189 protein-coding genes, 2 tRNA genes, 5 pseudogenes and 1 riboswitch (1 of these 197 only partly in view) are annotated in these 229283 nt (G+C 59.0%); of the genes and pseudogenes, 98 read left to right on the forward strand and 98 right to left on the reverse strand.

Going from position 1 to position 229283, the window contains the following annotated elements; translation table 11 throughout:
- A protein-coding gene (msbA, locus tag CJF39_RS01960) for a lipid A export permease/ATP-binding protein MsbA (protein ID WP_094991921.1) crosses the window boundary here: on the forward strand, nt 1-128 show its 3' portion. The gene continues 1681 nt to the left of window position 1, outside the view; only the last 128 of its 1809 coding nucleotides appear in the window; its start codon lies off the left edge, out of view; its stop codon occupies nt 126-128.
- Between the two features lie 170 nt (nt 129-298).
- Nucleotides 299-1720 (forward strand): bifunctional D-glycero-beta-D-manno-heptose-7-phosphate kinase/D-glycero-beta-D-manno-heptose 1-phosphate adenylyltransferase HldE, encoded by a 1422-nt coding sequence (gene hldE / locus CJF39_RS01965; protein ID WP_094991922.1) that lies wholly within the window; start codon nt 299-301, stop codon nt 1718-1720.
- Nucleotides 1721-1761: 41 nt separating this feature from the next.
- On the opposite strand, the gene CJF39_RS01970 is transcribed toward hldE, so the two are convergent.
- The 4 genes from CJF39_RS01970 to CJF39_RS01985 all read right to left on the reverse strand — a co-directional run bounded on the left by CJF39_RS01970 (nt 1762) and on the right by CJF39_RS01985 (nt 5178).
- Nucleotides 1762-2730 (reverse strand): metal ABC transporter ATPase, encoded by a 969-nt coding sequence (locus CJF39_RS01970; protein ID WP_094991923.1) that lies wholly within the window; start codon nt 2728-2730, stop codon nt 1762-1764.
- 41 nt (nt 2731-2771) lie between these two features.
- Entirely contained in the window at nt 2772-3584 is an 813-nt protein-coding gene (locus CJF39_RS01975; protein ID WP_094991924.1) for an aldo/keto reductase, read from the reverse strand.
- Nucleotides 3581-4756 carry an NAD(P)/FAD-dependent oxidoreductase gene (locus CJF39_RS01980; RefSeq protein ID WP_094991925.1) on the reverse strand — a complete coding sequence of 392 codons (1176 nt, stop codon included), beginning with the start codon at nt 4754-4756 and terminating at the stop codon, nt 3581-3583. The genes CJF39_RS01975 and CJF39_RS01980 overlap by 4 nt, the downstream gene beginning before the upstream one ends.
- Before the next feature lie 89 nt (nt 4757-4845).
- Nucleotides 4846-5178 carry a DMT family transporter gene (locus tag CJF39_RS01985; RefSeq protein ID WP_094991926.1) on the reverse strand — a complete coding sequence of 111 codons (333 nt, stop codon included), beginning with the start codon at nt 5176-5178 and terminating at the stop codon, nt 4846-4848.
- Between the two features lie 147 nt (nt 5179-5325).
- Here CJF39_RS01985 and waaA point away from each other — a divergent pair, with 147 nt between their 5' ends.
- Entirely contained in the window at nt 5326-6603 is a 1278-nt protein-coding gene (waaA, locus tag CJF39_RS01990) for a lipid IV(A) 3-deoxy-D-manno-octulosonic acid transferase (protein WP_094991927.1), read from the forward strand.
- A gap of 30 nt (nt 6604-6633) precedes the next feature.
- Here waaA and CJF39_RS01995 read toward each other — a convergent pair whose 3' ends face one another.
- Entirely contained in the window at nt 6634-11337 is a 4704-nt protein-coding gene (locus CJF39_RS01995) for a dermonecrotic toxin domain-containing protein (RefSeq protein ID WP_094991928.1), read from the reverse strand.
- 138 nt (nt 11338-11475) lie between these two features.
- Nucleotides 11476-12912 (reverse strand): TolC family outer membrane protein, encoded by a 1437-nt coding sequence (locus tag CJF39_RS02000; RefSeq protein WP_094991929.1) that lies wholly within the window; start codon nt 12910-12912, stop codon nt 11476-11478.
- A 182-nt stretch (nt 12913-13094) separates the two neighbouring features.
- Nucleotides 13095-13200: riboswitch (TPP riboswitch) on the forward strand.
- Nucleotides 13201-13354: 154 nt separating this feature from the next.
- Here CJF39_RS02000 and thiC point away from each other — a divergent pair.
- Nucleotides 13355-15244, forward strand: coding sequence for a phosphomethylpyrimidine synthase ThiC (gene thiC, locus CJF39_RS02005; protein WP_094991930.1), 1890 nt, complete (start codon nt 13355-13357; stop codon nt 15242-15244).
- A gap of 30 nt (nt 15245-15274) precedes the next feature.
- Nucleotides 15275-15504, forward strand: a pseudogene (locus CJF39_RS23250) (putative hydroxymethylpyrimidine transporter CytX); the annotation flags it as partial.
- 51 nt (nt 15505-15555) lie between these two features.
- Here CJF39_RS23250 and CJF39_RS02010 read toward each other — a convergent pair.
- Nucleotides 15556-16302, reverse strand: coding sequence for an RsiV family protein (locus CJF39_RS02010; RefSeq protein ID WP_094991931.1), 747 nt, complete (start codon nt 16300-16302; stop codon nt 15556-15558).
- 220 nt (nt 16303-16522) lie between these two features.
- On the opposite strand from CJF39_RS02010, the gene CJF39_RS02015 reads away from it, so the two are divergent.
- The 9 genes from CJF39_RS02015 to CJF39_RS02055 all read left to right on the forward strand — a co-directional run bounded on the left by CJF39_RS02015 (nt 16523) and on the right by CJF39_RS02055 (nt 25848).
- Complete coding sequence (locus CJF39_RS02015) at nt 16523-17146, forward strand: NUDIX domain-containing protein (RefSeq protein WP_094991932.1); 624 nt, start codon at nt 16523-16525, stop codon at nt 17144-17146.
- Entirely contained in the window at nt 17137-17589 is a 453-nt protein-coding gene (locus CJF39_RS02020) for a DUF1249 domain-containing protein (protein ID WP_094991933.1), read from the forward strand. The genes CJF39_RS02015 and CJF39_RS02020 overlap by 10 nt, the downstream gene beginning before the upstream one ends.
- A gap of 105 nt (nt 17590-17694) precedes the next feature.
- Nucleotides 17695-18510, forward strand: coding sequence for a 3',5'-cyclic-AMP phosphodiesterase (cpdA, locus tag CJF39_RS02025; protein ID WP_094991934.1), 816 nt, complete (start codon nt 17695-17697; stop codon nt 18508-18510).
- A gap of 111 nt (nt 18511-18621) precedes the next feature.
- Nucleotides 18622-19230, forward strand: coding sequence for a YqiA/YcfP family alpha/beta fold hydrolase (locus CJF39_RS02030; RefSeq protein WP_094991935.1), 609 nt, complete (start codon nt 18622-18624; stop codon nt 19228-19230).
- A 54-nt stretch (nt 19231-19284) separates the two neighbouring features.
- Nucleotides 19285-21189, forward strand: coding sequence for a DNA topoisomerase IV subunit B (gene parE, locus CJF39_RS02035; RefSeq protein WP_094991936.1), 1905 nt, complete (start codon nt 19285-19287; stop codon nt 21187-21189).
- Nucleotides 21189-22169: an esterase-like activity of phytase family protein gene (locus CJF39_RS02040; RefSeq protein WP_094991937.1), complete on the forward strand. Its 981-nt coding sequence runs from the start codon at nt 21189-21191 to the stop codon at nt 22167-22169. The genes parE and CJF39_RS02040 overlap by 1 nt, the downstream gene beginning before the upstream one ends.
- Nucleotides 22166-22687: a retropepsin-like aspartic protease family protein gene (locus CJF39_RS02045; RefSeq protein WP_094991938.1), complete on the forward strand. Its 522-nt coding sequence runs from the start codon at nt 22166-22168 to the stop codon at nt 22685-22687. The genes CJF39_RS02040 and CJF39_RS02045 overlap by 4 nt, the downstream gene beginning before the upstream one ends.
- 11 nt (nt 22688-22698) lie before the next feature.
- The gene (gene parC / locus CJF39_RS02050) at nt 22699-24963 is read left to right on the forward strand and encodes a DNA topoisomerase IV subunit A (protein ID WP_094991939.1); all 2265 of its coding nucleotides are present in this window, start codon (nt 22699-22701) and stop codon (nt 24961-24963) included.
- A gap of 180 nt (nt 24964-25143) precedes the next feature.
- Entirely contained in the window at nt 25144-25848 is a 705-nt protein-coding gene (locus CJF39_RS02055) for a PqiC family protein (RefSeq protein ID WP_169963712.1), read from the forward strand.
- Nucleotides 25849-25951: 103 nt separating this feature from the next.
- Here CJF39_RS02055 and CJF39_RS02060 read toward each other — a convergent pair whose 3' ends face one another.
- Nucleotides 25952-27484 carry an AhpA/YtjB family protein gene (locus tag CJF39_RS02060; protein ID WP_094991941.1) on the reverse strand — a complete coding sequence of 511 codons (1533 nt, stop codon included), beginning with the start codon at nt 27482-27484 and terminating at the stop codon, nt 25952-25954.
- Nucleotides 27485-27617: 133 nt separating this feature from the next.
- Between CJF39_RS02060 and serB the strand changes: the two genes are divergently transcribed.
- Nucleotides 27618-28832, forward strand: coding sequence for a phosphoserine phosphatase SerB (serB, locus tag CJF39_RS02065; protein ID WP_094991942.1), 1215 nt, complete (start codon nt 27618-27620; stop codon nt 28830-28832).
- A 47-nt stretch (nt 28833-28879) separates the two neighbouring features.
- Here serB and asd read toward each other — a convergent pair whose 3' ends face one another.
- From asd to CJF39_RS02080, 3 genes are read right to left on the reverse strand one after another with little or no spacing between them, the layout of a single operon-like run.
- Nucleotides 28880-29731 carry an archaetidylserine decarboxylase gene (asd, locus tag CJF39_RS02070; protein WP_094991943.1) on the reverse strand — a complete coding sequence of 284 codons (852 nt, stop codon included), beginning with the start codon at nt 29729-29731 and terminating at the stop codon, nt 28880-28882.
- Between the two features lie 9 nt (nt 29732-29740).
- Nucleotides 29741-30568, reverse strand: a complete 828-nt coding sequence (locus CJF39_RS02075) for a rhodanese-like domain-containing protein (RefSeq protein ID WP_094991944.1) — start codon at nt 30566-30568, stop codon at nt 29741-29743.
- A 43-nt stretch (nt 30569-30611) separates the two neighbouring features.
- Entirely contained in the window at nt 30612-32150 is a 1539-nt protein-coding gene (locus tag CJF39_RS02080; protein WP_094992096.1) for an HDOD domain-containing protein, read from the reverse strand.
- A 165-nt stretch (nt 32151-32315) separates the two neighbouring features.
- On the opposite strand from CJF39_RS02080, the gene motA reads away from it, so the two are divergent.
- Nucleotides 32316-33167, forward strand: a complete 852-nt coding sequence (gene motA / locus CJF39_RS02085; protein ID WP_094991945.1) for a flagellar motor stator protein MotA — start codon at nt 32316-32318, stop codon at nt 33165-33167.
- Nucleotides 33168-33170: 3 nt separating this feature from the next.
- Entirely contained in the window at nt 33171-34163 is a 993-nt protein-coding gene (motB, locus tag CJF39_RS02090) for a flagellar motor protein MotB (RefSeq protein WP_094991946.1), read from the forward strand.
- A gap of 42 nt (nt 34164-34205) precedes the next feature.
- Here motB and rsgA read toward each other — a convergent pair whose 3' ends face one another.
- Entirely contained in the window at nt 34206-35237 is a 1032-nt protein-coding gene (gene rsgA, locus CJF39_RS02095; protein ID WP_094991947.1) for a small ribosomal subunit biogenesis GTPase RsgA, read from the reverse strand.
- 106 nt (nt 35238-35343) lie between these two features.
- On the opposite strand from rsgA, the gene orn reads away from it, so the two are divergent.
- The 5 genes from orn to CJF39_RS02125 all read left to right on the forward strand — a co-directional run bounded on the left by orn (nt 35344) and on the right by CJF39_RS02125 (nt 43262).
- Nucleotides 35344-35886, forward strand: coding sequence for an oligoribonuclease (orn, locus tag CJF39_RS02100; protein WP_048377049.1), 543 nt, complete (start codon nt 35344-35346; stop codon nt 35884-35886).
- Nucleotides 35887-36056: 170 nt separating this feature from the next.
- On the forward strand, nt 36057-36668 hold the full coding sequence (locus CJF39_RS02110) for a trimeric intracellular cation channel family protein (RefSeq protein WP_094991949.1): 612 nt from the start codon (nt 36057-36059) through the stop codon (nt 36666-36668).
- Between the two features lie 862 nt (nt 36669-37530).
- Nucleotides 37531-38526, forward strand: coding sequence for a hypothetical protein (locus CJF39_RS02115; protein WP_094991950.1), 996 nt, complete (start codon nt 37531-37533; stop codon nt 38524-38526).
- Between the two features lie 54 nt (nt 38527-38580).
- Entirely contained in the window at nt 38581-42333 is a 3753-nt protein-coding gene (locus tag CJF39_RS02120) for an RHS repeat protein (protein WP_094991951.1), read from the forward strand.
- Nucleotides 42330-43262: an RHS repeat-associated core domain-containing protein gene (locus CJF39_RS02125; protein ID WP_170942634.1), complete on the forward strand. Its 933-nt coding sequence runs from the start codon at nt 42330-42332 to the stop codon at nt 43260-43262. The genes CJF39_RS02120 and CJF39_RS02125 overlap by 4 nt, the downstream gene beginning before the upstream one ends.
- A gap of 10 nt (nt 43263-43272) precedes the next feature.
- On the opposite strand, the gene queG is transcribed toward CJF39_RS02125, so the two are convergent.
- Nucleotides 43273-44337 carry a tRNA epoxyqueuosine(34) reductase QueG gene (gene queG, locus CJF39_RS02130; RefSeq protein ID WP_094991953.1) on the reverse strand — a complete coding sequence of 355 codons (1065 nt, stop codon included), beginning with the start codon at nt 44335-44337 and terminating at the stop codon, nt 43273-43275.
- A 62-nt stretch (nt 44338-44399) separates the two neighbouring features.
- Between queG and CJF39_RS02135 the strand changes: the two genes are divergently transcribed.
- The 13 genes and pseudogenes from CJF39_RS02135 to CJF39_RS23590 all read left to right on the forward strand — a co-directional run.
- On the forward strand, nt 44400-45260 hold the full coding sequence (locus CJF39_RS02135) for an NAD(P)H-hydrate dehydratase (protein ID WP_094991954.1): 861 nt from the start codon (nt 44400-44402) through the stop codon (nt 45258-45260).
- A complete protein-coding gene (gene tsaE / locus CJF39_RS02140; RefSeq protein WP_094991955.1) occupies nt 45248-45721 on the forward strand; it encodes a tRNA (adenosine(37)-N6)-threonylcarbamoyltransferase complex ATPase subunit type 1 TsaE in 474 nt (157 codons plus the stop codon). The genes CJF39_RS02135 and tsaE overlap by 13 nt, the downstream gene beginning before the upstream one ends.
- Nucleotides 45721-47145: an N-acetylmuramoyl-L-alanine amidase gene (locus CJF39_RS02145; RefSeq protein ID WP_212555973.1), complete on the forward strand. Its 1425-nt coding sequence runs from the start codon at nt 45721-45723 to the stop codon at nt 47143-47145. Before tsaE ends, CJF39_RS02145 begins: the two co-directional genes overlap by 1 nt.
- A complete protein-coding gene (mutL, locus tag CJF39_RS02150; RefSeq protein WP_094991956.1) occupies nt 47142-49055 on the forward strand; it encodes a DNA mismatch repair endonuclease MutL in 1914 nt (637 codons plus the stop codon). The genes CJF39_RS02145 and mutL overlap by 4 nt, the downstream gene beginning before the upstream one ends.
- A complete protein-coding gene (miaA, locus tag CJF39_RS02155; RefSeq protein WP_094991957.1) occupies nt 49055-50035 on the forward strand; it encodes a tRNA (adenosine(37)-N6)-dimethylallyltransferase MiaA in 981 nt (326 codons plus the stop codon). Before mutL ends, miaA begins: the two co-directional genes overlap by 1 nt.
- An 89-nt stretch (nt 50036-50124) precedes the next feature.
- Entirely contained in the window at nt 50125-50385 is a 261-nt protein-coding gene (gene hfq / locus CJF39_RS02160; RefSeq protein WP_047273123.1) for an RNA chaperone Hfq, read from the forward strand.
- Nucleotides 50386-50397: 12 nt separating this feature from the next.
- Nucleotides 50398-51699, forward strand: a complete 1302-nt coding sequence (hflX, locus tag CJF39_RS02165; protein WP_047273124.1) for a ribosome rescue GTPase HflX — start codon at nt 50398-50400, stop codon at nt 51697-51699.
- Nucleotides 51700-51795: 96 nt separating this feature from the next.
- Complete coding sequence (gene hflK, locus CJF39_RS02170; protein WP_094991958.1) at nt 51796-52980, forward strand: FtsH protease activity modulator HflK; 1185 nt, start codon at nt 51796-51798, stop codon at nt 52978-52980.
- Nucleotides 52980-53858, forward strand: a complete 879-nt coding sequence (gene hflC, locus CJF39_RS02175; RefSeq protein WP_094991959.1) for a protease modulator HflC — start codon at nt 52980-52982, stop codon at nt 53856-53858. Before hflK ends, hflC begins: the two co-directional genes overlap by 1 nt.
- Before the next feature lie 323 nt (nt 53859-54181).
- Nucleotides 54182-55369 carry an ATP phosphoribosyltransferase regulatory subunit gene (locus CJF39_RS02180; RefSeq protein WP_094991960.1) on the forward strand — a complete coding sequence of 396 codons (1188 nt, stop codon included), beginning with the start codon at nt 54182-54184 and terminating at the stop codon, nt 55367-55369.
- Between the two features lie 54 nt (nt 55370-55423).
- The gene (locus CJF39_RS02185) at nt 55424-56713 is read left to right on the forward strand and encodes an adenylosuccinate synthase (protein WP_047273128.1); all 1290 of its coding nucleotides are present in this window, start codon (nt 55424-55426) and stop codon (nt 56711-56713) included.
- A 955-nt stretch (nt 56714-57668) separates the two neighbouring features.
- A pseudogene (locus tag CJF39_RS23585) lies at nt 57669-57881 on the forward strand (methyl-accepting chemotaxis protein); the annotation flags it as partial.
- A gap of 411 nt (nt 57882-58292) precedes the next feature.
- Nucleotides 58293-58787 (forward strand): annotated as a pseudogene (locus CJF39_RS23590) (methyl-accepting chemotaxis protein); the annotation flags it as partial.
- 59 nt (nt 58788-58846) lie between these two features.
- Here CJF39_RS23590 and CJF39_RS02195 read toward each other — a convergent pair.
- The 8 genes from CJF39_RS02195 to CJF39_RS02230 form a co-directional block, all read right to left on the reverse strand.
- Nucleotides 58847-60400 (reverse strand): ABC transporter permease, encoded by a 1554-nt coding sequence (locus CJF39_RS02195; protein ID WP_094991962.1) that lies wholly within the window; start codon nt 60398-60400, stop codon nt 58847-58849.
- A complete protein-coding gene (locus CJF39_RS02200) occupies nt 60400-61425 on the reverse strand; it encodes an iron ABC transporter substrate-binding protein (RefSeq protein ID WP_094991963.1) in 1026 nt (341 codons plus the stop codon). The genes CJF39_RS02195 and CJF39_RS02200 overlap by 1 nt, the downstream gene beginning before the upstream one ends.
- Nucleotides 61426-61546: 121 nt before the next feature.
- Complete coding sequence (locus tag CJF39_RS02205; RefSeq protein WP_249275310.1) at nt 61547-62473, reverse strand: cytochrome-c peroxidase; 927 nt, start codon at nt 62471-62473, stop codon at nt 61547-61549.
- A gap of 182 nt (nt 62474-62655) precedes the next feature.
- The gene (locus CJF39_RS02210) at nt 62656-65298 is read right to left on the reverse strand and encodes a TonB-dependent receptor (RefSeq protein ID WP_249275311.1); all 2643 of its coding nucleotides are present in this window, start codon (nt 65296-65298) and stop codon (nt 62656-62658) included.
- 318 nt (nt 65299-65616) lie between these two features.
- Nucleotides 65617-66588: a FecR family protein gene (locus CJF39_RS02215; protein WP_094992098.1), complete on the reverse strand. Its 972-nt coding sequence runs from the start codon at nt 66586-66588 to the stop codon at nt 65617-65619.
- 62 nt (nt 66589-66650) lie between these two features.
- The gene (locus tag CJF39_RS02220) at nt 66651-67157 is read right to left on the reverse strand and encodes a sigma-70 family RNA polymerase sigma factor (RefSeq protein WP_094991966.1); all 507 of its coding nucleotides are present in this window, start codon (nt 67155-67157) and stop codon (nt 66651-66653) included.
- Between the two features lie 194 nt (nt 67158-67351).
- Nucleotides 67352-67438 (reverse strand) — tRNA-Leu (locus CJF39_RS02225).
- A gap of 165 nt (nt 67439-67603) precedes the next feature.
- Nucleotides 67604-67690, reverse strand: a tRNA-Leu gene (locus CJF39_RS02230).
- 224 nt (nt 67691-67914) lie between these two features.
- Here CJF39_RS02230 and rnr point away from each other — a divergent pair.
- The 8 genes from rnr to CJF39_RS02270 all read left to right on the forward strand — a co-directional run bounded on the left by rnr (nt 67915) and on the right by CJF39_RS02270 (nt 77708).
- The gene (gene rnr / locus CJF39_RS02235) at nt 67915-70581 is read left to right on the forward strand and encodes a ribonuclease R (protein WP_094991967.1); all 2667 of its coding nucleotides are present in this window, start codon (nt 67915-67917) and stop codon (nt 70579-70581) included.
- Nucleotides 70578-71345 carry a 23S rRNA (guanosine(2251)-2'-O)-methyltransferase RlmB gene (rlmB, locus tag CJF39_RS02240; protein ID WP_047273136.1) on the forward strand — a complete coding sequence of 256 codons (768 nt, stop codon included), beginning with the start codon at nt 70578-70580 and terminating at the stop codon, nt 71343-71345. Before rnr ends, rlmB begins: the two co-directional genes overlap by 4 nt.
- Before the next feature lie 268 nt (nt 71346-71613).
- Nucleotides 71614-72039 carry a 30S ribosomal protein S6 gene (gene rpsF / locus CJF39_RS02245; protein ID WP_003439045.1) on the forward strand — a complete coding sequence of 142 codons (426 nt, stop codon included), beginning with the start codon at nt 71614-71616 and terminating at the stop codon, nt 72037-72039.
- Between the two features lie 28 nt (nt 72040-72067).
- Nucleotides 72068-72298, forward strand: coding sequence for a 30S ribosomal protein S18 (gene rpsR / locus CJF39_RS02250; RefSeq protein WP_003171373.1), 231 nt, complete (start codon nt 72068-72070; stop codon nt 72296-72298).
- Nucleotides 72299-72333: 35 nt separating this feature from the next.
- Nucleotides 72334-73230, forward strand: a complete 897-nt coding sequence (locus tag CJF39_RS02255; RefSeq protein ID WP_094991968.1) for a hypothetical protein — start codon at nt 72334-72336, stop codon at nt 73228-73230.
- A 19-nt stretch (nt 73231-73249) separates the two neighbouring features.
- Complete coding sequence (gene rplI / locus CJF39_RS02260; RefSeq protein ID WP_010563337.1) at nt 73250-73696, forward strand: 50S ribosomal protein L9; 447 nt, start codon at nt 73250-73252, stop codon at nt 73694-73696.
- Nucleotides 73697-73817: 121 nt separating this feature from the next.
- On the forward strand, nt 73818-75212 hold the full coding sequence (dnaB, locus tag CJF39_RS02265) for a replicative DNA helicase (protein WP_047273273.1): 1395 nt from the start codon (nt 73818-73820) through the stop codon (nt 75210-75212).
- A gap of 189 nt (nt 75213-75401) precedes the next feature.
- Entirely contained in the window at nt 75402-77708 is a 2307-nt protein-coding gene (locus CJF39_RS02270; RefSeq protein ID WP_094991969.1) for a YgiQ family radical SAM protein, read from the forward strand.
- Nucleotides 77709-78066: 358 nt separating this feature from the next.
- Here CJF39_RS02270 and CJF39_RS02280 read toward each other — a convergent pair whose 3' ends face one another.
- The gene (locus CJF39_RS02280) at nt 78067-78270 is read right to left on the reverse strand and encodes a hypothetical protein (RefSeq protein ID WP_094991971.1); all 204 of its coding nucleotides are present in this window, start codon (nt 78268-78270) and stop codon (nt 78067-78069) included.
- Between the two features lie 325 nt (nt 78271-78595).
- Here CJF39_RS02280 and azu point away from each other — a divergent pair, with 325 nt between their 5' ends.
- The gene (gene azu / locus CJF39_RS02285; RefSeq protein ID WP_094991972.1) at nt 78596-79042 is read left to right on the forward strand and encodes an azurin; all 447 of its coding nucleotides are present in this window, start codon (nt 78596-78598) and stop codon (nt 79040-79042) included.
- Nucleotides 79043-79106: 64 nt separating this feature from the next.
- On the opposite strand, the gene CJF39_RS02290 is transcribed toward azu, so the two are convergent.
- The 4 genes from CJF39_RS02290 to CJF39_RS02305 all read right to left on the reverse strand — a co-directional run bounded on the left by CJF39_RS02290 (nt 79107) and on the right by CJF39_RS02305 (nt 83360).
- On the reverse strand, nt 79107-80129 hold the full coding sequence (locus CJF39_RS02290) for a DUF1338 domain-containing protein (RefSeq protein ID WP_094991973.1): 1023 nt from the start codon (nt 80127-80129) through the stop codon (nt 79107-79109).
- Nucleotides 80130-80290: 161 nt separating this feature from the next.
- Nucleotides 80291-81118, reverse strand: coding sequence for an ammonia-dependent NAD(+) synthetase (nadE, locus tag CJF39_RS02295; RefSeq protein ID WP_094991974.1), 828 nt, complete (start codon nt 81116-81118; stop codon nt 80291-80293).
- Nucleotides 81119-81121: 3 nt separating this feature from the next.
- Nucleotides 81122-82336, reverse strand: coding sequence for a nicotinate phosphoribosyltransferase (gene pncB, locus CJF39_RS02300; protein WP_094991975.1), 1215 nt, complete (start codon nt 82334-82336; stop codon nt 81122-81124).
- A 118-nt stretch (nt 82337-82454) separates the two neighbouring features.
- Nucleotides 82455-83360, reverse strand: a complete 906-nt coding sequence (locus CJF39_RS02305; RefSeq protein WP_094991976.1) for a LysR family transcriptional regulator — start codon at nt 83358-83360, stop codon at nt 82455-82457.
- A 164-nt stretch (nt 83361-83524) separates the two neighbouring features.
- Here CJF39_RS02305 and amaB point away from each other — a divergent pair, with 164 nt between their 5' ends.
- The 9 genes from amaB to CJF39_RS02350 all read left to right on the forward strand — a co-directional run bounded on the left by amaB (nt 83525) and on the right by CJF39_RS02350 (nt 94304).
- Entirely contained in the window at nt 83525-85015 is a 1491-nt protein-coding gene (gene amaB, locus CJF39_RS02310; RefSeq protein ID WP_094991977.1) for an L-piperidine-6-carboxylate dehydrogenase, read from the forward strand.
- Nucleotides 85016-85110: 95 nt separating this feature from the next.
- Entirely contained in the window at nt 85111-86394 is a 1284-nt protein-coding gene (amaA, locus tag CJF39_RS02315; RefSeq protein ID WP_094991978.1) for an L-pipecolate oxidase, read from the forward strand.
- 343 nt (nt 86395-86737) lie between these two features.
- Nucleotides 86738-87874, forward strand: coding sequence for an ABC transporter substrate-binding protein (locus CJF39_RS02320; RefSeq protein WP_094991979.1), 1137 nt, complete (start codon nt 86738-86740; stop codon nt 87872-87874).
- A 166-nt stretch (nt 87875-88040) separates the two neighbouring features.
- Nucleotides 88041-88955 (forward strand): ABC transporter permease subunit, encoded by a 915-nt coding sequence (locus CJF39_RS02325; protein WP_094991980.1) that lies wholly within the window; start codon nt 88041-88043, stop codon nt 88953-88955.
- Between the two features lie 2 nt (nt 88956-88957).
- The gene (gene livM / locus CJF39_RS02330; protein WP_094991981.1) at nt 88958-90241 is read left to right on the forward strand and encodes a high-affinity branched-chain amino acid ABC transporter permease LivM; all 1284 of its coding nucleotides are present in this window, start codon (nt 88958-88960) and stop codon (nt 90239-90241) included.
- An 11-nt stretch (nt 90242-90252) separates the two neighbouring features.
- Nucleotides 90253-91128: an ABC transporter ATP-binding protein gene (locus CJF39_RS02335; protein WP_094992099.1), complete on the forward strand. Its 876-nt coding sequence runs from the start codon at nt 90253-90255 to the stop codon at nt 91126-91128.
- Nucleotides 91125-91841, forward strand: coding sequence for an ABC transporter ATP-binding protein (locus CJF39_RS02340; protein WP_094991982.1), 717 nt, complete (start codon nt 91125-91127; stop codon nt 91839-91841). The genes CJF39_RS02335 and CJF39_RS02340 overlap by 4 nt, the downstream gene beginning before the upstream one ends.
- 720 nt (nt 91842-92561) lie before the next feature.
- Nucleotides 92562-93329: an SDR family oxidoreductase gene (locus tag CJF39_RS02345; RefSeq protein ID WP_094991983.1), complete on the forward strand. Its 768-nt coding sequence runs from the start codon at nt 92562-92564 to the stop codon at nt 93327-93329.
- 69 nt (nt 93330-93398) lie between these two features.
- Entirely contained in the window at nt 93399-94304 is a 906-nt protein-coding gene (locus CJF39_RS02350; protein WP_094991984.1) for a cation diffusion facilitator family transporter, read from the forward strand.
- An 82-nt stretch (nt 94305-94386) separates the two neighbouring features.
- Here CJF39_RS02350 and ureG read toward each other — a convergent pair whose 3' ends face one another.
- The 5 genes from ureG to CJF39_RS02375 form a co-directional block, all read right to left on the reverse strand.
- Nucleotides 94387-94998 (reverse strand): urease accessory protein UreG, encoded by a 612-nt coding sequence (gene ureG, locus CJF39_RS02355; protein ID WP_094991985.1) that lies wholly within the window; start codon nt 94996-94998, stop codon nt 94387-94389.
- Between the two features lie 9 nt (nt 94999-95007).
- A complete protein-coding gene (locus CJF39_RS02360; protein WP_094991986.1) occupies nt 95008-95682 on the reverse strand; it encodes an urease accessory protein UreF in 675 nt (224 codons plus the stop codon).
- The gene (ureE, locus tag CJF39_RS02365) at nt 95679-96179 is read right to left on the reverse strand and encodes an urease accessory protein UreE (RefSeq protein WP_094991987.1); all 501 of its coding nucleotides are present in this window, start codon (nt 96177-96179) and stop codon (nt 95679-95681) included. The genes CJF39_RS02360 and ureE overlap by 4 nt, the downstream gene beginning before the upstream one ends.
- 173 nt (nt 96180-96352) lie before the next feature.
- A complete protein-coding gene (locus tag CJF39_RS02370) occupies nt 96353-96985 on the reverse strand; it encodes a TetR family transcriptional regulator (RefSeq protein ID WP_094991988.1) in 633 nt (210 codons plus the stop codon).
- 150 nt (nt 96986-97135) lie between these two features.
- Complete coding sequence (locus CJF39_RS02375; protein ID WP_094991989.1) at nt 97136-97414, reverse strand: hypothetical protein; 279 nt, start codon at nt 97412-97414, stop codon at nt 97136-97138.
- A 274-nt stretch (nt 97415-97688) separates the two neighbouring features.
- Between CJF39_RS02375 and CJF39_RS02380 the strand changes: the two genes are divergently transcribed.
- Nucleotides 97689-99755: an AsmA family protein gene (locus CJF39_RS02380; RefSeq protein ID WP_094991990.1), complete on the forward strand. Its 2067-nt coding sequence runs from the start codon at nt 97689-97691 to the stop codon at nt 99753-99755.
- Between the two features lie 113 nt (nt 99756-99868).
- Here the strand turns inward: CJF39_RS02380 and CJF39_RS02385 are convergent, their stop codons facing one another.
- Nucleotides 99869-100399, reverse strand: coding sequence for a ferritin-like domain-containing protein (locus CJF39_RS02385; protein WP_047273160.1), 531 nt, complete (start codon nt 100397-100399; stop codon nt 99869-99871).
- Between the two features lie 86 nt (nt 100400-100485).
- Nucleotides 100486-101364 (reverse strand): DMT family transporter, encoded by an 879-nt coding sequence (locus CJF39_RS02390; RefSeq protein ID WP_094991991.1) that lies wholly within the window; start codon nt 101362-101364, stop codon nt 100486-100488.
- A gap of 97 nt (nt 101365-101461) precedes the next feature.
- Between CJF39_RS02390 and CJF39_RS02395 the strand changes: the two genes are divergently transcribed.
- The 3 genes from CJF39_RS02395 (at nt 101462) to CJF39_RS02405 (ending at nt 103828) form a co-directional block, all read left to right on the forward strand.
- Entirely contained in the window at nt 101462-102250 is a 789-nt protein-coding gene (locus CJF39_RS02395; protein ID WP_094991992.1) for an AraC family transcriptional regulator, read from the forward strand.
- A gap of 84 nt (nt 102251-102334) precedes the next feature.
- Entirely contained in the window at nt 102335-102625 is a 291-nt protein-coding gene (locus tag CJF39_RS02400; protein WP_094991993.1) for a PsiF family protein, read from the forward strand.
- A 192-nt stretch (nt 102626-102817) separates the two neighbouring features.
- Entirely contained in the window at nt 102818-103828 is a 1011-nt protein-coding gene (locus tag CJF39_RS02405; protein ID WP_094991994.1) for an AI-2E family transporter, read from the forward strand.
- 56 nt (nt 103829-103884) lie between these two features.
- Here CJF39_RS02405 and CJF39_RS02410 read toward each other — a convergent pair whose 3' ends face one another.
- Nucleotides 103885-105150, reverse strand: coding sequence for an Hsp70 family protein (locus CJF39_RS02410; protein ID WP_094991995.1), 1266 nt, complete (start codon nt 105148-105150; stop codon nt 103885-103887).
- Nucleotides 105151-105452: 302 nt separating this feature from the next.
- Between CJF39_RS02410 and cbpA the strand changes: the two genes are divergently transcribed.
- Both cbpA and CJF39_RS02420 read left to right on the forward strand, forming a co-directional pair.
- Entirely contained in the window at nt 105453-106364 is a 912-nt protein-coding gene (gene cbpA / locus CJF39_RS02415) for a curved DNA-binding protein (protein ID WP_094991996.1), read from the forward strand.
- A gap of 2 nt (nt 106365-106366) precedes the next feature.
- Nucleotides 106367-106684 carry a chaperone modulator CbpM gene (locus CJF39_RS02420; RefSeq protein ID WP_094991997.1) on the forward strand — a complete coding sequence of 106 codons (318 nt, stop codon included), beginning with the start codon at nt 106367-106369 and terminating at the stop codon, nt 106682-106684.
- 146 nt (nt 106685-106830) lie between these two features.
- Here the strand turns inward: CJF39_RS02420 and CJF39_RS02425 are convergent, their stop codons facing one another.
- From CJF39_RS02425 to urtA, 12 genes are all read right to left on the reverse strand, one after another.
- Complete coding sequence (locus tag CJF39_RS02425; protein WP_094991998.1) at nt 106831-107964, reverse strand: sensor histidine kinase; 1134 nt, start codon at nt 107962-107964, stop codon at nt 106831-106833.
- Nucleotides 107965-108113: 149 nt separating this feature from the next.
- Nucleotides 108114-109814 carry an urease subunit alpha gene (gene ureC, locus CJF39_RS02430; RefSeq protein WP_094991999.1) on the reverse strand — a complete coding sequence of 567 codons (1701 nt, stop codon included), beginning with the start codon at nt 109812-109814 and terminating at the stop codon, nt 108114-108116.
- Nucleotides 109815-109891: 77 nt separating this feature from the next.
- The gene (locus CJF39_RS02435; protein WP_094992000.1) at nt 109892-110200 is read right to left on the reverse strand and encodes an urease subunit beta; all 309 of its coding nucleotides are present in this window, start codon (nt 110198-110200) and stop codon (nt 109892-109894) included.
- The gene (locus CJF39_RS02440; RefSeq protein WP_094992001.1) at nt 110197-110730 is read right to left on the reverse strand and encodes a GNAT family N-acetyltransferase; all 534 of its coding nucleotides are present in this window, start codon (nt 110728-110730) and stop codon (nt 110197-110199) included. Before CJF39_RS02440 ends, CJF39_RS02435 begins: the two co-directional genes overlap by 4 nt.
- The gene (locus CJF39_RS02445) at nt 110727-111260 is read right to left on the reverse strand and encodes a GNAT family N-acetyltransferase (RefSeq protein WP_094992002.1); all 534 of its coding nucleotides are present in this window, start codon (nt 111258-111260) and stop codon (nt 110727-110729) included. The genes CJF39_RS02440 and CJF39_RS02445 overlap by 4 nt, the downstream gene beginning before the upstream one ends.
- A gap of 9 nt (nt 111261-111269) precedes the next feature.
- Nucleotides 111270-111572 (reverse strand): urease subunit gamma, encoded by a 303-nt coding sequence (locus CJF39_RS02450; protein WP_094992003.1) that lies wholly within the window; start codon nt 111570-111572, stop codon nt 111270-111272.
- Between the two features lie 81 nt (nt 111573-111653).
- The gene (locus tag CJF39_RS02455) at nt 111654-112493 is read right to left on the reverse strand and encodes an urease accessory protein UreD (protein ID WP_094992004.1); all 840 of its coding nucleotides are present in this window, start codon (nt 112491-112493) and stop codon (nt 111654-111656) included.
- Nucleotides 112494-112525: 32 nt separating this feature from the next.
- Nucleotides 112526-113224 carry an urea ABC transporter ATP-binding subunit UrtE gene (gene urtE, locus CJF39_RS02460; RefSeq protein WP_094992005.1) on the reverse strand — a complete coding sequence of 233 codons (699 nt, stop codon included), beginning with the start codon at nt 113222-113224 and terminating at the stop codon, nt 112526-112528.
- 41 nt (nt 113225-113265) lie between these two features.
- The gene (urtD, locus tag CJF39_RS02465) at nt 113266-114111 is read right to left on the reverse strand and encodes an urea ABC transporter ATP-binding protein UrtD (protein ID WP_094992006.1); all 846 of its coding nucleotides are present in this window, start codon (nt 114109-114111) and stop codon (nt 113266-113268) included.
- A complete protein-coding gene (gene urtC / locus CJF39_RS02470) occupies nt 114108-115187 on the reverse strand; it encodes an urea ABC transporter permease subunit UrtC (RefSeq protein ID WP_094992007.1) in 1080 nt (359 codons plus the stop codon). The genes urtD and urtC overlap by 4 nt, the downstream gene beginning before the upstream one ends.
- The gene (gene urtB / locus CJF39_RS02475) at nt 115187-116689 is read right to left on the reverse strand and encodes an urea ABC transporter permease subunit UrtB (RefSeq protein ID WP_094992008.1); all 1503 of its coding nucleotides are present in this window, start codon (nt 116687-116689) and stop codon (nt 115187-115189) included. Before urtB ends, urtC begins: the two co-directional genes overlap by 1 nt.
- 70 nt (nt 116690-116759) lie before the next feature.
- A complete protein-coding gene (gene urtA, locus CJF39_RS02480) occupies nt 116760-118025 on the reverse strand; it encodes an urea ABC transporter substrate-binding protein (protein ID WP_094992009.1) in 1266 nt (421 codons plus the stop codon).
- A 350-nt stretch (nt 118026-118375) separates the two neighbouring features.
- Here urtA and CJF39_RS02485 point away from each other — a divergent pair, with 350 nt between their 5' ends.
- The gene (locus tag CJF39_RS02485; RefSeq protein ID WP_094992010.1) at nt 118376-121876 is read left to right on the forward strand and encodes a DUF4329 domain-containing protein; all 3501 of its coding nucleotides are present in this window, start codon (nt 118376-118378) and stop codon (nt 121874-121876) included.
- Here the strand turns inward: CJF39_RS02485 and CJF39_RS02490 are convergent.
- The 14 genes and pseudogenes from CJF39_RS02490 to cbiE all read right to left on the reverse strand — a co-directional run bounded on the left by CJF39_RS02490 (nt 121873) and on the right by cbiE (nt 135720).
- On the reverse strand, nt 121873-122883 hold the full coding sequence (locus CJF39_RS02490) for a FecCD family ABC transporter permease (RefSeq protein WP_094992011.1): 1011 nt from the start codon (nt 122881-122883) through the stop codon (nt 121873-121875). The two genes, CJF39_RS02485 and CJF39_RS02490, sit on opposite strands and share 4 nt — an antisense overlap.
- Nucleotides 122880-123830, reverse strand: coding sequence for an ABC transporter substrate-binding protein (locus CJF39_RS02495; RefSeq protein WP_094992012.1), 951 nt, complete (start codon nt 123828-123830; stop codon nt 122880-122882). Before CJF39_RS02495 ends, CJF39_RS02490 begins: the two co-directional genes overlap by 4 nt.
- Nucleotides 123827-124615, reverse strand: a complete 789-nt coding sequence (locus CJF39_RS02500; RefSeq protein WP_094992013.1) for an ABC transporter ATP-binding protein — start codon at nt 124613-124615, stop codon at nt 123827-123829. The genes CJF39_RS02495 and CJF39_RS02500 overlap by 4 nt, the downstream gene beginning before the upstream one ends.
- Nucleotides 124616-124633: 18 nt before the next feature.
- Nucleotides 124634-126760, reverse strand: a complete 2127-nt coding sequence (locus CJF39_RS02505) for a TonB-dependent receptor (protein WP_094992014.1) — start codon at nt 126758-126760, stop codon at nt 124634-124636.
- A 163-nt stretch (nt 126761-126923) separates the two neighbouring features.
- On the reverse strand, nt 126924-128300 hold the full coding sequence (locus CJF39_RS02510; protein WP_094992015.1) for a PepSY-associated TM helix domain-containing protein: 1377 nt from the start codon (nt 128298-128300) through the stop codon (nt 126924-126926).
- Nucleotides 128301-128393: 93 nt separating this feature from the next.
- The gene (locus CJF39_RS02515; RefSeq protein ID WP_094992100.1) at nt 128394-130484 is read right to left on the reverse strand and encodes a TonB-dependent copper receptor; all 2091 of its coding nucleotides are present in this window, start codon (nt 130482-130484) and stop codon (nt 128394-128396) included.
- Nucleotides 130485-130584: 100 nt separating this feature from the next.
- A complete protein-coding gene (locus tag CJF39_RS02520) occupies nt 130585-130980 on the reverse strand; it encodes a DUF2946 domain-containing protein (RefSeq protein WP_283163014.1) in 396 nt (131 codons plus the stop codon).
- 21 nt (nt 130981-131001) lie between these two features.
- A complete protein-coding gene (locus CJF39_RS02525; protein ID WP_094992016.1) occupies nt 131002-131496 on the reverse strand; it encodes a copper chaperone PCu(A)C in 495 nt (164 codons plus the stop codon).
- A 48-nt stretch (nt 131497-131544) separates the two neighbouring features.
- Nucleotides 131545-131943 carry a DUF2946 domain-containing protein gene (locus tag CJF39_RS02530; protein ID WP_094992017.1) on the reverse strand — a complete coding sequence of 133 codons (399 nt, stop codon included), beginning with the start codon at nt 131941-131943 and terminating at the stop codon, nt 131545-131547.
- A 107-nt stretch (nt 131944-132050) separates the two neighbouring features.
- Complete coding sequence (locus CJF39_RS02535; protein ID WP_094992018.1) at nt 132051-132341, reverse strand: addiction module antidote protein; 291 nt, start codon at nt 132339-132341, stop codon at nt 132051-132053.
- A 3-nt stretch (nt 132342-132344) separates the two neighbouring features.
- A pseudogene (locus CJF39_RS23255) lies at nt 132345-132645 on the reverse strand (type II toxin-antitoxin system RelE/ParE family toxin).
- Between the two features lie 48 nt (nt 132646-132693).
- Complete coding sequence (locus CJF39_RS02545) at nt 132694-133422, reverse strand: cobalt-precorrin-6A reductase (RefSeq protein ID WP_094992019.1); 729 nt, start codon at nt 133420-133422, stop codon at nt 132694-132696.
- A complete protein-coding gene (locus tag CJF39_RS02550; RefSeq protein WP_094992020.1) occupies nt 133419-134516 on the reverse strand; it encodes a cobalt-precorrin-5B (C(1))-methyltransferase in 1098 nt (365 codons plus the stop codon). Before CJF39_RS02550 ends, CJF39_RS02545 begins: the two co-directional genes overlap by 4 nt.
- Nucleotides 134509-135720: a precorrin-6y C5,15-methyltransferase (decarboxylating) subunit CbiE gene (gene cbiE / locus CJF39_RS02555; RefSeq protein ID WP_094992021.1), complete on the reverse strand. Its 1212-nt coding sequence runs from the start codon at nt 135718-135720 to the stop codon at nt 134509-134511. The genes CJF39_RS02550 and cbiE overlap by 8 nt, the downstream gene beginning before the upstream one ends.
- 207 nt (nt 135721-135927) lie before the next feature.
- On the opposite strand from cbiE, the gene CJF39_RS02560 reads away from it, so the two are divergent.
- The 8 genes from CJF39_RS02560 to CJF39_RS02595 all read left to right on the forward strand — a co-directional run bounded on the left by CJF39_RS02560 (nt 135928) and on the right by CJF39_RS02595 (nt 148708).
- A complete protein-coding gene (locus CJF39_RS02560; protein ID WP_094992022.1) occupies nt 135928-141204 on the forward strand; it encodes a dermonecrotic toxin domain-containing protein in 5277 nt (1758 codons plus the stop codon).
- Between the two features lie 121 nt (nt 141205-141325).
- Entirely contained in the window at nt 141326-142657 is a 1332-nt protein-coding gene (gene cobG / locus CJF39_RS02565; protein ID WP_249275312.1) for a precorrin-3B synthase, read from the forward strand.
- Complete coding sequence (locus CJF39_RS02570; RefSeq protein ID WP_094992024.1) at nt 142650-143276, forward strand: precorrin-8X methylmutase; 627 nt, start codon at nt 142650-142652, stop codon at nt 143274-143276. The genes cobG and CJF39_RS02570 overlap by 8 nt, the downstream gene beginning before the upstream one ends.
- Nucleotides 143276-144007 carry a precorrin-2 C(20)-methyltransferase gene (locus CJF39_RS02575; RefSeq protein ID WP_094992025.1) on the forward strand — a complete coding sequence of 244 codons (732 nt, stop codon included), beginning with the start codon at nt 143276-143278 and terminating at the stop codon, nt 144005-144007. Before CJF39_RS02570 ends, CJF39_RS02575 begins: the two co-directional genes overlap by 1 nt.
- Entirely contained in the window at nt 144004-145677 is a 1674-nt protein-coding gene (gene cobJ / locus CJF39_RS02580) for a precorrin-3B C(17)-methyltransferase (RefSeq protein ID WP_094992026.1), read from the forward strand. The genes CJF39_RS02575 and cobJ overlap by 4 nt, the downstream gene beginning before the upstream one ends.
- Before the next feature lie 692 nt (nt 145678-146369).
- Nucleotides 146370-147155: a hypothetical protein gene (locus CJF39_RS02585; protein ID WP_094992027.1), complete on the forward strand. Its 786-nt coding sequence runs from the start codon at nt 146370-146372 to the stop codon at nt 147153-147155.
- A 68-nt stretch (nt 147156-147223) separates the two neighbouring features.
- The gene (locus CJF39_RS02590; protein WP_094992028.1) at nt 147224-147913 is read left to right on the forward strand and encodes a hypothetical protein; all 690 of its coding nucleotides are present in this window, start codon (nt 147224-147226) and stop codon (nt 147911-147913) included.
- A 141-nt stretch (nt 147914-148054) separates the two neighbouring features.
- Complete coding sequence (locus tag CJF39_RS02595) at nt 148055-148708, forward strand: hypothetical protein (protein ID WP_094992029.1); 654 nt, start codon at nt 148055-148057, stop codon at nt 148706-148708.
- 37 nt (nt 148709-148745) lie between these two features.
- On the opposite strand, the gene CJF39_RS02600 is transcribed toward CJF39_RS02595, so the two are convergent.
- The 14 genes and pseudogenes from CJF39_RS02600 to CJF39_RS02665 form a co-directional block, all read right to left on the reverse strand.
- Entirely contained in the window at nt 148746-149342 is a 597-nt protein-coding gene (locus CJF39_RS02600) for a MarC family protein (RefSeq protein ID WP_094992030.1), read from the reverse strand.
- Between the two features lie 72 nt (nt 149343-149414).
- Complete coding sequence (locus tag CJF39_RS02605) at nt 149415-152201, reverse strand: hybrid sensor histidine kinase/response regulator (protein ID WP_094992031.1); 2787 nt, start codon at nt 152199-152201, stop codon at nt 149415-149417.
- Nucleotides 152202-152300: 99 nt separating this feature from the next.
- On the reverse strand, nt 152301-153599 hold the full coding sequence (gene purD, locus CJF39_RS02610; RefSeq protein WP_094992032.1) for a phosphoribosylamine--glycine ligase: 1299 nt from the start codon (nt 153597-153599) through the stop codon (nt 152301-152303).
- A gap of 188 nt (nt 153600-153787) precedes the next feature.
- Nucleotides 153788-155395 carry a bifunctional phosphoribosylaminoimidazolecarboxamide formyltransferase/IMP cyclohydrolase gene (gene purH, locus CJF39_RS02615; protein ID WP_094992033.1) on the reverse strand — a complete coding sequence of 536 codons (1608 nt, stop codon included), beginning with the start codon at nt 155393-155395 and terminating at the stop codon, nt 153788-153790.
- An 81-nt stretch (nt 155396-155476) separates the two neighbouring features.
- Nucleotides 155477-155797 (reverse strand): DNA-binding transcriptional regulator Fis, encoded by a 321-nt coding sequence (fis, locus tag CJF39_RS02620; protein ID WP_019408796.1) that lies wholly within the window; start codon nt 155795-155797, stop codon nt 155477-155479.
- Nucleotides 155794-156807: a tRNA dihydrouridine synthase DusB gene (gene dusB / locus CJF39_RS02625; RefSeq protein WP_094992034.1), complete on the reverse strand. Its 1014-nt coding sequence runs from the start codon at nt 156805-156807 to the stop codon at nt 155794-155796. Before dusB ends, fis begins: the two co-directional genes overlap by 4 nt.
- A 195-nt stretch (nt 156808-157002) precedes the next feature.
- Nucleotides 157003-158232 carry a DUF3426 domain-containing protein gene (locus CJF39_RS02630; protein ID WP_094992035.1) on the reverse strand — a complete coding sequence of 410 codons (1230 nt, stop codon included), beginning with the start codon at nt 158230-158232 and terminating at the stop codon, nt 157003-157005.
- Between the two features lie 30 nt (nt 158233-158262).
- Complete coding sequence (gene prmA, locus CJF39_RS02635; protein WP_094992036.1) at nt 158263-159141, reverse strand: 50S ribosomal protein L11 methyltransferase; 879 nt, start codon at nt 159139-159141, stop codon at nt 158263-158265.
- A 516-nt stretch (nt 159142-159657) separates the two neighbouring features.
- Nucleotides 159658-161016: an acetyl-CoA carboxylase biotin carboxylase subunit gene (gene accC / locus CJF39_RS02640; protein WP_094992037.1), complete on the reverse strand. Its 1359-nt coding sequence runs from the start codon at nt 161014-161016 to the stop codon at nt 159658-159660.
- Nucleotides 161017-161033: 17 nt separating this feature from the next.
- On the reverse strand, nt 161034-161495 hold the full coding sequence (gene accB, locus CJF39_RS02645; protein ID WP_094992038.1) for an acetyl-CoA carboxylase biotin carboxyl carrier protein: 462 nt from the start codon (nt 161493-161495) through the stop codon (nt 161034-161036).
- Nucleotides 161496-161520: 25 nt separating this feature from the next.
- A complete protein-coding gene (gene aroQ, locus CJF39_RS02650; RefSeq protein ID WP_019408789.1) occupies nt 161521-161976 on the reverse strand; it encodes a type II 3-dehydroquinate dehydratase in 456 nt (151 codons plus the stop codon).
- Nucleotides 161977-162094: 118 nt separating this feature from the next.
- Nucleotides 162095-163867 (reverse strand): protein-disulfide reductase DsbD, encoded by a 1773-nt coding sequence (locus tag CJF39_RS02655; RefSeq protein WP_094992039.1) that lies wholly within the window; start codon nt 163865-163867, stop codon nt 162095-162097.
- Nucleotides 163868-163981: 114 nt separating this feature from the next.
- A pseudogene (locus tag CJF39_RS23595) lies at nt 163982-164497 on the reverse strand (methyl-accepting chemotaxis protein); the annotation flags it as partial.
- Between the two features lie 1499 nt (nt 164498-165996).
- A complete protein-coding gene (locus CJF39_RS02665; protein WP_094992041.1) occupies nt 165997-167667 on the reverse strand; it encodes a GGDEF domain-containing response regulator in 1671 nt (556 codons plus the stop codon).
- A 285-nt stretch (nt 167668-167952) separates the two neighbouring features.
- On the opposite strand from CJF39_RS02665, the gene CJF39_RS02670 reads away from it, so the two are divergent.
- The 4 genes from CJF39_RS02670 (at nt 167953) to speA (ending at nt 172294) form a co-directional block, all read left to right on the forward strand.
- Nucleotides 167953-169020, forward strand: coding sequence for a DUF2333 family protein (locus CJF39_RS02670; RefSeq protein WP_094992042.1), 1068 nt, complete (start codon nt 167953-167955; stop codon nt 169018-169020).
- A 3-nt stretch (nt 169021-169023) separates the two neighbouring features.
- Entirely contained in the window at nt 169024-169557 is a 534-nt protein-coding gene (locus CJF39_RS02675; RefSeq protein WP_094992043.1) for an NUDIX hydrolase, read from the forward strand.
- A gap of 231 nt (nt 169558-169788) precedes the next feature.
- Nucleotides 169789-170160, forward strand: a complete 372-nt coding sequence (locus tag CJF39_RS02680) for a translation initiation factor Sui1 (protein ID WP_094992044.1) — start codon at nt 169789-169791, stop codon at nt 170158-170160.
- Between the two features lie 217 nt (nt 170161-170377).
- The gene (speA, locus tag CJF39_RS02685; protein ID WP_094992045.1) at nt 170378-172294 is read left to right on the forward strand and encodes an arginine decarboxylase; all 1917 of its coding nucleotides are present in this window, start codon (nt 170378-170380) and stop codon (nt 172292-172294) included.
- Between the two features lie 71 nt (nt 172295-172365).
- On the opposite strand, the gene CJF39_RS02690 is transcribed toward speA, so the two are convergent.
- Nucleotides 172366-173715, reverse strand: a complete 1350-nt coding sequence (locus CJF39_RS02690) for an MATE family efflux transporter (RefSeq protein ID WP_094992046.1) — start codon at nt 173713-173715, stop codon at nt 172366-172368.
- A 115-nt stretch (nt 173716-173830) separates the two neighbouring features.
- On the opposite strand from CJF39_RS02690, the gene CJF39_RS02695 reads away from it, so the two are divergent.
- Nucleotides 173831-178723 carry an alpha-2-macroglobulin family protein gene (locus CJF39_RS02695; RefSeq protein WP_094992047.1) on the forward strand — a complete coding sequence of 1631 codons (4893 nt, stop codon included), beginning with the start codon at nt 173831-173833 and terminating at the stop codon, nt 178721-178723.
- Nucleotides 178724-178798: 75 nt separating this feature from the next.
- Here CJF39_RS02695 and CJF39_RS02700 read toward each other — a convergent pair whose 3' ends face one another.
- Complete coding sequence (locus tag CJF39_RS02700) at nt 178799-179092, reverse strand: hypothetical protein (RefSeq protein WP_094992048.1); 294 nt, start codon at nt 179090-179092, stop codon at nt 178799-178801.
- Nucleotides 179093-179184: 92 nt separating this feature from the next.
- On the opposite strand from CJF39_RS02700, the gene pbpC reads away from it, so the two are divergent.
- The 3 genes from pbpC (at nt 179185) to CJF39_RS02715 (ending at nt 185402) form a co-directional block, all read left to right on the forward strand.
- A complete protein-coding gene (gene pbpC, locus CJF39_RS02705; protein ID WP_094992049.1) occupies nt 179185-181521 on the forward strand; it encodes a peptidoglycan glycosyltransferase PbpC in 2337 nt (778 codons plus the stop codon).
- A gap of 311 nt (nt 181522-181832) precedes the next feature.
- Nucleotides 181833-183536 (forward strand): collagen-like triple helix repeat-containing protein, encoded by a 1704-nt coding sequence (locus CJF39_RS02710; protein ID WP_094992050.1) that lies wholly within the window; start codon nt 181833-181835, stop codon nt 183534-183536.
- A gap of 183 nt (nt 183537-183719) precedes the next feature.
- Complete coding sequence (locus CJF39_RS02715) at nt 183720-185402, forward strand: ShlB/FhaC/HecB family hemolysin secretion/activation protein (RefSeq protein WP_094992051.1); 1683 nt, start codon at nt 183720-183722, stop codon at nt 185400-185402.
- A 55-nt stretch (nt 185403-185457) separates the two neighbouring features.
- Here the strand turns inward: CJF39_RS02715 and CJF39_RS02720 are convergent, their stop codons facing one another.
- The gene (locus tag CJF39_RS02720) at nt 185458-185868 is read right to left on the reverse strand and encodes a response regulator (RefSeq protein WP_094992052.1); all 411 of its coding nucleotides are present in this window, start codon (nt 185866-185868) and stop codon (nt 185458-185460) included.
- Nucleotides 185869-185920: 52 nt separating this feature from the next.
- A complete protein-coding gene (locus CJF39_RS02725) occupies nt 185921-186148 on the reverse strand; it encodes a Flp family type IVb pilin (protein ID WP_094992053.1) in 228 nt (75 codons plus the stop codon).
- Between the two features lie 342 nt (nt 186149-186490).
- Between CJF39_RS02725 and cpaB the strand changes: the two genes are divergently transcribed.
- The 8 genes from cpaB to CJF39_RS02765 are packed head-to-tail and all read left to right on the forward strand — an operon-like array spanning nt 186491 to nt 193905.
- Nucleotides 186491-187426, forward strand: coding sequence for a Flp pilus assembly protein CpaB (gene cpaB / locus CJF39_RS02730; RefSeq protein ID WP_094992054.1), 936 nt, complete (start codon nt 186491-186493; stop codon nt 187424-187426).
- Between the two features lie 30 nt (nt 187427-187456).
- Entirely contained in the window at nt 187457-188683 is a 1227-nt protein-coding gene (locus CJF39_RS02735; protein ID WP_094992055.1) for a type II and III secretion system protein family protein, read from the forward strand.
- Nucleotides 188680-189870, forward strand: a complete 1191-nt coding sequence (locus CJF39_RS02740) for a pilus assembly protein (protein WP_094992056.1) — start codon at nt 188680-188682, stop codon at nt 189868-189870. The genes CJF39_RS02735 and CJF39_RS02740 overlap by 4 nt, the downstream gene beginning before the upstream one ends.
- Nucleotides 189867-191144, forward strand: a complete 1278-nt coding sequence (locus CJF39_RS02745; protein WP_094992057.1) for a CpaF family protein — start codon at nt 189867-189869, stop codon at nt 191142-191144. The genes CJF39_RS02740 and CJF39_RS02745 overlap by 4 nt, the downstream gene beginning before the upstream one ends.
- A 10-nt stretch (nt 191145-191154) precedes the next feature.
- The gene (locus CJF39_RS02750) at nt 191155-192039 is read left to right on the forward strand and encodes a type II secretion system F family protein (protein WP_094992058.1); all 885 of its coding nucleotides are present in this window, start codon (nt 191155-191157) and stop codon (nt 192037-192039) included.
- 1 nt (nt 192040) lies between these two features.
- A complete protein-coding gene (locus CJF39_RS02755; RefSeq protein WP_094992059.1) occupies nt 192041-192925 on the forward strand; it encodes a type II secretion system F family protein in 885 nt (294 codons plus the stop codon).
- Nucleotides 192926-192939: 14 nt separating this feature from the next.
- Nucleotides 192940-193623 (forward strand): tetratricopeptide repeat protein, encoded by a 684-nt coding sequence (locus CJF39_RS02760; RefSeq protein ID WP_094992060.1) that lies wholly within the window; start codon nt 192940-192942, stop codon nt 193621-193623.
- Between the two features lie 12 nt (nt 193624-193635).
- Entirely contained in the window at nt 193636-193905 is a 270-nt protein-coding gene (locus CJF39_RS02765) for a DUF3613 domain-containing protein (protein WP_094992061.1), read from the forward strand.
- Between the two features lie 55 nt (nt 193906-193960).
- Here the strand turns inward: CJF39_RS02765 and CJF39_RS02770 are convergent, their stop codons facing one another.
- Both CJF39_RS02770 and CJF39_RS02775 read right to left on the reverse strand, forming a co-directional pair.
- Nucleotides 193961-194737 (reverse strand): response regulator transcription factor, encoded by a 777-nt coding sequence (locus CJF39_RS02770; RefSeq protein ID WP_094992062.1) that lies wholly within the window; start codon nt 194735-194737, stop codon nt 193961-193963.
- 119 nt (nt 194738-194856) lie between these two features.
- Nucleotides 194857-195330 carry a prepilin peptidase gene (locus CJF39_RS02775; protein WP_094992063.1) on the reverse strand — a complete coding sequence of 158 codons (474 nt, stop codon included), beginning with the start codon at nt 195328-195330 and terminating at the stop codon, nt 194857-194859.
- A 71-nt stretch (nt 195331-195401) separates the two neighbouring features.
- On the opposite strand from CJF39_RS02775, the gene CJF39_RS02780 reads away from it, so the two are divergent.
- Nucleotides 195402-195842 (forward strand): TadE/TadG family type IV pilus assembly protein, encoded by a 441-nt coding sequence (locus CJF39_RS02780; RefSeq protein WP_094992064.1) that lies wholly within the window; start codon nt 195402-195404, stop codon nt 195840-195842.
- On the forward strand, nt 195839-198601 hold the full coding sequence (locus tag CJF39_RS02785; RefSeq protein WP_094992065.1) for a PAS domain-containing sensor histidine kinase: 2763 nt from the start codon (nt 195839-195841) through the stop codon (nt 198599-198601). Before CJF39_RS02780 ends, CJF39_RS02785 begins: the two co-directional genes overlap by 4 nt.
- Here the strand turns inward: CJF39_RS02785 and CJF39_RS02790 are convergent.
- From CJF39_RS02790 to CJF39_RS02820, 7 genes are all read right to left on the reverse strand, one after another.
- The gene (locus CJF39_RS02790) at nt 198586-200571 is read right to left on the reverse strand and encodes a pilus assembly protein TadG-related protein (RefSeq protein ID WP_094992066.1); all 1986 of its coding nucleotides are present in this window, start codon (nt 200569-200571) and stop codon (nt 198586-198588) included. The genes CJF39_RS02785 and CJF39_RS02790 overlap by 16 nt on opposite strands.
- A 146-nt stretch (nt 200572-200717) precedes the next feature.
- Nucleotides 200718-201323 (reverse strand): DUF4136 domain-containing protein, encoded by a 606-nt coding sequence (locus tag CJF39_RS02795; protein WP_094992067.1) that lies wholly within the window; start codon nt 201321-201323, stop codon nt 200718-200720.
- Nucleotides 201324-201350: 27 nt separating this feature from the next.
- Entirely contained in the window at nt 201351-201977 is a 627-nt protein-coding gene (locus CJF39_RS02800; RefSeq protein WP_094992068.1) for a DUF4136 domain-containing protein, read from the reverse strand.
- 24 nt (nt 201978-202001) lie between these two features.
- Nucleotides 202002-202751 (reverse strand): methyltransferase domain-containing protein, encoded by a 750-nt coding sequence (locus tag CJF39_RS02805; protein ID WP_094992069.1) that lies wholly within the window; start codon nt 202749-202751, stop codon nt 202002-202004.
- Nucleotides 202748-203053 (reverse strand): MazG-like family protein, encoded by a 306-nt coding sequence (locus CJF39_RS02810; RefSeq protein ID WP_094992070.1) that lies wholly within the window; start codon nt 203051-203053, stop codon nt 202748-202750. The genes CJF39_RS02805 and CJF39_RS02810 overlap by 4 nt, the downstream gene beginning before the upstream one ends.
- A 101-nt stretch (nt 203054-203154) precedes the next feature.
- Entirely contained in the window at nt 203155-204009 is an 855-nt protein-coding gene (locus CJF39_RS02815; RefSeq protein WP_094992071.1) for a MaoC family dehydratase, read from the reverse strand.
- Nucleotides 204010-204012: 3 nt separating this feature from the next.
- Entirely contained in the window at nt 204013-205365 is a 1353-nt protein-coding gene (locus tag CJF39_RS02820; RefSeq protein WP_094992072.1) for a 3-oxoacyl-ACP reductase, read from the reverse strand.
- Between the two features lie 122 nt (nt 205366-205487).
- Here CJF39_RS02820 and CJF39_RS02825 point away from each other — a divergent pair, with 122 nt between their 5' ends.
- Nucleotides 205488-206762, forward strand: a complete 1275-nt coding sequence (locus CJF39_RS02825) for an acetyl-CoA C-acetyltransferase (RefSeq protein WP_094992073.1) — start codon at nt 205488-205490, stop codon at nt 206760-206762.
- 11 nt (nt 206763-206773) lie between these two features.
- On the opposite strand, the gene CJF39_RS02830 is transcribed toward CJF39_RS02825, so the two are convergent.
- Nucleotides 206774-207805, reverse strand: coding sequence for a bile acid:sodium symporter family protein (locus CJF39_RS02830; protein ID WP_094992102.1), 1032 nt, complete (start codon nt 207803-207805; stop codon nt 206774-206776).
- 82 nt (nt 207806-207887) lie between these two features.
- Between CJF39_RS02830 and CJF39_RS02835 the strand changes: the two genes are divergently transcribed.
- Both CJF39_RS02835 and CJF39_RS02840 read left to right on the forward strand, forming a co-directional pair.
- Nucleotides 207888-208682 carry an AraC family transcriptional regulator gene (locus CJF39_RS02835; protein WP_094992074.1) on the forward strand — a complete coding sequence of 265 codons (795 nt, stop codon included), beginning with the start codon at nt 207888-207890 and terminating at the stop codon, nt 208680-208682.
- 203 nt (nt 208683-208885) lie between these two features.
- Nucleotides 208886-209779 carry a PA4780 family RIO1-like protein kinase gene (locus CJF39_RS02840; protein ID WP_094992075.1) on the forward strand — a complete coding sequence of 298 codons (894 nt, stop codon included), beginning with the start codon at nt 208886-208888 and terminating at the stop codon, nt 209777-209779.
- A 62-nt stretch (nt 209780-209841) separates the two neighbouring features.
- Here CJF39_RS02840 and CJF39_RS02845 read toward each other — a convergent pair whose 3' ends face one another.
- Nucleotides 209842-210705 (reverse strand): MBL fold metallo-hydrolase, encoded by an 864-nt coding sequence (locus CJF39_RS02845; protein ID WP_094992076.1) that lies wholly within the window; start codon nt 210703-210705, stop codon nt 209842-209844.
- A 95-nt stretch (nt 210706-210800) separates the two neighbouring features.
- Between CJF39_RS02845 and CJF39_RS02850 the strand changes: the two genes are divergently transcribed.
- From CJF39_RS02850 to CJF39_RS02860, 3 genes are read left to right on the forward strand one after another with little or no spacing between them, the layout of a single operon-like run.
- Nucleotides 210801-211130 (forward strand): ArsR/SmtB family transcription factor, encoded by a 330-nt coding sequence (locus CJF39_RS02850; RefSeq protein WP_094992077.1) that lies wholly within the window; start codon nt 210801-210803, stop codon nt 211128-211130.
- 49 nt (nt 211131-211179) lie between these two features.
- Nucleotides 211180-212745: a bifunctional protein tyrosine phosphatase family protein/NAD(P)/FAD-dependent oxidoreductase gene (locus tag CJF39_RS02855; protein WP_094992078.1), complete on the forward strand. Its 1566-nt coding sequence runs from the start codon at nt 211180-211182 to the stop codon at nt 212743-212745.
- A gap of 7 nt (nt 212746-212752) precedes the next feature.
- Nucleotides 212753-213559: a sulfite exporter TauE/SafE family protein gene (locus CJF39_RS02860; RefSeq protein ID WP_094992079.1), complete on the forward strand. Its 807-nt coding sequence runs from the start codon at nt 212753-212755 to the stop codon at nt 213557-213559.
- Nucleotides 213560-213572: 13 nt separating this feature from the next.
- On the opposite strand, the gene cueR is transcribed toward CJF39_RS02860, so the two are convergent.
- The 3 genes from cueR to CJF39_RS02875 all read right to left on the reverse strand — a co-directional run bounded on the left by cueR (nt 213573) and on the right by CJF39_RS02875 (nt 216851).
- Nucleotides 213573-213974, reverse strand: coding sequence for a Cu(I)-responsive transcriptional regulator (cueR, locus tag CJF39_RS02865; RefSeq protein ID WP_094992080.1), 402 nt, complete (start codon nt 213972-213974; stop codon nt 213573-213575).
- Nucleotides 213975-213986: 12 nt separating this feature from the next.
- Nucleotides 213987-216368 carry a heavy metal translocating P-type ATPase gene (locus CJF39_RS02870; protein WP_094992081.1) on the reverse strand — a complete coding sequence of 794 codons (2382 nt, stop codon included), beginning with the start codon at nt 216366-216368 and terminating at the stop codon, nt 213987-213989.
- Nucleotides 216369-216470: 102 nt separating this feature from the next.
- Nucleotides 216471-216851 carry a hypothetical protein gene (locus tag CJF39_RS02875; RefSeq protein ID WP_094992082.1) on the reverse strand — a complete coding sequence of 127 codons (381 nt, stop codon included), beginning with the start codon at nt 216849-216851 and terminating at the stop codon, nt 216471-216473.
- Between the two features lie 148 nt (nt 216852-216999).
- On the opposite strand from CJF39_RS02875, the gene CJF39_RS02880 reads away from it, so the two are divergent.
- A complete protein-coding gene (locus CJF39_RS02880; RefSeq protein WP_094992083.1) occupies nt 217000-217209 on the forward strand; it encodes a heavy-metal-associated domain-containing protein in 210 nt (69 codons plus the stop codon).
- A gap of 169 nt (nt 217210-217378) precedes the next feature.
- Entirely contained in the window at nt 217379-218575 is a 1197-nt protein-coding gene (locus CJF39_RS02885; protein WP_094992084.1) for a multidrug effflux MFS transporter, read from the forward strand.
- A 1-nt stretch (nt 218576) separates the two neighbouring features.
- Here the strand turns inward: CJF39_RS02885 and CJF39_RS22945 are convergent, their stop codons facing one another.
- Both CJF39_RS22945 and CJF39_RS02890 read right to left on the reverse strand, forming a co-directional pair.
- Complete coding sequence (locus CJF39_RS22945; RefSeq protein WP_162841622.1) at nt 218577-218747, reverse strand: hypothetical protein; 171 nt, start codon at nt 218745-218747, stop codon at nt 218577-218579.
- A 123-nt stretch (nt 218748-218870) separates the two neighbouring features.
- A complete protein-coding gene (locus CJF39_RS02890) occupies nt 218871-219884 on the reverse strand; it encodes a zinc-binding alcohol dehydrogenase family protein (protein WP_094992085.1) in 1014 nt (337 codons plus the stop codon).
- Nucleotides 219885-220006: 122 nt separating this feature from the next.
- Between CJF39_RS02890 and CJF39_RS02895 the strand changes: the two genes are divergently transcribed.
- A complete protein-coding gene (locus tag CJF39_RS02895; RefSeq protein ID WP_094992086.1) occupies nt 220007-220912 on the forward strand; it encodes a LysR family transcriptional regulator in 906 nt (301 codons plus the stop codon).
- Between the two features lie 39 nt (nt 220913-220951).
- On the opposite strand, the gene CJF39_RS02900 is transcribed toward CJF39_RS02895, so the two are convergent.
- Entirely contained in the window at nt 220952-221905 is a 954-nt protein-coding gene (locus CJF39_RS02900) for an adenosine deaminase (protein ID WP_094992087.1), read from the reverse strand.
- A gap of 223 nt (nt 221906-222128) precedes the next feature.
- Here CJF39_RS02900 and CJF39_RS02905 point away from each other — a divergent pair, with 223 nt between their 5' ends.
- Complete coding sequence (locus CJF39_RS02905) at nt 222129-223214, forward strand: calcium:proton antiporter (protein WP_094992088.1); 1086 nt, start codon at nt 222129-222131, stop codon at nt 223212-223214.
- A 38-nt stretch (nt 223215-223252) separates the two neighbouring features.
- Here CJF39_RS02905 and CJF39_RS02910 read toward each other — a convergent pair whose 3' ends face one another.
- The 3 genes from CJF39_RS02910 to CJF39_RS02920 form a co-directional block, all read right to left on the reverse strand.
- Nucleotides 223253-223936, reverse strand: a complete 684-nt coding sequence (locus tag CJF39_RS02910; protein ID WP_094992089.1) for an SDR family oxidoreductase — start codon at nt 223934-223936, stop codon at nt 223253-223255.
- A 410-nt stretch (nt 223937-224346) separates the two neighbouring features.
- Nucleotides 224347-224949: an IMPACT family protein gene (locus tag CJF39_RS02915; RefSeq protein ID WP_094992090.1), complete on the reverse strand. Its 603-nt coding sequence runs from the start codon at nt 224947-224949 to the stop codon at nt 224347-224349.
- 62 nt (nt 224950-225011) lie between these two features.
- Entirely contained in the window at nt 225012-225932 is a 921-nt protein-coding gene (locus CJF39_RS02920; protein ID WP_094992091.1) for a LysR family transcriptional regulator, read from the reverse strand.
- Between the two features lie 123 nt (nt 225933-226055).
- Here CJF39_RS02920 and CJF39_RS02925 point away from each other — a divergent pair, with 123 nt between their 5' ends.
- Together CJF39_RS02925 and CJF39_RS02930 are read left to right on the forward strand one after the other, a co-directional pair.
- A complete protein-coding gene (locus CJF39_RS02925; RefSeq protein WP_094992092.1) occupies nt 226056-227405 on the forward strand; it encodes an aspartate aminotransferase family protein in 1350 nt (449 codons plus the stop codon).
- An 80-nt stretch (nt 227406-227485) separates the two neighbouring features.
- Nucleotides 227486-228979, forward strand: coding sequence for a CoA-acylating methylmalonate-semialdehyde dehydrogenase (locus tag CJF39_RS02930; RefSeq protein ID WP_094992093.1), 1494 nt, complete (start codon nt 227486-227488; stop codon nt 228977-228979).
- Nucleotides 228980-229283: the final 304 nt, after the last annotated feature.

Raw genomic sequence — 229283 nt, forward strand, 5'->3', positions numbered from 1 at the left:
TGGTCATGGATCAGGGCCAGATCGTTGAACGTGGCACCCATGCCGAGCTGCTGGCGCAAAACGGTTACTACGCGCGCCTGCACTCCATGGGGCTGGATGCGCCCCTGACCTCGGGCGACATCGCCTGATCATGCGCGGGAGACGGGCATGCCCCTCTCCCGCGTTTGCCCGTGTGTACGTCAATACGGGTGGTGTAAGTCACGTCTGATTCTCATTCCCCGCGATAAATACCGTGAACTGACCAGCGTTCACCCTGTGTTAATATCGCGCCCCTGTTCATTTTGTATGTGGGTTCTCCATGAAGTTGTCCATGCCGCGATTCGATCAAGCCCCTGTCTTGGTGGTAGGCGATGTCATGCTCGACCGTTATTGGCATGGCGGAACCTCACGGATTTCCCCTGAAGCGCCAGTACCGGTAGTCAAGGTCGAGCAAATCGAAGACCGTCCGGGCGGCGCTGCCAACGTTGCGCTCAACATTGCTGCACTGGGTGCGCCCGCATCACTGGTCGGCGTGACTGGCGATGATGAAGCCGCAGACAGTCTGGCCAATAGCCTTGAAGGTGCAGGCGTGCGCGCACTGTTCCAGCGTATTGCTCATCAGCCGACCATCGTCAAGCTGCGGGTCATGAGCCGTCACCAGCAATTGCTGCGCATCGATTTTGAAGAACCCTTCGCCACGGATGCGCTGGCATTGGGCGCTGAGGTCGACAAACTGCTTGAAGGCATTAAGGTGCTGGTGCTGTCGGATTACGGCAAAGGTGCGCTGAAAAACCATCAAGTGCTGATCCAGGCCGCACGCGCCAAAGGCATTCCGGTGCTGGCTGACCCCAAGGGCAAGGACTTCTCGGTGTACCGTGGCGCCAGCCTGATCACACCTAACCTCAGCGAATTCGAAACCATTGTGGGCGGCTGCACCGATGAGGCCGATCTGGTCGCCAAGGGCGCCAGCCTGATGGGCGATCTCGACCTGGGTGCGCTGCTGGTAACCCGTGGCGAGCACGGCATGACCCTGTTGCGTCCGGGCTTCCCGGCCATGCACTTGCCAGCCCGTGCCCGTGAGGTGTTTGACGTGACCGGTGCTGGCGATACCGTCATTTCTACCCTGGCGGCCGCCATTGCGGCAGGTGAAGAGCTGCCCCACGCCGTTGCGCTGGCCAATCTGGCCGCCGGCATTGTGGTTGGCAAGCTCGGTACGGCGGCCATCAGCGCGCCGGAACTGCGCCGCGCTATCCAGCGTGAAGAAGGCTCAGAACGGGGTGTATTGAGCCTGGAGCAACTGCTGCTGGCTATCGACGATGCACGTGCCCATAACGAGAAAATCGTGTTCACCAACGGCTGCTTCGACATCCTGCACGCGGGTCATGTCACCTATCTGGAACAGGCCCGTGCCCAAGGTGATCGTTTGATCGTCGCGGTCAACGATGATGCGTCGGTGAGCCGCCTGAAAGGCCCTGGCCGTCCGATCAACAGCGTTGACCGGCGCATGGCGGTACTGGCCGGGCTGGGCGCGGTGGACTGGGTGATCAGCTTCCCTGAAGGCACTCCGGAAAACCTGCTGGCTCAGGTCAAGCCCGACGTGCTGGTCAAAGGTGGCGACTACGGCATTGACCAGGTGGTCGGCGCTGACATCGTGTCGGCCTATGGCGGCACGGTGAAAGTGCTGGGGCTGGTTGAGAACAGCTCGACCACGGCCATCGTCGAGAAAATCCGCGGCCAGTGATGCAAGCGATCTCACCAAGGCTCTCTCCCTTCAGGAGAGGGTCAGGGTGAGGGGCTTTTGCGCTTCACTACTTTTCTGAACATCTGCCGCGCTTTTCCGGTCAGGCGTTTAAGCCTCGACGCTTTGTCCGGTTCGCTCAAGCCCTGCTGTTTGAGCCAGTCCTTCCAGCGAATCCGCTCTTCGCGCACGACCCAGCCTTCCTGACGCGCAAAACTCTCTGCCAGATGTAGCCCACGGGTACTTGCCGCGTGCAATTTGTCTTTGCTCAGGGTGTACAGCTCGGCGCATGGCTGGCCATCAGTCAACGGGATCAGGTACAAATCAGGCCGTTTGCGATCAAGGCGCGCCACCAGTTGATCCCCTTCCAGCCGTTCATCGACATGAAACAGGCTCAAGGATTTGGCTTCTTTGGGCACTTCCAGCCGCAAGTCATAGACCAGTTGCAGCGAAGCCGTCGGTAAATGCACGTACGCCCGTGGACGTTCCAGTAAGGGCTGGCTGCCACATCGCACGGGACGCGCCGCGCCCGAGTTGGGCGTCAGGCGAAAGGGCAGGGCTTCGCGGTAATGCAGCGCGCTGATGTAGGGGGCGGGCAACCATGTCTCGTTGAAGCGCCCGCCCAGCCAGCCTTCGGGCGTTTCCAGCAAGCATTCTTCGGCCACTTCCTGAATGGCAGTGTGCAGTGGCAGATTCACCTCGTGCGCCGGGACGTAGCCAGAGATCAGTTTGAGCACCACATCGCCACGATCCTGACGACGCTGGCGCACCAGTACCCAGTAATCGCGACCTTGCCACTGCAATGTCAGGCGTACAGACACACCCAGATTCGCCAGCTCCAACCCGAAGCGTTGAGGGTCGGCCACCTCGACTGGGCGGCGCTTTTGCAGGATTTGTGCAAAGTTGAGCGGCATGCCGACGCTTTGATAACTCAAGCCTTCGGCCGTGGCCTCAACGAAGAGCGGCAGGGTTTTGAAGTCGCTGGGATTTTTGCGGATAAGCGAACGCGGCATGTCGGCTCCTTCTTGCGTCGGGGTCGGCCGCGTCGGCGGCATCAGGGTGTGCGCAACACCTGCGCAACCGTTGCCACGTTGTGGGCCAGGTGCAAGGGATTGATCGTGCCGACAATAGCACTGGCAACCCCATCATGGCCAAACACCAGTTCGAAACTGGCCCGCACCGGATCAACCCCCGGGCTCAAGCAAACGTGGCCACTGGCGAGGGCTTTTTTGACCAGAATCGCTTTGCCATGCGCTGCCGCGTAATCAATCACTGGCTTTTCGGCCTGTTCATTCAGGTTGTACGTGACCATGGCGCAATCACCGGTTTGCAGCGCTTTCAGTCCGCCTTCAACGGTTTTGCCTGATAGGCCAAAACCCCGGATCTTGCCCTCACGCTTGAGTTCGGCCAGTGTTTCATAGACCTCGCCGTTGTTAAGAATGGCCAGATCATTGCCATCGGAATGCACCAGCACCAGATCAATGAAATCGGTCTCTAAACGCTGGAGGCTGCGTTCCACGGACTGACGGGTGTGGGCAGCGCTGAAATCATGGTTTGACTGACCGTTGACGAATTCTTCCCCGACCTTGCTGACGATCACCCACGGCTGGCGTTGCCCCCGCAATAGCGGTCCCAGCCGTTCTTCACTGCGGCCATAAGCGGGTGCAGTGTCGATCAGGTTGATACCCAGGTCGCGGGCGAGTTTCAGGAGCATGCGCGCTTCGTCATCATCCGGGATCTGAAAACCGCTGGGGTATTTCACCCCTTGATCACGGCCCAGTTTGACGGTACCCAGTCCCAGCGGGGACACCATCAGGCCGGTACTGCCCAGTGGGCGGTGCAGGTCGTGCAAGGTCGGTTGACTCATGGCAGCAGTTGCTCCCATGGGGTCTGGCCCAGAGGAGGGCGCGGCAGCTCTGGCAGGGCAGGAGCGTTACCCGGCTTGATGCCGTCCTGCGCCAGGGCTTGCAATACCCGGTCCGAGAAGTCCGGGGCCAAAGCCAGTTTGGTCGGCCAGCCCACCAGCAAACGGCCCTGATCGGCCAGAAATGCGTTGTCCGGGCGCACCAGGCCCGATTGCGCGGGCTCGGCACGATTGACCCGCAGCGTGGCCCATTGCGCCTGGCTCAGGTCGACCCACGGCAGCAGGTTGCCCAGCTCTTTTTGCGCCACGGCGATTTGCGCGGCCGGCTCACGGGCCACACCTTCCGCCTCGGCAATATCACCACCCAAGTACCACACCCATTCGCCATTGGCGGCTGGGTGTGTGGTCACGGTAATACGCGGCTTGGGGCCGCCGCCCAGGCAGTGCGCGTACAGCGGCTTAAGGCTTGGGCCTTTGACCAGCACCATGTGCAGCGGGCGCAACTGTTGCGCCGGAACACGGATACCCGTACTGGCCAGCAACTCGGCGTTCCCGGCCCCTGCGCTGAAGACGATACGTTGCGCGTGGATGTTGCGCCCGTCGACCTGCAAGCCCACCAGCTCGTTGTTCTCAAACCACGGCTCGATGGATTGTCCGGCCAGCAAGCCATCACCTGCGAGGGTGGCCAGGCGTTCGATCAGGCTGGGCACGTCGACCACCAGTTCGGCCAGGCGGTACACCTTGCCCTTAAAGCGTGGGTCTTGCAGGGCAGGGGGCAATTGGTCGCCCTTGACCTGATCGACACGCCCGCGCACAGCCTTGCTGGCAAAGAAGCTGGTGAGATTGCCCGCCAGGGTGCCCGGCGACCAGAGGTAATGGGCTTGGGAAAGGATGCGAACGCCGGTTAAATCCAGCTCGCCGTCACCGGCCAGCGCTTCACGCCAGCGACGCGGCATGTCGGCAATGGCTTCGGAGGCGCCGGTCAGTGCGCCGTGCAGCGCGTACTTGGCGCCGCCATGAATGATGCCTTGAGACTTCACACTTTGGCCGCCGCCCAGGCTCTCGCGCTCGACTACGATCGTCGAAAACCCCTGTTTGCGCAGGCGGGCATTGAGCCAGAGGCCGGCGACACCAGCGCCGACAATCAGCACGTCGGTGGAAATTACAGATGGCATGGGCGACCTCAGCGTTCAAAGACAAGGCCGGGAGTATACATCGTGATCGCGCCTCTATCTTGAGCAGGGCGACAGCGCATCGACCAGCGTTAATGCCCCGCTGTTTTGGAAAATAACTGAATCACCACCACGCCCAGCACAATCAGGCCCATGCCGAGCATGGCCGGTACATCGAGCTTTTGGCCGTAGATAAACAGCGCGGCGATGCTCACCATCACGATCCCCATGCCTGCCCACACGGCGTAGGCAACGCCCACCGGAATCGTGCGCACCACCAGCGTCAGCATCCAGAACGCTGTGGCGTAGCCGGCAATGACAAGGATAAGGGGCAGGGGCGTGCTGAAGCCTTTGATCGCTTTCATCGATACGGTGGCAATCACTTCAGCGCAAATGGCGATGGCCAAGTAGTAGTAAGCGTTCATATTGGAGTCCTGAAGGTGGGGCGCAGCAATTTAACAGCACGGCATTCTAGTGGTTGTAAAAGTGTGTAGTGGTTTTTTGTTGCCCCTTGCGAGAGCCATGTTCGGTGCCATCATCGTAGGTGTCGTTTTCAAGTAAACTCCGCGCCCATGAATAGAACTCTCTACACCTTGCTGTTTCATCTGGGGCTGCCGCTGGTGGCGATTCGTTTGTGGCTGCGGGCCCGCAAGGCACCTGCGTATGCACAACGTATCGGTGAACGGTTCGCCTTGAACCTGCCCGCGCTGCAGCCCGGCGGGATTTGGGTGCATGCTGTGTCCGTAGGGGAAAGCATTGCTGCCGCGCCGATGATTCGGGCGCTACTCAAACGTTATCCACAGATGCCGATCACTGTGACCTGCATGACGCCGACGGGTTCAGAGCGGATTCAGGCACTGTTCGCCGATGACCCGCGCATTCAGCACTGCTACCTGCCGTATGACTTGCCTTGGGCGGCGGCGCGCTTTGTGTCGCGGGTGCAGCCAAAACTGGCCGTGATCATGGAAACCGAGCTGTGGCCCAACCATATTCACCAGTGCGCCAAGCGTGGCATTCCGGTGGCGCTGGCCAATGCGCGGTTATCGGCGCGTTCGGCCAAAGGCTATGCACGTTTCGCCAGGCTCACCCGGCCCATGCTTGAAGAGATGAGCTTGATCGCGGTGCAGACGCAAGCCGAAGCCGAGCGCTTTCGTCAGTTGGGCGCGCGGCCTGACTGCGTGCAAGTGACCGGCTCAATCAAGTTCGACCTGACCATCGACCCGCAGTTGTTGATCAGGGCACGTGAGTTGCGTACGCAGTGGCACGCCATGGAACGTCCGATTTGGATCGCCGCCAGCACCCATGAAGGGGAAGACGAAATTATCCTCGCGGCCCATCGGCAATTGCTTGGGCATTACCCCGATGCGTTGCTGATTCTGGTCCCGCGTCACCCCGAGCGTTTCAACCGCGTTTTTGAGCTTTGCCAGCGCGAAGGTTTCAACACGGTGCGACGTTCTGCGGCCGACCCGGTTGGCCCGCAGACGCAGGTGTTGTTGGGCGACACCATGGGCGAGTTGCTGTTTTTATACGCCCTGGCAGACAGCGCATTCGTCGGCGGCAGTCTGGTGCCCAACGGCGGGCATAACCTGCTGGAGCCTGCTGCGTTGGGGAAACCGGTACTCAGCGGGCCGCACTTGTTCAACTTTCTGGAAATAGCAACGTTGCTGCGTGACGCAGGTGCGTTGGAGGAAGTGGACGATGCCCAAGGATTGGCCGTGGTCGTTCAACGGTTGTTCGAACTGCCTCAGGATGCGCAGCACCGGGCGCAGGCCGGCCTGAACGTGATGCTCGCCAATCAAGGCGCCTTGCAGCGTTTACTGGACGGATTGGCGCGTTTGCTGACCCGCTAATCCGTCCAGGCCGTCCAGGGGCAATTGCTTTTAGTCTGCCAAGGGCAAGAACCAGCGCTCTGCCAGTGCTTTACCGATTTGGCCGCGGTGAATCGTCACAACCGCTTGCTCATTTTGTGCCGTGTTGAGTTGTGAGAAGTAGCTCATCGTGCGTTGTTCTCGGGTTTTCAGGTGAGCCACGGTGTACACCTCTTTGGGGGTGTCAGCGCGTTCATAGTGAAAATGGGCATACCACAAAGGCGTTTTTCCCGGTTCGCTGATGGCGTATTCCTGGATGTAATCTTTGCGCTCGCCGGATAACGGAACGCGCTGCCCCACGCGGGATATCTGCACACGTCTCTGGTCCAGCAAGAATTGCAGATTGCCGTGGGTCGGTGGTAGCTCAAGGCAGAGTTGAAGGCGCAGCGCCTTGCCTTCCTGATCGAGCTGTTGGGCAGCCGTATGCATGTCGTTGACCAGTATTTGGTCGGCGGGCAGGCGCGCGGCTTCGGGTTGCTCCAGCCACGCGGCGTGTAGTTCGTCCGCCAATCTGTCGAACTTCGTTGCTTCGTGGCTGAGGATTTCCTCTATTTCCTGCGGGTGTCGTGTCTGGCGTTTGTATTGCTTCACCTTGCGTTGGATTTGCTCAAACATGCCGAACAGTTTTCGGGCTTGGCCTTTGATGACTTCCAGGCTGCGCTTGGGCGTGGGCGCAATGTGACGTGGCGATTTTATTTCGACCCATTCGTCTCCATGTTGCGTATAGGTCGACAACAATTTGTTGTCGTACTCTGCACGTATTTCAACCACCTCAATGGGCCACTCCCCGCCCGCAGGGCGCACGCTACCAATCAAACTCCCTTTGCCGCGGGCATTGATCACTTTGCGTTGTGTCCTGCTGGTGGCGGAAGGCTGGCGTCTACGGATTTTCTTGCGGGGTTTTGGCGGCGGTTTGATTTCTGCGGCCAGTTGCTCGGTGGCTTCCTGATACAGCTCCGTAATCAGTTGGCGCAGTTTGCTGAAATATTCGATATCCAGCTCGTCGCTGTGGATCAGCCCGATACCTTGAACAGCATCCAGCGCCTGGCCGTAGTGCTCCACCAGGCTGTCCAGTACCTCGAGGCGTTTTCCAGGTTCAAGTTCTAGCGTGTTGAGCTGATTATGGGTATGGACATATTCCCTGACGGGGTCGATGGCATTTTCCAGGCTTTCTTCAATCTTGAAGCTGACCAAGGGTTTAGCACTGGCGAGTTTCAGGCAACTGAGCTGGAAGTTCTTGAGTGTCAGGCTGGTGAGTTCATGTTCGGACAGGTTGGCCGTTAAGCGATTTGCGGCCTCGGAGCCTGCATTGCTCAGGTTGTTCAGTTGGTCGAGGATACTGGTTCTTTGAGCGAGGCGTTCGATAGCGCGTTCATTGATTGCAATCTGCTCCTTTGCGAACTGCAAAATCCCTGCCGGGTCGGCTTCTGCGGCCGCTGTGGCTGCCTGTGGGGACAGAGGTGTTGCGAACTGGGGCCACTTTCTGGCGGCAATTCGTTGCTCGGTCGCTATGCTCGACAAGCCCGTGGCGCGATTATCGAACGCCTTTTCCAGCAACCCGATGACAACCGCCTCGCTCAACGGAATTTTCAGCTCGATACGCTCGTTGATACTGCCGATGAGTTCTTGATAGGCCATCATTTCTTGCGACAGTGCCATTTCGAACCGTGCACGAAACTGTTCAAGCTGCTCAAAAGTAAAACGCGGGTCATTGCTCGCGCGGACATAGAACTGCTGGGTTTTAAGGACATTGTCGTAAAGCGTTCTCTCTTGCCCGTAAATGGTTTGCAAAGTGGTATTCAGCGCTTCGATTCGTGCCTGCTTTTGGTGCTGATACGCGGCGATACGCCTGGGCGGCATGCCGCCGTTCAGGCGCAGACGCAAGTCCAGTGCCCACGTGCCATTCGCATCAGCGCGAATGCCGGGCCCACGTGTGTTGCTGTCTGAAGGCGCAACGATGGTGGCCCTGCCATCAGCTTCCAGTTCAACCTCGTACAACGCTTGATCGATCTCGGCGTGCCATTTCTGCTGGATGCGGTACAAGCCTTTGCTCGCGCCATAGGTTTGGGGGGATGGCAGCGTCGCCGGGCGCGTGACTTCAAAGGTGGCCAGCCGTGCGCGTTGGCTGCGTGTCAGGCGGTTGCTTGCGTTGGCAAAACTGAAGTCCAGGAGCGTGCTTTGAGGGTCGGGGTATTCACCTGGTAATCGCACGGGCCCAGAACGTACGGGGATGATCTCAGGCTCTGGCCACTCGGGTACTTGAGGGCTCATGAGGAGCGGGTGCAGGCTTTCAGCCCTGAGGGCGTCGATTTGTGCCGGGCGTCCGGGTTTGCTCCCGGGAGCCATATGCAAGAGCAGCATGCCCAGATTGATGAGCACGTCGACCATCGCCAGTTCCCGTTCTGTGGGGGAATCGCTGGCGAGTGCAGGGATGTCTTGCGTCGCTGAATGCGCCAGGCTCAATAGCCATCCGGTCAACATAAAGGTGCGGGGTAAGCCGGGTAGTACTAACAGGCTGTCAAAAATCAGGCCACCGCCTTGCAGCAAAACACGCCAGCGGCTTTCGCTGTTCGAGACCGAGTCAGCGTCTGCCTGATCCACCAGTGCTTTGGCGTTACTGCCATAGAGGTAGAGCATCACTTGGCCATTATGCAGGTAATGCAGTAACTCGTTGCTGGTGCCGTTGGTGGCAAGCGAGGCAGGTGCGGGCACTTCGATTGGTGCGAACTCATCGCCTATACCGAATCGTACGTAATGGGGCTCTTTGAAGCCGCCGTTGTCGTAGATCAGACGGGCGCTGTCACTCAGCCAGGTCAGCACACTGTCTTGCAGCTCTCCGGGTTCCGCCAGCGCGCTGAGCAATGCGTCACGGGTCGCGAATTCGATCAGGGATTGCGCATAAAACGGTCGATAAAGCAGGTGAGGACCCACTGCAATATTGACGGGTTCGATGATGAACATGTTGCTGACGATATCCGGCGTGGCCTCATGTTCGCGGATCAAGGCCAACTGGCGGATGACAACCGTTTGCCCATCGATGATCCGGTCGGCGGGAAGGGTTTTCACCAATGCGGCGACATAACGGGCGCCAAGCGGCGTGACGCCGCTTTCTTTTTTCAGGCTCAATTCCAGCGCGTGCAGAGGCAACTGAACCCGCAGGTATTGAGCGTACAGACGCTCGCGCTCCTGGGCGTCGGGTGTGTCACTTAACAGCAGGCTTTCAAGGCGTTTGGGGTAGGCCTCACCGATGTTAGCCTGCTCGATCAGGCCGCTGCGTCGGGTGATGTAGGCCGGTGTCAGCCAGGCTGGCAGCTCAAGCCCGCGGCGATGACGCAGTGTTAATCGGCCCGTGGGGCGGCCTTGCAAGTTCTTCAGGGCCAGATCGGTCAGGCTCATGGTGACCGGCTCTTCGATGCCCACGGCGCCCGGTAACCCCACCACGCTATGAAATGTCAGCTCAATGTCATCAGGGGCTAATTGCGCATCAAATGTTTGACCCTGGCTTTCTGGCTCGTACTGCAGTTTGTCTCTGAACAGCAGCTGTTTGAGAACGTCGACGGTATACGTGCGGACATCGCTGATGCCGCTCAAGAACGTTCTGCCTTGATGGCTTTTTTTCGTAGATGCCAGCGCCAGGCTGAAGTGGCGATAAAGCGCCTGATCCGAGAAAGACGCTGTTTTCAGCCAATCCGGCAGGTGTTGTTGGAGTGAGAGGAGCAGCTTGGGGTCAACCGGCTGGAACTTGAGATACCCCGTCGAAACGTTGGTCATGTCTTTATAAACTTCCTCTAACTGAGCCCAGCCGATGCTGGCAGGCAGTTTGAGTCGGTTCAGGTTTTCCAGTTGACGATTCAGGAGGGTGGCACTGCGGATTTCGAAGACGTCACCTTCCAGTTCAAAGCGTTCGAACTCGATAGGTTGGGTAGGTTTTGGCAGGCCCAAGATACGGCCAGCCTTTTTAATAAACGCGTCCAGGCTACTGAATAAAGTCAGGGGGCCTGTTGCAAACCAGGCGATCAATTGACCCGGACCTTCGATGAGCATGATGGTACTGAGCCGCGACGTGCGAGCGGGTTGGGTCAACGTGGCCTTGACCAAGTAGACACGGGCCGCTTTTTCACCATATTGGGCAACCCTGTCCTGTCGTACGGGGCAGTCCAGCAGTTGCTTGATCAGTGCGCGATGATTGTCGTTCAAGTTGTCTTGTTGGGCCGCACTCAAACTCAACATGTCTTTGAGCAGAAGACTGAACCATTGCCAGCGACTGCTCCCGGTATTGCCCCGCGCTGACCAGAAGTCGCTTAACGCGTTTTGTAAGCCGATGGGCACACGCCAGCTCAATTCTTCGATCAGGGTTTTGACGATGTGCATGTCCAGTACACCGTTGGCAGGTGCGAGCCATTTATAGGGTTCGTCACAGAGGTAGTAGGGCTGATTGTTGCGGGGCGTAACATCCAGCTCGATACCACTCCCCAGGTAATCCATCACCTTGGGCATCAAGAGGTGAAAGTCCCACCCCGTGGTCGTGCGCGGTATCGCTAGGTGAGTGTTTTGCAGGTCGAAGACGAGGGTCGGGTATTTTTCTTTGAGGGCGGCTTCCAGCATTGTGCGCACCACCGTCTGCAGATCAGGCGGGTTGGCGAACTGAGCGTTGATGGCGCTTGCGACAGGGGTGAGGGGGTCTGTTGTCGAGGCGAGGGCAGAGGATGTTGACATGAGCGTACCTGTGTTGAGTTCCAGAGGTCACACGACCGGTGCCGTATTAAGGGCGGGAATACTCAAGCGCAGGTGGTAGCGGGATATGACGCAGGCGCTGTGGTCGCAGCCGGTGAGCTGCGACCACACGGCGCAGACTCAGTTGCCGGGCGAGCGCATGTTGGCTTCGGCGGCTTGTGCCAGGTCGGGCGGCAGGAAGTCTTTATCGGGGTTGTAGTCGGCTTTCAGGTAGCGCGACAGCGCCTCCAGATCACCGGGGTTCAGCGTACCGGCGACTTGCTTGAGGCGCAGGTTGTCGAGGATGTAGTCATAACGGGTGTTGTTGTAGTCGCGCACGGAGTTGTACAGCTGGCGCTGGGCGTCCAGCACATCAACGATGTTGCGCGTGCCCACCTGATAGCCGATTTCGGTGGCTTCCAGCGCGCTCTGATTGGAGATGATCGACTGCTTGCGTGCCTGTACCTGCTCGACGTCGGTGTTCACCGCGCGGTGCAGGTTACGGGTGTTCTCGACCACCTGACGGCGCAATCCCTCACGCTGTTGCTCGGTCTGATCAAGGCGTGAATACGACTCGCGCACTTGCGAGCTGGTCAGCCCGCCGCTGTAGATAGGGATGTTTAGCTGAATACCGATGCTGCGTTGAGAGACATCACCGCTGTAGCGCTGCTGCAAGGCATTGGGGTTGCTCAAGCCGAAACCGTCGTTGTCGCCGGTCTTGTATTGCGCCACCGCGTCGAGTGTCGGTGCGTGGCCTGCTTTGCGTTGCTTGAGGGTTTCCTGAGCGGCATCCACGGCAAAGTTACTGGCCAGCAGATTGAGGTTTTGCTGCGCTGCCGTTTCAACCCATATTTTGGCGTTGTTCGGGGAGGGCGGCAGGATAGGCAGCGTGTGGCGCATGCCTTCAATCGCGTTGTACTGACGGTTGGTCAGGGTGATGAGCGCCTCAAAGGCATCATCGACCTGACGCTGCGCGACGATCCGGTTAGCCCGCGAGGTGTCATAACTGGCTTGGGATTGCAGCACGTCAGTCTTGTCTGACAGGCCCACGTCAAAACGTTCGCGGGATTGATCCAACTGGCGCTTGAAAGCCGCTTCTTCGGCCTTGGTCGCGGCCAGCGTGTCTTGGGCGCGCAGTACCGAGAAATAAGACTCGGCGGTTTGCAGGATCAGGTTTTGCTCCGTGGCTGACAGTTGCAGCGCGGCCTGCTCATTGACCGACTCTGCCGCTTTTAACTGGAACCAGCGGTCGATCCGGAAGATTGGCTGCGCCAGCGTCGCTTGATACACCACGGCACTGCGCGTGGTGGTCAGCGAAGGCTGATCGATGGACGTGCGCACACTGCTCGACTCGGCCCCCCCGGAGAGGTTGGGCAGCAAGCCGGCGCGGGCCTGTGGCACCACTTCCTTGCGTGCGGCGTAATCGGCACGGGCGGCTGCCAGGTCGGCGTTGTTGTCCACCGCCTCGTGATAAACGCTGACCAGCCCTGTCTGGCTGGCCAAAGGGGCCTGGGTTTCCATGGCCATAACGTTGGTCGCACAAGACACGGCGATAGCCAGTGAGAGTTTGCGCAGCATGAGCGATCCCTAGTTCAATAATGCGGAGAAAATAAACTCCCGAGGCCTCGTGTGGCGCTCGTGGCGTCAAGACGTAGCGAGTGTAGTAGCGGTGACACCTTGCAACAATGCCGTTGTTGCGACTTTTCTCACGCTGATTATTCCGGGGTTGGCGTTCTGCCTCAGTCTTGTCTAGACTGGCCGGGTTCTTGTCGGGGTGCCTTGCTATGAGGCTGAGATCGAATAATTTCGGATCCCGTTGAACCTGATCAGGTTAGCGCCTGCGTAGGGAACAAGATTTCTCGTCTCCCGGCGAGTCCTCTTGAGTACCGTCCGGGATCGATTGTTCAAAAAATGATCAATCGTTCGAGGCCGTGACTCAGCACCCAGTCCTTGGGTAATTCCGTACTTATTTCAGGTTCTCCCTCCGACAATCCGCCTGGATGCAGTCTGGAGAGCCGTGATGAGTACAAAACCAAAAAACGCGATCAACCTCAGTGATTCGGCAAAAGTCGATGAGCAGTCGGTCAAGCCGTTTACCCGCTCGCAAAAAGTCTACGTACAGGGTTCGCGCCCGGACATTCTGGTGCCGATGCGTGAAGTTAGCCTGGATGTTACACCCACTGATTTTGGCGGCGAAATCAACGCCCCGGTATTGATCTACGACACCTCGGGCCCGTATACCGACCCGTCAGTGCAGATCGACGTGCGCAAGGGCCTGGGTGATGTGCGTTCGGCCTGGATCGACGACCGGAACGACACCGAGCGCCTGCCGGGCCTGAGTTCGAACTTCGGGCAAATGCGCCTTGAAGACGCTGAACTGACCACACTGCGTTTCGCCCACGTCAAGAACCCGCGCCGGGCCAAGGCCGGTGCCAACGTTAGCCAAATGCACTATGCGCGTCAGGGCATCATCACCGCCGAGATGGAATACGTCGCCATTCGCGAAAACATGAAGCTGCAAGAGGCACGGGCCGCGGGGTTGCTGGACCAGCAACACGCGGGCCACAGCTTCGGTGCCAATATCCCGAAAGAAATCACCCCCGAGTTCGTGCGCGAAGAAATCGCCCGCGGCCGCGCCATCATCCCGGCCAACATCAACCACGTTGAGCTGGAGCCGATGATCATCGGGCGCAACTTTCTGGTGAAGGTCAACGGCAACATCGGCAACAGCGCACTGGGTTCTTCGATTGAAGAAGAAGTGGCCAAGCTGACCTGGGGCATTCGTTGGGGGTCGGACACCGTCATGGACTTGTCCACCGGCAAGCACATCCACGAAACCCGCGAGTGGATCATTCGCAACTCGCCGGTGCCGATTGGTACGGTGCCGATTTATCAGGCGCTGGAAAAGGTCAACGGCGTGGCCGAAGACCTGACGTGGGAGCTGTTCCGCGACACCCTGATCGAACAAGCTGAGCAAGGCGTTGATTACTTCACCATTCACGCGGGCGTGCTGTTGCGCTACGTGCCACTGACGGCCAAACGCGTGACCGGCATCGTGTCCCGTGGCGGCTCGATCATGGCCAAGTGGTGCCTGGCGCACCACAAAGAGAACTTCCTCTACACCCATTTCGACGAAATCTGCGAAATCATGAAGGCCTACGACGTCAGCTTCTCGCTCGGCGACGGCCTGCGTCCGGGGTCGATTGCCGATGCCAATGACGCGGCGCAATTCGGTGAGCTTGAAACCCTGGGCGAGCTGACCAAGATCGCGTGGAAACACGATGTGCAGTGCATGATCGAAGGCCCCGGCCACGTGCCGATGCAGTTGATCAAAGAAAACATGGACAAGCAGCTGGAGTGCTGTGACGAAGCGCCGTTCTACACCCTCGGCCCGCTGACCACGGACATTGCGCCGGGCTACGACCACATCACCTCGGGCATTGGCGCGGCGATGATCGGCTGGTTCGGTTGCGCCATGCTGTGCTACGTGACGCCCAAGGAACACTTGGGGTTGCCGAACAAGGATGACGTGAAGACCGGGATCATCACATACAAAATCGCGGCCCATGCCGCCGACTTGGCCAAAGGCCATCCGGGGGCGCAAATCCGTGACAACGCCTTGAGCAAGGCGCGTTTCGAGTTCCGCTGGGAAGACCAGTTCAACCTCGGGCTGGACCCTGACACCGCGCGCTCGTACCACGACGAAACCCTGCCCAAGGACTCGGCCAAGGTCGCGCATTTCTGTTCGATGTGCGGGCCGAAATTCTGCTCGATGAAAATCACTCAGGAAGTGCGCATTTACGCCGCTAATCAGCGCATCGACGCGATTGACGTCGACGTTGCCCAAGGGCTGGCCGAGCAAGCCGCGCGCTTCAAGCAGGAAGGCAGTCAGCTGTACAAAAAAGTGTGATGTAAGCGCAATCGCTGCCGGGGCGCGTTGCTGCACCTCGTCAGCGGTTTGTTTGCGCCGTTGTTTGGCGTGGTGCTGGTGGATCACTTCATTGTGCGCAAGTCCCCCCGGCCCTGTTTCGCTGGCCGACGTTGTTGGCATGGTTGGGCGGGGTGAGCGTCTATCACCTGCTGGCCAGTGTGGCCCCGACGTGGGGGGCGACGTTGCCTGCGTTGCTGGTGGCCGCGGTGTTGCAGTGGGCTTTTGGGCGTCGCCGCTAAAAGCCCCTGACCCCAACGCTCTGCTGTCGGGAGAGCGTTGGGTCGTGGCGCTTACCGCTGTGCAGGGAACCACTCAGGCTTGAGAATCCCGTTGAGGCGCGAGTAAGGGATTTTCAGTTCGACATGACCTTCGGAGTACGGCGCAATGCTGTACACATCGTACTTGAGTACAACATTGTCCTTGAGCAAGGCCACGTGCGGGGTCTGCTGGAACGGCCAGGTTTTTACATATTCAGGATCGTTGCCAAAGCGGGTGCTGATCAACCAGTTGTTATGCGCGACTTTGCCTGCGGCCCAGAAAGCTTTTTCCTGACCCGGAATCAGCATGTCCTGCAAGGTCACTTCCCGCTGATCCTTGCGTGAGTAGTTGATGAACCCGCGGCCCGGCATGCCATGTGCGCCACCTGTGTCCAGGTAGCTCGACAGCTCCACAATCACGAGGTCGTCATGCTGCTCACGTACCTTGGCCTGCAAGTAGCTGCTGTTGCGGCTGTCAGCGGTACGCAAAAACTGCTCGCGGTAGGCATTGAGGGACGGCGCCAGTTTGTCTTCGGGCGAGTTGACGGTCATTTTCAACAGGCGGCTTTCGATCAGTGCGTCCAGTTTGGGATCGCCCTGCGGGTGCACGGTATCGATATTCACCAACGGGCAGTCCTGGCCCTTGCAGCCGGCCTTAAGCTGCTCCGATGCGTCAGGAGTGAAGGTCAGCGGTTTTGGTGCAGACGCTTGAAATACGCTTTGGCACGCGCCCAGGGTCAGGGCGATGCAGGTCAGGGAAGCAAACTTTAAAAGCGACATGGTCGTCCTTCATCAACAAAAGAAAAGCAAAGTTATGGGGGTTTGACTGCCTGCGAGGGCATCCGTTCGCCACTAAGCTTAAAGGTGCCAATTAGAGTTGGTTTACAGGTGATCCGTCTATCCCTGTGTCAGAAAAGTGGCTGCATCACGGCGCTTATGCGCGTTAGGATGTGCGATGCCGCGGGCCACCCCGGCAGCCATTTGCCAGCAAGAGGTTTGAATGACGGATATCACCAACGCTACGCCCAGCAGTGTCGAGATCGTAAAGCGCGAACAGTGTTTCAAGGGTTTCTATCAGCTGGACCGCGTGCACCTGCGCCACGAATTGTTTGCCGGTGGCATGAGCCGTGAGATCAGTCGTGAAGTGTTTGTGCGCCATGATGCGGTTTGCGTGTTGCCCTACGACCCACAGCGCGACGAAGTGGTGTTGATCGAGCAGTTCCGCGTCGGTGCCATGGGCAAAACTGAAAACCCTTGGTTGATCGAACTGGTGGCCGGTTTGATCGACAAGGAAGGTGAAAACGAGCCTGAACACGTGGCTCACCGTGAAGGCGAAGAAGAGGCCGGTGTGACGTTCACGTCGCTGCGGCCGATCACCCGCTACTTTCCGTCACCGGGTGGCAGCACCGAATTTGTGCACCTGTTCTTGGGGCGTTGCAGTACGCACGGCATTGGTGGCTTGCACGGCCTTGAGGAAGAAGCGGAAGATATTCGAGTGACGGTTTGGGCGTACGAAGATGCGCTACAGGCAGTACGCGATGGTCGAATTTCCAATGCGGCAAGCATCATTGCCTTGCAATGGCTGGCGCTCAATCGCGCCGAGGTGAGGGGGTTATGGTCGTAAACGGGGTGCGCGACCGTTATCGGGTCGATCTGATTGGCTTGCAGGCTGCCTGCGAGGCCAATTACGCGCGCCTGATGCGTTTGTTGCCCGACATGCGCGAGCAGCCTGATGCGCGGCGCATTGCCGTGACCCAGGGCGATCAAATGCTCGGCGTTTTGACCCTCGAAGTGGTACTCGACTGCCCCTACACCAGCACTTTGCGCGTGCGCCAGGAACACAGCTTGCCGTGGTTGCCGGTGCCTGAGTTGCAGGTGCAGGTGTACCACGACGCACGCATGGCGGAAGTGATTGGCGCCGAGCATGCACGACGCTTTCGCAGCATCTACCCTTATCCCAATGTCGCCATGCACCAGCCGGACGAAAAAGCCCAGCTCAACGTGTTTCTGGGTGAATGGCTGAGCCATTGCCTGGCGTGTGGTCATGAATACGCACAAGTCAGATAAAGACGAAGTGTCCAGTCGCTGTCCATGAACGAGGCTGTGATCGGCAGCGCAAGCAGGCTAATGGCATAATCGCGCCATTCATCGACGTCTCCCGGGAGAGCCACCTTGCCGAGTGTTTCCACCCTGACCACTGAAGACCCGGTGCTGTTGGTGCAGCTTTCTGACAGCCACTTGTTTGCTGACGCAAACGGCTCGCTACTGGGGCTTAACACCGCTCGCAGCCTGCAGCAGGTTATCGACTTGGTAGGGGCCGAACAGCCGTCTGTCGACGTGCTGCTGGCCACCGGCGATCTGGCTCAGGACGGCAGCGTCCAGGCCTACCAATATTTTCGCCAGGTTACCGCTTCGCTGGCGCCAGTGGCGCGCTGGATTCCCGGCAACCATGACGATGTGCAGCAGATGCGCGAGGCGGCCATTCAAAGCCGTCTGATGGACCCGCGAGTGGATGTGGGCAATTGGCGTATCACGATGCTGCACTCCAACGTGCTGAAAAAAAGCCATGGTTATCTGAAAGACGACCAGCTTCAGTTGCTGGCGCAATCGCTGAGCGAAGCGCCGCAGCGTCATCACCTGATTGGCCTGCATCATCATCCGGTCCCGGTAGGTTGCCAATGGATTGAGCCGATCGGCTTGCTTAACGCCGAAGCATTTTGGGCCGTGATCGACCGCTTTCCTCAAGTCAAAGCTGTGCTGTGGGGGCATGTGCACCAGCCTTTCGATCAGCGACGCAAGGCAGTCAGGTTGTTGGCCACGCCTTCAACGTGTTTCCAATTCGCGGCGAACAGCATGGATTTCAAGGTCAGCAGCGAGGCGCCCGGCTACCGCTGGATACGCCTCAATCCTGATGGCACTTTGCATACCGGGATCTCGCGAGTAGCGGACTTTGACTTTGAACCCGACTACAGCACGGACAAATATTGACTACTGGACAAACTTACAGATGATGGGTCGAGTCATTCACCCCGAGTCAGGCTAAACTGCGCGTCTTTCTCAAGGCTGTGTCTGGCTGAATTTGTACTCGGGAGTAATGGCATGTCGGGTTCCATCTTGTATATCCACGGATTCAATAGTGCGCCCGAGTCGAAGAAGGCCTCGCAGTTGACGTCGGTGATGCAGCGAATGGGCCTTGGCGAGCAGTTACGTGTGCCTGCCTTGCATCATCACCCGCGTCAGGCGCTGGCACAGCTGGAAGCGGCCATCGGCGAGCTGGATAGCCCGTTGCTGGTGGGGAGCTCCCTCGGCGGCTACTATGCGACGTATCTCGCTGAGCGCCATGGCCTTAAAGCCTTGCTGGTGAATCCGGCCGTCAGCCCGCACCGCATGTTTGACGGTTATCTGGGTACTCAGACCAACCTGTACAGCGGCGAGACCTGGGAGCTGACCCACGATCACGTGAACGCCCTGGCCGAGCTTGAAGTCGCAGCTCCACGTGACCCGCAGCGCATTCAAGTGTGGCTGCAAACCGCCGATGAAACCCTCGACTACCGCTACGCTGAAAAGTACTACGCAGCGTGTGCCTTGCGCATTCAGGCCGGGGGCGATCACAGTTATCAGGGATTTGCCCGGCAACTGCCTGCGTTGCTGAGCTTTGCTGGAATAGCAGCAGAACAGTACCAAGCCATCGACTTTGCAGCCCTGTGAGGCACCCGTCGAATGGCCTTTATTTTCTTCATTTACGACTGACGACGAGACCCTATGGCCACTCCCAGCGCTAGCTCTTATAACGCCGACGCCATCGAAGTCCTCTCGGGCCTCGACCCGGTGCGCAAACGCCCCGGTATGTACACCGACACCAGTCGGCCCAACCACCTGGCCCAGGAAGTCATCGACAACAGTGTCGACGAAGCCCTGGCCGGTCACGCCAAATCGGTCAACGTCATCCTGCACGCCGACCACTCGCTGGAAGTCAGCGACGACGGGCGCGGCATGCCGGTGGACATCCACCCCGAAGAAGGCGTCTCAGGCGTCGAGCTGATCCTCACCAAGCTCCACGCGGGCGGTAAATTCTCGAACAAGAACTATCAGTTTTCTGGCGGCCTTCACGGCGTGGGGATCTCGGTCGTGAACGCCTTGTCGACCCAGGTTCGGGTCAAGGTCAAGCGTGACGGCAACGAGTACCAGATGACCTTCGCCGACGGCTACAAAGCCACCGACCTGGAAATCATCGGCACCGTGGGCAAACGCAACACCGGCACCAGCGTCTACTTTGCACCGGACCCGAAATACTTCGACTCACCGAAATTCTCGGTCAGCCGTCTCAAGCATGTTCTTAAAGCCAAGGCCGTCTTGTGCCCCGGCTTGCTGGTCACATTTGAAGACAAAAACACCGGCGAAAAGGTCGAGTGGCATTACGAAGATGGCCTGCGCTCCTATTTGGTCGATGCGGTCAGTGAGTTCGAGCGGCTGCCAGACGAGCCCTTCTGCGGCGCCCTGGCAGGCAATAAAGAAGCGGTCGACTGGGCGCTGCTGTGGCTGCCAGAAGGCGGCGACAGCGTTCAGGAAAGCTACGTCAACCTGATTCCAACGGCGCAGGGCGGGACCCACGTCAACGGTTTGCGTCAGGGCCTGCTTGATGCAATGCGTGAATTTTGTGAGTTCCGCAGCCTGCTGCCGCGTGGCGTGAAACTGGCCCCGGAAGACGTGTGGGAGCGCATTGCGTTCGTACTGTCGATGAAAATGCAGGAGCCGCAATTCTCCGGCCAGACCAAAGAACGCTTGTCGTCCCGCGAAGCCGCCGCGTTTGTTTCCGGTGTGGTCAAGGACGCTTTCAGCCTGTGGCTCAACGCGCACCCTGAACTGGGCATGCAGTTGGCAGAGCTGGCGATCAACAACGCCGGACGCCGTCTCAAAGCCAGCAAAAAGGTCGAGCGCAAACGCATCACCCAAGGGCCAGCGTTGCCGGGCAAACTGGCTGACTGCGCGGGCCAGGACCCGATGCGCGCTGAACTGTTTCTGGTGGAAGGCGATTCCGCTGGCGGTTCCGCCAAGCAAGCGCGGGACAAAGAGTTTCAGGCGATCCTGCCCTTGCGCGGCAAGATCCTCAATACGTGGGAAGTCGATGGCAGCGAAGTGCTGGCCAGTCAGGAGGTGCACAACATCGCCGTGGCGATTGGCGTGGACCCTGGCGCAGCGGACATGAGCCAGCTGCGTTACGGCAAAATCTGCATCCTGGCCGACGCCGACTCCGACGGTTTGCACATTGCAACGCTGCTCTGCGCGTTGTTTGTACAACACTTCCGGCCGTTGGTGGACGCCGGCCACGTGTACGTAGCGATGCCGCCGCTGTACCGCATCGATTTGGGCAAAGAGATTTTCTACGCCCTGGATGAGGCGGAACGTGATGGCATTCTTGACCGTCTGGTGGCCGAGAAAAAACGCGGCAAACCGCAAGTCACGCGATTCAAGGGCTTGGGTGAAATGAACCCGCCGCAACTGCGCGAAACCACCATGGACCCCAACACGCGTCGTCTGGTGCAGCTCACGCTGGAAGACTTCGCCGCGACCTCCGAGATGATGGACATGCTGCTGGCGAAGAAACGTGCGGGCGACCGCAAGACCTGGCTGGAGTCCAAAGGTAACCTGGCGCAGGTGCTGGCCTGATGCGCAGAGCCTTTCTGGCGCTGCTGATGCTGGGCACCACGCCGCTGATGGCTGAAACATGGCCTGAACTGGTGTTGGCGTCTGAACACCCGGTTGAAGGGATGCGCGGCGGCAATTTGTCGGGCTTGGCGATGTGCCAGGGCGAAGTGTGGGCTGTGTCTGATCGAGATGATGATCAGATCTACCGACTCGACACCCGTTATCCCGAGTGGCTGGCCGAAGCGGTGAAAATCCATTTACCCCGGCCGCCGCAAAGCGGTTTGCCGTGGGGTGTGCGCATGATGGGCAAAGCCATCAGCCCGCTGCGGGGTGGCGATCTGGACTTTGAAGGCATCACCTGCGACGCGGCGGGCAACCGTTACGTGGTCAGTGAATCCCATGCGAGCGTGCTGTTGATAGCGCCGCAGGGCAACGCCTCATGGCTGAAAATCGACGCCGGTCTGGTGCGTCAGGCGCGGGCCAGCGGCATGCTGCTGCATTTCAATGCCTTGTTTGAAGGCATTGCGATCAACCCGCAAGGCAACCAGATCTGGCTGGCGGCAGAGCGCGAGCGCCGTGGCTTGCTGACCATCCGCAAAAAACAAAGCGTGTGGGACTGCGAAGACGGCTGCGTGATCATGAGTGAAGCGGGGCCGGAACAGCCGCCACCGCAACTTAAGGCCAAACCGCAGGCCAAGGATTTCGCCGATCTGGCGGTGTTCGAGGGCAAGCTGTTTACCCTGGAGCGCATGGCTTATCGCGTGTGCCGCCGCACGCCTGCGACCGGGCAAGTGGAGCGCTGCTGGTCATTTGCCGCTGACGCGCTGACCGCGCCGCGCCGTTACGCGTCGGCTTACGGGAATGCCGAGGCCTTGAGTGTCGACGCCCAAGGTGCCTGGATCGGTGTCGACAATGGCAATCACGTGCGTGCCGATGGCGAGGCGCGCCCGGTGGTCTGGCGCTTTGCGGCGCCGCCGGGTGGCTGGAGCGCCCGGTCATGAGCCAGCAACCACCGGGCAAGCGTGCCGGTCGTGTACTGATGATCGTGGCCTGGTGTGCCGGTTTGTACCTGGCGACCCAATTTTTCGGGCGTTGGGAACAGCGTCAGGAAAACCCCAACCGCGAGGTGGTCTCGGAGCAGGGCGAAGGCTTCATCGACGTCAAACTGCAAGCCAACGTGCAGGGGCACTTCGTCGCCAGCGGCCGTATCAACAACGTGCCGGTGGAATTTTTACTGGATACCGGGGCCACCGATGTGGCGGTCCCGCTGGATTTGGCCCGGCAACTGGCATTGCCCAAGGGCGTGCCCGTGACCCTGAACACCGCTAACGGGCGGGCGCAGGGCTATCGCACGCAAATCGACCGTCTGCAACTCGACGCCATTGTGTTGCGCAACGTGCGCGCAGTGGCTGCACCGGGGCTAGAAGGCGAACAGGTGCTGCTGGGCATGAGCGCATTGAACACACTTGAATTCACCCAGCGCGGCGGCACCATGCTGCTGCGCCAGACAACGAACTGAATGAGGTCCGCATGAGCGACTCCCTTGATCTCAGCCTGGACGGCGTAGAACGCCGGTCACTGGCCGACTTCACAGAACAGGCCTACCTCAACTATTCCATGTACGTAATCATGGACCGGGCCTTGCCGCACATTGGCGACGGCCTCAAGCCCGTACAGCGGCGTATCGTCTACGCCATGAGCGAGTTGGGGCTGGACGCCGACGCCAAGCACAAGAAATCGGCGCGTACCGTCGGTGACGTACTTGGCAAGTTTCACCCCCACGGCGACTCGGCCTGTTACGAAGCCATGGTGTTGATGGCACAGCCGTTCAGCTATCGCTACACACTGGTTGACGGTCAGGGCAACTGGGGGGCGCCGGACGATCCCAAGTCGTTCGCTGCCATGCGTTACACCGAAGCGCGTTTGTCGCGTTACTCCGAAGTCCTGCTCAGCGAGCTGGGTCAGGGTACGGCGGACTGGGTGCCGAACTTCGACGGTACGCTGGACGAACCTGCTGTGTTGCCCGCACGTTTGCCGAATATCCTGCTCAATGGCACCACCGGCATTGCCGTGGGCATGGCCACCGACGTGCCGCCGCACAACTTGCGAGAAGTCGCCACCGCCTGCGTGCGCTTGCTCGACGAGCCCAAGGCTACGGTTGAACAACTGTGCGAACACATTCAAGGCCCGGACTACCCGACCGAAGCCGAAATCATCACCCCGCGTGCCGACCTGCTGAAGATCTACCAGACCGGCCGTGGCTCGGTGCGCATGCGTGCGGTGTATCACGTTGAAGACGGCGACATTGTCGTCACCGCCTTGCCGCACCAGGTCTCGGGTGCCAAGGTGCTGGAGCAAATTGCAGCCTTGATGCAGGCCAAGCCGACCAAGCTGGCGATGGTGACTGACCTGCGTGACGAATCGGACCACGAAAACCCGTGCCGCATCGTCATCATTCCGCGCAACAACAAGGTCGATCTCGACGAGCTGATGCAACACCTGTTCGCCGTGACTGATCTGGAGTCCACGTTCCGGGTCAACATCAACATCATTGGCCTGGACGGCAAGCCGCAGTTGAAAAACCTGCGGGCCCTGTTGGTGGAGTGGCTGGAATTCCGCATTAACACCGTGCGCCGCCGCCTGCAGTTCCGCCTCGACAAAGTCGAGCGTCGTCTGCACCTGTTGGACGGTTTGCTGACGGCGTACTTGAACCTCGATGAAGTGATTCACATCATCCGCACCGAGGAGCACCCCAAGGCCGAATTGATTGCACGGTTTGCACTGACCGAAACCCAGGCCGACTACATCCTCGACACGCGCTTGCGTCAGCTGGCCCGTCTCGAAGAGATGAAGCTGCGGGACGAGCAGGATGCATTGCGTAAAGAACAAGCCAAGTTGCAAGCGTTGCTCGGCAGCGAAGCCAAGCTGAAAAAGCTGGTGCGCAGCGAGCTGCTGGAAGATGCCAAAACCTACGGCGATGACCGCCGTTCGCCAATCGTGGCCCGTGCAGAGGCCAAGGCGCTGTCGGAAAACGAGCTTGTTCCGACTGAGCCGGTAACCGTTGTGCTGTCTGAAAAGGGCTGGGTACGTTGTGGTAAGGGTCATGACCTCGACGCGACCGGCCTGTCCTATAAAGCGGGCGACGGCTACAAGACCGCTGCGGCGGGGCGTTCCAACCAGTTTGCGGTGTTTATCGACTCCACCGGGCGGAGTTATTCCGTGGCGGCGCACACCCTGCCATCGGCCCGTGGTCAGGGCGAACCGTTGACCGGTCGCCTGACGCCGCCACCGGGAGCCAGCTTTGAATGCGTGCTGTTGCCTGAGGACGATGCGCTGTTCGTCATTGCCTCCGACGCAGGTTACGGGTTTGTGGTTAAAGGTGAGGATCTGCAAGCCAAGAACAAGGCGGGTAAAGCCTTACTCAGTCTGCCCAAGGGCGCCAAGGTCATGCAGCCGCGTCCGGTCACCGATCGCGAGCATAACTGGCTGGCGGCCGTAACGACGGAAGGGCGTTTGCTGATCTTCAAAGTCAGCGACCTGCCTCAGTTGGGCAAAGGTAAAGGCAACAAGATCATCGGTATCCCCGGCGATCGCGTAGCCAGTCGCGAAGAGTACGTGACCGATATTGCCGTGTTACCTGACCACGCCACGCTGGTGTTGCAGGCGGGCAAACGCAACCTGTCGCTCAAGCCTGATGACCTCGAACATTACAAAGGCGAACGTGGACGTCGGGGCAATAAATTGCCCCGTGGTTTCCAGCGTGTGGACGCGATGTTGGTAGAAACGCCCAATTAAGCCGGTTTAGAGCACCCGATCTGCGTTTTTTCGCGTAGATCGGCTTTGCGGCGCTGGAGTCGGGCTGGATATTCGCGGATGATATGGCGCACTTGCGGCACCGCCCCATGGCGCTGTGGCCAGCGACTTTTTCGAGAATCACACTGTGGCGCGCCTGATGGCTGCCACCTGGATGGAATGATGAACGTTCTGCGCCTTCCTTTAATTGCGTTGCTGACCGGTGTGCTCGGCCTGGCGGGGTGCTCCACGCATCAGCCAGCTGCCTTGTACCAGCTGGACAGCGGCACTCCCGGTCAGCCCGCGCAAAGCGCCGGCATGGCTGTGGTACTCGGCCCGGTCACCGTGGCTGACTACCTGCAACGTGAAACCCTGCTGCAACGTCAAACCGACGGCAGCCTGAGCGCGGCCACCGATGGCCGTTGGGCGGGTAGCCTGTCGGCTGATATCGACCAATTATTGCTTCGCCAACTGGCCTGGCGCCTGGACAGCCAGCGCGTGGTGTTGGCCCCGGCGCCTGCGAGCTTCGCTCCTGACGTCCAAGTGCTGTTGTCGATCACGCGTCTGGACTCTGGCAAAAATCAGCCAGCCATCCTCGATGCGCAGTGGCGTCTGCTCGACCGTCGCGGTCAGGTGCGCGACAACCGCATGGTGCATCTGGAAAAACAGCACGATGGCACCACGGCCTCTCAGGTCAAGGCGCAAGGCGAGTTGTTGCAACAGTTGAGTCAACAGTTGGCTGTGGCCCTCAAGCCGTTGGCCAACCAGCCGCCATTGGTGGACGCCCGTAAACCGGAGCCCAAGCCAGCCCGCAAGGATGAATCTGACAAGCCGCGCATTCCGATGGCTTCCCCGATTCGTACAGACATGGAAGTGTTCCGCTTCTGAGTCAGTGGCCAATAAAAAAATCCCGCGAATGTGCGGGATTTTTTTTGCAGGTCAAAATTGCTTCACTTCAACCCTCTTCCTGAGGGTGAGGGCATCTGTGAATTTACCCGCGCTTCTCGTGCATGCGTGCCAGTTGGCGTTCGAGCATCGACGGGTAGGGCTCCATCAGGCGCTCTACACAGCACGCTCCTTCAGGGCTGGCAATCGGGCGGATGCGGGCGCGCTGGCGAATCAACGCGTCGTCACTGATTTTGCGCTCGACCAGCAACAAGTTGCGGCTGTGCTGTGACAGCGCCAGCGCGTCTTGCGCGGTTTCAGTCAGTAACAAGTCGATTTGGCTCATGCCTGTCAGGCCTTCGCCCAATACCAGTCCCAATTGAAGTTGCAAGGTGATGCCACTGTCTGCCACTTCGATTTGCAAGGCGTGACCCAGTGCGCGCAACAGCTCACCGCAGCAAATGGCGTTGGTCAGGTAGTCGTCGCCGCTGTCTTCGCTGTGGAACAGCATCAGCGTGCTGCCATCGTTGAGCGTGTGCAGCTCGCTGTCATACAACGAGGCGGCTTGCTCCAGGCAGTCGCGATAGCGTTCCAGCAACTCAGTCAGGCGCGCGCGCGGCAAGCGGCGCAGTTGGTCCTGTGCACCCAGTTGCACGGCCAGCACAGCGCTCGGCTGCGGAGCGGATGGCGCGGCGGGCTGTGGTTTGGCCAGTGTCGCCGGGGTGGCGCTGCTGGAATCGCGCAGGTCGGCAAACGGGTCTTCGTCGTTCTCGTCTTCTTCAGCATGAACCACGTGCCGCGCGGCCGCTTTAGGGGCGGGCGCAGCAGGCGCTTCGTCAAAGTCCGGGTCGCGCAGGTTGCGCACTTCAAACGCGGGCTCTGGCTCGTTGTCTTCGTAGTCGCTGTCGTCGTAATCCGGCTCGGGTTCTGGCTCGGGTTCCGGCGCAGGCGGTGCCAGGCGGGTGTGAAGCTGGCGCGCCAGATCACCGATCTCATCCTGGCGGTTAATCGCCGGGGTGTAAGGGTCGGGCTCACGCAGCCACACGCGCAGTTGCAGCAGCGGGGTGGAGATGTGACGGCCCAGACGCAGGCTCAAAGCCAGGGCAAGAGCCAGCAGAATGGCGCTGAGGATGCCCATGCTTTGCAGGCTGATGGTCATCGGTTGCTGGAACTGATTCATGTCGAGGCTGATGCGCAGATGCCCGGCGGTCACGTCCTGGAATGTGATCTTGGTCTGGTACATGCCTTTGGCTTCGCCCAGCAGGCCGTTTTTCGGACGTTCACCGGCTTCTGCGAGGATGCGGTTGTCAACGCTATAAATAGCTGCGTGCGCCACCAACGGGTTTTTCGTCAGGTTATTGAGCAGCACGTTGAGGCTGAGGATGTCATTGGACACCAGCAGCTCGGTAGCGGACGTCGCGGTTTGCGTGGTCAGGCTCTGGCCCAGGGCGTCGGCCTGATCATGCATGGCCTGCTTGAATTGCAGGCCCATGACCACGGCATAAATCACCAGCGCCAGGGCGACCAGGATCACGTTATGGCTGGCAATGCGCAGAGCAAGCGGAATGCGACGATCGCGCAGGGCCCGGAAGATCAGCAGGAAGAAGTTATCGGTTTTGACAGGCGATGGCCGGTTCACTGAGCGCGGCTCTTAGTCCGTTAAATTGGTGCGCAGTATAGCGAGCGGCCCACAGGCGGCAAAGCCTTGGCGATGCCCGATGGTCACTGAAAGTGGGTAGAATGCGTTTTTTTTTAGCGAATGGGGGTGTGCCTTGCGCGAAATCGTCTTGATAAACATCACGGGTGAGGACCGTCCGGGTCTCACTGCGGCCATCACCGGTGTGTTGGCCAACAATGGTGTGAACATGCTCGACATCGGCCAGGCCGTCATTCATGGCGTTTTGTCGTTGGGTTATCTGGTTGAAATCGAGCAAGCCGATCAAGTGTCGGCCGTGCTCAAAGACCTGCAACCCTTGATTGCCAATGAAGGGCTGCAACTGCGTTTTGACCCCATTAGCGAAGCGCATTACCAGCGTTGGGTGAACGAACAAAGCCAGAAGCGTCACGTGGTGACATTGATGAGCCGCCGGGTCACCGCGCAAGAACTGCTACGAGTGACATCGGTGATCAGCCAGCACGGTTTGAACATTGAGCAGACTGATCGCCTGTCCGGGCGTGTGCCGCTGGATGCGCCAACCCGATTGAGCAAGAGCTGCATCGAACTGCGCGTCACGGGCGAAGTCGCAGACCTTGAAGCCTTGCGCGCCGAGTTCTTTGAGTTGTCGCAGGCGCTCAACATCGACATCGCCTTGCAAGAAGACACCCTGTTCCGTCGTAACCGCCGCCTGGCAGTGTTTGACATGGACTCGACCCTGATTGAAGCCGAAGTCATCGACGAGCTGGCGAAAGCCGCGGGCGTGGGCGATAAAGTGTCGGAAATCACCGAGCGCGCCATGGCGGGTGAGCTGGACTTCAAGGCCAGTTTCAAAGAGCGTCTGGCATTGCTCAAAGGGTTGGACGTAGGCGTGCTGGATGCCATCGGCGCATCGTTGCGCTTGACCGAAGGTGCAGAAGTGCTGTTCGCCGAACTCAAGCGTTTGGGCTACAAAACCGCGATTCTGTCCGGCGGGTTCACCTATTTTGCCAAGCAGTTGCAGGCCAGACTCGGTATCGACTATGTGTTCGCCAATGAGCTGGAAGTGGTGGACGGCAAAGTGACCGGCGTGGCGGTTGAGCCGATTGTCGATGCACAGCGCAAAGCAGACTTGCTGCGTGAACTGGCGCAAAAGGAAGGTTTGAGCCTGGAACAGACCATTGCGGTCGGGGACGGGGCCAACGATCTGGCCATGCTGGCCATCGCGGGGCTGGGGGTCGCATTCCGTGCCAAGCCGTTGGTGAAGAAGTCGGCCAAGCACGCAATTTCAACGCTGGGCCTGGATGGCGTGCTGTACCTGTTGGGGCAGCGCGACCGCAATAGCCAAGGCTAAAGCGCCATTGGCGTCGCTGCCGCACCTTGCAGCAGCGACGCCACGCTTTACTCGCCGATCTTCTGACCCATCATCACCGGCGAACCCGCCGTCAGCTCTTGCGCCCATTTCACCTGTTCCGGCCCGAACAAGACAATGGCGGTCGAACCCAACTTGAAGCGACCCAGCTCGGCACCTTTTTCCAGGTGGATCGGCGCACGCGCAGCTTCGTCGTATCGGAATGTTTTGAGCTCGCGCTTGGGCGGCGTGATCAAGCCTGCGAACACGGTTTCAATCGAAGCCACAATCATCGCGCCCACCAGCACCACGGCCATCGGGCCGCGCTCAGTGTCGAAAATGCACACTGCGCGTTCGTTGCGGGCAAACAGTTCCGGCACGTTTTCAGCCGTGGTCTGGTTGACCGAGAACAGGCGGCCCGGCACGTAGATCATTTCGCGCAGCGTGCCGGCCAATGGCATGTGCACGCGGTGGTAGTCCTTGGGCGACAGGTAAATGGTTGCGAATTCACCGCCCATGAACTGCGAGGCCACGGCCGGATCGCCGCCCACCAGTTCCAGCACGCTGTAGCTGTGGCCCTTGGCCTGGAACACGCGACCGTGTTCAATCGCGCCCAGTTGGCTGACAGCACCATCGGCCGGGCTCAAAATGGCTCCTGGCGTCGGGTCGAGCGGGCGTGCGCCTTCTTTCAGGGCACGGGTGAAGAACGCATTGAAGTGCTCGTAAGCAGTGATGTCTTCAACCAGCGCCTGAGACATGTCCACTTGATAACGCTTGGCGAACCAGGTGGTGAACGCATTTTTGAACCAGCGCACGCGGCACTCGGCAACGCAGCCAGCCAGGCGCGACAGCAGGTGGTGCGGCAACAGGTACTGACTCAGGAGAAACAAACGTTTTTTCATGACGGGTCCTTAATGTTTGGCAGGCAGCTCGACGGGGGTGTCGGGGTGGTTGCCCCATTCGCCCCAGGAGCCTGCATAGCCTTTGACGCGCGGGTAACCGAGCGCCTTGGCCACCAGATACGTAAAGCCAGAACGATGGTGAGTCTGGCAGTGGGTAATCACTTCTTTGTCGGGCGTAATGCCCAGATCTTCGAGGATCTGCGGCATGTCCTTGCGGATGCGCAGGTTGCGGGTTTTATCCATGCCTGCGGTCCATTCAAAATTTTTCGCGCCGGGGATGTGGCCGCCTTTCGCCGCCAACACTTTTTCGCCGCTGTACTCGGCGAAGCTGCGTGCGTCCCAAATGGCCAGATCTGCAGCACCCAACCGGCTTTGCAGGTATTCGCGGGTGGCAGTGGGTTCATCGTGCAGAGTCAACGAGACCTGTGCGTTTTTAGGCGTCGGCACCTCGGTCGATTCGCGCAGGCCATCGGCGATCCATGCGTGAATGCCGCCGTCCATATAGTGATAAGCCTTGTGCCCGATCACATCCAGCAACCAGATAAACCGGCCAGCCCAACCGCCGCCTTCATCGTCATACACCACGTAAACGGCGTTTGAGCAGTGCCCCAATTCGCTGAACAGTTTTTCGAGCGCTGCTTGAGTGGGCAATAAACCCGGAGCAGGCGGCAGGCCGAGCTGGGTGCGCTTGGGGTCCACGAAGCGCGCGCCTGGCACGTGGCCTTTGGCGTAGCGTGCCTCGCTGGTCAGGTCGACAATAATCAGGTTTGGTGCGTCGAGCCGCGCATACAGGTCGCTGGGCTCAATCACCAATGGCAAGCCAGAGAAGTCAGGCATGTGAGGTCTCCAGGGCGAAAAGGGGCGGATTGTAGCGCAAGCGTCAGCGTCCGCGCGTGGTAAAGCTGTTGAGCGCTTTTTCGATGCACTGCACGGTTTTGCCGAAGGCCTGCACGGTGGTCTCCGAAAACGGCCCGCCGCCCTGATCGGCCAGCACCAGCATCACCATGCGGCCGTGGTTACTGAGCGAGCGCAACAGCAGGTGCTCGCCGGGGAACAGGTTACGCAAACTCTTGGGTAAGACCGCTGAAATTTGCGCATTGTTCTCTGGCGTCAGGCGAAATTGTGCAGGTTGTGCCATCAAGCGCTGCAGGACTGTGCTCTGGTTGATTTGCAGGCTCAAGTCGAAGGCTGCCTTGGGCAGGCCGGCAATCTGATGCACGCTCAGGCTGGTCGATGTTTTATCGGCCATCAATAGCAGCACGCGGCGCATGCCACAGGCCACCAGCGCATCACGGGCGCAGGTGGTCAGGTGCATCGAATTAGTGAACGAACTCGGTTCGGCCAGCAGTTGCCTGCATTGCTTGCGCCACACCACCAGCGATTCGGCCGACGGCGGCGGGGCAGGCAACAAACCCCGGTGCATGCGCCGCATGCCCCATGGCCACAACAGCGATTCGGCCGGGTGCCAGAGGTCGGGCATCGAGTGATAACGTGCACTGCTGGCCGCATTCTGGTGGACCAGTTGTTGCAGTTCTTCCAGTGGCATTTGCAGGTACAGACTGGTCAGGTATTGCCAGCGCAAGTTGTGAGGTGTATCCCATGCTTGCTGGGCTGAGAGTGCCAGGCCATTGGCCAGCAATACCGTATTCGAGGGCTGATTCAACCAGCGGCGCAGGGCCGGGTCAGCGTCCAGGCGTTGCTGCTGGCGCAAGCGATGATGATTGTCGCGGGCAATGTGCAGCACCTTGACCAAGGTGCGCTGCTCATCGGTAATGACGGCATAACCCTGCAACACCCACTCCGGCAGTCGCCACAATTGCGCCAGTGCGCGGCATATTTCAAACAGGCGCACGCCGAACAGTTTTAGCTCCACCTTGCTTGCGCATTCACCTTTGTGAATCACACGCAGCTCCCACTCTTCGAGCTGTTCGGGGTGCGTGAGGGCCATCGCCCACAGCGGCGACAGAAACAGTAGGCTGCCCCAATAGATTTCTTGCCACAGGCGTGCCAGACGATTGCCAAACAGGCCGCTGGCTTGTTGCGCAGCGTGCTGACTAATCAGCTGAATCTGGCGAAAAGCCTGCGGGATTTCTTCCCACGGCAACGCGGGGAGGCGTTCAAGCAATTCTTGCGTGCGGGCCAACCCCAGGCGATTGATCGCGACTTCCAGGCTCTCGGCAGGCTCACTCAAACTGCCGTGCGTGTGGTGATTGGCGTCCCGTATCAAGCTCAGCGCCAGTGCAGGACTGTCCTGCATCAGCTCGGCAATGTCGCGTAACGAGCGGCGATTGTCGTTGATTGCCTTGCAGACGCGCTCGTGGCTGTCTTGCGGGATGGGCAGACGAACAGCATCGAGCTGTTTGACCCACGCATCGAGGGTATTGGGAGTTGGAGTCGCGTTGCCGGTTTCATTAGCCATGATGGGAGAGTGGTCATCATCCATTGTTTACACGCCCGGAGCGGGCCCAACTGGCTTTTCGCCTTTATGGCCTATAGTCTGGCGCAGTTTTGCCGATAAGTAGAAGAAGAGTTTTTTAACTCTCGAATATGACCTTGAACCCGACGCAGAAGTACCTGAATACCTATGGCTAAAATTATCGGCATCATTGTCGTGTTCGCGAGCGTGCTCGGCGGATACGTGCTTTCCCACGGCAAGATCGGGGCGCTGATTCAGCCGTTCGAGGTCTTGATTATCGGCGGGGCGGCGTTTGGTGCGTTCCTGCAGGCGAACCCCGGCTACATGACCATGCACGTGATCAAAAAATCGCTGGGCATGTTCGGCTCGCGCTTCACCCACACGTTCTATCTGGAAGTGCTGGGCCTGGTTTACGAGATTCTCAACAAAAGTCGTCGCGAAGGCATGATGGCCATCGAAGGCGACATTGAAGACGCCGCGGCCAGCCCGATCTTCGCCAAATACCCTTCCGTGCTCAAAGATGACCGCATGACCGCGTTTGTCTGCGATTACTTGCGCATCATGTCGTCGGGCAACATGGCGCCCCACGAGCTGGAAGGTCTGTTCGACATGGAGCTGTTCAGCCTTAAAGAAGAGCTTGAGCATCCTTCCCATGCCGTGACCGGGGTTGCCGATGGCATGCCGGGCTTCGGTATTGTGGCCGCGGTATTGGGTATCGTGGTGACGATGGCCTCCCTGGGTGATGGCGATCAGGCGATGATCGGCGTGCACGTAGGCGCGGCGCTGGTGGGTACCTTCTTCGGTATTTTGGCGGCTTACGGTTTCTTCGGCCCGCTGGCGACCTCGCTGTCCCACGATGCGAAAGAAGAACTCAACGTGTACGAATCCATCAAGGCGTCACTGGTCGCCTCTGCCTCGGGCATGCCGCCTTCGCTGGCGGTCGAGTTCGGCCGTAAAGTGCTGTATCCCAAGCACCGTCCGAGCTTCGCCGAGCTGGAACAAGTAGTCCGCGGTCGCTGATCCATGGAAAACAATCAGCCAATCATCATCAAGCGCGTCAAGCGCTTCGCGGCGGGCCACCACGGTGGCGCCTGGAAAATTGCGTTTGCTGACTTTGCTACGGCGATGATGGCGTTCTTCCTGGTGCTGTGGCTGTTATCCACAGCCACCCCGGAACAGAAAATCGCCATTGCCGGTTACTTCAAAGACCCGATCGGGTTCACCGAAACCGGCACGCCGTACATCATTGACCTAGGCGGCACGCCCACCCTGGCGCCGGACACCACGCTCAACCCTGAAGAAAAAATGCAGCCCCAGCCCGACAAGATCACGGTCGACACCGATCAAGTCGAAGGCATGGCCGAGCAGGTCGAGAAAGAACGCCTCGAACTGTTGCTTCAGGAGTTGCAGAACAAGGTTGAAGAAAATCCGCAACTGCGCAAATTCAAAGACCAACTGTTGTTCGAAATCACCCCCGACGGCTTGCGCATTCAGATCATGGACGCGGAAAACCGCCCGATGTTCGACGTCGGCAGTGCGCGGCTCAAGCCTTACTTTGAAGACATATTGCTGGCCATGGCGGACACCATCAAAGCCGTGCCGAACAAAGTCAGCATCAGCGGGCACACCGATGCCACGCCCTATGCCAGCGATGCAGAGTTTGGTAACTGGGAGTTGTCGGCCAACCGAGCAAACGCAGCGCGCCGGGCATTGATTGCGGGCAGTTATCCGCAGGATCAAGTCGCGCGGATCGTGGGTTATGCCTCGTCAGTACTGTTCGACAAGGTCAACCCGTTGAACCCGATCAACCGCCGTATCGACATCGTGGTGTTGACGAAGAAAGCGCAGCGGGCGATTGAAGGTGAGCAGGGCGCCGAGATGGCCAAGCCGGAAACGCCGACCACCCCGATTGACCCGATCACCTTGCCTGCTGACCAAGTGCCGCCCGCCATGCATGAAGAGCGGGAAAAACTGAACCTGTTTGATGACAAGGCACCAGTGACACCGAAGCCTTGATCCCGCGTGCCCTCACCCTCGCACAGAGGGTGAGGGCACCGTTCAGTAGCTCGACTCAGGCAAGCTGGCAATGATCGAACGGTAGCTGTTCATGCGTTGTTGCTGCACGCGGCCATCGTCCAGCGCCATCAGCAAGGCACATCCCGGCTCGCGGTCGTGCTTGCAGTCGCGGAAACGGCAACGGCCGATCAAGTCGTGGAACTCGATAAACCCGGCTTCCACATCCGCCCGGCTCACGTGGCCCAGACCAAACTCACGAATACCGGGGGAGTCGATCAGCTCGCCGCCGCCCGGGAAGTGGAACAGGCGCGCCGTGGTCGTGGTGTGCGTGCCCTGACCGGAAATCTCGGACAGCGGGCCGACCCGCAGGTTGACCTCAGGCAGCAAGCTGTTGACCAGCGACGATTTGCCCACGCCTGACTGACCCACAAACACGCTGATATGCCCGTCCAGCTTGGCCTGCAACTGCTGCATGCCGTCGCCGTGGTGCGCGGACACTTCCAGCACCGGATAACCCAGCTGACGATAAACGCCCAGCAGCGCATTCAGCGCCGGGGCGTTTTGTTCGTCGATCAGGTCGGCTTTGTTGAGCAGCAGCAACGGGCGAATCCCCGCGTGCTCGGCAGCTACCAGATAACGGTCGATCAGATTGGCGTGCGGCTCGGGCATCGGCGCAAACACAATAACGATCATGTCGACGTTGGCGGCAACCGGCTTGAGCTGGCCACGGCTGTCCGGGCGACACAGTTCGGTTTTGCGCGGCAATTGGGCGACGATCACGCCAATCCCTTGATTGCCCGCGCGCCATACGACGGTATCGCCGGTCACCAGCGCTGGCAGGTTGGCGCGCAAGTGGCAGCGGAACATCTGGCCTTTGAGCTCGCCTTCTTGGGCCTCGACCTCGACCTGCACACCGAAGTGCGCGATCACCAGACCGAGTTGCTCGGGGCCCAGATCGCCCCCTTCAAGCGCTTCTACGGCACTGGATTCGCGTTTGGCGGCGCGGGCAGCGCGCTCGCCCTGGATCTTTTCGATGCGCCAGTTTTGGCGACGGTTGAGCTGGCGTTTGGCCATGGGTGTTCCGTGTTGATAAAACGATAAGGAGGGTAAAACGCTGGCGAGTTTAGCACGTGGGCTGCGTGCCTAAGCTAAACTGCGCGACTAAGCCCAGGAGCCTTCTATGCAAAACCCACAGAATTTGATTTGGATTGACCTGGAAATGACCGGTCTGGACCCAGACAACGACGTCATTATCGAAATGGCCACCATCGTCACTGACAGCAACCTCAATACCCTGGCTGAAGGCCCGGTCATCGCCATCCACCACAGCGACGACGTACTGGCGCGCATGGACGAGTGGAACACCCGCACCCACGGCAACAGCGGCCTGACCCAGCGCGTCAAAGACAGCACCACCAGCATGGCCGAGGCCGAGGCACAAACCATTGCCTTCCTCGAACAATGGGTGCCTAAAGGCAAATCGCCGATCTGCGGCAACAGCATCTGCCAGGACCGTCGCTTCCTTTATACCCACATGAAAACCCTGGAAAGCTACTTTCATTACCGCAACCTCGACGTCTCGACGCTTAAGGAACTGGTTGCCCGCTGGGCACCTGAAGTGCGCGACAGCCTAGTGAAAAAAGGCACGCATCTGGCACTGGACGACATCCGGGAGTCGATTGCCGAGTTGCAGCACTACCGTAAACATTTCATCAAGTTCTGAAGATCGTGTCCCTGGCCGCTGCCATGGGCTGCCAAATGCTGCGCCGCAACCCGTTTGCGAAGGGGTTCGCGGCCTGCCGGCATCGTTTACAAAAGTACTGCCCCCGCTGCCCCCTTTTGGTGCCCGCGCCAACTGAGTAGACTGCGCGCCTTATTGCAAGGAACGCCGCCATGTTGCTGATGCTCTATTTAGTTGCCATTACTGCCGAAGCCATGACCGGCGCGTTGTCTGCCGGGCGTCGGGGCATGGACTGGTTTGGTGTGGTGCTGATTGCGTGCGTCACGGCGCTCGGCGGCGGTTCGGTGCGCGATGTGCTGCTGGGGCATTACCCGCTAACGTGGGTCAAGCACCCGGAATACCTGGTGCTTACCACTTTTGCCGCGCTGGTGACGATTTTTATCGCACCGCTGATGCGCCATTTACGCTCGCTGTTTTTGGTACTCGATGCGCTGGGGTTGGTGGCGTTTACCCTGATCGGCTGCATGACCGCGCTGGAAATGGGCCAAGGCATGCTGGTGGCGTCAGTCAGTGGGGTGATTACCGGCGTCTTTGGCGGCATCCTGCGTGACATCTTCTGCAATGACATCCCGTTGATCTTTCGTCGTGAGCTGTATGCCAGCGTGTCATTTGCGGCTGCGTGGTGCTTTTTGCTTTGCACTTACCTGAACATGCCCAACGAACAGGCGATTTTCGTCACCTTGTTCGGTGGTCTTTTGCTGCGCTTGCTGGCAATTCGCTTTAACTGGGAAATGCCCAAGTTCGTCTACAACGACGCGCACTGAGTCGCCTGCACACCTGCCAATAGCGCGTCGACCACGGGGCGCGCCCTCTCTACGTTGTGAGCCATGCGCCAAACCGCTCGGCTTCAAAGCGGCTGAGGTGGGGGCTGGTGTTGTCGGCGTTCAGTTCCGTCCCTTCGAGCAATAGTGAGAGCTGCTACAAGGCTTCCTCAGCCGTGACACCGGGGTTGATGCTGAATAAGGAAGAGCCGCAATGGGGTGTGGTGTGTAAAGAATTGAGAAGTGGATCGAGGGCGATTGCTTTCATTGATTTACTCTCATAAATAAGTTGGAAAAACTGCAGTTATTCGCTGTCAATCGAAAGGTGGCAGTTGTGTGCGAGAACAACCAAGACCCGGCGCGCTCAACAGCCATAACACGGTGAAGGGGTGCTAGCGGTTGCCTTGCTTGTCCTCATGCGGTCTGTCAAAACCGGTCACTGATTTCAGCGACGCGGCGAGACTGTTCTCGGATGATGAGTGTCACAAGGCGGGAGGATTCTCTCGGGAACTTGCCCCGAACGAAAGCGATGATCCAGGTGCAGACGTTGCAACTTCTGTAGGAGGTTTTTCATAACTTAACGCGGTCTTTGTAGGCGAATGTTTGGCCGTCATGTTGATATAACTATTTTTTGTGAACGGCAGCGCATAACTCAATTATCCTGATAAGGATTTTCTTTGTTGAGTATGTTGTTTTAGGCGCGCCTGAACGGTATTCAGTGGCTGGGTAACATAGTTTGCTGCGATTACGCTGAATCAGCCTACAGCTTATAGAGAATTTGCGGTGCGCTGTTGCTGAGTGGCTGAACTAATCTGCAAAGGCATGGAAGGATCTGTGCGGTCACCGTTAATCAGGGAGATTGCTTGTGAGCGAATTATTAAAGGGTAGTGCTGCAGTCGATGAGGGCGAAATTGTAGGTGTTTCAAGGCTAAGTGTGGTTTTTGACTCGCACCCCAATAATGTGTCTAAAAAGATTTTTGCGAATGCGCGGATGCAGGCGCGAATCACTGTATTAATAAATTGTATCGATAATAATGGCCGTGATGTTCGGCCTCCGGACGCCATGCTCAAAAGCCTTAAACTTATTCACTATAACGGAGGCCATGATCTTGGGTCGCAGTGGACCGTTCGTGAAGTACCCAACCAATACAGGCATGACATCTCGGGCGTGGCAGGGCGTCAGCGTCGTGACGCCAGTGATGAAGATGAGCGCGGGGTGGTGGTTGAGCGCTGGGTCAGCTGTGATCAAATTGATGAAACCAGGATCGCGGTTGCTATTACCCTCCCCAATGGTCGGGTGGCAAAGAGCAATAACCCTCACTCTTTGATGGGTGGAAGTGACAGCTCGGTGACCTTGGAGGCGATTGCGCCAGTTCGTTATGGTGCGGAGTATTTCAGGTTGGAGAAAGTTGCTGGACCTGCGGGGGTTGGGCACAAGATTTACAAGTGGTATTTGGGGTTGCGTGTGGGTGCAAGTAACATTCCCCTACAAGACTGGATGACTAACGATATTGATGTATTCAGAGGGCAACCGTTTTACTGCGATCCTTGGACGGGCAATGTAATCAACTCTCCCTTATATGTTGTGGGTACTCTCATTCATGCAGGTACCCAATTAACTCATGTCTGGCTGCCTACAGATTCGGCAGGCCATTCAGGGCGTTTTCGGCAGGACTACATCGTTAATGTGAATGACAGGCCTGGAGAACTGACACTTGTTCAAGGGCTTTCTGGATGGGGGGATCGATCTTGTCCGGTCAAAAAAAATCCTTGTTTTATCACCGTTATTGACGCTTTCGGGACGGAACATGCGCTGCATATTTTTGTGAATGAATATGAACAGGGCTTCGAGTTGAAGTAGCAAAAAAGGGGGGGTCTATTCTGCGTGATAAATAAAATATGAAAGGAGTGCGTAATGCCAGTTGCGGGAAATAACGATATTTATTCAAATGCTTTTAACTTCGACAGTTTCCTGTCGGGAGGGGTGGATCCTCGCACAGGTATCTACAGTTGCAGGTTGTCGTTGGGCAACATCCAGTCTCAAGCGCTCAATGGTCCAGCCCTACCACTGAGTCTTCACTTTAATCCGCTTAATTTCTTTGATCGCGGTTTTGGTATCGGCTGGATGCTGACGGGTACGCGTTATGACCGGACAGCTAAAACGCTATCGCTGGCAAGCGGAGAAACCTATAAAACGCAGGAGTTACCGTCCAGGGTTTTGCTGACGGATCAGAAGCTTGAGCACCACAAGTTGCATGTCACAGGGGAAAAACGCTTTCTCTTGTCTGCCCAAAATGGTCAATGTGAAGAACTGGCCATGATGGGGCTCAGCAACGTAGCGATGACGCAACGAATATGGAGTGCCAACGGGGCAAGTATTGAACTGGCTTACACGCTTTATAACGGTCATCCGATGTTGAGCGAGGTGCGCGATAGCCGTCGAACGCTGTTGTCGATCACGCGTACGGGCGCAGGATTAGAGCTCAAGCGCTTTCCCGGTTCCGATAAGGAGGCCACTTTCGTTATTCATTTAGTCAATGGCCGCCTCTCCAGTATTACGTTGCCCGGTGGTGGGCGATGGGAAATACGTTATCTGGTGCTCAACGGGCTGGCCTATCTGTCGCGTTTGTACTCGCCCCTGGGGGCGATTGAACATATAAGTTACAAAACAATGGGGCTGCGCTTTCCTGAAGGAAGCAGCATGCCTGCAATGGCTTCAGTGGCGACACACTCGGTATTCCCGGGTAATGGGCAGCCCTCTATTCATAAACACTTCAACTTTTCAGATACCAACTTCCTGGGCTTTGGCGCGACCGGTTTCTCATCAGAAACGTCTGGCGACAGGCTTTACAAAGTCGTTGGAGATTACAGCTATGCATCGACCGAAACCCTGATGTCAGGGGGGGAGGTGCACAGTGAAACAGTGCGCACCTTTAACAAATTTCATTTGCTGGACGCTGAAGTGACTCGGTGCGGTGCAAAAAAAATATCCGAGCGGGTGGATTATCACACCGAGGCAGGCAAGTGCTTCAGGGACCAGCCTGCGCAATGCCGACTGCCAAAGCGCTCGCTGAAGCGCTACGAGGATGTCAAAACAGGCATTTTCCGTGAGGAGGTTACGCAGTTTGAGTTCGACACGTATGGCAATGAAGTCAAACGTGTCACACCTGATGGCCTTACCACGCTGACTGACTACTTCCCGAGCGAAGGTGCTGACGGTTGCCCGGCGGATCCCTTGATGTTTGTCCGGTTTCCACGTCAAAAAACGGTCTTCTCTGGCACTCACCCGCAAGAACCTCATCACATCACACGATTTCGGTATACCGCATTGGCGCTGCTTGAGGGCGCGACAGTTGCTTCGATTATTCCCGAGCGCGAGCAGTTCTATGTGCGTGTTGGTGAAGCCGAGGTTTTGCATGAGCAAACCGATTATGAATACGCTGCAACACCTCAGGACCCCACTCTTCATGGACGCCCGGTAGCCAAAACTTCGACCCTCAACGGCTTGGCTACTAAAGAAACACGTAACTATGTCATCAGCCATCATGCAGTGACGGTGGAAACTGTACTGACAGGCCATGACGAAAGCCGCGCAACGGACCGGGTTGTTTACTGCGCATTTACGGGGGGCTGTTTATCGCGTAGCGAAGAAGACAAGGCACCAGTCGGGTATGAATATGACGCATTGGGGCGGGTGACACGCGAAACGGTGTCGAAGGCTTCGTCGTACCAAGCCTCAAAAACCAGGGCTTACCAGCTCCCTCAATCCGAGACGCAGTACCCCACGCTCCTCATTACTGATGTCAATGGCATGCAGCAGCGAGTGACATACGACGGTATTGGGCGTGTCTGCACGATTGAGGAGCAAGACGTAGAAAGCACTTCGAACGAACAGCCATTGCGGCTCATCAAGCGCAACCAGTACAACAGCCTGGGTCAGCTTCATAGCGAAACCGTTACAGACTGGCTGGGTGTCAGGCCGTTGGTGCTTCAGACACGCTATGCCTATGACGATTGGGGACAGGTCAAAACAACGCTTCATCCTGAAGGTGTGCAGGCGCATGTCGAGCGATCCCCTGAGCATTTATCGCAGACCTGCTGGAAACAGGGGCAGGGTAAAACGGTCACGTTTTTTAATACTCAAGGCAAACCTCTAAGTGTTGAGACCTTCGATTTGCAGGGCGTTAGCCAGTCCAAAACGACCCATGCCTATGATGGGTTTGGTCGATGCATTCGGCAGACGGATCCCGCAGGCAATGAGACCACATTTGAGTACGACGCCTTTGGGCGCCTCTGTCGAAGCACTTTGCCCGACGCGACGGTTGTAGAGACCCGGTATGCGTCGTTCAGCAGCGAAGAACTGCCGGTGCAAATTCAAGCGGCTGACAAAGTGATCGGCACCCAGACGTTCGATGGCTTGGGGCGTTTGGTCGCAAGCGACACCGGTGGGCGGAAAACGACCTATGAATATGCACCGGGTAGCTCACTTCCACGTGCGGTCAGTCGACCCGATGGTCAGCGCAGCACCCGCGACTATGAGGCGATGCTTGATGGGGCAGTGGTCGGGTGTACGAGTGCGAATCAAACTTCTGTTTATGGTTATGACCCCCGTTCCGGCTTGCTCACTCGCGCCAGCGAACTGGGACGTACCAGCACCTATGAATACTCACGGGCGGGAAGGCTGAAGCGGGAGCAATGGGCCCTGGCGGGGCAGTTGTACGAAGCTTTTTACACCTATTCCCTGGGGGGGCGCGTGCTGAGCCAGGTGGGTGTAGACGGTTCGCGCAGTGAGCACGGTTATGACGCATACGGCCGGCTGAAAACCATGAGTTGCGACGCTTTAAAGGCTGAGTGCGAGTACAACGCCTTGGGTCAGATGCACATCATCAAGGCCAGTGATGCCGCGCAACAACAGCTTACAACGACCATGAGCTATGACGAGGTGGGGCGGGAAGTGCAGCGCATGGTGCACGCCAATGGTGTTGAAAAATTCACCTTGAAAACCCGTTACACCCGCGCCAGTAAAGTTGCTCAGCGCAGCCTGTTGAATAACGGGGTCGTCCTGCGCGATGAGTATTTCGACTATGACCGTCGGGGGCGACTTGTCCATTACCGGTGTAATGGCTCCCAGCGCCCCTGTAACCCGTTGGGTAAAGAGATTGTGGCCCAGCGCTTCGAATTTGATGCTTGGGACAACATTGTGTCGCTGCAGACAACCTTCGAGGGCGGCCAAAACACCACGACCTACACCATGAGCGAGAGTGACCCGACGCAGTTGATCAAGGTTGAGCACTCTCATGCGGACTATCCGGCGCCGGTTACGTTGCGCTATGACGCCAATGGGCATTTGATTCTGGATGCTGCCGGACGGACGTTGAGTTATGACGGCTTGGGTCGTCTCACACAGGTGTCGCTGGCCGTGAATGCTGCCGTTCGCAAGTACGGCTACGACGCGGGGGACCGTTTGGTCGAGATGATCGATAGCGACACGGCCCCCCGGCATTTTTTTATCGCGATGACTGTTTGGTCAATGAAGTTCAGGGCTCGGATACCAAGACGTTTCTGCGCATGGGGAATACGCTGCTGGGGCAGGAGGAGCAAGGGGGCGCGGCACGTACAGTCTTACTGGTGGGTGACTCACAGAAGACCGTGTTGGGTGCGTCTGTGAATGATCATGTTTCTTCGGTTGCATATGACCCTTATGGCAACCGGTCGATGCAAGGTGAGGTGCTGACCGGGCTCGGTTTCAATGGCGAGCGTTTTGACTCCGTGACTGAGTGTTACCTGCTGGGGAATGGCTATCGGGCATACGATCCTTTACTGATGCGTTTTCAGAGCCCGGACAACCAGAGTCCGTTTGGCGCCGGAGGGTTGAATCCCTATGCCTATTGTTTGGGTGATCCGATCAATCGAAGCGACCCTACAGGGCATTCCGTTTGGGAAGCTATCGTAGGCGCCGGTATGGCTGCGCTGGGTATCCTGGCAAGCATTGCAACGTTTGGTGTGGCTACCCCGCTGGCAATCGCGGGACTGGTGGCGGGCGTGACCAGTGGCATCGCGGGGATTGCCAGTGCTGTATTTCAAGGGGCTTGCCCGGAGTCAGGTGCAGGCGAAATATTGGGTTATGTAAGTCTGGGGCTTGGGCTTCTATCAGTCGGTATAGGCCTTGCTGCCTTGGGCAAAGGTTTCATCTATTTTGGTAATCGCATGCACGATGCCTTTAAGAATGGGCTCGATGGAAAAGGGGCAATAAAAGCGGGAAAGGCAATGGCAAGCGGTGCCAAGGGGAAAACCACGGCACCCGCTGTGAAATGGAAAGTTATTGCGCCCAAGCCGAAAAATATACGTTCAGATTTGAGTGAGAGTGCTCTGAATGACTATCACCGGTTTGTTAAAAGTATCGAAGAGCAGAATTTGCACCCGGGTGTAGCCGCGCAAAAACTCGGTGACGCCAAGTACACCAGGATGAGTGGCACGGCTAAAAACATACATCAATATGAGATTCGTATAGGTGGAAAGGACCGCGTCACGTTTTTATTGCACAAGGATTCAGTAGAAATACTCCAGGTTGGCGGGCACGCACTGATGAAGAAGTAAGCCAAAGCCTCTAGCGCGCCGCGTGCTGATCAAGCGCCCACTGCACATGCTCCTGCACCAGTGCTGACGGGTAATCGCGGCGTGCCTTCAATGCTTCCAGCACAGGAATGGTCGACGGCGCATTGCCCAGCCCCACGGCCAAATTGCGCAGCCAGCGCTCATAACCAGCTCGTCGCAGTGGCGAGCCCTCGGTGCTGCTGAGGAATGTGTCCTCATCCCACATGAACAATTGGGCTAGCTCAGCGTTGTCCAGGTTGTGCCGCGGCTTAAAGTCACCTTCAGCCGTGGTGCGGGCGAAGCGGTTCCAGGGGCATACGATCTGGCAGTCATCGCAGCCAAACACCCGATTGCCGATCATGGCGCGCAGTTCTACCGGTATGGCGCTTTTTAGCTCAATAGTGAGGTACGAAATACACCGCCGTGCATCCAGCACATACGGCCCGACAAACGCATTGGTCGGGCAAATATCCAGGCAGGCCGTGCAACGCCCGCAGTGTTCGGTTTCGTGCGGTGCATCTTCGGGCAGCGGCAGGTCGACAAACAGCTCGCTCAAAAAGAAGTAACTGCCCGCCTTGCGATTGAGGATCAAGGTGTTCTTGCCGATCCAGCCCAAACCGGCTTTTTGAGCGATGGCTTTTTCCAGCACCGGTGCGCTGTCGACGAAGGCACGAAAGCCGAACGGGCCGATCTGGGCTTGAATACGGTCCGCCAGTTGTTGCACGCGCTTGCGGATCAGTTTGTGGTAGTCGCGCCCCAAGGCGTAACGCGACACGTAGGCTTTTTCTGGCTGGGCCAGTAATTGCGCCATGTGCGTGTCGCCGGGCAGGTAGTCCATGCGCAGCGACACCACGCGCAAGGTACCGGGCACCAGCTCTTCAGGGTGCGAGCGTTTGCTGCCGTGAGCACCCATGTAGTCCATCTCGCCGTGATAACCCGCTGCGAGCCAGCGTTCGAGGTGTTGCTCGTGCTCTTCCAGATCGAGGCCGGCAATGGCGACATGTTGAAAGCCCAGCTCGCGGCCCCATTCCTTGATGGATTGAGCGAGAGCGGGTAGGTCGACAGTAATAGCAGGCATGAGGCAAGAGAAACCGGGGCTGAGATGCGTATAATTCTGCCAGACATCGGAGCCCGACACGTATGCCGCAGACCAAACACCTGTTATCTGAACCCGACCTCCTGCACGTAGCCACCTTGCCGCGCCTGCCTGCACGCGCGCCAGATGCGCATAAAGGCCAGTTCGGGCACGTGCTGCTCATAGGTGGAGATCGAGGTTTCGGCGGTTCCATCACCTTGAGTGCCCAGGCAGCCTTACGCAGCGGCGCCGGGCTGGTGTCACTGGCCACGCGCCCGGAGCATGTGCCCGCGGCGTTGACCCGCCTGCCGGAAGTGATGACCTTAGGTGTGTCGTCTGCCAATCAGTTGATGAGACTTTTGGTGCAGGCCTCGGTGTTGGTGGTTGGCCCCGGTTTGGGGCAGGCAGCATGGAGCCGCAGCCTGCTGTCTGCAGCGGCGCAGGCAAAAATCCCGCAGGTGTGGGATGCCGATGCGTTGAATCTGTTGTCCAACGCTGACCTTGCATTGGCGCCGGGCTCCGTGATGACGCCGCATCCTGGCGAAGCGGCGCGGTTGTTGGGCATCAGCGCTGAACAGGTGCAGGCCGATCGTCCTGCGGCGGCGCGGGCACTGGTTAAAAAATACTCAGCTGTGTGCGTGCTTAAAGGCGCAGGCAGTTTGATTGCCGGGGTGGATGGCCAATTGGCGCTCTGCGATCTCGGGCATCCTGCCATGGCCACAGCCGGGTTGGGCGATGTGTTGGCAGGCGTGATTGGCGCATTCCTGGCACAAGGCATGTCAGCGTTTGATGCGGCGTGTCTGGCGGTGTGGCTGCATGCCCGCGCCGGAGAGCAACAAGGGATTCTGGGCCGAGGGCTGGCGGCCACTGATTTGATTCCAGCCATTCGTCAGTTGTTGGAGGAACACGCACCGTGCACACATTAAAACTGCAACTGGACGATGAAGCGGCCATGACCGCGTTTGGCGCAAAGCTGGCGAGTATCACCGAAGGCCATGGTCTGATCTTCCTTGAAGGCAACCTTGGAATGGGCAAAACCACCCTGTCACGCGGCTTGATTCGCGGGCTTGGGCATGTGGGTGCGGTTAAAAGTCCGACCTTTACGTTGGTTGAGCCCTACGAGATTGGCGACATTCGCGCCTTCCATTTCGACCTTTATCGCTTGGTTGACCCTGAAGAGCTGGAATTTCTGGGCATTCGCGACTATTTCGAAGATGACGCACTGTGTTTGATCGAGTGGCCCGAAAAGGGTGCAGGCTTTTTGCCAAAGCCCGACCTGACCATTACCATTACCCCTTATAACACCGGGCGTTTGCTGACGCTGACGCCCCAAGGTTCGCGTGGCGAGTCTTGGTGTGCCGCCTTGGCACCGGAAAACAATCAATGATGGGGTTTGGTATGCGCTTTCGCGCGTTAGTGAGTGTCGTTGGAGTGTTGCTCAGTGTCATGGCCGTCAACGCCTTGGCCGCGACCCAGGTAAAAAGCGTACGACTGTGGCGCGCACCGGACAACACACGTCTGGTGTTTGACCTGACAGGCCCGGTGCAACACAGCGTGTTTACCCTCACATCGCCCGACCGGCTGGTGATCGACATCAACGGCGCTACTCTGGCAGGCGCATTGAATGTGCCGACGGCCAACACGCCGATTACCAGCTTGCGCTCGGCGCAACGAACACCTACCGACCTGCGCGTGGTGATCGACCTGAAAAAGTCCGTTACCCCGAAGAGTTTCGTGCTGGCGCCTAACGCCCAGTACGGCAACCGTCTTGTGGTTGACCTTTATGATCAGGGCGTTGATCTGGCGCCAAGCCTGCCTGCCACCAACGTGGCGAAAGTGCCCGTGGTGCCAGTGACCCCTGCGCAGCCTGATGTCGCATTGCCCCCGATTCCGAGTGGCAAGCGCAGTGTTGTGGTCGTGATTGACGCCGGCCACGGCGGTGAAGACCCGGGAGCTTCAGGTTCCCGCGGTCAACGCGAGAAAGATGTGGTCTTGGCGATTGCCAAAGAATTGCAGCGTCAGGTCAACGGCATGAAAGGCTTCCGCGCCGAGCTGACCCGGACGGGCGACTATTTCATTCCTCTGCGTGGCCGTACTGAAATTGCCCGCAAGAAGGGCGCAGATCTGTTCGTCTCGATCCACGCTGACGCCGCGCCTTCCAAGGCCGCGTTTGGCGCTTCGGTGTTTGCATTGTCTGAACGCGGGGCCACGTCTGAAACGGCGCGCTGGCTGGCCGACAGTGAAAACCGTTCTGACTTGATCGGCGGTGCCGGTAACGTCAGCCTGGACGACAAAGACCGCATGCTGGCCGGTGTGCTGCTCGACCTGTCGATGACGGCGTCGTTGACCTCCAGCTTGAACGTGGGCCAGAAAGTACTGACCAACATTGGCCGCGTAACCCCGTTGCACAAGCAACGCGTGGAGCAGGCCGGGTTTATGGTGCTTAAATCGCCGGACATCCCGTCGATCCTCGTGGAAACTGGCTTTATCTCCAATGCCAACGAAGCCTCGAAGCTGGCGTCGGCGAACCACCAGCAGGCACTGGCGCGTTCGATCAGCAGCGGTGTTCGTCAGTTCTTCCAGCAAAACCCGCCGCCGGGCACCTATATTGCCTGGCTGCGTGATACGGGCAAAATTGCCCAAAGCGCCCGCGAGCACCGTGTGTTGCCGGGCGAAACCTTGGCCATGATCGCCGTGCGTTATCAGGTCGGCGTGGCCGCGCTGCGTGCCAGCAACAGCCTGAAAAGCGATGAACTCAAGGTGGGTCAGACCCTCAGCATTCCCGCTGCTGAACTGGTGTCCAAGCAATGAGTGAGATTGAACTCACGAGCAGTGCGCGGATTGAGCTGCTCAGCCCGCGCCTGGCCAACCAGATTGCTGCGGGCGAGGTGGTTGAGCGCCCCGCGTCGGTGATCAAGGAGCTGCTGGAAAACAGCCTGGACTCCGGCGCCAAGCGCATTGATGTGGACGTTGAGCAGGCCGGTATCAAGTTGTTGCGTGTGCGCGACGATGGTAGCGGTATCTCAAGCGACGATTTGCCTCTGGCACTGGCGCGGCACGCCACCAGCAAAATTCGTGACCTTGAAGACCTTGAGCGGGTGATGAGCCTCGGTTTTCGCGGGGAGGCGCTCGCGTCCATCAGTTCCGTGGCGCGGTTGACCCTGACCTCGCGCACCCGTGGCGCCGACCAGGCGTGGCAAGTTGAAACTGAAGGCCGCGACATGGCGCCCCGGGTTCAGCCGGCTGCCCATCCCGTGGGTACATCGGTTGAAGTGCGCGACCTGTTCTTCAATACGCCTGCGCGGCGCAAGTTTCTCAAGACCGAAAAAACCGAATTCGATCACCTGCAAGAAGTGATCAAACGCTTGGCGCTGGCGCGCTTCGACGTGGCATTTAATTTGCGTCACAACGGCAAGTCGATCCTCAACCTGCATGAAGCCCGCGACGATATGGCGCGAGCCCGGCGTGTGGCCGCAGTCTGCGGTTCGGCGTTCCTGGAGCAGGCGCTGCCGATTGAAGTCGAGCGCAACGGCTTGCATTTATGGGGGTGGGTGGGCTTACCAACGTTCTCGCGTAGCCAGGCCGACTTGCAATATTTCTACGTGAATGGCCGGGCCGTGCGCGACAAGCTGGTTGCGCATGCGGTGCGTCAGGCGTACCGCGACGTACTGTTTAACGGCCGTCATCCGACATTTGTACTGTTTTTCGAGGTCGACCCTGCGGTGGTCGACGTTAACGTTCACCCGACCAAACACGAAGTGCGTTTCCGTGACGGGCGCATGGTGCATGACTTTTTGTACGGCACCTTGCACCGCGCGCTGGGTGATGTACGCCCCGAAGACCAATTGGCCGCCCCGGCGCCGGTGCCGGGGGCTGAACGCCCGACCGGTCTGGGTGCGGGTGAGTTTGGTCCGCAAGGTGAAATGCGCCTGGCCGCCCACGTACTGGAGCAGCCGCAGTCCGCGCCCACCCCGCACGTTGCCGGATCAGGCGCCGGGGCCGGTTATCAGTATCAATATCGCCCGCAGCCTTCCACGCCCTCGGTGCCCGCCGAAGAGGCGCGCAATGCCTACCGCGAATTTTTCGCGCCGTTGCCCGAAGCCAATGCATCGCCGCTGCCTGAGGGGCAGGGTGATATCCCTCCTCTGGGTTTTGCGCTGGCGCAGCTTAAAGGCATTTATATCCTGGCCGAAAATGCTCTGGGGTTGGTGTTGGTAGACATGCACGCAGCGCATGAGCGGATCATGTACGAGCGGCTGAAAATCGCTATGGCCAGCGAGGGTTTGAGCGGGCAGCCATTGCTGGTGCCCGAATCGATCGCCGTCAGTCAGCGCGAAGCCGATTGTGCTGAAGAGCATGCCGAATGGTTCCAGCGTCTGGGCTTTGAATTGCAGCGTCTGGGCCCGGAAACATTGGCCATCCGCCAGATCCCGGCATTGCTCAAGCAAGCAGAGGCCCAGCGTCTGGTGCATGACGTACTCGCGGACTTGATGGAATACGGCACCAGTGACCGGATTCAGGCGCACCTCAACGAACTGCTCGGCACCATGGCGTGCCACGGTGCGATTCGGGCCAACCGCCGCTTGGCGATCCCGGAAATGAACGGCTTGTTGCGTGACATGGAAAACACCGAGCGCAGTGGTCAGTGCAATCATGGTCGTCCCACCTGGACCCAAATGGGCCTGGACGATTTGGACAAACTCTTTTTGCGCGGTCGCTGATGACAGGTTCCAACGCATTACCTCCCGCCATTTTTTTGATGGGGCCGACGGCGGCCGGCAAGACTGACCTCGCCATTGAATTGAGCAAAGTTCTACCCTGCGAGTTGATCAGTGTGGATTCGGCGCTGGTGTACCGCGGCATGGACATTGGCACTGCCAAACCCTCCCGCGACATATTGGCCAAACATCCGCACCAATTGATCGACATTCTCGATCCGGCACAGAGCTATTCAGCGGCCGACTTCCGTGCCGATGCCCTAAAAGCCATGGCCGAAATCACCGCTCGCGGCAATATTCCGCTGCTGGTGGGCGGGACCATGCTGTATTACAAGGCATTGATTGATGGGCTGGCAGACATGCCGGCTGCCGATCCCGAGGTGCGTGCGCAGCTCGAAGAAGAGGCACAGCGCCTGGGCTGGCAAGCTCTGCACGATCAGTTGGCGGCGATCGATCCGGAATCGGCAGCACGGATTCACCCCAACGATCCTCAGCGTTTGACGCGCGCGCTTGAGGTCTATCGGGTGAGTGGTCTGAGCATGACTGAACATCGCCTGAAACAATCTGAGCAATCTACTAAAGCAGCGGCTTCAGGCGCTAGTCAATTGCCCTATACTGTCGCGCACTTGGCCATCGCTCCGGCGGAACGTCAGGTACTGCATGAACGAATTGCACAAAGATTCGGGCAAATGCTGGAACAGGGGTTCATAGATGAGGTCCTAGCCCTGCGTAATAGAAGTGACCTTCATGCAGGGTTGCCGTCTATACGTGCAGTGGGCTATCGACAAGTCTGGGACTACCTCGACGGCAAGCTGTCGCAGGCCGAGATGAAGGAGCGCGGCATCATTGCCACGCGCCAGTTGGCCAAGCGGCAGTTCACCTGGTTGCGCAGCTGGGATGACCTGCATTGGCTTGACAGCCTGGCCTGCGACAATCTGCCACGAGCCTTGAAATACCTGGGATCGGTCTCCATATTGAGCTGAGTCTCCGGAAATGCCGTCTATCCTATGGGTGTGGCGTCATCGACCCTCTAAATTTTGTTTCTTTTTTTATCCTTACAGGAGTGCGGCATATGTCAAAAGGGCATTCGCTACAAGACCCTTACTTGAATACTTTGCGTAAAGAGAAGGTTGGCGTTTCCATCTACCTGGTCAACGGGATCAAGCTGCAGGGGACTATTGAGTCTTTCGACCAGTTCGTGATTCTGTTGAAAAACACCGTCAGCCAAATGGTTTATAAACACGCTATCTCGACAGTCGTTCCTGTGCGTCCAATTCGTCTGCCAAGCGCAGCAGAATCGGAACAAGCAGACGCTGAGCCAGGTAACGCCTGATAGGAGTCTGCTTTGTTCTTTGAGCGCCACGGTGGTGGTGAGCGAGCAATCCTCGTTCACTTGGAAGGTCAGGACCCTGAGGCGCGCGAAGATCCGCAGGAGTTCCAGGAGTTAGCTGTGTCGGCCGGCGCCGAGACCGTCGCGTTTTTTAACGTGCCGCGTCATCGGCCATCGGCCAAGTACCTGATTGGCAGTGGCAAGGTCGAGGAGTTGCGCGACCTGGTCAAGGCCGAGAAGGTCGACATTGTGATTTTCAATCATGTCCTTACGCCCAGTCAGGAGCGAAACCTCGAACGTGTTTTCGAGTGTCGCGTGCTTGACCGTACCGGGCTGATCCTCGATATCTTCGCTCAACGCGCCCGTACCCATGAAGGCAAGCTGCAGGTCGAACTTGCACAGCTTGATCACATGAGCACGCGTCTTGTGCGCGGCTGGACTCACCTTGAGCGTCAGGGTGGCGGTATCGGTTTGCGCGGGCCGGGTGAAACCCAGCTCGAAACCGACCGGCGTCTGCTGCGTGTACGCATCAGCCAGATCAAGGCCCGTCTGAAAAAAGTCCGCAGTCAACGCGAGCAGTCCCGTAGAGGGCGCCAACGCGCCGACATTCCTACGGTTTCGTTAGTGGGCTATACCAACGCCGGGAAGTCCACGCTGTTTAATGCGGTGACCGGCTCTGACGTGTTTGCCGCCGACCAGTTGTTCGCCACACTCGATCCGACCTTGCGCCGTCTCGATCTCGACGACCTTGGCCCCATCGTACTGGCTGACACCGTGGGCTTCATTCGTCATCTTCCGCACAAGCTAGTTGAAGCTTTCCGGTCTACGCTCGAAGAGTCGAGCAATTCGGATTTGTTGCTGCATGTAATTGATGCACACGAGCCGGAGCGCATGGCGCAGATCGAGCAGGTGATGGTGGTGCTGAACGAGATTGGCGCTCAGGACTTGCCGATCCTTGAGGTCTACAACAAAATCGATTTGCTCGAAGCGGTTGAGCCGCAGATCCAGCGTGATGCCGATGGCAAACCGCAGCGGGTCTGGTTGTCGGCCCGCGACGGTGAGGGGTTGGAGCTGCTGCAGCAAGCCATCGCCGAGTTGTTGGGCAATGAATTGTTCGTTGGCACCTTGCGCTTGCCGCAGCGTTTTGCTCGACTGCGTGCACAGTTCTTTGAGCTGGGCGCGGTGCAAAAAGAAGAACACGACGATGAAGGTGTGTGCCTGCTGGATGTACGCCTGCCGCGAGCCGAGCTTAACCGCCTGGTCAGCCGCGAAGGGATGGAGCCAGCAGTGTTCATCGAAGAACACACTTTGCAATAAAAGCCTCGCAAAGCGGTCGTGCCGCTGTGATAGGCATTCTGTAGCATTGGTCGGCGCGCCGTGGGCGCGTCTTTGCTTTATCAGATGGAGAGCGCTATGGCTTGGAATGAGCCGGGTGGCAACTCGAACAATCAGGATCCTTGGGGTAGCAAACGCCCTAAAAATGGCGACCGCAAGGGACCACCAGATCTCGACGAGGCCTTCCGAAAGCTGCAGGAAAGCCTGAATGGGTTGTTCGGTGGTGGGAAAAAACGTACAGGCGGTAGCGATGGCGGTTCAAACGGCGGCAAAAGCGCCGGCTTTGGCGTGCTGGGCATCGTACTGGTCGTCATGGCAGCCATCTGGCTGTACAGCGCTGTTTACGTGGTCGACGAACAGGAGCAAGCCGTGGTGCTGCGCCTGGGCAAGTACTACGACACAGTTGGGCCGGGCCTGAATATCTACTTCCCGCCGTTCGATAAAAAGTACATGGAAAACGTGACGCGTGAGCGTGCGTATACCAAGCAGGGCCAGATGCTGACTGAAGACGAAAACATCGTCGAAGTGCCGCTGACCGTGCAGTACAAGATCAGCAACCTGCGCGACTTCGTGCTGAATGTCGATCAACCGGAAGTCAGTCTGCAACAGGCGACCGACAGCGCCTTGCGTCACGTCGTGGGTTCGACCTCGATGGACAAGGTTCTGACCGAAGGCCGTGAGCAGATGGCGATAGAAATCAAGGAACGCTTGCAGCGCTTCCTCGATACCTACAAAACGGGCATCACTGTGACTCAGGTCAACGTGCAGAACGCCGCAGCACCGCGTGAAGTGCAGGAAGCCTTTGATGACGTGATCCGTGCCCGTGAAGACGAGCAACGTGCCCGCAACCAGGCTGAAAGCTATGCCAATGGTGTGGTGCCGGAAGCACGTGGTCAGGCTCAGCGCATCATCGAAGATGCCAACGGCTACCGCGACGAAGTGGTTTCTCGCGCCAAGGGTGAGGCTGACCGCTTTACCAAACTGGTTGCCGAGTACCGCAAGGCGCCGGAAGTCACGCGTGATCGTCTCTACCTGGACACCATGCAGGACGTCTTCAGCAATACCAGCAAGGTACTCGTGACCGGCAATAAAAACGGCCAGAGCAACCTGCTTTACCTGCCGCTGGACAAAATGATCGAAGGCCGTAATGGCAACAGCACGCCGGCAACGGGTTCTGGCGCTGCAGCGAGCACCAATAATGATGCTGCTTCACATACCAGCACCGATCTGCCGCAACAGCCGCGTACCAGGGAGAGCCGCTGATGAGCAATAAATCGCTGATCGCCCTTATTGTCGGCGTAGTCGTGGCAGTGGTGGCCTGGAACAGCTTCTACATCGTCTCGCAAACCGAACGTGCGGTTCTGCTGCGCTTCGGCCGTGTGGTTCAGGCAGATGTCCAGCCCGGCCTGCACGTGAAGATTCCTTACGTTAACCAGGTGCGCAAGTTCGACGCCCGCCTGATGACGCTGGATGCGCCGACCCAGCGTTTTCTGACGCTGGAAAAGAAAGCTGTAATGGTTGATGCCTTCGCCAAGTGGCGTGTGAAAGATGCCGAGCGCTTCTACACCGCCACCTCCGGCATGAAGCAGATTGCTGACGAGCGCTTGTCGCGTCGTCTGGAATCCGGCCTGCGTGACCAGTTTGGTAAGCGCACCCTGCACGAAGTGGTGTCGGGTGAGCGTGATGCTTTGATGGCTGACATCACTGCGTCGCTGAACAAAATGGCTGAAAAAGAGCTGGGCATCGAAGTGGTCGACGTTCGCGTCAAGGCCATTGACCTGCCAAAAGAAGTAAACCGCAGCGTGTTCGAGCGCATGAGCACCGAGCGTGAGCGCGAAGCGCGCGAGCACCGGGCCAAGGGTAATGAGCTGGCAGAAGGCATTCGTGCCGACGCCGATCGTCAACGTCGTGTTCTGCTGGCTGAGGCATATCGTCAGTCTGAAGAGTTGCGCGGTGATGGTGATGCCCAGGCTGCTTCGATTTACTCCAAGGCTTACGGTCAGGATCAAGAGTTCTACAAGTTCTATCGCAGCCTGCGCGCTTACCGCGAAAGCTTTGCGAACAAGAGCGACGTACTGGTTCTTGACCCGAGCAGCGACTTCTTCCGTTACCTGGAAAAGTCCAAGCCGCAGCAACAATAAGGCGTCATGCCGTCCGATTGTGGTCTCTGACGTAACAATCGGGCGCATGCTTTCACTCCGCCTGGCGGGCAAATGGCCTGGCGGGGTGATCCTTTAAGAAAACGTGTGTATGATGCGGCAGCCGGGAAATTCCCGGCTTTTTTGCGTCTGCATGTTTGATTGACCGATCGGCTGGTACAGCGTCGGCAGATTTTTCGAGGAATGTGCTGTGTGAGCCTTTCGTTTAAGGCTTTTTTGCTGTGCGCGTTCAAGACGCAGCCACGTTCTGCTTTACTCAAGGCTCGCCTGCTGGCTGGCCGCCCGGATCATAGGGGAATGGCGTAATGGCAACGGTAGACCGCTGGCTCTTGCCAGATGGCATCGAAGAAGTACTTCCACCTGAAGCAGCCCGCATCGAAGTGGCGCGCCGTCAGGTGTTGGATCTGTTCCAGAGCTGGGGCTATGAGTTCGTCGTCACCCCGCATATCGAATACCTGGAGTCCCTGCTAACCGGGGCTGGCCAGGATCTCGACCTGCGGACCTTCAAGGTTATTGACCCGCAGACGGGTCGCCAGATGGGTTTTCGTGCCGACATCACGCCGCAAGTAGCGCGGATCGACGCGCATACCTTGCGCCGTGCCGGTCCTAGCCGTTTGTGCTACGCCGGCAGCGTGTTGCATGCTCAGCCGCGTGCCCTGTCATCTTCGCGCAGCCCGATCCAGCTGGGTGCCGAGCTGTATGGCGATGCGAGCCCGAGCAGCGATGTTGAAGTCATCAGCCTGATGCTGGCAATGCTGCAACTGGCTGACGTCCCGGATGTCCACATGGACCTGGGGCATGTCGGTATTTACCGCGGTTTGGCCCGTGCGGCCCGACTGTCGGTTGAAGTGGAACAACAATTGTTCGACGCCCTGCAGCGCAAGGCGATCGACGAAGTAACGGCCTTGACCGAAGGCTTGCCTGCCGATCTGGCGGACATGCTGCGGGCATTGGTTGATTTGTGTGGCGGTCGTGAGGTACTGGCTGCTGCGCGTGAGCGACTGGCCAGGGCTCCGGCGCAGGTCATGGCTGCTCTGGATGACTTGCTGGCGATTGCCGAGCGGTTGTCTGTGCGTTTCCCGCAGTTGCCGTTGTATTTCGACCTGGGTGAGTTGCGTGGGTATCACTACCACACAGGTGTGGTGTTTGCGGTTTTTGTACCGGGCGTTGGGGACTCCATTGCTCAGGGGGGGCGGTATGACGACATCGGCGCCGACTTCGGTCGTGCCCGTCCGGCAACCGGCTTCTCGACCGATTTGAAAACCCTGGTAACCCTGGGGCGTGCTGAAGTCGAGCTACCGTCTGGCGGTATCTGGATGCCTGACAGCACGGATGCGGCACTCTGGCAGCACGTTTGCCAGCTTCGCAGCCAAGGCCAGCGCGTGGTCCAGGCATTGCCTGGGCAGGCGTTGACCGCCGCCCGCGAGGCCGATTGTGATCGCCAATTGATTCTGCAGAACGGCGTGTGGCAAGTGATGCCGCTCGCTTCTTGAGTTTTCCCGCCGGCGGCTGCCGGCACCAAGTTTGCGCGAATGAGGACAAGTGTTATGGGTAAGAATGTCGTAGTCCTGGGCACCCAATGGGGTGATGAGGGCAAAGGCAAGATCGTTGATCTGCTGACCGAACATGCTGCCGCTGTAGTGCGTTACCAGGGTGGCCACAACGCTGGCCACACGCTGGTTATCGACGGCGAAAAAACCGTATTGCACCTGATTCCGTCGGGCGTGTTGCGCGAAGGCGTGCAATGCCTGATCGGCAACGGCGTCGTGGTTGCTCCCGATGCCTTGCTGCGTGAAATCATCAAGCTGGAAGAGAAAGGCGTACCGGTGCGTGAGCGCCTGCGTATCAGCCCGTCCTGCCCGCTGATCCTGTCCTTCCACGTGGCGCTGGACCAGGCCCGTGAAAAGGCCCGTGGCGAGCTGAAGATCGGTACAACCGGTCGCGGCATCGGCCCGGCTTACGAAGACAAGGTTGCACGTCGTGGCCTGCGTGTCGGTGACCTGCTGAACATGCCGCGTTTCGAAGCCAAGCTGCGTGAATTGGTGGAATACCACAACTTCATGCTGGTGGGTTTCTACAAAGAGCCAGCCATCGACTTCGACAAGACCCTGGCCGAGTGCAAGGAATACGCCGAGCTCCTCAAGCCGTTGATGCTCGACGTGACTGCCGAGCTGCACGACCTGCGTCGCGCTGGCAAAGACATCATGTTCGAAGGCGCGCAAGGTTCGTTGCTCGACATCGACCACGGCACCTACCCGTACGTGACCAGCTCCAACACCACTGCCGGTGGCGTTGCGACCGGTTCGGGCGTAGGCCCGATGTTCCTGGATTACATCTTGGGCATCACCAAGGCTTACACCACGCGTGTGGGCTCGGGTCCATTCCCGACTGAGCTGTTCGACGACGTCGGCGCTCACCTGGCCAAGCAAGGTCACGAGTTCGGTGCCACCACTGGCCGTGCCCGTCGTTGCGGCTGGTTCGACGCCGTTATCCTGCGTCGCGCTATCGACGTGAACAGCATCTCGGGCATCTGCCTGACCAAGCTGGACGTACTGGACGGTCTGGAAACCATCAACATCTGCGTAGGTTACAAAGACGCAGACGGTAACGAGATCGCACCGACCGACGCTGACAGCTACGTGGGCCTGCAGCCTGTGTACGAAGAAGTGCCGGGCTGGACTGAATCGACCGTGGGCGCCAAAACCCTGGAAGAGCTGCCAGCTAACGCACGTGCTTACATCAAGCGCGTAGAAGCACTGATCGGCGCACCGATCGACATCATTTCGACTGGCCCGGACCGCAACGAAACCATCGTTCTGCGTCACCCGTTCGCTTAAGTCGTACGCTGTCAAACAAAGGGCCCTTCGGGGCCCTTTGTTGTTTTTGCCGCGAATGCAGTTCACGGCATGACCCTTGCTGTAGAGAACCCATCAAAGGTGCCATCAATGTAATGGCACCGTCGTAGAGGGGTTCGTCATGTCAGCCATTCTTTCTCTGTTACAAAGCCGACTGTTGCGGCCCGTGTTCGTTACCCTTGGTATCGCCCTTTTGGTGCAAGTGCTGGTCGCGGTTGCACTGACACGGAGCACGGTCACGGCGTTGGAGTCGGATCTGCACACGCGTTTGGGGGCCGACAGTCAAAAACTCTCGGCGGAACTGGAGCAAGCCGGAAACGAAGTAAAAGGCAGTCTGGAAGGCTTGTCGGCGAGTACGCGGCAACGCCTGACAGCAGGGTTATCCCCGCGCTTGAAAGCCGAGCAGGCGCAGGTGCGTACGACCCTTGAAAAAAGCTTGATGGATTCCGCGAACGACATGGCGCAACTCCTTGCCGCCGTAGCGCCGCGTGCGATGTGGGACAGCGACGTGCCTACCCTGTCTGAATTCGCCCGTCGTGCTCAGCGTAATCCCAACGTGCTGTTTGTGGTCTACGACGACGCCACCGGCCAGCACCTCACGCGTTACCTCAACCGTGAAAACCCAATCAACAAAGCGCTGCTGGAAAAGGGTCAGGGGGAGCGTGCGCTGGATAAAGTGCTGGATGCGGCACGCCATGATCCGGCGGTGTATTACCTCGAAGCCCCTATCAGCCCCAATGGTGTGGAGATTGGCAAAGTTCTCATGGGGGTTTCCACCGCGACGATTGAGCAGGACGTGGTGGCGCTTGATAAACGTTTTAACGGGTTGATTGCCAGCAGTGAGCAGTTGGTCAGCGAAAGTCTGCAAGGGGCGGCCGCCGACAGTGCGGGCGCATTGCGTTCGCGACTGGAATCGGCCCAAGCCGCAGCCGCCCAGATGCAGGCCAATACCGCCAGCACCGTCCGTGATGCGGCGGACACCCTGCGCTGGCGCATCGGGCTGGGGCTGGCGATTGTCGGCTTTGCTGTCCTGCTGCTGGTGGCCGTAGTGCTGGGGCGGCGCGTGGTCAACAAGCTCTTGTTGCTGATCGCGGCACTGGATGACTTGGCTGCCGGGGAGGGCGACCTGACCAAGCGCGTAGGGCTTACCAGTAAAGATGAAATCGGTGACATGGCGGGCGCGGTCAACCGCTTTGTCGATAAATTACAGCCCATCGTGCGTGAAGCAGGGGACGTGGCGCAGCGCACCGGTGTCGAAATCGGTGCCATGACCCTGCGCAATGCCGGAGCGGACGCCGCCGCGCAATTGCAGCGTGATGAGGTGGCTCAAAGTCTGGACGCCTTGTCGACCATGGCCGATGACGCGCAAACGGAAAGCCAGGCGATGCAGGCAGCGCTGCAACAGGTGATGGATATTCGCCAGGCCACTGATGAAAACACCCGTACCTCCGCGCAGGTAGGCGGTCTGATCGAAGCGCTGGCGGAGCAGGTCGGTGCCGGGGCCAAAGTGATCGAGCGATTGGCACAGCAAAGCGAGCAGATCGAAGTGGTCCTGACTGTGATTCACGGTATCGCAGAGCAAACTAACTTGCTGGCCCTTAACGCAGCCATTGAGGCGGCGCGAGCGGGAGAGACCGGTCGGGGCTTTGCGGTTGTGGCAGACGAGGTGCGGGCACTGGCGAGCAAAACGCAAAGCTCGACGGGCGATATCCAGGCGCACATCGTGGCCTTGCAGCAAGGTGCTAAAGAAGCGGTCACTGCTATCGGGCTAGCGGGGCGTCAAGCGGATGAGGGGCTGGCGGTGCTGCGTGGCAGCGTGCAATTACAGAAAACCGTCCAGGCCTCGGTGGAGAAGGTGCATGCCGCCATTGACGACGCCACCCGAGCCGCAGCTCATCAGGCGCAGGGTGCCCATGCGGTGCGTGCGCGGGTGCAAGTGATCCATGCGCAGACCGAGCGGGCGGCGCAGGCTGTGAGTGAAACCACGGCCAGTGGAAGGGTGCTGGATGGGTTGGCAGCGCAGTTGAAGGCGAGTCTTGGGCAGTTTCGTGCCTGAAAGCCAAGGCCTCACCCTGCCTCTCATTGCGTGAGTGGGGCGGGGTGAGGGCCTACTGTTTACCGGCTTAAATACATCCGTGTGGTCAGCAAATACACCGGCAACCCTGACACCAGAATCAACAGCGCGGCATACGGCGCCGCCGCAGCGAACTCGATGTTTGAGGTGTGCGACCACACTTGCGTAGCCAGCGTATTAAGCCCGGTCGGGCTCAGCAGCAATGTCGCCGTCAGTTCTTTCATCGCATCGAGGAACACCAGCGCAAACGCTGCGCCCAAGGCCGGGAAGATAATCGGCAATGTCACGCGGCAAAATGCCGAGAACGATGAAGCCCCCAGCGTGCGTGCCGCCTCTTCAAGTTGCGGCGCGGCCTTGTTCAGCGCCGTGCGGATCGGGGCTTGAGCCAGCGGTAAAAACAACAACGCGTATGCGATCAGCAGCAAGGCCGAGGTTTGGTACAGCGCAGGCACGTAATGCAGGGCGAAGTACACCAGCGCCAAGGCAATCACCAGGCCCGGCAAGGCGTGCAGCAGATACGGTAAACGTTCGGCCCAGATCGCCAACTGACCTTTATAACGCACCACCAGCAACCCCACCGGCACCGCCAGTACCAGACACAGCGCTGCACCGCCCAATGCCAAGGACAGCGATGAGAACAAAGCTTCGCCAATCTCCGCCATCGGGAAGGCGGCCGAGCTGCCTTTGACCAGCCAGTACACCAACATACCCAACGGAATCCCGCTGCCAATGATCGCCAGTACCAGGCAATACAACTGACCTGCCAACGCAAACGTGCCCAGACGCACTTGTTCGGCATGACGTGCGGCACCCTGGCCGATGCGCACATGGCGCCCCTTGCCGCGCACTTTGAGTTCCAGCCACAACAACGTCAGGCACATCACCAGCAGCACGGCTGACAGCATTGCCGCATTGGCATTACTGAATTCCAGTTCGAACTGCTGATAAATCGCAGTGGTGAACGTTTGCAGGCCGATGATCGACAGCGCGCCGAACTCCACCAGCATATGCAGTGCAATCAGCAGCGAACCGGCCAGTAGCGATGGCCACAACAGCGGCAGGGTGATCCTGAAAAACACGCCCCAGCGGTTCTGGCCCAAAGTGCGGGCCGACTCTTCCAGGGCCGGGTCGAGGTTGCGCAACGTGGCCGCAACCGGGAGGAAAATCAGCGGGTACTTGGACAGGCTCATCACCAGAATGGCGCCGCCCAACCCTTCAAAACTGGAGCTGAGCGACACCCAAGTGAAGCTGCTGACAAACGCCGGGACCGCGAACGGCAGGCACAAAATCACCCCCCACAAACGGCGTCCCGGCAGGTTGCTGCGTTCCAGCAACCACGCCAGTGACAGACCGACCAGTGCGCAGGTCACGGTTACGCCTACCATCAGCAGTAACGTGTTGCGCATCAGGCCGAACACATAAGGCCGCCACAACATATGCGCCGCTTGCGCCCATCCGGCTTGCCAGGCTTTGGTGCCGACATACAGCAGCGGCAACAGGCTCAGACCCACCAGCAACAGGACGGGCAACAGCAACCAGATCGAAGGCCGTTTGCGTTTCAGGGTGAAGCGGGCAGGTTGGGTGGCCGCGAGCATTAGAGCAGGCCAACGTCGCGTTCGAGGTCCAGCGCTTCTTCGGCGTTGCCCAGATCGGCCGGGGTTACTTTAGGCGGTTGCAACTCATCGAACGGCTTGAGCCCGCGCTCCGAGACCATGCCTTTGCGCATCGGGTATTCCGCAGTGGTGTTGGTAATCACGCGCTGGCCTTCTTCGCTGGCCATGTACGCCAGCAATTGCTGGGCTTCTTTCGGATGCTTGCTGGCTTTGAGCACACCTGCGCTGGACACGGTAATCAAGCCGCCCGCATCACCGTCGGTGAAGTAATGCAGCTTGGAGTCCAGTTGGCCTTTTTCGCGCTGCAAGGCAAACCAGTAGTAGTTATTGACCAACACTGCCGCCACTTCGCCATTCTCGACAGCTTTGAGCGCCACCATGTTGTTGGTGTAGGTCTTGCCGAAGGCACGCAGGCCAGTCAGCCATTCTTCTGCGGCTTCACGGCCATGCAGTTTGATGATGGCCACGGCTTGTTCCTGAAACGCGCCGCTGGTGGGCACGAAACCGATCTTGCCTTGCCATTCGGGGTCAGCAAAGTCCAGTACCGACTTGGGGAGGTCCTTTTCATCAATCTTTTTCGGGTTGAACGCAACCACGCGAGTACGTGCAGTCACGCCGATCCACGTGCCATTGGCGGCCACGTATTCCTTGGGCAGTGCTTGCAGGGTGGCGTCATCAGCCTTGGCCAGGAAACCCTGTTCGCCCAGGTTGTTCAGTGGCGGGGATTCCTCGGCGTAGAACACGTCGGCGGGCGAGCGATCACCTTCTTCCATGATTTGGCTGGCCAGCTGGTTGCTGCTGCCTTTGCGCACATTCACATGAATGCCGGTCTTGGCTTCGAACGCGGCGGCGAGGTTATCACCGACCTCCTTGTGCTGACCGTTGTAGAGCGTCAGGGAGACTTTGTCGGCGGCGTAGGCGGTAGGTGCGGTGAGTGTGAGACCGATAGCGGCGATCGACAGGCCGCGCAGTAGGAATGTCGCAAGCTGGGTATTTCGGAGCATCATTCGCTGGGTTCCTCGCTTGGGTACTACAAAACTTGTAACAATAATAAACGATATTGTTTCTCATGTGCGCTTGACCCAGCGTCCAATTGCGCAAACGCGACCAACTGTGATGCCGTTGCCCTCATAGCGTGTCGAGAAAACTGCGCAAGGCCCGTAATTCTTCCTTATCCATGTTCAGGGCTTTCAGACGTTCGCTGGTGGTGGGGAACAGCGGATCGTTGATTTGTTGCGCGGTGGGCCGTGGGCGCGGCATGCCCATGTTGTAAAACGCCAGCGTGCCTTCCATGTTCACGAACAGACCGTTATGCATCCACGGCGCGGTTTTGCTGACTAGTCGCAGGGACGGCGTACGGAAGGCGCCGACGTCTTCGGGCTTGTGGGTCACTTCGTAACGTCCCAGGTCCTCATATTTACGTCCGTAATAACTCAGTCCCACGTTATGGAATTGTTCGTCGCTCAAGGCGGGGCCGAAGTGGCAGTTCATGCAACGCGCTTTGGTGCGGAACAGGTGCAGGCCGTAAAGTTGCTCCTCGCTCATGCGCTGCGGGCGCCCGCGCAGTAATTGTTCAAAGGCGGTCGTGCGGGTAGCCGTTACCAGCGTGCGTTGAAAGGTCGCCAATGCGTGTGCGGTTTTTTCCTGGGTAATCGGCCCGGGCCCAAAGACGCGGGCAAACTGCGCCACGTAGGACGTGTCTGAGTTGAGTCGTTGCAACAGTTGCGGGATGTCGAAGGCCATTTCCACTGGGTCAGTGATCGGGTGCATGGCCTGTTGTTCAAGATTACCGCCGCGGCCATCCCAGAACAGCGCAGTGCTGTAGCCGCTCATCACCAGGCTGGGCGCATTGCGGCGGCCGCTTTGGCGGTCATGGCCAAAAGATACGCGTCGGCCATCGGCAAACGCCATGTCGGCTTCATGGCAGGACGCACAGGCAATCTGCCCTGAGCGCGACAGCTTGGGGTCGTTGAACAGTTTTTTACCCAGGGCGGCCTTGTCCTCGTTGAAGGGGTTGCTGGGGGGCGCGGGGGCATGAGCGGGGAGAGCGGCCATCTCTTGCCATTGCACGTCGGCGTCTATGCGAGGTGCTGGCCATTGCGCAATGGGCTGGCGATAAAGATTCGCGATGCAGGTTTTGTACTCGGCGGACCCTGCGATGCAGGGTTCAGCGGCGTGCGCGCTGCAGGCTAGTGCGCCCAGCCATAACCCAAGCACGCAGCGATGAAGGAGACTGTTCAAAATGTGTAACCCACTTCGACCATAAATTGGCGACCCACTTCAAAGGTTGTCAGCCCCGTGGTGTCGGTGGTGCTGACGATTTGTTTGTCCAGCAGGTTGGTGACATCCAGGTTGACGAACACCGACTGGTCCTTGGCTGTTGGCATTTTCCAGGCCAGGCGGGTATCCCAGGTCAAGGCCCCGGAAAACGCTGTCTCTTCCCAGACGCGCACGGCATCCCCCTGAAACGCCGTGGTTTTACCCGTGGCCGCGATGCGCCGGTAGCCGTCGCGATAGCGCAGGAAGTTGCTCCACGTCAGGTGCAACGGTTCAACCTCGGTGACGGTGGTCAGGCGTGCCGTCCAGGGGCGGTTGTAATTGCTCGCGGGCATGTCCGAATAGTTCATGAACTTGCCGTCGTACTGGATCGTAGGGTCTTCCACATAAAGGGCGCCGATGTTAGCGCTGTAGTTGGACAGGCCAGTGTTTTGCACATTGCTCCAGTCCATGGCGAATTGCCCTGTGGTGCGGGTGCTGCCCACCACGAGGGGGTGCAGCGGGGTGATGGTCAGGGTGTAGATGTCAGCTTCGCTTTGGCCGCCGTTGTAATAGGTGTAGTAATTGGCCGCCAGGGTGGTGGGGTCGTCGGTGGGCGCACCGATCTGCGAGCCCCAGGCGCGGCTGACTTGCTCGCGCCCCTTACGGTTGACGTATTTGACGGCGAATTCGGTGTCCCACTGCACGTGGCTCAGGCCCAAGGTGAGTTCGTCGTCGTAGGGCACCTTCAACTGGTTGAACTTGCTGTCGTTGGGCGCGCGTTTGGTCATTTGCCAATCGGCCGAAGGTGTGGGCCGCGTGTATTCGGTGTTCATGGCGGCCACCCCGTCGCGCAGTTTGTAGGCGTACAGGTTGCGTCCGTAGTAACGATTGGCGCCCGCGGTGAGTCGGGTCTGCCCGTTGCCGAATACATCCAGCTCCACGGCGAATCGCGGCGCAAGTGTGACTTGTTTCATGTAGTCATCGCCGTCCATGCGCAAGCCGGGTCTCACGGTCAGGCGTTTGTAGCGTATTTCGTCCTGGATATAGAGCGCCCAGGAGCGCGTGTCGAAGGACGTCTTACCTTGGGTCACGGTTTTTTTGTTGGCATATTGCCCTTCCCAACTATTGACGGTCGTGCCCATCGAGCACAGCGGGTCATTGGCCGGGCAGGACGTGGCCTTGGCCACCGAATAACTGGTGTAGGGCGTGGCGCGCTCGTACATCACCGAGTTTTGCGCCAGCTCCAGACCGGTTTGCACGGCATGATCGACGCCCAGCCAGTTGACGCTGTTCCAGTCTGCCTTGAGCTTGTAGGCCAGGGTTTTCTGCGCTTCATCGATATCGCCGAACCCGCCTTCCGTGGCCGTAAGCGCATTGGTCCAGTCTTTGGTTGTAGAGGTGCGCCAGAACACCATGTAATCGCTGTCCGAGGTGCGGGAGGTGTTCATCTGGCTCCAGCTGAGATTTTGCTCAACCCGTGCCAGCGGGGCATTCCAGACCGCGCGAGCGCTGATACTGTCACCGCCGGCTTTCATGATGCGACCGGAATAAATAGCGTTGGGCCCAAACGTTTCAGCAGTTTCTGGTGCGTGGGTGATGCTCACGTCCAACTTCCAGTCGTCGTTGACCTGCCAAGCGGCCTTGAGGAAGTAGTTGTCGATGCGTCGGGTCTGAACCTCGGCGGCATTGGCCGTTTCCGTCTGGTTGGAGACTGAAAACACGCGGGTCGGGATCGTGGAGTCCTTGCGCGAAAAGCTACCGAGCAAGCCGAAGTTCTCGGTCAAGTGACCTTCGAGGGTGGCGCGGGTGATGATTTTTTTAAATTCGGGCTGTGAGCTATTGCCGAACCCCGCCTCGTAATTCTCCAGATCGGGGTCGTCTTCGTTCAGGTGATACCGGGTCCATTCCGAGCGCGTCATTTGTACCGACAGCTTGCCGTGCAGGTCCATGCTCGGGTCACGTGTGTCTGCCTGCACCACACCGCCGTTGAAGCCACCATATTCGACGGGCACGTTGCTGTCGTAGACCTTGATGTCATTGAGCAGGTCAGTGTCGAGGGCCAGGCCTTGGCTGCGGCCAGGTATCTCGTCCATGTCATCGTTGGTGTTGCCGGGGTCCAGGTCGTTGTTCATGTTCATGCCGTCGACTATGAACAGGTTCTGCCAGGGCTGGGCGCCGTTGATGCTGATGTTGGCCGGGGCGATTTCACCGGGGGACTTACTGTTGAGCTGATTGTTGTCGAATTGCACGTTGGGGTTGGTGCGCAACAGGCTGGTGATGTCGCCATTGCCCGAAGGCAGGCTCTCGATCATTTGCCGGTCGATGACTTGCTCACCTTGGTACACCGAATCCATAGCGGTAATGGGCGTGCTTTTAATTAACAGCACATCACTTTCGGTGGGCGGCAGGATGGACACGCTGTCGGCGGACGTGACTTCCCATTGCAGCCCGCTGCCACTCAGCAGGCGGGCGAGGGCTTTCTCGGGGGTCATGTTGCCACTTACGGCGGCGCTGCCATGGGCTGCCAGTAGCGCGCTTTCCGCGCTGACTTGCCAGCCGGACTGTTGTGAAAACGCAATCAGCGCGGTAGCCAACGACTGGGCCGGAATCTGAAAGCGCAACTGCTGCTGACTAATCTGGGCCTGCGCTTCAGGAAGAGCGGCGCAGCTCAGTGAGGGCAGAAGCAGGCACGCAGCAAAGGAAAACGACCTGTAGCGAGGCAGGCTGACGCAACAACGCAAACGCGGACAAGGCATGAGATGACCTACGAAATGAAACGTCATAGTCACTAATGCGAATCTTTATCAGTGACGTTCGTAGGTAAAGACGCCCGACGAATCAGGATTTCCATAAATAAATGAAAATAATCGTGGGAGCCGAAAAGGCGAGCGCAGGCCCGCCCCGGTATTGCTTGTCATCGCCTCGCGCGGGGGTGACCGCTAGGGTTTTGTCGAAACGATCAACGTATACGGCACGCTGTCCTGCACATGTCCGCCAAGCGGCGCGATGGCTGCTTGCAGGGCGCGCTTGGGGTCGCGCAGGTTGAGGGCGGCTGTAATGCGACGCTGGCCGAGTGTGTTGTCTGTCAGCACAATCAGACCCGGCTGATAGCGCCGCAATTGTGCGATTACGTCATCCACCGTTTGGTTGATCGCCACCAGTTGCCAGCGCCGCCAGGGTGCGATGTGTTCGGCGGGCAGTTGAGTGAGGCGGGTGCTTTGCTCCGACGCGTTGAAGCGAAGTTGATCACCGTGGTGCAATACGTGGTCGGGCCCGTCAGATGATTGCGAAGTTTTGACGGCCACCGTGCCGCTTTCAACGCTGACGTCTACATTGCTATCGTTCAGGTTCACGGCAAATTCAGTCCCGGTTACCCGCACGCGCACAGCGCCAGCATTGACGTAGAACGCGCGCGCAGCATCGGGCTTTACCGAGAAAAATGCCTGGCCGCGCAACAACGTGACCACCCTTCGCTGCGGGTCGATTTGCACGTCCACCACGCTATTGCTGTCGAGCAATACGTGGCTGCCGTCGCTCAGGGTGATGTCGCGGTGTTCGGCCGTCGGGCTATGAAAATCGGCACGCACGGCTTGCCAGTCCGGCAGCAGCATGAACATCGCGCAGGCTGCGACGGCTGCGCCGATCAGCGAGCGGTTACGGCGGCTAAAGCGTCTTGGGGCAGGCGCGGCCGACACCATGGGCGAGGCTGAAGGTTCCACGGGCAGGCTCAGCGCCTCGCCGCTCATGCGCCAGACTTTCAAGGCTTTACGGTAGGCCGCTTCATGCTCGGGTGCACTGGCACGCCATTCGCTCAGCTGTTTGTTCAGGCGGGGGTCGTCAGGGTGCTGCTGAATCAGCAGCAGCCAGTCGAGCGCAGTCTCCCAGACCGGGTTCGGGGTTTCAGACGTCACGGCGCACGCCACCGGATTCAAGCATGTGGGTGGGTGCGGCAGGTGGCGGCGTATCGAAAAAGTCAGTCATCGCTCATTTGTTCCGCGCAGTAGGTCAGGGCGTCGCGTACCAATTGATGGGCCAGGCTGACAGAAATCCCCAGTTGTGTGCCGATTTGCTGGAACGTCAGCCCTTGCAAGCGATGCAGGATAAACGCTTGGCGGGTACGTTCCGGAAGCCGGGCCAGAGCATGTTGCAATTTGCGCAGCTCGTCCAGATGCAGGGCCTGCTGCTCGGGCGATGGGGTGCTGGAAATGTGCTCGTCGGGTGTGTCATCGCGGGTGGTGTGGCGGTTCTCAAGGCTGATGCGGCGATTGAGGTCAAACGCCAGGTTGCGCACGATTCGGTAGAGGTAGCCAACGGGTTGGGTCAAGGGGCTGAGGTTGTCCGCCCCTTGGCTGAATCGCAACCAGGCGTCTTGCACAACATCTTCTGCCTTGGCGCGGCAGCCCACGATGGGGGCGGCATAGTCCACCAGAGCATGTCGATGCGCGAGGTACAGTTGAAGCCTTTCGTTGGTGTCGGGCACGGGTTTCCAGGAGTACGCATGAGCGATCTGAAGATGGCCGGATATTAGTGCGATTGAGATGGATTATCAAATACAGCGTTAAGGGGAGTAATAGAAGGTTTTTAACGGGGAGGGGAACGGAATGGCAGAAACTAAAAAGCCCGCTTTCGCGGGCTTTTTATGTGGTTACACAGAGTAAATCTGTAAACCTGAATTGGTGCCCAGAAGAAGACTCGAACTTCCACGACCTTGCGGTCACCAGCACCTGAAGCTGGCGTGTCTACCAATTTCACCATCTGGGCAGTATCAGCAACGTTGCCGCTGTTGATGTGGCGCACTATACGGAGCACTTTTAAATCTGTAAACCCCTGTTTTAGTTTTATTAAATCAGTGGCTTAGAACGCAAAAACCCGCTTTCGCGGGTTTTTGTGTGAGGCTGAAGATTGTACTAATCTCCATCTCTAAATTGGTGCCCAGAAGAAGACTCGAACTTCCACGACCTTGCGGTCACCAGCACCTGAAGCTGGCGTGTCTACCAATTTCACCATCTGGGCAGCATCTTCAACGTTGCCGTTGTCGATGGCGCGCACTATACGGATGCCCCTTTGACCTGTAAAGCGTTGTGAATAAAAATATCGAAAATTTTTCGCGAATGGTTACACGGCAAGCGTAAAGCGCGTCAGAAAGGACTAATAAGGCTCTGAGTGAGTCCGAAATTTCCCGTTTCAATACGCGTATGCCAAACTAACCCGCATATAGACAAGGTGAAAACTATCTAATGGCCGATTGGCAGACCCTCGATCCCGAGGCCGCACGTGAAGCGGAAAAATACGAAAACCCTATTCCTAGCCGCGAGCTGATTCTTCAGCATCTGGCCGAGCGCGGTTCGCCGGCTGCTCGCGAGCAGTTGGTAGAAGAGTTTGGTCTTACCACGGAAGACCAGATCGAAGCCCTGCGCCGTCGCCTGCGAGCGATGGAGCGCGATGCGCAACTTATTTATACCCGTCGCGGCACCTACGCCCCGGTGGATAAGCTTGACCTGATTCTTGGTCGTATCAGTGGTCATCGCGATGGCTTCGGCTTTCTGATCCCGGATGACGGCAGCGACGACTTGTTCATGAGCCCGGCGCAAATGCGTCTGGTGTTTGATGGTGACCGTGCGCTGGCCCGTGTTTCGGGGCTTGATCGCCGTGGACGTCGTGAAGGCGTGATTGTTGAAGTCGTCTCCCGCGCTCACGAAACCATCGTCGGCCGTTACTTCGAAGAAGGCGGCATCGGTTTTGTCGTGGCCGATAACCCGAAAATCCAGCAAGAAGTGTTGGTGACACCGGGGCGCAATGCCGGTGCCAAAATCGGTCAGTTCGTTGAAGTGAAGATCACTCACTGGCCGACTCCGCGTTTCCAGCCGCAGGGTGATGTGCTCGAGGTCGTGGGTAACTACATGGCGCCTGGCATGGAAATCGACATTGCCCTGCGCACGTACGACATTCCGCATGTGTGGCCTGAGGGCGTTGTTAAAGAAGCGCGCCGCCTCAAGCCTGAAGTAGAAGAGAAAGACAAAGAGAAGCGCATCGATCTGCGTCATCTGCCGTTCGTCACCATTGACGGCGAAGATGCGCGTGACTTCGATGACGCTGTGTTCTGTGAAGCCAAGCCTGGCAAGTTGCGCCTGTTCTCGGGTGGCTGGAAGCTGTACGTGGCCATCGCCGACGTTTCCAGTTACGTGAAAATCGGTTCGGCGCTGGATACCGAAGCGCAAGTGCGTGGCAACTCGGTGTACTTCCCGGAGCGCGTGATTCCGATGCTGCCCGAGGAGCTGTCCAACGGCCTGTGCTCCCTGAACCCGAAAGTCGATCGTTTGGCGATGGTGTGCGAGATGACCATCTCGAAAACCGGCGAAATGACTGACTATCAGTTTTATGAGGCGGTGATCCACTCCCAGGCGCGTCTGACCTACAACAAGGTCAGCACCATGCTTGAGCACGCTAAAACCAGCGAAGCCAAGCAACTGCGCAGTGAATACGCCGATGTGGTGCCACACCTCAAGCAGCTTTATTCACTGTATAAGGTCTTGCTGGCGGCCCGTCACACTCGGGGCGCGATTGATTTTGAAACTCAGGAAACCCGCATTATTTTCGGGGCTGACCGCAAAATCGCTGAAATTCGCCCAACTACACGTAATGACGCCCATAAGCTGATTGAAGAGTGCATGCTGGCGGCCAACGTGGCCACGGCTGAGTTCCTCAAGAAGCATGAAATTCCTGCGTTGTACCGTGTGCATGATGGCCCGCCGCCAGAGCGTCTGGAAAAGCTGCGCGCCTTCCTGGGCGAACTGGGCCTGACCTTGCATAAAGGCAAGGACGGCCCTACGCCCAAGGACTATCAGGCATTGCTGGCCAGCATCAAGGACCGTCCGGATTTCCACCTGATCCAGACCGTTATGCTGCGTTCGCTGAGTCAGGCGGTGTACAGCGCTGATAACCAGGGTCACTTCGGCCTGAATTACGAAGCCTATACCCACTTCACCTCACCGATCCGTCGCTACCCGGACTTGCTCACGCACCGTGCGATTCGCAGTGTGATCCATTCCAAAATGGACACTCCGCACGTTCGTCGTGCTGGCGCGATGACCATTCCGAAAGCGCGTATTTACCCGTACGACGAAGCCGCTCTTGAGCAACTCGGCGAGCAATGCTCCATGAGCGAGCGCCGTGCAGACGAAGCCACGCGTGACGTGACGAACTGGCTCAAGTGCGAATTCATGAAAGACCGCGTAGGCGAATCGTTCCCGGGTGTTGTTACTGCCGTGACCGGTTTCGGCCTGTTCGTGGAATTGACTGACATCTATGTGGAAGGCCTGGTGCATGTCACGGCCTTGCCGGGTGACTATTACCACTTCGACCCTGTGCACCACCGCCTGGCGGGTGAGCGCACCGGTCGCAGCTTCCGTCTGGGCGATACTGTTGAAGTGCGGGTGATGCGCGTCGATCTCGACGAGCGCAAAATCGACTTCGAAATGGCTGAGAAAACGCTGACTGCGCCGATCGGTCGTAAAAATCGCGGGACCGAAAAGCCGGCTGCTAAATCGACCAAGCCTGCGGGCAAGCCAAGCGGGTACGACACTGAAAAAGCCGTCGAGCCTGCCAAGGCGCCGCGTCGCGCTCCTGCAAAGACCAGCAAGAATACGGACGACGCCTATCGCCCCAGTGATGCGGCAGCCAAAAATGCCGAGCTGCGCAAAAGTCGTGAATTGAAGCAGGCACTGCTGAACGAATCGAAAAACGGCGGTCGGACATCGGCGCCGGGAAAGTCGGGGAGGGCAGCACCCGCTAAAGACGCGGGCAAGCCTTCCAAGCCAAGCAAACACCGTAAAGGCCCGCCAAAATCGGGCGCCGCGCCAGCTGCTAAAAGCGGCGGGTCGCGCAAACCTAAGGCCAAGTCATGAGTCAGTTGGAAAAAATCTACGGCATTCACGCCGTAGAAGCGTTGCTTCGTCATCACCCAAAGCGCGTCAAGCAAGTGTGGTTGGCCGAGGGTCGTAGCGATCCACGCGTGCAGACGCTGATCACGCTGGCCGATGAAAATCGTGTGCCGGTCGGCAATGCTGAGCGTCGTGAAATGGACGTGTGGGTCGAAGGCGTGCACCAGGGCGTTGTGGCAGATGTTAGCCCGAGCCAGGTGTGGGGCGAGGCCATGCTCAACGAACTGCTGGATCGCACTGAAGGGGCTCCGCTGATTCTGGTGCTGGACGGCGTAACGGATCCGCATAACTTGGGTGCTTGCTTGCGTACTGCCGATGCGGCGGGTGCTTTGGCTGTGATCGTGCCTAAAGACAAGTCCGCAACGTTGACGCCGACGGTGCGAAAAGTGGCTTGTGGTGCGGCGGAAGTTATCCCGTTGGTGGCGGTGACCAATCTCGCGGCAACCCTGAAAAAGCTTCAACAGCGCGGTCTCTGGATCGTCGGCACTGCCGGCGAAGCCGAGCAAGAGCTGTACGAGCAAGACCTGACAGGCCCGACCATTCTGATCATGGGCGCTGAAGGTAAAGGCATGCGCCGCCTGACGCGCGAGCACTGCGACTACTTGGTGCGCTTGCCGATGGCGGGTAGCGTCAGCAGCTTGAACGTCTCCGTGGCTACGGGTGTTTGCCTGTTCGAAGCCCTGCGTCAGCGCAGCGTCAAAGCCAAGTCGCCCGCGAAAAAGAAATAAACCAGCCTTGGGGCCGCTGCCTGCGGTTGCGATCGAGCGCGAGGCTCGGTGTGCAGTCAACCGCAGCGGCTACAAAAAACAGGCATGGGTTGATTGTTCAAATAATCACCAATTGCCTTGCGCCTCTCTTGTGCCTTCTCTACAATTGCGCCCCTTGCCGTCATGGCGGGCGCATATGTGCCTCTCTAGGCAAGACACACAAGTGTCATTCACTCCTTGTCTGACCGCTTTTCAGTTAGCGGCAGGCTACAACCCGTAAGGAGCATTCATGCGTCATTACGAAATCATCTTTTTGGTCCACCCGGATCAAAGCGAACAAGTCGGCGGCATGGTAGAGCGTTACACCAAGCTGATCGAAGAAGACGGCGGCAAAATCCACCGTCTGGAAGATTGGGGCCGTCGTCAACTGGCCTACGCAATCAACAATGTTCACAAGGCTCACTACGTGATGCTGAACGTTGAGTGCACTGGCAAAGCCCTGGCTGAGCTGGAAGACAACTTCCGTTACAACGATGCTGTGATCCGTAACCTGGTCATCCGTCGCGACGAAGCCGTAACTGGCCAGTCCGAGATGCTCAAGGCTGAAGAGAACCGCAGTGAGCGCCGTGAGCGTCGTGACCGTCCTGAGCATTCTGACAGCGCCGATGGCGATGACAGCGATAACAGCGACGCCAGCGATAACGCTGACGAGTAATCCACGGACCTTTTGAGGAGCCAATTACATGGCACGTTTCTTCCGTCGTCGTAAATTCTGCCGCTTCACAGCAGAAGAAGTGAAAGAGATCGATTACAAGGATCTCAACACTCTGAAAGCTTACGTATCCGAGACCGGCAAAATTGTTCCAAGCCGTATCACCGGTACTAAAGCTCGTTATCAGCGTCAGCTGGCCACCGCTATCAAGCGCGCCCGCTTCCTGGCCCTGCTGGCCTACACCGACAGCCACGGCCGCTGAGACCGGGCAGTCGACAAGCAGTAAAGGATTGAAGCATGCGCGCCTTAGCTGAGTTCATCATGCGAGGCCGTGTGCAGGCCACGTTAGTCGTGGCCGGATGTGCGGCATTGCCGTTCTTGTTCTGGTTGAGTGCTGCTGCAGGTAGCCTTGTGCTCCTGCGGCGCGGTCCGAGAGATGCGTTAAGCATCCTCTCATGGGCGTTACTGCCGGCCTTTGTCTGGTGGTTTATCGGAGAGCCCCGCACCTTAATGGTGTTGTTGGGAACTCTGGGTCTGGCGTTGTTTTTGCGCGCCGGGCAGCCCTGGCATCGCGTGCTGCTGGTCAGCGTGGCGTTGGGTGGTGTGTATGGCGTAATCCTGGGCACGGTTTTCCGCGAACCCATTGGTGCGATGGCGCAGGAGTTGGAAAAACTCTTGCCGCAGGTCCTCAATGGTCTCTACGACAAGTTATCTGACGTAGAGCGAGCGCGCCTTGGGGCACTGATTGCACCCGTCCTGACCGGTTTGATTGCAGCTTTGATGCAGGTCGTCAGCGTGCTGAGTCTGATGCTTGGGCGTTATTGGCAAGCGTTGTTGTACAACCCGGGCGGTTTTGCCAGCGAATTTCGCAGCATCCGCCTACCGCTGGGTCCAGCGCTATTGTTGCTGGCGTGCATGCTGGTCGGTCCGAACTTCGGACCACAAATGGCCATGCTCACGCCGTTGTGCAGCGTAGCGTTGTTCTTCGCCGGGCTGGCCCTGATTCATGGGCTGGTGGCGCAAAAGCGACTGGCCAAATTTTGGCTGGTGGGGTTGTACGTCACGCTGTTGCTGTTCATGCAGCTGATCTATCCGTTGCTCGTGGTTTTGGCCATTGTCGACAGCCTGATTGATTTTCGCGGACGTTTGGCGCCGAAAGACGTCGATAAAGACTCTGCGAACGGTGAAGGTTAAAAGTTAAGAGGATTTTCACATGCAACTGATCCTTCTGGAAAAAGTCGCAAACCTGGGCAACCTGGGCGACAAAGTAAATGTTAAGGCCGGTTACGGTCGTAACTACCTGCTGCCATACGGCAAAGCTACCGCTGCAACCGCTGCCAACCTGGCTGCGTTTGAAGAGCGTCGCGCTGAGCTGGAAAAAGCAGCAGCTGACAAGAAAGCTTCGGCTGAAACTCGCGCTGCCCAACTGGCTGAGCTGGAAGTGACTATCACTGCCACCGCTGGTGACGAAGGCAAGCTGTTCGGTTCGATCGGTACTCACGACATCGCTGATGCACTGACCGCCTCTGGCGTTGAAGTTGCAAAAAGCGAAGTTCGTCTGCCGAACGGCACTATCCGTAACGTTGGCGAATTCGACGTGGCTGTGCACCTGCACGCCGAAGTTGAAGCAACCGTACGCGTTGTTGTGGTAGCTGCTTAAGCAGTCTGACTGACTGGCACCTTGTGTGTCGGACGGTTAACATCGGGCACGATCCTGTTTACAGGTCGTGCCCTTTGTCTTTCTGCAGACCCTGATTTTCACCCCAAAATTACACGTGGCCATGAACGATATCTCAGCTCCTGAGCAATATGACCTGCAAACCGCATCCCTGAAGGTGCCACCGCATTCCATCGAGGCCGAACAGGCCGTGCTCGGTGGTTTGATGCTGGACAACAACGCCTGGGAGCGCGTGCTGGATCAGGTCTCGGACGGCGATTTCTATCGGCATGACCACCGCCTGATCTTCCGGGCGATTGCCAAGCTGGCGGACCAGAATTCCCCGATTGATGTCGTGACCCTTGCCGAGCAGTTGGACAAGGAAGGTCAGACCTCGCAAGTTGGCGGTCTGGGCTACCTCGGCGAACTGGCGAAAAACACCCCGTCGGTGGCGAACATCAAGGCGTACGCCCAGATCGTTCGGCAGCGTGCGACGCTGCGCCAACTGATCGGCATCAGCACTGAAATCGCAGACAGTGCATTCAACCCCGAAGGCCGAACCGCCGAGGAGATCCTCGATGAGGCCGAGCGCCAGATCTTTGCGATTGCCGAGGCCCGGCCAAAAACCGGCGGCCCGGTAAGCGTCAATGACTTGCTGACCAAAGCCATCGATCGCATCGATACCTTGTTCAACACCGACAACGCCATTACCGGGCTCTCCACGGGGTACACCGACCTCGATAACATGACCAGCGGCTTGCAACCTGCCGACTTGATCATCGTCGCTGGTCGTCCCTCGATGGGTAAAACCACGTTCGCGATGAACCTGGTAGAAAACGCCGTGTTGCGCAGTGAAAAAGCCGTACTGGTGTACTCCCTCGAGATGCCAGGCGAATCGCTGATCATGCGTATGCTGTCGTCCCTTGGGCGTATCGATCAGAGCAAGGTGCGTGCGGGCCGTCTTGAAGACGATGACTGGCCGCGCCTCACCTCGGCAGTCAACCTGCTCAACGACCGCAAACTGTTCATCGATGACACGGCGGGTATCAGCCCGTCAGAGATGCGTGCGCGGACCCGGCGTCTGGTGCGTGAGCACGGTGACATTGGCCTGATCATGATCGACTACCTGCAATTGATGCAGATTCCAGGCTCGGGCGGCGATAACCGAACCAACGAAATTTCCGAGATCTCGCGATCCTTGAAAGCGTTGGCCAAGGAATTCAACTGCCCGGTGGTCGCACTCTCACAGCTCAACCGATCGCTTGAACAACGGCCCAACAAACGCCCGATCAACTCCGACTTGCGTGAATCCGGAGCCATCGAGCAGGACGCCGACGTCATCATGTTCGTGTACCGGGACGAGGTCTATCACCCTGAAACCGAACACAAGGGCGTTGCTGAAATCATCATCGGCAAGCAGCGTAACGGCCCTATCGGTACGGCCCGCCTGGCGTTCATCGGGAAATACACACGCTTTGAAAACCTGGCGCCGGGCAGTTACAACTTCGACGACGAGTAAACGTTCGTCACCTCCTGACGGGCTGGTCTGCTGAGTCCTGCGCAGATTCATGGCCGTCAGGTGCCTTAAGCTTCTTATCAATTCCGACCATTGCCGTCGGAATTGGTTATTTTTTGTGCTATATTCCGCGCCCGCGAATTTCTCCGTAAATGTCGCGCCCTTTTTTTGCACTCAACACCGGTCATCGACATGCAAGCAGCGAAGCCAATTTTTGACTATCCGAAGTACTGGGCCGAATGTTTCGGGCCAGCGCCATTCCTGCCAATGAGCAGGGAGGAGATGGATCAGCTTGGCTGGGATTCATGCGACATCATCATCGTTACCGGTGATGCATATGTCGATCATCCGTCGTTCGGCATGGCGATCATCGGTCGTTTGCTGGAGTCCCAGGGGTTCCGTGTGGGCATCATTGCCCAGCCGAACTGGCAGTCCAAAGACGACTTCATGAAGCTTGGCGAGCCGAACCTGTTCTTCGGCGTGGCCGCTGGCAACATGGATTCGATGATCAACCGCTACACCGCCGACAAGAAAATCCGTTCCGATGACGCCTACACCCCCGGTGGCATGGCGGGTAAACGTCCGGATCGCGCGAGTTTGGTGTACAGCCAGCGCTGTAAAGAAGCCTACAAGCATGTGCCTATTGTTCTGGGCGGTATTGAGGCTTCCCTGCGCCGCATTGCGCATTACGACTACTGGCAAGACCGCGTGCGCAACTCGATCCTGATCGACGCCTGTGCCGACATCCTGCTGTACGGCAACGCCGAACGCGCGATTGTCGAAGTGGCCCAACGCCTGTCGTACGGTCACAAGATCGAAGACATCACCGATGTACGCGGCACCGCGTTCATTCGCCGTGACACGCCTAAAGACTGGTACGAAGTCGACTCCACGCGCATCGACCGTCCGGGCAAGATCGACAAGATCATCAACCCGTACGTGAATACGCAGGACACCCAGGCCTGCGCTATCGAGCAGGAAAAAGGCCCGGTTGAAGACCCGAGCGAAGCCAAGGTTGTGCAGATCCTGGCTAGCCCGCGCATGACCCGTGACAAAACGGTGATCCGTCTCCCGTCTGTCGAAAAAGTTCGTGCCGATGCGGTGCTTTATGCACACGCCAACCGCGTGCTTCACCTCGAAACCAACCCGGGCAATGCCCGTGCACTGGTGCAGAAGCATGGCGAAGTGGACGTCTGGTTCAACCCGCCTCCGATTCCGATGACCACTGAAGAGATGGACTACGTGTTCGGCATGCCTTACGCACGTGTTCCGCACCCTGTGTATGGCAAGGAGAAAATTCCTGCCTACGACATGATCCGCTTCTCGGTGAACATCATGCGCGGCTGCTTTGGCGGCTGTACCTTCTGCTCAATCACTGAGCACGAAGGTCGAATCATCCAGAACCGTTCCGAAGAGTCGATCATCCGGGAAATCGAAGAGATTCGTGACAAGGTGCCTGGCTTTACCGGGGTCATTTCCGACCTTGGCGGCCCGACCGCGAACATGTACCGCATCGCGTGCAAAAGCCCGGAAATCGAATCCGCGTGCCGCAAGCCGTCGTGCGTGTTCCCCGGCATTTGCCCGAACCTGAACACCGACCACTCGTCGCTGATTCAGCTGTATCGCAGTGCCCGGGCCTTGCCGGGTGTGAAGAAAATCCTGATCGCTTCCGGCCTGCGTTACGACCTCGCGGTCGAGTCGCCGGAGTACGTGAAAGAGCTGGTGACCCACCACGTCGGCGGTTACCTGAAGATCGCCCCGGAACACACCGAGGAAGGTCCGCTCAACCAGATGATGAAGCCGGGCATTGGCAGCTATGACAAGTTCAAGCGCATGTTCGAGAAGTACACCAAGGAAGCGGGCAAAGAGCAGTACCTGATTCCGTACTTTATTGCTGCTCACCCCGGCACCAAAGACGAAGACATGATGAACCTGGCGCTGTGGCTCAAGGGCAACGGCTTCCGGGCGGATCAGGTGCAGGCGTTCTACCCGTCGCCTATGGCCACGGCCACGGCGATGTACCACTCGGGCAAGAACCCGCTGCGCAAGGTCACGTACAAAAGTGACTCGGTGACCATCGTCAAGAGCGAAGAGCAGCGCCGTCTGCACAAGGCGTTCTTGCGTTATCACGACCCTAAAGGCTGGCCGATGCTGCGTGAAGCCTTGACCCGCATGGGCCGCGCCGACCTGATCGGCTCGGGCAAGGATCAACTGATTCCGCTGCACCAGCCGGCCACTGACAGTTATCAAAGTGCCCGTCGTAAAAACTCGACACCTGCCGGTAGCCACAAAGTGGCCAAGGATTCGACCACCAAAATCCTCACCCAGCATACTGGCTTGCCGCCACGTGCCAGTGACGGTGGCAATCCGTGGGACAAGCGTGAGCAAGCCAAGGCTGCGGCCTTTGCCCGTAACAAACAGGCAGCCAAAGAGCGGCATGAAGCGGCCAAAGGCGGCAAAGGCAAAAAGCCTGCCCGCAAGCCCGTCGTGCCGCGCTAACAGTCCGGGCAGTGGCTACAGCATGGCGTCTGTAGCCGCTTTCCAGGCGCAGGTCTGCAACCGGACGCGCAGCGTTCGCCCTTGCTGAGCCGACTCTCTACCTGAAAACGTAATAAGCGGCTTCAATGCCAGCACAGCCTTGTGCTGCCCGACGGTGGCGACAGGGTTTACAGGGTGTGCGCTGAGAGGCTTGCCACGCGGGCCTGCGGCCATAGTGATACCTGCTCCAGGAACGGATCATGAAGAGCGTCTGAGGGCGTTACAAGGCGGTCAGGGTGACTGCGAGGATCAACAGCCGGGCTGCTGATCCTGATCACAGATCCTGTGGGCCGGGTTGTGGATAACCGGGCCGAGGGTGTTACGCGTTCGGTGCTTTATCGTCTGTACCGTCTGTTGCGCCAGTCTCTTGCGCGTCAACGTCACCTTCAGTGTCGACGTCCTGCTCCACGTCTGTGGCGCCACCTTCAGCGGCAGCCTTCTTGCGTTGCTGCTTCTCTTCTTTCTTCTGCTCTTTAGCCAGGTCTCTTTGACGCTTTGCGAAGTTATAGTTTGGTTTGGCCATGGGCGATCCTCTTGCGCTCGAAGATGAGGTGAGCGGTGGGTATTCTGCCCTGTATTAGTGCCTAGCCGTTAGCCGGGTTTTTGCAAGGCTGTTTTTCTCGTCTGAATTATGGCGCTGGCAGTGGTGAAAACTGGGGTATACCCCGCCGACTTATTCTCCAAACCTCAAAAAAATGACCTAAGGTTATAAGCCGTCCGTTCGTCTAGCAGGCTATTACACCGGATTAAAACGTTTTGCCATGACTCAGGTCATTGGAATTGAGACGATTTTCGGGCAACCTGTATACAAATTGTGGATTTTTTATACCCTGCCTTGGAGATACATCATGTTTGCCAAAGTTGTTGCGGTATCCCTTTTGACCCTGGCCAGCGGCCAATTGCTGGCTGCTGAATGCAAAGTGACTGTCGATTCGACCGATCAGATGTCGTACAACACCAAAGAAATCACCATCGACAAGTCCTGCAAAACGTTCACGGTAGAACTGACTCACTCCGGCAACCTACCGAAGAACGTCATGGGTCATAACTGGGTGCTGAGCACAAAAGCCGACATGCAGGGCATTGCGACTGATGGTATCGCTGCAGGTCTGGACAAGAACTACCTGAAAGACGGCGACACGCGCGTCATTGCTCACACCAAGATCATCGGTGCGGGCGAGAAAGATTCGGTAACGTTTGACGTTTCCAAGCTCAAAGCGGGTGAGGAATATGAGTTCTTCTGCACCTTCCCGGGCCACAACTCGATGATGAAAGGCGCTGTGGTACTTAAATAAGGCCGCGCAACGCTTAAAAACAGCCCTGACGCGCTCACGCCGTCAGGGCTGTTTACGTTTTGGGTCAGGCTGTAGATGCGGTCATCTTGAAAATTCCCTGGGCGTTGCTGCTGTCGAAGTCCAGGTCCAGTCGTTGCGTCTGTGGGTTGATCTCACGTTGAATGAATTCAACGAAAGACCCCGGCACTTGATGCTCCCGGTACATCCCGTGCGCATCAAGCAGACCGCGGGTCACGCTGCAGGCGCGGTACGCGGTTTGCATCACCCGTCCTGATGCCGACACCTCAATGGCGTCTTTCATCGGTCGTTGCAGGTCGCGTTGTTGCGCCACGGTGGCGTGCAGATCGCTGACACGGTCGGTCAGGTGGTTGAAGCTATTGCCTTCGGTGGCGATCCACGCCATTTCGGCGCTTTCCTTCAACAGGCACTGATAATCGGCTTCTTGCACGGCGCCATGCTGGCGATCAAATGCCTGGTTTAACCCCGGTAACACGCGTTGCGCATCGCTCAGGCTGCAATGGTGGGTGAGTTGCAGGCGGTTGAGGATGCTCAGGTGCTCAGCCAGGAGAGGGTCGCGGCTACTTCGGACCACGCGAGTGACGGCCTGTTGAAACGCCACGCTGAAACGACCGGGGTGCAATTCCGATACAAAAAATTGCGCAATGCCTTCAGGCAAGTCCATGTGTCGGTAGCCCCAGCCCGTCATGTTCAATTTGGTCAGGGGATAAGTGCGCGTGTCGGTAAAGCCGAGCGGCTCCAGCAACCGCGAGAACGCCAGACGACCGCGAGGCAACTCGCCATTCAGCGGCCAGTCCACCGTGCGAATGGCACCATGATCAAAAACAACTTTGCGACCGTGCTGCGCTTGCTCGTGCACATAGCGTCGGCCATCCGGCACGGCGTCAACCAGTTTGTGCAGCAGGCACAGATTTAGCGCCTCAGCGAGCCATGCCCGATGGAGCGCTTGCGGGTGCCAGCTGAAATCCAGCAGGCCTTGGGGGACCTCGACATGCTCGCGCAACCAGCGAGCGGCGGGTTGGCCGATTACGGACTCGACCAGCGAAAACAGACCATCGAATTCAGACATGGCGGACAGGGCTCTGGGGACGAAACGAGCGTCTATCAAAGCCCTTGAGGCAAACAGTCACAAGCGAAAAAAAATGCGGGGGTCATTCCGTTTTTTCTGGCTGGACAGTCAGCCCTCTCCTGAATGAAGAGGGCTGGAGTGAGGCAAGAGTGGCTTCGGTCTTACGGCGCAAACGGCATTTCGCGCTTGTGATGGGTTTTTTCATACGTGTTGCAGATGATGTTGAACGCTTGCTCACTCACCGGTTCGCCGTGCAGGAAGGCATCAATCTCGGCATAGGTTACGCCGTGGGACGCTTCGTCGGGCTTGCCTGGCTCCAGGTCTTCGAGGTCCGCAGTCGGGACTTTTTCGACCAGCGACTCGGGGGCACCGAAATAGCGGGCAATGGCCCGGACCTGATTTTTAACCAGCCCGCTGAGCGGTGCCAGGTCGCACGAGCCATCTCCGAACTTGGTGAAGAAGCCCATCACCGCTTCTGCTGCGTGGTCGGTGCCGATGACCAGCCCGCCCGTTGCGCCAGCGATGGTGTATTGCGCCACCATGCGCATCCGCGCCTTGGTATTGCCCAGCACAAAGTCTACCGTGGCTGGCGGTTTGCCTTCGAACGAGGCAACTTCGGCGGCCAGCGCCTTGACTGCAGGGCCGATGTTCACGGTCTGGCGTTCGTCCGGGTTGATGAAGTCCACCGCAGCGGTCGCGTCGATTTCGTCGTGCTGGACACCGTAAGGCAAGCGCACGGCGATAAAACGGTAATTCTCATCGCCGGTCTGCTCGCGCAGTTGCTTGATCGCGCGTTGCGCCATCAGGCCGGCGGTCAATGAATCGACACCACCACTGATGCCCAGTACCAGGGTTTTGAGCCGGGCATTGTGCAGGCAGCACTGGATAAAGGTAATGCGGCGTGCGACTTCCGCCTCAAGGGCCGCGTCGTCTTTAAACGGCGGCTGGACCTTGAGGTCTTTGGCGATCTGGCGCTGTACGGCCTGCATGATTCACTCCTTGGGAGAATGTTCAGGAACTTGGAAAACGTGGCGCAAATAGGCGGCGAAGTTAGGATCAGAGCAGTGAGTCTTGCCCGGCTCATCTGAAATTTTCGCCACAGGTGAGCCGTTGCAGCCGGTCATTTTAAGCACGATGCTCATGGGCTCAACCCCAGGGATGTCGCAGGTCAGGTTGGTTCCGATACCGAAACTGACATTGATCCGGCCACGTAACGCGCGAAAGATCTCCAGTGAGCGGGGCAGGGTCAGGCTGTCGGAGAACACCAGCGTTTTGCTCATCGGATCAATGCCCAACTGGTGGTAATGCGCGATGCATTTTTCGGCCCACACCACGGGGTCGCCCGAGTCGTGACGCAAACCGTCAAACAGCTTGGCGAAGTAAAGATCGAAATCTGTAAGGAAGGCATCGGTGGTGATGCAGTCCGTGAGTGCAATCCCCAGCAGTCCACGGTATTCGCGCACCCAGCAGTCCAGCGCAGCGCTCTGGCTGTCGATCAGGCGCGGGCCGAGCTGTTGATGCGCCATGATCCATTCGTGGGCCATGGTGCCCAGCGGCTTCATGTCCAGTTCGCGGGACAGGTTGACGTTACTGGTGCCCACAAACTTTCCGGGAAAGTCATGTTTGAGTACGTTGACCACTTCCTCTTGCACCCGGTACGAAAACCGACGCCGGGTTCCGAAATCGGCTACCTGCAAGCCAGCCAATTCATCGGCGCTGGCGTTGGCCTGCAACCAGTCAAACTTTCGATAGAGCTGTTCGCGGGCCTGGGACAGCACTGTGTTGGCATACCGCGAGCGGTTGCGCACTTCACTGACAATTGCCAGCAGAGGTACCTCGAACAGAATCACATGCAGCCACGGGCCGCGCAGACGAATGAAGAGTTCGCCGTTTTCGATCCCCGTATGGACATAGCGCAGGTTGAAACGAAACAACCCGAGGAAGCGTATGAAGTCAGGCTTCATAAACGTAATCCGTTCCAGAAAGCCGAGCTGGTCCTGACTCATATTCAAGTCGGCCAAACGTTCGATCTGATGCCGGATTTCGCTCAAGTACGGGCGTAAATCTTCGTGATTACGGCACCGAAATTCCCATTCAACTTCCACATTGGGGTAGTTGTGCAGCACCGCCTGCATCATGGTCAATTTGTAGAAGTCGGTGTCGAGCAAGTTCTGCACGATGCGATCGGCAAACACACTCTCGCTCATAACGCGAATCTCCATGCTGGCCGTGCCTGATTGCCACGGCGCTCAGCTCTTTCAATGAATGACGCTAGTGGCGCATATTCGCGTGCGGTTTTGCCAGCGGTTTCTGCTTAAACAAGGGCTACAGAGCCTGTTGCTCATCCAATTGCTCCATCATCCAGCTCACAAACGCTCTCACTTTCGGCACGCCGGCCGAATGCTCCGGATACGCCAGATAGTACGCGTCATGGCTGGGCATGGCGTAGGGCCAGGCAATCACCAGTTTGCCGTCCGCCAATTCCTCTTCGACCAGAAAGCGCGGCAGCAGTGCAACGCCACACCCCACCTGCGCTGCCCGGATGCACATATAGAACGTGTCAAAGCGTGGGCCATGGTAACTGTGGTCAGTGTGATAGCCCTGGCTTTCAAACCACTCATGCCACGCTTGCGGTCGCGAAGCGTTTTGCAGCAGGACCAGCTCGGTGAGGTGCGTCGGGTCGGTAAAGGGCTTGTCGGGCAGACTCGATGGCGCGCATACCGCCACCAGCGATTCGCCAAACAGCTTCAGGCATTCCGCCCCGGGACGGGCACCCTGACCAAAGTAGAACGCCAGATCGCTGCGCCCTTGCAGCAGCTCATCGGCTGGCTGTTCATTGCACAAATCCAGATGAATCTGTGGGTGGCGCAGGCCCCAACCTTTGAGACGTGGCACGAGCCAGCGGGCGCCGAAGGTGGACGGTGTCGAGACGCGCAGGACTTCCGTTTCGCCGCCGTAGGAACGTAGCGTGTGGGTCGACATTTCCACTTGGGTCAGGATTTTTCGGACTTCTACAAGGTACAAATCACCGGCTGGCGTCAGTTGCAGGCGACGGCGCACCCGTCGAAACAGCAAGTGTTGTAACAACTCTTCCAGTTGAGCGACCTGTTTGCTGACTGCGCTCTGAGTCAGGTTCAACTCCTCAGCCGCGCGGGTGAAGCTCAGGTGACGAGTCACCGCTTCAAAACACTGCAAGGCAGTGATCGAGGGCAGGTAGCGTTTGTTGAGCATGGCAGCCTCTGCGTCTTGTTGTTCGCCGACATTACCAGCGCAGCATGAATTTTCGGAATGATATCTCGCTTAAAGGTCGTTTGTTGGCGCGGGATGTGCCAGCTACAACTAAAGACCTGAGCCGCAGCCGGCGGCGAACGTTTTCAGGTTGAAGGAGTGCCCACATGATTGCTGCATTGCTGGATCGTTTAGGAGTGAACCCTGCGCTGTACCAACAGGGGAAACAGCCCGTCTACACACCGATTGATGGCAGCCAGCTGGGCGCTGTGCATTGGGAAGGCGCCGCTCAAACCGAACAGCACGTGACCCGTGCCGAGCACGCATTTGATGCATGGCGCAACGTTCCGGCCCCGCGGCGGGGTGAACTGGTGCGCCAATTCGGTGACCTGTTGCGTGAATACAAAGCGGATCTCGGCGAGTTAGTGTCCTGGGAAGCCGGCAAAATCACCCAGGAAGGTTTGGGTGAAGTGCAAGAAATGATCGACATCTGCGACTTCGCAGTCGGCCTTTCGCGTCAACTGTATGGCTTGACCATTGCCTCCGAGCGCCCCGGCCACCACATGCGCGAAACCTGGCACCCGCTGGGCGTAGTCGGTGTCATCAGCGCGTTCAATTTTCCGGTCGCGGTCTGGGCGTGGAACACTACGCTGGCGCTGGTGTGCGGCAACGCAGTGATCTGGAAGCCCTCCGAAAAAACGCCGCTGACGGCGCTGGCGTGTCAGGCATTGTTCGACCGGGTGCTGAGCACCTTCAGCGACGCGCCTCCCTACTTGAGCCAAGTGATTATCGGCGGTCGTGAAGCGGGCGAGGCGTTGGTCGATGACCCGCGCGTGGCCTTGATCAGCGCCACTGGCAGCACCCGCATGGGGCGCGAAGTGGCGCCGAAAATTGCTGCGCGCTTTGCCCGCAGCATCCTCGAACTGGGCGGCAACAACGCCATGATCCTCGGCCCTAGCGCTGACCTGGACATGGCGGTGCGCGCCATTTTGTTCAGTGCCGTGGGCACTGCCGGGCAACGTTGCACCAGTTTGCGCCGCCTGATCGCGCACGAGTCGGTGAAAGCAGAAATCCTCACCCGCCTCAAAGCGGCGTATGCCAACGTGCGCATCGGCCATCCGCTGGAAGGAAACCTGGTCGGCCCTCTGATCGACAAACACAGTTTTGACAGCATGCAGGATGCGCTGGAGCAAGCGTTGAGCGAAGGCGGGCAGGTCTTTGGGGGTGAACGCCAGCTGACACGCCAATACCCGAATGCGTACTACGTCAGCCCGGCAATTGTTGAAATGCCTGAGCAGAGCGAGGTGATGTGCAGCGAGACCTTTGCGCCCATCTTGTACGTGGTTGGCTACACCGAGTTTGAGGAAGCGCTGCGCCTCAACAATGCCGTCCCGCAAGGCTTGTCGTCGTGCATCTTCACCACCGATGTGCGCGAGGCGGAACGGTTTATGTCAGCCACAGGCAGTGATTGCGGGATTGCCAACGTCAACATCGGGCCCAGCGGCGCCGAGATTGGCGGGGCTTTCGGGGGCGAGAAAGAAACCGGCGGCGGGCGTGAATCGGGTTCGGATGCCTGGCGCGGCTACATGCGCCGCCAGACCAATACCGTGAACTATTCACAGGAACTGCCGCTGGCTCAGGGTATTACGTTTGACTGAGTGGACTGACGTGCAGTGCGTCTGAGCCCTCACCCGGCCTTGTTCAGGGCAAGGGCTCAAGGATTCTGGTTAGGTGTCATGTCTGGAGCTTGGCAATGCCTTTACGCGAAGAATGTCTGTGGGAAAACCTCACACCGCAACGTCCTCAAGCGCCTGCCTTCAAGGGCGAATTGAGCGTTGACGTCTGTGTGATCGGTGCAGGTATCACGGGATTGTCAGCCGCCATTCACTTGCTCGAACAGGGCAAAAGCGTGTGTGTGCTGGAGGCACATCGCACGGGGCAGGGGGGATCGGGGCGCAACGTGGGGCTGGTTAATGCGGGGCTGTGGATTGCGCCTGACGAAATCGAAGCCGGGTTTGGCAAAGCTGTCGGCAGTCAGCTCAATAGCATGCTTGGGGCCGCGCCAGCGCTGGTATTCAGCCTCATCGACAAATACCGCATTGATTGCCAGTTGCGCCGTGAAGGCACGCTGCACATGGCCCACAACGCCAAGGGTGAGGCTGATCTGCGCAGCCGCGAACAGCAATGGAGGCTGCGCGGTGCTCCAGTGGAGTTGCTCACCGGTGCGGCCTGCGAAGCAGCCACCGGCACGTTAAAAATTGCCGCAGCCTTGCTGGATCGCCGTGCGGGGACACTCAACCCTATGGCCTACACCTCGGGGCTGGCCAAAGCCGCTGGCGATCTGGGAGGGCGGTTGTTCGACCACTCCCCGGTCACCGGGCTGGAACGCCAGGGACGACGCTGGTCAGTGCAAACCGGCCGCGGCGCCGTGAGTGCCGAGCAAGTGGTACTTGCCTCGAATGCCTACACAGAGGGCGAATGGACTGACCTGCGACGTAACTTTTTCCCAGGCTATTACTATCAGGTTGCCTCCAAACCTCTGACAGACGAAACCGCGCAACGCATCCTGCCCGGAGGACAAGGCTCGTGGGATACACGCCAAGTACTCAGCAGTATTCGGCGGGATGCTGACGGGCGTTTATTGCTGGGCAGCCTCGGCAATGGCAATCAGAAACCCGGCTGGTTCCTCAAGGCGTGGGCCGATCGCGTCCAGCAGCACTACTTTCCGTATTTGAAAGGCGTGGAATGGGAATGCACCTGGACGGGATGCATCGCGTTCACCCCCGACCACTTGATGCGTTTATTTGAGCCGGCGCCCGGTCTTGTAGCAGTCACCGGTTACAACGGCCGCGGGGTCACCACGGGCAGCGTGGTGGGCAAGGCGTTTGCCGATTATTTGTGTCACGGCGATGCCAAAGCGCTGCCCATCCCTTTTTCGCCCATGCAGCCGCTCTCCGGCGCGGGTTTGCGCAGTTGTTTATACGAAGCAGGATTTTCCCTCTACCACGCCGGGCAATGTTTACGGATCGTGATTTAACCTGCCGTTTATGCGTGTAACGGCTAGCCTTTAATGGTGCGCCCTGTAGCAGCCACGCACCGCGAGTGTGCAGTTCGGTGACGTCGCGGGTTACAGGTCGGTTGGACGTTGCAGGGCAACCCGGTTGCAAGCGGTGTGGCTGAAGGTGGCGCCTGTAGAAAACAAACAGTTACACCTTCCTCGGTTTAGACGGTTGCACGCCCAATAAAAATGGGCTCGAAACAGTCGACAGAACAATAAGACCACGGCTTTTTCAAGAATAAAAAACCAATGGCACGCGCCTTGCTCAGCGCTTTATGTGAAGTCGAAGTGCCAACTAAAAAAACCTCAGGAGCACCACCTCATGTCGCAGACGTTCTACAAGAAAGGTTTTCTGGCCCTCGCCGTTTCGGCTGCGATGGGCATGTCTTCGTTTGTTCTGGCAGATGTAAAAATCGGGGTAGCCGGTCCCATGACCGGCGCCAACGCGGCATTTGGTGAGCAATACATGAAAGGGGCGCAAGCGGCGGCGGATGCAATCAACGCATCGGGTGGCGTCAACGGCGAAAAAATCGTGCTGATCAAAGGCGACGATGCATGCGAGCCAAAGCAAGCGGTTGCCGTGGCCAACCGTCTGGTCGATCAGGACAAGGTAGCGGCAGTGGTGGGGCACTTCTGTTCTTCGTCCACGATTCCGGCGTCCGAGGTGTACGACGAGGCGGGTGTCATCGCAATCACGCCGGGTTCCACCAACCCGCAGGTGACCGAACGCGGCCTGAGCGCCATGTTCCGCATGTGCGGCCGGGATGACCAGCAAGGCATCGTAGCGGCCGACTACATCGTCGATGTGCTTAAGGGTAAAAAAGTGGTGGTCCTGCATGACAAGGACACCTACGGCCAAGGCCTGGCCGACGCGACCAAGGCCCAGCTTGAAAAACGCGGTGTAACCCCCGTGTTGTATGAAGGCCTGACCCGGGGTGAAAAAGACTTCAGCGCCGTGGTGACCAAGATCCGTGCCGCTGACGCGGACGTCGTGTACTTCGGCGGTCTGCACCCGGAAGCTGGCCCGCTTGTGCGTCAGATGCGTGAGAACGGTCTTAAAGACGTGAAGTTCATGTCTGACGATGGCGTGGTTACCGATGAGTTGGTCACCACCGCCGGTGGTCCACAATACGTTGATGGCGTGTTCATGACCTTCGGCGCCGACCCGCGCCTGTTGCCTGACAGCAAGGCCGTGGTAGAGCAATTCCGCAAAAGCGGCACCGAGCCTGAAGGCTACACCCTGTATGCCTACGCATCGATCCAGGCCCTGGCAGATGCTTTCAATGGCGCCAAATCCAACAAAGGCGAAGACGCTGCCAAGTGGCTCAAGGCCAACCCGGTGAAAACCGTCATGGGGGAAAAGGCCTGGGACAGCAAAGGCGACCTCAAAGTCTCTGACTACGTGATGTATCAGTGGGACAAAGACGGCAAATATCACCAGCTGGAAAAACAGAAGTGAGTTGAATCACCTGCCCGACCGTCGCCTGAGTGCCGGTCGGGCGGGTGAGGCTTTGCATCACCTGTCTTCTTTTCCAGGAGCCCCGTAAACACAGTCATTCAAACTGTCTTCGGACGGTGTGGGAGGCGTGTGTCTGCGGATTGGCTCCAGTGCGTGAGATTGCGTTATGGACGGTATTTTCCTACAGCAACTGCTGAACGGCCTGACCCTCGGGTCTGTCTACGGCCTGATCGCCATCGGCTACACAATGGTCTACGGCATCATCGGCATGATCAACTTCGCCCACGGCGAGGTGTACATGATCTCTGCTTACCTCGCGGCGATCAGTCTGGCTCTGTTGGCATACTTCGGTATTGAGTCCTTCCCGCTGCTGATGCTTGGCACCCTGATTTTTACCGTGGTCGTAACCGGGGTGTATGGCTGGGTGATTGAGCGAGTGGCCTACAAACCCTTACGAAATTCCACACGACTGGCCCCACTGATCAGTGCCATCGGCATCTCCCTGATCCTTCAAAACTACGTCCAAATCGCACAAGGTTCGCGCCAGCAAGGCGTGCCCACGCTGCTCAGCGGTGCGTGGCGGGTCGATATCGGGACCGGTTTCGTCCAGCTCACCTACACCAAGGTCTTCATTCTGATCGCTGCCTTTGTAGGTATGGGCCTGCTCACCTACATCATCAAGTACACCAAGCTGGGTCGCATGTGCCGCGCCACGCAACAGGACCGCAAGATGGCGTCGATACTGGGCATCAACACCGACCGGGTGATTTCCTACGTGTTCGTGATCGGTGCAGCCATGGCGGCACTGGCCGGTGTGCTGATTACCATGAACTACGGCACGTTCGACTTTTATGCCGGGTTCATCATCGGTATCAAGGCGTTCACTGCCGCCGTGCTCGGCGGGATTGGATCACTGCCCGGCGCCATGCTCGGCGGCATCATCCTCGGCATCTCCGAGTCGCTGTTCGCCGGTCTGGTCAACTCTGACTACAAAGACGTGTTCAGTTTCTCGCTGCTGGTGCTGATCCTGATTTTCCGTCCTCAAGGCCTGCTGGGTCGTCCACTAGTGGCGAAGGTGTAAGTATGTCTGTAGCCCTTAACAAACCGATTGATGTGAAAAAAAGTGTCGTGGATTCGATCCTGGCCGGGTTGATCTCACTGATTGTGTTCGGCCCGATTGTCGGGGTGGTGCTCGACGGGTACAGCTTCAACTTGCAGCCCGCGCGTGTTGGCTGGCTGGTGGCGATTGTGATGATCGGGCGCTTTGCCTTGAGCCTGTTTTTGCAAACGCCCCGCGGCCTCAAAGTGCTCCAGGGTTTTGAATCCACGGGGTCGGGTGTGCATGTGTTGCCGCCGGATTACAAGACGCGGTTGCGCTGGATCGTGCCACTGCTGATCGTCATTGCCATTGTGTTTCCGTTCTTTGCCAACAAGTACCTGCTGACCGTGGTGATCCTCGGCCTGATTTACGTGTTGCTCGGCCTTGGGCTGAACATTGTGGTGGGGCTGGCGGGGTTGCTCGACCTTGGCTACGTGGCGTTCTACGCCATCGGCGCCTACGGCCTGGCCCTCGGCTATCAGTACCTGGGGCTGGGGTTCTGGTCGGTGCTGCCACTGGCGGCGATTGCGGCAGCCATGGCCGGGTGCATTCTCGGGTTCCCGGTGTTGCGAATGCATGGCGATTATCTGGCCATCGTGACCTTGGGTTTCGGGGAAATCATTCGTCTGGTACTCAATAACTGGTTGTCTTTCACGGGCGGGCCGAATGGCATGCCGGTGCCATCGCCGACCTTTCTGGGGCTTGAATTCGGGCGCCGCGCCAAAGACGGCGGGGTGCCGTTTCACGAGTTCTTTGGGCTCGAATACAACCCCAACATCAAGTTCCTGTTCATTTACATCGTGCTGTTTTTGGTGGTGCTGCTGGTGCTGTACATCAAGCATCGCCTGACCCGTATGCCCATCGGCCGCGCATGGGAAGCCCTGCGCGAAGACGAAATTGCCTGTCGGGCCATGGGGCTCAATCACGTGTTGGTCAAACTGTCGGCATTCACGCTGGGTGCGTCCACGGCAGGCCTGGCGGGCGTGTTCTTTGCCAGTTATCAGGGCTTTGTAAACCCGTCGTCGTTCACCTTCTTTGAATCGGCGCTGATCCTCGCCATCGTGGTGCTCGGTGGCATGGGCTCGACTGTCGGCGTGGTGATTGCCGCGTTCGTGCTGACTGTCGCGCCGGAGCTGCTGCGCAGCTTTGCTGAATACCGCGTGCTGCTGTTCGGTGTGCTGATGGTGTTGATGATGATTTGGCGGCCACGGGGTCTGATCCGCATCAGCCGTGTCGGGGTTAAACCACGCAAGGGAGTCGCGCCATGAGCGAGCGTTCCATGGATAAAGACGTTGTGCTCTCGGTGGACAAACTGATGATGCACTTTGGCGGGATCAAGGCCCTGAGCGATGTCAGCCTCAAGGTCAAACGCAATTCAATCTTTGCCCTGATCGGCCCTAACGGGGCGGGGAAGACTACCGTGTTCAACTGCTTAACCGGCTTTTATAAAGCCACCGGCGGCAGGATCGAACTCAACGCGCGCGGCACTCGCACCAATGTGATCAAACTGCTCGGCGAGGCGTTTCGGGTGACAGATTTTGTCTCGCCCAAAGCGTTTGGCAGCCGGCTGTATTACAAAATGTTCGGCGGCACTCACCTGGTTAACCGTGCCGGTCTGGCGCGCACCTTCCAGAACATTCGCCTGTTCAAGGAAATGTCTGTTTTGGAAAACTTGCTGGTGGCCCAGCACATGTGGGTCAACCGCAGCCTGTTGGCGGGCATTCTCAACACCAAGGGCTACCGCAAGGCTGAAAGCGATGCGCTGGACCATGCCTTCTACTGGCTGGAAGTGGTGGACTTGGTGGACTGCGCCAACCGGCTGGCGGGTGAATTGTCCTACGGGCAGCAACGGCGTCTGGAGATTGCCCGGGCCATGTGTACGCGGCCGCAAATCATTTGTCTCGACGAACCGGCGGCGGGCCTTAACCCTCAGGAAACCGAGGCCCTGAGCGGGATGATTCGCTTGTTGCGGGACGAGCATGACCTGACAGTGGTGCTGATCGAGCATGACATGGGCATGGTCATGAGCATTTCCGACCACATCGTGGTGCTTGACCACGGTAACGTGATCGCCGAGGGCGGGCCCGACGCCATTCGCAACGACCCTAAAGTCATCGCCGCCTATCTGGGCGCTGACGAAGAGGAGCTGATATGACGAGCACGATCCTCGAACTCAAGGAACTGGACGTTCACTACGGGCCGATTCAGGCGTTGAAAAAGGTCTCGATGCACATCGAAGAGGGCGAAACCGTCAGTTTGATTGGTTCCAACGGTGCCGGAAAATCCACCTTATTGATGTCGATTTTTGGTCAGCCCCGCGCCAGTGGTGGTCAGATTCTTTACCAGGGCGTGGACATCACCCAAAAGTCCTCGCACTACATCGCCTCCAACGGGATTGCCCAATCGCCCGAGGGACGTCGTGTGTTTCCGGACATGACGGTTGAAGAGAACTTGCTCATGGGCACCATCCCCATTGGTGACAAACATGCCAAAGAGGACATGCAGCGCATGTTCGACTTGTTTCCGCGCCTCAAGGAGCGCCGTAATCAGCGCGCCATGACGATGTCCGGTGGTGAGCAGCAGATGCTCGCCATTGCCCGTGCGTTGATGAGCAGGCCGAAGTTGTTACTGTTGGATGAGCCGAGCCTGGGGCTGGCGCCGATTGTGGTGAAGCAAATTTTTGCCACTCTGCGGGAGCTCGCGCAAACCGGTATGACCATCTTTTTGGTCGAGCAAAATGCCAACCATGCGCTACGGTTGTCGGACCGCGCCTATGTGATGGTCAACGGAGAAATCCGCCTGACCGGCACGGGCAAAGAATTGTTGAGCAATGAAGAGGTGCGCAACGCCTATTTGGGCGGCCATTAGACCTCGACGTCAGCATGACCCTGCTCGCCCCATGGGGCGAGCCTTCTTACCCCGCCTGAAATTGTGGAAAACAAAATTGCAACCCTGCGAAAGCGCGACATAAAGACGCTGTAAATCGCTGTTTTGTCATCGTTTTGACTTGTCCCCGTTTGCTGTGGAGGTGGCTGTGGGTAACGTGGGAGTAGTTGGCTGTAGCCCTTTATTTATGAGGGCTGTAGAGGTGTGGTTGTTTTTTGATCGCTGAGTTTTCCTCGACCACGCCACCGATTTGTCAACAGCTTTGTTGATATAGATAGGGTCTTGAAAAAAGCCTTTCTGCCTGTGGATAAGTCTGTGGTTAAACTCTGGAAAGAATGCCCTGAGTGGCGTAATTACTGGCCTCTGGCTATCCCTGCACGTTCATCAGTACGCACCTTTTTGGGGCGTGTGCATGGAGTGCGTCTTCAGGTCAAGCAAAAAACCTTGGTTAATCGCCTGCACGCCTTGCGCGCCGGGGCTTAGCGCGTTTCGAGTTGCCCCCAAAGACTGTGGACGGGCCTGTGGATAAGGTGAGTGCATATGGCGCTATCCCTTGTGCAGCAAGGTCTGGAGGTAGTTGGTTGATTTTTGCACAGCACCTTGCAACGCACGCAACCCGCTTGCCGCCCAAACCCACTCGGGGCATTCTGCTGGCCGTCCCATTACCACGGCGGACACTGCCCGCCAGCCAAGGAGAACACGATGACTTCCACCCTGTTTATTACCGGCGCGACTTCTGGATTTGGTGAGGCGTGTGCACGCAAGTTTGCACAAGCAGGCTGGAAACTGGTGCTGACGGGCCGTCGTAAAGAACGTCTGGACGCACTGTGCGAGGAATTATCCCGGCACACAGAGGTGCATGGCCTGGTGGTCGATGTGCGAGACCGTGGAGCGATGGAGGAGGCGATTGCCAACTTGCCGCCCTCGTTCAGTAAGCTACGCGGACTTATCAACAACGCCGGGCTGGCGGTCGGCACCGACCCGGCTCCGCAGTGCAAGCTCGACGACTGGGAAACCATGGTCGACACCAATATCAAAGGGCTGCTGTACACCACCCATCTGTTGTTGCCGCGCCTGATTGCCTACGGGCGCGGTGCCGGGATCGTCAACCTGGGTTCCATCGCCGGTAATTATCCGTACCCCGGCAGCCACGTGTATGGCGGCACCAAGGCATTTGTGAAGCAATTCTCCCTGAACCTGCGTTGCGACTTGCAAGGCACGGGCGTGCGCGTCAGCAATATTGAGCCGGGCTTGTGCGAAAGCGAATTCTCGATGGTGCGCTTCGGCGGCGATCAGGCGCGCTATGACGCGACCTATCAGGGCGCTGATCCGATTCAGCCAGAAGATATCGCCGAGACCATTTTTTGGGTGCTCAACACCCCGGCCCACATCAACATTAATCGCCTTGAGCTGATGCCCGTCACGCAGTCCTGGAGCGGTTTCGCCATCGAAAGGCACGCCAAGGAGTAAACTCGCCCCTGACAGCCCACCCGCGACCTCCTGAGGGGGTCGCATTCAATGGGGCTGAAAGGAGTTTTTGTGAGTAACCGTGGTGAGCAGAATCTGCTCAAACAATCGACAGTTCTAATGTTTGCGGTGGCCATTGCGGGCATCGTGACGGGTTTTATTTCGGGTTCACAATCCATCTTGTTTGATGGGTTCTTTTCGCTTATCGCGACGTTCATCAAAGTACTGATGCTCATAACGGCGCAACTCATCGCCAAGGAGAGCAACCAGCGTTTCCAGTTCGGTTTCTGGCACCTGGAGCCGATGGTGTTGTTGATCGAAGGCAGCTTCCTCTTGTTGATTGCGATCTACGCCTTTTTGAATGGCGTGTTCGGCATCATCAATGGCGGCCGCGAGATTGAACTGGGGCTGGTGATCCTCTATGCAGCGGTATTTACCGTTATCGAATTTGCCTACTACTTCTGGGTACGGCGCAAAAATCGCAAATTGAAATCGTCACTGATCCAGTTCGACAACATCAGTTGGCTGGTGGACGCCATGTTGTCGGTGGGCCTGTTGATAAGTTTCATCACGGCGCTGCTTTTGAAGCATCAGGGTTATGCACAGTGGGCGGCCTACGTGGACCCGGCGATCCTGATTTTGCTGGCCTTGAGCATGCTCCCGCCGGCGTTCAAGATCCTCAAGCCTGCCTTGCGCGACGTGCTGGGGATTGCCCCTGACGCGCTGGACGACAAGGTGCGCGATGCACTGGAAATCGCCTCGGCGCGTCATGGTTTTGAAGGTTACAAAACCTACGTGCAGAAACATGGGCGCGCGCGCTTCATCGAAATTCACATCGTGCTGCCCTCGGGTTATCCACTGACCAGTGTGAATACCCTTGATGCCATTCGTGAGGAAATATCCGCGATGCTGGGCAAGGCTGACAGCGCGCGCTGGCTGACCATTTGCTTTACCGGCGACCGCAAGTGGATTGCGTAATCATTGCGTAATGACGGATCGCAGCCACACTCGGCTGCGATCAGGCGCGAAGCGCTCAAAATCCCCCTGATACCTCGCACTATTAAGTTATCAACAGCCCTTGGCGCTCTATAAAAGCCACGATCGCATCGAGGCCAAGGCCGGTTTTCTGGTTGCTGAACACAAATGGCTTATCGCCGCGCATGCGGCGTGTGTCGCTGTCCATCAGCGCCAGAGATGCTCCCACCAGCGGTGCCAGGTCGATTTTGTTGATGACCAGCAAGTCCGACTTGCAGATCCCGGGCCCGCCTTTGCGCGGTAACTTGTCACCTGCCGACACGTCGATCACGTAAATCGTCAGGTCGGAGAGTTCCGGGCTGAACGTGGCCGACAAGTTATCCCCACCCGACTCCACCAGAATCACGTCCAGCCCCGGAAAACGGCGGTTCAATTGATCCACCGCTTCGAGGTTAATCGAGGCGTCTTCGCGGATGGCTGTGTGGGGGCAGCCGCCGGTTTCCACGCCTATGATGCGCTCGGGCGCCAACGCCTCGTTGCGCACCAAAAAGTCGGCATCTTCGCGGGTATAAATATCGTTGGTCACGACCGCCAGGTTGTAGCGTTCCCGCAGCGCCAGGCACAACGCTAACGTCAGTGCGGTTTTGCCCGAGCCGACCGGGCCACCAATGCCGACACGCAGAGGGTGTGTGTTCATTCAAATCTCCTAAGACCGAAACAGTCGGCTGTACTGGCGCTCGTGGGCCATGCTCGCTAAGGACAGGCCAAAAGCGGCGCTGCCCATGTGGGATAAATCCAGGTTACTGGCGTGCAGTTGCGCCAGTTGCAGGCTTGGGGATAACTCGCTGGTCATGCGCTGCGCCGCTTGTTGGCCCAACGGCATGGTTTTCATCAAGACAGCCAATTGGTTCTCCAGCCAGCTCCAGAGCCATGCCGCCAACGCATCCTGTGGGCTGATGCCCCACGCACGTGCTGCGAGTGCCCAGCCAAGCGCCAGATGCGGCTCGCCTTGCTGTAAGAGAAATTGCCGAGCGGGATCATCCAGTTCAGGTAAACCTGTCAGTAACTGTTGCAAGGAATAACCCATTTGCCGGCTTTCCTGATGCAGCTCGCGGGTTTCACGGCTGGCGCGGTGTTCGTCACAAAACCGTTGCAGGGCGGGCCAGTCCGCTTGGGCGGCGGCCTCGCAGTGAGCGAGCAACAGCGGGGCTTCGAAACGTGCAAGGTTGAGCAGTAGCTGGTCGTTGATCCAGCGAGCGGCGCTGGCCGGATCGCGCACCCGGCCTTGCTCCACCGCCATTTCCAGCCCTTGGGAATAGCTGTAGCCGCCAATGGGCAGTTGCGGGCTGGCCAGACGCAGCAGCGCCCAGGCCGGGCTCACAAACGCACACCAAACTGATGAAGTCTGGGCGCGTAGTTGAAGTCTTCTTCGCCCGCCCGGGAGTGGTGATGGCCGCCGCCGTAGGCGCCATGCTCAGGCTGGAACGGGGCTTCGATGGATTCGGTGCAGGCGCCCAGTTGATCGAGCATCGCCTTGAGCACGTAGTCATCCAGCAGTCGCAGCCAGCCGTCACCCACTTGCAGCGCCACGTGCCGATTGCCCAAGTGATAAGCGGCGCGGGTCAGTTCGAACGCGTTGTCACACGTCACGTGCAGGAGTTTTTCAGGGCTGGCGCACACGCGCACGATGCGCCCGTCCTGCGCCTGAAGAAATTCGCCGTCATGCAAGGGCGTCTGCCCGCGGTCCAGAAACAACCCGACATCTTCACCGTCACTGCTGAAACAGCGCAGACGGCTTTTGCTCCGGGCTTCGAAGTTGAGGTGCACCTCGGCGCTCCACACGGGGTGGGCGTCGACTCTTCGGTGAATGACCAGCATCGGTAGGCTTCCTGCGATTAACGATAGGCATGCTCAGAGCAAGGGGCTTGCCAACCTTGCCGGGCATCGCTGATTTCGTGAATCCTATGCTCAAAAACAGAGCAGGAAGATGAAACATGATCTAAACAAGTGCGCGCACAGGGCCTTGCTGCACCAACGGGGTGCAAGGGCGCTTACTCGGTGCTGCCCAGGCCTTGCCAATGTTTTAGACCAATGAAGATAAAGCGCAGTTGCTGACTGATTTTGGCCTGCGGTTGCAGGTAGTCCGGCAGCGGTTCGGCAGGCGGGTCAATCACATCGGGCAACGCCGCAAATACGCTTTTGACCACCAGATCGGCAATCACGGTCAGGGCAGCCGGGTTCAGATGACGCAATTTTGGCTTGGAGCCCAGGTCGGCGGCCAAGTCGGAGGTGATGTCTTCGCGCAAGGCCGCGATGGCCTGCCGAACCGGTTGCGAGCCGCCGTATTGCTCACGCGCGAGGAACAGAAACTGCGAGCGATTGGCCTCGACCACATCGAGGAAAATTCGCACCGATGCGTTGATCACTCCACCCATGAACAATTCATTGTGGCGTACCAGGCGGATGGTTTCGCGAAAGGTCTGACCGACCTCGCTGACTAACGCCAGGCCCAACTGGTCCATGTCGCTGAAGTGGCGATAAAAGCCGGTGGGCACAATGCCCGCGGTTTTTGCGACTTCGCGCAGGCTCAGGCTGCCAAAGCCGCGACCCGATTCCATCAAGTGGCGGGCGGCGTCCATCAGCGCAAGGCGGGTTTGTTGCTTCTGTTCAGCGCGGGGGAGCATCTGGGCTGGTCTTCCTGACAAGTGCAGCGGCGCACTCTAGCAAATCAGCTTTGATGACGTCGAACGCAGTTAAATGCCGGGGCAGGGCAAACGTAACATGGTGGTCGCTGGCGAGCCGCGGGTTGCGGGGCAGCGACCACGACGCAGCGCTTAGCTGACACGTTGATTCCTTTCGGCCAGACGCTCTGCGCCACCTTCGGCCAGACGGTTTTGCTGCTGTTTCTGGGTGCGGTCGTAACCGTCTTCGGCCACACGATTGTGTTGGTCCAGCGTGCGTTGGGCGCCGTCTTCCGCGACCGGATCAAGGGGCTCGCTCATCGTGCCCGAAGCCGGTTGAACCAACGGCGCAGACTGATCTTCAGCGGGCAGGGCGAAGGCGTTAAAGGCAAACAGTGATAGGGTCAAACCAAACATGGCTGGGCGTTTCATGAGGCGGGTGCTCCGTAGCAAGGCAGTAGTAGGTACGGGGGCAATGCTACGCTTGGATTTTCGATAACAAAGTTCATAAGGCCAGTGGTGATAATCGACACAATTGATTGTTCAACCAAAGGCCTCTAGCCCGTAGCTTTGCGGGCAGGTAAAAGAGTGCCCAGGCCTTTTTTGCGGCAAAGCGGAACACGGGTTAAACCTTGGGCCGCCTTTGCCGGTCGTACTTTTATACGCGTCGCAATCTGGACGTTCAGACGTAATAAGGAGCCGTGTCATGACGCGCACCCGTAAAATTCTTGCCTGGGTTGTGGGCCTGTTTGTCCTGCTGGTAGCCGTGCTGGTGGTGCTGATCGCCACCTTCGACTGGAACCGCCTCAAGCCGACGATTAACACCAAGGTTTCTGAAATCCTGCATCGCCCGTTTGCCATCAACGGCAATCTGGCTGTGCAATGGCAGCGTGAACCCGATGAAGGTGGCTGGCGCGCGTGGGTGCCGTGGCCGCACGTGATCGCTGAAGACCTGACGCTGGGCAATCCCGAGTGGTCGAAAACCCCACAGATGGCCAGCCTGAACAAGGTTGAGGCCCGTCTGTCGCCACTGGCCTTGCTGACACAGACCGTTGCCATTCCGCGCATTGATTTGGTTCAGCCCAGTGCTGACCTGGTGCGTTTGGCTGATGGCCGGGCTAACTGGACATTCACCTTCGATCCCAAGGACCCGGACGCCGAGCCCTCAAACTGGACGGTGGACATTGGCGCCATCAAATTCGACAAGGGCCACGTGACCCTGAATGACCAGACCCTGAAAACCCGGTTGGATATGTTGATTGATCCACTGGGCAAGCCGATTCCGTTCAGTGAAATCGTCGGTGAGAAAGAAGCGAAAAAGACGCAGGAAAAGGGCGCTGCTCCGCAAGACTATGCCTTTGCGTTGAAGGTCAAAGGTGAGTATCACGGTCAGAAACTTGATGGCACGGGCAAGATAGGTGGCCTGTTAGCGCTTCAGGATGGGAACAGGCCATTTCCGTTGCAGGCTCAAGTCAGCATTGCTGACACCAAGGTCGCTTTGGCCGGGACACTCACGGACCCGCTCAATTTGGGGGCGCTTGATCTGCGCCTGAAGCTGGCGGGCAGCAGCCTGAGCAACCTCTACCCCCTGACAGGCGTGACACTGCCCGACTCGCCGCCCTATTCCACAGATGGCCACTTGATCGCCCGGCTGCATGAGCCGGGCGGGGCAGTATTCACTTATGAAAACTTCAACGGCAAGATCGGCAACAGTGATATCCACGGCGACCTGACATACGCTGCCAGCCAGCCGCGACCCAAGTTGTCGGGCAAGCTGGTCTCCAACCAGCTATTGATGGCTGACCTTGGGCCGTTGATTGGCGTTGACAGCAAACAACAACCCAAGACTGCGGGCGGTGCGAGCAAACAGCCCGCAGGCAAGGTGCTGCCAGTGGAAGAGTTCCGTACCGAGCGCTGGCGCGACATGGACGCCGACGTGGAATTCACCGGCAAACGCATCGTGCAGAGCGCCGAGTTGCCGTTTACCGATCTCTACACGCATCTGGTGTTGAACGAGGGTGAGCTAAGCCTGGAGCCCCTGCGTTTCGGCGTGGCGGGAGGCAAGCTGGATGCTCAGATTCGCCTCAACGGGCGTAGCACGCCGCTCGTAGGCCGGGCCAAATTGACCGCGCGTAACTTCAAACTCAAACAACTGTTCCCCACCTTTGAACCTATGAAAACCAGCTTTGGTGAGCTTAATGGCGATGCGGAAATCTCGGGCCGTGGCAATTCGGTAGCCAAGTTGTTGGGCACCTCCAATGGCGGCTTGAAGATGATCGTCAACGATGGCGCCATCAGCCGAAGCCTGATGGAAATTGCCGGGCTCAACGTGGGTAACTACATCGTAGGTAAAATCTTTGGTGACGAAGACGTGAAGATCAACTGCGCGGCGGCTGATGTCGGCATCAAGAACGGCCTGGCGACCTCGCAGCTGTTCGTGTTCGACACGGAGAACGCGATCATCTACATCGACGGCACCGCCAACTTCGCCACGGAGCAACTGGACCTGAAAATCACCCCTGAGTCCAAAGGGCTTCGGTTGTTCTCACTGCGTTCGCCGTTGTATGTCCGCGGAACGTTTGGCAATCCGTCGGCAGGTGTGCAAGCCGTGCCGTTGATGCTACGGGGGGCAGGCATGGTCGCCTTGGGTGTGATTGCAGGTCCGGCTGCCGGGTTGCTGGCGTTGATCGCGCCCAGTGGCGACGAGCCCAACCAGTGCGCACCGCTGCTGCAACAGATGCAGCAAGGGAAAGTGCCTAAGACGGTGAAATAAAGGCTGCCCAACCCTGACCTTCTGCATGGAAGAGGGTTAGGGCACTTTTGGGTATACGCAAAAAAGCCCGCCCCCAGGTGCCTGTGGGCGGGCTTTGTAACACTTGAGATGGCTTACAGGTCTTGCAGAATGTCTGCCATGTCGTCGGCGTGCTCTTCCTCTTGCGCGAGGATGTCTTCAAAGATCCGGCGTGTGGTCGGGTCTTTGTCGCCGATGTACTGAATGATTTCACGGTAGCTGTCGACGGCAATACGCTCGGCAACCAAATCTTCGTAAACCATTTCCTTCAAGGTCGTACCCGCCACGTATTGGGCGTGGGCATTCTTGGACAGCAAGTCTGGGTTGAACTCGGGCTCACCGCCCAGCTGAACAATGCGCTCGGCCAGTTTGTCGGCGTGTTCCATTTCCTGATTGGCGTGCTCCAGGAACTCATCCGCCGCGACGCTGGCTTTCAGGCCGCTGGCCATGAAGTAGTGGCGCTTGTAACGCAGAACACACACCAACTCAGTGGCCAGCGACTCGTTGAGCAAGCGCAAAATTTCTTCGCGGTCTGCGCTGTAGCCTTCTGTTACGGCACCTTCTTCGACATTCTTACGAGCGCGTTCGCGAAGGGTTTGCTTGTCTGACAACGTGATCTCGGTCATTTCAATCTCCTCACTAATCCGGTTGCCGCCTCGCTCTGCTGGCGAAGTCGGTTCATAGGGTGTGAGTTCAGCGCGCCGAGAAAGTTTTATCGGATGTTGCGCACCGGGGTGGTCCAGCGTTCCGACAGAATCACCCCGCCCAGTGTCAATGCTCCGCCCACCAGATGAAACAGGTGCAACTGCTCTTTAAGTACCACGGCGGCGATCAGGGCGGTGATCAAGGGCAGCAGGTTGAAAAACAGCGTGGTGCGGCTCGGCCCCAGGAGCGCTACGGCCTTCATCCAGGCCAAGGGTGCGATCATCGATGCCAGGACGCAGGCGTACAGCACCAGCCCGATGTTGTGCACGGTCGGGCCGACCTTCGGTGAGATCAGGTACAGCGGCAGCAGCACCACAATCGCCACCAGCACTTGCAAGTAGAGCATTTGCAGCGGCGGCAAGCGCAATTGCCACTTCTTGAGCAGGGTGCTGTAAATCGCGTAGGCGAGGGTGGCGACGAGCATCATGGCGTCACCGAGGTTCAAACCTTGATCGAGCAGGGTGCCGAGGCTGCCACTGGAAACCACCACCAGCACGCCAAAAAACGACAGCACGGCGCCCACCAACGCACCGGCGGTCAGGCGCTGGCCGAGGCTAATGATGGACAAGGTGAGCACCATCAACGGCATCAGCGACAAGATGATGCCCATGTTGGTGGCCGAGGTGCGGGCGGCCGCGTAGTACGCAAGGCTTTGATACACCGCCATGCCCAGCACGCCGAGGACAAAGATCTTGCCCAGGTTGGGGCGGATGACTGACCAGTTGGCCAGAACGGGTTTGATCATGAACGGAGTAAACAACAGGCCGGCCAATAGCCAGCGATAAAAACCGATCTCCGAGGGGAAGATCGCGCCCACGGCAAGTTTGTTGATCACGGTATTGCCGGCCCAGATAAAAATGGCCAGAAGCGGGTAAGCGTATTGCATCAGGAACAACCACAGGATTAATGAGCGGCGATTATCCGCTTGTCTGTTCACAGGCCTATACTTCGATCCAGCCAACCTCTTCGTGAATCCAGACAGCATGCGCAAGAACCTGATCAGCGTTCCCGAGTTCGATGAATTACCGGCTCCGGTCTACTTTCGCTATGCCGAAATCGACGCGCACAGCCACGCGTGCCCTCACCGGCATGCTTGGGGTTCGCTGGATTATGTAGCCCATGGCGTCATGCGCTTTGAGGTTGAGGGGCAGCGTTTCATGTCGCCGCCGCAGTACGCGTTATGGATCCCGCCCAATACTGAGCACAGTGCCTACAATGCCCAGGCGATTGTTTACCGCTCGGTGTATCTGGATGCGGCGCATTGCCAGCACCTGCCGACTCAGCCTGTCACACTGGCGATCAGCGACATCCTTAAAGCCATCCTCAGCGATTTTGCCCGCCGCGATGTCAACATTCCCGAAGGCGAGGCCGACCAGCGCCTTGCGCACGTGCTGGTGGATCAACTGCGCCAGGCGGCGGTGCATCAATGCTTTTTGCCTTACGCCAATCACCCCGGCTTGCAAGGGGTGCTTACAGCGCTGCAGCAACAACCGGGTGATAACCGCCCGTTGGGGCAGTGGGCCGCGCAGGTGCATGTCAGTGAGCGCACGCTGGCGCGGCTGTTTGTGCGCGAGTTGGGCATGAGCTTTGGAGAGTGGCGCCAACGCCTGCGTTTTTTGGCGGCAATTGAAGCGCTGGAGTCGTCTGCGCGCAGCGTGCAAGACATTGGTTTCGACATGGGTTACAGCACCGCGTCGGCGTTTATTGCGATGTTTCAGCGTCTGGCTTGCTGTACGCCCGAGCAGTATCGACGCAAGGCGCGGCATGTTTAGGCGCGCATGAGGAAGCTGTAACAGAGTTTGTCTACACTGCGATGAAGTCCGCCGCGTCCGCTGCGGCCACAAGGAGAAAACTCCATGAAGATGCTGCGTGTTCCTTTGCTGATGGTGGGTATGTTGCTGTGTTCCCAAGGCTTTGCGGCCACGGCCCAACAAAACAAAATGACCGCGTGCAACGCCGAGGCCAGTGCCAAAACCCTCAAAGGCGATGCGCGTAAAGCCTTCATGAGCAGTTGCCTCAAAGCCAAGCCGGCCGCTGCCATGACCCAGCAGGAAAAAATGAAAACCTGCAATGCCACGGCAACCACCCAAGCCCTCAAAGGCGATGCGCGTAAAGCGTTCATGAGCGATTGCCTGAAGAAAAAGTAACCCGCAACCGGCCTGTGGTGGCTGCGGGAGGCTGCGAAGCGTTGCCGCGCCAGGCGTCAGCAAACCCTTCGCGGCTTCCCGCAGCGCCAAACAGAGAGCCTGACGCCACCCTCCTTGAGTCACATTCTGTAGTGATCCCGGTCGAAGGCTGGCAGACTGCCTGTCCTTTCACCCTGCTTGTTTTGAGGCTGTATGCCATCGTTTTCTCAGCGTCACATCGTGCTGGCCAGCTACATCATTATTGCGGGCGGCTTGTTGCTGGTATTTCCTTTGCGGCTGTTGCCCAGCCTGCTGGCGGGTTTGCTGGTGTACGAGCTGGTCAACATGCTCACCCCGCAACTGCAACGCCTGATCGCCGGGCGCCGTGCGCGCTGGCTGGCGGTGATGCTGCTGGGCACATTAGTGGTCAGCGTGCTGGCGCTGATTTTTGCCGGGGCCATCAGCTTTTTGCTGCATGAGGCCGAAAATCCTGGTGCCTCTTTGAATAAGTTCATGGCCGTGGTCGACAAGGCCCGCGGCCAGTTACCGCCATTTTTAGACAGCTACTTGCCCGCCAGTGCGGCGGAGTTCCGCGTCGCCATCGGGGCATGGATGAACAAGCACCTGAGCGACCTGCAACTGGTCGGCAAAGACGCGGCGCACATGTTCGTGACGTTGCTGATCGGTATGGTGCTGGGCGCCATCATTGCCTTGCAGCGCATCCCTGACGTGAGCCGCCGCAAGCCCTTGTCCGCCGCACTGTTCGAGCGCCTGCACCTGCTGGTTCAAGCGTTTCGCAACATTGTCTTCGCGCAGATCAAAATCGCACTGCTCAATACCGCGTTTACCGGGGTCTTCCTGGCCGTGGTGCTGCCGTTGTTTGGCGTTCACTTGCCGTTGACCAAAACCCTGATCGTGTTGACCTTCCTGCTGGGTCTGTTGCCGGTGATTGGCAACCTGATCTCCAACACACTGATCACCATTGTGGGTTTGTCGCTGTCGATTTGGGTGGCGGTAGGGGCGTTGGCGTACCTGATCGTTATCCACAAGCTGGAATACTTTTTGAACGCCAAGATTGTGGGCGGGCAGATCAGTGCCAAGTCGTGGGAGTTGCTGCTGGCGATGTTGGTATTCGAGGCCGCGTTCGGCCTGCCGGGCGTGGTGGCAGGGCCGATTTATTACGCGTATTTGAAGAGTGAGTTGAAGCAGGTGGAGTTGGTCTAAGCGCTTGCCTTCACGCCCGACCCTCTCCCTTTAGAGAGGGCTGGCGTGAGAGGCTTTTAGCCGTAACGCTTTTTGGCTTCAATCGCCAGACCGCTGCCGATGCTACCGAAGATGTTGCCTTCGACATGACGTGCATTGGGCAGCATGGCCGAAACGCTCTGGCGCAATGCCGGAATACCGCTCGAACCGCCCGTGAAGAACACGGTGTCCACCTGCTCTACACCCACCCCGGCATTGCCCAACAGTTGGGTCACGCTGTTGCGGATGCGTTCGAGCTGGTTGTCGATCGAGGCTTCGAACATCGCACGGCTCAGGTCAACATTGAGTCCTGCTTCGATACGGTCCAGCGGCACGTGGCGGCTGTCGTTGCGGGTCAGTTCGATTTTGGTTTCTTCGATTTCCATGGCCAGCCAGTGTCCGGCGCGCTGTTCGATCAACTTGAACAGGCGGTCGATGCCGCCGGTGTCTTCGATGTCATAGCGCATGCTGCCCAAGGCCAGTTGGGATTTCTGCGAGTACACCGAGTTGATGGTGTGCCAGGTCGCCAGGTTCATGTGGTGGCTGGTTGGCATGTACGCACCGCTTTTCATGCGGCTGCCGTAGCCGAACAGCGGCATTACGCCGTGCAGACTCAGTTGTTTGTCGAAGTCGGTGCCGCCCACGTGCACACCGCCGGTGGCCAGAATGTCGTCCTGGCGGTTGTCCATGCCGCGCCGCTCTGGCGACAGGCGCACCAGCGAGAAGTCGGACGTACCACCGCCGATGTCGACAATCAGCACCAGCTCTTCACGTTCGATGGTCGACTCGTAGTCGAAGGCCGCGGCGATGGGTTCGTACTGGAACGACACTTCCTTGAAGCCAATGGCACGGGCCACGTCGGTGAGGGTGTTTTCGGCTTCCTGGTCAGCCAGCGGATCGTCATCGACGAAGTACACCGGGCGGCCCAGGACCACTTCCTCAAATTCACGACCGGCGGTCGCTTCGGCGCGTTTTTTCAGCTGGCCGATAAACAGCCCCAACAAGTCCTTGAAGGGCATGGCGGTGCCCAGAACACTGGTGTCGTGCTTGATCAGCTTGGAACCCAGCAGGCTTTTGAGCGAGCGCATCAGGCGGCCTTCGTAGCCTTCCAGGTACTCATGCAGCGCCAGACGGCCATACACCGGGCGGCGCTCTTCAATATTGAAGAACACCACCGAGGGCAGGGTGATCTTGTCGTCCTCCAGCGCAATGAGGGTTTCCACGCCTGGGCGCAGCCAGCCGACGGTGGAGTTTGACGTGCCGAAGTCGATGCCGCAGGCACGGGCCGGAGAGGCGTTTTTCATGTCTGTCGTGTTCCGGTTAAAAAACGGCCGCGCAGTGTATGTCAGACGCTCTCAGAATCGAAGTGTGCTTATTCGTTAATTCGCAGGTTTTAATGCCCTTGAAAGACTATCCTTCACCCCCAAACTTCCAGACATTGGCTTGGTGGTTGTAAGGCAACTCAGTGAAGCCCGTAGGCTGCCGATAAACTTTTTGCAGCGCCGTAGCGTCGGAAGATTGAGATCGGTCAATCGACAGACTGGCCAACCCAAGCATTGTGGGTGGTCTGAGTGGCGCGATATTGATAACGGATGGTGATCCTTACATGGACTTCAAAGACTATTACAAGATTCTGGGTGTAGACCCCACAGCCGACGATAAGACGATCAAGACCGCTTATCGCAAGCTGGCGCGCAAATATCACCCGGATGTCAGCAAAGAGAAGGACGCCGAGAGTAAATTCAAGGACGTCAACGAGGCGTATGAAGCCCTCAAAAGCGCCGACAAACGTGCCGAGTACGATGAGATTCGCAAGTACGGTCAGCACGGCCAACCTTTCCAGGGCCCTCCTGGCTGGCAAGGCCGTTCCAGCGGCGGTTTCGAGGATGCTGGCGATTTTTCGGACTTTTTCAGCTCGATCTTCGGTTCGCGCGGTAATGGCTTTGGTGGTCAATCAAGCCGCAGCGCAGGGCGTCGCGGTCAGGATGTTGAAATGGAATTGCCGATCTTTCTGGAAGAAACCCTGTCAGGCGAGTCCAAGCAGATCAGCTTTCAGGTGGGCGGCAACAGCAAGACCCTGAACGTGAAGATCCCGGCTGGCGTCACCGACGGTGAGCGGATTCGCCTCAAAGGTCAGGGTGGCCCGGGCATGGGCGGCGGGGCCAATGGTGATCTATACCTGATCATTCGGTTTGCACCGCATCCGAAGTTCGACGTCGAAGGCCACGACCTGGTGATCACTGTGCCTCTGGCACCGTGGGAAGCTGCGCTGGGCACCAAGGTCGCCGTACCGACGCTGACCAGCAAGATCAACCTGACCATTCGTCCGGACAGCCAGAGCGGCCAGCGTTTGCGCATCAAAGGCCATGGTTTGATGGACAAGAAAGGTCAGCGCGGCGATTTGTATGCCCAGTTGAAAGTGGTCATGCCCAAACACACTGACGAAGCGAGCAAAACCTTGTGGCAAGAGCTGGCTGACAAAGCCGCCTTTGATCCGAGAGCCCAATGGAGTAATTGATCATGAGCAGCACCCTGATCGTTCAGCTGGACATGGAAAGGTTCTGCGAAGAGGCCAATTTACCGGCCACTTACGTGATAGAGATCGTCGAACACGGAATTATCGAACCTCAGGGCCACGCACCGGAGGCGTGGCGTTTTGAAGACTATGAACTGGTCATCGCAAAGCGTGCAGCCAAGCTGCACCGGGACCTTGAACTGGAATGGGAAGGTGTTGCGCTGGCGTTGGACCTGCTCGACGAAGTGCAGCACCTGCGGTCGGAAAACCGCCGTTTGAAGCAGCAATTGGGGCGGTTTGTGGGCAGTAATCCCAACGTGTGACCGGTCTGTGGGCGCACCCTTGGCAACGAGGTAATTGCGGGTGTGGCTGCAGCATTGCCGGGCCATCGGCGGCGCAGTTGTTCCTCGACGGCGACGACACGGGGTCGATGCCCCGGCGTGTCGTCGCTGCCGAACAGTGCGCTGTCTCAAGCTTTTTTGGGCAGCACCACGGTAAACGTTGTGCCTTCAGCGAGGGTCGATGTGACCTCGATGGTGCCACTGTGGGCGCTGACCGCCTCTTTGACGATATACAGGCCCAGACCCAGACTGGTCGAGGTGCCCGGTACGCTCAGGTCTTCACTCGGGCTGCGCACCAGCGGGTCAAACAAGGTCGCCAGTGAACTTTCATCAATGGGCGTGCCGCGGTTGTGGACCGAGAGCAGAACCTGCTCTGCACCGCCAGTCAGAGTCACCGTCACCACGCGGCTTTTGCTGCCATGTTGCAGCGCATTGCCAATCAAGTTTTGCAGCAACTGATTAATCAGACCGCGATCCCACTCACCCTCTACCGGCCCGTCAATCGTCAATACGGGCTCGCAGTCCGGTTGACCGGCACAGGCTTCGGCCAGGGCCGCGTGGCAGGCCTCGCCCAGATCCAGCTTCACCGGTTCAATCGGGAGCTGGCTGCCCAGACGGCTGCGTACAAATGCCAATAGATCACTGACCATTGAGCCCATGTGGCGTGCACCGTTTTTGATGGCGCTCACATAGTTCAAGGCGTCGGCGTCGAGCTTGGCTTTGCGCTCCAGCATCTCGGTGGACATGCTCACTGCTTGCAGCGGGGCGCGCAGGTCGTGGCCCAGAATGGCCAGAAAGATATCCCGCGAGCGATTGACCTGGTCCGCATACGCGGCCGTGGATTCGGCCAGCGCTTCATCAATGGCTTCGTTGAAGCGGATCATGTCTTGAAAGTGCTCATGTTCCGGGGCTTGCAGGCTATCGACCCACAACCGGATGACGCACGCGCGCAAGTGCCGGAACTCGGACGTCATTTGCACCAGATCGAAACCGACGGTATGACGCAACTCGCCATGGCTGGCGGCTGCCTCGTCCAGGCTCGGGGTTTTATCCGGGCCTTCGCCTTCGGCCTTGGCTTGTTGCTCACTGGCTGTTTGCGCAGTGGTCATGTCACGCGAGGCTGCCAACAGAATGGCTTTGGCGTGGTCGCGCAAGGCCACGCTGTCCATGTTCTCGGCCGCAGGTGTGATGGTTTCGGCAAAGCGCTCCCACTCATCGACGATACGATTGGCGTTTTGCACGATGAATTCGGAAAGGCGCATGCCCAAACACCTTGCTGCAAGAGCGGTAGTCAAAAAAGGTGAGGCATATTAGCGCCTAATAGCGCGCTTCAGTACTACCGCTGGCTTGTTTCGTCACGTGAAGGGCAAAGCTTGTGCAGGGCAGTGCCTTTCACGGCCGGGGTGCAGGTTCAAAACAGGAAGTAACGCTGCGCCATCGGTAACACGTCGGCCGGCTCACACCACAGCAACACGCCGTCCGCCTTGACCTGATAAGTCTGCGGGTCGACTTCAATGTCGGGCAGGTAACCGTTGTGGATCAGGTCGGTCTTTTGCACATCGCGACAGCCTTTGACCACGGCAATCTGTTTCTTCAGGCCCAAGGTTTCAGGCACGCCCGCTTCGGCTGCGGCCTGGCTGATAAAGGTCAGGCACGTGGCGTGACGCGAGCCGCCGTAGCTGGCGAACATCGGTCGGTAGTGAACCGGCTGTGGCGTCGGTATTGAGGCGTTGGCGTCACCCATCAGGCTCGACGCAATCGCGCCGCCTTTGAGAATCAATGTCGGTTTGACCCCGAAAAACGCCGGGCGCCACAGCACCAGGTCGGCCCACTTACCCACCTCGACCGAGCCTACTTCATGGCTGATGCCGTGGGTAATAGCGGGGTTGATGGTGTATTTGGCGATGTAGCGTTTGGCACGAAAGTTGTCGTTGCCAATCGCGTCTTCCGGCAACGGGCCGCGTTGTTTCTTCATCTTGTCGGCGGTCTGCCAGGTGCGGGTGATGACTTCTCCCACGCGCCCCATGGCTTGGCTGTCGGAGCTGATCATCGAAAATGCGCCGAGGTCATGCAGGATGTCTTCGGCGGCAATGGTTTCGCGGCGGATACGGCTTTCTGCGAAGGCCACGTCTTCAGCGATGCTCGGGTCGAGGTGATGGCAGACCATCAGCATGTCGAGGTGTTCGTCGATGGTGTTGCGGGTGAAGGGGCGGGTCGGGTTGGTGGAACTGGGCAGTACATTGGTCAGGCCGCAGGCCTTGATGATGTCGGGTGCATGGCCGCCGCCCGCGCCTTCGGTGTGATAGGTGTGAATGGTGCGGCCTTTGAAGGCGGCGAGGGTGGTTTCCACAAAGCCGGATTCGTTCAAGGTGTCGCTGTGAATCGCCACCTGCACGTCGTACTGGTCGGCAACGGTCAGGCAGTTGTCGATGGACGCGGGGGTGGTGCCCCAGTCTTCATGCAGCTTGAGGCCGATGGCGCCAGCTTCGACTTGTTCGATCAACGGTTGCGGCAAGCTCGCGTTGCCCTTGCCGGTAAACCCCATGTTCATCGGGAACGCGTCTGCCGCTTGCAGCATGCGCGCCATGTGCCACGGGCCAGGGGTGCAGGTGGTGGCGTTGCTGCCGGTGGCCGGGCCGGTGCCGCCGCCGATCATGGTGGTTACGCCGCTGTTGAGCGCTTCTTCGATCTGCTGCGGGCAGATGAAATGAATGTGGGTGTCGATGCCGCCAGCCGTGAGGATCATGCCTTCACCGGCAATTACTTCGGTGCTGGCGCCAATGGCGATGGTGACATTGGGCTGCACGTCCGGGTTGCCCGCTTTGCCGATGGCGTGAATGCGGCCGTTCTTCAGGCCCACGTCGGCTTTGACGATGCCCCAGTGGTCGATGATCAGCGCGTTGGTGATTAACGTGTCCACCACCTCGGCCGCCAGCAATTGGCTTTGGCCCATGCCGTCTCGGATCACTTTGCCGCCGCCGAACTTCACTTCTTCTCCGTAGGTGGTGAAATCCTGCTCGACCTCAATCCACAGCTCCGTGTCAGCCAGACGAACCTTGTCACCTACAGTCGGGCCGAACATATCGGCATAGGCGTGGCGGGATATTTTCATGATGCGTTCCTGAGCGTTAAGTCAAACCCGGTTGCTGCCGAGGGCGGCGAGCGGGCGTTTACATGCCAATGCCACTGTCAGTCCAGATCGCCCATGACCCGCCCGGCAAAGCCGAATACCCGGCGCAGACCGGCCAGTTCAACCAGCTCAACGTCGCGGCTCTGGCCCGGTTCAAAACGCACGGCGGTGCCAGCCGGAATGTTCAGGCGCATGCCCCGGCTTTCGCCGCGCTCGAACATCAGCGCATCGTTGGTTTCAAAGAAGTGGTAGTGCGAACCGACTTGAATCGGCCGATCGCCACGGTTGGACACTTTCAGGGTGTGCGTGCGTCGGCCGGCGTTTAGCTCGATATCCCCTGATTCGATGCGGTATTCGCCTGGAATCATTGCGGTTCACTCAAGGTTTTGAAGTAGATGGCGGTCGGGCTGTAATGGCCGTCGGGGCTGCGGCAGTAGTTGGGTAGCTCGCCGACGCGGGTGTAGCCCAATGCGCTGTAGAAATTTTCAGCGGGCGAACCGGCCTCGGTGTCGAGGTGCAACAAACCGCGTTTTTGCTGACGCGCGCCGTTTTCCAGCGCTTGAATCAATACCTGGCCCAGCCCCCGGCGGCGTGCTTCGTTGAGTACCAGCAGCTTTTGCACTTCGGCGCGGTTGAGGCCATTGGCTTTCTGGCACAGGGCCAGCTGCACGCTGGCCAGCACCCGTTGATCTTCGACCAGCACCCAGAGCAACAGGCTGCCTTGTTCCAGTTGGCTCAGCACCTCGCAGAAGTAAGCGCTGGCCTGCGGCACGTCCAGATCGTCCATAAAGCCGACCGAAGCGCCGTGGTGCACGGCATCGACCAGCAGGGCTATCAGCCCTTCCCGGTAGTTATTGAAGGTTTGCGGGGTGACCTGTAACACCTGCTCGTGGCTCATTGAGCGTGCTCCTGCGGGGGAAGGGCGCCGGGGTTGATCATCAGTTGCATGAAGGTCAGGTCAAGCCAGCGGCCGAATTTGATCCCCACTTGCGGCATGCGGCCGCAGGTCACGAAACCGAGTTGTTTGTGCACATGAATCGACGCGGCATTGGCGCTTTCAATGGCGGCGACCATCACGTGTTTGCCGCCACTGCGGGCACGCTCGATCAGCGCCGCGAGCAGTTGCGGGCCCAGGCGTTTGCCGCGCTGATCGGGGTGTACGTAGACCGAGTGCTCGACCGTGTGGCGAAACCCTTCAAACGGGCGCCAGTCGCCAAACGAGGCGTAGCCCAAAGGCACGTTGGCGTCGTCCACAATCACCAAGATGGGGTAGCCCTGTTTTTGCCGGGCTTCAAACCATTGCTCGCGGTTGTGCAGGTCGACGGTCTGTTCGTTCCAGATAGCCAGGGTGTTGAGCACGGCATCGTTGTAGATCTCGCGTATCGCCGGCAGGTCGGCCGGGATTGCATCGCGAATGACGTAAGACATGGCTCGGCCTCAGGCGATGGGTTGATGGACGGTGACCAGTTTGGTGCCGTCCGGGAACGTGGCCTCCACCTGGATGTCAGGGATCATTTCCGGGATGCCCTCCATCACTTGCTCGCGCGTCAGCAGGGTGGTGCCTTCATGCATGAGCTGGGCGACTGTTTTGCCGTCGCGCGCGCCCTCAAGCAAGGCGGCCGAAATGTAGGCAATGGTTTCCGGATAATTGAGTTTCACGCCGCGCGCCAACCTTCGTTCAGCCAGCAGGCCTGCGGTGAAGATCATCATCTTGTCTTTTTCGCGTGGGGTCAGGTCCATGTAAGGGTCCGTGTTCGGCAGTTAAAAAGTAGCGATCCTTATGCCCCGTTCCCATAGGAAGAGCGCTGGGGCAAGGGCACTTCAGGTACTCCATATTCGTGGTGTAACCGCTTCACGGCCCAGCAGGGCCGGGCGCAGCAGTCGCCACAGATCAATCAGCCAGCTGCGCGCCTGTAACGCTTCGCCCGCCAGGCAGCGGGCCACCAGCAAGCCCGGCAGTTGGGTCAGATCGCCGCGTACCGGGTGAGGCAGCGAGCGACAGGCTTCAAGCCGTTCAGGGCTGACCTCTCCGGTCACCAGCAGCGTCGCAAACACTGGGTTGCCGTCCAGCCCGATGGGCGAGTCCAGCAGGCCGTCGCCGCCTACAATGCGCTGGCGCTCATGCCAGAGCAACTGGCCATCACGGCGGATATCCAGATGCGATTGAAAGTGCCCGTGCTCGAAACGTTCCCCGCTGGCCTGCCTGCCCAACGCAATCATGTCCCAGTAAAACAGGCGTGCATTGCCTTCAAGTTCGATGCGGGTGCTCAGTTCGGCCTGCGCCGCGCTGAAGACGATGGTTTCTTGGGGCAACCATTCCAGCGTGGCCCCCGCCGCGACCTTTAATTCAACACGTTGATAGGCCGGGCCTGCGGCGCGGTACCACTTTGCTGCGCCGGGGCTGGTGAGCTGGGCCCAGGCGTCAGGGCCGACGCTGGCGCGAATATCGAGCTGATCGCCACCGGCAATCCCGCCAGGCGGGTGCACGATGATGTGTTGGCACACCTGTGGCCCTTCGGCGTACAGGTGTTTTTGCACGCGCAAGGGGCCGAGGTGACGGCGCAGGGTCGGGCGTGTGCTGTCGCCAAAACGCCCATAGCCCAGCTCCAGCTCGGCAAGCCAGTTGGGGGTAAACAGGGCAGTGTTGGCGGGTAAATTCATAGGGGCTCAGCTTGGCAATAAAGGGTTACAGATTAAATCGTCACGAGGCCACGTACACCGTCTGTTTGCATATTTTCACCCCGGCCTTGCTGAATGATTTCGCCCCGTGACATCACCAGATACTGATCGGCCAGCTCCTCGGCAAAGTCGTAAAACTGTTCCACCAGCAAAATCGCCATGTCCCCACGTGCGGCCAATTGCTTGATCACGGTGCCGATTTCCTTGATGACCGAGGGCTGGATGCCTTCGGTGGGTTCGTCGAGGATCAACAGCCGCGGGCGGCTGGCCAATGCACGGCCAATCGCCAGCTGTTGTTGCTGCCCCCCGGACAAATCGCCGCCGCGCCGATGCTTCATGTGCAGCAGCACCGGAAACAGTTCGTAGATAAACGCCGGTACGGCTTTGGCTTCGGCGCCGGGGAAGCGGGACAGGCCCATCAACAGGTTTTCTTCCACCGTCAGACGCCCGAAGATTTCCCGGCCCTGCGGCACATAAGCGATGCCGGCATGAACCCTTTGGTGAGGTTTGAGCGAGGTGATGAGCCGGTCTTCCCACCGCACGTCACCCTCTTTGACGGGCAGCAAACCCATCAGGCACTTAAGCAAGGTGGTTTTGCCGACGCCGTTACGGCCCAGCAGGCACGTGACTTCGCCCACCCTGGCCTCAAACGACAAGCCGCGCAGGATGTGGCTGCCGCCGTAGAACTGATGCAGTTTTTCAACCTTCAACATGTTTGATCCCCTTTTGACGACGCCGATCTGTGCCTGCTCTCTCAACGGCCCAGATACACCTCGATCACGCGTTCATCGGCTTGCACGTGCTCCAGCGAACCCTCGGCCAGCACACTGCCCTGATGCAACACGGTGACGTGGTCGGCAATCGAACCCACAAAGCCCATGTCGTGCTCCACGACCATCAGTGAATGCTTGCCCGCCAGGCTTTTGAACAGCTCGGCGGTGAACTCGGTTTCGGCGTCGGTCATGCCCGCCACAGGCTCATCCAGCAGCAATAACTGCGGGTCTTGCACCAGCAACATGCCGATTTCCAGAAACTGTTTTTGCCCGTGGGACAACAGCCCCGCCGGGCGATGCGGCGCGTTGGCGAGACGGATGGTTTGCAGCACCTCGTCGATGCGGTCTTTTTGTTCGCCGGTCAGTGTGGCGCGCAAGCTGGCCCACACCGACTTGTCGGTTTTTTGCGCCAGCTCCAGGTTTTCGAACACGCTCAGCGCTTCGAACACCGTGGGTTTTTGAAACTTGCGGCCAATCCCCGACTGGGCAATCTGCACTTCGCTCATCTGCCGCAGGTCGAGGGTTTCACCAAACCAGGCCTGACCTTCAGTGGGGCGGGTCTTGCCGGTGATAACGTCCATCATCGTGGTCTTGCCTGCGCCGTTAGGCCCGATGATGCAGCGCAACTCGCCGACCCCGATGTACAGGTTGAGGTTGTTCAGTGCCTTGAAGCCATCAAAGCTGACGCTGATGCCCTCAAGGGTCAGGATCGTGCCGTGGCGGGTGTCGAGCCCCTTGCCAGCGGTCTGTCCCAGACCAATGGCATCGCGGCTGCTGCCTTGATCCTTGTTGGGGTCGAGCATGGGTTCGAGCAAGACATTCCTCATTGATCACCCCTTTTCTTCAATAGCCCGATGACACCCTTGGGCAGGTACAGCGTGACGACGATAAACAGCGCACCGAGGAAGAGCAGCCAGTATTCGGGGAAGGCCACGGTGAACCAGCTCTTCATGCCGTTGACCACGCCTGCGCCCAGTAACGGGCCAATCAGCGTGCCGCGCCCGCCCAATGCCACCCACACAGCGGCTTCGATGGAGTTGGTGGGCGACATCTCGCCGGGGTTGATGATCCCCACTTGCGGCACATACAGCGCACCCGCCAGACCACACAGCACCGCGCTCAAGACCCACACGAACAGCTTGAAACCACGCGGGTCGTAGCCGCAGAACATCAGGCGATTTTCGGCGTCTCGCACGGCGGTCAGCACGCGTCCGAATTTGCTGCGCGCCAGGCGCCAGCCCAGCAACAGGCTGCTGACCAACAGCAGCACTGTGGCGAAAAACAGCGTCGCGCGGGTGCCGGGTTCGGTGATGCCGAAGCCCAAAATGGAGCGGAAGTGGGTGAAGCCGTTGTTGCCGCCAAAACCGGTTTCGTTGCGGAAAAACAGCAGCATCGCGGCGAACGTCAGGGCTTGGGTCATGATCGAAAAGTACACGCCCTTGATGCGCGAGCGGAACGCGAAGAACCCGAACACCAGCGCTACTAAACCCGGCGCCAGTACCACCAGGCACATTGCCCAGGCGAAGTGCTCGGTGCCCACCCAATACCACGGCAATTCGGTCCACGACAGGAAAGTCATGAAGGCAGGCAGTTCATCGCCCGCCGCCTGACGCATCAAGTACATGCCCATTGCGTAGCCGCCGAGGGCGAAAAACAGTCCGTGGCCCAATGACAGCAGGCCGGCGTACCCCCACACCAGATCCAGTGCCAGGGCGACGATGGCGTAACAGAGGATTTTCCCCACCAGCGTCAAGGTATACGCCGATACCTGAAACGGGCTGTCGGCAGGCAGCAGCGACAGCACCGGCATGGCCAGCAGGATGACTAGAACAACAGCGCCGATCACTGCCGTTGCGGTCGGGCCGGCTTTTTGTGTCGCGGTCATTAGCAATGGCTGATTCATCAGTCGATCACCCGTCCTTTCAGCGCGAAAAGGCCTTGCGGGCGTTTCTGAATGAACAGAATGATCAGCCCCAGGATAAGGATTTTGCCGAGTACGGCGCCGATCTGCGGCTCGAGAATCTTGTTCGCGATGCCCAGTCCCAGCGCCGCGTACACCGTGCCCGCCAATTGGCCGACACCGCCCAGCACCACCACCAGAAAGGAATCAATGATGTAGCCCTGGCCCAGGTCGGGGCCTACGTTGCCGACTTGGCTCAAGGCCACGCCGCCCAGTCCGGCAATCCCCGAACCAAGGCCGAAGGCGAGCATGTCCACGCGCCCGGTGGGCACGCCGCAGCAAGCGGCCATGTTGCGGTTTTGGGTGACGGCACGCACGTTGAGCCCCAGACGGGTTTTGTTCAGCAACAACCAGGTGAGGAACACCACGGCCAGTGCGAAGCAGATGATCACCAGCCGGTTGAACGGCAACACCAGATTGGGCAGCACTTGAACCCCGCCCGAAAGCCATGCGGGGTTGGCCACTTCGACGTTCTGCGCACCGAATAGCAGGCGCACCAGTTGAATCAGGATCAGGCTGATGCCCCAAGTCGCGAGCAGGGTTTCCAGCGGGCGCCCGTAGAGGTGACGAATGATCGTGCGTTCCAGCACCATGCCCACCCCGGCGGTGACGAAGAACGCCACCGGCAGTGCCAGCAGCGGATAGAACTCAATGGCGCCGGGTGCGAAACGCTGGAACAGCAACTGCACGCCATACGTGGAATAAGCGCCGAGCATCAGCATTTCGCCGTGGGCCATGTTGATGACCCCCAGCAGGCCAAATGTGATCGCCAGCCCGAGGGCCGCCAGTAGCAGAATCGAGCCCAGTGACAAGCCGCTGAACGCCTGGCCCAGCAGGTCGCCAATCAGCAGCTTGCGTGTGACTTGCGCCAGGCTGGTTTCGGCCGCAGTGCGCACGCCGTGATCGGTTTCAACGTCCGGTTGCAGCAGGGTTTCAAGTCGCGTGCGGGCCAGCGGCTCGCCGGTTTCACCCAGCAGACGCACCGCTGCCAGACGCACGGCGGGGTCGGCGTCCACCAGTTGCAGATTGGCCAATGCGAGGCTCAAGGCCGCGCGCACATCGTCATCGGTTTCGAGGGTCAGGCGACGATTGAGCAGTGCAAGCTGGGCGGGTTTCGCGGTTTTCTGCACCTGTCGCGCGGCATTCAGGCGCTGTTGGGGATCAGCCGCCAGCAGTTGATGGCTGGCCACTGCGTTGTCGATCAAGGCGCGCAGACGGTTGTTCAAACGCACGGTCTTGGGCTGGCCATCGACGGTGACCTGCCCACTTTGCAGTTCGCTGAGCAGTGCGATGCGGGCCGGGTCGGGTTGGGCCGCCCAGCCTTCAAGCAACTTGACCTGCATGGGCAGATTGGCGCCAGCAAACTCACTGGCGTCATCGGCATACGCGCCTGCGGGCAATAGCAGCAGGCAGGCGACGATAAAACGGTAAAAGACGGTGGGCATAGTGAGTGTCCCTGTAAGCGCGGCTCCCTCTCCCAGCGGGAGTGGATCGGGGAGAGGGGCTTTATTGTGGTTAGTTACCCTTCACCGCGTGATCCGGCTTTTTATCGTTGCCCGGGATGTAAGGGCTCCAGGGTTGGGCACGGATCGGGCCGTCGGTCTGCCAGACCACGCTGAACTGACCGTCGGGCTGGATTTCGCCAATCATCACGGGCTTGTGCAGGTGGTGGTTGGTCTTGTCCATGGTCAGTGTGTAACCCGACGGTGCCGCGAAGGTTTGTCCGGCCAGCGCCTCGCGCACCTTGTCCACGTCGGTCGATTTGGCCTGTTCCGCGGCTTGCGCCCACATGTGGATGCCGACGTAGGTGGCTTCCATCGGGTCGTTGGTCACGGCTTTGTCGGCGCCCGGCAGGTTGTGTTGCTTGGCATAGGCCTTCCAGTCAGCGACGAATTTCTGGTTGACCGGGTTCTCCACCGACTGGAAGTAGTTCCACGCGGCCAGGTTGCCCACCAGCGGCTTGGTGTCGATGCCACGCAGCTCTTCTTCGCCCACCGAGAAGGCAATCACCGGCACGTCGGTGGCCTTGATGCCCTGGTTGGCCAGCTCTTTATAGAACGGCACATTGGAGTCGCCGTTGACGGTGGAGATCACTGCGGTCTTGCCGCCGGCCGAGAATTTTTTGATGTTGGACACGATGGTCTGGTAATCGCTGTGGCCGAACGGGGTGTAAACCTCTTCGATGTCTTTGTCGGCCACGCCTTTTGAGTGCAGGAACGCGCGCAGGATTTTGTTGGTGGTGCGCGGGTACACATAGTCAGTGCCCAGCAACACGAACCGTTGGGCGCTGCCGCCGTCTTCGCTCATCAGGTATTCAACGGCCGGGATGGCCTGCTGGTTGGGCGCGGCGCCGGTGTAGAACACGTTGGGTGACATTTCCTCACCTTCGTATTGCACCGGGTAGAACAGCAAACCGTTGAGTTCTTCAAACACCGGCAACACCGACTTGCGCGACACTGACGTCCAGCAGCCGAACACCACGGCGACCTTGTCCTGGGTCAGCAGTTGGCGACCTTTTTCAGCAAACAGGGGCCAGTTGGAGGCGGGGTCGACCACTACCGCTTCGAGCATTTTGCCGTTCACCCCGCCTTTGGCGTTGATCTCGTCAATGGTCATCAGCGCCATGTCTTTGAGCGAGGTCTCGGAGATCGCCATGGTGCCGGACAGCGAATGAAGAATGCCGACCTTGATGGTCTCGGCTGCGTGGACCGTCCAGCTCATGCCCATGGCTGCGATTGAGGCGGTAAGGGTGAAAGCTTTGATCAAGCTGCGACGCTTCATGGTGCGATCTCCAGAGTTCTGATGGTTGGCGAGCCAATACCTGCACTGCCAAGGGCTGTAGCAAGGGCTGTGCCGGATTGCTAAAGCCCTCTGAATAAGGGGGTTGCACACAAAGTGAGCCTTTTTTCGCACCACGACAGCGCCTGCAACCAACCCGCGTGCACGCCGATGCGCCGCCATGGTGCTTTGCCCGATGAAGGCGCGCAGGCAGTGAACCGCTGCCTGAAACAGAGCGTTTTGCAGGGACGCGCCATTTAAGTAATTAAATATGACCTGCGCTCAGGGCCGCTCTTGATGATGGGAAGGCGCAACGGCGTTGCGCTCAACCATCTGATTCAAGGAGTGTGAAAGTGAGCCAGTTTTTTCACGAGCGCGTGGAGCGCGGTACAGCGGCCAAGACTGTGCCGCTGCCTGCGTTAAGCCCGCCGTTTGCTTACCCTGATGACGCGGCCCGATATGCCCACGAAATGATTGGTGACCGGCGTGAGGTGGAGTACGGCGGAGTCATCTTGCAGCGTCAGGACGGGTTGTTTCTGGCGACCTTGCCGGTTCAGGGCGAAAGCCGGATGTTCCAGCATGCCCGGGTGCTCTCGACGGATGCGGACAATAATTTTCTGCACCCGCCGGGCTACACCTGCTACGCGTTTTATCATTCCCATCCCAATAACTACGAAGAGGTTAAAAGGTACTTTCCGAGTTGGTCGAAAGAGTCTGTTGAGACCTCGATGAATTTCTTTTCGCCGCCCGATGTGATCTTCACCGTCGGCATGCGAGGGTTTGCGCGGGCGGGCTATTTATCCGGGCTTAATGGTTCGCTGATCAAATACGTGCCCAGTGGGTCTGACGCGGAGCACGCCCTGGTGCAGGCCTATCAAAAAGGAATCATCAGGGCCAAGCGCCTGATCGAATATGTGCACGAACTGTCAGCGGCGGGCGAACTGAGCGTTATCCAAACCAACGACATCTGGGGATGGAAAGTCGGAAAGGTGGGGGCCGATTTCAGCATTTACGTCCCGGCTGCCGGCATTGATGCGCCGAGCAAACGCGTGCAGCAACCTGCTTACAGCCCGGTTTTCACAACGCTACTGGAGGCCGTGAAATTCACCCGGTTGCGTCAGTATCAACAGCCTGAGCAACAATATGGCTACATCCTTAAATACCAGGATAAGGAGCAGTACCTGGCCACCGAGCCGGTAGTCGGTGCGCCAACTCCGTTCTCCCCTGAGGGTGTGTTTACCTTTAACGCAGCGGGTGCCGTGGTCATACCCAGAAATCTGGATGTGATTGCCCAGTATTACTGCGACAGCCTGTACCACGACCCGGCTCAGGTTCCGGCTCAACAGGCTCAGGTGTACAAGCGCTTTATCGAGCCCGGCGCGCTGGCGCACAGCCTGCGCCTGGCGCTAGCCCTGCGTTTTGATCGGCCAATACCGCCGTTGCCCTTGTACATCACAGTACGTGATGGTGCATTGCTGACGTATCAACCCTCTTCGACGTTTGCCGAAGAACCCTACGTGCGCCTGCTCAGCGTGGCCGAAGGCGGCGGTCTGGCAATTAAGCGCGACCTGTTGAGCGGTCATGTCACGCCCACTGCCTATATCCGCGGGCTGGCGCAAATGGGCACCTTGCAGGTGGTGTACCACAGCGATGTCTGGGGGCAGCCGGGTCAGGTCAAGCCGGATTGGACGCCGTATGCGCGCCTGCGTCGCAGAGCCTTGAGCCCTTCATTTGCAACGGCTGAAGACGCCGCCCGTTATGTCCATCAGAAAATAAGGCGCTCAGCCCGGACAGACCGCATCTTTGGTGGCCTGATCTTCCAACGGCTCGACAGGCGATTTGTGGCGACCGAGCCTCTGGCAGGGCGCAATGAAACCTTCGATCCCTCGGGCATCATCCCCGGCGAACGCCTTGACCTGACACCGGCAGGCGCAAGCGTTGTGGCGTTCTATCATGCTCATCACGCGCAGCACTCGATGTTGTCGACGCCGGACGTTGAGCAACAGCTGTACGCCAATATGTTTGAACCGCATGAGCTGTGCGCCGCTATCCAGGACCGTGACTGGGCGGCGGCTCGCTTTTTGTCCACCCCGGACGGCGCGCTACTCAAGTACGTGCCCAGTGGCTCTGATCGCGAAAAGAAGTTCCTTGCCCGGCTAGCACCGCCGGCGGCCAACCCGCAAAACGTGCGCCACAACACGCTGCAGCTCAAATTGCGCACCCATACGCTTAAGCCGACCGAGTACGTGGGGCAAGTGGTGCGAACCGGTGATCTGTACGTGATCGAGGGGAGTCCTTTATGGGGGCAACCTGCCAGGATCACCCCGCAATGGAAGCCCTCGCCTGCACCCGTTGACGTTCAGCAGGCCACTGTCCAGCCAGCGTTAAGCCCTGTATTTACACAGTCCCGTGACGCGGCCCGGTATGCACATACCCACATGGGGGCACGCCACAAGCGCCAATTTGGATTTATTTTGAAAAGCGTCCACAGCGACGAGTTTGTCGCGACGTTGCCGATGGAGGGCGGTGGGTTATTACTGGACCGCGTTTTCCCGCGTGAACACGCTGAGCGAAATAACACCCTGCCTTCGGGGTTCAAGCTTCATGCGGTCTATCTGGGTGCCCCGGCAACCTATTTAGCGACCCCCTGGGAAGTGAGAGAGGTGCGCAACCTCAATACGCTGTTGGGGTTTGTGACGCCTGACGACTTCGCAGACGGGTTGGGGCTGGTGAGTATGGTCAAGCAGCAGCGTGGCGCGTTTACGGGCGAGGTGCCGCTGTACCTGTCCACCAATGAAGGCGCGCTACTCAGGTATGTCCCGGTTAACCTGCGGCTGCAATTGACCTCCGGTCTGTTTCGCGACTGGGGCCGCCCGTTGCTGACCGACATACTGACCGGCGCATTGCATGTCACCAATTATGTCTATCAAGTGGCAGCCAGCGGTCAGCTTGATGTGTTGATTAAAAGCCCGCTCTGGAGCACCCCGGGGACCGTCACGGCCAGTTGGCTGCCTTACCGTAAACCGGTGACCATGCCGGTCGCGCAGACCCGGCGCTTTGCGTTGAGCCCTGTTTTCGCCCATGCCGACGATGCCGCCCGCTATGTGAACTCGAGCATTGCGCACCCCAACGCGTTAAATCTGGTCGCAGCCATATTGGGCACGTCTGACTACAACACCTTTGTCGCCATAGAACCCCTCACGGGCGGGGAGGTGGCCAATGCTCCGGAAACCCTGTTGTTCACCCACAAACACGTGGACGGCCAGTTGCACCCCCTACCGGTTTTTGCAGCGGGCTATACGCGCAAACACCTGGTGTTTTCTCGTGCGCCATCACTCCAGGCGTCCTACAGCAGGCTTGAGAACAACTTGCTCAACAACATGTTTTGGCCAGTGGATATTTGCTACGCCACCGACCTTTTAAAAACCTATGACAGCGACAACAGCTTTGCGACGATCTACCACTCGACCGATGATGGCGCGCTGTTGAAATACACGCGTGGCACCTCGGCGGCGACACAGCAGCTCTGCCAGCCGATCAGTGGATCGAACCTTACCTATGAGGGGTATTTCGCGGAGAACTATCAACCGGACCGCACCACTCGACGTTACGAGGAATACGTTCCACCGACGCTCAAACCCAGCGAGTTACTGACGCGTGTCCTTAATAGCGGAACGTTGAGTGTGGTGGTAATCAGCCCGACCTGGCCGCATAAGGGCGATGTCGCCCAGAGCCTCACCATCACCGGCCAAACCCAGCAAACACCGTTTGACTGGGACGATGCCAGCAAGCTGCAACAGGGCGCAGCGAGCACCCTGGAAATCCCGTCAGCGCCGTGGCACGACGAGCTTTAGCGTTTGCGCATCAACGCGATAAAGAACAGCCCGCCTATGGCTGCGGTGGCCACTCCGATGGGCAAGTCTTCCGGGGCGATCAAGGTGCGAGCGGCCACATCGACCCACACCAGAAACACGCTGCCCAGCAAGGCTGACACCGGCAGCAGGCGTCGGTGTTCTGCGCCGATCAAACGGCGTGCGATGTGCGGGATCATCAAGCCAACAAAGCCGATCGAACCGCTGATGGCCACCAGTACACCGGTCATCAGCGAAGCAATCAGAAAGACCCACAGTCGCACATTGCGGGCATTGAGGCCGAGGGTGACGGCGGTTTGTTCACCGGCCATCAAAGCATTCAGCGGACGGGCCATTCCCAGCAGCAAAACCAGCCCCAGCAAGACGCTGGCGCTGGGAATGGCCAGCAGTTCCCAGCGCGCCAGCCCCAAGCCGCCGAGCATCCAGAACAGTACGGCGGAACTGGCGCGATGATCGCCCAAAAACAGCAGTGTATTGGCCACGGCCATCATCACAAACGATACCGCCACGCCGCATAACAGCAGGCGATCGCTGTCCAGTCGCCCGTGGCGGCTAGCGATGGCCAGTACCAGCAGCATGCTGAGCAAGGCGCCAATAAAGGCTGCGATGGGCAGGGTCAGCAAACCGACGATCTCGCCCACGTGCAACACCACGATCACGGCGCCTAGCGTAGCGCCGCTGGTGACGCCCAGCAGGTGCGGGTCAGCCAGCGGATTACGCGTCACGGCTTGCAACACGGTGCCGATCAAGGCCAGCCCGGCACCGACCAGCGCTCCCAGCAACATGCGCGGGACGCGAATCAACCACACGATGTGCGCTTGCCCCGCCGTCCAGCTCACGTCACCGATACCGAACAGTTTGTTCAGCAGGATGTGCCACACCACCTCCACCGGAACCCGCGCCGGGCCAAAGCCCAGCGACACGACACACGACACCAGCAACAGGGCACCGAGGCTGGTCAGCAGCAGTGCGTAACGACCCGTCATCATTGCGGATGAAAGCCTTTGGCAAGCGTCTCGATCGCCAGCACGTTGTCGATACCCGGCGTGGCTTGCACGTACGGAATGACGATGAAGCGTTTGTGACGAATCGCGTCCACTGATTGCAGCGCAGGGTGGGTTTGCAGGAAGTGCTGTTTCTGCTCCGCAGTGACTTCGCTGTAATCCACAATCACGATCACTTCTGGATTGCGTTCGACCACGGTTTCCCAATTGATGCGGGTCCAGCTGGCGTCGATGTCGCTGAGGATGTCGTTACCGCCCGCCGCTTCAATCAACGCATGGGGGATGCCCAGACGGCCGCTGGTCATGGCGCGGTCTTCGCCGCTGTCGTACAGAAATACCCGCGGCTTTGAGGCCGGCAAGGCCTTCTGAACGTCAGCAATTGTTTGCTGCATGTGTGCAATCAACTCGTTGGCGCGGTCTTGCACGTCGAAAATTTTGCCGAGGTTGCGCAGGTCGTTGTAAGTGTCCTCCATGCTGGCTGCCGGGCGTTTCATTACAAACGCGCAGGACTCAGTCAGTTCGTAGACATTGATGCCCAGCGGCGTGAGGGTGTGCGGTGTCAGGTCTCCGCCGACGCGCATGCCGTAGTCCCAGCCGGCGAAAAAGAAATCCACATTGGCATTGAGCAGTGTTTCCACGGAGGGGTACTTGCTCGCCAGTTCCGGCAGGCCCTCAAGGATCACCTTCATCTGGGGAGTGACAGCCTTCCAGCCACTGATGCCGCTGTAGCCGGCCATGTGCGGTTTGAGGCCCAGCGCGAGCATCATTTGGGTCATGTTGATGTCATGGCTGACCGCGTGTTTGGGGGCTTCATTGAAGGTCACGTCGCGGTTGCAGCTTTTGACCGTTAACGGGTAATGCGTGGCTTCGGCCTGGGCCAGCTGGGCGGCACACATAACGCTCAAGCAGAGCATGAGGCGGATCAGGTTCATGGTTGGGTTATCCAGGTAATGCGCGGGTAGCCGGACAGGGGATGGTCATCGATCAGGGCTTCGACGCCAAACACAGCGCGTAACATATCAACCGTCAGCACTTCGCGAGGTGTGCCGCTGGCCACGATCCGGCCATGGTTAATCACATACAGGCGGTCACAAAACGCGGCAGCCAGGTTCAGGTCGTGAATGCTGGCGAGGGTGCCGATGTTCAGGCGTTTGACCAATTGCAGCAGCTCGAGCTGATAACGCGGGTCGAGGTGATTGGTCGGTTCGTCGAGGATCAACAGGTCCGGTTGCTGGGTCAAGGCGCGGGCCAGAATCACGCGTTGTTTTTCACCGCCCGACAGGGTGGCAAACGCGTGGTCTTCAAAACCGTGCAAGCCCACGGACGCGAGGGCATTTTGCGCCAACTGGCGATCGGCTTCCGTGTCGCCGTCAAACAGCCCTTTGTGCGGGGTGCGGCCCATGGCGACCACTTCATCGACCGTCAGGCCGAAGGCATCCGGGAACTCTTGCAGTACCACGGCGATGCGTTGCGCGCACCAACGGGGAGATTGTTGCCAAAGGTTGTGCTGCTCCAGATGAACCGTGCCCGCCTCGGGTTTGCTGAACCGGTAGGCGCAGCGCAGCAGGCTGGTCTTGCCGCTGCCGTTGGGCCCGATCAGGCCCACGAACTCGCCTGCAGCCACGTGCAGGTTGGCGTCACGCAGATGAAACTGGTGATGGCAGTGGCCGTGACCCAGAGGTGACCAGGCAAGTTGCGTGAGGGTGAGGCGAGGCATAAGGGTCCAGGTTAAACGTTAAAAGGCGTAATCGGCCGTTACAAAGAACGAGCGCGGCTCGCCCATGAGCCATTGCTGGCCGCCATTGTATTGGGTTACGGCGTACTGGCGATTAAACAAATTGTTCAGGCGCAACCCCAGGGTGGTATTGGGCAGGGCATTCCAGCTCACAGTGGCGTCTACCACGGTGTAGCTCGGCAGTTCGACAGTGTTGGCCGTGTCGGCATAACGCGCATCTACATAACGCACACCGGCGCCTGCGTTCACATCGTCGGTGATGAACGTGCTCAACCACAGGTTGGCGGTGCGACGCGGTACGTCGGTGGGGCGATTGCCTTTGCGCGAGACGCCGTCGTCGTTGAAGTTGTCGTATTCAGCCCGCACGATTGAGGCGTTGGCTTGCAGGGCCCAGCGGTTCGGCAGCTGCAGGTCGAGGCTAGCCTCCAGGCCGTTTGACGATTGTTCACCCACTTGCAGGGTGCGAGTGAAATCACTGGGGTCGGTGGTCAGTAAATCCTTTTTGACGATGTGATAAGCCGCCAGCGTCCACTCGCCGCGCTGCTCCCAGAACATCTGTTTGAAGCCGACTTCAGTCTGGCGCGCATGGGCCAGGCCGAAATTTTGCTGACGTTGGCTCAAGCTGATCACCCCCCCCACGCCATCGACACTGGTGGCCTGTTGAGCATAGATCGACATGTCCGGCGTCAATTCGTACACCAGCCCGACTTTCCAGCTGTTGGCCGACAGGCCACGGTCGCTGCGGGTGGTGACGCCGCTTTCGGCGAAGTCATCGCGATCCAGGCGCACGATGTCGCGGCGTACGCCAGTGACCAGCGACAGTTGATCGGTCAACGTAGTGCGATTTTCTGCGAACAGCGCAACCTGCCGGGTCGTGGTGGTGAATTGATCGCGGTACGGGGATGCGCTCTCGAACTGGCCACGGTCCGGGTGGTACACGTCGACAGGTTGACCGCCCGGTGCGACATCGTTGTAGGGCGCATTGCTGTGCAGGTTGAAGTGGATGCGGTTGTACTCCATGCCCACCAGGGTTTTGCTTTTCAGGCCGAACAGGTCGTGGTTCAGGGTGAAGGTCTGACGGTCGCCAAACTGCTCCTGATGGTGCTTGATGCTGAAAAAGCCACTGCGCAACAGGCTTTGGCTGCCCTCATCCCAGGCATGGTTTTCGGCGTTCTGCCAGCGCCGCTGGGCTTTCAGGTAATACAGTTCGTTGCTGGCGCTCAGGGTGTCGCTGATCTGCCATTCGGTGTTCAGGCGCGTCCACTGGTCGTTGTAGTGCAGTTTGGCGTCGCGCACGTTGTAATTTTTGTCGCGCAGACTCTTGTGGTAGCGGCCGTTGATCAACGGCACGCCAAAGTCGTTCTGCGGTTGCTGGTCGCCGTAGTCGTGGCTCAGGGTGAAGGTCAGGTCGTCAGTGGCCTGCCAGCGCAGGGCAGCGCTGATGAAGGTGTTTTCTGAATCGCCATGGTCGATCCAGCCGTTGCTTTGGGTGTGGTTGAGGTTCAGCCGGTAGCTCAGGGTGTCGGTCAGTGAGCCGCCGCTGTCCAGCGCTTGTTGTCGGGTGTCATACGAGCCGTAGCCGAGGCGCACGTGGTTTTCGATGTCACCCATGAACGGCTTTTTCGGGATCACGTTGATCACCGCGCCTGTCGCGCCCTCGCCGTACAGTACTGAGGCCGGGCCGCGCAGCACGTCGATACGCTCCACCGACCAATCGTCCACCGGAAAGGTCACAGTGCCTGCGCCGCTGTAGAGGCGCACGCCGTCATACAGCTGCATGACCGAGCCTTCACCCACGAAGCCACGGGCCGAGTACGCAGAGCCGCCGTTACCCGGTGTGCCCGTGTTGCTGATGCCGGTGGTGCGGGTCACGGCGTTCTGAACGCTGCGATCGCCACGCGCGCGGATCTGCGCGCCGGTCAGGTTTTCGACACTGGCCGGGGTTTCAAGGCTGCTGAGGTTCAGGCGCGAGCCTGCGCGGGTGGCAGTCTTAAGGTCGATGTGAGTGTTATCGACTTCAGGGGCCGTGATGGTCGCGGCGGGCAGCATCAAGGACGGTGCGGTGTCGTCCGCCTGCGCAGGGTTGACGGTCAGCAGGCAAAGGCTGGAGAACAGGTACTTATTCATCGGGGCAATGAGTCGCTTTTTTAAAGGGATGCCCGCTGCCTCCTGGCGGCGGGTGATGAAGCGTCAATGAAGCAGTTACACATAACAGGCTTATCGGACTTTTTTGTCAGCGCGCCATTATCCCTGAGTCTCTAGCCGGCACCTCTCGAACCATTCACGTTGGTCATGAGTGCTGTTCACGTTGTTGTTTGGCGCGGATCCGCAACAGCACCCGATCGAGTACCCAGACGGCAAGCAATGAAACGCCGACCAGCGGAAACAGCACCGCCAGCCCAAGCATGATCAGCACACCGGTTTTCCATGTTGGCAGTGCATGGCGCAGCGGCGGTACGCCCAGGCTGCCTTGCGGGCGGCGTTTCCACCAGATCACCAGGCCACTGATCGAACTGAGCAAAATCATCAGGCACACCAGCAGGATTGCGATCTGATTCAGCGAGCCAAAGAGTTTGCCTTCGTGCAGCATCACGCCCATTTCGGTGGCACGGGCGACGTTGCTGTAATGCTGCCAGCGCACGTCGGCCAGCACTTCGCCGGTGTATTGATCGACATGCAAGGTGGCATCGTCACGCGGGTCGTCGGCGAAGACTGCGACGGTGAAGACACCTTCTGCGGTGGTCGGCAACGTGATGCTGTAACCGGGTTCGACGTTGCGGCGGGTCGCGGTGTCGACCACGTGCTGCAAGGTGATGGTCGGCGCCGCAGGGCCGCTGGAATGAGCACCGTGGCCCATGTGCTCGGCGTGGGCGCCCGAGACGGGCATTGGGGTGTTTTCCATCGCCCAGGGCACGGTTTGGCGGGTTGCCGTGTTGAGGCTGCGCGCTTCTGTGTCGGACGTGGGCACGTTGTTCCACATGGCGGCCGGGAACTGATTCCACAGGTCGGCGTACTGCTTGCCCCAGAAACCGGTCCAGGTCATGCCGCTGATCAACATAAACAACAACAATGCTGCGCCCCAGAATCCGGTGACGGCGTGCAGGTCGCACCACAGTACGCGCCCGCGACGGGTCAAACGTGGCCATAGCACGCCTGCGGCCGATTGCCCGCGCGGCCACCACAGGTACAGCCCGGAAATCACCAGCACCACGCCCCAGCCTGCGGCCAGCTCTATCAAGCGGTCGCCCAGGGTGCCGATCATCAGTTCGCCATGCAGCGCCCGCGCCACGGCTTGCAGGTTGAGCTTGGCATCCTGCTCGCCCAGCACCTCGCCGTTGTAGGGGTTGATAAACACATTCAGCTCGCGTCCGCCGCTATGGATGACGAATTGGCCGCTGCGCTGCGGGTTGATCGGGGGCAGGTACTGGCTGATATGCCCCTGTGGATAAGTGGCCTGAACGCGGGTGAGTTGTTCGTCGGCGCTGAGGCTGTGATGGCCCGGGGTGACGTTGATCAGGTGGTCGTAGAGCAGAGGGTCGAGCTGGGGCTTGAACAGGTAAATGATCCCGGTCAGGGCTAACAGGATCATGAACGGGGCGACAAACAGCCCGGCGTAGAAATGCCACCGCCAGGCCAGGTTGTAAAAAGAAGGAGTGGGTTGGCTCATGTGAGCGGCTCCGCAAGGTAAATAGTATTAATGACGCCTGCCCCCCATCCTTCTTCCGGTTGGAGAGGGACGGGGGGCAGGCAACGCGGCTGTTTAGAAACTCACATCAATTTTTGTCCACAACGTGCGGCCAGGTTCGTTGATCGGCGTCGGGTCGGTCGCCGGGTAGCCGTATCCTGCGTTACCGGCCATGTTCAGGTGCTCGCTGTAGTTTTTGTCCAGCAGGTTGTCGACCCCGGCGCTGACTTTCAGGTTTTTGTTGATGCGGTAGGCGCCGTTGAGCGAGAACACGCCAAAGCCTGCGCTTTTGTCGTAATCCTTGCCCACCACGTTACCGGCGTTGCGATCGATCCGGTCCTGCCGGGCCACCACGCGCCACAAGGCACCGGCGCTCCAGTCGTCTTCGCTGTAGGTCAGGCCGAGGCGGGTGTCGAGCGGTGGCATTTGTGGCAGTGCCTTGCCGTCCGTGGTGTTTTTGCCCCAGGCATACGCCAGGGTGGCGTCGGCTTTCCAGTTGGAGGTCAACTGATACGCAGCCCCCAGTTCACCGCCCATGACCCGTGCGTTGACATTCTGTGCCTGGGAAGAACCCTTGGCGTAATCGAACAGGATGTAATTGCGAATCTCCCCGGCGTAGACCGAGGCCCAGGCTTCGAGGCGCTCGGTTTTGTATTGCAGTCCCATGTCGAGCTGGGTGGTCTTTTCGGGTTTGATGGCGTCGAACGCATTCACCGAGCCCGCGGGGCCTGAGGTGGGTGAAAACAATTCCCAGTAATCCGGGAAACGCTGTGCGTGGCCCAAACCGGCGTAGACGGTGGCCGGGCTGTCAGCGAGGTCATGTTCATAGCGCACAAAGCCGCTGGGCAGGGTATCGGCGCGGGTTTTATCGAGTGTCGGGTTGGGCTTGCTCATCATTCCCGAACCGATACGGGCGCGGAAATCCTTGGCGGACGCGCGGTCAAGGCGGGCGCCGGTAATGACGCGGTCGCGGTCAGCGGCGTACCAGGTCAATTCGCCAAAGGCCCCGTAGTTGTGGAAATCGGCATCCTTGCTCCAGTTCTGGTCCTTGTAGGTGTCGATGCCCATTCCCATGCGTTTACGGTGTTCGTTGGTCTGTGCATCGATGCCGCTGATCAACTGCAAATCTGCCCAGTGCCAGGTGGCCTTGATGCGTGCACCCAGGGTTCGGCGGTCGACGTTGGAGGCCATGGGCCCAGCCATCATGCCGGTGCCGGATGGGGTGCGCAGGGTGTAGTTGTCCATCACGTGGTCGGCGTAGTTGTAGTAAACCTGCGCTTCGACCTTGTCGAGCACTTCCCCGATGTTGGACTTCTCAAAGCGCAGGCCCAGGCTTTCGCGTTTGTACTGGCTACCGTCCATCCCGCGGCCGGCCGAACGGGCTTCGCCGTCGCCCTTGCCGGCGGTGAGCTCCAGCAGCGTGTCGGCGTCAGGGGTCCAGCCGAGGGCAACATCGCCGTTCCATTTGTCATAACGCGACGGCACCGTGTCGCCGTTGCCGTCCTTGTAATCGTCGGCGTGCGCGGTATTGCCGATCACGCGCACATAGCCCAACGGGCCACCGGCAGCGGCATCGATGGTTTTGTCGAAGCGGCCGTTTGAACCCGCTAGCAGACTGGCATTTACCCGCGTACCCAGTTCACCGAAATGTTCGGGTTGGCGATCAAACAGGATGGTGCCCGCCGAGGCGCCCGGCCCCCAGAGCACGGTTTGCGGGCCTTTGATGACCGTGAGTTGATCGTAGGTTTCCGGCGAAATGTAGGACGTCGGGGCGTCCATGCGGCCCGGACAGGCGCCGAGCATCACGCCGCCGTTGGTGAGGATGTTCAGGCGTGAGCCGAACATGCCCCGCAGCACCGGATCACCGTTGGTGCCGCCGTTGCGGATCAGGGCGAACCCGGGGATGGTTTTGAGGTAATCACCGCCATCGCTGGCGGGCACCGGCTGGCGCGGGTCTTTAGGGTTGGTGACGATGGTCAGCGGGGAGCTGGGTGCCACGGCCGTGACCACGGTCGGGCTGAGTTCACGCACGTGTCCGGCGTGCTCATCCACCGGGTCGGCAGCCTGCGCCAACGGCGCGAACAACGCGCAGCACAGCGCGCTCAGGGCAAAGGGGAAAAACGTCTGTGCATGGGGCAAACGGGAGACAGCAGTAAAACGGGACATAAACATTCCAATATTCAAGCGAATACAACACGGCCACGCGCCTGCGGCTGTCTTGAGCAGCGCATACAGACGGGCCTGGGTAAGGTTGTTGTGTCGGTGACTAAAGGAAGGTGGGCGGGGCGCGTGAGCGGGCCCCGGGGAAGACCGGTTGCCGGGCATGGCCCAGCCGGGGGTTGGACGCCAGGTAGTGTTTGGGAGCAGACGCATCGAACAGGTTCAGGCCGATACTGCCCGGCAGCGCAGGGCAACTGAACAGCAGCGTGCAATAGCCGCACTTTTCCCACATGGCGTGATGGTCAGCAGCCGGTTGTTGATGCTCCGCGTGCTCGCTGTGCGCCGCCATCCGCATGTCCATTGGCATCGGCATGGAGGCGTGATGGTCCATCGGCATCGCCTGGGAAATCAGCGGGCCGATGAAAATCATCAACATGGCAAACAGGCTCAGCCAACTGCCGCGTGTCTGCGACGTGGATGGCCTGGCGCGAAGGGCGCGCACGGGGCTCAAAGACCTTTGCGGTTAGTGTGCGTGCGGGGTGCCTTTGCTGGCGCCGGGAGCCTGCTTTTGCACGTTCACGTCGACCTGTACGTCGCCTGCCTTTTCAAAGTGCAGGGTCAGGGGGAAGCGCTTTCCGTCTCGCAGCAGGTTGCGGTCTTTGGGGTTGAACAGCATCACGTGGTACGCCATGGGGGCAAACGTGACGGTGCCCCCTGCCGGGATATCGACCGCGGGGACGTGCTGCATTTTCATCAGGTCGCCCTGCATGACGTGTTCGTGAATCTCGGCTTTTTCCGCAATCGGGGTGTCTGCGCTCAACAAGCGATCGGCGGTGTCGCCGGTGTTCTTGATGATGAAATACGCCGCCACGGTAGGCGCATTGGGAGGCAGCTCCTGAGACCACGGGTGAGCGATCTCCAGCGCGCCCACGGTGTATTGGTGGGCGTTGGCGAAACAGGCAGGCAAGATCAGCGCCGCCGCAATCAGGGCGTGCTTGACCAGTGACAGGTTCAACATGGTAATTCTCCGAAGTGATTCAAAGCGCAAAAGGGTTGCGAGGATGAATCACGCCAGAGGCGAAGCGCGGGGGTTGAGGCTCGGCCATTGCTGGCGCGGGGTGGGGCGTTTCAGGTGATCCGGCACTTGGCTATGCCCGTGCTCGATGGCCGCGAAATAGAGCGTCGGGACATGGGGCGGCAAGGCCACCAGCGGCGCCGAACCCGAGCAGCACCAGCAGTGCTGCATGGTCGAATGATCGTCGTTCTGGCTGTCGCCCGCATCAACCTTGCCCAGCGACACAGCCACCATTTTGGTGCCGGTTGAGGTGCAAAAGCTGCTCCACATGAACTGCTCGGAGGGCGCCTGACGGGCACCGCTCATCGCGCCTGCCGTCGACATGGCGAGCATGTTGAACAGCACTGCGAAGCAGGCGATCCAGGCAAATGCAAACCGTTGTCGGGACATGACGAATTCCGTGAGTGGAGCGATCAAGGGCGCTATTTAGCCTGAATGATCGGCGTAAGTAAAAAGGCCAGGTGCGGCGAAGTGTCGCCCGGCATCGCTGGCGAACCTCAGGCCGCGCTTGCGTGGAGTTTAAGCCCAAGCGCTTTCATGACTTTCATGATTGTCGCGAACTCTGGGTTACCGCTGCTTCCAAGGGCTTTGTAGAGGCTCTCGCGGCCTAATCCAGTGTCCCGAGAGATCTGACTCATGCCTTGGGCGCGGGCAATATCGCGAAGGGCAGCACGAATCAGACTGCCGTCACCCGGATCTTCATCGAAACAGGCATCAAGCAATGCAGCCATTTCTGAAGGGTTTTTCACGCAGTCGGCAGTATCGAAACGGATAAATTGTTCGGTCATTGTTCAGTCCTCACAACTCAATGTTTTGGCTATATGTTGTGCGCGTTTTATGTCTCGCACCTGGGTTGTTTTGTCGCCGCCAATGAGCAACAGGTAAATGACTTTCCCTTGCGGGTGCAGTAAACCCGATAGCCTGCCCGCAATGAATGCGCATTTCGTACACACGATCTCCTACAGGTTCACAGTCAACGAACTGCCCTAATCCTACGGCTCTAATGCGTGCCAGAATGCGTGCTTGCCCACTCTTGTCTTTTAATGAGCTTAGCCATTTTGCGAATTCATGGGGTTGCTCGAGATTGATCATGGAGCGAATCGTATCCCTCGGGATACAGCATCGCCACTGAATACACATTCACAAATATTCTTCTTGCTTCAAGACCTGAAGCACATCTCCCACCGCCCCAAACACCCGGTCAGCCTGCGCCAGCTCGGGCCGTTTGAGTATCAACACGGGCACGCCGCGTTCGCGGGCGACTTCCAGTTTGGGCTCGGTCGCGCTGCTGCCGCTGTTTTTGCTGATTAATACATCGATATGGTGTTGTTCAAACAGCTGCCGTTCGTCGTCGAGGCGGAACGGGCCACGGGCGCCGATGACGTTGCAGCGTGCGTTGCCGGGATACGGGTCCAGCGTCCGCAAGGTCCAGAATTGATCGGCGGGAATCTCATCCAAATGCCCGAGCGGTTCTTTACCCAGCGTGAACAACGGACGCTTGAAAGGCGTGAGCGCCCTGACCAGCTCGTCCCAGTCCGCCACCTCACGCCAATCGTCGCCCGGTTGCGGTTCCCAGGCCGGGCGTCGCAACGCCCAGCATTCAATGCCGCTGGCACGGGCGGCCAAGGCGGCATTGCGGCTGATTTGCGCGGCATACGGGTGGGTCGCATCCAGCAGCAAATCGATGTGCTGTTCGCGGATGTAGCGGGTCAAGCCCTCGGCGCCCCCGTAGCCGCCGACCCGGACTTCACAGGGAAGGTCGGTCGGCACACGGCCCACCCCGGCGAGGCTGTAGACGTGCTGGGGCCCAAGGGTGCGTGCAATGGCCAGCGCTTCGGTAACGCCGCCCAGCAACAATAGCCGTTTCATTCAAATGCTCCCGCATGGCCCACGATCCCGCCTTGGCGGTCGATGGCGAACACTTCAATCTGCACCTGCGCGGGCACCACGCTGCGGGCAAAATTCAGCGCGTGCTGACACACGGCATCGCCCAATGCGATACCGGCGGCACTGGCCATTGCCAACGCTTGTTGGCTGGTATTGGCTTGGCGAATGGCTATTTGCAGCTCGGCGTCAGCTCCAATGGCGGCGGCCCAGTCAGCCAGTTGCGGCAGGTCGATGCTGGAGTGACGACTGTGCAAATCCATGTGCCCGGCGGCCAGTTTGCTGATCTTGCCGAAGCCGCCGCACAGGCTCAATTTATCCACAGGGACTTTGCGCAGATGCTTGAGCACTGCACCGACGAAGTCGCCCATTTCGATCAGCGCGATCTCCGGCAGGTTGTACACGCGGCGCATGGTGTCTTCGCTGGCATTGCCGGTGCAGGCGGCAATGTGCAGGTAACCGTTGGTCTTGGCGACGTCGATGCCCTGATGGATCGAGGCAATGTACGCCGCGCAAGAGAACGGTCGTACGATGCCACTGGTGCCCAGAATCGACAGTCCGCCAAGAATACCCAGCCGCGGATTCATGGTTTTCAGTGCCAATGCTTCGCCATCGCGAACGTTGACAGTCACTTCAAACCCCCCGGCGTAATCGCATTCACGGGCCAGTTGCAGTAAATGATCAGTGATCATTTTGCGCGGCACCGGGTTGATCGCCGGTTCGCCCACCGCCAGCACCAGCCCGGGACGGGTAACGGTCCCCACGCCCTGGCCAGCCACGAAGACAATGCCCGCCTCGGGGATCAGGCGCACCTGCGAGTACAGCAGCGCGCCATGGGTCACGTCCGGGTCGTCGCCGGCGTCCTTCAGGGTGCCGGCTTCGGCACCCGCGGCCAGCAGGCGACAAAACTCCAGGCGCATCGTCACCACCTTGCCCTTGGGCAACGTAATTTCAACGGCGTCATGGCTCACGCCGCTCAGCAACAGGCGGGCGGCAGCCAGGCTGGTGGCCGTCGCGCAACTGCCTGTGGTCAGGCCGCTGCGCAGCGGCGCGGGTTGTTCAGCGGTCTCGTCACGCATCAAGGGGTTTAGTCACGTCTAACAGGGTGATGGGCAGCGCTTGGCGCCAAGTATCGAACTCTCCCAGTGGCCGGGCGTGAGCAACGTGCAGGCGGGTCAGTTCCCCGCCATGCAGTGCGCGCCAGTTCATCAGGTGCAGTTCGCTTTGCAGGGTGACGGCATTGGCCACCAAACGGCCGCCGGGCTTGAGTTGCTGCCAGCACGTGTCGAGCACACCTTCACGGGTGACGCCACCGCCAATGAAAATCGCGTCCGGGCGTTCGAGCCCTGCCAACGCCTGCGGGGCCTTGCCCCGGATCACGTGCAGACCGGGCACGCCCAGTGCGTCACGGTTCTGTTCGATTAAGTGCTGACGGCCTTCATCCGCTTCGATCGCCAGCGCCCGGCAGCTCGGGTAGCTACGCATCCATTCGATGCCAATCGAACCGCTGCCTGCGCCTACGTCCCACAACAGTTGGCCGGGCAGCGGAGCGAGACGCGCAAGGGTCATGGCGCGCACATCGCGTTTGGTCAACTGACCGTCATGCTTGAACGCGCTGTCGGGCAGCCCGCCGATGCGCGATAACGGGTGCGCGTCGTTAGAGGCAATGCAGTCGATAGCAATCAGATTCAACGCGGCACTGTCGCCAGCGCGCCAGTCATCGGCGTTCGCTTCGATGCACCGCTCAGTCGGGCCGCCGAGGTGTTCCAGGACATGCATTCGGCTCGGGCCAAAGCCGCGTTCGCGCAACAGCGCTGCGACCAGCGCAGGGCTGCTGCCGTCATTGCTCAGCACCATCAGGCGTACGCCACTGTGCACGTGGGCATTGAGCGCCGCGACGGGACGGGCCACAACCGACAGGGTTACGACGTCCTGCAGCGCCCAACCCAGTCGCGCCGCCGCCAGTGAGAAGGACGACGGTGACGGCAGCACGTGCATTTCGTCGCCCGGAATGACGCGCGCCAGACTTGCGCCCACGCCAAACAGCATCGGGTCGCCGCTGGCCAGCACGCATACGGGTTCACCACGTAACGCCAGTACCGGCGCCAGCGAAAAGGGGCTGGGCCACGCCAGGCGTTCAGCGCCGATACACGCGGGCAGTAAATCCAGCTGGCGCTGCCCGCCGAACACCCGGGCAGCGCTCAACAGCGCGCGCCGGGCCGTTTTGCCCAGACCGCTGAAGCCGTCTTCACCTATTCCCACAACTGTTAGCCAGGGCGACATGCCAATCCTCTTGTTGAACACCGATGTAAGCGTCTGCCCACAGGCAGGGACGGTGCGCATGATAGCGCGCCTTGCGCGTGCCAGTGAGGGTGCCTGCGCACGGGCCTGGTGCCTTAACTATGTAGCGCCAGGGGGTGTAACGGGCACGGTAGCGTTCGAACCCTTTGCGGGACGCGATATGCGGCCCGGCAACCGTCAGGAGTTCCCGTGACCGTTAATGTGCCCCCGTTTCATTCCGCGCAGGCCTTGCAAGCCCTGTACAGAAGCCGTCTTGACGCGGCGCAGGCATCCGGCGCCATCAGCTCGTTTGAGCATGACTGGCTGAGTAAAGCGTTGAGTTACCTGCCAGTCGGCCCGGTTGGCCCACTGCCTGTACGCGCCAACAGTGTGTTTTTGAGTCGAAACCAATCCCGGCCGGTTCAGTGGGCTGGGGCATTGCTGCTCGCGCAAGCCCTTACAGACCCCACGCCACTGTTTTTGCTGACCCCCTTGGGCGCGCTTCAAACGTTCACGGACCTCGACGCGCTGCGAGACGCGCTTGAGCGTCAACTGGACGATCAAGCGCACCGAGAGGCCGTGCTGAGATTCTGCCCCGTGGATGTGCGGCCGCTCTTGAGCCTGGCGGGAGACCTGACCCTCAGAACCCGGGAGGTGCCCGCGCCGTTCGTGGCGCACATCAGCGAGGCGCTACGTATTTTTTTGAGCAGCAGTCAGGCAGATACCCTTGAGCGGTTATTGGCTACGCCCACCCTGCGGGCGTTGGTGGATGCCCAGTTACAGATTCATCTAGAGCGCGCATTTGCGGGGCAACCGGTGAATGCTCACAACGTCCACCGGTTCGTCACACCTAATGGCGAGCAACAGCCCGAACTCAGCACCACCTTGAGCAGTGCTGCGCTGGAGCTTTTTATCAGTGGCCCGCAGACCACGGGGCATGCCTACACCTACACCGGGCCTTTTACGCGCCTGCCGCATGAGAGTGACGCAGACCTTGATAAGCGATTCGCTCGCGTGCTCACCTCAGCCACGGAGCACTTAATCCCTCACATGAGCGAGGCGCTTTCAGTTTTTTGGGATCAACCGGCAGGGGCGCAGCCGAGCCCGCATACCTATTGTGCGGCGCGGTTGGGCGACCATTTCTTTCAGCAGTTATTACAGGCCCGCCATCGTCCTGAGATGTCATCGGACGCTTTTCACGCGTTGCAGCAACTGCTTGCAGCCCGGCATGACGTGACAACGATCAGTGCGGCGCGCTTGCTGGTGTATGAGGCCAAAGGCCCGGAGGTCGAGCTCGCAGGTTTGATGTGCTTCTATTTTCCGGGGCAGAGCAACGGGGTGTGGTTGTTTGGAGCCTCGACCGGGCTGGTAAAGATCTCGTCCCGGGCCCGGCTTTCCAGTTATGTGCTGAGCAAACTGAGAAGCCCCACAGCCTTCGACGCCATTGCGCGCTATGCCCCTCAGGATCAGCATCCGCTGCTAGCCGGGATGGTCGCCCCCATGCTACGGGTCGAGAACGTCGTGGGCAGCGTGTTTGATGATTGCATCCATGCGGTGCGCGCCAGGCAGATCCGCGATTTTGTCTATCTGACGGGGCAGTACCAGGCCCGCCGTCTGACACTGGCGGCAGTGGACCATGCACTCGACGTGCGTGAGCTGATTGACCCACAGTTACTGAAACTCAACAGCCATGGGCGTTGGGACAGCCGATTTTTGCCAGGCAGCAATGGGCTGCCGTTAGCCCTGAACGAAAATGGGTTGTCCGACGTGTTGAGCCTCAAACTGCCCAAAACCCAAGCCCAGAGAGACGCATTACTCAAGCACTGGCCGACTCCGCGCATGCTTGCCCGGCATTTATTGGCAGAGGTATTGAATGAAGGCGGTCAACGCTTCGTCAATGTGGCTGAGGTGTGGGTGCACGTCTTCGACGTGGATGCGGCTGTGTTGACGTGTGTGCCGATACGCATGCTGACCCTGGTCGACGCCCTGCTTGAACGGGTCACCGGTCGCAACCCGTTACCGCACAATCCGGCATTCATTGAAGGCGGTCTCAGGTCTTCACGTGATGAGACGATCAAGCCGCTTCGGCGCCTGAGCGGGACCAAACTGCTGACCTTGCTCGACGCGCTTGCCAAAGGCTTCGAGCAGGCATACACGCAACATCTGTCGGCGTTCTTTTACACAGCTTCTACCTCGCAACCTTCAGATACGCTTGCCCAGCATCTGGCGACCTTGCGGCACGTCATGTTGCGCGCCGATATGCGATTGATGTTGAGGGGCAACCACCTTGAGGCCGATGACAAGCGCGTCATCACGACGGTATTAACCTACCCGGTCAGTACTCACCGGCCGGCCCTCAACCAGTTTGTACCGGACGTATTCGCCGTTTTTCTGGACATGGGCGGGGGGCTGGACGCTATCAGCGTCTGCAACTGTGTGTTGATAACCGAGCGTGGCGGGCAGGAATCAAGTACCGCCGGGCGAGCGATACTCTGGACACCGGTGTCGGGCTTTGAACGTTTTGCGACAGTGGATCAATCCAAGGCTCACCTTGAGGCGCTGCTACTCGACAAAAGCCTGCGCCAAGACGTGTTGGCCAATGTTCGGTGCGATGTCCAATCACTGATCTGCGCCCACCTGGACAGGCGCAGCGATTGGGCGGTGGAGGGGCAGAATCAATGGGTCAACTTTGAGCGCATCGAAGACGATTTTGTCTATGAGTGTCAGGTTGCGGCGATCAACAAAGTAGTGGTGGACGCTCATTACGTGTGCCGACAAGCCCGTGAAGTCCCGTTAACGGCGCAAAGTTTCGAAAACCTCAGTCGCAGCCTTTTGCTTGAAGAACATGCGGGTCTTCATTTTGAGCGCCACCGTGAAGTGGCCGCGACGCAGCAATTTGAAAGCGCGTTGCCATCCTGGTTAAAAAACGCTTCCCGAGCCGATCAACTGGCGTACGCCAACGTGCTGCAACGCTATCAATTCGCAGTACAAGACAATGGGTCTTATCTCCACGGCATCCCTGACATCGAGGCCTATGCGCGCGAGGCGGTGAGGGCGCAATTGGCGTTGGATTTTCCCGATCAGGTCCTGGAGCCGGACGCCATTGAAGTGGTGCTCGACACGTATGTGCCCGCGCCGGTTGCTGTGGGCAGCACCCCGTCCTTTCTGGCTGCAGCGACGACGCGCGAAATCCAGTCACTCACCCGCTTTGCACTGAACGGCTTCAACCGGCTTGAAGGTGGCGCCATGCTTTTGCGTGCGCTCGATGAAAGTACCTTACCCCTGGGGCTGGACCCGCGTTATGCCAAACGGCTGGTGCGCAAACTGGACATTGGCCGTCACTACCAGGCGCTGCTTAACAGCAGCCTGGCGCCAGAAAAACAGGGCTCGGCCCGACGACAACAGCAGTTTGGCGAACAATTGTTGCTGCAAGTGCTGGAGCAAGGGTTGAGAGAAAAACTGGACGGCGCGCTTTCGGCCAACGCATATGCCTGCCTCAAGCATGTGATTGAACGTCCTGACGGCCTGGCCCGTAATCCGCTTAACGGCGTTTCGCTGATCATCAGGCCCCTGGAGCTGGTGGCTGAAAGTGGTCGCGAACCGGATTTGGCGACAGGTATGTATGTGCTGGGGCCACAGTCAGGCGATACGGGCCCGCACCTGTTGTGGACGATGTACAGCGAGCATTTTTCCCTGAAGGAATACGCCAGTGAAGGTCTGTTGCTGGCAGATCTGTACACCCGCGAATCCCTGCAAAACCTGGTGTTGCAACGCTTGCCGGCCTTCGAACGCAAAACCTACGCACATGGCGGTTTTGTCGAGCCGCACTTGCCGCACTTTCAAGATTCAATATTGCTCAACGGCTGGCAAACCCCGGCCCCGGTAGCGCTGGCCAACCGGCCCATCCTGGGCAATCTGTTCGCGACCCTGTACCGCGATAACTACCGGCTGTTGCTGGACATGGCGGCCCAGCAATCCAAAACCACAGCCCAGGTCGATTGGGAGTCCTTCAAGTACGCGTTGACGCTGGTGGTTAACACGGCCGCGATGTTTGCCCCCGGAAAACTGAGCCTGCCCATTGTGGTCTGGCAGGGGCTGGGCCTGCTGCGCGAAGGCGTCAGTGCAGCCAGGCAGGGCAGGTGGGCGGAGTCTGTCAGCGAGTTCGCCATGTCGCTGGTTCTGCTGGCGACGACCCGCCGAGCCTGGCACTCAGTGATTCGTTCGGTCGACGCCGTTTCGGCGCACGACTTGGAACCTTTCCCTGCTGCAATACCGCGCTCCGATGTGCAGTTTCAAGGTTCGGCCTCTGGATTGGCCTCACTGCGTGCCAACCAGGTGGCGCTGGTGGACTTGACGTTTGACGCGCAGACCCGGATTTACAGCGATCCGCCATCCGGTCTCCATTACATACAGCTGAGTGGGCAGGTGTACCGCGTACTGGCGTGGCGCAATCGCTGGCGACTCTATCTGGACGATGTGCGAGAGGGCCCGCTGATCAAGCTCAATACAGATCAACAGTGGGAGATCGATGTGAATGAGCCGCTGTTGGGGGGCGGCCCCGTCGCTTCGACGATGAGCGGGTACGGAACATTAGCGGCTAACGCCCTGACCTATGAGATTCAGGCAATCGGCATGGACAGCATCCAGCGGCGCTTCCCGGATAAGGCATTGAGCATCCGTAAAGCGCATGAGTTGGCTACCACGTATTTGCAGCGTACTACTCAAGCGCTGCATGACTTGCATGCACCCGGCAGTGCGAACAGAAGGAATCGGGAGTTTTTGCAACATTTCTTCGACCTGGACGCATTGGGGCCTGCTCACCTTGAGCGCGTTCAGTCTGGTGTGGATGCGCTGCTGGCGCGCTTCCTTCACCCCGACCTGTCGCCCGCGACTTCGCCAAAATATGTGGTGTGCCGCTCGCGATTCAACTCAACGGCTTCGGCGTTTGTGAACCGTGCTGACAGTTCAAGGCGGATCTACCTGACCGATGAGTTCTTTTCCACCCTGTTCGAGCAGCCCTATGCGCTGACTCATCCGTATTTAAAAGCCGCGTCGCCACCCTTTCCGGTGAGTCAGCAAATGCGCGCCTCATTTTTGCTGCACGAGCTTACCCATGAGGTTCTGGAAACAGAGGACATTCATTATTTGAACCCCGGGTTTCCGTATCTGGACTTGATAGACACCGATCTGCCGTTTGGCCGCTACCTTCAGGATCTGATAGTCGAGATTCAGAAAATCCATTCTCCGCACGTCCCAACCGAGAACCTTTTTCAGGAACTCAACCCCGAAACCATGGGGTGGAAAGACATCCCCAATGGCACCGCCAAAAGTCGTCTCCTGGAGATTGCGGGTGTGAGCACGCTGGACCAGGCACGTTTGGTCTTTAGAAATGACTCGATCAAACGTGTAGAACTGATGCTGGCCAATGCCGATTCGCTGGTGCTGTTGATTGTTCATTTGGGGCGCCTTTACCCGGTCTTGTCATAGGCCGTGGGTGCCGGGCAAGTGAACGGCACGGGCATTCCGTCCGGCAAGCTTTTCATGCGCCGGTCCAAAGCAGGCATAATGCGCGACCCGCAATAGCGCATTGCCTGCTCTGGATTGATCCTTGACCTTGCCACCTGAGTTCCCTGTCACGACGCCTGTGCGCCCTTCGGGTTGCCCGGGGCTATTGCGCATTGTCCAGGCGATGGATGGCGGAATTTGTCGCGTCAAACTCGCAGGCGGATTAATCACCGCATCACAAGCGCTAGCCGTGGCTGACGTGGCGCAGCGGTATGCCAGCGGGGTTATCGAAGCGACCAATCGCAGCAACCTGCAAATTCGGGGTGTGGGGCCGGCGCATGCAGCGCTGATTAAACCACTGCTGGACGCGGGCTTAGGGCCGGCGAACGCCGCCAGTGACGACGTGCGCAACCTGATGCTCAGCCCCGCAGCGGGGATTGATCCGCAACAGGTGGTCGACACGTGGCCCTTGGCGCGTCAGGTTCTCGCCAGCCTAGAAAGCACACCGCGCTATGCCGAATTGTCGGCCAAATTTGCCGTGCAACTGGACGGCGGCGAAGCGCTGGCGATGCTGGAACATCATCACGACCTGTGGTTATCGGCTTATGAATGCGAGGGCCAGCGCCTGTTGGCCTTCGGCCTTGCGGGCAGCCCGGCGCAGGATGCAGCGTTGGGCTGCGTGCCTGTCGAACAGGGGCATGAGCTGGTGATGGCCGTCCTGTCGTTGTTTCTCGATGTAGCGCGTCCCGAGCAAACACGCATGCGCCACCTGTTCAAGGAGCGGGCGGTTACAGACTTTGTCGAGCAACTGGCGCAGCGAATCAGCGTGGCAATCGTCCCTGCACACACGTGGCATCGTGAGGCCAGGGGCGGGCAATCGCCCATCGGCTGTTATCCACAGCGTGAGCCGAACCGGGTTTACGTAGGGGCCGCCCCGGCGTTGGGTCGACTCAATGCCGCCATGCTCAGCGGGCTGGCGAGGATTGCCACTCGCTATGGCGACGGCACGTTGCGATTTACCCCGTGGCAAAGCGTAATCGTCCCAAATGTGCGCACCGATCAAGGGGCGCTGGTCACTCAAGCGCTGCAAACACTGGGTTTGCTGTGTGATGCGCACAACCCGCTGACGCAACTGATTGCCTGCACCGGCTCCAGTGCTTGCGCCAAAGGGCTGGCCGATACCAAGCAGGATGCGCGTCGTCTCGCACGCTTGATGGCTGTGCCACAGAGCATTCACCTGACGGGCTGCCAACGCTCTTGCGCGGCGGCCCATGTGGTCCCGGTCACGTTGCTGGCCGTGGCGCCCGGTCATTACGACCTCTATTTACGTGACCCGCAGCACGCCGGATTCGGTGTGCTGCGTGAGCGCAACCTTACTATTGAAGCGGCGGGCGCCTGGCTTGAAGCCCGCCAACGGAGCAACACCCATGATTGATTACATCCGCGACGGTCAAGAGATCTATCGCAACTCGTTCGCCATCATTCGTGCCGAGGCCAACCTCGACAACATCCCGGCGGACCTTGAAAAACTGGCCGTGCGGGTGATTCATGCGTGCGGCATGGTCGATGCCGTCGACGACCTGCGCTTCTCACCGGGTGCGGGCAAGGCCGGGCGCGACGCGCTGGCCGCCGGTGCACCGATTTTGTGTGATGCGCGCATGGTGCTTGAAGGCGTGACCCGCACGCGTTTGCCGGCCCACAACAAAGTGATTTGCACGCTCAAGGAAGAGGGTGTTGCCGAGATGGCGCTGGAGAAGGGCAACACCCGCTCAGCTGTCGCCCTTGAGCTGTGGCGTCCGTACCTCGAAGGCAGCGTTGTAGTGATCGGCAACGCGCCGACCGCCCTGTTTTATCTGCTTGAGATGATCGACGCAGGTGCGCCCAAACCGGCGCTGATCCTGGGCTTCCCGGTGGGCTTTGTCGGCGCCGCCGAATCCAAGGCCATGCTCGCCGCGGACAGCCGTGGCGTACCGTTTGTAATCATGCAAGGCCGTCGTGGTGGCAGTGCAATGGCAGCGGCTGCAGTTAATGCCTTGGCGACGGAGATCGAGTGATGGTGCAACCTGGACGTTTGATCGGACTGGGCGTAGGGCCCGGTGATCCTGAGCTGATTACGGTCAAGGCGTTGCGCCTGCTGCGCGAGTCGCCCGTGGTGGCGTATTTCGTTGCCAAAGGTAAAAAAGGCAACGCGTTCGGCATTATCGAAGCGCACTTGCAAGGTGCGCAAACGCTGATGCCATTGGTGTACCCGGTGACCACTGAAGCCTTACCGGCGCCGTTGTCGTACGAACAAGTGATTAGCGATTTTTACGATCACGCTGCGGTTGAGGTGGCGCAGCATCTGCAAGCAGGGCGTGATGTGGCGGTGATCTGCGAAGGCGACCCGTTCTTTTACGGCTCATATATGTATCTGCATGACCGACTGGCGCAACAATTTGAGGCTGAAGTCGTGCCCGGTGTTTGCTCGATGCTGGGCGGCGCGTCGGTGCTGGGCGTGCCGCTGGTGTACCGCAATCAGAGCCTGTCAGTGCTCTCGGGGGTACTGCCTCATGAAGAACTCAAGCGTCGTCTGGCGGATGCTGATGCTGCGGTCATCATGAAGCTGGGGCGAAATTTCCATAAGGTGCGTGAAGTATTGAGCGAGCTTGGCCTGGCCGAGCGCGCGTTGTATGTGGAACGCGCCACCATGAGCAATCAGAAAATCGTCCCGTTCAATGACGTGGACCCGATGTCATCGCCGTATTTCTCGCTGATTATCGTGCCCGGCGAACGGTGGCAAGGATGAACCGCCCAGCTGCGGCCATTGTGATCCTTGGCAATGGCAGCCTCGCGACTGCCCGGCGTATCCAGCAACTGTACCCGAGTTCGCTGATTCATGGTTTGGCCGAGCGGGTTGATGGCGCGGACCGGGTATACAGCGACTTTGGCGCCAACCTGCGTCAGTTGTACCAACAGGACACGCCCATCATTGCCCTGTGTGCGGCGGGCATTGTGATTCGCACGCTCGCGCCGTTGTTGTTGGAGAAAGGCGCAGAGCCGCCGGTGCTGGCGGTGGCAGAAGATGCCAGCGCCGTGGTCCCCTTGTTGGGTGGCCTGAGCGGTGTGAACGATCTGGCTCGGGAAATCGCTGCCGGGCTGGGCATTGCACCGGCGATTACGACCAGCGGAGAACTGCGGTTTGGCACCTGCCTGCTAAACCCGCCGAGCGGCTATGCCTTGGGTGATCTGGAGCTGGGCAAGCGCTTTGTGTCAGACCTGCTGGCCGGGGAATCCGTGCGCATCGAAGGGGACGCGCCCTGGTTGGACAGTGCGCAACTGCCCCAACACCGAGACGCGCGTCTGGCGATTCATGTGGGCAGCGAAGCGCGGGAGCCTGTGGCGGACGAGTTGCGGATTTACCCGCGCAATGTGCTGGTGAAAGTCAACGCCGTGGTGTCAGCGCAAACCGTTGGCGACGTGCTGCGCGAAGCGAAGGTCGCTTGGCAATCCCTGGCGTGCGTCGTGGCCGACGAACCCCTGATGGCTGACACCCAACTGCGTGAAGTGGCCACTGAACTGGGTGTGCCGCTACGTTTTGCAACTGACGATGATGAGTTTGCCGAGCAGTCAGTCGCCTGGGATGAGCCTGTGAATGCTGTGACCGTGGGGGTGGCGCCCGCGCCACTGGTCATTGAGCGACTGGGACGTGCGCGTGGACGCCTGGCCGTCATCGGGTTGGGGCCAGGCGCTGCGGAGCTGATGGTGCCCGCCGTCAAGGCCGAGCTGGAACGGGCCAACGACGTGTTGGGCTATGAAACTTATGTGCGCATGGCCGGGCCGTTCCGTGACGATCAAGTGATGCACTGCACCGACAACCGCGAAGAAATGCAGCGAGCCCGGCATGCCTTTGAGCTGGCGGCCCAAGGGCGCTCAGTGGTGGTGGTGTCGTCTGGTGATCCTGGTGTGTTTGCCATGGCAGCAGCCGTACTGGAAGCGCTGCACGAGTCCAACAATCCGCTCTGGCACAGCGTTGACCTGGAAATCCTGCCGGGCGTGTCGGCCTCGCTGGCGACGGCGGCGCAGGCTGGAGCGCCATTGGGGCATGACTTCTGCGTGATGTCGCTCTCGGACAACCTCAAGCCATGGGCCATCATCGAAAAACGTCTGGACCTGGCGGCCGAGGCGGATCTGGCGCTGGCGTTCTATAACCCGATTTCCCGCTCACGCCCCTGGCAGCTAGGTGTGGCACTGGACATCGTCGCCCGTCATCGTCTGCCTGCGACGCCGGTCGTCTTGGGTCGCGATATCGGCCGTCCGGGCCAGACGCTACGTGTCACGACCCTTGGCGCGTTGACCCCGGATCAGGTGGACATGCGCACCATGGTCATCATTGGTTCGTCGACGACATGCGCATTCCGTCGTGCTGACGGACTGGAATGGGTCTACACGCCGCGTTGGTATGGGCAAAAGCCCTGACGTACTGAATAAATGGCCTCTTTAATGAGACCATTTTTTTATAAGCGGTAATGTTTGGCCATCCTGATGCCTTAACACTGTCGGAATATTCGTCAGTGTGCGTCAAATAAGTCTATGAGGCTTACTGGTTTTTATTAGTTTGGCAGTGTGAATAACTCTTATGCTGGCTATATAAAGTTTGATTCAGGTGGAGTGCGTGGCAAAAGCACGTGTGCGAAGGGGGAGAAGTCGATTAAGTTAGCTGTAATGAACGCGATTTAAGCGTCATTGCTTCTAATGCGAAGGAATCGGTTGACGGGCAGGCCATTGGAACGTGTTCAGGGCGTTGGTTCGGCTCTGTACGAAAAGTAATGTCACAAACACGGCATCGCACAAACCGTTGAGCATCAATCGACCATCGGCTCTCGTGCGCCCGCCACGGCGAGGTTGTTCGGCTATATCCGCAACCAAGTCCCAGGGTACATCAAGGTAGTCGGGGCGACTCTCCAGTCCAGTCTGATAAGTGCTGTCTTATTGTTCTGTTCAGGGATGAACGTCGGATGGAGTTGATCGGGGTGGGAAGCAGAGTTTTAGTAATGCGTGTTTCTGTAATATTAAGTATGGAACCCTTTTTTGTATTGTAGAAAAAGCAGGCTATGTTTTATTTAACGGGTCGGGAAGGCTCGCTAAATAAAATTAAATGGAGTGATTGTATGATTATTAGTGAAGGCGTTGCTGTCACAGACCAAGAAGCCGAACAGTTTTTTAATGCATTGCCAGTCAAGCAAAAAATGCAGTTTTTAACGACGCCTGAATCGCCAAACGTGGCAGGCGAGGCAAAAGAAGAAACTGCACTGGTCGGGAAGGAAACGCCAATCGTTATTGCATTTGCTGATGGTGTGGCGCTTGAGAAGCGTGAGGCGGTTATGAATATTGCCCAGCTCGCTGAATCTCATGCCGATACAAAAGCAAACCGTAAAACCAATGCCCTGGCATGGTACGAGGCTTACCATGAAGCAATGAAGCATTGTGGTTGGACCTTCACGAATTATATATACACCACCCATGATACGAAGAATGTCAATGTCACCATGGACAGTCTCGTTTTGGAAATAGTTGCTATGGCTGCAGGGGCGAATGCCGCAGCGATCGTTCCTTTACTGGGTAAAGTCTTCGATAGAATCAAAAAAGATAATGCCATCATCACATTGTTTGATAACAACAGTAAGGGCAGTAGCGTAGGCAGTTGTCAGATCATGCCGTGCATGGAGTCTGAGGGCGGTATTGCAGTGACTGTCCTGGCCGGTCTGGAATGTACTTTTAACTCCTCCGAAGGCGGTGCCTGGTTCTGGAAGTGGAAGGCTTCGAGTCTGAGTGTTCAAAAAGCGGCGACTCAGATGAACCTGAACTTTGAATCGTATAAGCGCCGTGAGCACCATATACTCGGTCAGCTGGATAAGTCTTCTGATGAGTTTTTTGCAAAAATAAATATGAAATAATTCGTCAGCGGGGCGGCATTTTATAGTGTCGCCTCGTTCATTAGCGCTTTGTCCGAATAGGGGGCTACATGGAGTACAAGCTCAAAGTCGTATCAGGCCAGTTAATTTTTTTACCGGATAACTTACCTGTACCGTTTGAAAGTGATCTTGCCTGTTCGCAATTTTTTATGCAGTTTTACGCGGACGGTAGAGCTGACAGATTCTCTTCGCTCGGCAGCTGGGATCAACGTATTGGTGAGGCGCGCGTACAGACGAAGTGGATAACAACGCTTTCGCAGAATGTTGATGTAAAGCCAAGTGAGGATGCTTTTTTTGACGTGCTCTCTGTGGTATCAGAGCTAATTAATCACGCGCACGCTATTAACTCCGGGGTTTCACTGGAGCTGCTGCGCGATGGGCTAAAGGCTTTAATGTGTGACGCGCGGGCGCAGAAAGTGTTTTTTGATTCAGTATTCAAGCGTTCTGTCTCTGATCGGACCCCGAATGATCAAGGTTCTTTAAATGTTTCTTTCCTGCTCAGTGTGCTCAATCCTCATAATCAGTTGTTAACGGTTCAGGTTCGTATGAGCGTTCATGGGGATCCGGGCGCAAGTATTTTTATTCGGCCCTTAGAGGGAAAAGAACTGATTGGCACGCCCTCGCTGACGGTATCAAGTGCTGAGTTGAATGCGCGTATGTACGAAAAGGTCAGAGGTAATATAAATGCTTTTGTGAAAGATGTAGCAGTCGATCAGATTGTCGACGTGGCGATTAATTAAAGCATCGGGCTGTTTAATCGAGTAGATACCCCCTCTACCCCGCGCAACGAATAGGGATGGAACAGAAATGTGATTTGCCGAGCCCAGCGGGTTTGCGCGGCAACTTATTTAAAGCACACGTGCTGCAAAGGAACATACTGAATGAGTAATCGCGTCGTTATGGTCGGTGGTAGTCTTCTTTCATTTGTTGACGGATTTTCGCCCCAAGAACAACAGGATATTATGGACAGCCTTGCACTTGCTCAATACAGTGCAGACAAGAACGTAAAGCCGAACAGTCCACTTACGGACTGGTTCGACTTGTTCTGTGATAGCTTGCTGGATGTTGGGTGGGAGGTCGATGAAGAGGTACTATCCCTCGGTCCGAAGAAGGAGGGCGTATTTTTTAGTCTTGAAGAGGCTGTTTTAGCAGGTCTTACACATGTTGAGCAAGCATCACTTCACGCTGCACTTAAACACTCTATTGAGGCGTTGAAGCTGGATGAGGCTTCTCAAGAAATGTTTGAAAGCCGTAATCGCAAGCACTTAATGTCTCATTACCAGTTTGTTCCTTGCGAGCCTCGAAACGAATTCGGGAGTTATATGTTCGTAAGCGGGATGAGGGTTACAACGCACTTCGAACTCGATAATATTTTTTTCAACAATAAAAAAATTAAGACGGATGCTGCTTTGGATGTACAAACAGCCTCGGGAGGATTTTATTTGAAGACTGAAGCCTATGACCCATACCGGGAAACTGTTCTGCAAAAGTTGAGTGAAATTGGCGATGACTTTTTTAGAAACCTGAAGCATTAAGGCGTCAGCTACGTTGTGCAGAGCAATGAGTAAGCGCTCAAGGCACCAGATACCCTTTAACCCCGGTAAAGATGATCTGTGCTGCGAGCGCGCATACGAATAGACCCATCAAACGGCTGACAATCTGCAGCCCCTGTTCCCCCAGAATGCGTTCAATCCGGTTAGACAGATACAGCACGATTCCGACTGTGAGGCTGGCCAGCGCGATGCTGGTAATTGCCATGAGTTTGTCGTCCCAGTGCGGCTGGGTAATCCCCATCACCAATAATGCACCGATCGTCCCCGGGCCGACCGTCAATGGAATGGTGAGTGGAACGATGGTGACGTCCTGCTGCACGTTGTCTGTCTGCACTGCCGACTTGCCTTGAGCCATGCCCAGTGCCGAGATGAACAATACACTGCCGGCACCGATGCGGAACGCATCAACCGTGATCCCGAAGACGTTGAATATCGTGCGCCCGAACAGGTACAGCAACACGCTGGAGATCAGGGTTGCCAGAGCGACTTTCCAGGCCAGACGGCGACGTTCCTTGTTCGAGTAACCCCGCGTCAGGCTGATAAAGCACGACAGCACGAAGAACGGGCTGTAGAGCACCAGCATCTTCAAATACACACTGAACAGTATATGGAGCATGGTATGGGCTCACATCGAGGGAAGGCGCCGAAAGTCTATCAGGCGGTTGGAAATCTGTCGGCAAACTCACCCTTAATGTAGCGAGGGCGATTGTTCCTGAGATTGACGCAGCTCACGTTGTGCAACCCAATATTCGACCAGTTCGCGCAGTTGCGAAAGTTCCACCGGTTTGGCCATATGACCGTCCATGCCAGCCTGACGGGCGCGATCTTTATGTTCGGTCAGGATGTGAGCGGTCAATGCCACAACGGGCGTGCGTACCCGTTGGTTGCTGACTTCCCACGCCCGCAATTGTTCAGTGGCCGAGAAGCCATCCAGCACCGGCATTTCGCAATCCATGAGCACCAGATCATAGCGTTCGGCCTTCATGGCTTTCAGTGCCTCGGCGCCATTGCAGGCAGTGTCGGGTTGCAAATTGAGTTTGCCGAGCATGCCGCGAATCACTTTGGTGGAAATGTTGTTGTCCTCAGCCACCAGGATCCGGAAGTCACTTGGAACGGTGGTGGGCGACGTGGGCTTGCCCGGCACGGGTTTACTGAGGGCCTGACCTTTATTGCGTTGGCTGAGCTCATCGGCCAACGTTGTTTTCAGGGTGTAACCGGCCACTGGTTTTGCCAGGATGCGTTTGATCCCGCAGTTTCGCGCAATGATTTTGCTCGGCGCATTACTGATGCCTGTGAGCATGACCAGCAGAATGTCGTGATTGAGGCTCGGGTCTTCCTTGATCTTGGCCGCCAACTGCATTCCCGTCATGCCCGGCATGTTCTGGTCGAGCAAGACGATATCGAAATAGTCACGCAAGTGAGCCTTGGTCCGCAGCAGTGCCAGGGCTTCTTTGCCAGACGCTGCGGCATTGACGTTCAAACCCCAAGCGGTGCATTGCTGCACCAATACTTTGCGGCAGGTGTCGTTGTCGTCGACCACCAGCACGCGTGCGCCCTTGAGCGGGCTGTCGAGGTCCGAGGTCTGGTGTTCCAGGTGCTGAGGGTCCAGCGGCAAGGTCATCCACAGGCTGCTGCCTTTGCTCTGGCCGGGTTTGATGCCGAACTCGCCGCCCATCAGCATGATCAATTGCCGTGCAATCACCAGCCCCAGATGCCCGCCAAGACGTGTGGCGGCGAGGAAGTTCTTGCTGTGTAACTCCGCGTGCAGCAGGGCGTCGCGTTCCTGCTCATCCATGGGCTGGCCAGAATCTTGAACGGTGATGCGCAGGCGTGGCGGGTCGCTTCGTTCTTCGAGTGCCACAACGATGAGGATTTCGCCTTCGTCGGTCTTCTTTAGCGCGCTTTCGAGCAGGCTCAGTAACGTCTGGCGCAAGCGGGTAGGGTCGCCGCTGATGACACGCGGCACTTGCGGCTGAATAAAACTGATGAGTTCAACGTTCTGCTGCTCAGCTTTGGTGCGGAAAATGCTCAGGCAGTCATCAATCAGGGCATTGAGGTCAAACTGCACGTCATCCAGCTCGATTTGCCCGGACTCCAGCTTGGAGATGTCGAGGATCTCGTTAATCAGCGTCAGCAGCTCGTTGCCAGCGCTGTGAATGGTTTGCACGTAGTCACGCTGTTTGACGGACAGCGGCGTACCCAGCAGCAGCTCGGTCATGCCCAGCACGCCGTTCATCGGGGTGCGGATCTCATGGCTGATCTTGGCCAGAAACTCGGCCTTGGCATTGACTTCGGCGTTACTGGCCGCCAGTTCGCGACTGATGCTGAATGCGTCTTCAGTGATGCTTCGATTGCGCTCACTCAACGCCAGGCTCATCAGGAAGCCGCTGACGCAGACGATAAACATCAACGCCATGACCAACTCTTGCGGTGCGATCAGGGTCAGGCCCAGCAGGGCGGGCAGAATCACCAATGTGCCGAGATTGAAAATGGCAATGGCCACCACGAACAGGCGTGCCGGGCGATAGCCTTTTTGCAGGTGATAGACCGACACCAACAAGATGCTCAGGCTCGCCAGGGCGACCAGGACGTAGGTCATTACGTTCAGGGGCAAGCCGTCGATGAACAGTAACAGCAGGCCGCCGAGGGCGATGATGAGGATGTCGGCCAGCAGTAGCCTGTTGATCGGATGCGGGCCGCGGGACGAGAAAAAACTGTAGGCGAACATCAGCCCGCAAGGCGCTGTCAGCAGAAGCGCCAGATAAGCGCCGGAGGTTTGCGCGCCATGCCACTCGGGCAGCCAGGGTCCTAGCAGGTTCAGGAACAGCGCGGAACTGGTGAGCAGCAGCCCTTCACAGATTGCCAGCCACAGGCTGCTGATCGAGCGGGTGAACGCAAAGCGTGTGAGGTTGTGCAGTATCAGCATCAGCAGGCAACCGAGCATCAAGCCGTACATCAAGGGCTTACCTTGATTGGCCGCCAGCATGACAGCCGTGTCGAGGGTGATGTACGGGCGCAACTGATGGTCGGAAACCAGCCGTAAGTAGACGTCGAGCGTACGGCTGCTCTGGGGCAGCGGCAGCATGTAGTCGCTGCTTGGCAAGGGTTTGTCGGCTTGGGTCAGGCTGTTGCCGGCGGTGACTTCTTCGATCAGTTTCTGATCGTCGAGCACATACAGGTCCAGCCGGGACACATCGGGCGCAAATACCCTCAGGATTTGTTCGTGTTTGTCCGGCACCAGCCGGAACCGCAGCCACAGTGCTTCGCCCGGCTCAGCGGCTTTAAGCTGATCGAGTTCGATGGGGCTGAATTGAGTGGCAAATCGTGGCGAATGTACATCGCTGATTTGCAGGGTGCCCTGGGGATCTGACAGCACTGACCAATTGCTGCCCTGAGCAGCATGTGCCGGCAGTAAAACAAGTAAAACGGTCAATAAACTGACAAAAAAACCAGTGGCGATCCTGAGCCAGCGCACGGCGAAATCCCTTCGTAGAGTAAAGCCTAAAGATAACTATGCGCGGCGCAGGAACAGTTAGGCAAGGGTGAGATGCCCTTGCCTATCCATATGGATTGCTTATTCCGTACGGTCGCCACGTTCGCGTGCAATTGCACGATAACCAATGTCATTACGGTAGAAACAGCCATCCCATTCGATGGCTTTGGCCAGCGCGTAAGCGTGCTGCTGGGCCGCTTCCACGGTGTCGCCCATGGCCGTTGCACACAGTACACGACCACCGGCTGTGACCACTTCGTGCGCAGCATTCAACGCCGTACCGGCATGGAATACCTTGCCTTCAAGCTTCGCCGCAGCGTCCAGACCGTGAATCACCGCCCCTTTAGCGTAGTCGCCCGGGTAACCGCCGGCTGCCAGGACAATGCCCAGACTTGGACGCGGGTCCCATTGCGCTTCAACCTTGTCCAGTGCCTGAGCCAGGGCTGCTTCGATCAGCAACACCAGGCTCGACTGCAGACGCAGCATCACCGGTTGGGTTTCTGGGTCGCCAAAACGGCAATTGAATTCGATGACCTTAGGGTTGCCAGCTTTGTCGATCATCAGGCCTGCATACAGGAAGCCAGTGTAGACATTGCCTTCTTCGGCCATGCCGCGAACGGTCGGCCAGATCACCTGATCCATCACGCGCTGGTGAACCTCGGCGGTCACCACCGGAGCAGGCGAGTACGCGCCCATGCCACCGGTGTTCGGGCCAGTGTCCGCATCGCCAACGCGCTTGTGGTCCTGGCTGGTTGCCATAGGCAATACGTTCTTGCCGTCGACCATCACGATGAAACTGGCTTCCTCGCCGTCGAGGAACTCTTCGATTACCACACGCGAACCCGCTTCGCCAAAGGCGTTGCCGGCCAACATGTCGCGCACGGCGTCTTCGGCTTCGGCCAGGGTCATGGCCACGATCACGCCTTTGCCTGCAGCCAGGCCGTCGGCCTTGATCACGATCGGCGCGCCGACTTTTTGCAGATAGGCCAGCGCCGGTTCGATTTCGGTGAAGTTCTGGTAATCGGCGGTCGGGATCTTGTGACGCGCCAGGAAATCCTTGGTGAACGCCTTGGAGCCTTCCAGCTGTGCCGCGCCTGCGGTAGGGCCAAAGCAGTCCAGGCCACGGGAGCGGAACAGATCGACCACGCCTGCCACCAGCGGCACTTCCGGGCCCACGATGGTCAGGGAAACGTTCTTCTCGGCAAAGTCGGCCAGTTGCTCAAGGGCCAGCACGTCGATGGCGACGTTTTCGCACTTGGCTTCAATGGCTGTACCGGCATTGCCCGGGGCTACGAACACTTTTGCAACGCGTGGGTCCTGAGCGACTTTCCAGGCCAGTGCGTGTTCGCGGCCACCGCTGCCAATGATCAAAACATTCATTTCAAAAACCTCGGATGACGCTGAATTCTAATGAGAGCCCAAAACGCTTGACGCTTCAGGAGCCCGTACTGAGACCGGTCGATGCAGGCGGAGTCGACCTTGGTGAGCGCAGTCGCCTATTGGCAATACACATCATCGAGGTCGGCCCCTGCGCAGCAGAGGCCGGGTTCAGAACGGTCGTCGCCTAATTAATGACGGAAATGGCGCATGCCGGTGAACACCATGGCAATACCGGCTTCATCAGCCGCGGCGATGACTTCGTTGTCGCGCATCGAACCGCCTGGCTGGATCACCGCAGTAATGCCGGCTTTGGCTGCATTGTCGATGCCGTCACGGAACGGGAAGAACGCGTCCGAGGCCATGACCGCGCCCTGAACCTGCAAACCTGCGTGCTCGGCCTTGATGGCTGCAATGCGTGCCGAGTTGACGCGGCTCATCTGGCCAGCGCCCACGCCGATGGTCTGACGGCCCTTGGCGTAGACAATGGCATTGGACTTCACGTATTTGGCCACTTTCCAGGCAAAGATCAGGTCGTGGATCTCTTGTTCGGTCGGTGCGCGTTGGGTCACGACTTTCAGGTCTTCGCTGCCGATCATCTCGATGTCGCGACTTTGAACCAGCAGACCACCATTCACACGCTTGAAGTCCCACGCCGGGGCGCGGTTCTCGCTCCACTGGCCGCAAGCCAGCAGGCGCACGTTGGCTTTGGCGGCCACGATGGCGCGGGCTTCTTCGCTGACGGACGGGGCGATGATGACTTCAACGAACTGACGCTCAACGATGGCTTTGGCCGTTTCGGCGTCCAGCTCGCGGTTGAAGGCGATAATGCCGCCGAACGCAGACTCGGTATCTGTGGCGTAGGCCAGTTCGTAAGCCTGACGGATGCCGCCTTCGGCGTCCGGGCTTACGGCAACGCCACACGGGTTGGCGTGCTTGACGATCACGCAGGCTGGTTTGACGAAACTCTTCACGCATTCCAGCGCAGCGTCGGTATCGGCCACGTTGTTGAACGACAGCTCTTTGCCTTGCAGCTGGGTAGCCGTGGCGATGCTGACTTCGGCCGGTTTGGCCTCCACGTAGAACGCCGCTTTCTGGTGCGGGTTCTCGCCGTAGCGCATTTCCTGCGCTTTGATGAACTGGCTGTTGAAGGTACGCGGGAACTGGCCGCGGTCTTCGGTGCTCAGGGTGTCAGCCGTCTGGTTTATGGTGCCCAAATAGTTGGCGATCATGCCGTCGTAGGCCGCCGTGTGTTCGAACGCCTTGAGCATCAGGTCGAAGCGCTGGGCGTACGTCAGGCCGCCGGCCTTGAGGTTTTCCAGCACATTGGCGTAATCGCTGGCATTGACCACGATGGCGACGTCTTTGTGGTTCTTGGCCGCAGAACGCACCATGGTCGGGCCGCCAATGTCGATGTTCTCGATGGCGGTCGGCAGGTCGCAACCGGGCTTGTTGATCGTTGCTTCGAAGGGGTAGAGGTTGACCGCAACCAGATCGATCGGCTTGATGCCGTGCTCGTTCATGATGTCATCGTCAATACCGCGACGGCCCAGGATGCCGCCGTGGATTTTCGGGTGCAGGGTTTTCACCCGGCCGTCCATCATTTCCGCGAAGCCGGTGTAATCGGCGACTTCAACTGCGGCCACACCGTTGTCTTGCAACAACTTGAATGTACCGCCAGTGGACAGGATCTCGACGCCGAGGGCTTCCAGTTCACGGGCGAAATCAAGGATTCCGGTTTTGTCGGAAACGCTGATTAGAGCGCGGCGGATCGGCAGGCGGGTAGTCTGATCGGTCATCTCGATTTCCATCAAAAGCAAAGGAGTCAGCAAAAAAGGCGGCCCGTTTTACGAGGACGCCTTTCAGGTTTGATTGAATGCTTACAGCAGATCGTACTGTTTGAGTTTCTTGCGCAGGGTGCCGCGATTGAGCCCCAGCATCTCGGAAGCCTTGGTCTGGTTGCCCTTGACGTAGTTCATGACGCATTCGAGCAAGGGGGCCTCGACTTCGGAAAGAACCAGGTTGTACACGTCCGTGACTTCAGCGCCCTCCAGGTGGGCGAAATAGTTGTGCAGCGCCTTTTCGACACTCCCGCGAAGGGTCTGGCCTTCTTCGCTCGGTGTATTGAGGTGCTGTTTCAAATTGACGTTGTCGCTCACGGGCGTTGTTCCACTCACTAATGTCTCGGTCATCATCGTCATGCGGCCACCCATCCTTCGTCCCCTGTCCCCAGGCTCTTGTGTCGTTCGGCGAAAAACGCCTGAACGTTGGCGCATTGTGCTTCCGTATCTTCTAAACGATTGAAGTGGGCGCGAAACTCCTTGGCGCCCGGCAAGGTTGCGAGATACCAGCCGACATGCTTGCGGGCAATGCGAACGCCCAACACCTCCCCATAGAAGGCATGCAATGCGGCCAGATGCTCTAGCAGAATACGTTCCACTTCGCTCATCTCCGGTGCCGGCAATAGCTGCCCGGTACGCAGAAAATGATCCACTTCGCGGAAAATCCAGGGCCGCCCTTGAGCCGCCCTGCCTATCAACAGTCCATCTGCGCCGGTCGCGTCGAGGACGTGACGGGCCTTGTGGGGTGAATCGATGTCGCCGTTGGCAAAGACCGGAATCGACACCGCCTGCTTGATCGCGGCGATGGTGTCGTACTCCGCTTCACCGGTGTAGAGGTCAGCACGGGTTCTGCCGTGAACCGCCAGTGCTGTGATGCCGGCCTGTTCGGCGATTTTTGCCACGGTCAGGCCGTTTTTGTTGTCCCGGTCCCAGCCGGTACGGATCTTCAGGGTGACCGGCACATCAACCGCAGCCACGACAGCCTGCAGGATCTCGTTCACCAATGCTTCGTCTTTCAGTAGCGCGGAGCCGGCAGCCTTGTTGCAGACCTTTTTTGCCGGGCAACCCATGTTGATATCAATGATCTGTGCGCCCAGTTCCACATTGGCCCTGGCGGCGTCTGCCAGCATGTGCGCATCACCGCCGGCGATCTGTACCGAACGGGGCTCGGGATCACCGTCGTGAATCATGCGCAGGCGCGATTTACGGCTGTTCCAGAGACTCATGTCACTGGTGACCATTTCCGAAACAACCAGGCCTGCACCCATTCGTCGACAAAGCTGACGAAAGGGCTGATCGGTGACACCCGCCATCGGGGCGAGGATCAAACCGTTGTGCAATGTATATGGGCCGATGCGTACCGCCGACATAGGACTTCCCTGTTGTGGGGCCGGATCTTGGGAGTTCGAAAAAGGGTTGGCATGATACCCGCTCTCGATGACCGGATAAAGACGCAATTGGATAAAAATTGAACAGCGGGCCAATGCAAGAGTCGCCTATGGAGGCGCTAAAAGCAGGTCGCTGTTCAGGGGGGGCTCAAGCGTTCGGCCAAAAAAGCGGGCTTTTCATTCCGGAGAATGGAAACTCAAGCTGTAATTCACCGCTTTTGGCCCCGGATCCAGAATATCCAGTGCCACGTGGATCGGGGTTTGAGGTGGCATTTCAGCCTTGCCCGCCATGTCCCCGCTCAGGTACTCGCCGGGTTTGAAACGACGACTGGCAATCATTTTTCCGTTGAGGTCCGCAAAACGCAGCTCCAGCAAGGGGAAAGGTTGCGAAAAGGGCGCGCGGTTATAGAGGATCGCATCGACCACCAGCGCTCCGGCAAACTCAGGGTGACTGCGCACGACCAGATTGCTGCTTTTGATGCGGTCGATGTCAACCTTGGACGGCACGGTGCAACCGAGAGTCGGGCACAGTTGCTGGAAAATCGGGCGGTATTGGTCCTGGCGGGCCAGTTCTTCAAAGTGGTAGGCAATGTATTGGCCGCCCAGCGCAGCGGCGGCCACCAATACCAGCAATAACCACAACAGGCGCTTGCCCCAGGGTGTGCGGCGTTTTTGCCAGTCGAGGTGCAGTGGATCGTCGACCAGGTTTTGCAGAACCTCTTCTCGTACCCCCGGTTCGTGCCGCTTGCGTTTGTCCTTGAGGACAGATGGCGGCGCCAATGGCTCGTCGTCATCGTCATCATCCACGGCCGACAGGTGCATCAGCGGCGGCTCCGAATCCTTATCCAGCGATAGCTGAAGGGGCGGAGTGTCATCCGGATCGTCGAGGTCCAGGGACAACGACGGTTCGGTACGGCCAGCCTCGGCAGGCTCAACATGCGCAGGTTCTGCCTCGATGGCTTCGGCGCGCTCGGCGGCCGATTCGCTGAACAGGCTGTCCGACCACTGGCTTTCTTCGTTGGCATCGCTGTCGCGACGTGCGCTCAGCGTATCTTGCTTGCTGGCAGAGGCCTGGCCGAAGCTTTTGCTGGGCTGAATCTCCAGCTCTTCAAGCCGGGCCAGTTCTTTGTCCAGATCCAGATGGTCGAGGTCCAGCTCAGAAGCCTGCCATTGTTTCTGGCTGATGGGCTCAGGCTGGGCAGGCGGCTCGACGGGCTGAGGCGCGGCGACAGAAACAGCGGTTTGCTGTTGCTTTTCAGCGCTCTTGTTGAGCAGTTGCTGCGCAGCATTGAACACCTGCAGGCAAGCGCCACAGCGCACCACGCCGCGGGCCATGCTCAATTGAGAATGGTTGACGCGGAAGCTGGTTTGGCAATGTGGGCACTGTGTTACGAAGCTATCGCTCATGCGGCCACCCGGATTAGACAGGCGTGCATTCTAGCGCCGACGACCACTGATGCGCACCCAGCCATCGCGATTGGCGATCGGGTCCAGATCAAAGTCTTGCGCGTAGGCTGCTGCCACTTCGTCGCCTTGCTCGGCAAGGATGCCGGATAGCGCCAGACGGCCACCTGGCTTGACCAGGCTCGACAGTTGCGGCGCCAGGGCGACCAGCGGACCGGCCAGAATGTTGGCCACCAGTACGTCTGCCTGAACGGGGGGCAGGTCTTCTGGCAAATACAGCGGGAACAACGCCTCAGCGATGTTGTTACGGCCTGCGTTGTCGCGCGAGGCTTCGAGTGCTTGTACGTCGATGTCAGTGCCGACGGCCTGTTTGGCGCCCAGCAGCAACGCGGCGATGGCCAAAATGCCCGAGCCGCAGCCGAAGTCCAGCACGTTGCAGTCTTTGAGGTCCTGGCCGTCGAGCCACTCAAGGCACAGCGCCGTGGTCGGGTGGGTGCCGGTGCCGAACGCCAGGCCCGGGTCGAGCAGCAGGTTCACAGCCTCGGGTTCAGGTGCGGCGTGCCAGCTCGGCACAATCCACAGGCGCTGGCCAAAACGCATGGGCTGGAAGTTGTCCATCCAGCTGCGTTCCCAGTCCTGATCTTCGATGACTTCAGCGTGATGTTCCGGCAATGGCGCACCGGTCAGCAGTGCCAGATGGGACAGGACGAGTTCGGCTTCAGTGCCGCCTTCGAACAGTGCCAGCAAGTGGGTGTGCGACCACAGCGGGGTGGTGTTGAGCTCGGGCTCGAAGATCGGCTGGTCTTCGGCATCCATAAATGTGACCGAAACAGCACCGACTTCGAGGAACGCGTCTTCGTAGGTTTCGGCTTGTTCCGGGCTGATGGCGAGGCGTACTTGCAGCCAAGGCATGGCGGGCACCTTTGAAAAATAGGAATGTGCAGCCAGCGGGCTGCGAGAAGCGCGCAAGTTTACGCCAACGCAGGCCACCCTGCTATGGCAGGCCATCTGTAGGGGTGTGCCAGGGCCATTCGAGCAGGAATTCGAATTGGGCGGATGGTGCTTATGGACACGTCCTACATACCGTGATCGCCAATCTGGGCACTCTCTTCCTGATTACTGTGTATGAGGTTCATTCATTCAATGACTGGGCTTCATGGTTCTCAGCCGTGCTCCCTTTAGGGGCTACGTAAAAGAAGAGGCTTATGGCTCGGGGCTATGTTGTGACCGGTTTGATCATCATCGCCTCCGATCTCCCCGATTGCACAGGCGATAACCCCGCGAATAAAAGTGCAAACAATGAGCGCCATGCCTTCACCCATCGCTTCTACGCGGCCTGAATCAGTTCGGTAGTCGGGTACTCAAAAACCTGGAACCCCGGACACAACAAAGCCGCTCGAAAGCGGCTTTGTTGAGCAGAAAACAAACTTACTGGTTAGCCAGTTTGTGTTCCAGGTAGTGAATGTTGACGCCGCCTTCGCAGAAGCCTTCGTCATTCACCAGATCGCGGTGCAGCGGGATGTTGGTTTTGATCCCGTCTACCACGATTTCGTCCAGGGCATTGCGCATGCGCGCCATGGCTTCGTCACGGGTCGAGCCCCAGGTGATCAGCTTGCCGATCAGGGAGTCGTAGTTGGACGGAACCTTGTAGCCGCTGTACAGGTGCGAATCGACGCGAACGCCGTTGCCGCCCGGTGCGTGGAAGTGCTTGACCATGCCAGGGCTTGGCATGAACGTGGCCGGGTCTTCCGCGTTGATCCGGCACTCCAGGGAGTGACCGTGAATCTTCACGTCGTCCTGGGTGAAGGACAGCGTGTTGCCTGCCGCAATGCTCAACATCTCTTTCAGGATGTCGATGCCGGTGACCATTTCGGATACCGGGTGCTCTACCTGCACGCGCGTGTTCATCTCGATGAAGTAGAAACGACCGTTTTCGTACAGGAACTCGAAGGTGCCCGCGCCACGGTAGTTGATATCGATACAGGCCTGAACGCAGCGAGCCAACACTTCCTGGCGGGCTGTTTCGTCGATACCCGGCGCCGGCGCTTCTTCCAAGACTTTCTGGTGACGGCGCTGCAGCGAGCAGTCGCGGTCGCCCAAGTGGATCGCGTTACCCTGGCCATCGGAAAGCACCTGAACTTCCACGTGACGCGGATTGGTCAGGTATTTTTCGAGGTAGACCATCGGGTTGCTAAACCAGGCGCCCGCTTCTTCGCGGGTCTGCTTGGCGGCTTCGATCAGGTCTTCTTCGCGGTTCACCACGCGCATGCCGCGACCACCGCCGCCGCCAGCGGCTTTGATGATCACCGGGTAGCCGACTTCGCGGCCAATGCGCAGGGCGGTTTCAGGGTCTTCGGGCAGTGGGCCGTCGGAACCTGGAACCGTTGGAACGCCCGCAGCGATCATGGCGTGCTTGGCCGATACCTTGTCGCCCATCAGGCGAATGGTGTCAGCTTTCGGGCCGATGAACGCAAAACCGGATTTCTCCACCTGCTCGGCAAAATCGGCGTTTTCCGCCAGGAAGCCGTAGCCCGGGTGGATCGCCGTGGCGCCGGTCACTTCGGCTGCCGCGATGATGGCCGGGATGTGCAGGTAAGACAGGTTGGCTGGTGCCGGACCGATGCAAACGGTTTCGTCTGCCAGGCCCAGGTGCATCAGTTCCTTGTCAGCAGTGGAGTACACCGCGACGGTCTTGATGCCCAGTTCCTTGCACGCCCGCAGGATGCGCAAGGCGATCTCGCCGCGGTTGGCGATGAGAACTTTTTCCAGCTTCTGAGGCTTCAACATCGTTGGCTCCCCGTGGTTCAAACGATGGTGAACAGCGGTTGGTCGAACTCAACCGGCTGACCGTTCTCGACCAGGATGGATTCAATAACACCGGCTTTTTCAGCCTGGATGTGGTTCATCATTTTCATCGCTTCAACGATGCAGATGGTGTCGCCGACCTTAACGGTCTGGCCCACTTCCACGAACGCTGGCGAGGTTGGCGACGGCGTGCGGTAGAACGTACCCACCATTGGCGACTTGACTACAAAACCGTTCAGTTTTGGTGCAGCCGGTGCGTCAACTACGGTTGCTACCGGGGTCGCGGCAACAGGAGCAGCGGCCGCCGGAGCTTGCATTGGAGCCGGTGCGTAGAACTGCTGAGCAGGAGTCTTGCTGTGACGGCTGATGCGTACGGACTCTTCGCCTTCTTTAATTTCCAGCTCGTCGATGCCGGACTCTTCCAGCAGTTCGATCAGTTTCTTAACTTTACGGATATCCATGAATCGTCAACTCCCAATGGGTCGGTCAGGGGCGTTTAGCTTGTAGTTCAAGCTGTTCCAGGGCGGCCTCCAGGGCCAGTCGATAACCGCTGGCGCCAAGGCCGCAGATCACACCTACCGCAACGTCGGAGAAGTAGGAGTGATGGCGGAAAGGTTCGCGTTTGTGCACGTTGGACAAATGCACTTCGATGAATGGGATGCTCACCGCCAGCAGCGCGTCACGTAATGCCACGCTGGTGTGGGTAAAAGCAGCCGGGTTGATCAAAATAAAATCCACGCCTTCATCGCGTGCGGCATGGATGCGATCGATCAATTCATACTCGGCATTGCTTTGCAGGTAGAGCAAATGGTGGCCGGCCTCGCGGGCCCGTTGTTCGAGATCCTGATTGATCTGCGCCAGGGTAGTGGCGCCGTAGACGCCCGGCTCGCGGGTGCCCAGCAGGTTCAGGTTGGGGCCATGCAGCACCAGAAAGGTCGCCATCTGCTTTTCCTTGTTATGTCAGTGCGGGGCGACTATGCCCAAAAGCGTAAACGCTGTCCAGTTAACTGCAATAGCCAGCACGATGCCCGATGTTCACGCAAAGTTTGTGACTCAGGCTTTAAATCTGGTCATTTGCTTTCGCAACACGTTCGGCGAAGTCCGCGGCATTGATCTCACCGATGACCCGTTGGTCACTGATTTCGCTGCCGTTTTTGGCAAAGAACATCAGTGCCGGCGGGCCGAATAATTGGTAGCGGTCGAGCAGGGCGCGTTGCTCGGGATTACTGGCCGTGATGTCAAAACGCACCAGTCGATAACCCTTGAGCAAATCCAGCACGTGCGGGTTATTCAACACCTCGTGCTCGATGACTTTGCAGCTGATGCACCAGTCGGCGTACCAATCCAGCAACAAGGGCTGACCCGCGGCCTTTGCTTCGGCCAGTGCTGCATCCAGCTGTTGCGGGGTGCTGACGGTTTGCCATTGAGTTGTTACGGGTTCGGCACTGCTATCGACGGCCGTGGACGTCTGGACTGTCAAAGGCTTGAGTGGATCGTCTTGCCCGCTCAAGGCGCCGTACCAACAGAAGAGGGCATATACCAGCAAGAAAAGGCCCAGCAGTTGGGCCAGACGTTGGCGTGGTGATTTAAACGCAAACTCCAGCGTGCCCAGAAACAGGCTGACACCTGCCGCCAGAAAACCGATCAACAGCAGGGTAGCCGGGCCCGGCAGCACCCGGCTGAGCAACCCCACCGCCAGCCCCAGCAACAACACGCCGATGGTGTTTTTCACGATCACCAGCCACGGGCCGCTTTTGGGCAGCCAGGCCGCGCCGCCGGTCGCCACCAGCACCAACGGGGTGCCCATGCCGAGCCCCAGCACCAGCAGCTTCAAGCCACCGCCCAGCGCATCGCCGCTGGCGCTGATATACAGCAACGCACCGGCCAGAGGCGCCGATACGCACGGCGAAACCAGCAAGCTGGAAACCACGCCCAGCACGGCGGCGCCCCACAGCGAGCCACCCTGAGTGTTATTGGCCACACGGTCCAGGCGATTACTGATGGCACGTGGCAGTTTGAGTTCGAACACCCCAAACATCGCCAGCGCAAACACGGCAAAAAACAGCGCGAAGGGCACCAGTACCCACGCCGACTGCAGGCGCGCCTGCAGGTTGAGCTGCGCACCGAACATTCCCATCAGGGCGCCGAGCAGGGCAAAACAGGCCGCCATGGGCAGCACGTAGGCCAGCGACAGGCTGAAACCGCGCCACCCGCCCACTTGGCCCCGCAGCACCACGCCCGACAGAATCGGCAGCATCGGCAGAACGCATGGGGTAAAGGTCAGGCCCAGGCCCGCAAGGAAAAAGATCGCCAGTTCTCGCCAACTCCAGGAGGTGGCGGGCGCTTTTGAAGTGTCATCCAACGCGGCGGGCGTGCTTTCGATGTTCAAACGCACGGTTTCGGGCGGGTAGCACAAGCCCTTGTCGGCGCAGCCCTGATAGGTCACGACAAGCGTGAAGGCGCCTTGAGCGTTCGCCGGGCGCGGCACGTCCACGTCGACAATGCCGTGATACACCTGCACATCGCCAAAATACTCATCATGCTTGGGTTCGCCTGGCGGCAGTTGGACCGGGCCGATGGCGATATCGGCGGGGGCGGTCTTGAACGCGAAACGGTGCTGGTAAAGGTAATAACCGTCGGTCGGCACAAAACGCAGCTTGATGTTATCGGGCGTGCTTTCGATCAGGTTGAGCTTGAACGCCTCGCTGACCGGCAGAAAATCGCGGCTGTTGTTGACCGCGCCCAATGTGGCGCTTGGACGATTATCGAGCAGCCCCGCGCCCATGGCGGGCACGGCGACGAGCAAACACAGAAGCAAAAACAGGCGGCGCATAGTGATCTCGCTTATCAAACGTGCGCGCATGATAGCGGAGTGAGAAACGCTGTGCCGAGCGAGGCCGGCCGCTGAGGGGAAGCGCCTGCATGGCAACCACCCGCTTGCCTGGCATTACACCCGAAACGCCTGCACGGCAGCATTCAACTCGCTACCCAACACCAATAATCGCTCACCTTGCTGGCGCCCCTGGCCTATACGTTGCAAGTTATCGTCACCCAACTGATGGATGCGCTCACTGTGGTCGCGGATTTCACTGACTGCGCCACTTTGCTGGGCGGTGACGTCTGCGATGCGAATGGCCGTATTGGAAATGGTGACGATCGCGTCGACGATTTCATCCAGCGCGCCATCGGCTGCCTGCGCCTGTCGGGCCGTGGCCTGAGCATGCACGACCTGAGCGCGCATGCCCTCCACTGACTGGCGGGCAGCTGTTTGCAACCCTCCGATCAGGGTCTGAATTTCGCCAGTCGCGCCTGCTGTGCGTTGGGCCAGGGTGCGCACTTCTTCGGCGACCACCGCAAACCCGCGTCCCATTTCGCCGGCACGGGCAGCTTCAATGGCGGCGTTGAGCGCCAGCAAGTTGGTCTGTTCAGCGATGGAACGGATTACCGTCAGCACGCCGCCGATGGTGGCCGACTCTTCGGCCAGTTGCTCGATCATTTGCGCGTTGCTTTGCACTTCGCCCACCAGCGCATGCAGCCCGGTCAAGCTTTGACCAATTACCCGCTGGCCCTGTGCAACCGCAGTCCCGGCGCTGCGGCTGGCATCGGCCGCCTGACTGGCGTCGCCCGCCACTTGTGAAATGGTCGCTTCCAGTTCACCCAAGGCGTCGCGGATTTGGGCCGTATCGCCTGCCTGACGCTCGGCGCCACTGTGCAAGCCGTTACTCACCTCGGCCAGCGCCTGACTGCTGCCTGCCACTTGCTCGGCATTGACGCGCAAGGTGCCTACCAGATTGACCAGATAGTTGCGCAGGTGATTGAGCGAGGCCTGGATATCGCGCAGTTCACGATTGGTCTTGCCCAGTTGAATGTCGTGGCTGAAATCCCCTTGCGCCCAGGTCGACAGCAGCGGCGCCAGTCGGGTCAGCACATTGGCCAGTCTGCGCTGCAACGTGTCGATCAGTAGGGCGATCAGCAAAATCAGGGCAATCATCGCCCCCTGAATCAGCCGCACTTCGTTTTGAATTTGCCCGTGTTCGGCGCGTACGGCTGGCTCCAGCCCGGCGATGGCCTGTTGCACTGCGCTCAACTTCTCATGGGTGGCGTCAGCCAGTTGAGTGCGTTGTTCGATCTGGCTGCGGGTGCGCTGCAACTCGGCGGGATAGCGGCTCAGCAGGTTGTTGAGTTCGCGCTTGAGGCTGATGCCTGCGTCCTCCGTCGCGCCCGTTTGTTGCGACTCAAGGCCCATCAAGGCCGCAAAATCGTCACGGCCCGAGTCGCTTTTGGTGCTGACCCCCAGCAAGGGCAGCGCATCGATGGTGCGCGCTTGCGCACGCAGGGCGTCCAGTTCGCGGGCCACGTCCGCGGCCAGTTCACTGCGCCCGCTACTGACCAGTTTGTCGCGGCTTAAAGAGAGCTTTGCCAAGTGTTGGGAAGCATTGAGCAGCGGCATCAGGTAAGCGTGAGCATCGGCGCCGGTGGCTTGATTGGCGTACTGGCTGAGTTGCTCCAGATTGGCGCCCAGCTCCCGCTCGGCCTGCAGCAGTAACGCTTGCGGGTCACCGGCCAGTTTGCCCGCTGCCAACAGCTCGTTGGCGCTGTAGGTACTCAGGTTTTCGAGGCTGGGGCGCAGGGCGTTGGACAGCGCAGCAGGGAGCGGGGTCAGTTCGGTTTCCAGTGTCTTGAGCGCGCGCGTGGCACCGCTCAAGCGCAGGGCGTCGCCGCTGGTCAGGTAATCCTCAATATTGCGCGCTACCTGGTTCTGGAACTGTTGGGACAGGCTCAAGTAGCGTTCCATCAGTTGAAACGGTCGTTCAAGCGCGTGTTGCGACCACCCGAGGGTGGCGCCGAGGGCAAGGCACACGGCGACCAGCAACAGGGTGTTGAGGTTGGTAAGCAGCTTCAGGCGCATGTGGAATTTTGCCTACGACGCAATGAGAAGCGGCTGAAGTTATTGCACCTGCGTTACAGCGATGTGACGGCGTCCGGCAAGGTCGCAGAAATAGTGGCAATTGGCCTTTTTGCATGGAATCGCTCGATCCGGTTGCGCCCGTTGTGCTTGGCGCGGTACAGCGCTTCGTCAGCCTGGGAAGCCATGACCAGGCCGTCTGTGTCGTCTTTAAGTTCCACCACGCCCGCGCTGAAGGTGCAGCATAAGTCCTTGGGTTGGGCCGGATAATGAATCTCCGAGAAGCGCTCGCGGATGGTGTTCAACACCGCATGGGCCGCTTCTTGATCGGTGTCTGGCATCACAATCGCAAACTCTTCGCCGCCATATCGCCCAATAAAATCGGTCTTGCGCAGACGCTGTTTAAGGAACAGCGCCAGGCTTTTAATCACCCTGTCGCCCATCGGATGGCCGTAGGAATCGTTGACGCGCTTGAAATGATCAATGTCGATCATGGCAAAGCTCAGCGGCCGGTCTTCGCGGCGGGCGCGGAAGGTGCAATCTTCGAGCAGTTGCAGGATATGCGTGTGGTTGTACAGGCCGGTCAGGCTGTCGCGCACCATGCGCGCTTTTAAATGCCGCGCGCGGGCAGCGCGATTGCGCACGGTGGTGATCAAGTGTCGCGGCTTGATCGGTTTGGTCAGAAAGTCGTCGCCGCCCTCGCTCATGGCGTCCAGTTGTTTGTCCAGATCGTCTTCAGCCGACAGATAAATGATCGGTACGCTCACGTAGCGATCATTGTGGCGAATCACCTTGGCCAGTTCGGTGCCGGTGCAGGCGGGCATGTACATGTCGAGGATGATGAGGTCGGGCTGGAAGTCGGCCAGTTCGGCCATGGCCTGAATCGGCTCAATCAGGGTGCGGGTCACGATCCCGGCACTGTTGAGCAGGCGTTCGGTGTGCAACGCCTGAGCCCGGGAATCATCGATGATCAGCACTTTGTACGGTTCGTACTGCGCGACGCAGGTCAGTACCTCGATTTTTTCCATCAGGCTCGAGGCTTCGAGGGTGCCGGTCAGAAACTCTTGCCCGCCAGCGCGCACGGCGGCCAGGCGGGTAGGGGTGTCGGTTTCGTGCAGGCTGAAAAACAGCAGCGGCAATTTTTGCTCAAGCCCTGACTGCGCTTCAGCCGCGAGCAGCAGCCCGTTGCCGGAACCGCTGAAATCCACGTCCATCACAATCGCGGAGGGCAGGCGCTCACCCATGGCGCTGCGAAAGGCATTCACGCTGGGCAGTGATTGCGCGCCCAAGCCGAAAAATTCCAGTTGTTTGGCCAGTCGTTCGGCCCGGTCATGGTCCTGAAGCAGGATGTACACGGGCTTGCGCAGCGGCGGCAGGAAGGTGTGGTCCAATTGATCGCCGTGGCGCAAACCGGTCCGCGACAAACGCTGCATCAAACGATTGAGTTCTGTGATCAGCGTGCTGCTCAGGCGCCCGCGGTTGGCCTCGACCTGCTGCAATGCCTGGCTGATGGCGCGGGCCAGTTGCGAGTGCTCGGGTTGCTCAAAGCGTTCGGCAAATCGCAGCAAGCGCAGGTTTGCATCGCTGAGTTCAGCAAGGTCGCAAGGAGCCCACTCATTGCCCTGCAAGCGCTGCCAGATCTCAAGAATTTGACGTGCCTGATGGATGACCCGCTGGGCAAAGTGGTTCTTGAGGCGCTCGCGGCTCGGGTCTTCTTGCTCGGTCATATCCTGGCTGCTTCGTGAGGGGGCATGCTGAGGTTCGACTAGTGGCTCTATGCTAGCAGCTCTTTGGAAATGCACGAGCCCTGACGCGAAATTTACGCAGGCCCGGTTACATTTATGCGTCGCGATGTGTGTGGCGGTGCTGTGAGCATCATTTATAGTGGCCCCCGCCTGTCGCAAGCGCCTTGTTGCAGATCAACCGGCCTTCGATTAAAAACAGGCAGATGAGGCACGATGGGTTAGGGTTGTGGTCGAACCGTTGAATTCAGTAATCGAAAGGATATAGCCATGCTGGACTGGAAAAAACGTGAGGGCAGTGCCCACGAGTCGGTCAAGGAGACCAGGACAGAGCCGCGTGGCTATTTCAAAAGCATCTTGCTGAGCCGCTCCATTGCAACCCTGTTGGTTGTCTATGTGCTGGTATGCCTGGGGCTCGGCTGGTATTGGAGCCAGGAGCCGGATCTGTTCCCGGTGCAGCAAAACGCCCAGCAGGCTGCCGAGCGTGAAGGCAAGCAAATGGTGCCGGGCTTCACCACCGTCGAAACCCTGAAAACCGTGGCCGGCACGTTGCTCAACAAACCGGGCGGTTACCTGTCCAATGACCGTTTTCCACCAGGCCTTGTGCTCGACAATATTCCGAGCTGGGAATACGGCGTGCTGGTGCAAGTCCGCGACCTGACCCGTGCCCTGCGTAAAGACTTCGCCCGCTCCCAGTCGCAATCGGCTGAAGACGCGGATCTGGCCAAGGCCGAACCGCGTTTCAACTTTGACAACAAGAGCTGGATGCTGCCGTCGAGCGAGTCCGAGTATCAGGAAGGCATCAATTCGCTGAGTCGCTATCAGGCCCGCTTGTCTGACCCGAACCAAAAAAACGCGCTGTTCTATGCCCGTGCCGACAATTTGAACAACTGGCTGGGTGACGTGGGCACGCGCCTGGGTTCGCTGTCGCAGCGTCTGTCTGCCAGTGTGGGCCGGGTCAAACTTAACAGCACGCTGAAGACCGAATCGTTGCAGCCGGGTCAAGTGCCGGTGGTTGACGAAGAAGTCGTCGAAACCCCCTGGATGCAAATTGATAACGTGTTCTATGAAGCGCGTGGTCAGGCCTGGGCCTTGTCGCACCTGTTGCGTGCCATCGAAGTCGACTTTGCCGACGTGCTGGCTAAAAAGAATGCAACCGTCAGTGTCCGTCAGATCATCCGTGAACTGGAGGCTGCTCAAGAGCCGGTCTGGAGCCCGATGATCCTCAATGGCAGCGGCTACGGCATGCTCGCCAACCACTCACTGGTCATGGCCAACTACATTTCCCGCGCCAACGCGGCGGTCATGGACCTTCGTCAATTGCTTTCACAGGGTTAGGTGATGGCTATTTCACCCGAGGAGGCCGCCCACCGTGCGGCCTCTGATGCCGAGCAGGTGGCTTGGGTCGATCGCGAAGACACGCTGCTGGGCGGATTGCCCCGTGCCGAGCTTCGTGATCGGGGGTTAATCGGGCGCGGCACGTTCATTTTGTTGTTCAACTCGTCCGGCGAGCTGTGCGTGCACCAACGCACGATGAGCAAGGCGCTGTATCCGGGTTATTGGGACGTGGCGGCTGGCGGCATGGTCGGGGTGGACGAAACCTATGCCGAGTCAGCGGCCAGGGAGCTCCACGAAGAGCTTGGCGTCAGTGGCGTACCGTTGACGGCGCACGAACGCTTTTACTTCGACTGCCCGGACAACCACCTGTGGTGCGCCGTGTTCTCGGCCGTGTGGGACGGGCCGTTGCACGTGCAGCCCGAAGAGGTCCAGCAAGCCTGCTTCATGCCCGTGGAGCAAGCCTTGCGTTTGAGTCAAACCCAGCCGTATTGCCCGGATTCACTGGCGGCGCTCAAGCGTTATCTCGAGAGCGCCTGATTGCAGCCTTGTCCCGCGCAAGCGACCCAACGCGATACAAAAAAATTGCGCCGATTGGCTCTTGGGCACCGGCGAATTTGTCGTTACACTGCGCGACCTTTTTCAGGCTCAAGCGGCGTCCCCGCCTGAGTTGCGCTGCCCCTGCCAGAGTGGGGCTTCGCGGTCGGTATCCCATGGCGCTCCCGCGTCCTGCACCGGCCAATTTTTTGTCCTCCATCTAGAGGATTGCCGGTGGCCAAAAAAGCCGCATCCTTCGCCGCCCTTGGTGGCCTGGTATTTTCCACCGACGCAGGTCGTCACTGTCCGGACTGTCGCCAGCCGGTGGACGCCTGTACCTGCAAACAGACCCGCATCCCCGACGGTGACGGCATCGCTCGCGTGCGCCGCGAAAGCAAAGGCCGTGGCGGCAAGACCGTGACCACCATCACCGGTGTGCCGCTGGCTGAAGACGCGCTCAAGGAGCTGGCCACCACGTTGAAAAAACGTTGTGGCACCGGTGGTGCGTTGAAAGACGGCATCATCGAGATCCAGGGCGATCACGTCGACCTACTGCTGGCCGAACTGGTCAAGCATGGGTTCAAGGCCAAAAAGTCCGGCGGTTAGCAGCCTCTGTGAAAGCCACCGTTGAGCGCGCCTGTTGCCCTGCCGGGCTGACAGGTGTTGCGCGGCCATGGTTTTCACAGAGCCTGTTATGACGGGTTTCTAAACTCCGCGCTGTTGCCAGGGTCTACCTTGCACAGACGAATCGTCACTTTCACGCCTTAGACTGCGCCAGCCTGGTTTCAGGTTGGGCTATTTGACTTATATATAGGGGACTTCGATGTCCGTACGACGCACACGCAAAGACGATGGCAGCCAATGGACAGTTGCGGACAGCCGCAGCGTTTATGGGATTCGCCATTGGGGGGCCGGATATTTCGCGATCAATGAAGCCGGTCGCGTAGAAGTACGTCCGAACGGCCCGAACAGCTCGCCCATCGACCTGTACGAGCAAGTTGACGAGTTGCGCAAAAGCAGCGGTCTGTCCTTGCCGTTGCTGGTGCGCTTTCCCGATATCCTGCAAGACCGTGTACGCCAGCTGACCGGCGCTTTCGATGCCAACATCGCGCGTCTGGAATACCAGAGCCAGTACACCGCGCTGTACCCGATCAAGGTCAACCAGCAAGAGGCCGTGATTGAAAACATCATCGCCACCCAGGACGTGTCAATCGGCCTTGAAGCCGGTTCCAAGCCTGAGCTGCTGGCCGTGCTGGCGCTGGCCCCGAAAGGCGGCACCATCGTCTGCAACGGTTACAAGGACCGCGAGTTCATCCGTCTGGCGCTGATGGGCCAGAAGCTGGGCCATAACGTGTTCATCGTGATCGAAAAAGAATCCGAAGTGGACCTAGTCATCGAAGAAGCAGCATCGCTCAAGGTCAAGCCGCAGGTCGGCCTGCGCGTGCGCCTGTCGTCCCTGGCATCGAGCAAGTGGGCAGACACCGGCGGCGAGAAATCCAAGTTTGGTCTGTCGGCGGCACAGTTGCTGTCGGTGGTCGAGCGTTTCCGCACGGCGGGTCTGGACCAAGGCATCCGCCTGCTGCACTTCCACATGGGTTCGCAGATCGCCAACCTGGCTGATTACCAGCACGGCTTCAAAGAGGCGATTCGCTATTACGGCGAACTGCGCAACCTCGGTCTGCCGGTTGACCACATTGATGTGGGCGGCGGTCTGGGCGTTGACTACGACGGCACGCACTCGCGCAACGCCAGCTCGATCAACTACGACATGGACGATTACGCCGGTGTGGTGGTGGGCATGCTCAAAGAGTTCTGCGATGCGCAGAGCTTGCCGCACCCGCACATTTTCTCCGAGAGCGGCCGCTCGTTGACCGCGCACCACGCCATGCTGGTGGTGCAAGTGACCGACGTCGAGAAACACAACGACGACGTGCCGGTGATCGAGAACAAAGAAAGCCTGCCCGAAACCGTGCAGTGGCTGATCGACCTGCTGGGCCCGACCGACATCGAGATGGTGACCGAAACCTACTGGCGCGCCACCCACTACATGAGCGACGTGGCTGCCCAGTATGCCGATGGCAAAATCAGCCTGGCCGAAAAAGCCCTGGCCGAGCAATGCTACTTTGCCGTGTGCCGTCGCCTGCACAACTCGCTCAAAGCGCGTCAGCGTTCGCACCGTCAGGTGCTGGACGAACTCAACGACAAGCTGGCCGACAAGTACATCTGCAACTTCTCGGTGTTCCAGAGCCTGCCGGACACATGGGCAATCGGCCAGGTATTGCCGATCCTGCCGCTGCACCGCCTGAACGAAGAGCCGCTGCGCCGCGCCGTGCTGCAAGACCTGACCTGCGACTCCGACGGCAAGATCAAGCAATACGTCGACGAGCAGAGCATCGAAACCAGCCTGCCGGTTCACAGCCTCAACGAAGGCGAAGATTACTTGCTGGGCATCTTCTTGGTGGGGGCCTATCAGGAGATTCTGGGTGACATGCACAACCTGTTCGGTGATACCGACTCGGTGAACATCTACCAGAAGGCAGACGGCAGCGTGTACCACGCCGGTATCGAGACCCACGACACCATCGAAGACATGCTGCGCTACGTGCACTTGTCGCCTGAAGAACTGATGAACCACTACCGCGACAAAGTGGCCAGCGCCAACATCAGCGTCAAAGAACGCGCCCAGTACCTCGACGCCCTGCGTCTGGGCCTGACCCGTTCCTCGTACCTGTCTTCGTAAACCGTTCCAAGCCAGATAAAAACGCCGCCCTCGGGCGGCGTTTTTTATGCGCGCACAATCCCCCCTCCGGTTCAGGTGTTGGGGTTGAACCACTGATCCCTGCGCTGCATCCCCCATGCATACCCCGCCAGCGTCAGACTGCGCAGCACCATGAACAACAGGAAACTTATCCACAGCCCGTGGTTGCCGAAGCCTTGCATCGCCCACGCGACAGGCAGGGCGATGATGACGCTGATGACCATGGCATTACGCATTTCGCGGGCGCGCGTGGCGCCAATAAAGAGCCCGTCCAGCAGGTAACTCCACACGGCAATCAACGGCAGCAGCGCCAGATACGGCACGTATTGAAAGGCTGTTTCGCGCACGCTCGGGATGTCAGTTTGCACCGTGATAAACAGGTGCCCGCCAAACAGAAACAACACCGCAAAACCTGCGCTGGCGATCAGCGACCAGCCACTGGCGACCACCATTGAACGGCGCAAGGCCGTGCGGTCCCTGGCGCCGATGGCGTGACCGCACAGGGCCTCCACGGCATGGGCCAGGCCGTCGAGCGCATGGGCCGCCAGCAGTAAGCCGTTGAGCAGCAGTGCGTTGGCCGCCACGGTGGCATCGCCCAGCCGCGCACCTTGCAAGGTAATGAGGAAAAACACCGATTGCAGCATCAGGCTGCGGATGAAAATGTCGCGGTTGACCCCCAGCAACGGCTTCCAGTTTTGCCACACGCGTAACGCCTGCCACACCACCTTGCCCGGAAAGTGCCGCAGCGCGCCGCGTGTCAGCCACAGCCCGAGCAGAGCGCCGCTCCACTCGGCAATCACCGAGGCACGGGCCGACCCGACCACGCCCCAGTCCAGCCCCAGGACAAACCAGAGGTTGAGCGCGATATTCACCAGGTTGGTGGTGAGCAAAATCCCCAGCGGGGCCCGGGCGTTTTGCGTGCCGAGGAACCAGCCCACCAGCGCATAGGTGGCCAATGCGCCGGGCAGGCCAAACAGGCGGGTATAGAAGAAATCCAGCGTCAGCGCGTGCAACGCGGGGGAGGGCTGCATCACGGTCAGGGCAAGGCTGCTGAATGGCAGTGCGATTGCCCCTAAAAATAGCGAGAGGAGCACACTGAGCAGCAAACCCTGTAACAGAATCTGGCGCAGCGCCGTGCCATCGGCCCGCCCTGCAGTTTGGGCCGCGAAACCGGTGGTGCCCATGCGCAAAAAGCCCATCATCCAGGCCAGAAACACATATAGGCTGGCGCCCACGGCTACGGCGCCCAACTGATGCGCGTGGGGCAGGTGGCCGATGACCGTACTGTCGACCAGCGCCACCAGTGGAACGGAAATATTGGACAAAATCATCGGCGCCGCCAGCGCCCACACCCGTCGATGGGTGAGGCGGTCGCGCCAGTCAGCAAGTAGGGAAGACGACATGCAGGCTCCTTGAGGGAGCGGCATTGTAGCTGACGCGGCCTATACCCAGCGGGGTGAGGGGCCGGGGTATTTGTTATATAGTCGTGCCCTTCATTGCCTAGCCAACGAGTACACCATGCTTAACAAAGGACTGTTCCTGGCCTGCGCACTGGCGCTGCTCAGCGCTTGTGATGCTTCCTCTACCGCCAGCCCTCCTGCGCCGTCGGCGGCGGTCGGCACGCAAGCGGCCAAGCCAGTGCAGGATGTCAAAGCCCTCGCGCAACGCTACGCAGGGCGCGAGTTGAGTGTGGTGGATGTCTCCGAAGTGCAAGTGGACGGTGCCAGCACCCTGTCCGTGAGTTTTTCGGTGCCACTGGACCCGGATCAGTCCTTTGCCGAAAAACTGCATCTGGTGGATGCCAAATCCGGCAAGGTCGATGGTGCCTGGGAGCTTTCCGACAACCTGATGGAACTGCGCCTGCGTCACCTTGAGCCGCAACGCAAACTGATCCTCACCGTCGACCCCGGCCTGCGCGCGGTCAACGATGCCAAACTGGCCGCCGAGTATGTCAGCCGTCTTGAAACCCGTGACCTGCAACCCACGGTCGGTTTTGCCAGTCGCGGCACGTTGCTGCCGACACGGTTGGCTGAAGGCTTGCCTGTCATCGCGCTCAATGTCGATAAAGTCGATGTGGAGTTTTTCCGCGTCAAACCCCAGTCGTTGCCTGCATTCCTTAGCCAGTGGGGCCGCAACAGCAGCCTGCAAAGCTACGAAGCCAAAGACCTGCTGGGCATGGCCGATCTGGTGTACGGCGCCCGGTTTGACCTGAATCCGGCACGCAACACGCGTGAAACCGTGATCCTGCCAACCTCCGGTATCAAGCCTTTGCAGCAGCCGGGTGTGTACCTGGCGGTGATGAAAGCCTCCGGCACTTACAACTATTCAGCCCCGGCCACCTTGTTCACCCTCAGTGACATTGGCCTTTCCGTACACCGTTATCAGAAACGCCTGGATGTGTTCACCCAGGCACTCGAAGGCGGCAGTACGCTGGGCGACGTAGAGCTGGAACTGCTCGACGGCAAGGGCAAAATGCTGGCGCAGGGCAAGACCGACAAGGACGGTCATGCCGAGCTGGCCCTGCCGCCCAAGGCTGAGGTGCTATTGGCGCGTCAGGGCGATCAAACCAGTCTGTTGCGTTTGAATACGGCGGCGCTCGACCTGGCCGAGTTCGACATCGGCGGGCCGAAGGCGCATCCGTTGCAATTCTTCGTGTTTGGCCCACGCGACCTGTACCGCCCCGGCGAGACCGTGCTGCTCAATGCCTTGCTGCGCGACCGTGATGGCAATCCGGTCAAGCCGCAGCCGGTCAGCGTAGAAGTCCGTCGTCCGGACGAGCAGGTCAGCCGCAAGTTTGTATGGGAGCCCGACGCGTCCGGCTTCTATCAATACCCGCTGCAACTGGCAGCCGAAGCCCCCACCGGTCGCTGGCAACTGGTGTTCGACCTGGGTGACGGCAAGCCGCAGCTCTATGAATTTTTGGTGGAAGACTTCTTGCCCGAACGCCTGGCGCTGGAGCTCAAGGGCAGTGATACACCGCTGCGTCCCGATCAAACCGCCGACATTCACGTGAACGGCCGCTACTTGTATGGCGCGCCGGCTGCCGGGAACCGCTTGAGCGGGCAGGTGTATGTGCGTCCATTGCGTGAAGCGGTTACAGCATTGCCAGGGTATCAGTTCGGTTCGGTGACCGAAGAAGAACTGACTCAGGATTTTGAGCTGGATGAAAGCGTGCTCAACGCCCAGGGCGAAGAAACCCTGCGTCTGGAGAGCAAATGGAGCGACGCCAAATCGCCGCTGCAACTGATTGTGCAAGCCAGCCTGCAAGAGTCCGGCGGGCGCCCGATTACCCGTCGCCTGGTGCAACCGGTGTGGCCTGCCGAGCGTCTGCCGGGGCTGCGCGGTCTGTTCGATGGCACTGAAACGGATGGCGACGGCCCTGCTGAATTCGAGGTGCTGATTGCCGATTACGCGGGCAACAAACTGGCGGCTGACAACGTCACCGTCCGGTTGGTGCGCGAGCGTCGGGACTACTACTGGAACTACTCGGACAACGACGGCTGGAGCTATCACTACAACGAGAAGTTTCTGAACCTGGGCGAAGAAACCGTGAACCTCAAGGCAGGTGGCACGGCCAAGGTCAGCTTTCCGGTGGAGTGGGGTCCGTATCGGGTTGAAGTGCAAGACCCGAAAACCGGTTTGATCAGCAGCCTGCGTTTCTGGGCGGGTTATCAGGCGCAGGACAATGCCGAAGGCGGCGCTGTACGTCCCGATCAGGTCAAGCTGGCGTTGGATAAAGCCGCCTATCTCGATGGCGAAACCGCGCACGTGACGGTGACACCTCCGGCCGCCGGTAAAGGCTATCTGCTGCTCGAAGGCAGCGACGGTCCGCTGTGGTGGGAAGAAATCGACGTTCCGGCCGAGGGCAAAACGTTCGAGATCAAACTCGACCCGAGCTGGGCACGCCACGACCTGTACGTCAGCGCACTGGTGATTCGTCCCGGCGAGCGCAAAGCCAACGTGACGCCCAAGCGTGCTGTGGGTGTGCTGCATCTGCCCTTGGACCGCACGCAGCGCAAACTGGCGCTGACCCTCGATGCTCCGCAAACCATGCGCCCCAAGCAGCCATTAACGGTCAAGGTTCAGGCTAAAAACGCTGACGGCAGCGTCCCCAAGCACGCCCATGTGCTGCTGGCAGCAGTGGATGTCGGGGTGTTGAACATCACGGATTACCCGACGCCAGACCCTTACGCGAGCCTGTTCGGGCGCAAGGCCTATGGCGCTGACCAATTGGACATTTATGGGCAACTGATTGAAGCCGGGCAAGGCCGCCTGGCCAGCCTGGCCTTTGGCGGTGATGCAGGGCTGGCCAAGGGCGGCAAGCGCCCGGCCACCAGTGTCACCATCGTTGCCCTGCAAAGTGCGCCCGTGACCCTCAACGAACAGGGCGAAGGTGAAGTCAGCCTCGACATCCCCGACTTCAATGGCGAGTTGCGCGTGATGGCCCAAGCCTGGACCGACGACCGCTACGGCATGGCGCAAGCCAAAACCGTGGTCGCCGCGCCGCTGGTGGCCGAACTGGCCGCACCGCGTTTCATGGCGGGGGGTGACGAGACCCGGCTGGCGCTGGACGTGTCCAACCTGACGGCCACGCCACAAACCCTTGAGGTGCAGTTGAATGCCGAAGGCCAACTGAGCCTGTCAGGTCTGAGCAGCCAAAAACTCACCCTCAGCCCCGGTCAGCGCAGCACCTTGCAGGTGCCGGTCAAAGCGCTGGGCGGCTATGGCACCGGCAAGGTGAGCGTGACCGTCAATGGTCTCAACCTGCCCGGCGAGACGCTGCCCCCTTTCACCCGCGAATGGACGCTGGGTGTGCGCCCGGCTTACCCGGCGTTGCTCAAGCACTACCGCGCCGTGCTCAACGATCAGCCATGGACGTTGCCAGAAGCCGGGCTGCAGGCCTTCGAACCGGCCGGGCGTGAAGCCTTGCTCAGCTTGTCGAGCCGTCCGCCGTTGAACCTTGGCGAGCAGATCCGTGCGCTCAAGGCGTACCCGTATGGCTGTTCCGAGCAGACCACCAGCGGTCTGTACCCGGCGTTGTATGCCGATGCCGCCTTGCTCAAGCGTCTGGGACTGGAAGGCGAGCCGGATGCCGACCGTAAACGCAAAATTGAACTGGGCATCGAGCGCCTGCTGGGCATGCAGCGGTACAACGGCAGCTTCGGCCTGTGGGGCGCAGACGGTCAGGAAGAGTACTGGCTGACCGCATACATCACCGACTTCTTGCTGCGCGCGCGCGATCAAGGCTATGCCGTGCCCCCTGAAGCGCTGAAGAAGGCGAGTGAGCGACTGCTGCGCTACACCCAGGAACGCAACCTGATCGAGGCGGATTACAGCGAAAACCTCGATCACACCCGTTTTGCCGTGCAAGCGTACGCCGCGCTGGTGCTGGCCCGCAGCCAGCAGGCGCCGTTGGGTGCTTTGCGCAGCCTGTTCGAACGTCGCAGCGATGCGCGCTCCGGCTTGCCGTTGGTGCAGTTGTCGATTGCCTTGCAGAAGATGGGTGACCAGCCGCGTGCCGATCAAGCGCTGGTCGCCGGTCTGGCCGTGACGCGCAAACCCAATCAATGGCTGGGCGACTACGGCAGTCCGCTGCGCGATCAGGCACTGATTCTGGCACTGCTCGAAGAGAACAACGTGATGAGCGGCCAGCGCGAAGCGCGGGTGTTCGCGCTGGCCGACCAACTGGCCGCGAGCCAATGGCTGTCGACTCAGGAGCGCAATTCGCTGTTCCTCGCCGGTCGGGATTTGCTGAGCCAGCCAGAGCAACCGTGGGCCGTGCAACTGGCCAGTGGCAGCGAAACCCGTGAGCTGAACAACGCTCAGCCGGGTCTCAAGCTGGAAGGGCCATTGCTGGCTTCGCCCCTGAGCCTGCGCAATGAAGGCAGCGTGCCGGTGTACCAACAGCTGACGATTTCAGGGTATCCACAGCAAGCGCCGCCTGCGGGAGGCGAAAACATGAGCATTCGCCGTGATTACCTGGGCATGAACGGCGAACCGCTGAACCTGAACAACTTGCAGAGCGGCGATCTGGTGCTGGTGCACTTGGCCGTAACGGCCAAGCAACGGGTGCCGGATGCCCTGGTGGTTGACCTGTTGCCAGCGGGGCTGGAGCTGGAAAACCAGAACCTGGGCCAAAGCGCGGCCAGCCTTGAGAACGCCAGTAGCCAGGTCAAACAATGGCGCGAATCCATGCAGAACGCGGGTGTGCAACATCAGGAATACCGCGATGACCGTTATGTGGCAGCGTTGAATCTGGACGGCTACGGCACTACGCACTTGCTGTATCTGGCGCGGGCTGTGACACCCGGTACCTACCGCGTGCCGCCGCCGCAAGTGGAGTCGATGTACCGCCCGAACTGGCAAGCCGTGGGCGAGACGCCCGGTGACATGGTGATCAAGGGCCGGTAAGGCCGGTCGCCGCTGACACGCGGCACGAGGCTGGAGCAGGGGGCATCGACGGCATCCCTGCAGCCTCGTGGCGTGTCAGCTAATGACCCAGCTCAACACCCACAACCCCAGCAACAGCCAGATTACGCCGCCGATGATGGAAGCCCGCATGAAGGCGCGCACCGCGTTGTACAAAAACAGCAGGCCGATCACCAGCACCGCAATGCTGACGATCGAGGTATCCATGCCGAGCGCACGGGCCATGCCATCAATGAAATTACTGCCGGCCTGGGTGATTGCATTGAACAGACCGCTCAGGCTTTCAACGATCCAGCGAACCAGCGTGCCCAACCAAAGGCCCAGATTTCCTACAAAACTTTCGACGTGCATGGGGATGTTCCGATTAAGAAGACGGCCACTGTGCCAGAGATACCCCTTGGGCAACCAGTCAGGGCGCAAAGTTGCGTAACGGGCGGATGTTAATGGGATCGCGGCTTAAAAAATGCCTGCGCGGGTTGTTCGTCGCTATTGTGCTGCTGTGTGCCGCACTGTGGCTGGCCGACAGGATCTGGCCGCTGCCCTTGCCCCAGGATGATCTGGCACGCGTGGTGCTGGCCGAAGATGGCACGCCGCTGTGGCGTTTTGCCGATGCCAACGGCGTGTGGCGTTACCCGGTGACTACCGACGAGGTGTCGCCCTATTACCTCGACGCTTTGCTGACCTACGAAGACCGCTGGTTTTTCCATCACCCCGGTGTTAATCCGCTGGCGCTGGCGCGTGCGGCCTGGCAAAACCTCAGTGGCGGACGCGTGTTGTCGGGCGGCAGTACGTTGTCGATGCAGGTGGCGCGCTTGCTTGACCCGCATGCACGTACGCTGCCCGGCAAGCTGCGCCAGCTGTGGCGCACGGCTCAGCTGGAATGGCATTTGTCCAAGGAGCAAATCCTCAACCTGTACCTTAACCGCGCACCGTTCGGGGGCACTTTGCAAGGGGTGGCGGCTGCCAGTTGGGCGTACTTGGGCAAGTCTGCGCAACACCTCACGCCTTCGGAGGCCGCGCTGCTGGCCGTGTTGCCGCAAGCCCCCAGCCGTTTGCGCCCGGACCGCCACCCGGCGCGCGCGCAGGTGGCGCGCGACAAAGTGTTGCGGCGGCTGGCCGAGTACGATGTGTGGCCGCACACCGTGGTGGACGATGCTTTGCAAGAGCCGCTGCTGTTGGCGCCGCGCCTGGAACCGAGCCTCGCCCCTTTGCTGGCGCGGCGTTTGAATCGCCCCCACAGCCCGCCGTTGATACGTACCACGCTGGACGCCAACCTGCAGCGTCGTCTGGAAGACCTGTTGTTGGGCTGGCGGGCGCGCTTGCCCGATCACACCTCGGCGGCCATCGTGGTGGTAGAAACCGACAACATGGCGGTACGTGCCTATTTGGGGTCGGTGGACATCAACGACGCACGGCGCTTTGGTCATGTTGACATGATCAGCGCCATGCGCTCGCCGGGCTCAACGCTCAAGCCATTTTTGTACGGGATGGCGATGGACGCCGGGTTGATTCATTCCGAGTCGCTGCTCCAAGACGTGCCCCGGCGCTACGGCGACTACCGGCCGGGGAATTTCTCCATGGGCTTCAGTGGTCCGGTCTCAGCCAGCGCCGCGCTGGCCATGTCCCTCAACTTGCCTGCGGTGCAGTTACTTGAAGCTTATGGACCGAAACGGTTCGCGGCAGATATGCGCAACGGCGGCGTGCCGTTGACGCTGCCCGCGCTGGCAGAACCCAATCTGGCGTTGATTCTGGGTGGCGCGGGCAGCCGCCTGGAAGATTTGGTCAGCGGCTACAGCGCGTTGGCCCGCGACGGCAAAAGTGCCAATTTACGCTTGCAGCCTGACGATGAGCTGCATGAGCGACGCCTGCTGTCGCCGGGTTCGGCGTGGGTCATCCGGCGCATTCTGAGTGGTCAGGCACGCCCTGACCGTGACCCGCGCGCCGAACTCGTCCAACGCCCCTCGCTGGCGTGGAAGACCGGTACCAGCTATGGCTTTCGCGATGCACTGGCCATTGGCGTAGGCCCGCGTTACCTGATTGGCGTGTGGATCGGGCGCCCGGACGGCACGCCGGTGCCGGGTCAGTTCGGGCTGGCCTCGGCAGCACCGCTGATGCTGCAAGTGCACGATGTACTGAGTAACCGCGACAGCCAACGTGGCATCGTTGCACCGGTGCAGGCAGTGCCGGCCAATGTAGGTGTGGCTGCAATTTGTTGGCCGTTGGGCCAGCCGTTGAGCAAAGGCGATCCCAATTGCCGCCGCCAGCGTTTTGCCTGGACGCTGGACCACACCACGCCGCCGACTTTGCTGGCGGCCGATCAGCCGTTGGGCGTGGGGCTGCGCGAAAAAATGTGGGTCAACCCGCAAGGGGAGCGCGTCGGGCCGCAATGCCCCGGCGCGCACCCCCGAGAAGTAGCCCTGTGGCCCGCGCCGCTGGAGCCTTGGTTACCGCGGGCGGAACGACGTGACGCTCGCTTGCCGCCAGCCTCCGTCGAGTGCCCGCCACCGGCGCTGCATTCGGTCACGCCGTTGTCGATTGTCGGCGTGCGCGAAGGCGACCGGTTGCGCAGGCCTGCGGCGAGTGTGCAAGCGCTGCGGCTCACCTTGACAGCGTTGGGCGGCGACGGGCGTCGTTGGTGGTTTCTCAATGGTGTGCCATTAGGGGACAGCGCCCATCAGGAGGCACTCACCACCGCCCTTGAACAACTCGGGCGCTACGAGCTGAGCGTACTGGACGAAGGCGGTCAAACCGCACGCGTCGAATTCAGCGTGGTGGAGTAATGGCGAGTCGCTGCCCGTCAGCGACTGCGTAGTGCAAAAAAAACGCTGCTAATTGTGTTTATCACGTTGGTGATAGGGCCGCAGTGTGTCTATGCGGCGTGTTGATAAATAACGATTTTTGAATCACTCACCCTGACAAAAGTATTAACCCAAAAGGGCAAGGAAACGCCTGTTATAGAAGGGGTTAATACCAAGTTGTGAATTGTTCAAAGCGTCCCTCGGGGTTGTTATGTCTGCCACGGATAAACGTATTTCTGACGACAGATCAGGAAACGTTTGAACTCAGGCAAGCAGGTGCAAGGGACTCAATCATGAATACTCAACTGTGGTTAAAAACAAGTACTGCCCTACTGTTGGTAATGACTGTCAGCCTCAGTGGCTGCCACAGCGGTGGTGGCGGGTCTAAAAGTCATGTAGCGGCCAGCACACCTGATAGCAGCACGGGTGGCGGCGATGGCGGCACTGATGGTGGAACCGGTGGCGGTACAGATGGAGGCACAGGCGGCGGCACGGGTGGCGGTACAGGTGGTGGAACCGGTGGCGGCACAGGCGGCGGCACGGGTGGTGGAACCGGTGGCGGCACAGGCGGCGGCACAGGTGGTGGAACCGGTGGCGGCACAGGCGGCGGCACGGGTGGTGGAACCGGTGGCGGCACAGGCGGTGGCACAGGTGGTGGAACCGGAGGTGGCACAGGCGCAGGCACGACCCCATTGGTGACCGGTCAAGTCGTCGGTCAGGTGGGGGCAGCACTCGGCGGCGTGGGCACGACCGTCAGTGATATTGGCACTTCTCTGGCCGCTGTTCCGGTGGTCGGTGTGGCAGGCGGGCTGGTGACCAATACCGGGAACGCGGTGACCTCTGTCACCAATGGCGTCACCAATGGCCTTGGCTCGTTGGGCACCAATAAAGACTCGCTGGGCATCACTGTGGCAGGCGCAACCAATGCCGTAAGCAATGTCGGCAAGGGCGTGACCTCCCTCGGCACAGGTGTCAGTACGTTGATCGACAACACACCGATCAGCCAGATCCCTGTGGTCGGCGGGGTGGTCAATAAAGTCACGGATGCAACGGGAGGTTTGGTCGGCAATGTCGGCACAACGGTCACCATGATCGGCAACACCCTCACCGGTGCAGCCACCACGGGCCCGTTGAGCAAAGTGACCGGCGGGCTGAATGACAAAGTGGTGGTGCCAGTGATTTCACTGGTGGAGAACACCACGGGCAAAGTGGGAACAGCGACCGGAATCGGTGCGCCTGTAGATGGCCTGCTGAATAAGGTAGGGGGCGTCGTCGGCGGTCTGGGCGACAACGTGGCGGGGACAGGGAATGGCAATCCGGTGACCGGCTTGGTAGGTGGCGTGCTCAACGGTGTCGCCGGTGCCACTGACAAAGCGGGCGGTTATGTAAATCCGGCGCCTGCTGCGGGTGGGGGAACAGGCAGCGGAACCGGGGGTATCGGCGGTTTGCCGGGTGTCGGGGGGGCGGGCCTGCTGGAGACTGTGGGCGGTGTGGTCAACGGGGTCAGCACCGGCCTGGCTGGTGGTAGCACCAGTGGTGTGGTGGATGCGGCAGGCGCCAACGGCAATGCCATCGGTAATACCGTGGCGTCTGTTGGCGGCGCGCTGGGCGGCACCGGGGTTGCGAATAATGCAGCGGGCGCCCCGCTGGCAGCGGTCACCACCACGGTGGGCGCAGCGCTTAATCCGGTCACCAGCGCTGTGACGACGGTGACGCAAAACGTTGGCGCCGCCACAGGTGTGGGTGCTCCGGTCAGTGGCTTGCTCAATCAGGTCGGCGGCGCGGTCAGCAGTGTTGGCGTCAAAGTGGATGCGGGCAGCAACAACCAAGTCGTGAGCGCAGTCGGTCAAACGGTCAATACCGTGGGCGCAACGGTGGGTGCGGTCGGGGGGCTGTTGAACGGCGGCACCACCGCTGAAGGCGGTGCGGCAACCGGTGGTTTGGGCGGTTTGGGTGGGGTACTCGGAGGCCTGGGCAATCTGGGCAAGAAAAACTAACGAATTGCACCTGGCCGGTTCGACGGCCTCACCTACAGCGCCTACGCTTGGTTGAGACGAGAGGTTCTGATGAGCCTCTCGTCTTTTTTTTGAGCCAAGGATCTAGGGCTTGCACCGGGTAGCGTCGCCCTGAGATGACGCGCCCACCTGGTTATGTCGCTGTTGTTGACCATGGAGTGTCATATGCGTACTTACGTTCCCCTCGTACTTTTTGTGCTGACCCCGTGCGTCACGGCCGAGCCCTTGCCGCGCTACCTGAACAGCAACGAAATGATGCAGACCCTGCCCACCCCTAACCTGCCGGTAGATGCTTACCGCCCGCAAAAGCCTGCGTTGCAATTGCCCAAGCCGGGCGCGGTCGAGCCGCCACCGTTGGTGATGGGCACCAAACTGACCATCCGCAAATTGCAGATTGAAGGTGGCACTGTGTACCCGCTCAAGGAGTTGGGCGCCGCCTATCAATCGTTACTGGGCCATGAGATCACCCTGGCCCAATTGATCGATGCCACGCGCACCATTACCCAGCGCTACCAAGCGGATGGCTATTTGCTGTCGTACGCGTTTTTGCCGCCGCAAAATTTTGATCAAGGGTTAGTGCGCGTGGTGCTGGTCGAGGGGTATATCCGCGATTACACCGTGCAGGGTGATGTGGGGCGTGTGAAGGGCTTTATTGATGAACTGGTGGACAAGCTCAAGGGCGAGCGTCCGCTGACCCGCAAAACCTTCGACCGTTACGCAACGCTGATGGGCCGTCTTCCCGGTGTGACGCTGCAAGCTCAAGTGCCACCCCCCGGCACCACAGATGGTGCCTCGACCCTGACCATTAACGCCAGCCGCAAACCCTTCACCACCAGCATGAGCCTCACCGAAGGTAGCCGTGACAGTACGCAGGCACTGTTCGGGGTCAGCAGCAATTCACAAACGTCGATGGCCGAGCAGTTGAGCATCAGTGGGCTGTTCCCGCCGGGCAACGACAAAGAGCATTACTACCGCATCGACTACAGCCAGTATCTGAACGCCGAAGGCACTCAGTTAAGCCTGTACGGAGCGCGCTATCGCAGCGACCCGGGCAGCAGCATTGCCACCAGCGACGGCTTCGAACTCAAGCCGCATCGCGAAAACGACCGCTTCTCGGTAGGCGTCAGTCACCCGCTGATTGCAGCGCCCAATCAATGGCTGAGTGTCGGTGCCCGGTTGTATGGCGTGAATGACCGTACCGATTACGACGTGGTCGGTTACCCGGTCAGCCTCAGCGAAAAAACGGATGTGCGCGCCTTGGCGTTCGAGGGCGACTGGCGCAAGTCTGATAAACAGCAGCTGCGCATCGTCAGCGCCGGTGTCTATCAGGGCATGAAAGGTTTGGGCGCCAAGAGTGAAACCAACCTGACCGGCAATCAGTACGACCTGGATTTTTTTCGGCTGCGTTTATCCGGCGTGCAGAGCGACAGCTTTTTCGAGAATTGGCAGGGTGTGATGTCCGGCGCCCTGTACTGGAGTGCAGACAGCTTGCCCGACAGCGAACGGGCAGTGTTTGGCGGGCAAAACTTTGGCCGCGGTTACCCCGACGATCAAGCGTCCGGCGACAAGGGGTGGGGGGTCGCCTACGAGGTCAATTACAGCTTCAACCGCGAGGGTGCGTGGGTGAAACTGCTTCAGCCTTACGTGGTGCTGGACAAGGCCAAAACCTGGTTTAACGATTTGCCGTTTAAGGGCTCGGACATGTCCTCGGCGGCAGTCGGGCTGCGTTTTGGCGACAAGCGTTATTACAACATTGCCCTTGAAGCGGCCAAGCCGATGTCCGACATGGCGCTGGACAGCTTCAACCGCCGCCCGCGCTACACCTTGAGTTTCAGTTATCAGCTATAGCGAGCCAGGCCCGCGAGGGCAACCTCGCGGGCTTTTCGGCGCGCAAATCGGGGCTTCAGCTGTCGATGGACTTGGGGTTCGGCTTAGGGAAGAGGCTGTCCAGCGTATCGAGCAGACGCATGTGATAGATGGGTTTGCGGAGCAGGTCCAATACCTGCAAACGCAACAGGTCGCTGACATCATCCATGTCGGCATGTCCGGATACGACGATCACCGGCAGGTGTTGACGCGAGGTGTGTTCACGCAAGCGCCTGATGAGGGCAATACCACTCTCTTCTGGCATGCGCAGGTCGGTAATCACCAGGGCAATGTCCGGGTGGTTGGTCAGCTGTTGCAAAGCGATCTTGACCGAGGTGGCGAGGTGGCAACAAAAGCCTTCGCCCTCCAGCAACTCGGCCAGTTCAGAAAGTCCATCCTCTTCGTCATCCACTAGGAGAAGCTGTTGGCGTGTCGAAGAGGAGGTCATGTTGCATTCCTGAAAAAGGGTAGGGTGCAGAGTGTAGGCCTGATGCACAGACCTATGTCACTGGCGTTCCGCCCAATCCTCTGACCAAGTCGTTGAATGTGGACTTGACCACACCCGACAGCGGCGTGACAAACAATGCAAGCACCACGGCAACCATCGCGGCAATCAGGGCGTATTCAATACCTGAAGCGCCATCCCGGCGTTTGATCAGTTGCCGGGTCTGGTACACGCAAAACGCCTGAGTCGGCACATACACTTTCAGAACAGTATCTAGAAGCATCTGACTTCTCCTTAGTGCGCCGCAACGGGCACTGTGTAACGTGGGTGCTACATACTTCCGATGTGCCATCAGAGCATTGTCAACAAAGCCGGACCTCACAACTGTAATAAAGGATTAATCACAAAGTACTAATCCAAACGGACGATGAGGTGCGGATCCAAAAAACGTAAACAAATCAAAGTCCTTAAATCTCCTGTCAGAAATAATCCGGTCAGTAATGGCGTTTTGTCCTACCTGCGCTACCTTCAAATAGCGAAATGGTTGCAACCGTCCGACCGTTCATAGCTACCTGATTGCGCATGATTTTTTGTCTGCCGTACGCAGTGGGGAAGGGAGAACCATATGAACAATCGCCGCAGTCTGGTGCTAGCAGCGGTGCTGTTTTTAGGGGCCATTGCCGCCGGTTTTTGGGGGCTGATGCTGACCCGTCATCAGCCTGTGCCACCTGCCCCTGTGGCGCAGGTGGTGGAGCAAGGTGTGGCCAATGTTGAGGACCAGACCAAACATGCCGTGGTGGTGTTAACCCGCGATGTAGCCCCGCATGTGGCCCTGACTGCCGATGATTTGACGCTGGAAAAATTGCGCACGGCGCCTGTCGGCAGCCTTACCTCTATCGATCAGGCGGTGGGTCGCACCCCGTGGCGCGGGCTGAATGCTGGCACGTGGCTCAATGAGCAAAGCTTTGAAATCGGCGGGCCGTTGGCGCGCATGATTCGCCCTGACGAACGCGCACTGGCGGTGGCGATTGATGAAGTGGCCGGCGCTGCCGGGCAGTTCGGTCCCGGCGATTACGTCGACATTTTGCTGTTTCTGCGTCAGGACACCGCCAACCCTGAACCTTCGACCCAAGTGGTGTTGCCCGCAGTGCGGGTCCTGAGCATCGGCGATGAATTAGGCCTGAGCAGCGATGGCCAGCCACTCAGTCAGGCGCTGACCGCCGAGCAGGCGCAGCAACAAGCTCAGCGGCGCGTGGCGGCCCGCACCGTGGTCCTGGCGATCCCGGAGCCACTGGTCAATCAACTGATGCTCGCCGCACAAGCTGGCACTTTGCGCCTGGCGGTGCACAGCGCACAAGAACAACGCTTGAGCAAATACTGGTCAGGTGAGCAGGACGCTGCGGCCAATCTGGAGACCGCCAGGCGCAGCCTGTATCAGTTCAATCAACTGGCGATGGCCAGCCCGCTCAAGGCGCCACTCAATGCCCCGACCGGTGTGCCGCGACCCCGTGGCATCGAAATCATCCGCGGCAATCAAGCAGCCCAGCCGTCAACCCAATAAGAAATGCCCGATCTGCAAGGAAGCCCTCGCATGAGTCAACGTTGTGTGCCGCTGTTCAAACAAGTTGTCTGGACGCTGATGTTGAGCGGCCTGTCTGTGCAAATGGCTGTGGCGGCATCGGCCCAATGCGCGTCACTGGGGGCGTTGCCCGCTGTGCTGGAAGTGGCGCAGGGCACCCAACAAGCACTGGATTCACCCGTCAGCATCACCCGCATTGCCGTGGGTGACCCGACCATTGCCGATGTACACGCCAATGGCGACAGTGCCTTTTTACTGACCGGCGTTGCGCCGGGTACTACCAGCCTGATGGTCTGGACCGCCTGTTCCAAATCACCGCGCCAGAGCATGGTGTTCGTCAAGGGCAAAGCGACTGCAGCGCTGACCAGTGCCGCGCTGTCACCGTCTGAAGACCCGACGTTGCCCAGTCAGGTACAGACGGATATCCGCTTCGTAGAAGTCAGCCGCACCAAGCTGCAAGAAGCCAGTACCTCGATTTTCGGCATGGGCAGCAACTTCCTGTTCGGTTCGCCGGGCTCGCTGATTACCACGGCGGAAAACGTCATCACCGGCGGTCCTCCGGCCAACAACAAGTACTTCAACATCGGTTTTGGCGGCGGGCGTGTCAGGGCCATGATTAATGCCCTCGAAGGCAGCGGCTTTGCCTACACCCTGGCGCGCCCGAGTCTGGTGGCGCTGAGCGGCCAGAGCGCAACGTTTCTCGCCGGCGGCGAAGTGCCAGTGCCGGTGCCCAGCAGTGGCAGCGACAACGTGTCGATCGAGTACAAAGAGTTCGGCATCCGCCTGACCTTGACCCCCACCATCGTAAGCCGCGACCGCATCGTGCTCAAAGTCGCCCCTGAAGTCAGTGAACTGGACTACACCAATGCGGTGAATATCGCGGGCACGATGGTGCCGGGTCTGAATGTGCGCCGCACCGATACCAGTATTTCCCTGGCCGATGGCGAAAGTTTTGTCATCAGCGGCTTGATCAGTTCGCGCAACAGCTCGCAGGTGGACAAGTTTCCGGGGTTAGGCGACATCCCGATTCTCGGGGCCTTTTTCCGCTCCTCCAACATCAGCCGCGAAGAGCGCGAGTTGCTGATGATTGTGACCCCGCACCTGATTCAACCGTTGGCGGCCAATGCCCAATTGCCTTCTCTGCCCGGAGAAAAACTGCGCAATTACGACCCCAATTGGTACCGCTTGTACTTCCTCGAAAACGGCAACTTTAATCGCCGTAGCGGGTTATCCAAATGAGCCAGAGCTTGAGCCAGACGTTTCTCGCATTGACGCGAAACAACACCGATCTTGAGTGGTTACAAGGCGCACTGGCGCCCATGGGCCAAGTGGTGGGCGCTGGCACGGGCAGTCTGGATGAGTTGCTGGCGCTGGTGGATGTCACCTTCGCCGGGCTGGTGTTCGTGGGACTGGACCGCGAGAAAGTGGTGTCGCAGTGCGCATTGATTGAAGGCGCGCTGGAAGCCAAACCGATGTTGGCCATCGTGGCGCTGGGCGATGGCATGGACAATCAGTTGGTGCTCAACGCCATGCGCGCCGGTGCGCGGGATTTTGTCGCATATGGTTCGCGCTCCAGCGAAGTGGCCGGGTTGGTTCGACGCTTGAACAAGCGGCTGCCCGCCGTTACACCCAATGCGCAGCTGGGCGGCCTGACCGTGATGTACAGCGCGCAGTGCAACGCCGATGGCGCCTTGCTGTCCAGTCATCTCGGGCTGGTCGTGCAGAAGAGCGATCAGCAAACCCTGTTGCTTGATTTGGGTTTGCCCCGTGGCGACAGCCTCACGCTATTGGGGCTGGAAAGTTCGTTCTACTTTGGCGATGCCCTGCGCCACTTGCGGCGACTGGACAGCACGCTGATCGACAGCGCCTTCACCGCCGCCCCCGGCGGTTTGCGCATCCTGGCCTACAGCGACAGCGATGAACCGCTGGAGCACACCAGCGCGGCCGAGCTGTACATGCTGCTCAGTGCTTTGCGTCAGCATTTTCAACACATCGTGGTGAACCTCACGGGCCAGCCTGACAGCGAAGCATTGCGCACATTTGTCAGCCATTGCGACAAGTTGTTGTGGTACGCCGACCAGAACATCCTCGACTGCCGACGCAATCTGGCGATCCTCAACCTGTGGCGCGCCAAAGGCATGAAGCTCGAACATGCGCGGCTGTTGGTGGACCGTTACCTGCGGGGTGTGGCGCCCGACGCCGACGCTCTGGCCAAGACGTTTGGCCTGGAAGTGCTGGTCAGCTTGCCGCCCGCCGACGAGTTGCGAATGAACGCCAAAAACCAGGCCACCACGCTGTTCGAGCTGGGCCCGCGCGAGGCCCTGAGCCAAGGCCTGAAAACCTTGGGTGAGCGCTTGGCCAAACGCTCGCAAGGGCTGGCCAAGCCGCCCGCCCATTGGCTGACACGCCTCTGGGGGCCTAAATGAGCAGCGAGAAACTGTTTGGCGCGGGCCTGCACAGCAAGAATGGCCATGCCGATCACGACAGCCTGAAACTGGTGCTGCACCGCTACATCATCGATGCCATTGAAGAAACCGGGAAAAACCTGCTGGAAGACTCGCGCCATGCGCTGGCCCAGTTCGTGACGGACAAAGTGGCCGAATACGTGTCACGCCTGCACCTGGCGATCTCACGTTATGAAATGGAGCGTCTGGCCGAGGAAATCGTGGATGAACTCACCGGGTTTGGCCCGCTGGAAGTGCTGCTGCGCGACCCGGCGGTGACCGAAATTCTGGTCAACGGCCCGTATCGGGTGTTTGTCGAGCGCGACGGCATTCTGCACCAGAGCGAGTTGCGTTTTATCGACGACCACCATGTCGAGCGGGTGATGCAGCGTATTCTCGCGCCGTTGGGGCGCCGCCTCGACGAATCCTCGCCCATGGTGGATGCCCGCATGCCCGACGGCAGCCGGGTCAATGCGATCATTCCGCCAATCGCCTTGGACGGCCCGTGCCTGTCGATTCGTAAGTTTCGCAAGGACATGCTCAAAAGCACGGACCTGATGGCCATGCAAACCATCGATCAGGCGATTTTCGACTTCATTCACGAAGCCGTGAGCAAGCGTTGCAACATCCTCATCAGCGGCGGCACGGGCACCGGGAAAACCACCTTGCTGAATATCCTCAGCCAGTTGATCAACCCCTATGAGCGGCTGGTCACTATCGAGGACGTGGCCGAATTGCAGCTCGGTCACCCGCACGTGGTGCGCCTGGAAACCCGTGCGCCCAATGCTGAAGGCCATGGTGAAGTCAAAGCCAGCGACCTGATTCGCAACGCCCTTCGGATGCGCCCCGACCGCATCATTCTCGGGGAAATCCGCGGGGTTGAAGTGCTCGACGTGTTGACCGCGATGAACACCGGGCACGATGGCTCCATGAGCACCGTGCACGCCAACACCGCACAGGATGCGCTGTTGCGACTGGAAACACTGGTGGGCCTGACCGGGCGCACAGTGGCGGAGAAAACCCTGCGCCAAATGATCTGCGCCGCGCTGGACGTCATCATCCAGCTCACGCGCATGCCAGACGGGCGTCGCTGCGTCAGTGAAGTGTTGGAAGTGGTGAGCGTGCGCGATGATGTGTACGTCACCAACACCCTGTTCCGGCTGGATCGACGCACGGGGTTTGGCTTTATGCGCGAAGCGCTGAACCCGGCAGGCGACAAGTTACGTCGCGAGCCGATTGCGAACCTTCACGGCTGAGGGGCAGAACATGATCCCGGCTTTGCTGCTGTTACTGATTGCCTTACTGATGTTGGGCCTGGCGCTGTTTATTGTTTTTCGCGTCTTGCGTAATCCGACCACCAGCCGGGTGCTCAATCGGCTGGCCGAAGGGCAGCCGCCACCGGCCGCAAAATTCGGCGGTCTGGCCTGGCTGGACCGCGCCTTCTTGCAGGCCGGGCTGCCACGGCCGTCGGAGCGCCTGGGGCTGTGGCTCGGCGTGTGGGCCGCGGCGATAGTGGTGGCGGGGCTCGTGGGTGGCTGGACGTTGTCAGTCGCCTTTGCGGTGTTGCCGCCTGTGTGTCTGAAACTGTTCCTCAGCTGGCGTTATCACCGACAGGTGCGGCGCATGGTTGAGCAGTTGCCGCAGTTGCTCGACCACTGTGTACGCAGTTTGAAGGCCGGGCGCACCTTGGCCGATGCGGTGCTGAATGCAATCGAGGCGTCCAGTGATCCCCTCAAAACCGCCATCAGTCGCGTCTCGCGCAACGTGCAACTGGGGGTCAGCTTGCCCGAAGCGGTGCAGGACTTTGCCGAGCTTTACGAGCGTGAGGAGTTTCGCCTGTTTGCCCTCGGCTTGAAGGTCAACAACCGCTATGGCGGCAACGCCAGCGAACTGCTGGAAAACCTCATCACCCTGATCCGCGAGCGTGAACAAGGGGCGCGCCAGCTCAAAGCCATGACCGGTGAAACACGGTTTACGGCCATGGTGCTGGCGGCCTTGCCGGTGTTGGTGATGGTGTATTTCATGCTGACCAATCCCGAGTACCTGCCCAAGATGTGGAACGACACGTCCGGGCAGCACTTGTTGCTGACAGCGCTGGCAATGCAGGTGATTGGCTGCTTTACCCTATGGCGCATGGTGCGGAGCGTATGACATGGCCTTGCTGATAAGCGTTGTCTTGTTGCTGGCCGCCCTGGCACTGGTGATCAACACCGTGATCCAGCAGCGGATGCGCCAGCAACGCGTCATGCAGCGTCTGGAGGGGGCGAAAACCGGGCCGGGCAAATTCAGTTCATGGCTGCGCGCGGTGGGCAGCAGCAAGGTGGGCCAGCGCTCGGTGTCGCTGGATAACGAAACTCAGGCGTTGCTCACCCGGCTGGGCTGGCGCACGGCCAGTCAGCGCTCATTGTTTGCCGCTTTTCAGGTGGGCACCCCGGTGGTGCTGGCCGGACTGGTATTTGTAGGCCATAAGGTGTTTTACCCCGACGCGGGCAACCTCGGGGTTGCACTGTTGTTCGGGTTGGCCATCGGCTACTTGATCCCCAAACGCTTACTGGCATTGGCGGCTGCCCGGCGCCAGCAACAGATCGCGAATGAGGTGTCCACGTTTATCCCGTTGCTGCGCATCCTGTTTGAGTCCGGCATGGCGGTGGAGCAAGCGCTGCGCGTGTTGAGCCAGGAGGGGCAGCAATTGTTACCCGTGTTGACCGGGGAACTGCGGCTGGTGCTGGCCCGTGTCGACTCCGGGCTGGAGCTGGGTCAGGAACTGCAAAAAACCGCGAGCCTGCTGGCGGTCGATGAGTTCGACGATACCTGCGTGATTCTTCAACAACTGATCCAGCAGGGCGGCGGCGCAATGAAGTCGTTGCAGGCGCTGAAAGCGTTGCTGGATGACCGGCGCCTGACGCGCATGCAGGAATACATCTCGAAAATGTCGGCCAAGATGTCCGTGGTGATGATGGTGTTTCTGTTTCCTGCATTACTGATTGTATTGGCCGGCCCCAGTTTTATGGCTATTTCGCGGGCCTTTGGCTCTTGACCGGGAGTGTGAGCATGAAAGCTGTGATCGTCGCGTGTGGGCTGCTGATGCTGGGCGGCTGTGCGACCGGGGGCGCGAGTAACCCGCCCTGGCTGGCCTTGAGTGGCAGTTGCGCCAAGTTGAGTGGCGATCAAGAGTTGTCGATGAACCTGGCCGACGATATGGCCAAGGAAGGCAAACTGCACGCCAGTCTGGCCAACCTGCAAAGCTTGCCTGAGCGCTATGGGCAGGTCCAGTTGCGTAAGGCACGCATCTATCGCCAGTTGGGCCGCAGCGAGGCGCAAGCCCTTTATCAAAGCTTGCTGGGCACCTGTCTGGCGGCCGAGGGCGAGCATGGTTTGGGACAATTGGCGGCGGGGCGCGGAGACAACGCGCAAGCGCTGGCCTACCTGCAAAAAGCGGCCAGTCTGGCGCCCACCGATGACAAGATTCGCAATGACTTGGGGGTGGTTTACCTGAACCTGCTGCGCATCGACGACGCACGCTTTGAATTTTTGACCGCGCTGGAGCTCAGCAAAGATGACGACGCGTTGGCGGCGTTGAACCTGGTGACGCTGTTGATCTATCAGGACAACTGGAAGCAGGCGGCGGAACTGGTCACCCGTGCCGGATTGACGCCGGAACAAGTGACCGAAGCCCAAGCGCGTGCGCAAGCACTTAAAGCCCCGGCCAGTAATCAGGTGGCGGTGCTCAAATAACGGAGGTGTGCGATGGCAATAAGCGTACGTGTCGGGGTGTTACTGCTGTGGGTGCCGTTGAGCGCACTGGCCATCGAGCCGGGCCCGGCGTCACGTTATCAGCAGGAAACCGAAAACTGGTTGCAGATTCAGGTCAGCGGTAAAGAGCGATCGAACGTGCCGCAAACGGTCACGCCGCAGGAGCGCGAACAAAGCCTGCAACGGTTGCTGAAAAGTTACGATCACGAAATCCCTGAGTACTACAAACAGGAATCGGGCAGCGGGGGCGGTACGTCCAATTAAAACGCCCGCCACCGCCTGTACTCGCTGGGCCGGCGCGCGTATAGGCGTGCGGGCTTCAGTGGGCCGTCAGCCGGTGCTGTTTGGCGCTGGCATTGGGTGACAGCGCCAGTGCCAGCTGGGTACGGTTGTTCATGTGGGTCAGGCGCAGCACTTGCGACACGTAGAGTTTGACTGTGTTTTCCGTGATGCCCAGGTCGCAGGCGATCTGGTAATTGGTCTGGCCCTTGCCCACCAGACGGGCCACGTCCAGCTGGCGTGGTGACAACTGCTGAAAGATGGCTGGCATGGTTTCAGACACGTCGTCACTGGCGCCCTCATCGGCGGCTGACAGCGGCGGGCGTCTTACCGATTCCATGTCCTGATAAAGGTCGTCAATCGAGTCCGCCAAAAACTGTAGCTTCTGATTCAAGTGCCCAAGTTGCGCGCTTTTCATGCGTTCGCGCACGCGCTCTTCCTGACGCTGAATGCCTTCGAGCAATTCATTGAGGTCGACCGGTTTTTGGTAGTAATCCGCAATGCCGATACGCAAGGCCTTGATCACGTCCTGTTTATCGGCACGGCCGGTCAGCAGAATGCTTTCAAACAAGCGCTTTTCACCGGCGAACTTTTGCAGGTGTTGGGTCAGTTCGATGCCATTCATCTCCGGCATGTGCAAATCGCACAGCACCAGACCGATTTCGGGGTCTGCGCAGAAACTTTCAATCGCTTCGCGGCTCGACTCACAAGGCACACACCGGTAGCCGCTGCTTTCCAGAAACTCGCAGAGTTCTTCGACGATCAAGGGCTGGTCGTCAACCACCAGCACTTTTATGAGTGGGCTAAGCTTGTTCACGCGTTACTCCATGCCTGGCAAGCCAATTCAAGGCAACTTGCCCCTCTCATCATGAGAAGGCTGGTTTAAAAGTAGACCCACTTTCCCTTGCTGTACACGGAATAAATCCTACGCATGCACTAGGGCATGCACAGCCAAACCAGGGTAAAACCCGCCAGCAAAAAGGGAGCGAAGGGGATTTTTTTTGACAGATTCCCGGGATCTTCAACATCAGGCGTTGTAACCCGTTGATAAAGCAGCGGCAGGATTTTTGACGCGATCAGCATCCACAGCACAGCACACACACCTGCGCCGATCACCGTGCCCAACACCGTCAGACGATCGGTGGCCAGGGCGAGGGCGATCAGCAGTTTTACATCGCCGGCGCCGAACGTATTGAGCGCATACCCAGGCAACGTCAGCACCAGCACGATCACCAGCGCGACCCCGGCTTCGCTGGCGGGTGCGCCGAGCCAGGTGTGGCCGCTCCAGAGCAGATACAGCACGGCCAGCGCCATACCGCCCAGTGTCAGGGTGTTGGCAATCTGGCGCTGGTACAGATCCTGAAGTGCGCAAGCGCTTAACCAGAGGTACAGGACTATTAGCGGTGTCACGTAATCGGCGTCCCTTTTTGGCGAATGATTCTATGCTCATATGACGTGTGGTTTTCAGGGTAGACGCAGTCATGAAAACAAGCCTCTCCACAAAGGAAAAAGGCGCAGCGGCCATCGAATTTTCGCTGGTGTTTGTGGTGTTTTTCGCCGTGTTTTACGGCGTCGTAAGTTACAGCCTGCCGCTTTTGCTGATGCAGTCGTTCAACCACTCCACGGCTGAAGCGGTGCGCCGCAGTGTGGCGCTGGACCCGACCGTCTCCCCCGCGACGTACACGCAAGATGTACAAAATCGCGCCTTGAGCGTGTTGAGTGACCAACTCTCTTGGGTGCCGACCGCCTTGAAAAGCAGCCTTAATAAACAGGCGGTCTATAGCGGTGGGGTGCTAACCGTCACCGTCAGCCTGCCAGCCTCCGCGTTAAGCGCCATCATGCCGGTGCTGGTGCTGCCGGGGAACATCAAGGTGCCCAGCTTGCCGACCACCTTGACGGCTCAATCGAGTTTGCAGTTTTGATCAGCGGCGAGCGCCTGTTCGGGCGGCTACTGGGCCGGGCTGATGAGCCCGTTGCGTTGGCGCCTACCCCGCTGCTTGTAGAGGCGGGTATTCAAATACGGCTCGATCAGCACGGCCATGTGCTGGAGATACAGGCCGCGCAGCCCCATGCATTGGTCATGGCGATGGGCAATGGTCCGCCGCGGCTGTTAATCGATTATCTGGTGCCGGGCAGCACGCTGGCCCTCGAAGGCACGCCCCGAGATTGGCATGGGCAAAGCCTGGACCTCATGTTTCAGGTCGGCGGTGGCCCTGTTGTGCATACCCGCGGCTGGGTACAGCCACAGGGTGACGGCTGGTTGCTGCAACTGTTGGACATCAGCGATTTGTTGTTGGGCCAACAGCAGGCGCGCCACCGCGAGCTCACCCACCTGCTCACCACCCACATGGGCGAGCAATTGCGCCGCTGCGGCACAGCGCGCGTGCCAGCGGTGGTGACCGATCTGTTGCAGCAGGTGGCGCAGCATTGGCATATCCCGTGTGTGGCGCTGGCCTTGCCAGACGCCACGCAGACCGAATGGCGTATCTACAGTGTTTACCAGCGCCATGATGCGCCTGCGTTGTGGGACGTCGACCAAGCGCTGGGCAGCACCCTCGACAGCTTCAATGGTCACGTCCCCCAGCGTTTTGAAGCGCTGCATGGCATCAGTGACAAGCCCCGGCTGAGCGGGCTGTTTGGCAATACCGATGGCTTGCTGGTGCCTTACAACGATCATCAAGGGGTGAGTGCGTGGCTCTTGTTCGGCCACTACCCGGCCAGTCGTCACGCCCCGTCCATGGGCGACAACGATTGGCTACAAGTGTGCGCGGCATTGGCGGGGCCGCTGCTCAATCGCCTGCGCGAGCAGCAACACGTGCAGCAGATGGAGCGCATGGAGGCGTTACAGGGCCTGCTGGGCAGCGGCTGGTGGGAGTGGTCGCCCAGCACGCAGCAACTGATGCTTGCCCCGCCTTTGGCTGCGAGCCTGCTCCCTGCTCAAGCTGCTCATATGTCCCGTGACGCGTGGTTGGGGCTGTTTCATCCGGCAGACCGGGAAGAGCTGGCCAGCCGTTTCAATGATTTGTTGTCCCACGATACCCCCCTGTTGTTGTGCGTGCGCTTGCACCAACCCGACAGTACGCGGCCGGTGACCTGGTATCGCATTCAGGGCCAGGTGCTGGGCGCAGAGGGCGGGCCACGTGTGGTGGGGTTCATGCTGGATGTCAGTGACATGCAAAACCAGCAACAGCAAGCGGCGGCGGCCCATGCGCGGCTCGACAACCTGATTGCCAGCTCCCCGGCCGTGATTTATGTGCAGCGCTATGCCGAGGGCGCGTTGCTGCCTGAATTCTTCAGCGCCAGCTTGCAACCTTTGTTGGGCTGGACGCGGGAAGCGTGCATGGCCGCCGCGTTGATCGAATGGGTGCACCCGGAGGACCGTGAGCACTACTTCGAGCGCACGCGACGACTGCTGCGCGAAGGCAGTGTGCGCAGTCGCTATCGACTGCGCGACCTCCAGGGCGACTACCACTGGTTACTGGACGAGGCCAAGTTGCTGCGTGACGACTTGGGGTTGCCGGTCGAGGCCGTGGGCCTGTGGCTGGACATCACCGATGCCACGGAAGCCGCGGAGCGGGTCAAGCACAGCGAAGAGCGCTATCGCATGCTGGTGGAAGATTCCCCGGCGATGATCTGCCGCTACACCCCCGACTTGACCCTGACCTTTGGCAATCGCCCGTTAGCCAATTACCTGGAGTGCGCGCCCGAACAGTTACCGGGCATCAACCTCAGCGGCTGGTTGTCGCCGGAGCAACATCTGGCGTTTGTACAACGTTTGGCCACCTTGACCCCCGAATTCCCGGTCAGTACCGCCGAAATCAGCCTGCAACTGCCGGGGCGCGAACACGCGTGGTGGGTCTGGTCGGACCGCGGCGTGTTTGATGAGCACGGGACGTTGATCGAAGTGCAGGCGGTGGGGCGCGACAACACCGAAGTGCGGCGTTCGCAACAGCAGCTGACCCAGAGCGCCAAAATGGCCACCCTGGGCGAGATGGCCACCGGGCTGGCCCATGAGATCAATCAGCCGCTGAACGTGATGCGCATGGCCATCGTCAATGTGCTCAAACGCCTGAGCAACGGCGATGTGCAGATCGATTACCTGCAAGACAAACTCAATCGCCTCGACACCCAAGTGCAACGTGCGGCGCGGGTGGTAGACCACATGCGGGTGTTTGGTCGGCGTTCGGAGATCGAACAGCAAGTGTTTAACCCCGCCATTGCCATCGATGGCACGCTGTCACTGCTCAGTGACGGGCTGCGCGGCAAAGGCGTAGAGATTCGCTGCGAAGGGCTGGACTGCGCCGTCAACGTGCGCGGCCATGTCGACCAACTGGAACAGGTGCTGATTAACCTGCTGGTCAACGCCCGTGATGCCTTGCTCGGCAAGCGTGAAAAAGACCGTGACTTCGCGCCGTGGATCGGCCTTGGCATCGAAACAGCCCCCCGCCACGTGCGGTTGTGGGTACAGGACAACGCAGGCGGCATCGACCCTCGGTTGCTGGAGCGCATCTTCGAACCGTTCTTCACCACCAAACCCGTCGGCGTAGGCACGGGGCTGGGGTTGTCAGTGAGCTACGGCATCATCGACAACATGGGCGGACGGCTCAGCGTCAGCAACACCGAACACGGCGCCCGGTTTTGTGTGGAACTGCCCGTGGCGGAGGATCAGAGCACGAGTTGAGCGCGGCCGCCTTGATTGCAGGACAGGTTGGCGCCCACTTCAGCATTACCCAGACTGACCCCTAGTGCGCCCAAGAGCGTGTTGAGGATCGGGTCCAGCAGGTTTGATAGCACGCCGCTCAACGCGGTGGACAGGATCCCCGTCACTTGGTTGACCAGCCCGGCCACTCCCGTAAGTGCATCGTTGGCCACGCTGCCTGTTTGTGGCGTGTACGTCACCAACAGGTTGTCAGACAGCGAGTCCCCCAGACTTTTGATAATGCTTGCATTGCTGTTTAGCGGGGTTTTGTAAGCAGGCGGATTGTTAACCTCGGGGAGCAGGGGGACGCTCCATGTTTGCGGCTGGGAGTTGGCCGCTATTTGAGTTTGAACCTTCAACCCTAGCCCGCCCCCTTTGCCGACCTGCAACGGGCCGCATAGCAAAATGACTGAGCACGTGGTGACATCAATACTGATCAGTTTTACCGGATCTACCGCCAGGTAATTCAGCTTGTTGATTTCAACCGACGCGGGAAATGCGCCGTTGGCTGGCGGGCTGCCAATGCTCAGCTTCGCGGCCGCTGTCGACGTTTGTGCTGTCAGGCTTTTGGTGGCCGGACTGGAGCAGTTGTAGGCGGTGACATAGCTGTTGGCACTCGCCGCTTCCAGATAAATATCCAACGATGACGCAATGCTCAGGGATGTCCGCTCACAGGCTACAACACACTGCAAAACCCCGATTAAATTCAGATTCAGCAACTTGTTCACGATACTGGTCAGAGGCGAAAGCAGTTGGGTGATCGCAGACGTTATCTGCGACACCAGTTTGAGAACGGCGAGATCAATATGGATGTGAGTTTGAACTTGCGCTGTTTTAACGTAGATGCGATTGGTGCCGAAAATGGGATCTTTAATGGCCAACGCCGGGTTGCCAACTACAGACATTTGCGGTGGTTCAATCACTTTGACCGACACCGTGACGGTGCCTACCAATGGAATATTCGACGTGATATCGGCGGCCGCAGCGCTTTTGCCATTTGAAAGTTGCACGATCCCTTGCAACAGGTCAAAGACCTTCAAGTTGGTGTTCAACCCAGCGTTCGAGGTGCCATTCTGGATTTTCAGCAAGTCGCCCAGTTTCAGTATTTGCGTGTTAGCGGCAATCAGCTTGATGGCGGTCAACGCTTGCACGGCGACCGTAGCGCCCGCTCCTCCTTTTTGCAGCACATTAATGGCGGCGTTAATCAGTTGAGTCGCAGAGACATTGGTGTTGAGCAACTGAGTGTAATCACCGGCATTGAGGTTCAAGTCGATGGCCAGTTGATCAAGATAGCTCAGCAAGTTGATATAGGTGTTTGCCAAGCCCTGCCATGACGCAAGGCTCAAGTTCAATTTGCCGCCCAGCAGGCCGCCCACAAGGCTGTTCAGAAGAGGGGAGTTACTTGAGTTTATGTCTGCCAATGAAGTTCTGATCGTCAGTGCGGCCAACGGTGCGCCCCCCGTGGCCCCCACCGCGCTCGCCGTCAATCGGGTATTGAAGCCAAATTTCCCGTTGGAAAACAGGTTCCACAAGCCGCCCGCCACACTGGTCGGCACTACCGTGGTGGTAATGACGCGAATGGCGTCAGACTTGCTTGCATCGGCGCTGAATGTGCGCAGCATGTCGCTACCGGTCACCAGTGTGCCGCAAGTGGCGCTTAAGGTTTGTGTACTGCCTGGAGGGAAGTTGTTGCGCGTCGCGCTGGCGATAGCGTACGTGGTGGCCGTGTTGGTGCCGGTCGCCAGGCAATTGCCGCCCCGACTGACGGCCTCCAATACCGCGACATCCGCGACCCGTTGCAACTTGCGTTGCTCCAGGTACAAGCGGCCGCTGTCGACTACCAGCAACATAAACAACAGCACCAGGCCGAAGGTCAGGGCCGCCATCAAACCAATTGCTCCCCGCTGCGAACGAGGGCTGCTAAAACGGATGCCACGCAATTGGGGAGACATCGAGCACTCCTTTGCCGGCTTGCTGCCGAGCGCAACTCTCCAAGGGTGCAAGGGAGTGTAGTCAAGGTGCGCAGCACGCGCTGGCAAGTTGCCAGTCGGGGGACTGAACGGCAGCGACTACAGGGTATGCAGTTGCTGCCGGGCGGTCATTTGGCCTGCGGTTTGGGCGGGTAGTCGCTGAGGATCTTGCTCACGGCTTCGTGAATCGCCGCGCTGCGTTGCGCAGGCGTCGGGCTTGTGTCGACCACTTTTTCAGCACTGCCACGCCACACCAGCTGGTCGGTTTTGGCGTCGATCAGGTCAATTTGAAGGGTGCCTACCTGGTAGTTGATGTTGCGCACTTCATCGTAGACCGGCGCGCCCCAGTAACCTTCCCACGGGCCGCCCCAATAACCGCCCCACGGTCCACCCCAAGGGCCGCCGTAGCCATAGCCGTAATTAGTCACCACTTGCTCCTGACGCTCAGCAACGATCAAGTAGGTCTGCACCCACAGGTCGGCCTTGGTTGCAGGGGTCACTTGGCGCAAGCCGCGCTGGTCCAACTGATAGGCCACGGCCTGGGTGATGCGTTGTTGGGTCAGGTCGCTTTTCAGCATCGGGTTATTGGGGACAAATTGCAGTGCGGGTTCCTTCCAGGCCCACGTGTGGAAGCTGGCGAAATCAACGGAAGGGTTGTAGTCGTGCGTGACCTGCATCGATTCGCAGGCGCTGAGCAGCAGTGCCAGCCCCACGAGCGCTATTCGACGTAGCATGATGATTCTCCACTTCAACGATGAGTCTTAATGAGGAGGATAGGCCTGTACTGCTGTGTTCAGCGATTCGCGTAAAGCGTTGCCGCGCTCGCTCAGGCTGCCCTTGCTGCTGGTTTCGGCGCTGGAACTCCAGACAGGCTCACCGGTTTTGCCGTCGTACAGATTAAGCCGCACCACCATGACTTCCACTTCGTACGTTCGAATGATGGGTACGGTGTTGTACATACCGAACTGATTGCCATAACGACTGTAGCGATCTCCATAGAACCCGCCGTAACCCGCCCCATAACCATAGTCGTCCTGAACCTGGCGCAAGCGTTTTTCTGTATGTAAATCTGCACTGACCCGTAAATCCGGTGCGCGGCCAGGCTGGACCGGGCGCAAGCCTCGCTGGTCCAGGGCTGTGCTCACGGCTTCGGCAATCTGTGCCGAGTCGGCCCAGGCCGAACCTGCAGGCAGGCGGTCGTTGAGCCAGGCCCAGCTCTGGTAGCGAGCATAGTCGCGCGGGGGCGCCGGGTAGGCGCTCAAATCAATGGCGTTGGCAGCCTGCGGCGGGGCGGCAGGCATAGGCAGCGACGTGGCGGTATACGGGTTGGGGCTTTGGCAGGCGCCCAGCCCCAGGCTCAGAATCACAAGCGCAATGCGGCGATACATGAAACTCCCCCAAGAGGTGAACAGTTAACGCGGGCGGCATACCCAATGCAGGTAACGACCCAACCCTGCAAACGCAGGGTGGCGACGATGGGCCAGCTCCATCTCAACCAGTGCGTCGAGTTCTGCGCGGGCCTGGAACTCGACCGGCATGTAATCGTGGAATACACGCACGCCACTTTGGCTTTCAACCTGCCAAAGACCTTGCATGGCCTGCCCCAGCTCCCGTGGATCAAGGGGCTGCTGCGGGGTGAGGCTCTGCTTTTCGCCAGCCATGTCGTTCTTGCGCATTTTGCGGAAGTGACCTTTGAGCAGGTTGCGGTAGATCAGCGCATCCCGGTTGTAGAACGCCAGCGACAGCCAGCCGCCCTGGGCTGTCAGTTGATGCAGCACCGGCAGGATCGCATGGGGCTCGGCCAGCCACTCCAGCACCGCATGACACAGCACCAGGTCGTACGGTTCGGTCAGTTGGCCCAAGAGCTCTTGCCAGGACGCCTGAATAAAGGTGCCGCTCTGGCCTGCTTCGGCAAAGCGTAGACGCGCGCCTTCAAGCATTGGGGCAGCGGGCTCCGCCAGCGTGACATCATGGCCTTGTTCGGCCAGCCACAGCGACATGTGCCCCAGCCCCGCGCCGATGTCCAGCACGCGCAAGCGGCGTTTGGGCAGTGACTCTTTCAGGTCGGCTTGCAACACGGCGAGGCGGATCGCCCCTTTGGCGCCGCCGTAGATTTTTTCCGCGAAGCGGGTGGCCAGCAGATCGAAGTGACGGTCGCTCATTGGCCGAAACGCCTTTCGCTGTCCGCCAATTTGCTGCGTACCACGTCGTTCATGTCCAGGCCGAGTTCGCTGCACAGCAACAAGAGGTAGAGCACGATATCGCCGACTTCCTGACCGGCATGGGCCAATTTGTCAGCGGGAAGCTGGCGGGACTGGTCTTCGGTCAGCCATTGAAAAATTTCCACCAGCTCGGCCATTTCAACACTGGCGGCCATGGCCAGGTTTTTCGGGCTGTGGAAAGGTTTCCAGTCGTTCTTGTCGCGGATGCGGTGCAGGCGTTGGGTCAGTTCGTCGAGGTTCATTGCAGGTGTGCTCTCCAGAAGGCGCAAAGCTTGCGACCGAATGGACGTGGGCGCAAGTAGTCGCTGGCGCATCCGACAACCGCGACGCGTGGGAGGGCTATTTAACTCAACGGCCGCCAACGCCCGACCATGTGCACCAGGTCGGGATGACCATTGACCTGGAAGTCGCCACTGGAACCGCCAGCACTGCTTTGCAAAATCACTTCTGCAGGCAGGCGCACCGGTTTTTTGAAGTCCACCGAGATTTCGACGTTGGCCGCTGGCAAGTGCGAACTCAACGCGGCCAGCGTCCGGGCTTCAAGCCACAGTCCGTGGGCAATGGCCGTCGGCAGGCCGAACAGTTTGGCGCTGGCGGTGCTCAGGTGGATCGGGTTGTAATCCCCGGACACCTTGGCATAACGGCGACCGATGTCTTTGGCGGCATACCAGCGCGTCAACTCGGTCATGCCACCTGCAACAGGGGTGGCAGGCTGGTGCGCCTCGCCCGGTAAATCGACACCTTTACACAGCAAGGTACTTTGCGCCTCCCACAGTGGGCCGATCAAATCGTCCACCCGTGTGATCACGTCAAACGTCGCGCCCTTGGGGTGTTTTTGCAGGTTGTGCGCGTACACGCCAATGCGCAGTTGAGAGACGCTGCCCATGGGCCGCAACACGCGAATCTGGTTGCTCAGGTGGATCAACCCCAGCAGCGGAAACGGAAACGCCTGGTCGGTCAGTAACTGCATTTGCAACCCGAACGCCAGGATGTGCGGATACGTCGGTGGCAACAGTGAACTGGCGGGCAGGTCGCACACCTCGCGAAAGGCCTCCAGCGGTTTGGCGTCCACCGCCACCCAGCAACGCAGCCCTTTATCGGGCAAGGTGTCGCCGGTGATTTTACGCTTGCTCGCCGCGTGGGCGTACAGCGCCGTCAGGTGCGGCGGGGTGTCGAGGTCAAGCCAATTCACAGTCATGGCTCAGGCCCCCAATACACTTTGGCCGCACACCCGCAGCGCCTGGCCACTGACGGCGCCCGACCCCGGTTGAGCCAACCATGCCACCGCTTCAGCGACGTCCTGGGGCAAGCCGCCCTGGCCCAGTGAACTCATGCGTCGACCGGCTTCACGCAGGGCAAACGGGATGTGCGCAGTCATCTGCGTTTCAATGAAGCCCGGCGCCACGGCGTTGATACTGATGCCACGTTCACTCAGCAACGGCGCCCATGCGTGGGCCAGACCGATCAACCCGGCCTTGCTCGCGGCATAGTTGGTTTGCCCGCGATTACCGGCAATGCCGCTGATAGACGCGAGCAAGATGACCCGCCCGTTGTCATGCAGGGTGCCGCTGTCGAGCAGGGCTTTGGTCAGCACTTGGGGCGCATTCAGGTTCACGGCCAGCACGGCGTCCCAGTATTCGGGGGTCATGTTGGCCAGGGTTTTGTCCCGGGTGATGCCTGCGTTGTGCACCACGATGTCGATGCCCTCCGGCAGCTGTTCAATCAATTGCGCGGCGGCGTTTTCGGCGCAAATGTCCAGCGTGATGCTGCGCCCACCCAGGCGGGCAGCGAGGGCTTCCAGGTCGTTTTTGGCCGCAGGGACGTCCAGCAGGATGATGTCGGCGCCGTCTCGGGCCAGGGTTTCGGCAATGGCCGCGCCGATGCCGCGGGCAGCACCAGTGACCAGGGCCTTGCGCCCGGCCAGTGGTCGGGTCCAATCACTGACTTGGGGCGCGCAGGCCGACAGGCGCAGCACTTGGCCGCTGATGAATGCACTTTTGGGCGACAGGAAAAACCTCAGTGCGCCTTCCAGTTGCTCTTCGGCACCCTCGTCGACGTACAGCAGTTGCAACGTGCTGCCGTTGCGCAATTCTTTGGCCAGTGAGCGGCTGAACCCTTCAAGGGCGCGCTGGGCGCTGGCGGCAAATGGATCGCGTTGGGTGTCGGGTGCACGGCCGAGGATGACCAAGTGCGCGCTGTGTTGCAGGCTGCGCAGTAAGGGCTGAAAAAATTCGCGCAGTTGCTTGAGTTGATCGGTGTGCAGCAAATGGCTGGCATCAAAGACTACCGCTTTGAGCGTTGGCCCCTGACCGGGAATCCACGGGCTGGTGACTGAGGGTTCTGGGCCGTAGCTGAACACGGCGTCCGTGAGTTTGCTGGCAAAGGCCGTGATGTGTTCACTCAGCGGGCCACCGCCGATCAACAACGGGCCTTCTACCGGACGCAGACGCCCGGCCTGCCAGCGTTCCAGTCGCACCGGTGACGGAAGCCCTATCGCACCGACCAGACGCTGGCCGAGGGATGAGTTGGCGAAGTCGATATAACGGTCTGACATGGAACACTCTCCGACACATGGGGTTCAAAGGGTTGACCACAAAAATACAAGGGTCGTTCGTTAAAGGGTGATAGCACCTACGCTGTAACGACCAATGGTGACTCAATTAAAGGGGAAATCTTATGACTCAGCGGCGTGTGGCGATTATTGGCGGCAACCGAATTCCGTTTGCCCGGGCTAACGGTGCGTACGCGACGGCCAGTAATCAGGCGATGCTGACGGCCGCGCTGGAAGGGCTGATCGAACGCTTTAACCTGCACGGTGAGCGTCTTGGCGAAGTCGTGGCCGGTGCGGTGCTCAAGGACTCGCGGGATTTCAGCCTCACCCGCGAGTGCGTGCTGGGCTCGCGTCTGTCGCCACAGACCCCGGCCTACGACCTGCAACAAGCCTGTGGCACTGGACTGGAAGCCGCCTTGCTGGTGGCCAATAAAATCGCGCTGGGGCAAATCGAATGCGGGATCGCGGGCGGTGTCGACACCACATCTGATGTGCCGATTGGCCTGAACGATGGGCTGCGTCGGTGGTTGTTGCAGCTCAATCGCACCAAGGCGTCGCTGGACAAACTCAAGGCGGTGTTGCACTTGCGCCCGCAGTTTTTAAAACCCGCGTTCCCGCGCAACGGCGAGCCGCGTACCGGGCTGTCGATGGGCCAGCACTGTGAACTGATGGCGCAAACCTGGCATATCCCGCGCGCCGAACAGGACGCCTTGGCCCTGCACAGCCATCAGGCGCTTGCCACGGCGTATCACGAAGGTTGGGAAGACGATCTGGTGACGCCCTTTTTAGGCCTGACCCGGGACAACAATCTGCGCACGGATTTGACCCTGGAGAAACTGGCCGCGCTCAAGCCGGTCTTTGAACGCAGCGCCAAAGGCACGCTGACGGCCGGTAACTCGACGCCGCTGACCGATGGCGCCTCGGTGGTGTTGTTAGGCAGTGAGGACTGGGCCAAGGCGCGCGGCTTGCCGATTTTGGCGTATCTGCGCGATGGCGAAACCGCAGCGGTGGATTTCGTCCATGGTGCCGAAGGGTTGCTGATGGCTCCGGTGTATGCCGTCCCACGCTTGCTGGCGCGTAATGGCCTGAGCTTGCAGGACTTTGACTACTACGAAATACACGAAGCCTTTGCCGCGCAGGTGCTGTGTACGTTGAAGGCGTGGGAAGACCCCGAGTACTGCAGAACCCGTCTGGGGCTGGACGCCCCATTGGGGGCGATTGACCGCAGCAAGCTTAACGTCAAGGGCAGTTCGTTGGCCGCGGGGCATCCGTTTGCGGCCACCGGCGGCCGCATCGTGGCCAACCTTGCCAAATTGCTGGACGCCGCAGGCCAAGGGCGCGGGCTTATCTCCATTTGCGCGGCGGGCGGGCAGGGCGTCACTGCGATTATTGAGCGCTGACCCGTTGCTGATTACATCGGCGCTGGCGCGGCATTGGGGGTAAGGCTTTCGGCCTCTTGCCGCTGGCGGCTGGCATAGTTTTCTGCCATCACCGAGCACACGATCAGTTGCAGCGGGTGATAGATCATGATGGGCAGCAGGATCAAGCCCAGCCCGGGGTTGGCGCCGAAGATCAGCGCGGCCATGGGCGCCCCGGCCGCCAGGGATTTTTTGCTGGCACAAAACACGGCGGCAATTTCATCCGGCGTGCTGAATTTCAGCGCGCGAGCGGTGCGAGTGGTCATCCACAGAATGACCGCAAGCAGCAGGGCGCTGCCGACAAAGGCGCTGAAAATCACCGAAGCCCCTTGTTGTTGCCACATCCCCGAGACCATCGAGTTGCAGAATGCGGCGTACACCAGCAGCAGAATCACCAACTTGTCGACGATGCCGGTGTAACGCTTGTGGCGGGCAAAAAAGCGACCGAACAGCGGGCGTACCAGCTGCCCCAGCACCAGCGGCAGTAACAACAGGGCGCACAGGTCGAGCAGGGTGGCGCCGAGGTCGATCCCGCCCGTGCCGCTGCCGACCACGAAACTCACCAGTAATGGCGTCAGGAAAATCCCCAGCACACTCGACAGGCTCGCATTGAGAATCGCCGCGGGTACGTTGCCGCCTGCGCTGCCCGTGAGCGCCACCGAGGAGGAGATGGTCGACGGCAGCGCGCACAGGTAAAAGAAGCCCAGCATCAACAACGGCGGTACATGACTGCCCAGCAGTAGGTCGGCCACCCACCAGATCAGGGGGAAGACGACAAACGTGAAGCCTTGCACCATTAGGTGCAGGCGCAGGTTTTTCAGGCCGTGGCGGATCTGCTCGCTGGACAGGTTGACCCCATGCAGGAAGAACACCAGGAACACGCCGATATTGATGACCCATTCTGCGTGCATCGCCCCGCCGGTGCTGCCGAATGCAGGGAACACGTACGCCAGAAACGTGGCTAGCAACATGCCGCACAGAAACCAGTCGGTGAATAGGCGTTTGAAGTGTTTGAGCACAGACATGGCAGGCACCGCAATATTGCAAGAATTGATGACGTAGCCTAACGTTGGCCCTTTCTGACGTATCGCGACATAAGGCCAATCCATGCCGCCAAACGGACAACGTGGCCCTCAACGGGCGATTCCACAGTTGGATGCACTGCCTCGGCCGTTATATGCACGGGCTGAGAGTTTGGGGGCGGGCTCGTGGACGCCGCGTCATCGGCATGACTGGGTGCAGTTTTCTTACGCCATCAGCGGCGTGTTGGGCGTTCACACGGATGAAGGCAGTTTTTTCGCGCCGCCGCAGTGGGGCATCTGGATTCCGGCGGGGCTAGAGCACGAAGTCATTACGTCCATGCGTGCCGAAATGCGCAGCTTGTATGTGCGTCGCGAAGACTGTCGATGGGCGCCGGATCACTGCCGTGTGCTGGAAGTCACGCCGCTGGCTCGCGAGTTGATCAAACGCTTTTGTGCGTTGCCCGTGAATTACCCCGAACACGGCAGCCCGGAGCAGCGTCTGGTGAGTGTGTTGCTGGACCAATTGGCTGAATTGCCGGAGGTCGGGTTTTCGTTACCGTTGCCCCGTCACCCGCGCTTGCTGGTGTTGTGCAATGAATTAATTGAAGCCCCCGATGCCGAAGTCAACGTGGGGCTGTGGTCGGGCCGGTTGGGCATGTCCGAGAAAACCCTGATGCGATTGTTTCAGCGTGAGACAGGTTTGAGCTTTCGTGGGTGGCGGCAACGGGTGCGATTGTTGTCGTCGTTGCAGGTGCTCGAAGCGGGAGGCCATGTCACGCGGGCTGCTTTGTCCTGCGGGTATGAGTCCACATCGGCCTTCATCGCGGCGTTCAAGAAAATGTTTGGCGCCACACCCGGCGAACTGTTTCGTCAACACTGAAGCTGGGGATATTAGGCGGTGCTGGGCAACCGGGGCTCGTCTATTATTCAAAAGCTTTGACGCAGGATGCGGCTGGCAGATTTGAGTACAGGGAGTGCTGCAAGCGACTTGGAATACAGTGCCCCTCTCCCCGTGGTGCGCGGATTGCCGTATAACGAGTGACTTTCGCGTGTTTGGTAATAAAGGACCCACAATAAAAGCTGATGAAGACTCCAAAACGCTTAGAACCCCTGATCGAGGACGGTCTGGTCGACGAGGTGCTGCGCCCACTCATGAGTGGCAAAGAAGCAGCTGTGTACGTAGTCCGCTGCGGCAATGAGCTGCGATGCGCCAAGGTTTACAAGGAGGCTAACAAACGAAGTTTTCGCCAGGCCGCCGAATATCAGGAGGGTCGCAAGGTTCGTAACAGCCGTCAGGCCCGAGCGATGGCCAAGGGCTCGAAGTTCGGTCGTAAAGAGACCGAAGACGCCTGGCAAAATGCCGAAGTTGCTGCGCTGTTCCGTCTGGCTGGCGCCGGGGTGCGGGTTCCAAAACCGTTCGACTTCCTTGAAGGCGTGCTGTTGATGGAGCTGGTGGCCGACGAATACGGCGATGCGGCGCCACGTTTGAACGACGTGGTGTTGGAGCCGGATCAAGCCCGTGAATACCACGCGTTTTTGATTCAGCAGATTGTGCTGATGCTGTGCACCGGTCTGGTTCACGGTGACTTGTCCGAGTTCAACGTCCTGCTGACGCCGACTGGCCCGGTCATTATCGACCTGCCACAAGCGGTCGATGCGGCTGGTAACAACCACGCGTTCAGCATGCTGGAGCGGGACGTTGGCAACATGGCGTCGTATTTCGGCCGATTTGCGCCGGAGTTGAAAACGACCAAATACGCCAAGGAAATGTGGGCGCTCTACGAAGCGGGCACCTTGCACCCGAGCAGTGTATTGACGGGCGAGTTTGATGAGCCGGACGAGCTGGCCGATGTGGGCGGCGTCATGCGCGAGATCGAAGCGGCGCGCCTCGATGAAGAGCGACGTCAGGCCGTGCGGGCCGCCGATGAGGCGCCACCCGGCAAAACCGAAGAGCCGCCACCACCGTGGATGCAGTAATTCGCTGAAACAAAAAATCCGGCTGCGGCCGGATTTTTTGTGGGCGCGTTAATGACCCTGGCTTAGAAGCGGTTCAGCGGGACTTTCAGGTTGTGCACGCCCTGGTCATCCGCAGGCGGCAGGTTACCCGCGCGGATGTTGATCTGGATCGCCGGGATTAACAGCTGCGGCACAGACAAGGTGGCGTCACGGGAGGTGCGCATTGCCACAAACCCTTCAAGGTCGATGCTGTCATTGACATGAATATTGTGCGCCCGCTGTTCGCCCACGGTGGTGGTCCAGGCCACGTCGCGGCCCTCGGGCGGGTAGTCGTGGCACATGTACAGCCGGGTGTGCGGTGGCATCGCCAACAGGCGTTTTATCGAGTGATACAGCTGCTTGGCGTCGCCACCGGGGAAGTCGCAACGCGCGGTGCCCACGTCGGGCATGAACAACGTGTCACCGACAAACACATGGCTGCCCTCGATCTGGTATGCCATGTCCGCCGGGGTGTGCCCGGGCACGTGCAGGGCGCGCACTTCGAGCGGGCCGATGTGAAACACCTCGTCAGGGGTAAACAATTTGTCGAATTGCGAGCCGTCCTGCCGGAATTCAGGCTCAAGGTTGTAGAGGTCGCGGAACACACCCTGCACGCGGGTGATGGGCGCTCCGATACCAATCTGGCCGCCGAGTTTTTTCTTCAGGTAAGCACTGGCCGACAGGTGATCGGCATGGGCATGGGTTTCCAGCAGCCATTGCACGGTCAGGCCTCGGGCTTCAACAAATGCCGCAATCCGGTCCGCGCTCCGGGTGCTGATACGCCCGGCAGCGGCGTCGTAATCGAGCACCGGGTCGATGATCGCGCAGGGGCCATTTATAGCTGCGTAGACCACGTAGCTGACAGTGGACGTAGCGGGATCGTAAAAGCCCTGTATTTCGGGGTGCATGGCGGCCTCACATCATTCGATACAATTCATAATATATTGAAACATATATTATTGAATCGTAAACTGTCGACCGTTATATCGGCAGAGAATTTTTAATGTCTGGACAGCTCACCCACCACGAAATAGGTCTGCTGCGCGATTCAGCGTCCAAAGCCTGCATGCTGCTCAAGGCGCTGGCCAACGAAGATCGCCTGCTGCTGTTGTGCCAATTGACACAGGGCGAACGCAACGTGGGCGAGCTTGAAGGGCTGACCGGCATTCGGCAGCCCACGCTGTCTCAGCAGTTGGGTGTGTTGCGCGACGAAGGATTGGTCAATACCCGGCGCATGGGCAAGTTCATCTTCTATTCACTCGCCAGTTTCGAAGTGGTCTCGGTCATGCAAACCCTGTCGGGGTTGTACTGTGGTCAAGCGCTTAAGCAGTAAGGCGTAGCGGGACCCGATCCATTCATTTTTGTTGTGCCTGGAGTGCTCAATGGAGCAAAACATCAAGCGAATCGACGCGTGCTTTTCGGTGACGGGTCAAATCGGTCAGTCTGATCTCCAAACGTTAGCGGGGCAGGGGTTTCGCAGTGTGATCTGCAACCGGCCTGATCATGAAGGCGGCTCCGAACAACCCGAACACACGGCACTCCGTGACGCAGCGCAGGCCCTGGGTTTGAGTTTTGCGTATGTGCCAGTGGCCACCACCGGGGCGACGGCGCAGGACGTCGAACAGATGCGCGCTTTGCTCGCGCAACTGCCGACGCCCGTTCTGGCGTTTTGCCGCACCGGCAATCGCTCTTCGAAACTGTATGAACTGGCGACCCGAGGTGCCCGCAGTGCGGCCTCCTATGACGTGGTGGTGATTGGTGGCGGTTCGGCCGGAATTTCAGTGTGCGCGAGTTTGCTAAAACGGGATGCAGCGTTGCGCATCGCCGTGGTTGAGCCCAGCGCCGAGCATTACTACCAGCCGGCGTGGACGCTGGTGGGTGGCGGCGCGTATGACCTAAAAAACACCGTGCGCCCAACGGCTGACGTGATGCCCAAGGGCGCCACATGGATCAAGGCGTCGCTGTCCGCATTTGCTCCCGAACGTCACGTGGTGCTGCTCAGTGATGGCAATGAGTTGGCCTATCAGCAACTGATTGTGTGCCCGGGGCTTGAACTGGCCTGGGAGAAAATTGAGGGACTTGAAGACACGCTGGGCCAGCATGGCGTGACCTCCAACTACCGTTATGACCTCGCGCCGTATACCTGGGAGCTGGTGCGCACGTTACGCGGCGGCAAGGCGTTGTTTACCCAGCCGCCCATGCCGATCAAGTGTGCGGGTGCTCCGCAAAAAGCCATGTACCTGGCCTGTGACCACTGGCGCAAGCAGGGCGTGCTGGACGCGATTGCGGTTGAATTCAACCTGGCGGGTGCGGCGTTGTTCGGCGTATCGGCCTTTGTACCTGCGCTGATGAAATACGTTGAAGCCTACAACGCGACGCTGGCGTTTCAGTCCACACTGGTGAAGGTCGACGGTCCTAATAAAACAGCATGGTTTGAGGTCACTGACGCGAACGGCAACGTGACCCGTCAACAGAAAACTTTCGACATGCTGCATGTCGTCCCGCCGCAGCAGGCCCCGGATGTGATTCGTCGCAGCCCCTTGGCTGACAGTGCGGGCTGGTTCGAAACCGACCCGGCCACCTTGCAACACCCGCGTCACGCCGAGATCTTTGCCTTGGGCGATGTGTGCGGCACGCCAAATGCCAAAACCGCCGCGGCGGTGCGCAAGCAAGTCGTGGTAGTGGCTGAGAATCTCATTGCCTTGCGCAAGGGGGCTGCGTTGCCCCTGCGTTATGACGGTTACGGTTCCTGCCCGCTGACAGTTGAGAAAGGCAAAGTGATCCTCGCCGAGTTCGGCTATGGGGGCAAACTGCTGCCCACTTTCCCGCTTGACCCGACCGTGGCCCGTCAGTCGGCGTGGTGGCTCAAGGCGTCATTCCTGCCGTGGTTCTACTGGCAAGGGATGCTCAAGGGGCGCGAGTGGTTTACCGACTGCTCGGGAAGCTGAGCCAGGTATGTTGACCATTCTGTTTGGCCTGTTGGTGGGCGTGGTGCTGGGGTTGACCGGTGCCGGGGGCGGCATTCTGGCGATTCCGGCTTTAACGCTCGGGTTGGGTTGGTCGCTGGCGCAAGCCACGCCTGTGGCGTTGCTGGCGGTAGGCACTGCTGCGGCATTGGGTGCGCTCGACGGCCTGCGTAAAGGGTTAGTGCGCTATAAAGCGGCCGCGCTCATGGCATTGGTCGGCTCCATTACCTCACCGGTGGGGTTGTACCTGGCCACGTTGTTGCCGGCTAACGTGCTGGTGCTGCTGTTTGGCTGCGTGATGATTTTTGTGGCCGGGCGCATGTTTTTACAGGCCCGCGCCGATGGTCGGGAAGGGGCGAGTGAAGGGGTGCTGGAAAAAAACTGCATGCTCAATCCTGCCACCGGGCGCCTGACGTGGAATGCGCGTTGTAGCCTCACACTGGTATCGATCGGCGCCACCTCGGGGTTGCTAACGGGGCTGTTGAGCGTGGGCGGGGGGTTCTTGATCGTGCCTGCGTTTCGCAAGTTCAGTGATGTGCGCATTCATGCGGTGGTGTCCACCTCGCTGATGGTGGTGGCGTTGGTGTCACTCGGCACCCTGGGCAACTTGATGCGTCAGGGCGTGAGCCTGTCTACCGACGGCGTGCTGTTTATTGTCGCGACACTGGTCGGAATGATCGCGGGTCGGGTGATTTCGCCCCACGTCTCCGCTCAGTTGCTGCAACAAGGGTTTGCCGTGTTGTGTGCGCTCGTCAGTGTGCTGATGTTCGCCAAAGTGCTGATGTTCAACCTTTGACAAACGCCCCTGTCTACGCGCAACAACGCCCCGACGCCAGGCCCTTGAGGATCGGGCAGTCGGGGCGATGGTCACCCTGGCAGGTATCGATCAACTCTTGCAGGGTGTCGCGCAGGCTGGTCAGTTCGACGATCTTTTGGTTCAGCTCATCGATGTGTTGACGCGCCAGCGCTTTCACATCGCTGCTGGCACGTTGGCGGTCTTGCCAGAGGGCCAGCAGCTTGCCCACTTCTTCCAGTGAAAATCCCAAATCCCGCGAACGCTTGATGAAGGCCAGGGTGTGCAGGTCGTCGTCACTGTACAGCCGGTAGCCGCTGTCACTGCGATGGGCGGGCTTGAGCAGGCCGATGGATTCGTAATAGCGAATCATCTTGGCGCTCAATCCACTGTGCCTGGCGGCTTGACCGATGTTCATGACGACTGTCTCCTACTCAAGGTCCTTGGGTTTCCAGAACTTCAGCAACAACGCGTTGCTGACCACACTGACGCTGGAAAAAGCCATCGCTGCCCCGGCCAGTACCGGGTTCAAAAAGCCAAAAGCCGCCAGCGGAATGCCGATCACGTTGTAGATAAACGCCCAAAACAGGTTTTGACGGATTTTGGCGTAGGTTTTGCGGCTGATGTCCAGCGCGGCGGGCACCAGCCGCGGGTCGCCGCGCATCAAGGTGATACCGGCTGCGTGCATGGCCACGTCTGTACCGCCGCCCATGGCAATGCCGATATCGGCGGCCGCGAGGGCCGGAGCGTCGTTGATGCCATCACCCACCATGGCGACCACGCCGGTCTTTTTCAACGCAGACACCGTAGCGGCTTTGTCGGCGGGCAGAACTTCGGCGTGAACGTCCTGAATACCCAGCGCCTCGGCTACCACCCTGGCACTGCCTTTATTGTCGCCGGTCAGTAAATGGCTGCTGATATGGCGTTCGGTGAGTTGTTGCACGGCAGACAGTGCCCCCGGCTTTAACGTGTCGCCAAAGGCGAACAGGCCCAATACTTTGGGCTGCGGGCTTTGCTCGATCAGCCAGGACAAGGTACGGCCTTCAGCCTCCCAGGCCGCGGCGGCGTCGGCCAGCGGGCCGGGAGCGAGGCCGGATTCGTCCAGCAAGCGACGGTTGCCCAGCGCCAGACGACGGTCCAGCAAGGTGCCTGCAATGCCTCTGCCCGTCAGCGACTGGCTGTCCGTGACATCGGGCACTGTCAGCTGACGCGCTGCGCAGGCATCGAGTACGGCGTTGGCCAGCGGGTGCTCGCTGCCGCGTTGCAGCGCTCCGGCAGCTTGCAGCAGTTGCGCTTCATCACCGTCGATGGCGCTTAAGTGGGCGATTTGCGGGGTGCCGGAGGTCAGCGTGCCGGTTTTGTCGAAGACCACAGCGCTGACTTCATGGGCGCGCTCAAGGGCTTCGGCGTCTTTGATCAAAATGCCATGCCGCGCGGCGACGCCGGTGCCGGCCATGATCGCGGTCGGGGTGGCCAGACCGAGCGCGCACGGGCACGCGATCACCAGCACCGCCACGGCGTTGATCAGCGCGGTCTCAATCGGCGCGCCGTAGAACCACCAACCGAGTAGCGTCGCCAGCGCAATCAGCAGTACCACGGGGACAAAAATCTGACTGACTTTATCCACCAGCTTTTGAATCGGTGCCTTGCCCGCCTGCGCGTCTTCAACCAGGCGAATAATGCGCGCCAACACGGTTTCAGTGCCCAGCGCCAGGGTTTTGATCACCAAACGGCCTTCACCGTTGATGGCGCCGCCGGTGACTTTATCCCCCGGCTGTTTTGGCACGGGCAGGCTTTCGCCGCTGATTAGCGCTTCGTCGGCATGGCTTTGACCTTCGACCACTTCGCCGTCCACCGGGAAGCGTTCGCCGGGTTTGACCAGCACCAGGTCGTTGAGGCGCAGGTCGCTGATGGCTACATCCTGTTCCTGCCCGTCGACCACCCGCAGGGCGCGTTCGGGACGTAAGGCCTCAAGCGCCCGGATGGCGCTGGCGGTCTGGCGTTTGGCGCGACTCTCAAGGTATTTGCCCAGCAGCACCAGTGCGATCACTACGGCTGAGGCTTCGAAGTACAGGTGCGGCATGCTGCCGGGGGCGGCGATGGCCCATTCATACAGGCTCAGGCCGTAACCGGCGCTGGTGCCGAGCGCGACGAGCAAGTCCATGTTGCCCGCACCGGCTTTGACGGCTTTCCAGGCGGCGACATAAAAACGTGCGCCCAGGATGAACTGCACAGGCGTGGCCAGCAGAAACTGCGCCCAGGCAGGTAGCATCCAGTGCAGACCGAACGGCTCGACCAGCATCGGTAACACCAACGGCAATGCCAACACGATGGCCGCCACCAGTGACCAGCGCTCACGGCGCAGGCGTTGGTGTTGATCGTCTTGTGTAGCGTGTACGTTTTCTGTGAGGTGGGCGCTGTAGCCCGCCGTCGTCACAGCTTTAATCAACTCGGCAGGGTCGACATGCCCCAGCGATTCAATATGCGCCCGTTCACTGGCCAGGTTGACGCTGACGTTTTTCACCCCGGGAACTTTAGCCAGCGCTTTCTCGACCCGGCCAGCACAGGAAGCGCAGGTCATGCCGCCGATGGTCAGTTCCACCGTTTGGCTGGGCACGCTGTAGCCAGCTCGGGCAACGGCTTCAACCAGCAGCGGCAAGCTGTCGGCAGGCGCCTCGACACGCGCCTGTTCGGTGGCCAGATTGACGCTGACCGATGTCACCCCCGGCACGTTGGCCAGTGCTTTTTCTACGCGGCCAGCGCAACTGGCGCAGGTCATGCCGGCGATCGGCAAGTCGTATTGAATGGGCACGAACAATCCTCCTCAAGAAGTTATCTATCCCTAGAATCGACCTTGACCCGATGGGAAGGTCAAGGCGCTTGTTGATTGTGGCGGCCGTCTTCTGGGCGGTGCTTAATATTCGAGCTGGGCAGGCGTGAGGTAAGGGCCGCTCGCTCGCATTGCAATGCGATATTTGCGCACATCGCCCGCTTTCAAGGTGATGGTTTGAGACGGCAGGGCCAGCATGCCCGGCAGACAACCCGGGGCCTGGCCCGGCAATGACTTGAGGCGCAGGTTGATACGCCCGGGCGGGAGGTTGAAGGACGTGGCTTGTTCCTGAAACAAGCGGCCCGCCAGTTGGTCATCTATATAGAGGCCGATTTCACAATTGGTGGGCACTTCAAGGCGCTCGCGGGAAATGATCAAAACACCGTAGTCCTGATCAGCGTTTGCCCACAACGGCAAGCTGGCAAGACCTAAAAGGCTGACTAGGCTCAAAGCGGACCAGCGCATGGCTACGTATCCTGTTTTCTAATCGGAAAGTTTGCAGCTTGGCCGACCGCGAAACAGATTGCCAGTATCGTGTCTCTGCACCAGGGCTTGACCTTGCCATCATGGCAAGGTGGACACTTTGAACCTCTCTCACCAAGGAGTGAACACAATGCACGTACTTAACGTTTCCGGTATGACCTGTGGCGGTTGCGCGAACTCGGTAACACGGGCGGTCCACGGGGTGGACAAGGACGCCAAAGTTGAAGTGGATCTGGCGAAGAAAACCGTCACAGTGGATAGCAAATTGCCCAAGCTGGATATCATCGACGCGATCACCAATGCAGGGTTTGAAGCGCGTTCCATGAGCGCTCAGCATTAACACACCTGGCATTTTCTGTTGCCAATCGCAGCTGCACGTTGCTGCTCGGCAACAGAGGAGGCCATGGGGTCACGATGTTTATTAGCTAGCTCGCTATCTTTATGTTCAAGATCCGTCAGCACAGCTAGACTACCGGGTCGCGCTGACACTCGTCCGACCTGGATCCCTGATGAACTTTAGAACCATTTTGATTCTCGGTGCCTTGAGCGCCTTCGGTCCCTTGGCCATCGATTTTTACTTACCGGGTTTCCCGGCGATGGCTCAAGCATTCGCGACCGATGAAAAACACATTCAACTCACTCTGGCGGTTTACTTTCTGGGCTTGTCCATCGGCCAGTTGGTCTACGGCCCCATTGCGGATCGGTTTGGGCGGCGCGTGCCTTTGTTGGTGGGCGTCGGGCTGTTCACTGCGGCGTCTTTTGCCTGTGCCTTTGCGCCCTCGCTGGATTGGCTGATCGGGGCGCGCTTTGTCCAGGCCCTTGGCGGTTGTGCAGGGATGGTGCTGTCGCGGGCGATTGTCAGTGACAAGTGCGATGCAGTGGGCTCAGCCAAGGTGTTTTCGCAACTGATGCTGGTCATGGGGCTGGCGCCGATCCTTGCTCCCATGCTCGGCGGCCTGCTGGTGAATGTGTACGGCTGGCAGGCGATTTTCATTGTCCTGACGGGTTTCAGTGCCCTGGCAGCGCTCGCCGTGGCGCTGGGCCTGCCGGAAAGTTTACCGGCCAATGTGCCGCGTCAGCCGTTGTCCGGCGCGTTGCGCCAATACGGCCGGTTGCTCAAGGACCGTGAATACCTGGGGCATGCGCTGACCGGCGGGATTGCCATGGCCGGGATGTTCGCCTATATCGCGGGCTCGCCGTTTGTGTTCATCAAGTTGTATGGCGTCCCGGCCGAGCACTACGGTTGGCTGTTCGGCAGCAATGCGGCGGGCTTCATTCTTGTGGCACAAATCAACGCGCGGTTACTGGCCAAGCGTGGCCCTGCCTTTTTGCTGTCGCGCATGGTGTGGGTGTACCTGGCCGCCGGGTTGACTCTGTTGGGCGTCAGCGCCTTGCACACGGCGCAACTGTGGCCGCTGTTGATCCCGCTGTTTATCTGCATCGCCAGCCTGGGTTGCATCATTCCCAATGCCTCGGCCTGCGCCATGAGCGGGCAGGGCGCACGGGCGGGAAGCGCTTCGGCATTGCTCGGTTGCCTGCAGTTCAGCGTGGCGGCGGCTGCGGCATGGCTGGTGGGGGTTTTACACGATGGCAGCGCCATGCCGATGGCCATGGTCATCAGCTTGTGCGGGATTTTGGCGGTGTCGATTGCGCTGGCAACCCGGCGGCTGTACACCGCGCGGATTGCCGCTCAAACGTCGATTTGATTTAGCCAGCCATTCGTTCAGGCAATCTGTGCGGGGCTTGCAAACGTGTACGCAGCGTATCCACAAAGGCTCTGGCCTCGGACTCGCTGCGAAAATTGATCGCTTGTTGGTCGATTTGAACCTGCCACTGGCAGTCGCGGGATCTTGCTAACGCTTTTATCAGGATTTTCATTTCTGGCCTCCTCAGGTTCGCAAAGGAGGCCAGTGTATGCCCGATAACGCTGAGAAATATGACGGGCATCAAGTCTCTGACTGACGGTTACAAAATGGCCGGTCCAGTCCCGTCACCTGCCTCTCAAAATCCTTCCAGTACAATCTTGCCCTTGGACTTGCCGCTTTCCAGCAGCGTGTGGGCGCGACGCAGGTTGTTCGCGTTGATGGTGCCGAAATGTTCGCCCACGGTGGTGCGCAGGGTGCCAGCGTCGATCAGTTCCGCGACCCGGTTCAGCAAGTGATGCTGTTCAATCATGTCCGGGGTTTCGAACAACGAGCGGGTGTACATGAACTCCCAATGCAACGACAGGCTCTTGCGTTTAAGCAGTGAGATGTCCAGCGCCTTGGGGTCGTCGATCAGGGCCAGTTTGCCCTGCGGCGCCAATGCCTCGACCAGTTGCGCCAGATGTTGATCGGTTTGGGTCAGGCTGGCGACGTGAGTTACGGCGTCGATACCGGCCTGCAGCAACGCTTCGCTCAGGGGCTGGCGATGATCGACGATCACATCGGCGCCCAGTTCGCGCACCCAGGCTTGGGTTTCCGGACGCGAAGCGCTGCCGATGACCTTGAGCCCGGTGAGCTGACTGGCCAGTTGGGTCAGGATCGACCCTACGCCGCCCGCCGCACCCACAATCAACAGGCGTTGGTGAAGGTCAGTCTTGCCTTGTGCGATGCCGAGGCGGTCAAACAACAGTTCCCACGCAGTGATGGCCGTTAAAGGCAGTGCAGCGGCTTCTGCGAAGCCCAGGCTTTTTGGCATATGGCCGACGATGCGTTCGTCGACCACGTGACGCTCACTGTTGGCACCGGCGCGGGCGATGGAACCGGCATAAAACACCTTGTCGCCGACCTTGAACAGACTCACATCACTGCCCACGGCCTTGACCACACCGGCCACGTCCCACCCCAGAACCTTGGCAGTGCCTGGGTCGGGCTGTGCGTTTTGCCGCACTTTGGTATCGACCGGGTTCACGGAAATGGCGTTGACTTCCACCAGCAGGTCTCGCGGCCCGGCGACCGGTTCCGGCAGTTCAATATCTTGCAGGGCCTGCGGATCTTCAATGGGCAAAGAATGGTAATAACCGACAGCTTTCATAGGGCGCATCCTGAAGAGGGAGAAAACGTGGGGCGATGATTCGCTATTTCCTGCCGTTGTAAAACCGGCTAAAACGGCAGGCTCTTTCAATATATTTTTGATAATAGGCGGGTTTATCCACCATGCTGCGCTTTGATGACCTGCAAGTGTTTGTGCGCGCTGCCGATCTGGGCAGCCTGTCCGCGGCGGCGCGGGTGATGGACATGTCGCCAGCAGTGGCGAGTGCGGCACTCAAACGGCTTGAGGCTCAGTTGGGCTCGCGTTTGCTGGCGCGTTCGACCCGCAGCCTGCGTTTGACAGCTGAGGGGCAGGGTTTTCTGGAGTATGCCCGTAAGGCGTTGAGCAGTCTGGATGAAGGAAGGCGACTCTTGTCCCGCGGGCAGGATCAGGTCAGTGGGGTTTTGCAGCTCTCGGCGCCTTCAGACTTTGGCCGAAACGTCCTGTTGCCATGGCTTGATGCCTTTCAGCGTGAGCACCCGCAACTTACGGTTCGGCTACTGCTGGGGGACCGCATTGCCGATCTGTTTCGTCAGCCGGTGGACATCGCTTTGCGCTATGGCGAGCCGGAGGATTCCAGTTTGGTTGCCTTGCCGGTGGCGGCGGACAATCGCCGGGTGTTATGCGCGTCGCCCGCTTATCTGGCGCGTGCTGGCGAGCCGCATCAACTCGAACAACTGCTGCAACACAATTGCCTGCTGTATATGCTCGGCACACGCGTACACGACCACTGGCGATTTCATGATGGCAAGCGTGAGTCAGGCCTGACAGTGAGCGGGGACCGTTTCAGCGATGATGCGGATGTGGTGCGTTTGTGGGCATTGGCCGGGGCGGGAATTGCTTATAAATCCTGGCTGGACGTGTCGGCGGATGTGCGAGCGGGAAGGCTCATCGTGCTGATGCCAGAGCTGGTGGGCGAGCGGGCACCGCTGAACATGTTGTGTGCTCACCGGGCACAGTTGAGCAAACCGGTGAAATTATTACGGGACATGCTTGGCGAGCGTTGTGCAGAACTGGCTCGGTACCCGTAATCGCCGCCGCACGCGACGGCAGCGATCACGGACAAGGCGTTACGGCTTGACCAAACGCGCATCCAGACCGTTTTGCGCCAAGCGCTTGGCCTGATCTTCGGTCATGCCCAAATGCGTGTGCAAGGCGTGGAAGTTCTCGGTCATGTACCCGCCGAAGTAGGCCGGGTCATCGGAGTTCACGGTGACTTTCACGCCGCGTTCCAGCATGTCGAGGATGTTGTGCTGAGACATGTGATCAAACACGCACAATTTGGTGTTGGACAGCGGGCACACGGTGAGCGGAATTTGCTCGTCGATAATGCGCTGCATTAAACGCTCATCTTCAATGGCGCGTACGCCATGGTCGATCCGCTCAATTTTCAGCAGGTCGAGGGCTTGCCAGATGTACTCCGGCGGACCTTCTTCGCCAGCGTGGGCCACTGTCAGGAAGCCTTCGGCGCGAGCACGATCAAATACGCGCACAAATTTGCTGGGCGGGTGTCCCATTTCGGAGCTGTCCAGGCCCACGGCGATAAATGCATCGCGGAACGGCAAGGCCTGATCGAGGGTTTTTTCGGCTTCTTCTTCGCTCAAGTGGCGCAGGAAGCTGAGGATCAAACCACTGGTGATGCCCAATTGCTGTTCGCCGTCCTTGAGTGCAGCGGCAATGCCGTTAAGCACGACTTCAAACGGCACGCCCCGGTCGGTATGGGTTTGCGGGTCGAAGAACGGTTCCGTGTGAATGACGTTCTGCTCTTTGCAGCGCAACAGGTACGCCCAGGTCAGGTCGTAGAAGTCCTGCGAGGTGCGCAACACGTCCGCGCCCCGGTAATACAGGTCGAGAAACTCTTGCAGATTGTTGAAAGCGTACGCTTTGCGCAGGGTTTCGACGTCGTTCCACGGCAGGGCGATCTTGTTGCGTTCAGCCAGAGCGAACAGCAGTTCAGGTTCCAGAGATCCTTCAAGGTGCAGGTGCAGTTCCGCTTTTGGCAGGGCGTTTAGCCAGTCATACATATCAGTTTTTCTCATCAAATCACGTGCAGATGGCGGCATTCTACAGGCCCGGGCCGACATATTTGGTAAAACCCGACCAAGCTATTTGCCACATCTTTGTCATTGGTGAGGTGCGCAAGCGCGGAGTTGTGCATTCAGTGAACTAAGATGTAACGAAACGTTAGCGAGTTGCGGCAGTCTGTAACCCAACGACGTGTATTGGTTCTCAGGCAAAAGGCTCGCGATGCTGACTTTCTTAAAAGATGAAAAACTCCTGCTACTGGCAATTGTCCTGGCGTGCGCTGCCTTCCCGCTGGAGCCCTGGCTGCTGCATAACGGGCAAGTGACAGCGCTGGTGGCTGGTGGGGTACTGATTGCAGCCATTGTGTGTGCATCCATGCGCGTGGCCCATCACGCTGAAGTGCTGGCTGAAAAGTTCGGTGACCCTTACGGAACGATGATCCTGACACTGTCAGCCGTTCTTGTTGAGGTCGTCATCCTTGCGATCATGATGAGCAATGAAGCATCTCCAACGTTGGTGCGGGATACGATCTATTCAGCCGTGATGTTGGATATCAACGGGATTCTGGGCCTGGCAGCACTGATGGGCGGGATCAAGCACGGTGAACAGTCCTACAACGACGATTCGGCGCGCACTTACAGTGTGATGATTCTGACGGCCATGGGCGTGTCGATGGTGGTGCCGGAATTCATCCCCAAGGCTGATTGGAAAATTTATTCGGCCTTCACGATTGGCGCGATGGTGTTGCTGTACACCCTGTTCTTGCGCATGCAGGTCGGGCCGCACAGTTACTTTTTCAGTTACAGCTACCCCGAAAAAAAGGGCCGTAAACGTGCGCCAGAAGGGGAACCCGCGAACCTGAAACTGTCGGTCGGGGTTTTGGTGTTTGGCATTATCGTGATCGGCGCCTTGGCCGAGGTGATGTCCAAGGCGCTCGACCTGGGGCTGGAAGGGACGGGCGCACCGCCCGTGATTACCGCGATTGTGGTGGCCGCGATCTCGGCGGCGCCAGAAATCTTGACGGCCCTGCGTGCAGCATTGGCCAATCGCATGCAGTCGGTGGTGAATGTGGCGCTCGGGGCTTCGCTGTCCACTGTTATCTTGACGGTGCCCGTGATGGAGGCCATGGCGCTGTACACCGGCCAGCCGTTCCAGATGGCCATGACGCCCGTGCAAACGGTGATGGTGTTGATCACGTTGGTCGTGAGTGCCATCAACTTGAATGACGGCGAGACCAATGCGATCGAAGGCATGACGCATTTTGTGCTGTTTGCGACGTTCATCATGCTGTCGCTATTGGGGCTTTGAGGCAAAGGGCGGCTTGAACGCGCCGCCCTCTGTTCTGCTTACCAGGGAATCGTCTGACCTTTGTAGTCGATAAAGTAATGCCCGCCTTTCCCTGCATATGCCTTCACTTGTTCAACCAGCCCACGGGTACTGGTTTCAACATCTATATCGGCGCCTTCACCGCCCATGTCGGTCTTTACCCACCCCGGGTGCAGGGTCAGTACGGTAGGCCGGTCTTCACCCAGTTGACTGATGAACGTATTCGTCATGGAGTTGAGTGCGGCCTTGCTGGCTTTGTAGAGGGCAAGTTCAGGCGCGTCAGGCGATTTAATACTGCCGAGCCCGGAACTCATAAACGCCAAAACCCCACTGCCTTTACGTATTTTGCTGACAAAGGCTTGTGCCAGGGTGATCGGCGCTACGCTGTTGGTCAGGAACAATTGGCCGATGTCGGTCAGGCTGGCGCGCCCCGACGCTTGATCGTCCGGGCCCTTGATGCCAGCGTTCACAAACACCAGGTCATATACTTCGGTGTCCAGTTTTTGGCTCAAGGCCCGGATGGCCTCAACGTTGTCCAGATCCAGTTGTTCAATGCTGGCCTTGCCCAGTGCTTTAAGCTTTTCCACGTTGTCAGGGTTACGCACCGTGGCGGTGACGTTCCACCCATCTTTGATGAGTTGCTCGACCAGGCCCAGACCCAGTCCGCGTGAGGCGCCAATGATAAGTGCGTTTTTAGCTGTCATGAGTCGCGTCCTATGAAAGGTAAATGAGGATCACCGAACACGGTTTTACTCCTTCAGCCAGCCACTGCCCAGCCGTACAGTTTGGTTAAAAAATATACAAACCTGAGCGCCCGTTACAGAATGTGCGCTCAGGTTGGGTTTGCACGGGTTATCCACAGGTTGCTCCACAGGATCTGTGCGCAACCCGGGCGGCCGGCTATAAGTACGAGTGGCGATGGTCCGAAGCGGTATAAGTCAGGTTAACGCGCTGTTTGCACAGCGTTTTTCCTTTTCAGAAGTGGGTGTCGATCAAAAAACGTACAAAGTGATGCAGGCCACGCCCGATAAGGGCTGTAGCCGTGTGTGCTCAGGTTATCCACAGTCGGGTGCACAGTGGTAGTGGGCAACTGTTTAGGTGGGAACAAAGCCTGTCAGCCTTCAACGTGGATCGGCTTGCGGATCAACATAATGCGGCCACGACTGAGGTCGGCCAGTTGCGCTTGCAAGACAGGAATATGCGCGTCGCAGACTTCCAGGCATAACTCCACCCCGTTGGCGGTGAAGGTTTCGTTGCTCAGCACGCCGTTGAGTTCTGACACGCGCAATTTGACCAGTGCCAATTCACTGAAGCTGCAAGCGCACTCAAGTGCGACCCGGGTGATAAGCGGTGACTTTTCGGCCGTTTGCAGGCATTTGTTGGCGCCACCCCCATAAGCACGTGCCAAACCCCCCGTGCCCAGTTGAATGCCGCCATACCAGCGAGTCACCAGCACCACAACGTGATCGCAATCTTGCGCTTCAATGGCCGACAGAATGGGGCGTCCAGCTGTGCCGCCGGGTTCGCCGTCATCGCTGCTGCGGTACTGATCGCCCAGCTTCCAGGCCCAACAGTTATGGGACGCGTTGAGGTCGCTGTGCCGCTCAATAAAGTCGTAGGCCTCTTGAGCACTGGTGATGGGCGCGGCATAGGTGATGAAGCGGCTCTTGCGGATTTCTTCGCGGTGCTCGCATGGACCGGTCAGGGTTGAAGGCATATCGGTTCCGGGCTGTGCGCGAGGCGTGGAGGCTCCGCGGCGGGGCTGAGGAGAAGTGAACGTTAGCGTGTCGATTCAAGGCTCTCAAGGAAACTTTCAAGGACCAGGTGAGGGCGGCGGCCTTTGCGGGTGACCGAGGCCAGGCTCAAATCATAAAAACGCGATTCGGGTTTGAGCGCACGCAGACGACCTTGTTGCACCCACAAACTGGCGTAATGGTCAGGCAGGTAGCCTATGTAGCGTCCGGTCAGAATCAGGAACGCCATGCCTTCGCGGTCTGAGGCGCTGGCGGAGCACTTGAGTGCCTGATAATGCGCCTGAATCTCTGAGGGCAGACGAAAAGTCGGCGCAATGGCGTCCTGATCGTTGAGGCGGTCGTCTTGTAGCTGGACGTCATCGACATAAAACAGTGGGTGACCGACAGCACAGTAAAGCAGCGACCGTTCGCTATACAGCGGTTGATATTCCAGACCGGATAACGCACTGGCCTGAGGCACAACGCCCACGTGCAGACGTCCGTCGAGCACACCTTGTTCAACTTCATTGGGCGAAATCATGCGGATCTGAATTTGAACGTCGGGCCCGCGTTCTTTGAGTTGAGCCAATGCGTGGGTGATGCGCATATGGGGGAGGGTGACGAGGTTGTCCGTAAGGCCGATGGTCAGCTCACCGCGCAAGTGTTGATGCAGGCCGTTGACCTCTGTGCGAAAGCTCTCTAACGCGCCAAGTAATTGCAACGCTGACTGGTAGACCTCGCGACCTTCTTCCGTCAGGGAAAACCCCGCGCGTCCGCGTTGGCATAGGCGCAAGCCCAGGCGCTGCTCCAGATCACTCATTTGCTGGCTGATCGCAGACCGGCCAATGCCGAGGACTGTTTCTGCTGCAGAAAAACCGCCGCACTCCACCACACTGCGAAAGATGCGCAACAAGCGAATATCGAAGTCGCTGACTTGCGCCAAGGCATCGGAACGACGGCTGCTCATAGTTTAGTAAACGCCTAACTGAAGGTTAGAAGAGTTGGATTTCATCGACTTTATAGGCGTGGCAATTTAGCTGCAACCACGATTTTGACCCGACACTGCACTCTGTCTTGCGAGGTTTTGCTGATGAACATGCCTGAAAACGCCGAGTTAAACGTAGCCAGCCAGCTAAAGCTGGATGCGCACTGGATGCCCTACACCGCCAATCGTAATTTTCATCGTGATCCGCGTTTTATCATCGGCGCCAAGGGCAGTTATCTGACGGATGATAAAGGTCGGCAAATTTATGACTCATTGTCAGGTCTGTGGACATGTGGTGCAGGCCATACACGCACAGAGATTCAGGAAGCCGTGGCCAAGCAGCTCGGCACGCTGGATTACTCGCCAGCCTTTCAATATGGCCATCCCTTGTCGTTTCAGCTGGCCGAGAAAATTACCGAGTTGACGCCCGGTAACTTGAACCATGTGTTCTTCACCGATTCCGGCTCGGAGTGTGCGGATACCGCTGTGAAAATGGTGCGTGCGTACTGGCGGCTGAAAGGCCAATCGACCAAAACCAAAATGATTGGTCGGGCACGCGGTTATCACGGGGTGAACATTGCGGGCACTAGTCTGGGGGGCGTGAACGGCAATCGTAAGTTGTTTGGTCAGGCCATGGCGGATGTCGACCATCTCCCGCACACCTTGCTGGCGAGCAATGCCTTTTCACGCGGTATGCCAGAGTTGGGTGGTATCGCGCTGGCGGACGAACTGCTCAAGTTGATCGAGCTGCATGACGCTTCAAATATCGCCGCGGTGTTTGTCGAGCCGATGGCAGGGTCTGCCGGGGTGCTGGTTCCGCCTCAGGGATATCTGAAACGCCTGCGTGAAATCTGTGATCAGCACAACATCCTGCTGGTATTCGATGAGGTTATTACCGGGTTTGGTCGCACAGGCTCAATGTTTGGAGCCGACAGTTTCGGTGTGACGCCGGACTTGATGTGTATCGCCAAGCAGGTCACTAACGGTGCGATTCCAATGGGGGCTGTGATTGCCTCTACCGAGATTTATCAGACATTCATGAATCAGCCGACGCCGGAGTACGCCGTCGAATTCCCGCACGGCTATACCTATTCCGCCCACCCGGTGGCGTGTGCAGCAGGGCTTGCCGCGCTGGACTTGCTGCAAAAAGAACATCTGGTCCAGAGCGTCGCTGAGGTTGCACCGCATTTCGAGAATGCGTTGCATGGTTTGAAAGGCGTGAAGAACGTCATCGATATCCGTAACTACGGTCTGGCTGGTGCGATCCAGATTGCTCCACGCGATGGCGATGTGATTGTGCGTCCTTTCGATGCCGCGATGAAGCTGTGGAAGGCCGGGTTCTACGTTCGTTTCGGCGGTGACACGCTGCAGTTTGGCCCGACTTTCAATAGCAAACCTCAGGATCTGGATCGCTTGTTCGATGCAGTGGGAGAGGCGTTGAATCAGATCGACTGATCCCTTCTATATAGAAGAGACATTTTTGGCTTTCGACGTGCGCGTAATGTGTGCGTCTGCAGACCTGTTTTGGAGTGGCAATGAGCACGATTCAACATTTGATCAATGGTGAGCTGGTAAGTGATTCCGGCCGTACGGCTGATGTGTACAACCCGTCGACCGGGCAGGTGATTCATCAGGTTCCTTTGGCCAGCCGCGAGACGATTCAACAGGCAATCGATACGGCAAAGGCGGCTTTCCCCGCCTGGCGTAATACGCCTCCAGCCAAACGTGCCCAGGTGATGTTCCGTTTCAAGCAGCTGCTAGAGCAGAACGAAGCCCGCATTTCTCAGTTGATCAGCGAAGAGCATGGCAAGACGCTGGAGGATGCGGCAGGTGAGCTCAAACGCGGGATTGAGAACGTCGAATACGCGTGCTCGGCGCCGGAGATCCTGAAGGGCGAGTACAGCCGCAACGTAGGCCCGAACATTGATGCATGGTCTGACTTTCAGCCGATCGGGGTTGTGGCGGGGATAACGCCTTTCAACTTCCCGGCCATGGTTCCGTTGTGGATGTACCCGTTGGCCATTGTGTGCGGTAACTGTTTCATCCTTAAACCTTCGGAACGCGATCCAAGTTCGACCTTGTTGATTGCGCAGTTGCTTCAGGAAGCGGGTCTGCCTAAAGGCGTCTTGAGTGTGGTGCATGGCGACAAAGCTGCCGTAGACGCCCTGATTGAAGCGCCAGAAGTGAAAGCCCTGAGCTTTGTCGGCTCGACGCCGATTGCCGAATACATCTATGCCGAAGGGACAAGACGCGGCAAGCGTGTTCAGGCGTTAGGCGGCGCGAAGAACCATGCGGTACTGATGCCTGATGCCGATCTGGATAATGCCGTGAGTGCGTTGATGGGAGCTGCTTATGGCTCGTGTGGCGAACGTTGCATGGCGATTTCGGTGGCCGTGTGCGTTGGGGATCAGGTGGCGGATGCCTTGGTGGCCAAGTTGGTGCCGCAAATCGAGGCGCTGAAAATTGGCGCAGGGACTTCTTGCGGCCTCGATATGGGACCTTTGGTCTCGGGGCAAGCGCGTGACAAGGTCAGTGGGTATGTGGCTGACGGTGTGGCGGCAGGAGCCAAGCTGGTGGTTGATGGGCGAGGCTTGAGTGTAAAGGGTCATGAAGACGGGTTCTTCCTGGGCGGATGCTTGTTCGATCACGTTACGCCAGAGATGCGCATCTATAAGGAAGAGATTTTTGGGCCGGTTCTGTGCATCGTGCGTGTAAATAGTCTGGAAGCGGCGATGCAACTGATCAACGAGCATGAGTATGGCAACGGTACGTGCATCTTCACTCGCGATGGCGAGGCTGCGCGTTTGTTCTGTGATGAGATTGAAGTAGGCATGGTAGGGGTTAACGTTCCGCTGCCTGTTCCTGTGGCTTATCACAGCTTCGGTGGTTGGAAGCGCTCGCTGTTTGGCGATCTGCATGCTTATGGGCCTGACGGTGTGCGCTTTTACACGCGTCGAAAAGCCATTACCCAGCGCTGGCCGCAGCGTGCGAGCCATGAAGCGTCGCAGTTTGCATTTCCTAGCCTCTGACGCATTCGTTGTTTGAAAAGGAGAAGCCAGCCGCCAGGCTGGCTTCTTCGTTTGCAGGCCTTTTAGGTGGTATGACAGAAATATGAAATTCGGGCTTGACTCAGAATTCCATCGGCCTATAATTCGCCCCACTTCCGGCGCAGTCGAAACGGAAAACTCCTTGAGATTCAAAGAGTTAAACGATTTCGAAAGTGTCAGCTTCAAGTCATCGAAGCAGGAAATGAGGTGTTGACAGCAGCGTGTAACGCTGTAGAATTCGCCTCCCGCTGACGAGAGATCGAAAGCGCAAGTGGTTGATGTTACA

The organism is Pseudomonas lundensis (assembly GCF_002269125.1).
In the GTDB taxonomy this organism is placed as follows: domain Bacteria; phylum Pseudomonadota; class Gammaproteobacteria; order Pseudomonadales; family Pseudomonadaceae; genus Aquipseudomonas; species Aquipseudomonas lundensis_A.

Excerpts from the sequence above, each read along its gene's own strand:
- hldE (WP_094991922.1), top strand. The coding sequence starts at position 299 with ATGAAGTTGTCCATGCCGCGATTCGATCAAGCCCCTGTCTTGGTGGTA.
- CJF39_RS01970 (WP_094991923.1), bottom strand. The coding sequence starts at position 2,730 with ATGCCGCGTTCGCTTATCCGCAAAAATCCCAGCGACTTCAAAACCCTG.
- CJF39_RS01975 (WP_094991924.1), bottom strand. The coding sequence starts at position 3,584 with ATGAGTCAACCGACCTTGCACGACCTGCACCGCCCACTGGGCAGTACC.
- CJF39_RS01980 (WP_094991925.1), bottom strand. The coding sequence starts at position 4,756 with ATGCCATCTGTAATTTCCACCGACGTGCTGATTGTCGGCGCTGGTGTC.
- CJF39_RS01985 (WP_094991926.1), bottom strand. The coding sequence starts at position 5,178 with ATGAACGCTTACTACTACTTGGCCATCGCCATTTGCGCTGAAGTGATT.
- waaA (WP_094991927.1), top strand. The coding sequence starts at position 5,326 with ATGAATAGAACTCTCTACACCTTGCTGTTTCATCTGGGGCTGCCGCTG.
- CJF39_RS01995 (WP_094991928.1), bottom strand. The coding sequence starts at position 11,337 with ATGTCAACATCCTCTGCCCTCGCCTCGACAACAGACCCCCTCACCCCT.
- CJF39_RS02000 (WP_094991929.1), bottom strand. The coding sequence starts at position 12,912 with ATGCTGCGCAAACTCTCACTGGCTATCGCCGTGTCTTGTGCGACCAAC.
- thiC (WP_094991930.1), top strand. The coding sequence starts at position 13,355 with ATGAGTACAAAACCAAAAAACGCGATCAACCTCAGTGATTCGGCAAAA.
- CJF39_RS02010 (WP_094991931.1), bottom strand. The coding sequence starts at position 16,302 with ATGTCGCTTTTAAAGTTTGCTTCCCTGACCTGCATCGCCCTGACCCTG.
- CJF39_RS02015 (WP_094991932.1), top strand. The coding sequence starts at position 16,523 with ATGACGGATATCACCAACGCTACGCCCAGCAGTGTCGAGATCGTAAAG.
- CJF39_RS02020 (WP_094991933.1), top strand. The coding sequence starts at position 17,137 with ATGGTCGTAAACGGGGTGCGCGACCGTTATCGGGTCGATCTGATTGGC.
- CJF39_RS02030 (WP_094991935.1), top strand. The coding sequence starts at position 18,622 with ATGTCGGGTTCCATCTTGTATATCCACGGATTCAATAGTGCGCCCGAG.
- parE (WP_094991936.1), top strand. The coding sequence starts at position 19,285 with ATGGCCACTCCCAGCGCTAGCTCTTATAACGCCGACGCCATCGAAGTC.
- CJF39_RS02040 (WP_094991937.1), top strand. The coding sequence starts at position 21,189 with ATGCGCAGAGCCTTTCTGGCGCTGCTGATGCTGGGCACCACGCCGCTG.
- CJF39_RS02045 (WP_094991938.1), top strand. The coding sequence starts at position 22,166 with ATGAGCCAGCAACCACCGGGCAAGCGTGCCGGTCGTGTACTGATGATC.
- parC (WP_094991939.1), top strand. The coding sequence starts at position 22,699 with ATGAGCGACTCCCTTGATCTCAGCCTGGACGGCGTAGAACGCCGGTCA.
- CJF39_RS02055 (WP_169963712.1), top strand. The coding sequence starts at position 25,144 with ATGAACGTTCTGCGCCTTCCTTTAATTGCGTTGCTGACCGGTGTGCTC.
- asd (WP_094991943.1), bottom strand. The coding sequence starts at position 29,731 with ATGAAAAAACGTTTGTTTCTCCTGAGTCAGTACCTGTTGCCGCACCAC.
- CJF39_RS02075 (WP_094991944.1), bottom strand. The coding sequence starts at position 30,568 with ATGCCTGACTTCTCTGGCTTGCCATTGGTGATTGAGCCCAGCGACCTG.
- CJF39_RS02080 (WP_094992096.1), bottom strand. The coding sequence starts at position 32,150 with ATGGCTAATGAAACCGGCAACGCGACTCCAACTCCCAATACCCTCGAT.
- motA (WP_094991945.1), top strand. The coding sequence starts at position 32,316 with ATGGCTAAAATTATCGGCATCATTGTCGTGTTCGCGAGCGTGCTCGGC.
- motB (WP_094991946.1), top strand. The coding sequence starts at position 33,171 with ATGGAAAACAATCAGCCAATCATCATCAAGCGCGTCAAGCGCTTCGCG.
- rsgA (WP_094991947.1), bottom strand. The coding sequence starts at position 35,237 with ATGGCCAAACGCCAGCTCAACCGTCGCCAAAACTGGCGCATCGAAAAG.
- orn (WP_048377049.1), top strand. The coding sequence starts at position 35,344 with ATGCAAAACCCACAGAATTTGATTTGGATTGACCTGGAAATGACCGGT.
- CJF39_RS02110 (WP_094991949.1), top strand. The coding sequence starts at position 36,057 with ATGTTGCTGATGCTCTATTTAGTTGCCATTACTGCCGAAGCCATGACC.
- CJF39_RS02120 (WP_094991951.1), top strand. The coding sequence starts at position 38,581 with ATGCCAGTTGCGGGAAATAACGATATTTATTCAAATGCTTTTAACTTC.
- queG (WP_094991953.1), bottom strand. The coding sequence starts at position 44,337 with ATGCCTGCTATTACTGTCGACCTACCCGCTCTCGCTCAATCCATCAAG.
- CJF39_RS02135 (WP_094991954.1), top strand. The coding sequence starts at position 44,400 with ATGCCGCAGACCAAACACCTGTTATCTGAACCCGACCTCCTGCACGTA.
- CJF39_RS02145 (WP_212555973.1), top strand. The coding sequence starts at position 45,721 with ATGGGGTTTGGTATGCGCTTTCGCGCGTTAGTGAGTGTCGTTGGAGTG.
- mutL (WP_094991956.1), top strand. The coding sequence starts at position 47,142 with ATGAGTGAGATTGAACTCACGAGCAGTGCGCGGATTGAGCTGCTCAGC.
- miaA (WP_094991957.1), top strand. The coding sequence starts at position 49,055 with ATGACAGGTTCCAACGCATTACCTCCCGCCATTTTTTTGATGGGGCCG.
- hfq (WP_047273123.1), top strand. The coding sequence starts at position 50,125 with ATGTCAAAAGGGCATTCGCTACAAGACCCTTACTTGAATACTTTGCGT.
- hflK (WP_094991958.1), top strand. The coding sequence starts at position 51,796 with ATGGCTTGGAATGAGCCGGGTGGCAACTCGAACAATCAGGATCCTTGG.
- hflC (WP_094991959.1), top strand. The coding sequence starts at position 52,980 with ATGAGCAATAAATCGCTGATCGCCCTTATTGTCGGCGTAGTCGTGGCA.
- CJF39_RS02180 (WP_094991960.1), top strand. The coding sequence starts at position 54,182 with ATGGCAACGGTAGACCGCTGGCTCTTGCCAGATGGCATCGAAGAAGTA.
- CJF39_RS02185 (WP_047273128.1), top strand. The coding sequence starts at position 55,424 with ATGGGTAAGAATGTCGTAGTCCTGGGCACCCAATGGGGTGATGAGGGC.
- CJF39_RS02195 (WP_094991962.1), bottom strand. The coding sequence starts at position 60,400 with ATGCTCGCGGCCACCCAACCTGCCCGCTTCACCCTGAAACGCAAACGG.
- CJF39_RS02200 (WP_094991963.1), bottom strand. The coding sequence starts at position 61,425 with ATGATGCTCCGAAATACCCAGCTTGCGACATTCCTACTGCGCGGCCTG.
- CJF39_RS02205 (WP_249275310.1), bottom strand. The coding sequence starts at position 62,473 with ATGGCCGCTCTCCCCGCTCATGCCCCCGCGCCCCCCAGCAACCCCTTC.
- rnr (WP_094991967.1), top strand. The coding sequence starts at position 67,915 with ATGGCCGATTGGCAGACCCTCGATCCCGAGGCCGCACGTGAAGCGGAA.
- rlmB (WP_047273136.1), top strand. The coding sequence starts at position 70,578 with ATGAGTCAGTTGGAAAAAATCTACGGCATTCACGCCGTAGAAGCGTTG.
- rpsF (WP_003439045.1), top strand. The coding sequence starts at position 71,614 with ATGCGTCATTACGAAATCATCTTTTTGGTCCACCCGGATCAAAGCGAA.
- rpsR (WP_003171373.1), top strand. The coding sequence starts at position 72,068 with ATGGCACGTTTCTTCCGTCGTCGTAAATTCTGCCGCTTCACAGCAGAA.
- CJF39_RS02255 (WP_094991968.1), top strand. The coding sequence starts at position 72,334 with ATGCGCGCCTTAGCTGAGTTCATCATGCGAGGCCGTGTGCAGGCCACG.
- rplI (WP_010563337.1), top strand. The coding sequence starts at position 73,250 with ATGCAACTGATCCTTCTGGAAAAAGTCGCAAACCTGGGCAACCTGGGC.
- dnaB (WP_047273273.1), top strand. The coding sequence starts at position 73,818 with ATGAACGATATCTCAGCTCCTGAGCAATATGACCTGCAAACCGCATCC.
- CJF39_RS02270 (WP_094991969.1), top strand. The coding sequence starts at position 75,402 with ATGCAAGCAGCGAAGCCAATTTTTGACTATCCGAAGTACTGGGCCGAA.
- CJF39_RS02280 (WP_094991971.1), bottom strand. The coding sequence starts at position 78,270 with ATGGCCAAACCAAACTATAACTTCGCAAAGCGTCAAAGAGACCTGGCT.
- azu (WP_094991972.1), top strand. The coding sequence starts at position 78,596 with ATGTTTGCCAAAGTTGTTGCGGTATCCCTTTTGACCCTGGCCAGCGGC.
- CJF39_RS02290 (WP_094991973.1), bottom strand. The coding sequence starts at position 80,129 with ATGTCTGAATTCGATGGTCTGTTTTCGCTGGTCGAGTCCGTAATCGGC.
- nadE (WP_094991974.1), bottom strand. The coding sequence starts at position 81,118 with ATGCAGGCCGTACAGCGCCAGATCGCCAAAGACCTCAAGGTCCAGCCG.
- pncB (WP_094991975.1), bottom strand. The coding sequence starts at position 82,336 with ATGAGCGAGAGTGTGTTTGCCGATCGCATCGTGCAGAACTTGCTCGAC.
- CJF39_RS02305 (WP_094991976.1), bottom strand. The coding sequence starts at position 83,360 with ATGCTCAACAAACGCTACCTGCCCTCGATCACTGCCTTGCAGTGTTTT.
- amaB (WP_094991977.1), top strand. The coding sequence starts at position 83,525 with ATGATTGCTGCATTGCTGGATCGTTTAGGAGTGAACCCTGCGCTGTAC.
- amaA (WP_094991978.1), top strand. The coding sequence starts at position 85,111 with ATGCCTTTACGCGAAGAATGTCTGTGGGAAAACCTCACACCGCAACGT.
- CJF39_RS02320 (WP_094991979.1), top strand. The coding sequence starts at position 86,738 with ATGTCGCAGACGTTCTACAAGAAAGGTTTTCTGGCCCTCGCCGTTTCG.
- CJF39_RS02325 (WP_094991980.1), top strand. The coding sequence starts at position 88,041 with ATGGACGGTATTTTCCTACAGCAACTGCTGAACGGCCTGACCCTCGGG.
- livM (WP_094991981.1), top strand. The coding sequence starts at position 88,958 with ATGTCTGTAGCCCTTAACAAACCGATTGATGTGAAAAAAAGTGTCGTG.
- CJF39_RS02335 (WP_094992099.1), top strand. The coding sequence starts at position 90,253 with ATGGATAAAGACGTTGTGCTCTCGGTGGACAAACTGATGATGCACTTT.
- CJF39_RS02340 (WP_094991982.1), top strand. The coding sequence starts at position 91,125 with ATGACGAGCACGATCCTCGAACTCAAGGAACTGGACGTTCACTACGGG.
- CJF39_RS02345 (WP_094991983.1), top strand. The coding sequence starts at position 92,562 with ATGACTTCCACCCTGTTTATTACCGGCGCGACTTCTGGATTTGGTGAG.
- ureG (WP_094991985.1), bottom strand. The coding sequence starts at position 94,998 with ATGAACACACACCCTCTGCGTGTCGGCATTGGTGGCCCGGTCGGCTCG.
- ureE (WP_094991987.1), bottom strand. The coding sequence starts at position 96,179 with ATGCTGGTCATTCACCGAAGAGTCGACGCCCACCCCGTGTGGAGCGCC.
- CJF39_RS02370 (WP_094991988.1), bottom strand. The coding sequence starts at position 96,985 with ATGCTCCCCCGCGCTGAACAGAAGCAACAAACCCGCCTTGCGCTGATG.
- CJF39_RS02375 (WP_094991989.1), bottom strand. The coding sequence starts at position 97,414 with ATGAAACGCCCAGCCATGTTTGGTTTGACCCTATCACTGTTTGCCTTT.
- CJF39_RS02380 (WP_094991990.1), top strand. The coding sequence starts at position 97,689 with ATGACGCGCACCCGTAAAATTCTTGCCTGGGTTGTGGGCCTGTTTGTC.
- CJF39_RS02385 (WP_047273160.1), bottom strand. The coding sequence starts at position 100,399 with ATGACCGAGATCACGTTGTCAGACAAGCAAACCCTTCGCGAACGCGCT.
- CJF39_RS02390 (WP_094991991.1), bottom strand. The coding sequence starts at position 101,364 with ATGCAATACGCTTACCCGCTTCTGGCCATTTTTATCTGGGCCGGCAAT.
- CJF39_RS02395 (WP_094991992.1), top strand. The coding sequence starts at position 101,462 with ATGCGCAAGAACCTGATCAGCGTTCCCGAGTTCGATGAATTACCGGCT.
- CJF39_RS02400 (WP_094991993.1), top strand. The coding sequence starts at position 102,335 with ATGAAGATGCTGCGTGTTCCTTTGCTGATGGTGGGTATGTTGCTGTGT.
- CJF39_RS02405 (WP_094991994.1), top strand. The coding sequence starts at position 102,818 with ATGCCATCGTTTTCTCAGCGTCACATCGTGCTGGCCAGCTACATCATT.
- CJF39_RS02410 (WP_094991995.1), bottom strand. The coding sequence starts at position 105,150 with ATGAAAAACGCCTCTCCGGCCCGTGCCTGCGGCATCGACTTCGGCACG.
- cbpA (WP_094991996.1), top strand. The coding sequence starts at position 105,453 with ATGGACTTCAAAGACTATTACAAGATTCTGGGTGTAGACCCCACAGCC.
- CJF39_RS02420 (WP_094991997.1), top strand. The coding sequence starts at position 106,367 with ATGAGCAGCACCCTGATCGTTCAGCTGGACATGGAAAGGTTCTGCGAA.
- CJF39_RS02425 (WP_094991998.1), bottom strand. The coding sequence starts at position 107,964 with ATGCGCCTTTCCGAATTCATCGTGCAAAACGCCAATCGTATCGTCGAT.
- ureC (WP_094991999.1), bottom strand. The coding sequence starts at position 109,814 with ATGAAAATATCCCGCCACGCCTATGCCGATATGTTCGGCCCGACTGTA.
- CJF39_RS02435 (WP_094992000.1), bottom strand. The coding sequence starts at position 110,200 with ATGATTCCAGGCGAATACCGCATCGAATCAGGGGATATCGAGCTAAAC.
- CJF39_RS02440 (WP_094992001.1), bottom strand. The coding sequence starts at position 110,730 with ATGAGCCACGAGCAGGTGTTACAGGTCACCCCGCAAACCTTCAATAAC.
- CJF39_RS02445 (WP_094992002.1), bottom strand. The coding sequence starts at position 111,260 with ATGTCTTACGTCATTCGCGATGCAATCCCGGCCGACCTGCCGGCGATA.
- CJF39_RS02450 (WP_094992003.1), bottom strand. The coding sequence starts at position 111,572 with ATGGACCTGACCCCACGCGAAAAAGACAAGATGATGATCTTCACCGCA.
- CJF39_RS02455 (WP_094992004.1), bottom strand. The coding sequence starts at position 112,493 with ATGAATTTACCCGCCAACACTGCCCTGTTTACCCCCAACTGGCTTGCC.
- urtE (WP_094992005.1), bottom strand. The coding sequence starts at position 113,224 with ATGTTGAAGGTTGAAAAACTGCATCAGTTCTACGGCGGCAGCCACATC.
- urtD (WP_094992006.1), bottom strand. The coding sequence starts at position 114,111 with ATGAGGAATGTCTTGCTCGAACCCATGCTCGACCCCAACAAGGATCAA.
- urtC (WP_094992007.1), bottom strand. The coding sequence starts at position 115,187 with ATGAATCAGCCATTGCTAATGACCGCGACACAAAAAGCCGGCCCGACC.
- urtB (WP_094992008.1), bottom strand. The coding sequence starts at position 116,689 with ATGCCCACCGTCTTTTACCGTTTTATCGTCGCCTGCCTGCTGCTATTG.
- urtA (WP_094992009.1), bottom strand. The coding sequence starts at position 118,025 with ATGAAGCGTCGCAGCTTGATCAAAGCTTTCACCCTTACCGCCTCAATC.
- CJF39_RS02490 (WP_094992011.1), bottom strand. The coding sequence starts at position 122,883 with ATGATGACGGGTCGTTACGCACTGCTGCTGACCAGCCTCGGTGCCCTG.
- CJF39_RS02495 (WP_094992012.1), bottom strand. The coding sequence starts at position 123,830 with ATGAACCTGATCCGCCTCATGCTCTGCTTGAGCGTTATGTGTGCCGCC.
- CJF39_RS02500 (WP_094992013.1), bottom strand. The coding sequence starts at position 124,615 with ATGCCTCGCCTCACCCTCACGCAACTTGCCTGGTCACCTCTGGGTCAC.
- CJF39_RS02505 (WP_094992014.1), bottom strand. The coding sequence starts at position 126,760 with ATGAATAAGTACCTGTTCTCCAGCCTTTGCCTGCTGACCGTCAACCCT.
- CJF39_RS02510 (WP_094992015.1), bottom strand. The coding sequence starts at position 128,300 with ATGAGCCAACCCACTCCTTCTTTTTACAACCTGGCCTGGCGGTGGCAT.
- CJF39_RS02515 (WP_094992100.1), bottom strand. The coding sequence starts at position 130,484 with ATGTCCCGTTTTACTGCTGTCTCCCGTTTGCCCCATGCACAGACGTTT.
- CJF39_RS02525 (WP_094992016.1), bottom strand. The coding sequence starts at position 131,496 with ATGTTGAACCTGTCACTGGTCAAGCACGCCCTGATTGCGGCGGCGCTG.
- CJF39_RS02530 (WP_094992017.1), bottom strand. The coding sequence starts at position 131,943 with ATGTCCCGACAACGGTTTGCATTTGCCTGGATCGCCTGCTTCGCAGTG.
- CJF39_RS02535 (WP_094992018.1), bottom strand. The coding sequence starts at position 132,341 with ATGACCGAACAATTTATCCGTTTCGATACTGCCGACTGCGTGAAAAAC.
- CJF39_RS02545 (WP_094992019.1), bottom strand. The coding sequence starts at position 133,422 with ATGAAACGGCTATTGTTGCTGGGCGGCGTTACCGAAGCGCTGGCCATT.
- CJF39_RS02550 (WP_094992020.1), bottom strand. The coding sequence starts at position 134,516 with ATGCGTGACGAGACCGCTGAACAACCCGCGCCGCTGCGCAGCGGCCTG.
- cbiE (WP_094992021.1), bottom strand. The coding sequence starts at position 135,720 with ATGTCGCCCTGGCTAACAGTTGTGGGAATAGGTGAAGACGGCTTCAGC.
- CJF39_RS02570 (WP_094992024.1), top strand. The coding sequence starts at position 142,650 with ATGATTGATTACATCCGCGACGGTCAAGAGATCTATCGCAACTCGTTC.
- CJF39_RS02575 (WP_094992025.1), top strand. The coding sequence starts at position 143,276 with ATGGTGCAACCTGGACGTTTGATCGGACTGGGCGTAGGGCCCGGTGAT.
- cobJ (WP_094992026.1), top strand. The coding sequence starts at position 144,004 with ATGAACCGCCCAGCTGCGGCCATTGTGATCCTTGGCAATGGCAGCCTC.
- CJF39_RS02585 (WP_094992027.1), top strand. The coding sequence starts at position 146,370 with ATGATTATTAGTGAAGGCGTTGCTGTCACAGACCAAGAAGCCGAACAG.
- CJF39_RS02590 (WP_094992028.1), top strand. The coding sequence starts at position 147,224 with ATGGAGTACAAGCTCAAAGTCGTATCAGGCCAGTTAATTTTTTTACCG.
- CJF39_RS02595 (WP_094992029.1), top strand. The coding sequence starts at position 148,055 with ATGAGTAATCGCGTCGTTATGGTCGGTGGTAGTCTTCTTTCATTTGTT.
- CJF39_RS02600 (WP_094992030.1), bottom strand. The coding sequence starts at position 149,342 with ATGCTCCATATACTGTTCAGTGTGTATTTGAAGATGCTGGTGCTCTAC.
- purD (WP_094992032.1), bottom strand. The coding sequence starts at position 153,599 with ATGAATGTTTTGATCATTGGCAGCGGTGGCCGCGAACACGCACTGGCC.
- purH (WP_094992033.1), bottom strand. The coding sequence starts at position 155,395 with ATGACCGATCAGACTACCCGCCTGCCGATCCGCCGCGCTCTAATCAGC.
- fis (WP_019408796.1), bottom strand. The coding sequence starts at position 155,797 with ATGACGATGATGACCGAGACATTAGTGAGTGGAACAACGCCCGTGAGC.
- dusB (WP_094992034.1), bottom strand. The coding sequence starts at position 156,807 with ATGTCGGCGGTACGCATCGGCCCATATACATTGCACAACGGTTTGATC.
- CJF39_RS02630 (WP_094992035.1), bottom strand. The coding sequence starts at position 158,232 with ATGAGCGATAGCTTCGTAACACAGTGCCCACATTGCCAAACCAGCTTC.
- prmA (WP_094992036.1), bottom strand. The coding sequence starts at position 159,141 with ATGCCTTGGCTGCAAGTACGCCTCGCCATCAGCCCGGAACAAGCCGAA.
- accC (WP_094992037.1), bottom strand. The coding sequence starts at position 161,016 with ATGTTGAAGCCTCAGAAGCTGGAAAAAGTTCTCATCGCCAACCGCGGC.
- accB (WP_094992038.1), bottom strand. The coding sequence starts at position 161,495 with ATGGATATCCGTAAAGTTAAGAAACTGATCGAACTGCTGGAAGAGTCC.
- aroQ (WP_019408789.1), bottom strand. The coding sequence starts at position 161,976 with ATGGCGACCTTTCTGGTGCTGCATGGCCCCAACCTGAACCTGCTGGGC.
- CJF39_RS02655 (WP_094992039.1), bottom strand. The coding sequence starts at position 163,867 with ATGCGCCGCCTGTTTTTGCTTCTGTGTTTGCTCGTCGCCGTGCCCGCC.
- CJF39_RS02665 (WP_094992041.1), bottom strand. The coding sequence starts at position 167,667 with ATGACCGAGCAAGAAGACCCGAGCCGCGAGCGCCTCAAGAACCACTTT.
- CJF39_RS02670 (WP_094992042.1), top strand. The coding sequence starts at position 167,953 with ATGCTGGACTGGAAAAAACGTGAGGGCAGTGCCCACGAGTCGGTCAAG.
- CJF39_RS02675 (WP_094992043.1), top strand. The coding sequence starts at position 169,024 with ATGGCTATTTCACCCGAGGAGGCCGCCCACCGTGCGGCCTCTGATGCC.
- speA (WP_094992045.1), top strand. The coding sequence starts at position 170,378 with ATGTCCGTACGACGCACACGCAAAGACGATGGCAGCCAATGGACAGTT.
- CJF39_RS02690 (WP_094992046.1), bottom strand. The coding sequence starts at position 173,715 with ATGTCGTCTTCCCTACTTGCTGACTGGCGCGACCGCCTCACCCATCGA.
- CJF39_RS02695 (WP_094992047.1), top strand. The coding sequence starts at position 173,831 with ATGCTTAACAAAGGACTGTTCCTGGCCTGCGCACTGGCGCTGCTCAGC.
- CJF39_RS02700 (WP_094992048.1), bottom strand. The coding sequence starts at position 179,092 with ATGCACGTCGAAAGTTTTGTAGGAAATCTGGGCCTTTGGTTGGGCACG.
- pbpC (WP_094992049.1), top strand. The coding sequence starts at position 179,185 with ATGGGATCGCGGCTTAAAAAATGCCTGCGCGGGTTGTTCGTCGCTATT.
- CJF39_RS02710 (WP_094992050.1), top strand. The coding sequence starts at position 181,833 with ATGAATACTCAACTGTGGTTAAAAACAAGTACTGCCCTACTGTTGGTA.
- CJF39_RS02715 (WP_094992051.1), top strand. The coding sequence starts at position 183,720 with ATGCGTACTTACGTTCCCCTCGTACTTTTTGTGCTGACCCCGTGCGTC.
- CJF39_RS02720 (WP_094992052.1), bottom strand. The coding sequence starts at position 185,868 with ATGACCTCCTCTTCGACACGCCAACAGCTTCTCCTAGTGGATGACGAA.
- CJF39_RS02725 (WP_094992053.1), bottom strand. The coding sequence starts at position 186,148 with ATGCTTCTAGATACTGTTCTGAAAGTGTATGTGCCGACTCAGGCGTTT.
- cpaB (WP_094992054.1), top strand. The coding sequence starts at position 186,491 with ATGAACAATCGCCGCAGTCTGGTGCTAGCAGCGGTGCTGTTTTTAGGG.
- CJF39_RS02735 (WP_094992055.1), top strand. The coding sequence starts at position 187,457 with ATGAGTCAACGTTGTGTGCCGCTGTTCAAACAAGTTGTCTGGACGCTG.
- CJF39_RS02740 (WP_094992056.1), top strand. The coding sequence starts at position 188,680 with ATGAGCCAGAGCTTGAGCCAGACGTTTCTCGCATTGACGCGAAACAAC.
- CJF39_RS02745 (WP_094992057.1), top strand. The coding sequence starts at position 189,867 with ATGAGCAGCGAGAAACTGTTTGGCGCGGGCCTGCACAGCAAGAATGGC.
- CJF39_RS02750 (WP_094992058.1), top strand. The coding sequence starts at position 191,155 with ATGATCCCGGCTTTGCTGCTGTTACTGATTGCCTTACTGATGTTGGGC.
- CJF39_RS02755 (WP_094992059.1), top strand. The coding sequence starts at position 192,041 with ATGGCCTTGCTGATAAGCGTTGTCTTGTTGCTGGCCGCCCTGGCACTG.
- CJF39_RS02760 (WP_094992060.1), top strand. The coding sequence starts at position 192,940 with ATGAAAGCTGTGATCGTCGCGTGTGGGCTGCTGATGCTGGGCGGCTGT.
- CJF39_RS02765 (WP_094992061.1), top strand. The coding sequence starts at position 193,636 with ATGGCAATAAGCGTACGTGTCGGGGTGTTACTGCTGTGGGTGCCGTTG.
- CJF39_RS02780 (WP_094992064.1), top strand. The coding sequence starts at position 195,402 with ATGAAAACAAGCCTCTCCACAAAGGAAAAAGGCGCAGCGGCCATCGAA.
- CJF39_RS02790 (WP_094992066.1), bottom strand. The coding sequence starts at position 200,571 with ATGTCTCCCCAATTGCGTGGCATCCGTTTTAGCAGCCCTCGTTCGCAG.
- CJF39_RS02795 (WP_094992067.1), bottom strand. The coding sequence starts at position 201,323 with ATGCTACGTCGAATAGCGCTCGTGGGGCTGGCACTGCTGCTCAGCGCC.
- CJF39_RS02800 (WP_094992068.1), bottom strand. The coding sequence starts at position 201,977 with ATGTATCGCCGCATTGCGCTTGTGATTCTGAGCCTGGGGCTGGGCGCC.
- CJF39_RS02805 (WP_094992069.1), bottom strand. The coding sequence starts at position 202,751 with ATGAGCGACCGTCACTTCGATCTGCTGGCCACCCGCTTCGCGGAAAAA.
- CJF39_RS02810 (WP_094992070.1), bottom strand. The coding sequence starts at position 203,053 with ATGAACCTCGACGAACTGACCCAACGCCTGCACCGCATCCGCGACAAG.
- CJF39_RS02815 (WP_094992071.1), bottom strand. The coding sequence starts at position 204,009 with ATGACTGTGAATTGGCTTGACCTCGACACCCCGCCGCACCTGACGGCG.
- CJF39_RS02820 (WP_094992072.1), bottom strand. The coding sequence starts at position 205,365 with ATGTCAGACCGTTATATCGACTTCGCCAACTCATCCCTCGGCCAGCGT.
- CJF39_RS02825 (WP_094992073.1), top strand. The coding sequence starts at position 205,488 with ATGACTCAGCGGCGTGTGGCGATTATTGGCGGCAACCGAATTCCGTTT.
- CJF39_RS02830 (WP_094992102.1), bottom strand. The coding sequence starts at position 207,805 with ATGTCTGTGCTCAAACACTTCAAACGCCTATTCACCGACTGGTTTCTG.
- CJF39_RS02835 (WP_094992074.1), top strand. The coding sequence starts at position 207,888 with ATGCCGCCAAACGGACAACGTGGCCCTCAACGGGCGATTCCACAGTTG.
- CJF39_RS02840 (WP_094992075.1), top strand. The coding sequence starts at position 208,886 with ATGAAGACTCCAAAACGCTTAGAACCCCTGATCGAGGACGGTCTGGTC.
- CJF39_RS02845 (WP_094992076.1), bottom strand. The coding sequence starts at position 210,705 with ATGCACCCCGAAATACAGGGCTTTTACGATCCCGCTACGTCCACTGTC.
- CJF39_RS02850 (WP_094992077.1), top strand. The coding sequence starts at position 210,801 with ATGTCTGGACAGCTCACCCACCACGAAATAGGTCTGCTGCGCGATTCA.
- CJF39_RS02855 (WP_094992078.1), top strand. The coding sequence starts at position 211,180 with ATGGAGCAAAACATCAAGCGAATCGACGCGTGCTTTTCGGTGACGGGT.
- CJF39_RS02860 (WP_094992079.1), top strand. The coding sequence starts at position 212,753 with ATGTTGACCATTCTGTTTGGCCTGTTGGTGGGCGTGGTGCTGGGGTTG.
- cueR (WP_094992080.1), bottom strand. The coding sequence starts at position 213,974 with ATGAACATCGGTCAAGCCGCCAGGCACAGTGGATTGAGCGCCAAGATG.
- CJF39_RS02875 (WP_094992082.1), bottom strand. The coding sequence starts at position 216,851 with ATGCGCTGGTCCGCTTTGAGCCTAGTCAGCCTTTTAGGTCTTGCCAGC.
- CJF39_RS02880 (WP_094992083.1), top strand. The coding sequence starts at position 217,000 with ATGCACGTACTTAACGTTTCCGGTATGACCTGTGGCGGTTGCGCGAAC.
- CJF39_RS02885 (WP_094992084.1), top strand. The coding sequence starts at position 217,379 with ATGAACTTTAGAACCATTTTGATTCTCGGTGCCTTGAGCGCCTTCGGT.
- CJF39_RS22945 (WP_162841622.1), bottom strand. The coding sequence starts at position 218,747 with ATGAAAATCCTGATAAAAGCGTTAGCAAGATCCCGCGACTGCCAGTGG.
- CJF39_RS02890 (WP_094992085.1), bottom strand. The coding sequence starts at position 219,884 with ATGAAAGCTGTCGGTTATTACCATTCTTTGCCCATTGAAGATCCGCAG.
- CJF39_RS02895 (WP_094992086.1), top strand. The coding sequence starts at position 220,007 with ATGCTGCGCTTTGATGACCTGCAAGTGTTTGTGCGCGCTGCCGATCTG.
- CJF39_RS02900 (WP_094992087.1), bottom strand. The coding sequence starts at position 221,905 with ATGTATGACTGGCTAAACGCCCTGCCAAAAGCGGAACTGCACCTGCAC.
- CJF39_RS02905 (WP_094992088.1), top strand. The coding sequence starts at position 222,129 with ATGCTGACTTTCTTAAAAGATGAAAAACTCCTGCTACTGGCAATTGTC.
- CJF39_RS02910 (WP_094992089.1), bottom strand. The coding sequence starts at position 223,936 with ATGACAGCTAAAAACGCACTTATCATTGGCGCCTCACGCGGACTGGGT.
- CJF39_RS02915 (WP_094992090.1), bottom strand. The coding sequence starts at position 224,949 with ATGCCTTCAACCCTGACCGGTCCATGCGAGCACCGCGAAGAAATCCGC.
- CJF39_RS02920 (WP_094992091.1), bottom strand. The coding sequence starts at position 225,932 with ATGAGCAGCCGTCGTTCCGATGCCTTGGCGCAAGTCAGCGACTTCGAT.
- CJF39_RS02925 (WP_094992092.1), top strand. The coding sequence starts at position 226,056 with ATGAACATGCCTGAAAACGCCGAGTTAAACGTAGCCAGCCAGCTAAAG.
- CJF39_RS02930 (WP_094992093.1), top strand. The coding sequence starts at position 227,486 with ATGAGCACGATTCAACATTTGATCAATGGTGAGCTGGTAAGTGATTCC.